The following is a 230,686-nucleotide window of genomic DNA, read 5'->3' as shown; positions in this document are numbered from 1 at the left end:
GTGAAGATGACCAGCTCGTTTCCCCGGGCTTCACTCTCCCTGGCGAGCAGGCGCAAGCGTTCATGTAGTTCGGCGGTGGAAGCGATATCGCCGCAATAAGCGCAGAGGCAATGAATGGCAGACTCATCGCCAACCAGCAAACTGAGGGCGGAAATAATACCTTCGGCATACCTGCCGTGGCTGGCGAGACAGATTTCACGCATAACACTTTCCTTGATTGATTACTCTCGTCAGGGAAAGTGCAGAATGCGTGCCAGGATTTTTTTTAATTTATAAATCAAGTGATTAAATTAATATTTAAACACTTTTCGATGGGTTAGACACTTTTTCAGCTCAGTGTTGAAGCCGCTTCACCAGCAATCCATGGCTCCATGATTTCATAGATCATCAGCACTTCGGTCAGCGGCAAAGCGAGGCGATATTTACGATTCAGTGCCTGAAAAAAGGTTTCATGCAGGGTGACAAAAGCCTGCTGAGCGGCGCTGAGTGGCGCATCATCGCGATGATTCATCCCGCTGTTCAGCATAACGCGCTCAATCATCAGCGCGATATGCATAAACAGATTAACGCGCAGGTAGCTGGCAAAGCGCAGCTGGTAGAAGGCTTCATACTGCTGGATAACCGCTGCGATCTCCTCGATCACCACGGCGGGATTGAGAAAATTCAACCGCTCGGCGACGCCGTCCACCGTGAACATTTTAACGATTTCTTCCAGCACTGGCTGCAGACTGTCGGCAGCGAGCAAATTGGCAAAATAGTCGCGCTCCAGCACTTCGGCTTTTTCTTTGATCAGTTTTTCGACGCCGAGCAGCGGGATAAAACCGGCCTCAAGCGGCGTGGTAGTAATGATCAAGCGCGTGCCGTGCAGCGCCGGATCCTGCTGTTGGATCTTGTGCTTAAGGTCATCGTAATCAAGCGTAAGAAGAGCGATGCCGTCAGCCAGATAGCGGCGCAGGATATCGCTCAGCTTGCCTGAAATACCTTCGCCAGAGATACAGGAAATAATAATCTTGTTGCCTGGCATAACGCCCGCATAATAGCGAGCCTCCGCTTCATAGGCGCCTTTAACGCCTGCGATAAGATCCGCCATCGACAGCCGGTTCTGAATGCCGGAAGCGATATCCAAAGCCATCGCTGTACTGACGTTATTGATCACCAGCAGCTCGCCGTGCAGATGCCGCTTAATCTGCTGGTAGATCTCTTTCAGCGATCCCATATCCACCAGAATAATCAGCCCGGCGCTCTGCTTTACAATAGTCAGATGAGCGATAAGCATCTCAATGATGTCGCCTGTCGAGGTTGACCACGGCATATCAAAAGCGGTGAGGTAGTAGCCTCCGCACAGCTGGTTGGCGATGCCCGCCAGGCTGGAAGCCGTTGCGCGGCCGTGGGCGACGATAATCCCATGAATAAGATCGTCCTCGCCAGCCAGCTTATGCAGAATACAGCCGAGCAGGGGCAGCAGCAGAGGATAACGCTCTTCAACGCCCTCTGCTTTCAGCCGCGCCGCGCACTCCAGCGCCAGCAGTTTGGCTTTTACGGAAAGCCAGTCCGTAGAGGCCGTCAGCTCCTCGATCCGCTGTTCCGGCCAGGCATGATGCATGGCGTAGCAGAGGCAAAGCCAGATGGCTTTCCGTTGGGACGGCGAACAGCAAACGCCGGTATTATTTTCCAGCTCGTCAACGGCGCGCCGCACGGCCTGCCAAAGATAACCGCAATAAAGCGCTTCGGGGCGGATATCGCCGTAAAGCCTGGTCAGCAGCTGTTCAACTTTGCGGATAAGCAGCAGAATATTGCCGCTGTGGCAAAACTCTCTGAAAATGATCTCGTCCCACAGCGCTTTGGGCAGTAAAGCCGCGGCCGCAAAGCCGGTTGCCGCCGTCCGTGCAGGAATAACAATTTTTTCGCTGTCGCCCCGAGCGCGCCGTGAAGCGCGAAGCTCAAGGCGATCTGTCCGGCTCTGGTTCCAGGCGCTGGCGCAGATCACTTTTAACTGATTTTTAAGTTCGCCGACGTTTCCTTTTATCGGCGACATGACCAGCTGGCGCATCAGCTGGCTGTCCAGATAAATATCCCGCTCAAGCCTGCACGCTTCGCAATGCAAAAAATACTCAACCTGAGCGACGCGTTCCGCCAATGGCCGGGAGATAAAGTTCGGCAGAACCACGCGCATCGGTATGCGGCGACGGAAAGTATTGAGGAGTGCCGTGTCGATATTTTCCGTAGTGGCAAAAATAAAGCGTATCGTAGCGGGACGGCGCGTTTTGCTGTCGCCCAGACGATAGAAATAACCCTTATCCAGAAACAAAAAAAGCTTTTCCTGGCCGGAAGCCGGCAGGCGGTGCACTTCATCCAGAAAAAGATAGCTGCCGTCCGCTTCATCCAGCAGGCCGGGCTTTTCGCGGTCCGCGCCGGTAAACGCGCCTTTGCTGTAGCCAAACAGTGTGGCCGAGAGCAGTTCGGGGTTATTGGCGTAATCGGCACAGTTTAATTCGAACAAAGGTTTTTCCGGGGCAACGAGCCCCTGTTGTACGGCATAGCGATGGATCAGGGATGCCAGGTGGCTTTTGCCGACGCCGCTTTCTCCTGTTAGCAGGATCGGCAAACCCTGCCCTGGATAGTTCACCGCAGAGCGGCACAGCTCGACGGCTTCGGCCAGGCTGCCTTTAACGCCGATCAACTGGCTGAAAGCGTCATCATCCTTACTGGCTTCAGGCATGGCCTGACCGACGGTGATAAAAAAGCGTACCGGCCTGCCGGGTTCTTTGCGCAGCCTGCCTTCTTCGCACAGGCGATTAAGATAATGGCTGATCACGCTACGGCTCAGGGGAAGCAGCTTGCTACACTCCAGCGCAGTAAACCCTTTGGCAAAAGAGTGACGCGCTATTGTTTGATAGAGTTTTTCCTTGGCAGATAGCGTCATAAATCCTTCTCTTCCGTCGAGTTGCCACGGTCTGCTTCTGCAAACCCGCGCTTACTATCCGTCAGAGAAAGAAGAAAATGAAACGCTGTTTTTATTTTTGTGAAGATTCTCGCGTTATGGGCCCGACAAAAAAAAGCCCGGACGCATGCCGGGCTTGACAGCCGCGCCGCTCAGGCGGCGCAGAAAGAGGGTTAGCTGTAAATAGCGGTAAGCGAAGCGCTTGCCAGCTGATGGAAATGCACGTTAAAGCCCAGCATCGCGCCGCTCGCCTGCTCGTCCACCTCCAGCTTTTCCACGTCCAGCGCATAGACGGTGAAAATGTAGCGATGGCTTTCGCCTTTTGGCGGCGCCGCGCCGCCATAACCCGCTTTGCCGAAATCAGTGCGGGTCTGCACCGCGCCGGAAGGCAGTTCGGCCACGCCGGAGCCTGCGCCCTGCGGCAGCACGCGCGTATCGGCGGGCAGGTTGGCTACGCCCCAGTGCCACCAGCCGGAGCCGGTTGGCGCATCGGGATCAAAACAGGTGACGACAAAACTTTTGGTGCCGGCGGGCACATCATCCCAGGTCAGATGCGGCGACAGGTTATCGCCTTCGTAGCCCATCCCGTTAAAAACCTGGCGCGCCGGTAGCTTGTCGCCGTCGTTAAAATCCTGACTAAAGAGTTTCATTTCCCCTCCTGGCATTATTGATGAAGCAGTTTCAGCAGCTCCTCGGCTGCTGCGACGGAGGATGCGGGATTCTGGCCGGTCACCAGGTGACCGTCCGTGATAGCGAAACTGCCCCAGTCATGGGTTTTCTCATAGTTACCGCCCAGCCCTCTCAGCGCATCCTCGACCAGGAAAGGTACCACATTCGTCAGTCCGACGGCGCTTTCTTCACTGTTGCTGAAGCCCGTCACGCGTTTCCCGGCCACCAGCGGCGAACCGTCCGGCTTTTTCGCCCGCTTCAGCACGCCCGGCGCGTGGCAGACCGCGCCGACCGGTTTGCCGTTAGCGTAAAAACTCTCAATCAGCTCAATGCTCTGCCGATCCTCCGCCAGGTCCCAGAGCGGGCCGTGACCGCCGGCGTAAAACACCGCGTCGAATTTGCTGCTGTCTATAGTGCCCAGCTGCTGGGTATTGGCCAGCGCCTGCTGAGCGGCGATATCTTTACGGAAGCGTTCGGTATCGGCGCTTTGCGCATCCGGCTCGTCGCTTTTGGGATCGAGCGGCGGGTGTCCGCCAGCGGGCGATGCCAGAACCACGTTGATGCCCGCATCGCGGAAAATGTAATAAGGCGCTGCGAACTCCTCCAGCCAGAAACCGGTTTTTTTGCCGGTTTCGCCAAGCCGGTCATGCGAAGTCAGCACCATTAAAATTTTCATTTCAGGCTCCTGTTGGCGTGTCGCCAGCTACTTTAATCAGCACTTTACCGAAGTTTTTGCCTTCGAGCATGCCGATAAAGGTTTCCGGCGCGTTGTCCAGCCCCTCTACTATATCTTCGCGGAAAACAAAACGATCCTCCGCGACCCACTGGCTCATCTGCTGGAAAAATTCGCTAAAGCGATGGCCGTAATCCTGATTAATGATAAAGCCCTGAACGTGCAGGCGCTTACGCAGGATGGCGCTCTGGAAAAGCGGAAGGCGGTTTGGCCCTTCCGGCGCATCCTTGCTGTTATAGTCGGCGATCAGGCCGCAGACCGGGATACGGCCTTTGGTGTTCATCAACGGCAGGACGGCGTCAAATACCGGGCCGCCGACGCTTTCAAAATAGACGTCGATACCGTCGCGGCAGTAGCGCTTAAGCGATTCTGATAAATCGCCTGACCGGTGGTTGAGGCAGCGGTCAAAGCCCAGCACGTCTTCGGCATAGCGGCATTTTTCTTCGCCTCCGGCGATACCCACCACGTAGCAGCCTTTCAGTTTCGCTATCTGGCCTACCATGGAGCCGACCGCGCCGGTTGCCGCCGCCACGACCACGGTTTCGCCCGGCTGCGGATTACCGATATCCAACAGTCCCATATAGGCGGTAAAACCGGTCATCCCCAGCATTCCGAGCGCCCACGAAGGGTGTTTCAGCACGGGGCCGCTGAGCTTAAACAGATCTTTGCCGTCCGACAGGGCAAAATCCTGCCAGCCGCTCTGGCTGACCACCCAATCGCCAGGCTGGTAATCTTCATGATTTGATTGTTCGACGATGGCGACGGTGCCCGCGCCCATAACGTCGTTAACGGCGATCGGTGGCACATAGGAAGGCGCGTCGCTCATCCGTCCACGCATATAAGGATCCAGCGAGAGCCAGATGGTACGAAGTAAAATCTGGCCTTTCCCTGGCGTTGGCACGTGCTGTGACTCCAGACGAAAGTTAGCTTCAGTCGGTGCGCCATGCGGGCGCGAGGCGAGCACGATACGGCGATTTGTCTGTTTGTCTTGCGGCATGGTTTTTCTCCTTTACAAAATACAACCCGTAAAAAGCGTAGTGCATATGTCTCGTGCTCGCTTTGCTCTGGGCCGTAAAACAGGCAAAACAGCGCCGCTGAAATTTAATGAGGCATTTTAATCTTTTTCTGCTTGCCTGCGGGTTAAACGCGGGGCGGCGAACCAATCATTATTAACTATTTTCTAAATGGTTTATCGCGCAAGCTATGAAAAGTGTTTAAATAAATAATGAAAAAAATACAGCTTAAATCAGGATGTAAGTGGGTCAGCTATGGTGTATTTGTTGATGGCGATACGCGTTTTATTAACCATGTTTGATTATTTCTCTGGCGAGAAACTGAGTGTTTTAAGTATATATTATGAACCTTTTGACAAGGTGTGGTTTAAGTCATGATCGCTTTCATTTAATCAATGAATTTATGTTTATTGTTACTCTTAACATAAACCGCTATTTATTTAAACAATTGCTAAAATATTTGATGAGGCTATTTAATTGGATTTATCCTAAAAACTATTTACAGAGAAATACAAATAGAGTCATAATAAGTCTCGGGGCATTCTTATGGGCCGTTATATTCCTCGTTCGACGTGCTCCTGATGAATTTATATCGAAAAAGTCAGCCACATCAACATGTGAAGCAGAGGGGATTTATGGAAGAATTTAAAAAGTTATTATTAGCTACAGCTATGGCGGGTACCCTTTTTACTGGTAGCGTATATGCACAAACCGGTGCCTCTGTCGCCGGGGGCACTATTACCTTTAACGGCGCGGTCAGTGATACAACCTGTAATGTCACCACGAACAGTGGGTCGGACTTTACCGTTAACGTCTCGCCTGTTACTAAACAAGACATGGGCACTACGCCAGGCGTGATCGGCAGCAGCGCAACGCCTTTTACCATTACCGTTTCGGGCTGTAGCGGCTTTGATGACGCCAGCACCGCTGCACAGTCGTTGAATATCATTTTCACCGGCGCCAATGTTTCGGATGATATGAATTACCTGAAAAACGAATCGGGTTCAGCCGAAGGTGTCGGCATCGCCATTACTAAAAACGGTAGCGATCTGGTAAAAATGAACGAGGCTCTGGCGACAGGACTGGCTACAAGCCAATCCGCTACCAATGGGAATTACGATACCGCTGCGGCGGGGGACATTAATCTTTACGCACATTATTACAACTACGGCGGCAGCAACGTTTCTACTGGTTCAGTAGTGACTACCGCAACTTATACATTTAGCTACGAATAATCTACTTTGTGCCAGGACAGGAGAGCGTCAGCTTTCCTGTCTCCTTCGGACGGCATTTCAGGAGTGTTTGTGAAAAAACTTTTGCTTATTATCGTCTGTTATGTCTTCAGCTGCGCTGCCAGTGCCAATGTTATTATTAATTCAACCCGCGTAATATTCCCTGCCGACGCTAAAAGTGTTTCAGTGCAGCTAATCAATAAAAGTAAAGAACAGCATCTTGTGCAGTCATGGATAGATGACGGCAGACAAAACGAAAAGCCTGAGAATATTTCAACACCCTTTATGGTTGTTCCCCCGGTGGTAAAAATCCAGGGTAACGATGGCCAGGTTTTAAGAATTAATTATAACGACCAGGCCAGATCCCTGGCCAAAGATCGCGAGTCGCTGTACTGGCTGAACGTGCTGGATATTCCTCCCGTACCGAAAAATCTGGATGCGGCGGCTAACTATATGCAGGTCGCTATACGCAGCCGTATAAAAATTTTTTGGCGTCCGGCAGGACTAAAAGTATCGCCTGAAAATATTGGTCGCCACCTGAGCCTGAAAAGGCAAAACCAGTATGTCTGCATCAATAATACATCACCTTTTTATCTGGCTGCCGTACAGCTGGTGAGATGGGACGGAAAAAGCACCCGCGTTCAGCAAGTAAAAAAACAGGATAATCTGATTAGCAAAGCCGTTTCGGTACCGCCTTTTACCTGTCAGCGGCTTGATGCCGGAAAAATATCCGCTTCAGGCGGCAGCTATCAGCTGACTTATATTGACGACTATGGCAGCAGAGTCCCGGTTACGATTGATTTAGTAAATTAAAGGGAATTATTCAGGAGAAAACAATGAAGGCAACGGTAACTCTGCTTGCCCCAACAGGCTATGGAAAGCTATTTTATCTCACCTGTATTATTCTGAACTGTTCTGCAGTCAGCGCGGCTGAAACATTCAATACCAGCTTGATGGTAGGGTATTCGTCTCAGGCTGACTGGAATAATCACGGGCAGACCATCTTATCCGGAGTCTATGATCTGGATATTTATATTAACGGCAGCTGGAGCGGTAATTTCCCGGTGAAAGTGGATTCAGGAGAAGCTTTCTGGCTGGCAGGAGCAACGCTTAAAGCGTTGCCAATTAAATATATTGATAAAAAAGCGATAACTAAAAAAGAGTGGGTGCCGGTAGCCGAAATAGTTTACGGCGGGCAGGCCAGGCTTAACAGAGGAATGCTGCGCCTGGATCTGACTATTCCTCAGGCCAGAACAGATAAAAAAGATCGCCGCTGGATCGCACCGGAACTGTGGGATGCCGGGATTAATGGTGCTTTTACCAATTACAGCCTCAGCTATAATAACCTTCAGCGGCACAATAATGATGGCGATGCGGATAACGTTTTCCTTTCGCTCAGCAGCGGCATTAATTTAGCCCACTGGCAGCTGGTCGATAACAGCCAGTTTCAACGCACGCCTCGTCGCCAGGGAGAATGGAATACGCAATCCCGCTATGTCGAACGCGCGCTGCCAGCTATTCATTCTTTATTCAGGGTAGGTGACAGCTATACCAGTTCGCCCTGGTTCGATAACATACGTTTTCGCGGCATCACGTTAAAACAAGACCAGCGCATGTATCCCGATTCTTATCGTACCTATATGCCGGTTATTCGCGGTAACGCCACGGCGAATGCCGTAGTCAGTGTTTATCAGAATGGCAGCGCTGTTTATCAGACAAACGTGCCGCCGGGTCCTTTTGTGATTGACGATCTTATGCCTGGCGGATCGCGCAGCGATCTCACGGTAGAAGTTGCCAACGCTGGCGGCCTCACCGAGCGTTTTACCGTCCCTTATTCTACCATTTCCGATATGTTGAGAAGCGGCTCGTCAGAGTGGCTGTTAACGGCGGGTAACGTCCAGCTGCGTAACGTTGATTTACACCCGGCCTTTATTCAGGGCAATGGCTCACATGGCGTTAATAACTATCTGACGGTCTATAGCGGCGCAACGCTAAGCCACGATTATGCTTCTTTTCTGCTGGGCGGCGCGTTCAGTTTGCCGCGGATCGGATCGTTTTCAACCAATGTGGACATGGCCCGCGCGCGGCTGAACAGTGGGGAATCAATGCAGGGAGAGCGCTGGAAATTAGCTTACAGCCGCTTTTTTATGACCAAAACCAACCTGACGCTGGCGACTTACTATTACAACACGGCACGCTATCTTTCCCTTTATGACGCGGTACAGACCAATGCGTTAGCGCGTGAGGAGAACGGCAGGCAATATCTGAGAAGCAAGCAGAGCTTCAGCATTATCCTCGATCAGACCCTGCCGCCGGGCTGGGGACGGATAGCGATTGACGGCTTGTGGCGTCAGTACTGGAACAGCGATCGCATGCTAAAGCAATACAGCCTGACCTACAGCAACCTGTACAAAAAAGCGACGTGGAGTTTGGCCTTTCGCCGCAATCACTATGAATATGACGGCAGCGAAGAAGAGCGGCGTTACAGCAGCAAAAGCTACGATGAGCAGCGAATCGACCTGGCTGTTACTGTTCCGCTCTCTCTGTCCGGCAACCGCCACAGCGTCACGCTGCGTACCTCGTCGCAGGACGGTAAATATAGCGGTATGGAAGCCGGGGTCAACAGCTCGCTGGAAAGCCTGGACTACAGCCTTAACTTCAGCCATGACCGTACCGGACACAGCGCAAAGTTTGGTGCCTACAGCGCCTGGCGCACGCCTTATGCAAAGTTAACGGGTCAGTACAGCGAGGCGAGCGATTTCTGCCAGCTTGGCATAGGCGCCAGCGGCAGCGCCGTACTCTGGCGCAATGGCGTGCTGGCTTCGGGCAACACGGGCAATACTTTTGTGATCCTGGACGCGCCGGGTATTGCTCAGGCCACGGTCAACGGCAATCCCAATATGAGAACCAACCGCGCAGGTCGGGTACTGGTTCCTTCCGTCACGCCTTACCGTATGAACACTTATCTGTTAGATAACCCTCGCGGCGAAAGCGAAGGCGAACTGCTGGGAAATATCGGACGCGTGACGCCCTGGGCAGGCAGCATTAACTATGTGCAATATAAAACCGACACGCGTGCCGTGTTTACCGTCAAAGCGCTGTTTGATAACGGGCAGCCTTTGCCTTTTGGGGCCGGCGTCACCGATGCAGAAGGCGACTCGCTGGGCTACGTAGCGCAGGGCAGCCTGATTTATCTCAAAGCGAAGCAGCTTCCAGAATGGCTGAACGTGCAGCTGGCGGAAGGGCAGGAGGGTAAAGCGTGCCGGATCCATGTAGCCAACGCGGCGCAGACCTATTTTTGCGTGCGCTGAGCCGAAAAGGCGACCGCATGCGTTTCAGGGAGTCATCATGAAAAAATACTGGATAACCTTACTGCTCGCGTTGCTGACCGTTTCTACTGGTGTGCGGGCCGGCTGTAGCCTTAAAAGCGGTTCAACGGTAAAGGCCAACGACAGCCTGAACCTTTCGGCTCTGCTGACCATGCAGGACAGCCATAGCGAAACGCGAACGGCAACCTGGTCAGTGCCGGTCGGCTGCTTTGCTGTTACCAATTCCAATGCGGTGCATTATGTCAGCCCGGTACAAAATGGCTTTTGGGTGAAGTTTGTTAACGCAGCAGGCGCGGCCCGCTGGATAAAAATTCAGGCCAGCGGTTTTACCGACCTGATAAATTATGAAAACGGCGACAGAACGCTGGAGGGATCGGCCTTTAGCTATCAGCTTACCGCGACTTTGCTGGACAGCGATCCGGGCGTAACCGACAGCAAATATTATAAGGTGGTCGAGAATGGCAGTGTGGATATCGTCACCATGGTGATGCACAACGCCAATATTTTTGGCTCGACGCCGACGGTAGATCAGGCTGCTGAAGTAGCCGCTTCGGGCAACTGGAATAATGACTACCTGGGCTATCAGTCTCTGACAGTGACCTTCAGCCCGGCGGAAACCACCTGTGAAATGCCCGATCAGCAGGTGGTTCTACCCAGAGTATCGCTAAATCTGCTGCGTAGCGGCATCGCCACCGACAGGACGTCTTTTACGCTGCCGGTCAACTGCTCTGCAACCCTGGCGGGTGGCGCTACGCGTTCGGTTAATGCCTGGCTCTATAGCGCCGACCTGTTGGAAAACAGCCAGCGGATCATGCGTAACGGTAGCTCCAGCTCGCAGGGAGTAGGCATCGTCTTGAGCGACAGCGCCGGTAAGGCCGTTTCTCTGTCGGGCGGGACGGCGGCAGGGGAAGCCACTTCGCTGCTGTCTATCGCCAAAGGCGCCGACATTCATGCCAGCGCCATTAACCTGAACGCTGCCTATAAGGTGTTCGATCCGGCTAACCTCAGTCCAGGGTCGGTCGTTGCCACCGCGACTATTTATTTTGACTATGACTGATCGCCGTCGTCAGGATAAAAACAGCGTGGGGCAGGCAACGGCCGCCGCTATCGCCGTCGTCAGCTTTTGCAGTGCATCCGGCTCGATAACGTAAGGCGGCATCAAATAGATAAGCTTGCCGAAAGGACGGATCCAGACGCCGCGCTCAACAAAAAAGCGCTGCAGCGCCGCCATATTCACCGGTCGACGAGTTTCGATAACGCCAATTGCGCCCAGCACCCTGGCGTCCGCCACTTCCGGCTGCGCTTTTAGCGGCAGCAGCGCGGCTTTCAGCTGCGCTTCGATCGCGCTTACCTGCTGCTGCCAGCGATTTTCCTGCAGCATCGCCAGGCTTTCGCTGGCCACCGCGCAGGCCAGCGGGTTGCCCATAAACGTCGGGCCGTGCATAAAACAGCCCGCCTCGCCGTTACTGATGGTATTGGCAACCTCGCGCGTGGTCAGCGTGGCGGAAAGCGTCATGGTGCCCCCGGTCAGCGCTTTGCCAACGCACAGAATATCAGGCGAGATGCCGGCGTGATCGCAGGCGAAAAGCCTGCCGGTGCGGCCAAAGCCGGTCGCGATTTCATCGGCTATCAGCAGCACGTTGTGGCGATCGCACAGCTCGCGCACGCCCTGCAGATAGCGCGGATGATAGAAGCGCATTCCGCCCGCGCCCTGCACGATCGGTTCCAGGATCACCGCGGCCAGCTCATGCGCATGTTCGCCAATCAGACGGGAAAAATCGGCGACATCGCTTTCCTGCCACTCATCGTCGAACCCGCAGCCCGGCGCGGCGGCGAACAGGTGGTTCGGCAGATAGCCCTGATAGAGCGAATGCATGGAGTTCTGCGGATCGCATACCGACATCGCGGCAAAGGTATCGCCGTGATAGCCGTGGCGCAGCGTCAGAAAGCGCTGACGCCTTTCGCCGCGCGCCTGACAATATTGCAGCGCCATTTTCATCGCGACCTCAACGGCTACCGAGCCCGAATCCGCCAGAAAAACGCACTCCAGCCCCTGCGGCGTCATCTCTACCAGACGACGACAGAGCGCTACGGCCGCAGGATGGGTGATCCCGCCAAACATCACGTGCGACATCTGCTCGATCTGCGCGTGCATCGCCTGGTTCAGGCGCGGATGGTTGTAGCCATGGATCGCCGCCCACCAGGAAGACATGCCGTCCACCAGCTCGCGGCCGTCAGCCAGCTGCAGCAAGGTGCCAGAGGCCGCGACCACCGGATACACCGGCAGCGGTTTGCTCATTGAGGTGTAGGGATGCCAGATATGGTCGCGGTCAAAAGCGAGATCGAGAGGGGTCATAAAATACTTGTAAACCAAAATTAAAAAATTTAGTTTACAAGTATAACCGTAAAATGAACATGAGATCTTTTCTTTTGGAGCAAGCAATGGCAAATCGCTGGACAGTCGCCCAGGCCCAGGCCCTTTTCGACAAGCCTTTTCTGGAGCTGATGTTTGAAGCGCAGCAGGTGCATCGTCAACATTTCGATCCGCGTCAGGTGCAGGTCAGCACGCTGCTGTCGATCAAAACCGGCGCCTGTCCGGAAGACTGTAAATATTGTCCGCAGAGCGCCCGCTACAAAACCGGCCTGGAAGCGGAGCGCCTGATGGAAGTGGAAGAGGTGCTGACCTCTGCCCGCAAAGCCAAAGCCGCAGGATCCGACCGCTTCTGCATGGGCGCGGCGTGGAAAAACCCGCACGAGCGCGATATGCCTTACCTGGAGCAGATGGTTAAAGGCGTTAAGGCGATGGGGCTGGAAACCTGTATGACGCTGGGCACGCTGAGCGATGAGCAGGCGCAGCGGCTGGCGCACGCCGGGCTGGATTTCTACAACCATAACCTGGATACCTCGCCGGAATTCTACGGCAGCATTATCACCACCCGCAGCTATCAGGAGCGCCTGGACACGCTGGGCAAGGTACGCGACGCGGGCATTAAAGTCTGCTCCGGCGGCATCGTCGGCCTGGGCGAAACCGTTAACGATCGGGCCGGTCTGCTGGTGCAGCTGGCTAACCTGCCGGTGCCGCCGGAAAGCGTGCCGATCAACATGCTGGTCAAGGTCAAAGGCACGCCGCTGGCCGACAACGACGATGTCGATCCTTTCGATTTTATCCGCACCATCGCCGTGGCGCGCATTATGATGCCGACCTCCCACGTGCGTCTTTCCGCCGGCCGCGAGCAGATGAGCGAGCAGACGCAGGCGATGTGCTTTATGGCTGGCGCCAACTCGATTTTCTACGGCTGCAAGCTGCTGACCACGCCGAACCCTGAAGAGGATAAAGACCTGATCCTGTTCCGCAAGCTGGGCCTGAATCCGGCGCACACCACCACGGAAGCGGGCGACAACGAGCAGCAGCAGGCGCTGGCGGGCCAGCTGCTGAAGGCCGATACCGACCAGTTCTATAACGCGGCCGTGTAAATGGGCTGGCAACAACGCATCAGCCTGGCGCTTGCGGAGCGCCGGGAGAAGCAGCAGTTTCGCCAGCGCCGCGTCAGCCAGCACGACGACGTGCGCACCCTGTGCGTGAACGACCGTCGCTACCTGAACTTTTCCGCTAATGACTATCTGGGGCTGAGCCGGGATCGGAACGTTATCGCCGCCTGGCAGCAGGGGGCCGAACGCTACGGCGTCGGCGCAGGCGGATCGGGTCACGTTACCGGCTATGGTGCGCCTCATCAGGCGTTTGAGCAGCAGCTGGCCGACTGGCTGGGCTATCCGCGCGCGCTGCTGTTTATTTCAGGCTTTGCGGCGAATCAGGCAATCATTGCCGCAATGTTGCAGAAAAACGATCGCATCTTCGCCGATCGCCTGGCGCACGCTTCGCTGCTGGAAGCGGCCTCGCTCAGTCCGGCTACGCTGCGCCGCTTTGCGCACAATCAGCCGGAAGCGCTGGCGAAACTCTTCAGCCCTGCCGACGGCGGCGAAACGCTGGTGGTGACGGAAGGCGTTTTCAGCATGGACGGCGACAGCGCGCCGCTGCAAGAGCTGCATCAGCTTACCGCTCTACACAACGGCTGGCTGCTGGTGGACGATGCGCACGGCATCGGCGTAACGGGCGAGCAGGGGCGCGGCAGCTGCTGGCAGCAGAACGTGCGTCCGGAGCTGCTGATCGTGACTTTCGGCAAGGCATTTGGGCTGAGCGGCGCGGCAGTGCTCTGTAGCGAAGAGACGGCGGACTACCTGTTGCAGTTCGCGCGTCATCTGATTTACAGCACGGCGATGCCGCCCGCGCAGGCTTTCGCGCTCCAGACGGCTTTACGCGCCGTACAGCAGGGCGACGACCTGCGCGCGCGGCTGCAAAAAAATATCCGCCTGTTTCGCGAAGGCGCGGCGGCTGGCGGGCTGGCGATCCTGCCTTCTTCAACAGCCATTCAGCCGTTGCTGGCAGGTGAAGAGCAGACGGCGCTGCGGCTGGCGGAACGGCTGCGGGAAAAGGGATGCTGGGTAACGGCTATCCGCCCGCCCACCGTGCCGCCGGGAACGGCGAGGCTGCGCATCACGCTGAGCGCGGCGCATCAGGAAGAAGATATTCAACGACTGCTGGAGGCGCTGCATGACGCAAACGGTCAATAAAGCGGCGATTGCCAGAGCCTTCGGCCGGGCGGCGCAGAGCTACAATCGGCACGCGGAGCTGCAGCGTCTGAGCGGCGAAGCACTCTTTTCGCTGGCGCGTGGCCGTGAGCAAAAGCAGGTGCTGGATGCCGGCTGCGGGCCGGGCTGGTTCAGCAAGCGCTGGCGCAATGCGGGCAGCAAGGTCACCGCGCTGGATCTTTCTCCGGCCATGCTGAACGAGGCGCGGCTTGGCGACACGGCCGATGCCTATCAGTTAGGCGATATCGAAGCGTTGCCTTTTACCGATGCCGCCTTTGACGTGTGCTGGAGTAACCTTGCCGTGCAGTGGTGCAGCGACTTACGGCTGGCGCTGGCCGAAATGCGCCGCGTGACCCGGCCTGGCGGCCAGGTGCTGTTTTCAACGCTGGCCGCCGGCTCGCTGAACGAGCTTAACCAGGCCTGGCAGGCGCTGGATCTGCCCGCGCCCGTTAACCGTTTTCTGAGCGAGGCGCAAATAGCGGACGCGGGAAGCTCGCTCGGGCTTCGGCTGGAGGCGCAGACGCAGACGCTGGCTTTCCCGGACGTGCTCGGCGCGCTGCGTTCGCTGAAGGGCATCGGCGCCACGCATCTGCATCGGGGCCGCCATGACGGCCTGCTGAGCCGTCATCATCTGAGTCAGCTGGCGCAGCGCTGGCCGCGCGACCAGCGCGGTTTCCTGCTCAGCTATCACCTGCTGTATGGAGTAATTGATTGTGAGTAGCTGGTTTATTACCGGAACGGATACGGAAGTAGGGAAAACGGTCGCCAGTACCGCGCTGCTGCAGGCTGCCCGCGCCGCCGGATTGCGCTGCGTAGGCTATAAGCCCGTTGCTTCCGGCTGTGAAATAACGGCGGAAGGTATCCGCAACAGCGACGCGCTGGCTTTACAGCGCAACAGCGCACTGACGCTGCCTTATGAGCAGATCAATCCGCTGGCCTTTCTGGAGCCGACGTCTCCGCATATCGTCAGCGCGGAAGAGGGCAGGCCCATTGAGTTTACTCAGCTTTCGGCTGGCCTGGCGGCGTTGCGCGAGCAGGCGGAGTGGGTGCTGACCGAAGGCGCGGGCGGTTGGTTTACGCCGCTTTCAGCCACGACGACCTTCGCGGAGTGGGTGACGCTGGAACAGCTGCCTGTGGTGCTGGTGGTCGGCGTCAGGCTGGGCTGCATCAATCACGCCATGCTGACGGCGCACGCCGTCACGGCCAGCGGTCTGCGTCTGGCTGGCTGGATAGCCAATACGGTGCAGCCGCCGGGCAGGCGTCATGCGGAATACATGGCGACGCTGCAACAGCGGCTGCCCGCGCCGCTGCTGGGTGAAATCCCTTATCTCACCGACAGCGCCGATTTTGACCGGCTTGGTCACTACGTGCGCCTGCCGGAATAAGGCGATGCCCTCTGGCAGCGCGCCGGAGGGCATGACTAAACGGTCAGCCAGGTGTTGACTATTCTCTCATCCAGCTGCGCTACGCTGCCGTGGGCCACGTTGCGCCCCCGGTGCAGCAGCAGGAAATAGTCCGCCACCTTACGGATAAAAGAGATCCGCTGCTCCAGCAGCAGAATGGTCAAACCGAAATCGTGATTCAACCGATGGATCAAATTCCCCATCTCCTCTTCCAGCCACGGCGACATGCCCTCCGTGGGCTCGTCCAGGATCAGCAGCTTCGGCTGGAGCACCAGCGCTCTGGCCAGCGCCAGCTGCTGCTGCTGATCGAGCGGCAGTTCGCCGCTGCGCCGGTGACGAAGCGAATAAAGCGCGGGAAAAAGATCGAAAACCATCGGCGGAATGGCCGGATGGCGCTGTTGTCCTGCGCCCGCCAGCAACGCTATCTGCAAGTTCTCCTCGACGCTGAGCTGTGAGAAAATATGCCGCCCCTGAGGCACATAGCCGATGCCGAGCGCCACGCGTTTTTCTACCGGCTGCTGCAGCAGATTTTGCGGCGGCAGATTGCCTTCCTGCCACATAATGGTGCCGCTGTTAATCGGCAGGTGGCCCATAATGCAGTTGACCAGCGTGGTTTTCCCCATTCCCGGCCTTCCCAGCACGCCCGTACAGGTGCCCGGCGGCAGTTCCAGATCCACATCCCATAAAATATGATCCTGCCCGTAAAACTGATTTATCGCATGTAAGCTCAGCATCTGACACTCTCCTCCAGACAGTTTTCGAGCGCGCCTTCGTAGCGTGACGAAGGATTGACCATGGACGCAACGTCCATGGCTTGGGCTTCTCGCTCTGGTATGTCGAAAGCGTGAGGCGGTCAACAGGAACTGCAATTCGCAGGCCAGGTTTTAAAATGCAGAAAAAAACGACCGGCAACTCAGGAAAGCAGGGCGGGTAATTGGTCAGAAAAGGTTAACAATTGCCGACGGAAATTTCCGACTGCACTTTGATGGTGCCGTAAACCTAACATTTATGGTGCAGACGCCTGCCTGTAAGGCAGATCGGCCGCCCGACCCGCTGAAAAAAAAGCCTTAACGGGGATAGCCCTGAGGGCAGAAGTATGCTTCAGGTTGGACAAGACCGAGCAGAACAGGTGAAAAATTTAAGGAAAAAATTTTTTTTGCGTACGCGCTCACAGGACGCTGCGTTTTATACACAGCAGACGGGTTGGGCGTTGAAATCAGTTATCCACCATTCCTGTGGATAACCATGTGTATGAATGACTGAAAACCTGTAAAAGGCGAGAGCCGGCGCGGCTTAAGCTTGAGTTGGTGCTAAACTCGGCTGAAATAACATTGCATTAAATTTCAAAGCGTTAGTGAAAATCAAGCGGGGAAGGATCGCAGCATATTTTGCCCGCGCCATTTTGTCAGGATGTCTTGACAAATGTTAAAGTTTCAGTCCGGCTGGGGATAACCCCTTCACTTTCTTGCCGCTTAAGCATCCGTTCAACGCTGTTGGCCCACACGCGCGCTGCCTTCCCTTTGTTCTAATCGATAACTGGAGATATATCCAGTATTTTTTGCTGGCAAAATCGTCATAGCAGAGTAAAATTACCACCCTGTCCGCGCTTTTCATCATCAGGTAGCCATGCAATGAGCAAAGTCTTTAAACTTAATTCCGCCTTTCAACCTTCCGGCGATCAGCCTGAAGCCATTCGCCGCCTTGAAGAAGGGCTGCAGGATGGACTGGCGCATCAGACGCTGCTCGGCGTAACGGGGTCGGGCAAAACGTTTACCGTTGCCAACGTCATCGCCGATCTCAATCGGCCTACGATGGTGCTGGCGCCGAATAAAACCTTAGCGGCGCAACTTTACGGGGAGATGAAGGAATTCTTTCCGGAAAATGCCGTGGAGTATTTCGTCTCCTACTACGACTACTATCAGCCGGAAGCCTACGTGCCCAGTTCGGATACCTTTATCGAAAAGGACGCCTCCGTTAACGAGCATATTGAACAGATGCGTCTGTCGGCGACCAAAGCGCTGCTGGAGCGTCGCGATGTCATCGTGGTGGCGTCGGTGTCGGCGATTTACGGCCTGGGCGATCCGGATTCCTATCTGAAAATGATGCTGCATTTGACGCGCGGCATGGTGATCGATCAGCGCGCCATTCTGCGGCGTCTGGCGGAGCTGCAATACAGCCGCAACGACCAGGCTTTTCAGCGCGGGACTTTCCGCGTACGCGGCGAAGTGATCGATATCTTCCCGGCCGAATCGGACGACTATGCGCTGCGCGTCGAGCTGTTTGACGAAGAGGTCGAACGGCTGTCGATTTTCGACCCGCTGACGGGCCAGATCACCTCGGTGATCCCGCGCTATACCATCTATCCAAAGACGCACTACGTGACGCCGCGCGAGCGCATCATACAGGCGATGGAAGACATTAAAGTCGAGCTGGCCGATCGCCGCAAAACGCTGCTGGCGAACAATAAGCTGCTGGAAGAACAGCGTATTTCCCAGCGCACGCAGTTCGATTTAGAAATGATGAACGAGCTGGGCTACTGCTCGGGCATTGAGAACTACTCGCGCTACCTTTCCGGCCGTGGCCCTGGCGAGGCGCCGCCGACGCTGTTTGACTATCTGCCGGCGGATGGCCTGTTGGTGATTGATGAATCGCACGTCACCATTCCGCAGATCGGCGGCATGTATCGCGGCGACCGGGCGCGTAAAGAAACGCTGGTGGAGTACGGCTTCCGCCTGCCGTCGGCGCTGGATAACCGTCCGATGAAGTTTGAAGAGTTCGAGGCGCTGGCGCCGCAGACCATCTATGTTTCCGCCACGCCAGGCAAGTACGAGCTGGAAAAATCGGGCGGCGAAGTGGTGGATCAGGTGGTGCGTCCGACCGGCCTGTTGGATCCGCTGATTGAAGTGCGGCCGGTTGCTACCCAGGTTGACGATCTGCTGTCGGAAATCCGCAAGCGCGTGGCGATTGACGAGCGCGTGCTGGTGACGGTGCTGACCAAGCGTATGGCGGAAGATTTAACGGAATACCTCACCGAGCACGGCGAGCGGGTGCGCTATCTACACTCGGATATCGACACCGTAGAGCGTGTGGAGATCATCCGCGACCTTCGCCTCGGCAAGTTTGACGTGCTGGTCGGCATCAACCTGCTGCGTGAGGGTCTGGATATGCCGGAAGTCTCGCTGGTGGCGATTTTGGATGCCGACAAAGAGGGCTTCCTGCGTTCTGAACGCTCGCTGATCCAGACTATCGGACGCGCCGCGCGTAACGTTAACGGCAAGGCCATTCTCTACGGCGATAAAATTACGCCGTCGATGGAAAGGGCGATTGGCGAAACCGAACGCCGCCGCGAGAAGCAGGAGATCTACAACCAGGAAAAAGGCATCGTACCGCAGGCGCTCAACAAGAAGATCGCCGATATTCTGGAGCTGGGCCAGGGCATCAACAAAAACAAAACCAAAGGGCGCAGCAAGTCGCCTCGCGCGATTGTGGAAGACGATGCGGTGGTGGTCGATCTGTCGCCAAAAGGGCTGCAGAAGCGCATTCGCGAGCTGGAAGCGCAGATGCAGGAGCACGCCAAAAACCTGGAGTTCGAAGAGGCCGCCAACGTACGCGATCAGCTGCATCAGGTACGCGAGCTGTTTATTGCGGCTTCCTGATACGCGGCATCCGCCCGTCGCCGTCCCGCTCAGGGAGCACGCGTTTCGGCGCTAGCCCAGTCGCTGGATCGCATGCTCCAGCGCGCTGTGTAGCAGCTGGCGGTCGTGGCGGTATTTGATATCCGCCGCCTCCAGCGGCTCCTGCACAATCAGGCGTTCGCCGACGCCCGTAGTATCCACATGCGGGCCGACCACGACGGCATCAATCACCTTCCTGCCGATATATTTTTCCATGACGGTCAGCTTATCCGCCAGCGTCAGCTGTGCCGCCGCCGGGCTAAGCTCTTTGCCCAGATTACCGATAAACACCATCGGCGCGGGCGTGCGTCTGAGCGCCTGCGCCATATCCGGCAGCAGCAGCACCGGCATCAGGCTGGTATAGAAACTGCCAGGCCCGATCAGGATCAGGTCGGCCTCGTGGATTGCCTCAACCGCTTCTTTGGTCGCGTTGGCTCTGGCCGAAAGCAGCAGCTCGCGCGGCGGCATGGCAAGCTTATCGATCGCCGTTTCGCCGTAAACCTGCTGACCCCGATCGTCGAGGGCTATCAGATCGACCGGCTGTTCGGACATGGGGATCAGAAAGGCATCCACCTTCAGCAAACTGCGGATCAGATTGATCGCTTCGATCGGCCGCACGCTCAGGTGATCCAGCGCTTTCAGCATCAGATTACCCAGGTTATGTCCGGCCAGCTCGCCCTGGCCACCGAAGCGATACTCGAACATGGCGGAGGCCACGCTGGGCTCGGTAATCAGCTGGTTCAGGCAGTTGCGCATATCACCCCAGGCGATGCCGCCTTCCGCATGACGAATACGTCCCGTGGAGCCGCCGTTATCGGTGGTCGTGACAATGCCGGTCAGGCGTGAGCCAAGCGACGACAGCGCGGATAAAACACGGCCCAGGCCATGCCCGCCGCCAAGCGCCACGACGCGATCGAGATCGGCCAGAGTACGGTTACGCATAAAATTCCTTCAATATGTTAACAGTGCAGCCAGCCTGTCAGTGGTTTTTGCCTTATTTTACGCTAAGGTGCCGTAAAACGGCGGTAAAAAAACGTTGTATATCAAAATAGATAGCGAAATTCCTTACTGGCAACCGCGCTTCGTTAGCAGTAGACTTTTACTACCATGGCTTACCATACCGGTAAGTCACACTTAGCCCTGGTGCCTAAGTCTTCGGATAGGGTGCTTTGGCCGCAACTTTACGTTGCCAGGGTGCAGAAAGAAATGCCTGCATCTCCCGATATTTGGAAAGGTGTTCTGGTGTCACAATTTACTGATAATTTCGACCGCAGCTTTTACTATCTGCGCCTGTCGATCACGGACGTGTGTAATTTCCGCTGTACCTATTGCCTGCCGGATGGCTACAAGCCGCAGGGCGCAACCAACAAAAGCTTCCTCTCGCTGGATGAAATCCGGCGCGTCACCCGTGCCTTTGCGGCGGCGGGCACGGAAAAGGTGCGCCTGACGGGCGGTGAGCCTTCGCTGCGTCGCGATTTTACCGACATTATCGCTGCGGTGCGCGAAAACAGCGCTATTCGCCAGCTGGCGGTAACCACTAACGGCTACCGGCTGGCGCGTGACGTGGCATCCTGGCGCGAAGCGGGGCTGACGGCGCTGAACGTCAGCATCGACAGCCTCGATGCCCGCCAGTTTCACGCTATCACCGGCCAGGACAAATTCCATCAGGTGATGGCTGGAATTGACGCGGCCTTTGACGCGGGCTTCAGCAAGGTCAAAGTCAACACCGTGCTGATGCGCGACGTTAACCATCACAGCCTGCAGACCTTCCTTGACTGGATCCGCGACCGGCCAATCCAGCTACGCTTTATTGAGCTGATGGAAACCGGCGAAGGTGGCGATCTGTTTCGCAACCACCACGTGTCAGGCGAGGTGATCCGCGACCAGCTGCTGCAGCAGGGCTGGGTTCGCCAGCTACGCGGGCGCAGCGACGGCCCGGCGCAGGTTTTTTGCCATCCGGACTATGCCGGTGAAATTGGCCTGATCATGCCCTACGAGAAAAATTTCTGCGCCAGCTGTAACCGCCTGCGCGTGTCGGCCGTCGGCAAGCTACACCTCTGCCTGTTTGGCGACGGCGGCGTGTCGCTGCGCGATCTGCTGCAAAGCGACGATCAGCAGGAGGCGCTGCAGACGCGCATTGCCGCCAGCCTGAAAACCAAAAAGCAGACGCATTTTCTGCATCAGGGCAACACCGGCATCACGCAGAATCTCTCTTTTATCGGCGGCTAACGCATGGAGTCTACAATGGCAAAATCGACGGCGGAATTTATCCCGCTCAACGTGGCGGTGATGACCGTCTCCGACAGCCGCGACGCGGCGGAAGATACCTCGGGCGACTATCTGCGTGAAGCGCTGGCGGAAGCCGGGCATCAGGTGCTGGATCACGCGCTGGTGAAAGATAACCGCTACCGCATTCGCGCCGTGGTCTCCAGCTGGATCGCCAGCGCGGATGTTCAGGTGGTGATCGTGAACGGCGGGACGGGCTTTAACAGCAAAAACAGCACGCCGGAAGCGCTGCTGCCGCTGTTCGATCGTGAAATCGACGGCTTTGGCGAGCTGTTCCGCATGGTTTCCTGGGAAGACGTCGGCAGCGCGACCATTCAGTCGCGCGCCGTGGCGGGTATGGCCAACCAGACGGTGATTTTTGCCGTTCCCGGCTCCACCCGCGCCTGTCAAAGCGCCTGGGAAAGCATCATCCGCGATCAGCTCGACGCCCGCACTCGTCCCTGTAATTTTGTCTCGCACCTGAAGAAGCCCTGAACTATGTCCCAACTGACCCATATTAACGCCTCCGGCGAGGCGCACATGGTGGATGTCTCCACCAAAAACGACACCGTACGTGAAGCGCGTGCGGAAGCCTTTGTGGTGATGCATCCCGATACGCTCCGGATGATCCTGGACGGTAGCCATCACAAGGGCGATGTTTTCGCCACGGCGCGCATTGCGGGCATTCAGGCCGCCAAGCGTACCTGGGAGCTGATCCCGCTGTGCCATCCGCTGCTGCTAAGCAAGGTTGAAGTGACGCTGAGCGCCGATACCGCCAACAGCCGCGTGCGTATCGAATCGCTGTGTCGTCTGACCGGTAAAACCGGCGTAGAGATGGAGGCGCTAACGGCGGCCTCGGTGGCCGCGCTGACCATTTACGACATGTGCAAGGCGGTACAGAAAGATATCAGCATTGAACAGTGCCGATTGCTGAGCAAAAGCGGCGGCAAATCCGGCGATTTTAAGGCGGATAAGCATGATTAACGTTCTTTTTTTTGCGCAGGTACGCGAGCTGGTCGGCACCGACAGCATCAGCGTTACCGAAGACTACGCCAATGTAGAAGCACTGCGTACGGCGCTGGCGCAGCGAGACGATCGCTGGTCGCTGGCGCTCTCGTCAGACAAGCTGCTGGCGGCGGTCAATCAGACTTTGGTTTCCGCGCAGCATCCGCTAAAAGCGGGCGACGAGGTCGCGTTTTTCCCACCGGTAACCGGAGGCTAAAATGGAAACCCGGATCAGAGTAGGGCAGGCGCCGTTTGAGATGGCGGAAGAGTACCGCTGGCTGGCCGCCTGTGATGAAGATGGCGCGGTGGTGACTTTTACCGGCAAAGTGCGCAATCACAACCTGGGCGATAACGTTTCTGCGCTGACGCTGGAGCATTATCCGGGAATGACCGAAAAGGCGCTGGCGGAGATTGTGGCCGAAGCGCGCGAACGCTGGCCAATGCAGCGCGTGACGGTGATCCATCGTATCGGCGAGCTGTTTCCCGGCGATGAAATCGTGCTGGTTGGCGTCAGCGGCGCGCATCGAGGCGCGGCTTTTGCGGCGGCGGAATTTATTATGGATTATCTGAAAACCCGCGCGCCGTTCTGGAAAAGAGAAGCCACGCCGGAAGGCGAGCGCTGGGTTGATGCCCGCGACAGCGATAAAGAAGCCGCCTCGCGCTGGGCATAGCGGTTCTTTGCCGCCGGTCGGCAAGGGCGGGCCGTTCCGGGGCTGTTTTAGCCCGCTCTGATGGATTAATCATGTTTCGCTGTGTAACCTTGAGGTAAATTTTTTTTACACAGGGAAAGTCATGGTTTACTCCGCCGTTAAACGTCTGTCGCTGCTGGCCTTGCTGGTGCTGGCAGGCTGTAGCACTCAGCCTGAAAAGAAGCTGCCCGAGCGGCGCCCGGCCGATGTAAAAGCACAGATCGCCCGGCTGCTGCCGTCCAAAGTCAGCGATCGTCAGGGCTGGACCGACGACATCTTTGCCGCGTTCACCAGCCAGAAGCTCGATCCTTCCGTCAGCAACGTCTGCGCCGTTATTGCCGTCGCCGATCAGGAAACCACCTTTAATGCTAACGCCAGCGTGCCGGGCCTGCCGAAAATCGCCTGGGGCGAAATCGACCGCCGCGCGGGCAAGCTGCATATTCCCTCCTTCGTGGTGCGTACCGCGCTGCGGATCAAATCGCCGAACGGCGAGAGCTATACCGACAGGCTGGACAAGGTGCGCAGCGAAAAAGAGCTGAGCGCCATTTTTGATGATTTTATCAATATGGTGCCGATGGGGCAGACGCTGTTTGGCAACCTCAACCCTATCCACACCGGCGGCCCGATGCAGGTCAGCATTGCCTTTGCTGAGGCCCATGCCGATGGCTACCCTTACCCAATCGACGGCACTATTCGTCGGGAAGTGTTCAGCCGTCGCGGCGGCGTCTGGTTCGGCACCCGCCATCTGCTTGGCTATCCGGCTAACTACAGCAAAACGCTTTACCGCTTCGCGGATTTCAACGCGGGCTGGTATGCCAGCCGCAACGCGGCGTTTCAGGCTGCCGTCGCGCGGCTTAGCGGCATTAAGCTGGCGCTGGACGGCGATTTGATCCAGTACGGTTCGGAGGCGGCCGGCTCCACCGAGCTGGCGGTACGGGCGTTGCACTTAGGGTTAAGCGACGGCGCCATCCGCAGCGCGCTGGAGAAAGGCGAAACGCTGGCTTTTGAAAAAACCGACTTATGGCAGCAGGTTTTTGCCCGGGCGGATAAAAATGCCGGCCGACGCCAGCCGCGCGAGATGCTGCCCGGTATTAAACTGGAAAGCCCAAAAATCACCCGCAGTCTGACGACCGCCTGGTTCGCCCAGCGGGTGGACGGACGTTATCAAAGCTGTCTGGGACGGGCAAACTAAGCCGATCTGGTGAAATATTGCACTTTGCTACTCTTCGGATGCGAGAGCATAAGCGCTGTCAGAGGGCAGGAAGCGCTGGCCGCAGGAAAAACGAGGGGCTAAATTTGCTGGTTAACCCTTTAAAGGATTTACAGGAAATGGCCCACGACTTTCATGAAGTCGGCGGCGCCAGGAGTCCGCAATACGCAGGCGGGCAAAGACCCGGACGCCTTTGCCTGACGCGGCCGTAAGAGAGTAAGGCAGCCTCAGTGCGAGGCTGCCATCTTCCGTTATGCCGATTCCAGCCTGAAAATTTGTACCGTTTGCGCCAGCTGTTTCGCCTGATCTTCCAGCGAAGCGGCGGCGGCGGACATCTGCTGAACTAAAGCGGAGTTCTGCTGGGTCGCGCCGTCCATCTGGTTGACGGCCACCGTTACCTGGCCAATGCCCTGTGACTGTTCGTCGGAAGCGTGCACGATCTCGCCGATAATCGTCTTCACGGAATTCACGGCGGTATTCATCTCCTGCATGGTTCTGCCCGCGTCCTGCACCAGCGAAACCCCGGTATTTACGCGCTGCGTCGATTCGCCAATCAGCGCCGAGATATCTTTTACCGCGTTGGCGCTGCGCTGCGCCAGGCTGCGCACTTCCGAGGCCACCACGGCGAAACCACGGCCCTGTTCCCCAGCCCGAGCGGCTTCCACCGCGGCGTTAAGCGCCAGAATATTGGTCTGGAAAGCAATGCCGTTAATGATGCTGGTGATCGCGCCAATTTTCTGCGAGCTTTCGTCGATCTGCTGCATGATTTCCACCACCTGCTGCACCAGATGCTCGCCTCGCTGAGCGATAGCGGTGGCGTTATCGGTCAGCTCGGTGGCGCTGTGCGCATTATCGGCATTGTGTTTCACCGTGGCGGTAAGCTGTTCCATGCTGGCGGCGGTCTCTTCCAGCGCGGCGGCCTGCTGTTCGGTACGCGATGCCAGGTCAAGGTTACCGGAAGCGATCTCTTCTGCGCCCTGGCGGACGGAATCGCTGGCGGAAATAATCTCGCCAACCATTGTACGCAGCTGCTGCTGCATGGTCTGCATGGCGAAGAAAATGCTTTGCCTGTCCTGCGCCCCAACCGGAATGTCGGCGCTGAGGTTGCCTTCCGCCACGCCAAGCGCGATTTCTGCGGCCTGAGACGGCTCACCGCCCACCGGTCGGGAAATTTTCCGGCTGAACAGTATACCCAGCACGGCACAAACAATCACAATGCTCAGCACCATCATAATCAGCGCATGGATCAGCTGACGGTTGGCCTCAGCCATCACCGCGCTGACCGGCGCCACCACGCCCAGATACCAGGGCTGCTGGCTGTTGCCGATGGTCACAGGACGCCAGGTTTCCAGCACATCCTCGCCCAGCACGCGGTCAAAATGCTGCACCACATCCTGGGTAAAGCCGTTGGTTTCGCCTTTATAGGCCTTGCCCGCCTCCGCTTTGTCAGGGCTGGAGACCACCAGGCCCTTGTTGGAAAGCAGCAGCGCATAGCCGGTGCCGCTCCAGGGTTTAACCGCGCCTACGCTTTTTTGCAGCGAGGCGAGCGAGATATCGGACGTGGCAACCGCTTTCAGCTGGCCGTTATCCATAATCACCGCCGCCACCGAGGTCAGCAGCGTCGGCACACCGTTATAGGGGTAGCTGTAAGGTTCAATCAACACATCCTTTTGCAGTCTTTGCGGGATCAGATAGTAGTCGCCCTGGCCGGGCGTAAAGATGGATTCCAGATTATGCATGGCGAGGTTGCCCGTGCTGTCGCGATCGACAAAGCGCGCGAAACGTCCCTGCGGCGGCGTGCCGGGCTGGGCGGCGAATTCCGCATCTTTGCCGTCAAAGGCATTGGCTTCAAAGGTGAGCGACAGCGACAAATAGTCCGGATTCTGCTTCATGGCTGCCTTCATCAGCTCTTCCGCGACTTTGCGGTCGGGTACGCCAGCAGCGGGCAGGGCGAGAATGCTCTGACCCATATCTCTGGCTACCGTGCGGGCATAATCGAGACTTTGCTGCACGCTGAGCGCATTGCTTTGGGCAATTTGTCCCAGATACTGCTCGGCGATTTTGCGCTGCTGCTGGCTGGACTGCCAGCTGAGCAGACCAATAGTGATGGTAAAACCGAGCGTGATAGTTAATGCGCCGGTCAGGAGCATCATGGTGCGCGTGCTCATTTTTCGCTTCTGGTGTGGCTTGTTCATCAGGAACCCCTGGAGTGAATTAGATTGTTCTCAGACTTCCCGGTAAGCGTTCTCCCTGTGTTCACTCTATCGGCAAAAAATGGTTGACCTTTATACAGCAGCGGAGCGTCAGGCGAGGTTTGTAGCGCAATGGGAATATTTGTCACGAAAAAGCTACAGGCGCTGCTGGCCCAACCCGGCCGGACTGTGCCAGACTTAGCAGTAAATTCACCTTAAAGGAGAGCATCATGGAGAGATATCCTCGTTCCAACGGTTCTATTGTTTCCGGCGCCACCACGGGCCTGCAAACCTACATGGCGCAGGTCTACGGCTGGATGACCTGCGGTCTGCTGCTGACCGCTTTCGTGTCCTGGTTTGCCGCCAACACCCCTGCGGTCATGCAGCTGGTTTTTGCCAATAAAATTACCTTTTACGGGCTGATTATCGCCCAGCTGGCCGTGGTCTTTGTGCTGTCCGGCATGGTGCACAAGCTGAGCGGCGCGGTCGCGACCGGTCTGTTTATGCTCTATTCGGCGCTGACCGGCCTGACGCTGGCCAGCATCTTTTTGCTATACACCTATTCGTCTATCGCCAGCACTTTTGTGGTCACGGGCGGAATGTTTGGCGTGATGAGCTTCTGGGGCTATACCACTAAGCGCGACCTGAGCCGAATGGGCAGCATCCTGTTTATGGCACTGATCGGTATTCTGCTGGCGTCGCTGGTTAACTTCTGGCTGAAAAGCACCGCGCTGATGTGGGCCGTTACCTATATCGGCGTGCTGGTATTCGTCGGGCTGACCGCGTATGACACGCAGAAGCTGAAAAATATTGGTGAGAATATTGATGTGCGGGATAAAGAGAATCTGCGCCGCCACTCAATTATGGGCGCGCTGACGCTGTATCTGGACTTTATTAACCTGTTCCTGATGCTGCTGCGGATTTTCGGCAACCGCCGATAATGAAAAAGGGGCGTTTACCGCCCCTTTTTTACGCCTGTTTTTGCATATCCTGCTGGTTTTTATGCCGCAGGCTTTTCGCCCGGCTCTCCAGCCACAGATAAAGCACCAGCGCCAGCAGCAGCGGCGCGATAAAGTAGATGACGCGATAGGCCAATAGCCCGGCGATAATCGCGCCGTGCGACAGATGCTCGCCGCTCAACAGCGCCAGAAATACCGCTTCCAGCACGCCAATCCCGGCGGGAATATGAATAATCACGCCCGCAATACTGCTGATCAGCAGCACGCCCAGCACCTGCGGATAATCGACCTGCTGCGCAAACAGCAGCCAGATAATCATCCCCATCACCAGCCAGTTAGCGCTGGACACCGCAAACTGCAGTATTGCCATGCGGAAAGAGGGCAGAGCCAGCTTGTGGCCTTTTACCGTCCAGCGGCGACGTTTGGAGAAGGCGCAGAGCGCAAGATAAAACACCACAAAGGCCAGCAGCCCCATGCCGATCGCCCGCAGCGTGCCTTCACCGATAAACCAGCCTTTGGGGATCGGCACCGCGCCGCTGCTGAAGACGATACCGGCCACCAGCACATAGCCCAGCCAGTTGGTGGCGATGCTGAGCGAAAAAATACGCGTAATGGTGCTGCCGCTCAGGCCAAGCCGCGAATAGAGCCGGTAGCGCATCGCCACGCCGCCTACCCAGGTACTGAGCGTCAGGTTAAAGGCATAGCAGATAAACGATACCAGCATTACCTGCCGCTTTTGCAGCTTATGGCCGCAGTAGGCCTGGCCGATTAAATCGTAGAGGCCATAGGTCAAATAGCTGACCACCACCAGACCTACGGAGGCGAGAATAGCCGTGCGGTTATAGCTGGTAATAACGTTAAGCACGTCATGCCAGTTGACCTTCCGGGCGTAGATCACCAGCAGCACGATTACCGCAATAAAAAACAGGCCGGTCAGTGCTTTTTTTACCCATTTCCAGCGAGTATGTGACTGAGACATCAGGATTTAGCCCTCTCTTTTTCACTGTCAGATTCGACGCGGTCCTGGGTTTCCATTTCAGGCTGCACCGGCGGCGCGATCTGCGCCAGCTTCGGCGTATGGGCGGGCAGCCAGCCGGCAATCGCCGGAAAATGCCGCAGGAAGTGGAAGACCACAATGCTTTTCCCCAGCTGCCACCAGTTTTGAGGAGGGAGCTTATCTTCATCCACCCGTACGCAATCTTCGGCCAGCAAACGCGTCAGCTCGGTGCGCAGGGTCTGGTTGAATGCGCGATCGTGAACGATCAGATTCGCCTCCAGGTTCAGCGACAGGCTAAGCGGATCGAGATTACTGGAGCCAACCGTTGACCAGAAGTTATCCTGAATGGCAATTTTGGCATGGAGCGGACGCCGGATATATTCGTACACCTCCACGCCGCCGCCGACCAGATAGTTATACAGCAGCTCCGCACCGACCTTAACGATCGGCATATCGGGCTTGCCCTGCACGATCAGTTTTACCGATACGCCACGCTGGGCCGCCGAGCGCATTTCGCGCAGCAGACGATAGCCGGGGAAGAAATAGGCGTTGGCAATAATCACCTCTTCTTTGGCCTCGCGCAGCATATCGATATAGTGTTGCTCAATATCGTCGCGGTGTTCATCGTTATCGCGCCAGACAAACAGCACCTGCGCATCGCCCGGCGCGCGGTTGCGCACGGCGCGGTGCGACCGCCCGTTCCACCAGCGCCTGACCGGCTGTTCGCTGTTGATCGCCTCCTTGACGTAGCGGGCAATATCTTCCACCACCGGGCCTTTGACTTCGACGGTGTAGTCCTGCTTCGCTTCCTCGCCGTAGCTGGAATTATGCTCGGCGGAATAGTTGATGCCGCCGACAAAAGCGATTGCACCATCGCAAACCACGGTTTTACGGTGCATACGACGAAAAACGTTGGTTCTCATGCCAAACACCAGCGGGCGCGGATCGTAAAAGATAAAGCGCACGCCAGCGGCGGTGAGGCTGCGGATAAATTCCGGCGAAAGGTCGTTAGAGCCATAGCCGTCCAGCAGCATTTCAACCTTCACGCCGCGCGTGGCGGCATCCAGAATAACTTCCTGCAGGGCTTTCCCGACTTCATCCTCGAAAAGAATAAACGTTTCCAGCAGCACGCTCTCTTTTGCGCGGCGGATCGCCTCGAAGACGCGGGGGAAATATTGTTCGCCATTGGCCAACAGGCGCAGGCGATTACCGTCACGCCATTCCGTTTTCATAAGTGTATCTCCACAGCCAGAGGCGCGTGATCGGACAGGTGCGACCAGGGTCGCAGCGGTATTTTGTGCGGATGACTGACGGCGGCATTACGGACGTAAATTCGATCCAGTCGCAACAGAGGAAAGCGGGCAGGGAAGGTTCGTGCCGGGCGGCCGTTTTTCTGACTGAATACCTCTTCCATCCCCGCACCTCGCTGTAATATTTTATTGGCTTTTTGCTGCCAGTCGTTGAAGTCGCCTGCGACCACTACGGGTTCATCCGGCGGCAGACTGTTAAGCAGCTCGCAGAGCATGGCCAGCTGAGCGGCGCGATGCGCATCCCGCAGGCCCAGATGCACACAGACGGTATGCAAAATCTTGTCGCTGTCGGGGAGCGTTATTTTACAGTACAGGAGGCCCCGCTTTTCCGTACCCTCAACGGAAATATCCCGGTTTTCATAGGATAAAATGGGAAAACGGGAAAGCAACGCGTTGCCATGATGTCCTTCCGGATAGACGGCATTGCGCCCATAGGCGAAATCTTGCCACATCATCTCGGCAAGAAATTCGTAATGGGGCGTGTCGGGCCAGTTCTGCACCTTAATAGAGTGCAGATCGTGGGAGCCCATGACCTCCTGCAAAAAGACAATATCGGCCGAGGTAGCTCTGACCGCATCCCTTAATTCCGGCAAAATAAAACGCTTATTGGTCGCGCTGAAACCCATGTGCGTATTGATCGTCAGGACTTTTAATGAAAATCCTTGCGGTTTTTGTGACATACTGTGCGCGCTCTCCTCTTCGGATCAGGAAGAGTAAAGTGTAGTCCTTGTCACAAAAATGTGCCGCTAAGTGCAGAAATTTACGGCATTAATTAAGAACTACGGTAGTCTGATGAAATGCGTTGTCACTTACTGTGGCAGCCAGGCTTGGGCAGACCTCAGTCAGGTCTGTCGGGAGATAAAAAAATGAAATGGTCCAATCGTGTTCAGATTGTTACCGGACAAACCTGTGTCCATATCACGCTGCACCTGCTGCTGATTGCCGCCCTTGTCTGGGGCTGGCAGCATCATGCGCTGTTCCAGGTCAGCTCGGTGTTACTGGCGATGTACGCCAGCGTCTTTATCGTCATGCTGCCGGCCCAGCGCCTGCCGCGTTTACGTCGCCTGGGCGACTTTCTGGAAGACGTCACCACCACTTACTATTTTGGTGCCGCGATGCTGGTGCTGTATCTGCTGTCCCGCGTAGTGCATAACAACCTGCTGCTGGGCTGCGTTGGCGTGGTGATGCTGACCGGGCCCGCCGTGGTTTCGCTGCTGGCTAAAGAGTCGGTGCGCGTTCGCCGTTAAAGCCGGGCGGGCCGCGACGGCCCGCCATCTTACCGCTACCCGTTCCCGTGATAAACCCGCCGCTTTTTTGACCGTGAAAGAATATTTCGCGCCGGGCGCGGAACATCTGTTATAATCCGGCCCTTACGCACCGTGGTTTGTGCCCCCTTTCAAGCGTCAGGCTGAGCCTGGCGTCATATTCTCCCCCTGGAAACTACACCGCTTGTCGCGGTCAGGGCGGAACCGGAGTCAGTCAACTTTATGTCATTTGATTCTCTCGGCCTTAATGCCGATATTTTGCGTGCAGTGAACGAACAGGGCTATAACGAGCCAACCCCTATTCAGCGTCAGGCGATCCCTGTGGTTCTGGGCGGGCGCGACCTGATGGCCAGTGCCCAGACCGGTACCGGTAAAACCGCTGGTTTTACGCTGCCGCTGCTACAGCTGCTGAGCAGCTCAAGCCCGCATCCAAAAGGTCGCCGCCCCGTTCGCGCGCTGATCTTAACCCCAACCCGCGAGCTGGCCGCGCAGGTTGGCGAAAACGTGCGCGATTACAGTAAATATCTGGATCTGCGCTCGCTGGTCGTCTTCGGCGGCGTCAGCATCAACCCACAGATGATGAAGCTGCGCGGCGGCGTTGACGTGCTGGTGGCAACCCCGGGCCGTCTGCTGGATCTGGAGCATCAGAACGCGCTGGATCTGTCGCAGGTTGAAATCCTGGTGCTGGACGAAGCGGACCGTATGCTGGATATGGGCTTTATCCACGATATTCGTCGCGTGCTGTCCAAGCTGCCGGCGAAGCGTCAGAACCTGCTATTTTCCGCTACCTTCTCCGACGAAATCAAAACCCTGGCGGAAAAACTGCTGCACAACCCGGAGCAGGTGGAAGTGGCTCGCCGCAACACCGCTTCCGAGCAGATTACCCAGCACGTGCACTTTGTAGACAAAAAGCGCAAGCGGGAACTGCTTTCTTTCCTGATCGGTCGCGACAACTGGCAGCAGGTGCTGGTGTTTACGCGCACCAAGCACGGCGCTAACCATCTGGCTGAGCAGCTGAATAAAGATGGCATCACCGCTGCCGCTATCCACGGCAACAAGAGCCAGGGCGCGCGTACCCGTGCGCTGAGCGACTTTAAAGACGGCAACATTCGCGTACTGGTGGCGACCGATATCGCCGCGCGCGGTATCGATATTTCCGAACTGCCGCACGTCGTTAACTACGAGCTGCCGAACGTGCCGGAAGATTATGTGCACCGTATCGGCCGTACCGGCCGTGCTGCCGCCACCGGCGAAGCGCTGTCGCTGGTCTGCGTGGACGAGCACAAGCTGCTGCGCGATATCGAGCGCGTGCTGAAGCGTGAGATCCCGCGTATCGCTATTGAAGGCTACGAGCCGGATCCGAGCATCAAAGCGGAGCCGATCCAGAATGGTCGTCAGCAGCGTGGCGGTGGTGCAGGTCGCGGTCGCGGCGCGCCACAGGGCAATCGCGGCGGCGAACGCGGTCGTAGCGGTAACGGCCGTGGCCAGGCAGCCAGCGGCGAGCGTAGCCAGTCGGAGCGTCAGGGCAGCGGCCCACGTCGTCAGGGCGAAAGCGCTGGCGCACCGCGCACCAACAAAACCCGTCAGCGTCGCTCTAACCCGGCGTAACGATAAATAAAGGGGATCGCCCGATCCCCTTGTTTTCGCTGGCGGTTAAGCCAGCCTCCTCTTTCCTTTATCAGCAACGGTTTGTGACATGCGCGTTTTACTTGCCCCGATGGAGGGCGTGCTTGATTCACTGGTGCGCGAACTGCTCACCGACGTCAACGATTACGATCTCTGTATCACCGAGTTTCTGCGGGTGGTCGATCAGCTTTTGCCTGCCAAATCCTTTTACCGGCTCTGTCCGGAGCTGCATCACGCCAGCCGTACGCCTTCCGGCACGCTGGTGCGTATTCAGCTGCTGGGTCAGTATCCGGAATGGCTGGCGGAAAACGCGGCGCGCGCGGTGGAGCTTGGCTCCTGGGGCGTCGATCTGAACTGCGGCTGTCCTTCCAAAACCGTTAACGGCAGCGGCGGCGGCGCCACCTTGCTGAAAGATCCCGAGCTGATTTATCGCGGCGCGAAAGCGATGCGCGCAGCCGTTCCTGCGCATTTGCCGGTGACGGTGAAGGTGCGGCTGGGATGGGAGTCAGGCGCGCGCCAGTTTGAAATCGCGGATGCGGTAGAGCAGGCCGGCGCCAGCGAACTGGTGGTGCACGGACGAACCAAAGAAGATGGTTACAAGCCGGAGCGGATTAACTGGCAGGCGATTGGCGAGATCCGCCAGCGCCTGACTATCCCGGTTATCGCCAACGGTGAAATCTGGGACTGGCAAAGCGCGCAGGAATGTCTGCGGGTAACGGGCTGCGACGCCGTGATGATCGGGCGCGGCGCGCTTAACGTACCCAATCTGAGCCGGGTGATTAAGTACAACGAACCGCCTTTGCCCTGGCCGCAGGTGGTGGCGCTGCTACAGCGCTACGTGCAGCTGGAAAAACAGGGCGATACCGGGCTTTATCATGTTGCCAGGATCAAACAGTGGCTGGGCTATCTGCGCAAAGCCTATCAGGAAGCCGGCGATCTGTTTAGCCAGGTGCGCGCGCTGAAAACCTCGGGCGAAATCGCGCTGGCGGTGGATCGCTATGCGCTAACGGTGCGATAACTCGCCTTTCCTATTACAAATTTGTAACATTTGGCCGCAGGATCTCGCCTTGTGCTAAGGGTATGATGTGAGGCTTATCACACTTATTTTCCGGCTCTGACATGTCTGCGATCCCTGCCTTATCCAGCGCTCAGCTCAACAAGCGCATTATTTCCGTGGTGATTTTCACCTTCTTTTGCTACCTCTCGATCGGCCTGCCGCTGGCGGTACTGCCGGGCTTCGTGCATAACCAGCTGGGCTACAGCACCTTTATCGCCGGGTTGATTATCAGCCTGCAATACTTCGCTACCCTGATCAGCCGCCCGCAGGCCGGGCGCTATGCCGATCTGCTTGGCCCGAAAAAAGTGGTGCTGATGGGCCTGGTGCTGTGCGGCGCCAGCGGTTTGTTCAGCATCCTGGCGGTGATGTTTAACACGCCGCTAACCAGCCTGATTTTATTGGCTATCGGGCGCGTTATGCTAGGGCTGGGCGAAAGCCTGACCGCTACCGGCTCCATTCTCTGGGGCATTAATATTGTCGGCACCACGCAAAGCGCGCGGGTGATCTCGTGGAACGGCGTAGCGACCTATCTGGCGATGGCGATGGGCGCGCCGCTGGGCGTAATGCTTAACGCCGCCTTCGGCATCCCTGGTTTTGCGGGGTTAATTGTGCTGATGGCGGTTTTTGGTTTGTGGCTGGCGTCCCGCCGTCCGGCGGTGGTGGTCACGACAGGCCAGCGCATTCCGTTTAACCAGGTGTTTTCCCGTATCTGGCCGTACGGACTGTGCCTGGGATTGGGCACCATCGGCTTCGGCGCTATTGCCACCTTTATCACGCTCTATTTTGCCAGCCACGGCTGGCACGGCGCGGCCTTTTCGCTGACGCTGTTCAGCATGGGGTTTATAACGATGCGGCTGGTGTTCAGCAGCTTTATCAGCCGGTTTGGCGGCCTGCGCGTGTCCGCCTGCTCTTTGGCTATTGAATGCGTTGGCCTGTTGATTATCTGGCAGGCGCACTCGTCGCTGGTGGTGGATATCGGCGCGTTTCTGACCGGCTCCGGCTTTTCGCTGATCTTTCCGGCGCTGGGCGTGGAGGCTATCAGGCAGGTGGCGCCGCAAAACCAGGGATCGGCGCTCGGCCTCTATTCTGCCTTTCTGGATTTTGGCCTGGGCATCACCGGGCCGGTGGCGGGACTGCTGATAGGGCGCTGGGGCATTGATAGCGTTTATCTGGCGGCATCCGTGGTGGTAGCGTTTGCGCTGGTGGTGATTATGCGGCTACGCCTGCGGGCGGGCGCAGCGGTAGAAAATTAAGGCTGCATCACGGTGATGTAGCCTTAAGCGGCGGTTAAAAGCGGGTAAAAAGCCAGTAAAGCGAGGCGGAAAGCAGGATCGACACCGGCAGCGTTAATATCCAGGCCATGGCCAGGTTGCGCAACGTGGCAAGCTGCAGCCCGGAACGGTTAGCGGCCATGGTGCCCGCCACGCCGGAAGAGAGCACGTGCGTGGTGGAAACCGGCAGGCCAAAACCGTCTGCGGCGCCGATGGTCGCCATTGCCACCAGTTCGGCGCTGGCGCCCTGGGCATAACTCAGATGCGTTTTGCCGATTTTTTCACCCACCGTCACCACGATCCTGCGCCATCCGACCATCGTCCCCAGACCCAGCGCGATAGCGACCACCACCTTCACCCACCAGGGAATAAAGCGCGTGGCGTTGTCCAGCTCCGCCTTCAGCGCATCCAGATCCCGCTGCGTCTGCGCGGGCAGCCTGAACTGCGGTTCGCTCTTCAGATGCTTGATGGTTTCCGAAGCCAGATACATAGTGTTGCGGGTGTTAGAAACGGCCTGTGCCGGGATCTTATCCACGGTGCCGTATTGACGGATCTGATCGCCGATAGCGCCGGTTAGCTGCGCCAGCGCGGGAAGAACCTGCGGCGTCAGCGTAGTGGTGCGTACGTAGGCCGTCAGCACGTCGTAGGGCGAAGCGGGCATCGGCACGCCGGACGACTGGCGCAGCAGCTCCTGTTGCGTCACGGTAGCCAGCGCCGCCACGCGCGGGCTTTGTTCAGCAGGAATAGAACGGTTCAGCGCGTAGGCCATCGGCATGGTGCCGACCAGGATCAGCATAATCAGCCCCATGCCTTTCTGACCGTCGTTGGAGCCGTGCGCGAAAGAGACGCCGGTACAGGTTAAAATCAGCAGCCCGCGTATCCATACCGGCGGCTTGCGATTGCCCTGGGGGGCGCTATACAGGCGGCGATTTTTCACCACACGCTTCATCACCAGCAGCAGCAGACCCGCGCAGACAAAGCCCACTATCGGTGACAGCAGCAGCGCATAGCCCACTTTCAGCGCCTGATCCCAGTCGACGCCGCTGGTGCCGGTACGGCCATGGATCAGCGCGTTCGCCACGCCGACGCCGATAATAGAGCCGATAAGCGTATGGGAAGAGGAGGCGGGCAGGCCAAACCACCAGGTGCCCAGGTTCCAGAGAATAGCGGAAAACAGCAGCGCGTAAACCATCGCGAAGCCGCCGCCGCTGCTCGCCTGTAAAATCAGCTCCACGGGCAGCAGCGAAATGATGCCGAAGGCGACCACGCCGCTGGAAAGCAGCACGCCCAGGAAGTTAAAAAATCCCGACCAGATCACCGCCACGGTTGGCGTCAGCGAGTGGGTATAGATCACCGTCGCCACGGCGTTGGCCGTATCGTGAAAGCCGTTGACGAACTCAAAGCCCAGTGCAATCAGCAGCGCCATGCCGAGCAGCAGATAGGGAACGTAGCTGGTGCTGGCGCCGCCCGCGTCGCTGACGTCATGAAAGAGATTCACACCGGCGAAGGCGATGCCCAGCACCAGCAGCAGAATAAACAGCAGCACGGAGAGCCGACTGTTCTTTTGGAAAACGGGGCGACTGCTGGCCGCCGGATAGTGCGGTACTGCGCTATTGTCGCTCATAAATCCTCTTAGCCGTCAGCATAAAAGAGACACCTGTCTGAAGATGTACGCAGGCTTGATGACAGTAAGATGACCGAAATAGCCTCTGATAATGCTTACTAACGCAGCATATAATGTTAATCGACTTATTTATCAGACATATTCCCGTGCTTAGCGCCAGCGTCATCAACCAGGATATAAAGACACTCGTCCACCGTTTCAGAGGATTCTGTTCACCCCTATGTCTTTTTCTTTATTTCGCATGAGGCTTACCGGCCTGCTATTACTGCCCGTGCTGGCGACGGGGGCTGCCCGCGCCGATACGGTCTGGATGAAAAATGGCGATCGCCTCAGCGGTACCATCCGCTCGTTAAGCGACGGCAAACTGGTGATGGACAGCAGCTACGGCGGTACGCTGTCGCTGGACTGGGGGGCGGTCAGCACGCTTTCCAGTGAAAAGGCGATAGATCTGCGCAGCGGCGATACGGTATTTAAAGCGCAGCTGGAAGCCGCCGATCGGGGCTATATTATGGTGCGGCGCGGCGATGACGAGCAGCGCGTACAGGTCGCGAAGTTCGACGAATTTATGAAGCCTAAACCCAAAACCGACGCGCTGACCTGGACCGGCAATATCGATGTGGGCGTCAGCCTGAAAAAAGCCTCTACCCATACTCAGGACTCGCATTTTGCTTACAACAACAAGATCAACGTGGGCAAATGGCGTAACGATTTCGGCGGCACCTATACGCGCGAAAAAGAAGACGACAGCATGAACACCGAAAACTACAGCCTGCGCTACGCGCTGGACTATAAGTTTCAGGATCGGCTGTTCTGGCAGGGCAGGGCCAGCTACAAGCGCGACTGGGTGGAGGATCTTTCTGAACAGGCGCTGTTGGGCACCGGCCCCGGCTATCAGTTCTGGGACGACGAGCTGGGTTCTTTCTCGCTGGCTCTGCTGGGCGGGGCGTTTACCTATGGCTATAGCGACGGCAGTTATGACAGCCATTTGGGCGCGTCGCTGCGCTGGAACTACCAGCGCTTTCTTGAGGGCAGAAAGATTGCGCTTTTCAGCCACGGCGACGCGGGACATTCGCTGGATGGCAACATTTTTACGCTGGATGCGGAAGTCGGCCTGCGTTACCAGCTGACCAGCTGGTCTTCGCTGAACGTTAGCTACGGCCATAACCTGGTCAGCGGCACGCGCGATACGCTCAACGAGCGTAACTTTACCACCGGCCTGGGTCTGAAATGGTAGCCCCCGGGCCGCAGGCGCAAGGACGCCGTTCCGCCATTTTTACCGGCGCCCTTACTCAGACCACCAGCAGCTTGCCGGCGGCCTGTTTACGTTTGTAAATCGCCATAGTAAGCAGCAGCGGAATAACAATAGCGACGACCATCGCCATACCAAACACGGCCCAATATTGCGTTTTGACCGACAAAATAGCCGGCAGCCCGCCAACGCCAATGCCGTTCGCCATCACGCCGGAAAGCCCGCAGATAAGCCCGGCGCAGGCCGATCCCACCATGCCGCACAGCATCGGGAAACGGTATTTCATGTTGATCCCGTACATGGCCGGTTCGGTTACGCCCAGATAAGCGGAAATAGCCGCGGGTACGGAGATTTCGCGCTCGTTCACTTTTTTGCTCATAAAGATGATGCCGAGCACCGCCGATCCCTGCGCCATGTTCGAGAGGGCAATAATGGGCCAGACCGGCGTGCCGCCAAGATTCTGGATCAGCTGCAAATCTACCGCCAGCGTGGTCTGATGAACGCCGGTGATAACCAGCGGGGCATACAAAAAGCCAAACAGCGCGGAGCCGATGGGGGCAAAAGGCCCGGTCATCAGGTGGCTTACGCCCCAGGCGATGCCGTTACCGACAATACGGCCAAAAGGCCCAATAAGGGTATGCGCCAGAAACACCGCGACCAGCAGCGATACCACCGGCACCACCACCAGCGTTAAATAATCCGGCACGATACGCTTCAGCTTAAGCTCAATCCATGCCAGCGTCAGGCCAGCCAGAATTGAAGGAATAACCTGAGACTGATAGCCGACCTTATCGATAGTAAACCAGCCAAAATTCCAGGACTCAGGTACCTGCTGACCTAACAGGTAAGCATTCATCAGCTGCGGCGAAACCAGGGTAATACCCAGCACGATCCCTAAAATCGGGGTGCCGCCCATTTTTTTAACCACAGACCAGCACAGGCCTACCGGAATATAAAAGAAAATCGCCTCGCCGATTAACCACAGGAAATCGTAAACGCTTTTCCATACTACCGACGCGGCGGTAAGCGGAGCATCGTTATAAAGCGGTAAATCCCCAATCAGATTACGGAAGCCTAATATTAACCCTCCGCTGATAAGCGCCGGCAGCAGCGGGAAAAAGATTTCGGCAAAATGCGATATCAGGCTTTCGTGCCATTTCATATTCTGCCTGGCAACCCGCTTGGCGCTTTCTTTATCGGTACCGGTAAGCTGTGTTTGTTTGAGCAGCACCTGATACCAGTCATCGACATCCGTGCCGATAACTACCTGAAACTGACCGGCATTGGTAAAACAGCCTTTTACCATCGGCAGCGTTTCAATCTCTTTGGGTCTGGCTTTCGCCGGATCGTTTAGCACAAATCTGAGCCTTGTAATACAATGGCTCACCGTTGCTATATTTTCTTTTCCGCCCACCAGTTCGATCAGTTTATCAATATCCTGAGCATTACTTTTTTTCGCCATTTTTGCCTTCCAGAGGTGAAAGATAAGTTTTGCTGGCCATTATTGTTTTAATGGGATGAGATTGCGTTTTTAAAACGTAGCCGTTTAAAAAATAATCTCTGGCAGGAATGTATTAATTATTGAAAACGATCACAGAACGGGTTCAGAAAAAATTGAAAGTTGCGGGAGAGGAACGGTCAGAAAGCCCACGGCGTTCAATAAAAAACGGGCCGTCAGGCCCGTTTTGCTGATCAGTAAAGACTGGCGTTCGCTTACAACGATGCTGGTGCAGCGGCTTTCGCTGCCGGTTTGGTGGTCTTATCGTAAACCGGGCCAGGCTGCGCCGGCACGACGAAGCCGTTGTCGCCTGCCGCCGGCGCCTGCGGCGCGTCGGTTGCGCCTTCGCCGGTGGCCTGACCGTCTACGGTCGCAGGCGTGGGCTGGCCGTCTACCGTAGCCGCCGGGGCCGCCTCGGCGCCCACGTTAGCGCCCTGCGGCGTAACTGGCGTGGTTGGCTGCTCTGTTGGCTGCGCGCTGTTGTTTTCCTGAACAGGGATCGGGGCCGCATAGCCGTTGCCGGACGCGCCGTTGATCTTGGTCGGCATACCGGTACGGGCTTTCAGCGCGGCTTCGAGGCTCGCGCTGTCCACGCTGGCGTCGCCAACCACTTTATTCACGGCGGCGGTCAGCGTCAGCGGTACCGGCTCGCGGGAGTTGAACTGCTCTTCGGTCTGCGACAGCGGGTTGTGCACCTCGATATAGCGGGTGCCGTCCGGCTCCACGCTCGCCTTCACCGGCTGGTCGATAAACTGTACGCGCGTACCGACAGGCACGTTGTCGAACAGCCACTTGATATCGTCGGCGCGCAGACGCACGCAGCCGTGGCTGACGCGCAGGCCGATGCCAAAGTTAGCGTTAGTGCCGTGGATAGCGTACAGGCGGCCGATATAGAGCGCGTAAAGACCCATCGGGTTGTCCGGGCCGGCCGGGAAGATCGGCGGCAGCGGCGAACCGGCTGCCGCGGCATCTTCATGCATCTTCTTCGTCGGCGTCCAGGTTGGGCCGTCTTTCTTGCTTTGTACCGTTGTCGTCCAGTTTACCGGCGTATCTTTACCCAGTTCGCCCACGCCGATCGGCAGCACGACCACGGTCTTACCGCCTTTCGGATAGTAATAAAGACGCATTTCAGCGCTGTTGATCACCACCCCTTCGCGCGGCGCGTCGGGCAGGATCAGCTGCTGAGGCACGATCAGTTTTGAGCCTGCTTTCGGCAGATAGACATCCACGCCGGGATTGGCTTCGAGCATGTTGCTCAGGCCCATCTGATACTGTGCGGCAAACGCCTCCAGCGGCAGTTTGCTGTCCTGAGGCACGGTAATTTCAATGTTTTCGCCAATAAGACGGCTGTTGGCGGCGGGCAGATTATAAACCACGGCAAAAGCAGACTGGCTGTAAGCGGTGGCGGCCAGCAGTAAAGTGGCTAATGCGCGGATGCTTTTTTTCATATTCTTCAAGGTATTGCGCCATGTAAACTGTGGATAAAGGAGCCTGTGCAGGTCGGCTGTGACCGGCTGCACATTATATGGTCATAACTCAGCAGGAATAAACCTGCATTTGCGGCCAAAGGCCAGCTTTACATAAATTTAGCCGCAGAGCGTTCCGGGCGGCAGGCCGCGTCAGGGCTGCCATAGCGGATCGTCGCCGTTCAGCTTGCGGTTCAGGAAAAAGGCCGCGCTGATCAGCGCCAGATGGCTGAGCGCCTGCGGCGTATTGCCCAATGCATAGCCCTGATGATCGAACTCCTCGGCATAAAGCCCGAGCGGATTGGCATAGCTTAGCAGTTTTTCAAATTCAAAATGGGCTTCGTAAACCCGTCCGGCGCGCGCAAGGCACTCTACGTACCAGAACGAACAGGCGGTAAAGGAGCCTTCCGTGCCTTCCAGCCCGTCAGCCGGCGTTTCGGTTCGGTTATAGCGTTTAACCAGGCCGTCACTGACCAGCTTATCTTTAATGACGTCGAGCGTCGCCAGCCAGTCGGGATCGGTCGCGCCAACGAACCTGACCAGCGGCATCAGCAGCATTGAGGCGTCAACAAAGTCGCCGTGGCGCGTGGCGACGAAATGGCCCTGTTCTTCATTCCAGAAGTTTGTCCAGATATCCTCGCGGATCTCGTCGCGGATGCGTAGCCAGCGCTCGTAGGGAAACGACAGCGAACGCTTCTGGCCCAGCCGTATCGCCCGATCCAGCGCGACCCAGCACATCAGGCGCGAATGCAGAAAATGCTCCGGTTCACCGCGCATTTCCCAAATCCCCGCATCGGGCTTGTTCCAGTTTTCACCGACGTGATCGATCATTTTACTGACGTGCAGCCAGCCGCGATGGGAGATCGCCTCGCCATATTTATTAGCCAGGTAAACGGCGTCCATCAGCTCGCCATAGATATCCAGCTGCGTCTGATTCCAGGCGTCATTGCCGATGCGTACCGGCGTGGAGTTGGCGTAGCCGGAAAGATTAAGCAGCTCGCTTTCGTGCAGCTCGGTACCGCTGTCAATGCGATACATTACCTGGAGTTTTTCTACGTCGTGATGGCTGTTTTCGACGCAGCGCCCCACCCACTGCGTAAAGTGGCGGGCTTCATCGACGTAGCCCAGCCGCATCAGCGCGTACATGCTGAAAGAGGCGTCGCGCAGCCACGAGGCGCGATAATCCCAGTTGCGTTCACCGCCCAGCTCCTCCGGCAGGCCGAAGGTGGCGGCGGCGGCGATCGAGCCGTGCTTCCACGAGGTCAGCAGCTTCAGGGTCAGCGCCGAACGGGTCACCATTTCCTGCCATCGGCCGCGATAGGTGCTTTTCGCGCTCCAGTCGCGCCAGAAGCGCAGCGTATCCTGGAAACACAGCGCGGTCTTTTCCTCATCCACCTTCTCGTCGTCCGCGCAGCCCAGCACGAACTCGCGGTGTTCGCCAGCCCGTAAGGTAAAAGTAGAAGTTGCCGCATTGCGCGCCAGCTGGAAGTCAGCTTTACCGCTCAGCCGCAGCGTGGGCTGGTTCTCCGCGCTGAACAGTACATCGCCCTCGCTCAGGCTGGCCGTAGTCTCCGCGCGGGCATAGTCATGAACCGGCGCACAGCGCAGCGTAAACGTTGCTTCGCCATGAATGACCTTAACCCGTCGGATCAGACGCGGCTGCCGGTCTTCTGGCTGGCAAAGCGGCATATAGTCGGTAATCTCCGCCACGCCTTTGCGATCCAGCCAGCGGGTTTGCAGAATATTGGTATCAGGCAGATAAAGCTGCTGGCGGCGCGCCTCCGGCCAGTCAGGCTCAATGCTGAACAGGCCCGCTTCGTCGCCGTCCAGCAGCGCGGTAAACACGGACGGGCTGTCCAGATCCGGCCAGCAAAAGTAGTCGATTGCGCCATCGTTGGCGACTAAAGCACAGGTGCGTAAATCCCCGATAACGCCATGATCCTCGATCTTTCTTTTTATCTTGCTCATGCCCCTTCCTCGGGTAGCCGATTGTTTTTTAACTATAGCCAGCGTGCGGCGGGACGGGCGTCAGGAAGCGCAAGCAAGTGTAAATGCCGCTGAATCTGCCTCATCTATACTTAGCTTTTTTACAGTGACCGAGGAGAAACCCATGAGTAAAGCAGAGCAGAAAGTTGCCGTTGTTACCGCTTCCGATTCCGGGATAGGCAAGGCCAGCGCGATTATGTTAGCGGAGCAGGGGTACGATATCGGCATTACCTGGCGCTCGGATGAAAAGGGCGCGCAGGATACGGCGGAGCGGGTGCGTGCACTGGGCAGGAGAGCGGAAATTCAGCACCTTGACCTGGCCGATCCGCAGGAGGGCGGCAAGGCGCTGGAGGCGCTAATCAGCAAATTCGGCCGCATTGACGCCCTGGTCAATAACGCCGGTACCAACGATAAATCTCCCTTTCTGGAAACCTCATTCGAATCCTGGCGGAAAGTCTTTACCGTGGACGTGGACGGCGCGTTTATCTGTGGACAGATTGCCGCGCGCCATATGGTCGAGCAGGGAGATGGCGGCAGGATTGTCAATATCACCTCGGTGCACGAGCACACGCCGCTGCCGGATTCAACGGCCTATACCGCCGCCAAACATGCGCTGGGCGGCCTGACCAAATCAATGGCGCTGAGCCTGATGCCGCACCAGATCCTGGTAAACTCGGTGGCGCCCGGCGCGATCGCCACGCCGATGAACGACATGAGCGACGATGACGCCCACAATGTTTCTGTTCCGGAGATCCCGGCAGGTCGGCCGGGCGATCCGCGTGAAATAGCCAGCATGGTCGCCTGGCTCTGCTCCGAATGGGCAAGCTACACCACCGGCCAGTCTTTGGTGATAGACGGCGGCTTTACGCTGGCGAACCCGCAGTTCTATATCCAGAAGTAGCCGACGGCAAAGGGCGACCTCGCCCTTTTTCCGCCAGCGTTACTCCTCATCCGGCTGACGCGCCGCGCGGCGCTTAAACCAAATCCTTACTCCCCAGACCAGCGCCACAATCAGTACCACCCAGAAAATCTGCTTGAGGTGGCGATCCAGTGTGTGCAGCCACGGCGCGATAACCTGGCCGCCGATATAGCCCAGAGACACGAAAATCAGCGCCCACAGCACCGCGCCAATCACGTTCAGCAGCATAAATTTTTGCGGTTTCAGGCGGCTGGAACCGATGATAATCGGACCGACAATCCTCAGGCCGTACATAAAGCGTACGCCGATCACAAACAGCACCGGCCGCTTACGGATCAACGAGTTGGCTTTTTTGATCTGCTTCTGGTGCTTTGTAAATTTTTTAAGGATATTTGCGCCGTAATAACGGCCAAGGAAAAAGAGCGCGGTATCGCCCAGGATACCGCCCGCCATCGCCACCAGCACCACCAGACCGTAGTGCAGCAGGCCTTCATGCGCCGCCACGCCGCCCAGCAGCGTGAAGGTTTCCCCTTCGGCAATACAGCCTAAAAACAGCGCCACGTAACCGTACTGCGTGATCAGTTGATTGATATCCATTTGCCCTTGCTCCTGCGGTTAATGCGCTAAAAGCTCTTAGTCTAAACGTTGATGGCCAAAGCGGGACAAAAGTTGCCGGAAAGCGCACTTTTTTTCGTAATAAACAGAACTGCTTAGCCTGAGGATGCGGCGTTTAAAAAATAAACAGTTTACGATCGTTTATACTTTATTCTGACCCGCCAGCCCGCTGCGGCCTCTCAAAGCTAAAGGAGTGAAGATATGAACCATGTCTGGGGACTTCTTGCGCATCCTGACCGTGAAATGCGCGATATCCGGCAAGAAAACGAAACCGTTTCGCATCACTATACCCATCACGTTTTATTGATGGCGCTGATCCCGGTGATTTGTGCGTTTATCGGCACCACCCGACTGGGTTGGGACTTTGGCGCACAGCGTACCGTTCAGCTGTCACTGATGACGGCTTTTGCCCTCGCCATTCTGTTTTACGGCCTGATTTTAGGCGGCGTTGCGGTGATGGGCAGGGTAATCCACTGGATGGCGCGGAACTATCCGCAACGTCCCAGCCTGCAACGCTGTACCGTTTTTGCAGGCTATGTCGCCACGCCGCTGTTTATCAGCGGGCTGGTCGCGCTTTATCCGCTGGTCTGGCTTTGCGTTTTTGTCGGCGCGCTGGCGCTGGCCTATACCGGCTATCTGCTGTATCTCGGCATCCCTATGTTTCTGAATATCGACCGGGAAGAAAGCCTGCGCTTTTCCGGCTCGACGCTGGCGATTGGCGTGCTGGTCTTTGAAGTGCTGCTGGCAATGACCGTGGTTCTTTGGGGCTACGGTTATCGTCTGTTCTGACGGTCACCGCCGTCGGGTCGTCGACGGCGGCTTCGTTACGCCCGGATACGAATATCCTTTAGGAAAAAGATGAGTCGCCATCGTATGATGATGCCGCCAGCCCCCGTGTGGCGTGCATTGTGCGGCGGCGGCGTATGGCCTGGCCATACCTGAATCACTACCCGATTAAGTTTTCAATAATGCCTGCAAAAATTCGCTTGTCTCTTTTAAGTTTGGCCCTGCTTTTTTCCGGACAGGTTGCTGTGCATCAGGCCGCTGCCAGCCCACACGAGGTCTCGCTTGCGCAACCGCAGATTGCCTCCGGCAGCGCGATGATTGTCGATCTCAACACGAATAAAGTGATTTACGAAAGCCATCCCGATCTGGTGCGGCCGATGGCCTCTATCACCAAGCTGATGACGGTGATGGTGGCGCTCGATGCGCATCTGCCGATGAACGAGATGTTGAAAGTGGATATCAGCCACACGCCGGAAATGCGCGGCGTCTTTTCCCGCGTGCGTTTAAACAGCGAAATCAGCCGCAAAGATATGATGCTGCTGGCGCTGATGTCCTCGGAAAACCGGGCGGCCGCCAGCCTGGCGCATCACTATCCCGGCGGCTACGACGCCTTTATCCGGGCGATGAACGCGAAAGCGCGCGAGCTGGGCATGACCCATACCCGTTACGTAGAGCCTACCGGGCTGTCGATTCAGAACGTGTCGACCGCGCGCGATCTCACTAAGCTGCTGATCGCCAGCAGGCGCTATCCGCTGCTTGGGCAGCTGAGCACCACCCATGAAGAGATGGCGACCTTCGCCAATCCACCCTATACGCTGCCGTTCCGCAACACTAACCATCTGGTTTACCGGCCGGACTGGAATATCCAGCTGACCAAAACCGGCTTCACCAATCAGGCGGGCCACTGCCTGGTGATGCGCACCGTCATCAAACAGCGTCCGGTGGCGCTGGTGGTGCTGGACGCTTTTGGAAAATATACCCACTTTGCCGACGCTAATCGTCTGCGCAGCTGGCTGGAAACGGGGAAAGTTTCTCCGGTTCCCGCCGCCGCCCTGAGCTATAAAAAACAGCGCGCGGCGGAAATGGTCAGTAATGGCGGTAACGGCGACGTTACTGAATAGTTAAGCATCTGCTGGTTTTCAGGCGGGCAAACCCCTAAAATAGCGCGAGTTTGCCTGCCCGATTGTCTGATATCTGGAACTTTTCATGTCTACCATTGTGACTTTTTTACGCGCCTGCCTGTTTGCGCTAATCGCGTTTTCACCCGCGCTAAGCTGGGCCGCTGACGATGACGCCAGCCAGCAAACCGCCGAGGCGCCCGCCAAACTCAACGCCGCCGTTGAGCTGCCTAAAATGCAGAAGGTGCTGGATAAAATTAAACAGCAGGTTTCCGGCGAAACCAACGACAGCAAGCTTAGCGCGCTGAACGAGATGGCGCAGGAGCTGTCCGGCGATGCCGACACGCTGGTGCAGGCTATTACGCCGCAGCGCACTCAGCTTCAGGCCCAGCTTGACGTGCTCGGCCCGCCGCCGAAGCCGGAAAGCGGCGTAAAAGAGACCTCGGAAGTCACCAGCAAGCGTAAAAATCTGCAAAACCAGAAGGCAAAAATCGACGATCAGATTAGCCAGGCGGACGCGATTAAAAGCGGCGCAACCAACCTGTCTACGCAGATCGTCAGCCTGCGCCGCGATGCGCTAAAGACCCAGCTGGCCCTGAACGCGGGCAGTATTTTCGGGCCGCGCTTCTGGTCGCCGCTGTACAACAGTCAGAGCAATGACAATGAGAAAGTGAAGGGCTTTCTCGACGAGCTGGCCGATACAGCGGTGCTGGCCTGGCAGCCGGGCTGGCGCATGGGCACGGTGGTATGGATAGTGTTAGCCGGCCTGGTGGCAACGTTCGGACGCCGCTATATGGAAGAGTTTCTGGCGTGGGTAGGTATTCATCGTCTGCCGGAAGGGCGTTTGCGCCGCAGCTTTCTTGCCGCCGCGATTGCGCTAACCACGCTGGCCGCCGTGGTGCTGGCCTTTAACTTCCTGAATTTGGCCTTTACCCGTCATCCTGACGTAACGGACGACGTACGCGCCTTTGCCGATAAGCTGGTCGGCCTGAGCATCTTCTGCGGTCTGATTGCGGGCCTGGGCCGGGCATTTCTCTCCACGCGTCGGCCTTCCTGGCGTCTGCCGACTATTTCCAACGAAGTAGCGCTGGCGTTAAAACCCTTCCCGCCGCTGATGGCGGGACTGGTATTTGTGTTTCAGGCGCTGGAAAACCTTAACAGCAGCGCCAACACCAGCGTCGCCACCACGGTGATGGCAAACGGCATCACCGCGCTGCTGATCGGCGCGGCGGCGCTCTCTATCAGTTTCCGCACCAATCGTGTGCGCCGCAAACTGGTGCTGGAAGGCGCGCAGCCTGAAGCCAAATCGACGCTGGTCGGCCTGATCCAGATGGCGATCACGCTAACCGGCGTGGCGATTATGGCGGCGCTGGTGATCGGCTACGTCACGCTGGCGCGCTTTCTGAGCTACGAGCTGATTTGGGCGGGGATCGTCTGCGGCTCGTTTTATATTCTCAGCCACCTGGTGGCCGACGCCTGCGAATCGCTGTTTTCTACCAGCAACGCCACCGGTAAAGGCATTCAGCGCTCGCTGAATATCGACGAGCGCCACCTTTCTCAGGTCGCCGCGCTGCTGGGCGCGCTGGGTAAAACCGTGCTGGTGCTGATCGCCGCGATAGCCTTGCTGAACGGCACCTTCAGCAGCGCCACGCCGATTGAGCTGGTGCAAAAAGCCATTGAGTTCTGGGGCGGCAAAGGGCTGGAATCGCTGAACATCGTGCCGGCGCACGTGCTGAACGCGCTGCTGTGTCTGATTGTCGGCATCTACGTGCTGCGTTCGGCTCGCCGCTGGCTCGATCAGGATTTCCTGCCGAAAACCACTATGGACACCGGGATGCGGGTGTCGCTGATTACGCTGTTCAGTAACCTGGGCTATGTATTAGTAATACTGCTGGCGCTGTCGGTGATGGGGCTGCAGTGGAACAAGCTGGCCTGGATCGTCAGCGCCTTATCGGTGGGTATCGGTTTTGGCCTGCAGGAAATTGTTAAAAACTTTATCTCTGGTCTGATCCTGCTGACCGAACGGCCGGTAAAAGTGGGCGATCTGGTCAGTATCAGCGGCATTGAAGGGGATATCCGTCGTATTAACGTGCGCGCCACGGAAATTCAGCTGGGCGATAAATCCACGGTGATCGTGCCGAACTCGCAGTTTATCTCGCAGAACGTGCGCAACGCGACGATGGGTAACGCGCAGGGCGTGGCGACCATTACGCTGACCTTCCCGCTGGATATCGATCCGGTCAGGGTGCGTCAGCTACTGCTGGATGTTTATGTCGATAACGAGCGCATTCTGGAAACGCCGGAGCCTTCCGTCACCTTTAAAGATCTTACCCCGGCCGGCATTGTGCTGTCGGTGACCGGCAACGTCACCAGTCCGCGCCAGGTTTCCGGCGCGAAGAGCGATCTGCTGTTTGATATTCTGACGCGGCTGCGCAAAGAAGGCATCGTGCTGTCCACGCCGCAGACGATGATTGTCGAGCAGCGTAACGGTCAGAAAGTGGTGGTGCAGGACGGCGAGGCGTAAACGTCAGGCGGCATATGCCGCCGGCTGACAAACTCATATGCTGTCACCAGGTCGCGTTCGGGCCGGTGAAAAGCAGCAGAGGCAGATTGGAACACGGACGCGCACGTCCCTGTAGGCTCGTTTGGCGCGTCCATGCGCCAAAACGGTCCGCTTGTCCGCTCAGCCTCTGCTGCTGCGGGGCTGCGGTTTCGCTGCAAAAAGTCTGGTTCGCATGTATTCTTTATCTTTGTCAGCAGTCTGAGGCGGCATGACTATCGGTCATGCCGTTATCTGGCTCAGCGCTCCGCTTTCCCTGTACAGCCGCACTCCGCCCAGTTTTTTGCCCTGGTGGTTTTGCCGATGCCGGGGTTAAAACTGTTGGTGGGATCGAGCTGCTGATAAAAAGCTTTCAGCTGCGGTTTGGCCTGATAAAGATGGCCTACATTATGTTCCGCAGGATATTCCGCGCCGCGCTCGCGGAGGATCTGCAGCATTTTCTCCTTCAGGGCATGCGCGTCAACCCCCTTTTTCACAATGTAATCCTGATGGAAGACGTGGCAGAAAAAGTGGCCGTAATAAAGACGATGCACCAGCGCGTCGTCAAAGTCCGGCGGCAGCTTTTCAAACCAGTCGCGATCGTTACGGCGCAGAGCGATATCCAGCGCCAGAATATCCTCCACTTCCTGCTGATGCACCGCATGATAGCGAACGGCCGCGCCCGCTGCGGCAAAGCGATGAAGAAAGGCTTTGCCGCCTTCTTCCGGCGTGCACTCAAAATAGTCGCCGTCCGCCTGCTGAAAGTAATCTTTCAGGTACCGGCGCGCTTCCTCCACGCCCGGCCCGGCCATTTTCAACATCAGATGATGCTCGAAACGATCGCGGTAAGCTTTCAGCCTGGCGGGAAGGTGTGAAGGCAGCAGGCCGCTGATTTTTTGCATTACGCGGTCGGTAAGGTTGGGCCTGATAAACGAGAAGCGCTTCAGCAGCGCGTCAGCATGGCCTTTCAGCGCGAAAAACAGCGGCATTTTGTCGGTGCCGAGTTTATCGATCATCACAAAGGTGTCTTTACCGTAAGTTTCGGCAATATCAAACGTATCGCGGTGCAAATATTCGCCAGCCACCGGCAGTTCGTTAAAGCGTTGCAGGATATGGCGGCGCAGCTCGTCCAGCACGGCAGGCTGATTGGTGCCGATATAAAAAACCTGCTGGGCTTTTTCGCTGGTGAAGGTATCCAGCCGCACGGCGAACACGGCCAGCTTGCCCGCACAGCCGGAAGCCTCAAACAGCCGCCGCGCATCGGCGTTAAAGCGCGACGGCGTATCCGCCTCGACTTCGCGCACGCGTTCGGCGTAGTCGTGATCCGACGCGTGTCGTCTGTCGTGGCGCACATCTTCAGGCCGCCAGGTTTCATCATCAAGCCGGCTGAGAATTTGCTCCGGTGTATTGCCCAACTCAATGCCAAGGTGGTTTACCAGCACCAGCCTGCCGCTGGCATCTTTTTGCGCATAGAGCGCCATTTCGCTGTAGGCCGGGCCACGCTTAATCAGAGAGCCGCCGGAGTTGTTGCAGATGCCGCCCAGCACCGATGCGCCAATGCAGGAGGAACCAATTACCGAATGCGGCTCGCGCCCCAGCGGCTTAAGGATTTTTTCCAGCTGATAAAGCGTACTGCCGGGAAACGCCAGCACCTGTTTGCCGTCATCCAACAGCTGAATTTTATCCATCCGGCGGGTGCTGACGATCACGATATCGCGATCGTAATCGTTGCCGTTTGGCGTCGAGCCTTCGGTAAGGCCGGTATTGGCCGCCTGCATCAGCACGATGACGTCTGCCGCCACGCAGGCCTGTAAAATGCGCCACTGTTCCAGCAGCGTGCCGGGAAACACCACGGCCAGCGCTTCGCCTTCGCCAGAGCGGAAGCCTTTGCGGTAGCGTTCGGTTTTTTGCGGATCGGTCAGCAAGTGGGCGCGGCCGACGATGCGGCCCAGTTCCGAAACCAGCCTGCTGCCGGTTGATGAGGGTCTGTTCATATCCTTGTGTCCTTTTTTATCGCACGCCCTAACTTTAGCACCGCTGAACTAAAGCAGGCTTAACCGGCTTGAAAACTACCTGCTATCCTCAACTTATGGCACACTCGCCGCACGATTTTCTGTCGTTTACCTGAGAGAAACTACCCTGATGAAATGGATTTGTTCTGTTAGCTTCGCCGTTGCGCTGGCGCTACAGCCTGCCTTTGCCGACGATAACCACGGGCAGCACCCGCTGACGCCCGCAGCTCGCGACACCTTTGTGAGCAACCTCCTGCAGAAAATGACGCTGGATGAAAAAATCGGCCAGCTCCGGTTAATTAGCGTCGGCCCGGATAACCCGAAAGAGGCTATCCGGGAAATGATCAAGCAAGAGCAGGTCGGCGCTATCTTTAATACCGTCACGCGCCACGATATCCGCGCGATGCAGGATCAGGCGATGCAGCTCAGCCGCCTGAAAATTCCGCTGTTCTTTGCCTATGATGTGGTGCACGGTCAGCGTACCGTTTTCCCTATTCCGCTGGCGCTGGCGGCAAGCTGGGATCTGGATGCTATCGCAACCGTGGGGCGCGTGTCGGCTTATGAAGCGGCGGACGACGGCCTGAACATGACCTGGGCGCCGATGGTGGACGTCACGCGCGAACCGCGCTGGGGCAGGGTATCGGAAGGGTTCGGCGAGGATACCTGGCTGACGTCGGAGATGGGCCGCATGCTGGTGGAATCCATGCAGGGTAAAAGCCCGGCGGATCGCTATTCGGTGATGACCAGCGTGAAGCACTTCGCCGCCTATGGTGCGGTAGAGGGCGGTCGCGATTACAACACGGTGGATATGAGTCCGCAGCGGCTGGCGCAGGACTATCTGCCGCCTTACAAAGCGGCGCTGGACGCGGGCAGCGGCGGCGTGATGGTCTCACTGAATTCAATCAACGGCGTGCCTGCCACTTCCAATAGCTGGCTGCTGAAAGATTTGCTGCGGGATGACTGGAAGTTCAAAGGTATCACCATCAGCGATCACGGCGCGATCAAAGAGCTGATGAAGCACGGTGTGGCCAGCGATCCGCAGGATGCCGTACGTGTCGCCATCCAGTCCGGCGTGAATATGAGCATGAGCGACGAATACTACAGCAAGTATCTGCCGAACCTGGTAAAAAGCGGCGCGGTCAGTATGGCGGATATCGACGATGCCACGCGCCACGTGCTTAACGTTAAATATGATATGGGGTTGTTTAACGATCCCTACAGCCATCTTGGCCCGGCGGAGAGCGATCCCAAAGACACCAATGCCGAAAGCCGCTTACACCGGCCGGAAGCGCGTGATGTCGCTCGCAAAAGCATCGTGCTGCTGAAAAACCGCAATGACACGCTGCCGCTGAAAAAAGCGGGCACCATTGCGCTGATCGGCCCGCTGGCCGACAGCCAGCGCGATATTATGGGCAGCTGGTCGGCGGCAGGCGTCGCCTCGCAGTCCGTTACCGTTATGCAAGGCATTAAAAACGCTACCGCAGGCAAAGCCACGCTGCTTTACGCCAAAGGCGCTAACGTCAGCGACAATAAGGGCATCCAGGACTTTCTGAACCTTTATGAAAAAGCGGTCACGGTGGATGCGCGCACCCCGCAGCAGCTGTTGGACGAAGCGGTAGAAACGGCGAAAAAAGCGGATGTTGTGGTGGCCGTAGTGGGCGAAGCGCAGGGCATGGCGCACGAAGCGTCCAGCCGCAGCGATATCACCATTCCGCCTTCGCAGCAGGTGCTGATTAGCGCGCTGAAGGCGACCGGCAAGCCGCTGGTGCTGGTGCTGATGAACGGCCGCCCGCTGGCTATCGTTAAAGAGAGCCGCGAAGCGGATGCGCTGCTGGAAACCTGGTTCAGCGGCACCGAAGGCGGCAACGCTATCGCGGACGTGCTGTTCGGCGATTACAATCCTTCCGGCAAGCTGCCGATGTCTTTCCCTCGTTCGGTAGGGCAGATCCCAATCTACTACAACCACCTGAACACGGGACGGCCTTACGATCCGGCAAGGCCGAACAAATATACCTCGCACTATTACGATGCGGAGAACGGCCCGCTTTATCCGTTTGGCTTTGGTCTGAGCTACACCAGCTTTACGGTATCGCCGGTCACGCTTTCGGCTAAAACCATGCCGCGTAACGGTCAGGTTTCGGCTTCGGTCACGGTGACCAACACCGGCAAGCTTGACGGCGCGACCCTGGTGCAGCTTTACCTGCGTGACCAGGTCGCCAGCGTTAGCCGCCCGGTGAAGGAGCTGAAGGGCTTTAAGCGCATTATGCTGAAAGCGGGCGAGTCGCAGACCGTGACCTTCCCTGTTGACGTGAAGGCGCTTAAATTCTGGAACGCCAAAATGCAGCAGGTGGCGGAGCCGGGTAAATTCAGCGTGATGATCGGGCTGGATTCTGTTCACACCAGCGATGCGGAATTTGATTACCTGTAAATATCACCTTTAATTAAACCGGCAGCCTGAGGAGGGCGGCCGGTTAATTATTGATAGCTATGATTTTAATCGCGAATTTTTGACAGTCGCTGGTTATGCAAATGCCGCTAAACCAAATTTCTCCATGACTACCGACCATGATCCCGCTATCTTTCGCGAACAAGTTTTCATATTTTTGTTCTGCCACTGTTTTTTTTAATTTTTCATTAAATATAAAATCAAAATTAGTAATAAAATCCTGTTTGTTTGCCAGGTAAACCGGCCGTCCGTTAACAGAAACAGTAACAGGATAATCTATCATAGCAGCAACGGATCTTTTATCCGCAATAGCTACCGCATGTTGTAAATTTTCCAGAAACTGATGATATTGCTGATGCGTTGCTGGCCCCATCAGTTTATCAAGCCTTGCATCTGTCTCTTTATCCGCTATAGCGCTACTCATCAAAAAAAGCATTGCAGCGGCTATAATTTTTTTCATGACGGACTCTTTATTGAAAGGGGGAAGATTCTTCAAGCCTTCGTTGATAAAGTGGGGCTAAAATTTGTGGCTTTCCGATCTTACGGCCCTGAGCATCACGTTTATAGACATAGATATAATTTGGCATTTTATCATGTACCGCTTTCGTGTCCCCGCGATCGGCTGCGGCCATCACGGCAGAAGGACTCCCCACGTTATAAGAAAAGGAAACCAGAGCATCGAACTACGCCTGCGTCAGCCGATAATGCTTGACTTTGCGGCGTATATAGCGTTCAACCTGATGAACATGCTTCGCCAGCGCTGCGTTAATATCGTTTGTTGTTACTTCTCTTTGTAATTCCTCTTCGGTACAAAGACCATAGTGAGCAAGCGTTCCAACTCCCCATGTACAATTCTCTGCATTAAATCCTGAGTCATTGTAATAATGATAAACAACAACTTCACGGGTGCGTAAATTTTTATAGCCTGTAGCGCTAAGAGAAAAATCGTTATTAAGGCCGTCCATAATCGCTCCTTGCTGGACTATATTAGGGATTATGCGCGCTAACGTATAAAAACAACAGGCCGATAACACGGTCTGTTGTCTGAATTATATTTCCCGGCCTTATTCAAATCTGTTGAAACATTTTATGGCTTCTACTTTCCTGCTTCGGCAAATTTCAGCAGCGCGTCGCCGTCCAGGCGATAACGCACCCATTCGCTTTGCGCCACGGCGCCAATGCTTAAATAGAAGTCGATAGCGGGCTGATTCCAGTCCAGCACGCTCCACTCCAGACGACCGCAGCGGCGCTGCACGGCCAGCTGCGCAATATGCTTAATCAGCGCTTTGCCCGCGCCGTTGCCGCGCGCATCAGGCGAAATATAGAGATCTTCCAGATAAATGCCGTTGCGGCCAAGCCAGGTTGAGTAGCTGGTAAAAAACACCGCATAGCCGACGGCGGTGCCGTCCACTTCGCAAATCAGCGCTTCGGTTTTGCTCTCTGCGCCAAACAGCGTCTCGCGAATTTCCTCCGGCGTGGTCACCACTTCTTGCGGCGCTTTTTCATAAACGGCCAGCTCATAAATCATCGCGTAAATGGTTTGCGCGTCTGTCGGACGGGCCTGGCGGATAGTGATACTCATGGCTTTTCCTTTTCCCTGCGGGTTAAAGCGGATAAGCATAAAGGTTATTGCGTGCGGAATTAAGCGCAATCAAACTTTTTACCTGCGCCCGACTCTCCCTGTGATGCGAAGTTTCCGCACCGATACGGTGGATTTTTCAGTCAGGAACCACGCGTGACCTTTTTACATAATCCGGATAGCAACTGGAAAGCTTTCGCCGCCGTTACCATCGCCAGCCTGCCGCTGCAGAAGGCATTTGTGCATTTCGTCGTGGTATGGCCGCCGATTTGCTACCGTAGACGGCGTTTGTACATTCCTGCCCCCTGGCGGCAAGAAAATCCGCGCAACTAACGGTGAGCATACCGGCTGGCGTGGCTTGTACTGGTTAAATATTGGCTATCATTTCTGCCAGCTCCGTGACTCTTTTTTCCGACATATCAGTAACACATTGATTAATTGCCGCGGTATGACGCTGGTTATTTTCGTCGATCTGAAAGGCATAAATATCACAAGTAGCGTGCATATAATTAAGCCATGCTACCTGAGATTTTTTAATTTTAGCCAGAAGATCCTCACCAATATTTTTATGCGCAGTGTAGCTATGAGTAACTTCAGTTAAATACTTACTGTAAACAGCATCCAGCCTTTTGGTAGCGGCCTCCTTTTTGATATATGAGCAGTTATAGTACTGCTCGCTATTGGTGATCGTCGCGCAATTCTCCTGAGCAAAGCTCGCCTGGCAGATAAGTAATACGAACGCGAGAGATTTTTTCATCGCGACTCCAGTAAATAGTTTACTCTTTGTCTGTCAGGCTCATCATCACGAAGGGTCGGCGTATTTCTTATATAATTAATAAGTTCCTGTGGATTATTATGTGCACCAGCCAGCATAGGGCGCGCGCTTTTGGTATAACCTTGATAAACGAAATCAATTAAAACATTTTTGATGGCCAAACTTAGGGATCCCCAGGGAACGATATCCGATCTGTTTTTTAGCCAGGAGTTATAGTTGTTTTTCGCCCTTACTTCATAATCAGGATATATTTTTTCAAACAATTTTACCTGTTGAATTTCAGTAATAATGCCAATTTCATGATGATGCTTTTTTACAAAATTTCGTGCTTCACACCCTGTCAGGCGTGATGCTTCAGCAAGCTTTTTCGCTTTACTGACCGGCAAGCCCGCATAAGTAAGGTCACTGATGATTTCTGACCGGCTACGGTGACCCAGGTCGTAGCCTCTGCCGAGCGTGACGCCTGACAAAACGCCATCACATCTTTCTGCATCCTGCGGGAAATGAATTTTTCTGGAAAAATAAAGGCTACTTTTACTATTGCTGCCTTCAGCTCTGAAGGTTAATAATCCTTTTTCTGGTTCAAGCATATTCCCTTATCCTTTTGATATCTGATTTAAAGGCTGAGTAAGCTACTCGAGAAATATAACGAAGTATCATCTTGCTTGTAAAGTCTAAAAAAGAACAAAGGAATATTATATAATTTATTACATCGGCAAGGCCGGATGTCGCGTTGGCACGAAGATGAACTACCCGAAAACGCAGCCTGGGCTGTTTCAAACGTCATTAACGCCTCAAAATCAGGAAAATAATGCTTTCACTCAGAGACAGGATCCAGCAGCAGGTCTTTCGCCTGAACGGGCTGGCGATGAACGACTTCGACCTCAGCCAGCCGCCTGGCGATCCCGGTCTTTACGGTCCGGACAGCGTTATCTGGCAGGTGCACGGCGATTTCTCATCAATGTTGTGCGGCGGCATCTCCGCGCTGCTGATGCAGATGCTGCATCCACAGGCGCTGGCAGGCGTCTGGGATCACTCAACCTTTCGCGAGGATATGTCAGGCAGGCTGCGGCGCACCAGCCAGTTTATCGCCGTGACCACCTTTGGCAACACGGCGGACGCCCATACGTTAATTGAGCGCGTAAAACGGATCCATCTGCGGGTAACGGGCGTTGATGGCCAGGGCAACCCCTATGCCGCCAGCGATCCGGCGCTGCTGACCTGGGTACACGTGGCGGAAACCAGCCGCTTTCTGGCCGCCCATCTGCGCTATAAAAATCCGCTGCTCAGCCGTGAGGATCAGGATCGCTATTATGCGGAGGCCGCCGTGGTGGCCGAAGCGCTGGGCGCGGAGCAGGTGCCGAAAACGGTACAGGAAGTCGAGGCTTACCTGACGGCGATGCGGCCGCAGCTGCGCTGTGACGAGCGCACCAGAGCGGTGCTCGCCGTGCTGCTGACCATGCCCGCGCCGAGCTGGCAGGCGCGTCCGGCCATGCGCACTATGATGATGGCGGGCATTGAGCTTTTGCCCGAATGGACGCAGCAGCAGTTTGGCTTTCGCTTTTCCGGCTGGCGGCGGGCGCTAATCCGCCAGCGGATGAAATGGCTGGCGTCCGGGCTGCGCTGGTGCGTGCGTCGCGGCGGCTATTATCGTGCCATGCAGCGCATGGGGCGCGAAATTTGAGATTATTACCCTTGTTGTGACATGGCGCGCACGGGCATCCTGCTCTATTCTCCGGGAAATTCCGGGAAAAGGGATGACCCTGAACCCTTGTCGAGGCGCTATGACACAGACGTACCGGCTGGCTGAAGTCTTTAATCAGCAACAAACCCTTATTGCCACGGTTGAGCAGGATGAGCGCACCGCCTATTTTTACATTCGTCCGGCCGAGCCGTTTCGCGGCCAGTTTGCCGTGCGCGGCTGTTGGCTGAGAAACCTGCTGCCTGCGCCCGCGCAGGAAGACAGCGAGGCGATGGCGCAGGGCATTCCGCCGCTGCTCAGCGCCGAATACTGCCGCACGCTGGAAGCGGAGCCGATATTGCATCCGGCAGGCCTGCAGGTTATCTGGACGCCCGGCGATGACGGTGCGGCGCTCTGGTATCAGGGGCAGCTGCTGGCGGTTATTCCCGGCTGGAGCCTGTATCAGGATAAACAGGTCAGCTTTTCCGCTGGCTGCATCAAAGAGAACCGGCTGACCGCGCCGCTGGGTTCCGCCTCTACCAACAGCTGGTACGCGCGGGCGGAGAAAGATCGTCTTTTCTGGCGCGACTGGCAGGATGCCCAACCGTGGGAAGGCATTCAGCGAGAAATGCTGCGCTGCTACGAGGCGCAATATGGCGAGTCGCTAAAGTACTACGCTATCGACCAGGGCAGCTGGCCGCCAATGGCTATCTCGCAGCACTATCATCAGGGCAACTGGTATTTTCTGACGTTGGGCATGAGCATCCGGCCCATGCCGTGGATCGATTTCCTCTATAAGGATAAAGACGCTGCCGATCGTCGCCGTATCGAGCTGGCGATGGCGATCGACGGCGAGGTGATGAGCGAAGAGAACGCGGTGCAGATGGCCAGCGCGCTGGCAAGCTTTGCGCATTTTCCCTGGGCGCGCCTCAGCTGGCTGGGCGAAGGGCATACGCTCTCTTCCGCCGTCGCGCCGATAGGTTTTGAAGGCTTTTTGCTTTCGGCCACGCTGGGCGATAGTTTTACACTGCCGCCGCGTCAAGGAGAAAAAGTGACGCTGTTATGGGCCACGCCGGTGACGGCCGCCGAGCAGGAATTCGTCGAACAGGAACCACAAGGCGGCCTGCAATTAGTGGAACGCTTAACCGAGGCGGGGTGTAATCCTGTCTTCCGGGCGCGGCCCGAGCTGGTGGATCCGCCGGCTGGCTAAGCCGTGGTACTTTCGCACGATTTTACCCAGCCACGGCCGCTAAAGATATGCCACAATTATCTGAGATAATTCTTAAGAGGTGTGCATGTCTGCAATCGAAGTTATCCTGGTCGACGATCGGGATCGCGCCATCGGTCGAATGGAAAAGCTTGAGGTTCATCAGAAAGGATTGCTGCATCGCGCGGTCACCGTTTACGTGTTTAACTCCCGCCATCAGCTGCTGCTGCAACGGCGCGCCAGCGGTAAATACCACTGCGGCGGGCTGTGGAGCAACACCACCTGCGGCCATCCTTACCCGGAAGAGTCGACGCGCCACGCGGCCGAGCGACGCCTCAATGAAGAAATGGGGCTATCGCTGAAGCTACAGCCCATGTTTGAGCTGAGCTATTACCTGCCGCTGGCAAATGGCCTGATCGAACATGAATATGGTCACGTCCTGTTTACCCTGAGCGATAAGCTACCGCAGCCTAATCCGGAAGAAGCGGACGACTGGCGCTACGCTTCGCTGCCGGAAATTCAGCAGGAAATGGCGGCGCACCCCGAGCGTTTTACGCCGTGGTTTCTGCATACCTTCGCCCGCATCCCCGCCGAATTTGCCCGCTTTACGGCGTGCCGTCATCCGGCCTGCACGCCAGCGCCATAAACTGGCAGCCGTAGCCGGCTACTGTCATCCGCAAGGCGCCCAGGCGCGGCATCAGACGTACCGCCAGCAGCGCGCCGACGATAGCGCCAAAGGCGGCAGCGGAAGCTACCATGCCTGCGCCCGCAGGCGTTAAGCCAAACTCTTTGGTTACGTCCTTCATGCCAAACGCCAGCGCGCCCAGATCGCAGGCGTCCGGAAACATGTCGCCCAGCGCAATCGCGATCGCGATATGCGCATTGCTACGTGCCCGGGTACGGCTGTTTACCAGCGCTGCAACATCCGTTGCCTGACGGATAAACAACGTTTCACCTCTTGGCTTGCTCCCTGCCGTGGCGACATGCGATTCCGCCGTTAGGTCAGTCATGAGGTTATATTCAGTTCTAGTGGTGTGGTTTGTGGGCATACTCCCGGCGGCGGCAGAGTTAAATTCCCGTTAGTTATAAGTTACAACCAAAGGGCGCAATGTAATTTAGTTGTAAGGCGGCGGTTTTAAGTGGTTAATTCTTCAGCTACTCTTGAAGCTGAGTCGATAACAGGGAAACGCGAAATGGCTAAAAGCATAAGGTTGGGCGGCGCGCTGGCGCTGGCGGTTTGGCTGGCGATGGCGGGCGGCGCTCAGGCGGCGGAGGCGGTCAAGGTTGGGTCGAAAATCGATACGGAAGGTTCGCTGCTGGGCAACCTGATTTTACAGGTGCTGGATAAACACGGCGTAAAAACCGTGAACAAAATTCAGCTGGGAAATACGCAGGTCGTCAGGGGCGCCATCACGGCGGGCGAGCTGGATATTTATCCGGAATATACCGGCAATGGCGCTTTCTTCTTTCACGACGAGAAAAACCCGGCCTGGAAAAATGCACAGGCAGGCTATCAGCTGGTTAAAAAGCTCGACGGTGAGAAAAATCATCTGATCTGGCTGACGCCGTCGCCCGCTAACAATACCTGGACCATCGCGGTACGCGGCGATGTGGCGCAGAAAAACAAGCTCGCCACGCTGGCCGATCTCAGTGCCTGGCTGAAAAGCGGCGGCGAATTTAAGCTGGCGGCCTCGGCGGAGTTTATCGAAAGGCCCGACGCGCTGCCCGCTTTCGAGCGTGCCTACCAGTTTAAGCTGGATCAGGATCAGCTGCTGTCGCTGGCGGGCGGCGATACGGCCGTTACGCTGAAAGCGGCAGCGCAGCAAACTTCCGGCGTGAACGCGGCGATGGCTTACGGCACCGACGGCCCGGTAGCGGCGCTTGGCCTGCAAACGCTAAGCGATCCCAGGGGCGTGCAGCCCGTATACGCGCCGACGCCGGTCATCCGTGAAGCGGTGCTGAAAGCCTGGCCGCAAATCGGCGACTGGCTGGAGCCAGTCTTCGCCTCGCTGGATGAAAAAACGTTGCAGCAGCTTAATGCCAAGATTGCGGTAGAAGGGATGGACGCGAAAAAAGTGGCCGCCGACTACCTGCAGCAGAAAAATCTGTAGCCACGCGCGGCAAAATGACTATTCGGGTACATAACCGCGTCACGTTGACGCTGGCGCTGCTGCTGGCGGCAGCGCTGACGGCGCTGCCGTTTCTCAACTGGGCGCCAAACCGGCTCGTTTCCGGTCAGCCGCTTGGGCTGCAGCAGGTAGCCAACGGCCTGGGCTGGTGGCTGTTGCTGCCCGCATTTTTGCTGATGCTGCTCGCTTTTTTGCCGCAGAAGCGCACCAGCCTGGCCTTGACGCTTCTCTGTAGCGAAACGCTGTTTATCGCGCTGATCGCCGCTGGCGGTTATGCGGCCGCCTCGCTGGCGCAGCAGGGCCATCCGCTGGCAAGAGCCTCTCTGGGCAGCGGCTTCTGGCTGGCCGCCGCGCTGGCGCTGCTGATGGCGACTGATACCATCAGCCGTTTGACCCGACAGGGGTTATGGCGTTTGCTGCTGAACGCGCCGATCTGGCTGCCGGCGGTCTTTCTATTGCTGAGCGGCCAGCTCGACGCGCTTTCCCTGCTGAAAGAGTATGCCAACCGGCGCGATGTCTTCGACCAGGCGCTGTCACGACACCTGCTGATTTTGGGCGGCACGCTTTTTCCGGCGCTGCTGATCGGCGTGCCGCTGGGCTGGTACTGCTGTCGTCGTCCGGCCATACAGTCAACGGTTTTCGCCACGCTGAATATCATTCAGACCGTGCCTTCCGTCGCGCTGTTTGGCCTGCTTATCGCCCCGCTCAGCGGGCTGGCGCGCGAGTTTCCGGCCCTGACCACGTTCGGCATCAGCGGCATCGGTATGGCACCCGCGCTAATCGCGCTGGTGCTCTATGCGCTGCTGCCGCTGGTGCGTAGCGTCGTGAGCGGGTTGCAGAACGTGCCGGAAGCAGTGATTGAAACCGCGCGGGGCATGGGCATGAGCAGCGGCCAGATATTCCGCCAGGTCGAGGTGCCGCTGGCGCTGCCGGTACTGCTTGCCGGTCTGCGCGTGACGGCGGTGCAAACCATCGGCATGGCGGTTATCGCCGCGCTGATCGGGGCGGGCGGCTTCGGCGCCGTCATTTTTCAGGGGTTGCTCAGCAGCGCGCTGGATCTGGTCATGTTGGGGGTGATCCCTGTTATCGCCCTGGCGGTGGCGGTGGATACGTTATTTAAGCTGTTGCTTTCCGGGATACAACGCCAGTGATTGAATTTAAAGAGGTGAGTAAATACTTTGCGGGCAAGGCGGCGGTCAGCGATTTGACGCTGCATATCGGCAAAGGCGAATTTACCGTGCTTATCGGCACGTCCGGCTGTGGTAAATCAACCACGCTAAAGATGATTAATCGTTTAATCGAACACGATAAGGGCGCGATACGTTTTGGCGGCGAAGAGATCCGTCGCTTCGACCCGCAGGCGCTGCGGCGGCGGATGGGCTACGTTATCCAGTCTACCGGGCTTTTCCCGCACTGGACGGTGGAAAAAAATATCGCCACCGTGCCGACACTGCTGGGCTGGAGTAAGCCGCAAATCCACGCGCGCGTCAGTGAACTGCTGGCCTTGCTGAATATGGAAGAGGCGTTTCGCCATCGCTATCCGCATCAGCTTTCCGGCGGGCAGCAGCAGCGTATTGGCGTGGCGAGAGCGCTGGCGGCCGATCCGGAAGTGCTGCTGATGGATGAGCCTTTCGGCGCGCTCGATCCGGTGACTCGCGCCACGCTTCAGCAAGAAATTGCCCGTATTCATCGCCTTTCCGGCAAGACAATAGTGCTGGTAACGCACGATATCGACGAGGCGCTGGCGCTGGCTGACCGGCTGGTTTTAATGGACGGCGGCAAAGTGGTGCAGCAGGGCACGCCGACGGCGCTGCTGACAACACCCGTTAACGACTTCGTGCGTCGCTTTTTTGGCCAGAGCGAGTGGGGCATTCGCCTGCTTTCGCTGGGGCTGGCTGGCGAGGCGGCGCGGCGCGGCGAGTGGCTGGAGGAAGAAAGTATTGCGGAAACGCTGACGCTGCGCGAAGCCCTGTCGCTGTTTATCGCGCGTGGAACCGACCGACTGGCGGTACGGGACAGCAAAATGCAGCCGCTCGGCGTGCTGCATTTTGCCGATTTACTGCGGCAGAAGAAGCAATAATATGCGCCTGCTTCGCGATCCGCTCCTCTGGCTGATTTTGCTGTTTGTGACGCTGCTGCTGCTGCTGCCCTATAGCGGCCCGCTGTTCGCGCGCGCTTTTCCCCAGCTCGACAGGCCGCTTTACCAGCAGGAAAGCTTTATCCGGCTGGCGCTGGCGCATATCCGGCTGGTGGCGTTATCCAGCTTCGCTGCGGTGATAGTGGGTCTGGGCGCCGGTATTGCGGTAACGCGCCGGGCGGGAAAGGAGTTTCGCTCGGTAGTAGAAACGCTGGTGGCCGCAGGCCAGACCTTCCCGCCGGTGGCCGTGCTGGCGTTGGCGGTGCCGGTTATCGGCTTTGGCGAACAGCCGGCGATGGTCGCGCTGCTGCTGTATGGGCTGCTGCCAATCTTACAGGGCACGCTGGCCGGTATTGACGCGGTGCCGCCGACTTTGCGCGAGGTGGCGGCGGGCGTGGGCATGGGGCCGCGTCAAATTCTGTTTAAGGTAGAGTTGCCGCTGGCCGCGCCGGTAATCCTGGCGGGGATCCGCACTTCGGTGATTATTAATATCGGCACGGCCACCATCGCTTCAACGGTGGGCGCTAACACGTTGGGATCGCCGGTGATTATCGGTCTGAGCGGCTTTAATACCGCCTATATTCTACAGGGAGCCAGCCTGGTTGCGCTGCTGGCGATCGTAACGGATCGCCTTTTCGAGCGCCTGCTACGACGGTTTAGGCGCGAATAAGGATGGTGTAGCCGGTCAGCATGACGCCGCCGATACCGCCCAGCGCCATCATTAAGAAGATAAAAATTACGCCGATTTTCTGCCAGTTCATACCGTTATCCGCCTGCCGTAAAAAGAGAGCAAAGTATATCGCTTTTATCAGGCGGACGTTAAGTCTTTGCTGGTTTTTAGCAGGAGAAAACAGGCAGGGCCAGCAGGGCGCTGGCGACAATGACCATAAAGCTAAACGGCCTGATGGGCCACGGCATAGCCCTGTTCCTGCCAATGAGCGATTTGCTCATGCTGGCGGCGCGTCAGAGGTTTGCCGGTGAAAATAAACAGCTGCTGGCCGGGAAAGAGCTCGGGGCGCGGCATTTCCAGCGGTTCGGCCAGCACTTCCATACGCCAGCCCTGCTGCGACAGACGCCAGGCCTCCAGCCAGATACGCGTACGATCTTCCGTGCCCCAGCCGATAATCAGCGCATCCTTGCCCGGCTTCTTGCGGCTGCCAGCAAGGCAGAAAGTCGCGTAATCGATCAGGATGCCGTCAAGCAGGCTGCACATCGTTCTGGCTGTATTTTGATCCAGGTTCAGTCGCTGACGGATAGGAATAAAAACGTGGTCAATCAGCGCCGCTGCCGGATGTTCCCGACCGGCCGTTGCCACTTTTGCTCTGAGCTTGGCGGGCCTGACATGACGCAATACCGTCATCATCTCTTCCTGTAGCGCCATCCAGCCGTCGTGCGCGTTAACGCTTTCGCCTTCCAGCAGCGCTTTAACTTTGCCTACCGGTACGCCGCTCTCTATCCAGCGTTTAATCTCTTCAATACGCTGTATATCTTCATCATCAAACTGACGATGGCCGCCTTCGGTACGCTGCGGTTTCAGCAAACCGTAGCGGCGCTGCCACGCGCGAAGCGTAACAGGATTTATCCGACAGCGTTCGGCGACGTCACCAATACTGTATAAAGCCATGCCTTTCCTTAAACCTGTTTAACTCCCCTGAGCCTAACCAACTCTCTATTGTTGTACAACTATTATTTAATTGTACAACTTGCCGGACAAGGCGTCACGTCGTATATCTTGTTGAAACGTGACGGGAAACCCTCAGGCCCCCTCACGTACGCTAACTGTAGTCTACCCGTTAACCCCCGTGTCGCCAAAGCACGATTTACAGGACGATCCGCTACTTATGACCACTATTACCTATTCACTTCTTACCGCAGAAGAGGCCGATAAAGGCCGGGATGAATTATACAATGTATTGAGCGCTTGTGTTGCGCTGGGCGCCAGTATCGGCTTTGTCAGTAATGAACCTGCACCTATGAGACAGTTCTGGACAGGGGTAATCGCCAGCCTCGCCAGCGGCGAAAAGCGGCTGCTGGTTGCTCGCCGGCAGCAGGAGATTGTCGGCACGGTCATCGTAGAATTTTGCGGCAAGCCAAACGGCGCTCATCGCGCAGAAATCGCCAAATTGCTGGTGCATCCTGATGCCAGACGGCAGGGCATCGCTCGCGAACTGTTATGCCGCGCCGAACGGCTGGCGGTACAACAGGGGAAAACGCTGCTGGTGCTGGATACCCGAGCCGGCGACGCGGCCGAGCAGCTTTACCTGGCGCAGGACTGGCAGGTTTGCGGACAGATCCCGCAGTTCGCTACCTCAACCCGTGGCGAGCCGGAAGCCACTACCGTTATGTACAAGCTGGTCACGGCAGGCGTATAGCTACCGTCCTCGCAGTCCTGAAGACAATAGCCGCGGCCAGTTTGTAGAGATAAATATACGAGAAAGCAGGTCGCTGAGACGCTGAATATTACTCAGGCCTCTGTATCGGCCATGGAAAAAAGCGAGAGACCACGCAATCCTGATTTGCAAAAGCTGGCGGAGCTGTACGGTTGTCAGACAGAGCAATCAATTGATGAATAACTAAAAGGCCGGGAAGCCGGCCGGTTTTTGTGAATTTTACTCACGACGGTATGCGGTGGACAAAGATTGAATGCCACGCCAGTTTTCAGTAATGTGATTCTGCTCACACCTTAAGCGACAGCACGCGCTGCTCGCTGATGTTATCCCACTCTCCGATCCGACCCGCAGCTGCGGGCAGCCAAAGGTATTATGTTCCTTGTAAAAGTGATAGGTATCAGTTTTATCTGTATGCTGCTGCTCTCTTTCGCGCAGAGCTACGTTAAGGCGACCCACAGCGGCGTCGCCATCAATGGCCAACACTGGTCGACAGCCAGACGTGATTCGGCAGAGATGGCGCCCGATCCGCAGAAGTTTATCGATACGGCCATCGTACAGGTGTATACCGCGCCGACCTTCGGCTGGCGCGGGCTGTTCGCTGTCCATCCGTGGATCATTTTCAAAAAGGCCGGCGAGAGCCAGTATCATCGCTATGAGGTGGTCAGCTGGGGCAGCAGCAACGTTATTCGTCATAACTACGCCTTGCCCGACGGCTACTGGTTTGGCGCTAAGCCCAGACTGCTGGTCGATCATCGCGGCGAACGCGCGGCGGCAATGATCCCGGCGATCGAAGCCGCTATCGGCAGCTATCCCTGGCCGCGCAGCTATCGCGTCTGGCCCGGCCCCAACAGCAATACTTTTCTGGCGCATATCGGCAGAGAAGTGCCGGAGCTGAAGCTCGATCTGCCTGCCAACGCCATCGGTAAAGACTTCCGGCCGCTGAGCCGTCCGGTGGGGCTTCCCGCCTCAGGCAAAGGCGTGCAGATTTCGCTGCTGGGCGTACTTGGGCTGACGCTGGGTGCGGAGGAAGGCGTGGAGTTTAACGTGCTGGCCTTTAATTTCGGCATCGATTTTAAGCATCCGGCGCTGCGGCTGCCTTTTACCGGCAGGCTGGGCACCAATAAAATCGAAACGGACAGCGGCGGGTAAATTGGGCCCGTCAGCAGGCGCGGACAGCACCAGGTTGCGAGCCGCGCCGCAGGATTAACCTTCAGGGACTATTGCTGAACGAAATACTGTGTAAAAATACAGGCCGTTTCAATAAAAAGTGGTTGATATGGCGCTAACTGCCGCGTTAAAAGCGCAAATTGCCGGCTGGTATAAGGCTCTCCAGCAGCAAATTCCCGATTTTATTTCCCGAGCGCCGCAGCGGCAGATGATTGCCGAAGTGGCGAAAACGCTGGCGGGCGACGAAGGGCGCCATCTGGCGATTGAAGCCCCGACCGGCGTCGGCAAAACGCTCTCCTATCTGATCCCCGGCATCGCCGTCAGCCGTGCGGAAGATAAGCCGCTGGTGGTCAGCACCGCCAACGTGGCGCTGCAGGATCAGATCTTCACGAAAGATCTGCCGCTGTTGCAGAAAATCATTCCCGATCTGCGTTTTACCGCCGCTTTTGGTCGGGGCCGCTACGTCTGCCCGCGCAACCTCTCCGCGCTGGGCGGCGATGAAGAAAAGCAGGGTGATTTGCTGCTGTTTCTTGATGATGAAATGACCGCCAGCAAGGATGAGCGGGCGCTCTGCACCACGCTGGCGAAAAATCTCGATCGCCATCAGTGGGACGGCCTGCGTGACCACTGCGAAGAGACGATTGAAGATTCGCTCTGGCAACGCATCAGTACCGATAAAGCCAACTGTCTGGGCAGCAACTGCCATTGGTTCCGGGAATGCCCGTTCTACCTGGCCCGGCGGGAAATCGAAAACGCCGATGTGGTGGTGGCTAATCATGCGCTGGTCATGGCGGCGCTGGAAACGGAATCGGTGCTGCCGCCGGCGAAAAATCTGCTGCTGGTACTTGATGAAGGACACCACCTGCCGGACGTGGCGCGCGACGCGCTGGAAATGAGCGGGGACATCACTCCCGCCTGGAGCACGTTACAGCTCGACCTTTTCTGTCGTCTGGTTGAACAGTGTATGGCGCAGTTCCGGCCGAAAAAGCCGCCGCATCTTGGCAATCCGGAGCGGCTTAAAGCCCACTGCGAAGAGGTGCGCGAGCAGCTGCAACAGCTGTCGCAAATCCTGGTGCAGCTGTTGCCGCCCGGCAATCAGGAAAGCGAATACCGGTTCGAGATGGGCCTGCTGCCGGAAGAGGTAATGACGCTGTGCGCGCGCCTGTTCAAACTCAGCGACGGGCTGCGCGGGCTGGCAGAGGCGCTGCTGAACGATCTCAGTGAAAAAACAGGTCAGTTCGACGTAGTGCGCCTGCACCGTACGCTGATCCAGATGAACCGCGCGCTGGGCTGGTTCGAGGCCAGCAGCAAGCTGTGGCGGCTCGCCTCAATGGCGCAGGCCTCCGGCGCGCCGGTGTCCAAATGGGTGACGCGCGAGCTGCGTGAAGGTAACCCGCACTTACTGTTTCACTGCGCTGGTATCCGCGTCAGCGAGCAGCTGGAAAAACTGCTGTGGCGTAAAATCCCGCACGTGGTGCTGACCTCCGCCACGCTACGCTCGCTGAACAGCTTTCAGCGCCTGCAGGAGATGGCGGGCCTGAGCGAAAAGCCGGGCGATCGCTTTGTCGCGCTGGATTCGCCTTTTAACCACGTTGAGCAGGGCAAGCTGATTATCCCGCAGATGCGCTACGAGCCGATGCTGGCTAACGAAGTGGAACACCTGGCGGAAATGGCGCACTTTTTCCGCCAGCAGATTAAAGAAGGCAAACACAAAGGGCTGCTGGTGCTGTTTGCCAGCGGGCGGGCGATGCAGCAGTTTATCTCTTACCTGCCGGAGCTGCGGCTGATGCTGCTGGTGCAGGGCGACAGGCCGCGTCCGGCGCTGGTGGCGCTGCATCGTAAAAAGGTGGAGCAGGGCGAAACCAGCGTGCTGGTGGGCCTGCAATCCTTTGCCGAAGGGCTGGATCTGAAGGGTGACCTGCTGTCGCAGGTGCATATCCATAAAATTGCCTTTCCGCCGGTGGACAGTCCGGTTATTTTGACGGAGGGCGAATGGCTGAAAAGCCTCAAGCGCTATCCTTTTGAAGTACAAAGCCTGCCGAGCGCCTCTTTTAACCTGATCCAGCAGGTGGGCAGGCTGATCCGCAGCCACGACTGTTTCGGCGAGATAGTGATTTACGATCGTCGTTTGCTGACCAAAAGCTATGGCGCACGCCTGCTGGGCGCGCTACCGGTTTTCCCCATTGAGCAGCCGCCTATGCCGCCGGGGGAGCCGCCAAAAGCCGTTGCGGCCGTACCGGGTAAGAAAACCGTACGTCGTCGCCGTCGCTAACAACCCAACAGAGCAGAAGCATGGACTATACAAAAATTATTAAAGAAATCGGCCGCGGGAAAAATCATGCCCGCGACCTCGATTTTGCTACCGCCAGCGAGCTTTACAGTCGGATGCTGGCGGATGAGGTGTCGCCGCTTGAGATGGGCGCGATCCTGATTGCGCTGCGAATCAAAGGCGAGGGCGAGCAGGAGATGCTCGGCTTTTATCAGGCAGTACAGGCACGCGTGCTGAAACTACAACCGCCTGCCAGCCTGCCTGTGCCGATGGTGATCCCAAGCTATAACGGCGCGCGTAAACAGGCGAACCTGACGCCGCTGCTGGCGCTATTGCTCTCCCTGCTCGGTTTTCCTGTGGTGGTGCACGGCGTCAGCGATGACCCGACTCGCGTTACCAGTGAGGCGGTGTTTGCCGCGCTGGGCGTTAAGGCGGTATCGGACATGCAGGAAGCGCAGCAGCGGCTGGAAGAGGGCAAACTGGTCTTCGTGTCGGTTGAAACGCTTTGCGCGCCGCTGGCGCGACAGCTCTCGCTGCGCTGGCAGCTGGGCGTACGCAACAGCGCGCATACGCTGGCGAAGCTGCTGACGCCGTTTGGCGAAGATGCGGCGCTGCGGCTTTCCAGCGTATCGCACCCGGAATATATCCCGCGCGTGGGTAAATTCTTCCAGGCCATCGGCGGCCGCGCGCTGCTGCTTAACGGTACGGAAGGCGAGGTATATGCCAATCCGCAGCGCTGCCCGGCGCTGAATCTGATTGCCGGCGAGGAGCCGGAGGTGCTGTTACCAAGGCAGCCGGAAAGCCATATCGCCCGTGACGCGCTGCCTGCAGGTAAAGAGGCTGAAACAACGGCTGAGTGGATCAGGCGTTGCCTCAACCGCGAAGTAGCGGTGCCGCAGTCGCTGCGTCAGCAGATCGCCTGCTGTTACGTCGCCACGGGCCGAGCGATGGACGTGGACAGCGCCCTGGAGCAAATAGCGAAGGCCGGATACTGAGGCTGGCCGGGTGTTTTAGCCAGGGCGGCGATAAGCTGTTTTACCCGCTGAACGGTTCCGCCGGACTGAACATGAACGTTTGCCGTGCTGAGCGGCAAAGCATTAAACCGGTAAGGCGTTCTGTGCATAAATACCGTCTTCCCTGAAAAATCTGCCGTCAGGATAAAGCGGTTTGGTAGTGAAGCCAGCGACGTTTCCATGAAGCGGAACAGGGCGCGCAAAGTTTTTACGCGCCTGCCAGCTTCCTGCATTTTTTTTAAAGTGGATCTAAAAAGCGGGGTGGCCTTTTGGCCAGGCCGGAAAGCGCATGGCGCTTATCCGAGCGGCAGAAGCTTTTCCGCCAGCGCTGTCCAGAAGGTAACGCCTTCCGGGATAACATCATCGTTAAAATCGTAGCGGGCGTTATGCAGCGGAGCAGAGGGCACCTCGCCGTCCGCCCCCATCCAGAAATAGGCGCCGGGGCAGGCTTCCAGCATGCAGGCGAAATCTTCCGACGCCATTGATGGACTGGTTTCCCAGTGAACCTGTTCTGTCGGCAGTAATGCCAGCGCGCAGTCGCGAACCTGCTGTGCGGCGGCGGCGTGATTGCAGGTCACCGGATAATCGGTCAGATAGTCAATGCTGCCGTCAATGCCCAGCGGCGCGGTAAAGGTGGTAACAAAGTCGTCAATCATGCCGCGCACCCGGCTGCGCACATCGGCCTGCAGGCATCTTAGCGTGCCGCGAAGCACCACGCTTTCCGGGATAACGTTAATGGCTTCGCCACCATTAATTTGCGTGATGCTGACTACCGCAGAGGAGAGCGGCGACAGGCGTCGGGCCGGGATAGTTTGCAGCGCGAGAATGAGCTGCGCGGCGGCTACGATCGGATCGGCACCGTTTTCCGGCATCGCCGCGTGGCAGCTTTTCCCACGCAGCGTAATTTCAAAAGCGTCCAGCGAGGCCATCATGGGGCCGCTGTTTACCGCCACATGGCCGACCGGCAGGCCTGGCCAGTTGTGCAGGCCGTAGATAGCGTCCATGGGAAACAGCGTAAACAGGCCGTCGGCAACCATTTTTCTGGCACCGCCCAGGTTTTCTTCCGCAGGCTGAAAAACAAAATGCAGCGTGCCGCTGAAACGCCGCGTGACGCTGAGATGTTTTGCCGCAGCCAGCAGCATGGCCGTGTGGCCATCATGTCCGCAGGCGTGCATGACGCCCGGCCGTGCAGAGCGCCACGGCGCATCGCCCAGCTCGGTGATGGGCAGGGCGTCCATATCCGCGCGAAAACCGATAGTGGGGCCGGGGCCGTTTTCCAGCGTGCCTACCACGCCGGTACCTGCAAGGCCCGTGTGCACTTGTAAACCAAACTCGCGCAGCAGCACCGCTACGCGCTGTGAAGTTTCATCTTCGTGATAGCCCAGCTCCGGCCTTGAGTGAAACTGTCTGCGCCATTCAATGGCTTCCTGAATCAGCGAAACGGGGATCATATCTTCTCCTTTGCGGACGATAAGCCGGAAGGCGAGCGCGGCACTGCTGCCTGACAATTATTTTTCAACAGCGAGGGAGCTCAGAGCAACAGGTTCTCTATTTCCTGCCAGTTTTTCACCCGCCTGTAGCCGGTTACCTGCAAGTTGTGCGGGGCGCTATAAAGGATGCCTTCTCCGCAAAACCCTGCGAAATTATGGGCGTTATCATCAATCATATAATCCGCATTGATGATGCTTTTGTTGCCGCAGAACACAATATTACTGGGTTGGATGGCCGGAAAATGGGCATTTAACCAGCGGAATTTCGCATTAAACGAAGAGGGCATCTGCATGGCGGCCGTGGTGATAAAGATCTCGTAACGATGGCTTAGCGCCTCAATCACGCGCTGGCTGTCGGCAATTACGTCCAGATCGCCAAAAAATTCCGCGTCTTCGCTGACCCGGCTAAAGATCTCCTGCAGCATCTCGGGCTTTTCCTCTGCCAGGCTGAACAGATTGAGTTCGCTGTGCGCCAGTTCCAGAGAGAAATGGCGGTTAAACGTGGCAACCATTTTAGGATGGAAATCAGCAATGACCTCATCCATATCAATAGCAATTCTCTTCATTATCACTCCATGATGGCTTTCGGGATGCGTAACATCATACCAAAAAAAGGGATGCAGCAGGGGTTGCCGTTCGCGTTGAAAAGCAGAGCTGCGCGTCTGAAACAGCGCGGGGCATTGTCGTCCGCTCCGGCTTTTCTTCGCTGCGGCCGTTTACGGCGCGGCCATCGGCATGTCGGCGCCGGGTTGCCCGGCGCTCTTGCCTGATAGCAATGGTGTATAAGCTAAAAGAAAGCGATCTAAGCCGCCCTGAACAAGGCGGCGCAAAATGGCTCAGGACTGGCGTGCGTCCGGCCGCACTAAATCAAAACGTAAATCGTCGCTAATGGCGTAATAGGCGCTGGGGCCGCCCGCACGCAATATAGGATTGGCTTTAGCCGTCTGATAGATGCCGTTTTCCAGCAGCTTGTGATCGATATGGATCGCCACCGCCTCGCCCAGCACCAGCCACTGCTCCAGCTTGCCGCCGTCGGCGTCTTGCAGCTGGATAACCTGCGTCAGCTTGCATTCAAAATTTACCGGGCTTTCGGCTACCATGCTGACCGCTACCTGCGTGCCGGGCATGGGCGTAACGCCGGAAAAAGCGAATTCATCCTCGCCGCGCGGCAGCGAAGCCGAACTTTCATTCATCGCCACGGCCAGCTCGCGGGTAGCCAGGTTCCAGACAAACTCGCCGGTTTCCACGATGTTCGCCACGCTGTCTTTCCAGCCCTGGCTGGAGAAACCAATAACAGGCGGCTTATAGTTAAAGCAGTTAAAAAAGCTGTAGGGTGCCAGATTGCGCTCGCCACTGGCGCTTTGTGAACTGATCCAGCCGATGGGACGCGGGCCGATAATAGCGTTCAAAGGATCATGGGGCAGACCGTGGCCAAGACGCGGCTGATAAGTATGGCGGGAAGAGGACATCTGAACTCCTGACAAAGGGATAGTTATTACATAGTAGCCGCTTCGTCGTGGGAAAAAAGGCGGGAATTGTTTACGATTTTTACCGCAGCAGGTATCTTACGCGCCTGCAGATAAGAGAGCCGTTCATGAAAAAGATTGTCGAAAAAACCCAGCTTCATCCCCGTAACCGCCATCGTGGCCGCTATGATTTTCCTGCCCTGATTGCCAGCCATCCGCCGCTGGCGGAGTTTGTGGCGGTTAATCAGTACGGTGATGAATCGGTGAATTTCGCCGATCCGGCCGCGGTAAAAATGTTAAATCAGGCGTTGCTGAAGCATTTCTATCAGGTGGAGCAGTGGACAATCCCCGAGGGTTTTCTTTGTCCGCCGGTGCCGGGCCGCGCTGACTATGTTCATCATCTGGCCGACCTGCTGGCAGAAGATAACCGCGCCGTCGCGCCGCGCAACATTAACGTGCTGGATATCGGCTGCGGCGCCAACTGCATTTACCCGCTGATTGGCTATCGGGAATATGAGTGGCGCTTTACCGGCAGCGAAATCAACGAAGAGGCGATGCGCGCCGCGAACGCCATTATCGCCGCCAACCCGGGCCTGAATCGCGGTATTCGCCTGCGTCGTCAGAAAAATACGCAGGCAATTTTTCACGGCGTTATTCATAAAAACGAGCAGTATCATGCCGTGTTGTGCAACCCGCCGTTTCACGCATCCGCCAACGAAGCGCAGCAGGGTACGCAACGCAAGGTGCGTAATCTCGGACTGGATAAAAACGCGCCGTTAAACTTTGGCGGCCAGCAGGAGGAGCTGTGGTGTGAAGGCGGCGAAAAAGCCTTTATCAGCCGCATGATTAACGAAAGCGTGGATTTTGCGAAACAGTGCGTCTGGTTCACTTCACTGGTGTCGCGCCGCGAAAACCTGCCCGAGCTGTGGCGTGCGTTGGAGCAGGTCGGTGCCGTGACCGTACGCACCGTAGAAATGGCTCAGGGTCAGAAGCAGAGCCGTTTTATCGCCTGGACCTTTATGGAAAAGGCGGCTCGCGAACGCCAGATGAGCCGTCTTTAATATCCACGGTCATTACTCCGGCGCAGGCAACGCAGGTATAGTGGCGGCGGCATCCAGCCCGCTGCCGTTTTGCATGACCTGCATCGTTGGATGCGGCGCTGTGATCCCCGCCGCATCAAAATGCTTCTTCACCATATTGTCGAGCGCGAAACGCCCCGACCACTGCTTCAGCGGTTGGGTAGTAAAGGAGACGCGCACGGTAAAAGCCTGATTGGTCAACCCGACCAGTCCCGGCGAAATTCGGCTCGCCAATGACACCATGCCGCGGATGGTTTCGTCCTGCACCAGCCCGCCCACCGCTTCGCGCAGCGTGGGATTAACTTTATCGCTATCCTCACTGCGATCCACATCGTAATTCGCCACGAAAGAGCCAATGCCGCGCACGAAATTGGCTAACGAGGCGATCGCAGGCCAGGGGATAATATGGCAAGCGCCGGTATGCTGGCGAAGGCCCACCGAGCGGATTGACATGTACTCCACCGCGTCGGTAATGGCGCCAATAGTGACCAAATCGCCCGTGTACATTCCGTTCTCAAACAGAATAAAAATACCAATAATATCTTTAACCAGAGTTTGTGAACCGAAGGATACTGCCAGGCCCTGCTGGCGGGCAATCTTGCTGCTACCGACATTGAGCGCCTCGCTGAGCATCTGACCGACAAACAGCGCCACGCCCGGTAGCAGCAAATCAATGATAAACGTGCCCGGGATGATTGCCGGAAGGAGCAGCCAGCTGGTGCGCTCGCTGTTTTTACGGCGGCTGGTTAAACAAATAATGATTGCATCAGCTGTCCCTTTCCCGACGTAACCGTTTTAAATTAAAAATTTCCACGTCGTATTCACCTAAGCAGACGGTAAAAATTTAAAACTCTGGAAAGGTCCCTCTCGTCTGCTCTGCAGGTTCAATTTTGGAAAACCTCCGTTTAAAGAATCGGACACCGTCAATACCAGATCGGGAAATTTATAGCTCACAAGCTTCATTTCCCCGGGGAATAACGCAAATTTATCGTCCTCAATGCACCAAAAGCTGCCTGCCTGCCTGCTATTTTTCTCCATAATGACCCAACCAGAAGCATGCTCGCAGCACATTGCCATATTCAGACTGGTATCCAGCAGCTGAACCACGTTATTGCCCTTATGCGGCGCGGGAAGAACAATAAATATCATTTCTTCAGCGTTTTTCAACCAGTCCAGGGTCAAATAAGCAACATCGCTTCTTCTGGTTATGCCCTGGATAACGGTTCGGTCCACCACGCCTATCCTTACCCGCGAAGCGATCGCCGTTTCCTCTACATTAAAACGCTGGCCTGCCGTATTATGCCTGTCATTAAGCGTAATATAAGTACCAAGATTACCGTTGCCGATAGTCGCCTGCATAACCAGGTTTCTGTTTTTAAAGTTTGCTATCTCATAAGTACCATCTGGCTGATAATTAAAGCACCAGTAATGCTCTTCCTTAAATTCATTGGGGTGAGAGATAATATACCCGCCACCATTGTCATGCCAGGCGATAATATTATTGCTATGTAGTTCCTTAATTTGAAAAACATTAAAGCCTTTTTCTGGGGATTTCAGAAGAGTAAATTTCTGCTTATTATCCTGGATGTCAAGAGGTTTAACAATAAGTCTGGGGTTAAACTCGCTGGGCGCAATGGTTTGTGCATGACTACCGGAAAGAAGAATGTTAACAGTGGATCTGTCTGCTGGTGCCTTTCTTTCCTTTAATGGGATGGTATATATTCTCTCTTTATTTCGCCAGTTATTTTCTTTTACCAGAAATATAGTCATCTCTTTTTCAGAGCATTCGGTAATCAGGTAGGTCTGCTGAGAAGCCGACCCCGAAAGAAATACAGGAACAGCGCCGCCAAGATAGTTAGTAAAAGACCGGTTAAAACCATGAGTTTTATGATAGTGGCCCGCAAAAACAGCCTTAACCTCATATTCTTTTATCAGTCTTTCTATCTGTATTTTGAAAGCATCTGGCCAGGAATTGGGTTTATGTACATTGATAAAAATATTACGTCCCTGGGAGGACGCCATTCTCAGGTCATTTTCCAACCAATTTATCTGATTGTCCGCCCGTAAATACATACTCAGTTTCATCCAGTCATTGACACCACTTTCTGAAGGTGCTCTGGGAAAGTCATAATTTGTCATTCCTGGAAAATTATTCAGCTGAATAAAGTGTAAATGCTCGCCTTCATCCCAGGAGTAGCTAAAACTTCCCGTAAAGGTCTGCTCAAAAAGATGTCTTGCTGCATCCCATCTCTTATTAGGCAAGCTTCTGGTCATATAATGCGTATAAAATTCATGCATAGCCCCAATCGCTGCCTGATTCTGCCAGGTATCATTATAATTATTTTCTATATCATGATTACCCAGCCCATAGCAGTAAGGTGCCTGAAGGGTTCCCATTAATAAATTCATTACGTCTCGTTGCCACTTATGACCATAAGCAGTAATATCGCCATTAATAATAATCCGGGTATCTATCCCCTCATATTGGTGATACTCATTTATACTGTTATATTGTCGGCTTATCAGATCATATGAGCGCTGTCGTTGAGTTGAGCTATCTTCATACCCCCCGTCATCGGTAACATCGGTCCAGGGATATTGAGGATCAGAGGTGATAACAATACTTTTTATATTCATAACATTTCCATTAATTAAATTACTACCTGGTTAAATTTTTTATCATTTACGAACAACCTTATTCATAAAAAACCTGAAAATGTATATCAAGTTAATTACTGTTAAGTAAATGAAAAGCTCATAACATCATTTTCAATTAGTTATTGTAATTGCCAAAATAAACGACGGCAATTTCAATAATTACCGATGCTCTCTTAAAACCTGACGAGGAAGATAATACTTTCTTTAAAGGGAAATAAATTGCATTCATTGTATAATGATACATTTAGAATATAAATATGCCTATAGCCTGTGTGACGGATGAGACTGGCCGAAGCAACAGATGCACGAAAGACATTGATCGGACGTTGATTTTAAATGGTCCGCGCGTTATAAAAAGCGTTCGGGTTAAAGGTGCTATGAGGAGCGTTGACCCTGTTGCGGTAGGTTTTTTCTATTTACCCAGCATCTCGCTGCTAAACCGACTGCTGACGTCGGTGACGCTTTCCAACGCCGTTTTATCCTCTTCTTCCGGCTGCATCAGCACGGGAACTTTTGTTTTAGCAATGCTTTCGGAGGCGCCTGCAGCTGGTTAATCAGCTCGGCTCGCGATTGATCGTTTTGTAGAATGTTGGCCAGCGCGGCACAGGCGGCTTTTTTCTCTTCCGGAACCGGTTCGCCGGAAGCGCCGTCGTTGCGACCGGGAAGCCGCAACGACGGCGACAGGCAGGCTGACGGCCTGAGCCTGACAGCAAAAAAACAGCGGCGACTAACGGTAGCCATCTGAACATACAGCGCCAGGAGGGCAGGGTTCCCGACATCATATGCTTCTTTAACGGCGCAAGAACAACAGCCAATAAATATAGCCAGTCAGAAAGCACAGAAAAAAATATAATTAACCGGGTAATAATGAATAATGAAGTAAGCGTGGCCGCACGGCTAAAATAGCTACTGGTCTGTTTCCTATTTGCATGAGAATTATTTTTACTAAAAATTACGAGCAATCACTCAATTATTGACATTGATTATGGTATTAATTCGAATCAGTGTGAACTTTCGATCGGTCATATTTATAATGACGTGGGTTTTTAATGAACGAGAAAAGCTTGATTTTCATATCGGATCCACGGTATCCATGGACAAACTTGACGGATGATGGAGGGTATGAAAGTGACGCTGAAAGAAAAGGACAATCTCAAAATTTGATTGCATCTCAATATAACAGCATTAATGAGTATAATAACCAACAAAGAGTTTTTACTCGGATAATAATTAATGGAGATAGTACGTTCTTCGGTCACGAATGAAAAAAGGAGAGTCATAAATTCTTTAATGAGACTGCTCGACTATCCCCTTCGTTATGATTCAGGCAATCATGATATAGAAAATAATTGTTGAGATTTATTAGCTAATACAGCGGGTTTCGGCACTATGAACGATTATGCTAATCATTGCTGAAGTCTTAATTTACCAGAAAAACGTGGGGCGTTGCGCAGGATCGCCATCGCTATACAGTAAGTTTTAATTACTCATGCGATTAAGGCCCAAATCTGCCTGTTATTCAGCTGAATAAATTTCCAGGAATGACGGGATACGCCTATTCTGTCCCGTAAATTTGTAATTGCCTGGAACAGAGCAGCCGGTAACTGCATTTTTATGCACAGTAACGAAGATAAGGATGAATATTATTGACGTCTTTTACCGCAGGATAATGGAGGCTATATTTTTGCTAACCTGGTCCGGGACGCGAATAGCGCCTTAATATTTTCAGACGTAACGCGTTCCTTAACAGGAAATGGAAACTTGCTTTGTGTATTTAACAGAACCAATACGCCAGATCGGATATTTGAATCAGATATACGTCGTTTGGGGAATACCGATAACAGCCAGAGAGGAAAGTGGTAATGATAATGAAATTGAATAGCCGGGTAATTTATTTTGACATCTAAAGTTCAGGCCGATAAAAATTCGTCCCACAATAATTAGTGGGACGACCATATCATTTTATGAAACGTGCTGTAAGAACTCCTGCAGGCGAGCGCCCGGTGGGTTGTCAATCAGCTCTGCCGGATCGCCGTCTTCCGCAATGCGGCCTTTGTCGATAAAAATCAGGCGTGAAGCCACTTTTTTCGCAAAGCCCACTTCGTGCGTCACGATAACCATGGTCATGCCTTCTTCCGCCAGGTCCTGCATCACCTTCAGCACTTCATGACGCAGCTCCGGATCCAGCGCGGAGGTTGGCTCATCGAACAGCATCATCTTAGGCTTGACCGCCAGCGCGCGGGCAATGGCCACACGCTGCTGCTGGCCGCCGGAAAGCTCCGATGGGAAATGGTGCGCGCGTTCGGCCAGGCCGACCTTGCCCAGCAGCTCTTTTGCCAGACGCTGCGCATCGGCTTTGCTGGCGCCGCGCACGCGGATTGGGCCAAAGGCGACGTTATCCAGCGCGCTCATCTGCGGGAACAGATGAAACTGCTGAAATACCATGCCCGCTTCCTGGCGGATCAGACGATCGTCTACTTTGGGATCGTTGACCTTCAGCCCGTCCACAATCAGCTCGCCGGTGGTGATCTCTTCCAGCTTGTTAATGCAGCGCAGCAGCGTGGATTTGCCGGAGCCGGAAGGCCCGATAATCACCACGACTTCGCCCTGTTTAATAGTCAGATCGATATTATGCAGAACCTGCGTTTCGCCAAAATGTTTGGAGACGTTTTTAAATTCAATCACAGGATTTTCATCCTTTTTTCAATGCGACGCAGAACAAAGCTCAGCACCAGCGTAATAAACAGATAGATAACGGCTACGGCACTCCAGATTTCAAGCGCGCGGAAGTTACCGGCAATGATTTCCTGGCCCTGGCGAGTCAGCTCCGCCACGCCGATAACGATAAACAGTGAGGTATCCTTGATGCTGACGATCCACTGATTGCCCAGCGGCGGCAGCATGCGGCGCAGCGCCAGCGGCATAATAACGTAGCGCAGCGTTTCGCGGCTGGAAAGACCCAGCGCCAGACCGGCTTCACGAAAGCCCTTATTGATTGACAGCACGGCGCCGCGGGTAATTTCAGCGATGTAGGCGCCGGAGTTAATCATGATGGTAACCACTGCTGCGCTGAAAGGATCGATGCGCAAATCGTTAAAGGCCATCGGCAGCGCAAAATAGATAAACATTACCTGCACGACAATCGGCGTGCCGCGGATAAGTTCAATAAAGACCAGGGCGATATTACGTGACAGCCAGCCGCCGTAAGCGCGGGCAAAACCCGCTATAAGGCCGATGATCAGGCCGCCGATAAGGCCGAGGACGGATATCCACAGCGTCAGGCGGGCGCCCTCAAGCAGGGCCGGAATAGATGGCCAGATGGCGCTCCAGTCAAACTGCATTCTTATTTCTCCGGATCAAAACCATATTTCGTTGGTGTGGAAAACGCAGGCGCACTGCGCGCCTGCGAAAAGTAAAAACCGTTATTTAGGCTCGGAACCGAACCATTTTTTATAAATCGTGTTGTAGGTACCGTTTGCACGCAGCGTTTTCAGCGCGCCGTTTACTTTTTCACGCAGCTCGTCGCTGCCTTTGGGGAAGGCGATACCGTAATCCTGCGCTTCAATCGAGTTGCCTACGGCTTTGAACTGGCCTTTACCTGCGGTGTTAATGAAGTAAAGGATGTTTGGCGTATCGTGCAGCACGGCGTCCGCACGGCCCGTACCCAGCTCCATATAGGCATTATCGATATTAGGGAACTGGCGCAGATCTTTGGTTTTAATATGCTGTTTAGCATAATCCACAGAGCCGGTTCCGCTTTTTACCGCTACGACTTTGCCATCAAGATCTTTCAGACTTTGAATTTTGTCGTTATTGGCTTTGACCATCACCAGCAGACCGCTTTTGTAGTAGCTGTCGGAGAAATCAATCGCCTGCTTGCGGGCGTCAGTGATAGTGATACCTGCCAGCGCCAGATCGACGTTACGCGTCTGCAGGCCCGGGATGATACCGCTAAAATCCATTGGTTTAAGGGTATAATCCAGCTTCAGTTCCTTCGCGATAGCTGCCCACAGCTCCACGTCGAAGCCCACATATTGGTTACCCTGTTTGAACTCAAAAGGAACAAAGGCGGTATCGGTGGCGACAACCAGCTTTTTTTCTGCGGCGGTAGAAGAGACGGCAAACGCCAGCGTCAGCGCAGCCAGGGAAAACTTAACAAGTGACTTCATCTTTTTATCCTTATTGCAGTCGGACAAGCGCCTTGTCCGATTGAATGCCAGCAGCCATATGAAAAAACTATGCCAGGTTTTCAAAATATATTGAAAACAGCACGTTGAGTCAATTTAACAGGGATAATGACGCCTTAAGCAGCGCGATGCACCACAGTGAGGCACCAAAGTGGTGCGCTGGTTTCATTATGGTGCAATCCAGTTTTAACCTGGCTGAGGAGAAAAGACAAAGTAAAAAAGGAAAGGGTGCGAGAGCGCTCGCGTGATTAGCGCAGCTGACTGTCTTTGCTGCCACGACGATTAAAAAGCGTCGACTGCTGCTGTTTGTCTCGCTGTGCCTGGCATTGAATACAATATTGTACGCCGGGCAGGGCCAGACGGCGAGCTTCGGGAATCGCATCCCCGCACTCTTCACAATATTTTGCGCTGACGCCATGATGAATGGCGCGCCGGGCGCGATCTACGGCATCTTCTACCGTTGAGTCGATCTGTTCCTGTACGGCATCATCACGTGCCCAACCACTGGCCATCGCTTTCCTCCATATAAGAAGAGCAGATGAAAGGCCTCATCTGCTCGCAAAAACTACTCTATAAAAAGTGGGGCTGCTGGCGCAGCCCGCATCGGCTTACTCGATATTAGATTCAATGAACCACAGGAATTTATCCAGGTCGCGTGAAGCGGCAGTAAAGATATCTGCAGTGTCTTCATCTTCGACTTCACTAATCGCTTTACGCGTATCGTTAGCAACAACGGCATAGCGTTCTGCCAGCGCTTTAAGGTGATCCTGAACGGTATGAATATTCAGCGGATAGCTTTTCAGCGGAGTGCGATCGTTCACTACCTGAGTCGTGCCCAGCGCCACGCCGCCCAGCTGTACTACGCGCTCTGCAATGGTATCCTGATGATCGGTAATCGTAGTGCGGAAACCGTCCAGCATCTCGTGCACGCCAATAAAGTTAGCGCCGCGCATATTCCAGTGCGCCTGTTTGGTAATCAGGGACAAATCAATGAATTCCGTTACCAGACGATTCAACACCTCAATGGTGGCTTTCTTTTCCTCATCGGCCACGTTGTTGCGGGTGTAATGCAGATCGGTCGCAGTCGTTTTTACCAGTTTAGCGGTACTCATCATTAATATCCTCTTAATGGTCAGTTGTCCTGAATGTACCGAATAAGTATAGCAGCGCTTTTCAACATTGCCATGACGATACTGCCTATTGCACAAATAGTAGCGGCCTTAGGGTTTAACTTACTGGTATTACAGAGAAATAATTCGTTAGCCGTAACTAATAAGTATTCTCATTTAGAGGATTTTTGATAACTCTCTGATATATAGATTTTTTTTAATTTATTATTTCGTTACAAATTACGAGAGTAAAGCATTTTAAAAATCCAGTCATTATTAATCAGGCCCAGAATTATCTGAGCCTGATTTGAATCGAACGTTTTTTAACACTGGATTAATTAAATTTACCGTCAGGTTAATATTTTTGAATATAGCTATTCACGCAGCTCGCTAATCGGAACGATTTTTTGCTTAGCGGGACGCAGGCTTAGCGTAGCGCCAGCGGAGGCGATAATAATGGACAGCAGGCCCAACCATTGCGGCAGGGTCAGCAGCTCGCCCAAGAAAATCATGCCGGAAAGCGCGCCCATAGCCGGCTCCAGGCTCATCAGCGTGCCAAACGTTTTGGCCGGCAGCCGGGTCAGCGCGACCATCTCCAGCGTATAGGGAAACGCGCTGGAAAGAATGGCAACAATAAGAGCAACCGGTAAAACTGCCAGGCTCCAGACGCCGCTGTCGGCAAAAGTAAAGCCGACAGGGACAAAAACCAGCGAAGCGATCAGCGATCCCATCGCGACGGTGGCCGGGCCGTGTTCCGCCCCAGCGCGTTGACCGCTCAGAATATAAATGGCCCAGCAGGCGCCAGCCAGCAGCGCAAAAAATGCGCCTGTGGGATCGACGCCGGACATGCTCTTGCCAAGAGGTAGCAAAAGCCAAAGCCCAAGTAGCGCCAGCGCTACCCAGAGAAAATCGCGAGGCTTTCTCGACCCCACCAGCGCCAGCGTCAGCGGACCGACGAATTCCAGCGCAACGGCAATGCCCAGCGGGACGGTACGCAGCGCCAGATAAAACGTATAGTTCATGCCGCCCAGCGCCAGGCCATACAAAACCAGAGGCACGACGCGATCGCGGCTGAACCGCAGCCGCCAGGGTTTGAAGATGAGGCAAAGAATAAGCGTGCCCAGCCCAAGACGCAGGGCGGTGATCCCCGGCGCGCCGACCACCGGAAACAGGGTTTTCGCCAGCGCGGCCCCGCCCTGAATAGAGGTCATGGCGAGCAAGAGCAGTAAGACAGGAAACCAGATTGAAGAACCGCGTGAAGAAAGAGACATCCTTTTGACCAACCTTATTTGTCCATCGAACGGGAGAAAAGTTCCCCGAAGTGTACCAACAGATTGCGCAAGCCTGGCCATAATGGCCCTGAAAAAGGGCAAAGAAATTCGGAAAAATCGTCGTGAAGCACGCGCAAACAGGTAAAGAAGTGTCAGTTTAATTAAGATTTATCTCAATGAACAAATTTTTACATTGCGGGTCAGGCGAAGCGGTAAAGAGAGAAATATAAGTAAAAAGAATGAGATAGAAAGAATCATTAACGTCCTGTTACACCAAACACTGTCTTGGACAACAAAAACGGGGCAGAGTTTCTGGCTGAGGTTTGTTATATTTTCAGCGTTGTCAGGAGATAAGTACTTTCACATTTGAGGTGGTTATGAAAAAAATTGCATGTCTTTCAGCACTGGCTTGTGTACTGGCAGTTTCTGCTGGTTCAGCGATGGCACAGAGCACAGTTTCCGGTGGTTACGCACAAAGCGATATGCAGGGCGTGGCTAACAAAGCTAACGGTTTCAACCTGAAATACCGCTACGAAAACGGCAGCGATCCACTGGGCTGGATCGGTTCTTTCACCTACACCGAGAAAGATCGTACCGACGCTGGCGTCTATAACAAAGGCCAGTACTATGGCATCACCGGTGGCCCTGCCTACCGTCTGAACGACTGGGCCAGCATCTATGGCGTGGTGGGTATCGGTTACGGTAAATTCCAGCAGAACGCACCAGCGCGTGACAAGTCTGACTCAAGCGACGTAGGCGTGTCCTACGGTGCGGGCTTCCAGTTCAACCCAGGCATCGAAAACGTTGCTCTGGACGTTGGCTACGAGCAGAGCCGCATCCGCAGCGTAGACGTTGGCACCTGGATTGCTGGCGTTGGCTACAGCTTCTAAGCTTGCCTGAAACCAGCTTCGGTTGGTTGATAAAAAATCCGCCCCCGTGGCGGATTTTTTTATGGCTGAATCAGCCGGCGGACTTTTTTTCTGCGGTGAGCATTTCCAGCAGCATCAACCGCAGCGTAAAAGGCGAACGGCACAGCAGCTGTATCAGAAGTGGTTTTTTCATGGTTTCCTCCGTTCGCTTTATGTACAGATATAGCACGGGCTATAATTTGTAGCCAGCGCTATTGCTCACGATTTTGTGCTTCCGTGCGCTTCGTTTACAATGTGGCACCATCAGGCTGATGCGAGCGCCTGCACGCGCCAGAAATAATAATGAGGAAGCTGAATGAGTCGTCGCGCCAGAACCGCAGTGCCTGCGCCACTGAAAGAGATAGAAGAGCATGTCGAAGGCTTCCGTCAGGTCCGGGAAGCCCACCGGCGTGAATTGATTGATGACTATGTTGAGCTGATTTCCGATCTGATCCGTGAATTTGGCGAAGCCCGCCAGGTTGATATGGCGGCGCGGCTCGGCGTTTCCCAGCCTACCGTTGCCAAGATGTTGAAACGCCTGGCTACGGTCGGACTGGTCGAGCAGGTTCCCTATCGCGGCGTGTTCCTGACTGCCGAAGGAGAGGCGCTGGCGGAAGAAAGCCGCAAACGCCATCATATTGTGGAAACGTTTTTGCTGGCGCTGGGCATTAGTCCTGATACCGCCCGCCGCGATGCGGAAGGGCTGGAACATCACGTCAGTGACGAAACCCTGGCTATTTTTCAGCAATTCTACGAAAGCCGTCAGTAATTTCCTTTCAGGTGAGTCCGTATGGCAACGCTGCTCAGGCCTTTTTTGCACGATCGCTTTCTGCATCTGTTAATTTTATTGGGCCTGCTGCTGGCCTGCTTTGCACCTTTCTCGCTGCGGCAGCTGCCTGCTGCGGTGGACTGGTCGACCATACTGACGCTGGGCGGGCTGTTGATGCTGACCAAAGGCATCGAATCCAGCGGTTATTTCGACGTGTTGGGTCGTCGCCTGGTGCAGCGTTTTCAGACAGAGCGTTCGCTGGCGCTGTTTCTGACCGCTGCCGCCGCGCTGCTGTCGACTTTTCTGACCAACGATGTCGCACTCTTTATCCTGGTACCGCTGACGCTGACGCTGCGTCGCTACTCTTCGCTGCCGATCGCCCGGCTAATCATTTTTGAGGCGCTGGCGGTTAACGCCGGATCGCTGCTCACGCCTATAGGCAATCCGCAAAATATCCTGCTTTGGCAACATGGCCACGTCGGCTTTACCGGTTTTATCGGCCAAATGCTGCCGCTGGGCGGGGCGCTATTGGCCAGCCTGCTGCTGCTTACCGCGGTCAGTTTTACCTCTAAACGGATTGAGCGCTCGCCACAGTCGCCGGAAACGCAATGGCAGCGCTCGTTGCTGATTGCCAGCGTGGTGCTCTATTTGCTGTTTATTATCGCGCTGGAGATGGGCTATGCGGGCTGGGGCGTTTTGCTGGTATTTGGCGTTTTTCTGCTGATGGCACGTCGCACGCTGCTGGCGATCGACTGGAGCCTGCTCGCGGTATTTATCGCCATGTTCGTGGATGTTTTTCTGTTAACCCGGCTTCCCGCTTTACAGCATTTGCTTCAGCAAATTCCGCAGCTGCCGGAGGGCGGGAAATATCTGCTGGCGATTGGTCTGTCGCAGATTATCAGCAACGTGCCGGCTACCATTTTACTGCTGGCGAAGTTGCCAGCCAGCACGCTGCTGGCCTGGGCGGTGAATATTGGCGGTTTCGGGCTGCTGCCCGGCTCGCTGGCGAACCTTATCGCGCTGCGGATGGCGAAAGATCGCTCTATCTGGCTGCGTTTTCACTTTTACTCGCTGCCCATGCTGCTGTGGGCAATAGCGCTGGGCTGGGTGCTGCTTTTAGGCATTGATGCGCTGTAACCTGAATCTTTTCTGACTTTGTAAAGAAACACTGGCATTTGTCAATTTAGGCCCTATGTTTATAACAGCGTGAATCTTGCGGGCTCGGCTTGAGCCCGCCGTAACCTGATGAGAACTATGGCTAATCAATCAAATTCTTCCTCAGATGATGACCAGCGTCATCCGCAGAACAATTCGCAGTCTGACGACCAAAACGGCAAACCACAGCAGGACGACCAGCAGCAGGACGACGGCGAGGCAGAACGTAAACGCCCCGGCAAAAAGCCGCTGATTATTCTGGCTATTGTGGTGATCGTCATGATCATCGTCGGCTTTTACTTCTGGTTTACCGGCCGCAATATAGAAACGACGGACGATGCCTTTACGGAATCGGACGCCGTGACTATTGCACCTAAAGCCTCCGGCTACGTCACTAAGCTGCTGGTTACCGATAACCAGCGGGTGAAAAAGGGCGATCTGCTGGTGGTTATCGATCCGCAGGATACCCAGGCGCAGCGCGATCAGGCCCAGGCCCAGCTTGGCCTGGCCGTGGCCCAGCTGCATCAGGCGCAGGCTTCCCTGGCGCTGTCTAAAGTGCAGTATCCGGCGCAGAAAGATCAGGCGCTGGCGCAGCAGGCCAAGGCGGAAGCTAACCTCCTTAACGCTCAGGAAGATTACAAACGCCAGCGCGGCGTCGATCCGCGTGCGACCTCGCAGCGTAATATCGATGCGGCCAGCGCGCAGTTAAGAAGCGCGAAGGCCGAGCTGGAAAGCGCAAAAGCGCAGGTAGAAGTCGCCTCGCAAATCCAGCTGCAAATTCGCCAGCAGGAAACCAACGTGGAAGCTCGTCAGCAGCAGGTCGAGCAGGCCAAAGCGCAGCTGAACACGGCTAACCTCAACCTTTCCTATACCGAAGTGCGCGCGCCTTATGATGGCTTCGTCACTAAACGTAACGTGCAGGTCGGCACGCTGGTTCAGGCTGGCACCTCGCTGTTTTCGCTGGTTTCGCCAGATGTCTGGATCACCGCCAACTTTAAAGAGTCACAGCTGGAAAGAATGAACCCTGGCGATAAAGTGCATATTTCCGTGGATGCCTGGCCGGATATGAAACTGGAAGGGCACGTGGAAAGCATCCAGATGGGTTCAGGCTCCCGTTTCTCGACCTTCCCGTCGGAAAACGCGACCGGCAACTATGTGAAAATTGTCCAGCGCGTGCCGGTCAAAATCGTTATCGATAAGGGGCTGGATCCGAACAAGCCGCTGCCGCTGGGGCTGTCGGTGGAGCCTGAGGTAACAGTGGAATGAGTCAAAGCCAGAGCTGGCAGCCGGCCAGTAACCCCTGGCTGGTCGCGATGACGGTGACGCTGGCGGTGTTTATGGAGATCCTGGACACCACCATTGTCAACGTGGCGCTGCCGCACGTCGCTGGTTCGCTCTCATCCAGCTATGATGAGTCAACCTGGGTGCTGACCTCCTATCTGGTGGCGAACGGCATCGTGCTGCCGATCTCCGCCTTCCTCAGCCGCGTATTTGGTCGTAAGCAGTTCTTCCTGATCTGTATTGTGATGTTTACCGTCTGCTCTTTTCTGTGCGGCATCGCTACCGAGCTGTGGCAGATCATTCTGTTCAGGATCCTGCAGGGCTTTTTCGGCGGTGGCCTGCAGCCGGTACAGCAATCGGTACTGTTGGACTACTTTAAGCCGGAAGATCGCGGCAAAGCGTTTGGTCTTTCTTCTATCGCCATTATTGTCGCGCCGGTGCTTGGCCCGACGCTGGGCGGCTGGATCACCGATAACTACAGCTGGCGCTGGGTATTCTTTATTAATATCCCGGTCGGCATCCTGAGCGTGCTGGCTATCTATCAGCTGCTGGAAGATCCGCCCTGGGAGCGTAAATGGGCCAAAGGGAAACTGAATATCGACTATATCGGTATCGGTTTAATTACCCTGGGGCTGGGATGTTTACAGGTCTTTCTCGACCGCGGCGAAGATGACGACTGGTTCAGCTCTAATTTCATTATGACTTTCGCCATACTGAGCGCTATCGGGCTGGTCGGCGCGGTTTACTGGCTGCTCTATGCCAAAAAGCCGGTGGTGGATCTGCACGTGCTGAAAGATCGCAACTTTGCTGTCGCCAGCATTCTGATGTCCGGCATGGCGGCTATTCTCTACGGCAGCTCGGTGGTGATCCCTCAGCTGGCGCAGCAGGATCTGGGCTATACCGCCACCTGGTCAGGGCTGGTGCTTTCGCCCGGCGCGGTGCTGATCGTGCTGACCATTCCGCTGGTGCTTAAGCTGATGCCGATCGTCCAGACGCGCTGGATTATCGCCTTCGGTTTTACCTGCCTGTTTGTCTCTTTTATCTATTCCGCGAAGCTGACGCCCAATATCGATTTCACCACGCTGGTGATGATGCGCAGCGCGCAGACTATCGGGCTGGGTTTCCTGTTTGTGCCGTTAACGACCATTGCGTTTGTGACTATTCCACAAAAGCTAAATGCGGATGCGTCAGCGCTGTTCACCATGTGTCGTAACGTGGCGGGTTCGATAGGCATTTCGCTTTCTACGGCGATGATTACCGAGCGGGAGCAGGCGCGTAGCGCGCATATGGTGCATAACATGACGCCGCTTAACGAGCCGTTTAATCTGACGGTAGAACGCTGGGCGCAGGGGGTCAGAGACTTTACCTCAGCGGTGGGCGATCCGATTACGATAGCGACAGGGCAGGTCTATAAAGAGATGATCGTCCAGGCGCGTATTCTGGCCTATATCGACGTTTTTATGGGCTTAAGCATTGTCGCCCTGGTTCTTATTCCATTTTGTTTACTGCTGGCGCCGATTAAGAGCGAGGGCAGTGCAGGAGCACACTGACATGAACGTTTTTCCTTTATTTACGCGTTCGCGGCTCGGCGTGCTGCTGGTTGCGGCTATTACGCTGTCGGCCTGTAGCGTCGGGCCGGACTACCGGGCGCCGAAACCGTCCACGCCCGCAGCTTTCAACTCGCTGGCGTCGGATCGCGCGTCTCGTCCCCAGGCCACGGTCACTAATCCGGGCTGGTGGAAATCGTTTAACGATCCGCAGCTAAACAGCCTGATCGATCGCGCCATTGTCGGCAACCTGAGCCTGCAGCAGGCGGTTTTGCGCATCGCCGGTTCTCGTCAGCAGCTTAATCAGGCTCGCGGCGCATGGTTCCCCTCGATCAACGGCGCCGCCTCGGCACAGCGCCAGCAGCTGGGCCTGAAAGGCGAGCTGGAATCGAAAGGCGTCTACAGCCAGCTGGATGAGGTCAGCGGCGATACCGACGTCCGCTCGGCGCTGAACGGGCTGACCAAACCGGTCGGGCTTTACCAGGGCAGCTTCGACGCCTCCTGGGAGCTGGATCTGTGGGGCAAAGTCCGTCGGCAGGTCGAGGCGGCAGGCGCGCAGCAGCAGGAGTCGCTGGAAAGCCGTAACGACGCGCTGGTTTCGCTTGAGGCGGAGGTGGCCCGCACCTACTTACAGCTGCGCGGCGCGCAGCTGATTAGCCAGACGCTGCAAACGCAGATTGAAGTGGCGCAGCAAACGCTGGAGCTGACCCAAAGCCAGCAGCGCAACGGCCTCGCTCCTCAGATGGACGTGGAAAACGCTCGCGCCCAGCTGCATTCTCTGCGCGCGCAGCTGCCGCAGTATGAATCGCAAATGCATCAGGCGATGAACGGGCTGGCGGTGCTGATCGGCAAGCCGCCGGGGGCGCTGGATGCCGAGCTGGCCGCGCCTAAAGCGATGCCAGGCTTGCCAAAAGCGGTATCGGTCGGTCTGCCGTCCACGCTGGCGCGGCGGCGTCCGGACGTGCGCCAGGCGGAAGCGAGACTGCATGAGGCAACAGCCAGTATCGGCGTTTCCGTCGCGCAGCTGTTCCCGGATTTCTCGTTGACCGGACAGTTCGGGATGCGTAATACCGACGCCAGCTATCTGGATAACTGGAGCAGCCATTTCTACAGCTACGGTGCCTCGGTCTCGCTGCCCATTTTCCAGGGCGGCAGGTTGGTTTCTGGCGTAAAACTCGCCAGAGCGGAGCAGGCCAGCGCTGCGCTTGGCTATCGGCAGACGGTTCTGACCGCCTTGCAGGATGTGGAAAACGCGTTAGTCAGCTATCGCACCGATCAGCAGCAGGTGGAAGGGCTGGATCAAACGGTCGACGCGCTGCAAAACGCCTTCGATTTAGCTAACGACAGCTATGGCAAGGGACTTTCTTCATTTATCGACGCGCTAACCGCGCAGCGTCAGCTTGCGCAGGCGAAGCAGCAGGCCGCGTCCGCCAGAGTGCAGAGCAGCCTGGATTTGGTCGCGCTCTACAAAGCGCTGGGCGGCGGCTGGGAGCTGTACCAGAACGTGCAGCTGCCGGACTACTCCGTTTTCGGCCCTGCGGAAAGCGGCGATACGCCTGCAGGCTGAGGCTCTTACCCGACCGGCGGTAACGCGATGTCGCCGCCGGTCGCCTTACCTGATGTTGCCCGTTCCCGCCTTTGCCGCCTTTTATGAAAACATCTGTCCCACCTGTTACAGACTTGTTTCTCTCTACTATCGCAATGCTTAACGGCTATAAACCGCTTATGGTAAAAACCTCTGCTGCTTTTTCATTAAAATGAAATAAAGATTTTATTAGCATACGGGTGTGATTTTAGCTTTAACCCTTGCGGAGAAGGGTGAGGCACAGTATTGCGCTCCGCTTATGATACTTGCGTCACAAAAGCAGCGATGCGGTGAGAGCTGTGCCGCAAAATTTAATTTTCATTGTTATTTTAAATGAAAGGAATGCACTAAGTTAAGAGCCTGGAGAATATACCAGGCGCCACTTTATTTCTGGCGGCCTGACCTGCAAATAACGAAGAGGTCAACACAATGCCTAAAGAACAATATCTCACGCCTAATCGGGCCTCAGGGCCTAACAGCACGTCGCGAACGGAACCCTTCGTCAAAGTGATCGCCGTTATCGCCACGCTGGGCGGTCTGCTGTTTGGTTACGACACCGGGGTTATTTCCGGTGCGCTGCTGTTTATGGGCACGGAGCTGCATCTTACGCCATTCACTACCGGCCTGGTGACCAGTTCGCTGCTGTTCGGTGCCGCCTTCGGCGCGCTGATTTCTGGTCATTTCGCTGCGGCAGCCGGGCGGAAGAAAATCATTATCGTTCTCGCCGTCATTTTCGCCATTGGCGCACTGGGAACCTCACTGGCACCTGATGTGCACTGGATGATTTTCTTCCGCCTGGTATTAGGCGTGGCAGTCGGTGGCGCGGCGGCAACCGTGCCGGTCTACATTGCCGAAATCGCACCTGCCAATAAGCGCGGACAGCTGGTTACGCTCCAGGAGCTGATGATCGTTTCTGGCCAAATGCTGGCCTATATCTCCAACGCCGGTTTTAACGCGGCCTGGGGCGGCGAGCAGACCTGGCGCTGGATGCTGGCGATCGCTACCGTGCCCGCCGTGGCGCTCTGGTTTGGCATGATGTTTATGCCCGATACGCCGCGCTGGTACGCGATGAAAGGTCGTCTGGCGGAGGCGCGCAAGGTGCTGGAGCGAACCCGCGCCAAAAGTGACGTAGAGTGGGAAATGACGGAAATTGAGGAAACGCTCAGCGAAGAGGAAAACAAAAACAAACCCAGCCTGAAAGAGCTGCGCAAGCCCTGGCTGTTCAAACTGTTTCTTATCGGGATCGGCGTAGCGGTGATCCAACAGCTTTCCGGCGTAAACACCATTATGTATTACGCGCCCACCATGCTGAAGGCGGTGGGTATGAGCACCGACGCTGCGCTGTTTGCCACTATCGCCAACGGCGTGATTTCAGTACTGATGACTTTTGTGGGGATCTGGCTGCTGGGCCGTTTGGGACGCCGCACTATGACCATGATCGGTCAGTTCGGCTGCACCGCCTGCCTGCTGTTTATTTGCTGCATCAGCTATTTTATGCCGGAAACGGTCAATGGCCAGCCGGACATGATGCGTAGCTATCTGGTATTGCTGGGCATGTTGATGTTCCTCAGCTTCCAGCAGGGCGCGCTGTCGCCGGTCACCTGGCTGCTGCTTTCGGAAATTTTCCCAACTCGTCTGCGCGGGATTTTTATGGGCGGCGCGGTATTTGCGATGTGGATTGCCAACTTTATTATCTCGCTGGTTTTCCCGATGCTGCTGGCCACGGTAGGGCTTTCCGGCGCGTTTTTTGTCTTTGCCTTTATTGGTCTGTTCGGTGCGGTATTTGTTATCAAATGCGTGCCGGAAACACGCAACCGCAGCCTGGAGCAGATCGAACATTATTTACATGACTGGCTGAGTAATGACGTCGAGACGCAAGCCGTACGAGTGCCGGAACATAAAGCTGAAAGCCATTAGCGAAATCGGGAAGCTTCAGCGGGCGGCGGTGTATTCGTCGCCCCTTTTTTTTGGCATACTATGCGCTGATTTATTCTCCCATCGTAAATGAAAGGCAATCCTGTGCTAGTTTCCAGCAACGTCACCATGCAGTTTGGCAGTAAGCCGCTGTTCGAAAACATCTCTGTCAAATTTGGCGGCGGCAACCGCTATGGCCTGATCGGTGCCAACGGTAGCGGCAAGTCCACCTTTATGAAAATTCTCGGCGGCGACCTGGTGCCGTCTGCGGGCAACGTGTCGCTCGATCCTAACGAGCGCATCGGTAAACTCCGTCAGGATCAGTTCGCCTTTGAGCAGTACTCGGTGCTGGATACGGTCATCATGGGCCACGGCGAGCTGTGGGAAGTGAAAGAAGAGCGTGATCGGATTTACGCGCTGCCGGAAATGAGCGAAGAAGACGGCTATAAAGTGGCCGATCTGGAAGAAAAATACGGCGAAATGGACGGTTATACCGCAGAATCGCGCGCTGGCGAACTGCTGCTGGGCGTGGGTATTCCGCTGGAGCAGCATTACGGCCCAATGAGCGAAGTTGCGCCGGGCTGGAAGCTGCGCGTGCTGCTGGCGCAGGCCCTGTTCTCCAATCCAGAGATCCTGCTGCTTGACGAACCAACCAACAACCTGGACATCGATACCATTCGCTGGCTGGAGCAGGTGCTGAACGAACGCAACAGCACCATGATTATTATTTCGCACGACCGTCACTTCCTGAACATGGTCTGCACCCATATGGCCGATCTGGATTACGGCGAGCTGCGCGTTTATCCGGGCAACTATGACGAATACATGACGGCGGCAACCCAGGCGCGCGAGCGTCTGCTTGCCGACAACGCCAAGAAGAAAGCGCAGATTAACGAGCTGCAATCTTTCGTCAGCCGCTTTAGCGCCAACGCCTCTAAATCGCGTCAGGCAACTTCCCGCGCCAAGCAGATTGATAAAATCAAGCTGGATGAGGTGAAGGCTTCCAGCCGTCAGAACCCGTTTATTCGCTTCGAGCAGGATAAAAAGCTGTTCCGTAACGCGCTGGAGCTGGCAGAGCTGACCAAAGGTTTCGATCAGGGCCCGCTGTTTAAAAACGTTAACCTGCTGCTGGAAGTGGGCGAAAAGCTGGCGATTATCGGGCCAAACGGTATCGGTAAATCCACGCTGCTGAAAACGCTGGTGGGTGAACAGCAGCCGGATAACGGCACGGTTAAATGGTCGGAAAACGCCCGCATCGGCTATTATGCGCAGGATCACGCGCATGATTTTGCCAACGACCTGACGGTGTTTGACTGGATGAGCCAGTGGATGCAGGAAGGGGACGACGAGCAGGCGGTACGCAGCATTCTGGGCCGCCTGCTGTTCAGCCAGGACGATATCAAAAAGCCAGCGAAAGTCCTCTCCGGTGGCGAAAAGGGCCGTATGCTGTTCGGCAAGCTGATGATGGAAAAGCCGAACGTGCTGATTATGGATGAGCCGACCAACCACCTGGATATGGAATCTATCGAAGCGCTGAACATGGCGCTGGAGATGTACGAAGGCACGCTGATTTTCGTTTCACACGACCGTGAGTTCGTCAGTTCGCTGGCAACCCGCGTCATTGAAATGACGCCGGGCAAAATCCACGACTTTACCGGTAATTACGAAGATTACCTGCGCAGCAAAGGTATCGCCTGAATTAAATAAAAAGGCGGGGCATCTGCTCCGCCTTATTGGCCCGGTAAGCTATCGGGTCAGATTTTCAGGATCGCGGTTTTAACAAACCACAGAAGAACGGCCACCAGCGCCGGTATCATCAGCGTCCAGGTGATCCTGCTGTTGATATCGTTAAACTTCTCAAACATTCTCTCGAATTTTTCATCTATTCGTTCGAATTTTTCATCTATTCGTTCGAATTTTTCATCTATTCGCTCGAATTTTTCATCAAGCTTTTCAAATCTGATATTAGCGCGCGCCTCGCTGGCGGCTATCTCTTTTATCAACTCGGCTCTGAGTTCCGCCACGTCCGTTTTGGTGGCAAAATTTTCTGAACGAGCCGTAAGCACGGCAAGATCAATTTTTATCTGTCTCGTATCTTCTTCAAGTCGCTCAACGCGCTGTTCCAGAATATCCATATTCTCTCCGTTTCCTTCATCCTTATGCCAGACATCACTCATGTCAGACGGGCACAGATAGCTATCCATATCCCTGTTCCTTGTGTCCTGTAAGCTACGCCAGCCGGGCGATATAAGCAAAGGGCTGGCGGGTATTGGCGGGTAAAGAATAAAGGATAACGGCGTCGAAAAAGGTGAAGGTGCGCAACTATTTGATGTTTTTTGGTAATTACTGGAAGATTTCCACTCTATTCCTTCCGGCTACTTTTGCCTGATAAAGCGCTTTATCCGCCTGGCCGATCAGCGTCTGGCGATCTTCCGGCTGGTTGCTCTGCATCACATGGAGGCCTATGCTTATAGTCACTACTTTAGCCGCGCTTTCGCTGTTACGATGAGGGATCTCCAGCGCGGCAACGGCTTCTCTTATCCTTTCTGCCACTCTCATCGCCGCCTCGTGGCTGCAGTCGGTAAGGATCACCGCAAACTCCTCGCCGCCGTAACGTGCGATCAGGTCATCGGAGCGAAGCCCAATGTTTAACAAGGCGTTGCCGACGTATTTCAAACACTCGTCGCCGGCCAGATGGCCGTAGGTGTCGTTGAACCGCTTAAACGAATCCACATCTATCATCAGCAGCGCCATTGGCGAACGCAGCTTATTGGCGCGCTCCAGGCTACGATCCAGATAGAGGTCGAACTGGCGACGGTTCGCCAGACCGGTAAGGCTGTCCACCAGCGCCAGCGTTTGCAGCGTACGGTTTATCGCCGTCAGCCGATCGCGCGCCGTGGCCAGCTCCTCCTGATCGCGGATAGTATGGCCAATATTACGCAGTAGCAGCCAACCCAGCGCGGCAATCACCAGCAGCAACAGCGCGCACAGCGACAAATATACCACCAGCTCGGCCAGCCAGGCCTGCACCAGCTGCTTTTTGTCATAGCCGACGGTAATCACCAGCGGATAGCGTTTCAGGCTTGCATAGCCAAAAATACGTTCGACGCCGTCAAGCGCGGCTTTATAATTTGCCGTTCCGCTGGGGGAGGACTTTAGTAAATGCGTAAATAATGGACTGTTGGCTATGTTGCGGTTAAGAAGGTTATCAACGAAAGGACGAACGTAAAGAATATTGCCCGTATGGGTCATCAGTGCCAGCAGACCTTTGTCACCCAGGCTGTAATAGCCAAAAATCTGCCGAAAATAGTCGATGCGCAGCGTAGCCAGCAGCACGCCGCGAAAAGTGCCGTCGCGGTTGTTCAGCCTCATTGAAACGGGGACAACCAGCTCGCCGGTGGTACGGCTGCGAATGACCTCAGCAATATGCAGATCCAAATCGCTGTGCTGCTGATGATATTTAAAGTAGTCGCGATCGGCATTGTTACTGTGCTGGTTAAGCATTCCCTGAGAAGTCAGCACCCAGTTGCCTGCGCGGTCGTAGACAAACAGGCCGTGCAGCTGCGGCAGCGACGCTTTTCGCTCCATTAACAGCGTGCGCAGGTAATTCTGCCGCTCGGCGTCCAGACCGACCAGCGTAATACGATCGCGTAGATCCTGCAGCGTCAGTTCAACCGGCAGCAGCGTATCTTCGGCTTGTCGTGACAGTGATTGTGATAAATTCCGGGCATTATTCTGAGTTTCATTCACAACGCGCTGCCAGATACTGTAAACCACCCATCCGTTCACCAGCACGACGGCACAGCCTATCACCAGCAAAAATACAACCAGCAGGCGACGCAGACTCTGCATGCTGACATCCGGTTGCGGGTGATGCTCCTCACTCATGCAATTCTCCCTGGTGCGACGTTCGCAGTGATCTAACTATAGCGGCAGCCGGGAGAATGGGTTGTTTTTACAGACTAAACGGACAAGGAATGAGCGCGCCGTTGCAAAAACAGGCGCGCTAAAAAGGTCAGCCGCCGCAAACCTCGCAGCAGGGATCTTTGGCAAGCTTAAGCGTGCGGAACTGCAACGTCATCGCATCATACATCAGCAGTTTTCCCGCCACGCTATCGCCATATTTGCTAAGCAGGCGGATGGTCTCCATCGCCTGGAGCGATCCGATGACGCCGACCAGCGGCGCCATCACGCCCGCTTCCACACAACTGAGCGCGGCATCGCCAAAGAGGCGGCTCAGGCAGCGATAGCAAGGCTCCGCTTTCTGCCAGGTAAACACGCTAATCTGGCCTTCCATGCGGATAGCCGCGCCGGAAACCAGCGGCGTTCTACTGGCGAAGCAGAGCCGGTTTAGCTGCTCCCGAGTCGCCACGTTATCCGTACAGTCCAGCACCACATCATGCCGGGCGATTAGATCGGCCAGTTCTGCCTCTTCAGGCTGGCGATCGATGCTCTCCAGCACGATATGCGGATTGATTTCACCTAGCTGGCGGCGCGCAGACTCAACCTTCGGCAGGCCAACCTGCGCATCGCGATGCAGGATCTGCCGCTGTAAATTAGAAACGGACACGTGGTCAAAATCAAGCAGCGTCAAATGGCCTACGCCCGCGGAAGCCAGGTAAGGGCTGGCGGCGCAGCCTAAACCGCCCAGCCCGACGATTAATGCTTTTGCCGCCTTCAGCGCTTCCTGACCGTCGAAATCGAAGCCGCGCAGCACAATCTGCCGGTTGTAGCGCAGCATCTCATCGTCACTCAGTTCCGGTTTCATTACCCCTCCAGCAGGCTGTTGAACGGCTCGACTTCCACCCATTCCCCAACCTGTACGTTGCCGCGATCGCGCTCCAGCACGATAAAGCAGTTCGCCTGGCTGAAAGAGCTGAAGATGTGCGAGCCCTGCGCGCCGGTACTGCTGACTTCCAGCTCGCCCAGCGCGTTGCGCGACAGTTTGCCACGCTGAAAATCAAGCCTGCCCGGCGTTTTTTTCAGGCTGCTGGCGCTTTTCACCCGCTGGCGCGGCGGCAGCGCGGAAGTGGTCAGGCCGCTAAGCTTTGCCAGCAGCGGCTGCACCAGCTGATAAAAGGTCAGCACGGCGGAAACGGGATTGCCCGGCAGGCCGCAGAACCAGCTATTTTGCAGCCGGCCGAAAGCAAAGGGTTTGCCCGGCTTGATCGCCAGCTTCCAGAAGCCGATTTTGCCCAGCTCTTCCAGCATCGCTTTGGTGTAGTCTGCTTCGCCCACCGAAACGCCGCCGCTGCTGATCACCACGTCGGCCCGGCTGTCCGCCTCAATAAAGGCGGCGCGCAGCGCGGCCTGATTATCGCGAATAATGCCAAGGTCAATCACCTCGCAGCCCAGCTTCTCCAGCATCAGGCGCACGGCAAAACGGTTAGTGTCGTAGATCTGACCGGCGGCCAGCGTTTCGCCGACCGGCTGAAGCTCATCACCGGTAGAGAATACCGCCACGCACAGCCGACGTTTGACGGCCACTTCCGGCACGCCCAGCGAGGCCAGCAGCGGCAGCTCCGCCGCGCCCAGGCGAATACCGGCACCCAGCACGCTGGCGCCCTGAGCGATATCCTCACCGGCCAGGCGAATATTCTGCCCGGCTTTGACCACGGTCAGGAACTGCACTGCTTCGCCAGCCTGTTCGGTTTCTTCCTGCATCACCACGGCCTCGGCGCCTGTCGGAACAGGCGCGCCGGTCATAATGCGAATGCAGCTACCGATCGGCCACTCGCCGCTAAAGGGCGTTCCGGCAAAGGCTTTCCCGGCGACGGGTAACGGGGTACCCGTTGCCAGGTCGGCCAGGCGCACGGCGTAGCCATCCATAGCGGAGTTGGCAAAGGGGGGAACATCAACAGGAGAGATAACGGCGGCGGCGGTAATTCTGCCCGTGGCCGCGGTCAGCGGCACCGTTTCGGTTTCTGCAACCGGCGTGACGCGATCCAACATAGTAGACAGCGCGTCGTCAAGGGAGATAAGTCCCGCAGTAAAAGCTTCCATAGCGTCCTCGGCATGCCCGACAGCCGGGCAGGCGTATACAGTCAGATGGCAAATAGTATGGCGTGAATTATTGGCGCGGTCACGTAAAGCCAACAACAGGTTATAAACCATAAGCTTTCGTTATTACTTTCTTGCCTATATTCCGCTTTACATCACTTTACAGGCTGCCTATAGTCAAAAACGGTCACAATTTGACAAAACCACTCTAACACAGTGTTTTTCTTGCCGATTTGGCACGCAGGGTAAAAGGATTATGAGCAGAGCAGCAATCGTCATCCATGGCGGCGCTGGCGCTATTGCCCGCGCCAGCCTGAGCGCAGAAAAAGAACGGCTGTATATCGAGGCGCTTTCCGACATCGTCGCCAGCGGGCAGGCTATGCTGGCGCAGGACGGCAGCGCGCTGGATGCGGTAACGGAAGCCGTGCGTCTGCTGGAGGAGTGTCCGCTGTTTAATGCGGGAAAGGGCGCGGTCTTTACCCATCAGAGCACCCATGAACTCGACGCCTGCGTAATGGACGGCAGATCGCTGCAAGCGGGCGCGGTCGCGGGTGTAAAGCAGGTACGCAATCCGGTGCTGGTCGCGCGTGCCGTGCTGGAAAAAAGCCCGCACGTGCTGTTTATTAGCGAGGGCGCGGAGCGGTTTGCCGTTGAGCAAGGCTTCGCGCCGGTGCCGCCCGACTTCTTTTCTACGCCGGAACGCTACGAGCAGTTACAGCGGGCCTTAAAGATGCAGCAAACCATGCTGGATCATGACGGCGCGGCGCAGTCGTCCGGCGATCCGCTTGATCCCGATCGTAAGTTCGGCACCGTAGGCGCGGTGGCGCTGGATCGGTACGGAAATCTGGCGGCAGCCACCTCAACCGGCGGCATGACCAACAAACAGGCCGGACGTGTCGGCGACTCGCCAATTGTCGGCGCGGGCTGCTACGCCAATAACGCTAACGTGGCGGTTTCCTGCACCGGCAGCGGTGAAGTGTTTATGCGTACGCTGGCGGCCTACGATATCGCCGCCCTGATGGAGTACGGCGGCCTGTCGCTTAAGCAGGCCAGCGAGCGCGTGGTGATGGAAAAAATCAGCGTGTTGGGCGGCAGCGGCGGCGTGATAGCAGTAGATCGCGAAGGCAATATTGCGCTGCCGTTTAACAGCGAGGGCATGTATCGGGGTTTTGGCTACGTGGGCGACGCGCCAAACGTGGGAATCTATCGCGAAGAATAGGGAGTCAGGATGGCCAGTGGATCCGATCTGTCCGCCGAACAGGTTTTGTCGGTCAAAAACTTAAGCGTCAGCTTTGCACAGGAAGGCGATACCGTGCAGGCGGTGAAAAATCTTTCGCTTGAGGTGCGGCGTGGCGAAACGCTGGCGATAGTAGGCGAATCCGGGTCGGGGAAATCCGTGACCTCGCTGGCGCTGATGCGGCTGGTGGAGCAGGGCGGGGGACGCATCGACAGCGGCGAAATCTGGCTCCGGCGTCGCAATGGCGAAGCGATCGATCTGTTGCACACGCCGCAATCGGGATTGCGCAGAGTACGCGGCGCGGATATGGCGATGATTTTTCAGGAACCGATGACCTCGCTCAATCCGGTCTTTCCCGTCGGCGATCAGATTGCGGAATCGATTGTTCTGCATCAGGGTAAAAGCCACCGCGAGGCGCTGAAGGAAGCCGAACGGATGCTGGATCTGGTGCGCATCCCCGAGGCCAAAAACGTGCTGGGACGTTTTCCGCATCAGCTTTCTGGCGGTATGCGTCAGCGGGTTATGATTGCGATGGCGCTTTCCTGCCGTCCGGCGCTGCTGATTGCCGACGAACCTACCACGGCGCTGGATGTCACCATTCAGGCGCAAATCTTACAGCTGATCCGCGTACTGCAAAAAGAGATGCAGATGGGCGTTATTTTCATCACCCATGATATGGGCGTGGTGGCGGAAATGGCCGATCGCGTGCAGGTGATGTATCGCGGCGACGTGGTAGAAACCGGGCCGGTTGAGGCTCTTTTTCAGCATCCGCAGCAGGATTATACCAAAGCGTTACTGGCCGCGGTGCCTAAGCTGGGCGCGATGCGGGGCAGGCCTTTCCCGGCTCGTTTTCCATTGTTAACGGCCGACAGCGAAACGGCGCAGGAAAAACAGGATACCGTGGTGAACGACGCGCCTCCGGTGCTTCAGGTGCGGGATTTGGTGACGCGGTTCGATATACGCAGCGGCATTCTGAACCGCGTCACGCGGCGCGTTCATGCCGTGGAAAAGGTCAGTTTCGATCTGCGCGCAGGTGAAACGCTGGCGCTGGTTGGCGAGTCGGGCTGTGGGAAATCCACCACCGGTCGTTCGCTGCTGCGGCTGGTCGCCAGCCAGGGCGGCACCATCACCTTTAACGGCCTGCGCATCGACAACCTTAGCGGCGCGGCGCTTTCTCACCTGCGGCGCGACATTCAGTTTATCTTTCAGGATCCCTACGCTTCGCTCGATCCACGTCTCACGGTTGGTTTTTCTATTATGGAACCGCTGCTGGTGCACGGCGTGGCGAAAGGCAAAGAGGCCGAGGCGCGCGTGGCCTGGCTGCTGGAGCGTGTCGGTCTGCTGCCGGAACATGCCCGGCGCTATCCGCACGAGTTCTCCGGCGGTCAGCGCCAGCGTATTTGCATTGCGCGAGCGCTGGCGCTCAATCCTAAAGTGGTGATCGCTGATGAGTCCGTCTCGGCGCTGGATGTGTCGGTACAGGCGCAAATCGTCAATCTGATGATGGATCTGCAACGGGAGTTCGGCATCGCCTTTCTGTTTATCTCTCACGATATGGCGGTGGTGGAACGGATCAGCCACCGCGTGGCAGTGATGTACCTTGGTCAGATCGTTGAGATAGGCTCGCGCCAGGCGGTATTCGAAAATCCTCAACATCCCTATACGCGTAAATTAATGTCTGCCGTGCCGGTAGCCGATCCGCAGCATCGCCGTCGCGAACGGGCGCTGCTGGCGGATGAGATACCCAGCCCGATTCGGGCTGTTGGCGAAGAGCCTGAAGTCGCGCCGCTGGTAGAAGTCGGCGCGGGACACTATGTCGCCCGTCATGCCGTCGGCGGCGTCTGAATATGCTGCATAACAAAATCACTGGAGAAAAAGCATGATTATTGAACGCAAGCTGCTGTTGGCTGCCGGGATCCTGAGCGGCCTGGCGGCGATCCCGGCCTGGGCGGCTAAAGATGCGGTGATCGCCGTTGGCTCTAATTTCACCACGCTCGATCCTTATGATGCCAACGACACGCTGTCGCAGGCGGTCGCCAAATCTTTCTATCAGGGCCTGTTCGGTTTTGATAAAGAGATGAAGCGGATTAACGTGCTGGCTGAGAGTTTTGACGCCAGCAAGGACGGCCTGACCTACACTATTAAACTGCGCAGCGGCATCAGGTTCCAGGACGGCACCGATTTCAACGCTGAAGCGGTGAAGGTGAATCTGGATCGCGCCAGCAACCCTGATAATCACCTCAAGCGCTATAACCTGTTTAAGTCGGTGGCGACGACGGAAGTGATCGATCCCACTACCGTGAAAATTACCCTGAAACAGCCGTTCTCCGCTTTTATCAACACGCTTGCCAGCCCGGCAGCGGCGATGATTTCACCGACCGCGCTGAAAAAATATGGCAAAGAGATCGGCTTCCATCCGGTGGGCACCGGCCCGTACGAGCTGGAAACCTGGAATCAGACCGATTTTGTAAAGGTGAAAAAATTTGCGGGCTACTGGCAGGCCGGCTATCCGAAGCTGGACAGCATTACCTGGCGGCCGGTAGTGGATAACAATACCCGTGCGGCAATGCTGCAAACCGGCGAGGCGAACCTGGCTTTCCCTGTTCCTTACGAGCAGGCCAGGCTGCTGGAAAAAAACAGCAAATTAGATTTGGTGGCCACGCCTTCCATCATGCAGCGCTATATCAGTTTTAACGTCACGCAGAAGCCGTTTGATAATCCAAAAGTGCGCGAGGCCATCAACTATGCCATCAATCGCCAGGCGTTGGTGAAGGTCGCCTTTGCCGGTTACGCCACGCCGGCTACCGGTATCGTGCCGCCATCAATTCAGTATGCGCAAAGCTATCCGCCGCTGGAGTACAACCCGGCGAAAGCGCGCGAGCTGCTGAAAGAAGCGGGCTACCCGAACGGCTTCAGCACCACGCTGTGGTCTTCCCATAACCACAGCACGGCGCAGAAAGTGCTGCAGTTTACCCAGCAGCAGCTGGCGCAGGTAGGCATTAAAGTCACGGTCACCGCGATGGACGCCGGCCAGCGCGCGGCGCAGGTTGAGGATAAAGGGCAGAAAGAGAGCGGCGTGAAAATGTTCTATACCGGCTGGAGCGCCTCAACGGGCGAAGCTAACTGGGCGCTGACGCCGCTGTTCGCTACGCAGTCCTGGCCGCCGACGATTTTCAATACCGCTTTCTACAGCAATCCGCAGGTGGATAAGGATTTAGCCGATGCGCTAAACACCACCGACGCTCAGAAGAAAGCCTCGCTCTATAAAGACGCGCAGGATCGCATCTGGAACGATCGTCCGTGGGCGCCGTTGGTGGTGGAAAAGCTGGTTTCAGCCAATACCAAAAACCTGAAGGGCTTTTATGTCATGCCGGATACTTCGTTCAGTTTTGACGAGGCCGATCTGAAGTAACCGCTCCGGCGGCGCCTGGTGTGGCGGGCGCCGTCGTGAACGTGTCAGGAAACCTATGCTTAACTATTTTATTAAACGACTGCTGGGCCTGATCCCCACTTTGCTTATCGTGGCGGTGCTGGTCTTTCTGTTTGTGCATATGCTGCCGGGCGATCCGGCCAGGCTGGTGGCCGGGCCGGAAGCAGACGCCACCGTGGTGGCGCTGGTGCGTCAGCAGCTGGGCCTGGATCAGCCGCTGATCCAGCAGTTCTGGCATTTTATCAGCCAGGCGATACGGGGCGATTTTGGTCAGTCGATGGTTTCCCGCCGGCCTGTTTCGGCGGAAATCGCCCAGCGTTTTCTGCCCACGCTGTGGCTGACGCTGAGCAGCATGGTCTGGTCAGTGATTTTCGGCATGACTGTCGGCATCGTCTCGGCCGTCTGGCGCAATCGCTGGCCGGACCGTATCGGCATGACGCTGGCCGTTTCCGGCATCTCTTTTCCCGCCTTCGCGCTGGGCATGCTGCTGATGCAAATCTTCTCCGTGGAGCTGGGCTGGCTGCCTACCGTTGGCGCGGACGGCTGGCGCAACTATATTCTGCCTTCCATCACGCTGGGCGCGGCCGTTGCTGCGGTGATGGCCCGTTTTACCCGCGCCTCTTTTGTGGAGGTGATGCAGGAAGATTACATGCGCACCGCGCGGGCGAAAGGCGTGCGCGAAACATGGGTGGTGATCAAGCATGGCCTGCGCAACGCGATGATCCCGGTCGTCACCATGATGGGCTTACAGTTCGGCTTTCTGCTGGGCGGCTCGATTGTGGTGGAAGTGGTCTTCAACTGGCCGGGGCTGGGCCGCCTGCTGGTGGATTCGGTTGAAATGCGCGACTACCCGGTAGTACAGGCCGAAGTATTGCTGTTTTCACTGGAATTTATTCTTATCAACCTGGTTGTCGATATGCTGTACGCGGCGATTAACCCGACTATTCGCTACAAATAAGGACGGGCGATGAAAAACTGGCGACGTAGCGCGGCCCTGGCCGCGATGCCAACAATAAAGCAGCATCGCGTCCGCACGCCGTGGCGGGAATTTTGGCGGCGCTTTCGTCGCCAGCCGGTGGCGATGACGGCCGGCCTCTTCATTATCCTGCTGATTGCGGTTGCCTTTGTGGCGCCGTGGCTGGCGCCCTTCGACGCGGAAAACTACTTTGATTACGATCGCCTGACGGAAGGGCCATCGGCGATGCACTGGTTCGGCGTCGATTCGCTGGGCCGCGATATTTTTAGCCGCGTGCTGCTGGGAACACGTTTATCGCTGATTTCCGGCTTTTTTTCGGTAGCGATCGGCGCGGCCATCGGTACGCTGCTGGGGTTGCTGGCGGGCTATTATGAAGGCTGGTGGGATCGCATTATTATGCGCATCAGCGACGTGCTTTTCGCTTTCCCCGGCATTTTATTGGCGATTGCCGTGGTCGCTATTATGGGCAGCGGTATGGCGAACGTGGTTATCGCCGTGGCTATTTTTAGTATCCCCGCCTTTGCGCGTCTGGTGCGTGGTAACACGCTGGTGCTGAAACAGATGACATACATTGAATCCGCCAGAAGCATTGGCGCTTCCGATGTCACTGTTATCCTGCGTCATATTTTGCCGGGCACGCTCTCCTCTGTAGTGGTTTATTTCACCATGCGTATCGGCACCTCGATTATCACCGCCGCCAGCCTCTCTTTTTTGGGGCTGGGCGCGCAGCCGCCGACGCCAGAATGGGGCGCGATGCTGAACGAGGCGCGCGCGGATATGGTGATGGCGCCGCACGTGGCGATTTTCCCCAGCCTCGCCATCTTTTTGACCGTGCTGGCATTTAATCTGCTGGGCGACGGGCTGCGTGACGCGCTGGATCCTAAACTGAAAAACTGAGCCATGCTGGCGCCTTTTTCTTTTCCTGTGCCAGGCTTACCTTTTTACCCAGAGGTGGGCCGTGAAGGAATTTGATTACGAGCAGGATTTTAAAACCATCGATTTTCGCCAGCATCCTGAGCTGTATCAGGTTGGGCGCGGTGAACAGGGCGTCCTGATGGTCGAGCCTTATAAAGGCGAAATATTACCGCACTGGCGTTTCAAAACGCCCGCCATTGCGGAAGCCTCGGCTAAAAAAATTATGGAGCTGTTTGAAGAGTACCGTGCAAAAGATGATTTTGTCGGTATGGACATGGCGCGAAAATTTATTCAGATGGGCTATACGCGAGCCAGGCGCTACGCCAATCATAAAGGCGGCCGTAAATATGACGAAGATCGGCAGGTGCTGCCTTATCACGTTAATGAAGAGAAAGCGGAAGCGGCGGCTATTTTTAAAGCCCGATGGGATAAGCTTCGTGAGGACGAAGATTACCTGAAACGTAAAAAAGCCCATCAGGCGAAATATGGCTAACGCTGTTAAACGTTAAAAAGGCCGCAATTAAGCGGCCTGCATACAGCATTATTTTTCCAGCGGAGCGCCCGGCTGGATCTGCTCTTTCTGCGCGCCGGATCCCGGTCTGGCCGGGCCGAGGACAGGTTCCTGTCCCAGGATGTCCGGTTTCTCTTTCGCGGTAAACTGCCCCACGCCGTCGTAGGCCGGGCCTTCACTCCAGCGGCCTTTTGGCAGCGGTTTATCCAGTGAAGTGTTCAGACAGTAATAAGAGTGCTCCTGCGCCTCCTCAGACTGCGGGAAGCTGTTCGGAACAGGCATAGACGCACCGATGCCGCCCATATCCTCAATTACCGCCAGCCACTGCTGTTGGTGCATGGTATCGCGGGCAATCAGGAAAGAAAGGAAATCCTTCATACCTTTGTCTTCCGTCAGGTTATACAAACGGGTTGCCAGCACGCGGCCGGTAGCCTCTGCGGTAACGTTAGCCAGCATATCCGCAGCAACGTTACCGGAAGCGTAAATGTGACTCATATCAAAAGACATCCCGTTAGCGTTGACGGGCATGGCCGCCAGGCCTGACGACAGAATATGACGCGGATTCATGCCGCCCAGGATAGCGTTAACTACCGGATCCTTCGCCGATTCTTCCTGATAGGAAAGCGGTGCCCCTTCAAGATTAAGCGCGACGGCATGACCAAGCATTTCGATATGAGCCAGCTCTTCGGTAGCGGTGGAGATCAGCAAATCTTTAATGCGTGGATCGCCGCGAGTCCCCATCGCCTGGAAAAAATATTGCATAGCAACGCGTATTTCCCCTTCGACACCGCCGATGGCCTGCTGCAACAGCATGGCAAATTCTGGATCGGGCTTGTCGACTTTTACCGGATATTGCAGTTTCGATGAATGATGAAACATGTTTACCTCCTGGTAGATTACGTTAGTTAAGCAACGCAATAAGCCTGGTAGAAATTGGTAAAAATGGGAAGGTAAACACGATAAGTTCTCGTTTAGCCGGGCCGGAGGCCAGAAAAACAAGCAGATACAGCGCGCGTCAAAACGCGTGCGGAAGCAGGCATGGCGCTGAAAAGCGCTTAAAACTGGACAAAATAGCCTCAATAAATATGCCTGTAAAAACAGACTTTTCTGAACCCTGAGGTGCATTACAAATCTTCAGGCGGGATGATTCACAGCGCCCGGCTACAACAGGCAACGAGCTTTTCCTGTAATTAACTGCACCCTGGTTTCAGGCAGGGAATTATCAAACGAAAGATAACGTCAGCACAAAACGCCCCCTGAAGCCTGACAAACTGCAAACAGTTTCAGACAGGATAACCGGCAAGCGGAAGGGACAGGCTCAGCATAAAAGACGGTTCTGAAAACGGGCGTGCTGCGGATTATTTTTGGCCGGAGTAGCAGTCATTCGATCATAGTTACAACATGCTATAACCCGGCCAGTCCATGGCCGATTGCTGCGGTTACGCCGCTGCGCCTTTTGGCTGTGCAGCAAGATGCGCTGCCCACAGGTTAGTCACCCATTTCACGCCTTTAGCGGTAAAGCGCGCCTGCGAGAAGGCGTGCAGGTTTTCACCCACGCTGGTGCGCACCGTGAAGTAGCCCGCCTGCACATGATGCTGCTGCGGCATCAGCGTGCCGTTGGCGCGGTACATAATATTGCGTTCAAACAGGAACTGACGAAATTCAGGCTCTTTCACCTTCAGCATTTTGCAGAGCTGGCGAAAACCCAGAGAATCTTCCACCTGCACAAACCGGTCAAAAAATTCTGCCTTTGGGGCGAAAAGGGCAAGCTGCTGCTCGGCTGCCTGACGCTGTTCAAACTGTTCGGCCCAGGCACGCGCCGCCGCCGCGGGATTGGTGAAATCCGGCAGGCGAGTACTTCTCTCGCGCTCCTGCCAGCTGTCCAGCGCCTGGGTAATAAACGCGGGCGCAAGACGTGCCACGGCCAGTAACGAATCGCGCTTGTTCAGGCAATATTCCTGACGCGTTTCGCCGTCACGCTCGTAAACACCAATCGTCAGCGGTTGAGAAAGACGCTGGGTGGTTTCCAGCGTTTTGATCAGCCGTTTTACTTCGCCGTGCGGAATACCAGTTAACTGAGCGATTTCCCGGCTGCTCATCGTGACCGATTGATTCAGCGAGCTGAGGTTTTCTGTCGAAATCATCATAGGTTTTACCCCCAAGCTTTTCAAAAGACACCCGAGCGGGCAGTAGAAATATTATACAGTTGACTGTTTAAATATCCAGTACTTTTTTTAGGCGATCGAGTTAATTGAATCTGCTATCAATTTTGAATTTTTGTAAAGGTAGCCCGCCTGAAAAGCATCTGTGCCAGAGTTATTTCAGCCCCTCTTATCTGGAGAAAAAGTATGTCCCGACTGTTGCAAACGTGCCTGCTGAGCGTCTCGCTTTTGACCACGGGAATGGCTGTGGGCGAAGAAGTTACCGTGACCGAACTCCAAAAAGGATTGCATCATCCCTGGGGCATCGCCTTTCTGCCGGAAGAGCAGGGACTGCTGATCACCGAACGTGACGGGCAGCTTCGCCTGTGGCAGCAGGGAAAAGGGCTGTCGGCGCCGCTGACGGGCGTACCCCAGGTCTGGGCCAAACGACAGGGCGGCCTGCTGGATATCGCGCTGGCGCCTGATTTTGCGCAAAGCCGTCGGGTCTGGCTCAGCTATACGGAGGCAGATAAAGAGGGGCGTGCCGGCGCGGTTGTAGGTTACGGCAGGCTTAATAAAGCCCGTTCCGGGCTTGAGAGCTTTCGCGTTGTGCTGCGGCAGGCACCGAAACTTTCAGGCGGCGCCAACTTAGGTTCACGGCTGCTTTTTGATGACAAAGGCTATCTCTACATCAGCTTTGGCGATAATTTTCAGGCCGCCACGGCGCAGGATCTTAAAACGCTCACCGGCAAAATTGTGCGGCTGAAAGCGGATGGCAGCGTGCCTGAAGATAATCCATTTGTGCAGCAAAAGGACGCAAGGCCTGAAATCTGGACATACGGCATGCGCAATCCGCAGGGGCTGGCGCTGAATCCAACGACGCGGGAAGTGTGGGAAAATGAGCACGGCCCGCGCGGCGGCGATGAGATTAATCTTCTGCGTAAGGGAGAAAACTACGGCTGGCCGCTGGCGACCTGGGGCATAGATTATGGCGGCGACAAAGTGCCCGGTTCTCAGGGCGGCGAAGCACCGAATACGGTTCAGCCGCAGCTTTACTGGAAGGTTTCGCCTGCGCTCAGCGGAATGGCGTTTTATCAGGGCGATCGCTTTCCGGCATGGAAAAACTCGCTCTTTATCGGCGCGCTGAAAGACAAAAGTCTTATCCATCTGACCGTGGACGGCGAAAAGGTGACGGAGCAAGCCCGCCTGCTTAAGGATCGCGGCGAGCGCATTCGTGACGTGCGCACCGGCCCTGACGGCTATCTGTACGTCTTAACGGATGAAACAGATGGCAAACTGCTGCGAATTGCGCCGAAGTAAAACCGGCCAGGAGGCCGGTTTACCAGGGAAAGCGAGGCCGGCACGCTATTTTATCCAGCGGCACACTTCCCAGCCGCGCTGTAGCGCCAGCTGATAAAGCGGTTCCGCTGGATTAATAACGTGGGCGCGATCGGCACGTTCCAGCAGCGGCAGATCGTTAATGGAATCGCCATAGGCCCAGATTTGCGTAAACCGCGCGTCATCCTGTAGCGCCAGCCAGTCCGTCAGTCTCGCCGTCGCATCCCTGCCGTGATTGCTTACGCCGCAGGGGCGGCCGCTGTAGCGATCGTTGACGATCTCCACGCCAACAGCCAGCGCGCCATCTGCGCCAAGCTGCTGCGCGATAGGCATCGCCAGATGATCGCCGCCTGGCGACATCACCATCACTTTATCGCCACGCTGCTGGTGCCACGCCAGCTTTTCGCGCGCGGCAGGGTAGAGGCGAGGCAGGATATCGCGCTGAATAAAACGCCTGACCCAGCCGGCAACGGTAAGTGTCCCCATTCCTGCCAGCGGCGTTAGCGTCGCCTGCATATACTCCTCTGCCGACAGCAGACCCTCGCGGTAACGAACCATCAACGCTCTTTCCTGCTCTACCAGCGCGGCCGGCGCATACCCTTGCGAAACCAGCCAGCGGCACCACAGGCTGGCGCTGTCTTCGCAAATAAGCGTTTCATCAAGATCGAACAGGGCTAAATCCATCATGTTGACTCCATCAAGAGACTGAATTCAGATTAGCTAAGTTTTGTGACGGACTTAACAGCCTGCTGCAAAATCAGACTAACGCCCTGTGGTGGGGTGAGTTTCTCTAATAAATTTTAAAAAACTTTACTGAATCAAGGTTCTTTTTAGCGACCATAAACGCTAGCGTAAAAGACTCTTCGCCCGTAAATGCGACAAGCTTTTATTTTTCATAAGGATAGCCAGAAACCGCCATGACCATGATGCGCCTCTCCGCCGGAATTCACGCTGCCACGCTCTCTGTGTTGTTGCTCGCCGCCTCTTTCACCAGCCGCGCAGCGGATGCTCCTGTGCCGCCACAGGTTGAGGCCAAAGCCTGGATCCTGATGGACTATCACAGCGGTAAGGTACTAACCGCATCCAATGCGGACGAGCGTCACGATCCGGCCAGCCTGACCAAAATCATGGCCAGCTATGTTATCGGACAGGCAATGAAAGCAGGGAAAATTCACGATGACGATCTGGTCACCATCGGCAAGGATGCCTGGGCTACCGGTAACCCTATACTGAAAGGCTCTTCGCTGATGTTTTTAAAACCGGGCGATCGCATTCCCGTCGCCGAACTGAATAAAGGCGTGGTGATCCAGTCCGGCAACGATGCCAGCATTGCGCTGGCGGATTACGTGGCGGGAAGCCAGGATGCCTTTGTGGGGCTGATGAACAATTACGTTCAGGCGCTGGGGCTAAAAAACACGCATTTTAAAACCGTACACGGGCTGGATGCAGACGGCCAGTACAGCACCGCCCGTGATATGGCGCTGCTTGGTCAGGCTTTGATCCGCGACGTGCCGGCAGAATACGCGCTGCATAAAGAGAAAGAATTTACGTTCAATAATATTAAACAGCACAATCGTAACCGTCTGCTGTGGAGCACAAATCTGCAGGTAGACGGCATCAAAACCGGCCATACCGCCGGAGCGGGAAACAACCTGGTCGCTTCAGCGACGCAAGGAGAACAGCGGCTGATCTCCGTGGTGCTAGGCGCAGCAACCGACGCCATACGCTTTCGCGAAAGCGAAAAACTGCTGACGTGGGGTTTCCGTTTTTACGAAACTATCACGCCGATAAAAGCCGACAAACCCTTTGCTTCGCAGCGGGTCTGGTTCGGAGATCGGAAAGAGGTGCGCCTGGGCGTGGCGGAAGATGCAGCGATAACCTTGCCAAAAGATCGGACAAAGGAGCTGAAAGCGAGCTTTACGCTCAACGAGCCGCAGCTGACGGCGCCGCTAAAGAAAAATCAGATTGTCGGCACCATTGACTTTCAGCTGAACGGTAAAACTATTGAGCAACGTCCGCTGGTGGCGATGGATGAGGTAAAAGAGGGAAGCGTCTTTAGCCGGATGTGGGATTTTGTGCTGATGAAGCTGCACGGCTGGTTCGGCAAATGGTTAGGCTAAGCGCTTAATATCGGTATGCTGCGGCGCCATCCGTGGCGCATCCCTGGTCAGAACAGGTCGTAAGCGATAGCCGAAATGGCAATCAGGCCCGTCAGCACCACAAATACGTTGCTGATTTTCCCGCTGTACTGGCGCATCGACGGCACCTTGTTAATCGCGTACATCGGCATCAGGAAAAGCAGCACGGCAATTACAGGCCCGCCCAGCGTTTCAATCATCCCCAGAATGCTGGGGTTTTTGGTTGCTACCAGCCAGGTGGTCAGAAACATAAAGACTGCCGTTATCCGGTTCAGTTTGTTTTCCGCCGGCGGCTGGCGGAAAGTCCTGGCGATCAGGCCGTTAAAGCCTTCTCGCGCGCCCAGATAGTGGCCCAGAAACGATTTGGTAATAGCGACCATCGCGATCAGCGGCGCAAGCCAGCCCATCAGCGGGGTATTAAAATGGTTAGCCAGATAAGAAAGAATAGAGATGTTCTGCTCTTTCGCTTCCGCCAGGTTTTCCGGCGACAGGCTAAGCACACAGCTGAAGACGAAAAACATCACCGTCACTACCATCATCAGATGACTGCGGGCCAGAATGCGCGCGCACTTTTTTGCCGCGTTATCGCCATATTCCTGACGCTTTGCTACCGCAAAAGCCGAAATAATCGGTGAATGATTAAAAGAAAACACCATGACCGGGATAGCCAGCCAAAGCGTCATCCACAGGCCCTTGCTGCTGCCTTCCGCATGATGAAAAATCGTGCTGTTCCAGTGTGGGATCAAAAAGAGCGCCAGCGCCATCAGCACCAGGACAAAAGGATAAACCAGCACGCTCATGGTTTTAACGATGGTCTCTTTGCCGAAGCGCACGATAGCCATCAAACCCGCAATCAAAATCAGCGACAGCAGCGCTCTGGGCGGCGGCGATAAATGGAGCTGATGGCTGATAAAGCTCTCTACGGTGTTGGTGATAGCCACGCTATAAACCAGCAGGATAGGATAGATAGCAAAGAAATAGAGCAGGGTGAGCAGCGTGCCCGCGCCCGCACCGAAATGTTCTTCCACCACGCCGGTAATATCCCGATCGCCGCGTCCGGAAAGCACAAAGCGACAGAGACCACGATGGGCGAAGAAAGTCATAGGAAAAGCCAGGGCCGCCATAATAAGCAGGGGGATCAGCCCGCCGATACCGGCATTGATCGGTAAAAACAGCACGCCAGCACCGATAGCCGTGCCGTAAAGGCCGAGCATCCACGTGGTGTCGCTTTTGCGCCACTCTGTCGATGCGTCCGTTGACGGCAGCGTAGCCGTTTTAGTGGATTCCATTGACAATCTCCCGGTTGAAAATAGTGAGCTAAATAACCTGAACGTAAAACAGGAAAACGGCTCTCATCAGGCGTAATTAACTATTCTGACTGAGGCGAGCAACACTCTACCACCAGAAAAAGAAGAAGAAAGGGAAAATTAGAAAGCAGAGATCTCAGATAAGGGGATTACCTGGCGTCTTTACAGCGCGATCGTCTGAATGGGAAGGTTAGCGCCATAAGAAGTGCTGAATGGAAGCGGTTACTATAGTCATTAAAACCAAATCTGGCAGATGCGCGATTGGTTAAATAACAGGCTTTCATGGGTGCTTACAGTCTTAATGGTTTTTATATTTATAAATCAATAACTTAAAAATTAAGCTTCAATGCGTATGGTTAACTCTATTCATTTGCGCAACGGACGAATAAAAGGCGTTTAATATTTCGGCCTGTTGCGCAATATTATGTCGATAATGTGAGCCGTTGCTTCGGCCTGATTATTATAATTAATCTGGCAAAGTATTATTCACGCACCCAGCCTTTGCGAATTGGGAAAGCAAACAAGAGGCGGTAAAGCGAAGAAATATTATGCAATAAGCGCTGGCCGCAAAAATGCCACGTAACCTGCGCCACCAGGCAGGAGAGCATCCCCAGCAGCAGGCCGCCCAGCATATCCATTGGCCAGTGAACGCCCAGGAAAATGCGTGACCAGGCAATTGCCAGACCGGCCGCCAGCAGCACTACGCCAGACCAGGCGCGATGCCAGCAGAAAAAGGCGATGGCAAAAGTGAAAATAATAGTGCCATGATTGCTGGGATAGGATTCCGTCGCCTCGTGCGCAAGAAACTGATAGCCCAGCCCGATAACAAAGGGGCGTGGATGAGGATACAGGCTGCCGATTAGCCAGGATATGGTTAAGGCGCAGGCCAGGGCGAGAGCGGTTTTCAGGACCAGCCGGCGCTGTGAGCCAACCTGACTTCTCGGCCCCCACAGCCACAGCGCGACAATGAGTACGGGCACAATGGTGATCAGATCGCGAGCCACCAGGGTAGCCAGCGATATCAACCAGGCGGGCGTGTCGGGCGTGGCGTTAATCCAGAGAAACAGCGACCGGTTTAGCGCTTCCAGCATGGTTATTTCCTTATCTCGTTCAGCGGCACCTGACGTGCCTGAAAGTAAAAACGGGCCGGTGGCGGCCATAAAGTGTCTCAATCCGGTCAGAGGTTCGCGCGCTGGCTATGCTGCCAGCTTGTCACGGCATCCCTGAAGGCAGCCACATAAAGTAGAAGCGGCCCAATAAAAGTGAAATAGGCTCGCTCTTAATTCCGTTAGCGGTTGTGGTTTCGTTAAGGATCGAGGACAGAAAAAAGGGAGCGGGCAGGGAAGAGCGGAAAACAAAAAGAAAAAAACCCGTCAATCATAAGATTAACGGGCTCCACAATCCGGGGGATTTCAAAGAAAAGCAGTGGCATTAATTATGACTGCGGGCAACAGCAAAAGTTCGCAAACAATCGGAAATTATTTTAGCCGCCAATCATTGGCCAGATCAGCACGATTAACGTTCCGGCCAGCGTGAGCAGGACGTTAGCGATAGCGTAAGTGCCCGCATAGCCGAGGGCCGGAATATTGCTGCGGGCCGTATCGCTGATAATTTCCATGGCTGGTGCACAGGTGCGAGCGCCCATAATGGCGCCAAACAGCAAGGCGCGGTTCATTTTCAGTACCCAGGCGCCAAAAACAAAGCTGATCACCACTGGCAGCAGGCTGACCATCAGGCCGGCCGCCAGCATCAGCAGACCGGTATCGCCCATGCCGTGCGAAAGACCGCTGCCCGCGCTTAATCCAACGCCGGCCATAAATACCATCAGGCCAAACTCTTTCACCATCGTTAAGGCACCCTGCGGGATATAGCCAAAGGTCGGATGGTTCGCCCGCAGAAAGCCCAGCATGATCCCGGCGAACAGCAGGCCAGCCGCGTTGCCCACGCTAAAGCTAAAGCGGCTGAACTGAAAGGTGACCATGCCCACCATCAGTCCGATAATAAAGAAGGCGCAAAAGGCCAGAAGATCGGTAACCTGGCTGTGGATAGAGATAAAGCCGATTTTGTCAGCCACCGACTTCACCCGCCGCGCTTCGCCGCTGATTTGCAGCACGTCGCCTTTGTTTAAAATAATGCTGTCATCAATAGGCATTTCAATCTGGCTACGGATCACGCGGTTCAGAAAGCAGCCGTGATCCGTCAACTTGAGCTGGCTGAGCCTTCTGTTCACGGCGTTATTGTTTTTGACCACAATCTCTTCGGTGATGATGCGCATATCCAAAAGATCGCGATCGAAAACCTCTTTGCCGTTGCGGAAGCTGGGATCGAGACGGGAATGCGCATCCGGGTAGCCCACTAATGAAATCTCGTCTCCCTGCTGCAGGACGGCATCGCCGTCAGGGTTGGCAAGAATGCCGTTGCGGCGGATACGCTCTATATAGCAGCCGGTTTGCCGATAGATGCCCAGCTCGCGCAGGTTCTTACCGTCAATCCAGGCGACCAGCTCTGGCCCTACGCGATAGGCGCGGATCACCGGCAGGTAAACCTTGCGCTGTTCGGCATCCAGGCCACGCTCGCGGGCAATCTGCTGCGCGCTGGTCGGCAAATCCTGGTGCTGAAGGCGGGGAAGATAGCGTGCGCCGAAAATCAGGCTGACCAGCCCGACCAGGTAAGTCAGCGCGTAGCCCAGGCTGAGGTTATTCTGCGCCTGGCTCAGCATCGCACCGCTGGGATAGGTATGACGCAGCGTGTCGCCAGCCCCCACCAGTACCGGCGTGGACGTCATTGAGCCTGCCAGCATACCGGCCGTCAGACCGATATCCCAGCCAAAGAGTTTGCCCAGCCCCAGCGCAATCAGCACCGCGCTGGAAACCATGACCAGCGCCAGCATCAGATAATTTTTGCCGTCGCGAAAGAAAATAGAGAAAAAATTCGGCCCGGCTTCCACACCCACACAAAAAATAAATAACATAAAACCGAGATTAAGCGCGTTGGGGTTCATCGTAAAATGCTGCTGGCCAAGCAGAAGAGAAACAACTAAAACGCCAATAGAATTACCCAGTTGGACTGAACCCAGGCGCAATTTACCCAGACAGAGACCGAGCGCCAGTACGACGAATAATAACAGAATGTCATTTCCACTTAACAAATCTGCGACGTTTATATTCACGGTTTAACTTCTTGTTTACTAGTAAGGTGTTGAATTAAAGGGTGTTTTACGCTAAATTTATTGCACTGCCATCAGAGCAGTGGCAACATTCAGGAATTTCCGCGAATTACAGCCCAGAGCCAAATAAAACGGTCGTCATTTTAATCGCTTCACGCTTTTTCAGCCAGTAAAAGCCATGGCTTTTGTTTGTTTAGAACAGGGAAAATCAGTCCGGCGTCATTCCGGCCAGGTGATAACATTAATTACCGAGAGAAGATCCTATTATGTTTAAGGGTATGTCCTGGACAAGCGTAGCGTTTAGTTTTGTTCTCTACAGCATCGTTTTTCTGGCGGTACGTTACGGTATGGTCATAGAGGGAACGGCCTGGGCACAGGCGAGGCCGGGCCTGTTGATGTTTACGCTGCCGGGCGCTATCGCGGCGTTAACATCAAAAGAGCACCCGCTGACGATAGCGTTATTGGGCGCTTTATTGGCTACGCCGCTTTGCCTGATTTTTCTGCACTACTATTCGCTGCACTATCACGCACCGTTGCAGGAGCTGGCGTTTGATACCAGCGCAATATTCTGGTGCGGTTCCGGCGCGCTGGTCGTTATGCTCTGCCGCACGCTGTTCTGGCATTCGCACGGCTAAGCACCGCTGGCAAAAAAAAGAGGGCCGCATAGCGGCCCTCTTTTTTATCATCCCAACAGAAGTCAGGAGCAGGAAGTCTTACTGGAACAGGCCCAGGTTTTCTTTAGCGTAGGCTTCAAAATCGGTGCAGCCGCCAATGTGGGTCTGGTCGAGGAAAATCTGCGGTACGGTTTCCACCGGTTTGCCCACGGTTTTTTCCAGATCGGCTTTGGTGATGCCTTCAGCGTGGATATCCACGTAGCGGAAGTTGAAATCTTCACGCTCTTCGGTCAGTTTTTCAGCCAGTTCTTTAGCGCGGACACAATAAGGACAGCCAGGACGTCCAAAAATTACGGCAAACATAGGGTTCTCCTCAAAGGTCAGATTTAGTGTGATGTACATCACAACTTATCATGTAATGGCGCTTATCATGCCCACTTCCGCAGGTGAAAGAAAGAAGGAATTACCTGTCGTTTCGATTCGTTTCATCTATATAGAGATAAACCGGTTACGCTATATGAACGCTTAACCCCCGGAGACGGAGGCAATATGGGCGGTTTAACCTTTAGTAACATGCCTGAACCAGTGTTGATTGCGGAGGCGCTGGGCGGAATTATCCTGCTGCTCTCTTACTTAGCGCTGCATCAAGTGCTACCCTTGCCTGCATCCTTTTCCGGGGCCTTTGCTGCCACGATCCTGCTTATCGTTGGCCTTATAATAATGCTGCCCGCCGCCATAGTGATGATGTGGCGTACGGCGAAAGCGATGGCGCCGGAGCTGTTTAACTTGTCTGAAAAATCCTCACCAGGAGAGAAGCATGACGCCGACCATTGAGCTACTTTGCTCCCACCGTTCTATCCGATCTTTTACCGACCAGCCCATCGGCGAGGCTGAACGAGAGGCGATTATCGCGGCCGCACAGGCGGCTTCCAGCTCCAGCTTTTTGCAGTGTTCTTCCATTATCCGCATCACCGACAAAGCGGCGCGTGAGAAGCTGGTCGAGCTGACTGGCGGACAAAAATATGTTGGTCAGGCCGCCGAGTTTTGGGTTTTTTGCGCCGATTTTAACCGTCATCAGCAGATCTGTCCGGAAGCGCAGCTGGGCCTGGCGGAGCAGCTGCTGCTGGGCTGCGTGGATACCGCGCTGATGGGGCAAAACGCGCTGGTGGCCGCAGAATCGCTGGGGCTGGGCGGCGTTTATATCGGCGGCATCCGTAACAGCATCGCCGAAGTCACCGAGCTGTTGGGCCTGCCGAAGTTCGTGCTGCCGCTGTTTGGGCTGTGCCTGGGCTGGCCTGAACAGATCCCGCAGTTAAAACCCCGTATGCCGGCGGCTATGCTGGTTCACGAGAATCGCTATCAGCCGATCGACCCGGACACGCTGGCCGCTTATGACGTCCAGCACGAGGCGTATTATCTGACGCGTGAAAGCAACGCGCGGCGTGAAAGCTGGAGCGAACATATCCAGAAAACCATTATTAAAGAAAGTCGTCCGTTTATGCTGGATTACCTGCATAAGCAAGGATGGGCAACCCGTTAAAACCCTTTCGGAGAAATCGGGTGAAAATAGCGATTCTTTCCCGGGACGGCTCGCTCTATTCCTGCAAGCGGCTGCTGGCAGCCGCTCAGCTACGCGGTCACAGCGTTGAAGTTATCGATCCGCTGTCCTGCTATATGAATATCAATCCCGGATCCTCGGCCATTCACTACCAGGGCCGACAGCTGAGCCATTATGATGCGGTTATCCCACGCATTGGACCGGCTATTACCTTTTACGGCACGGCAGTTTTGCGGCAGTTTGAGGTTTGTGGCAGCTATCCGCTTAACGAATCGGTCGCTATCACCCGCGCGCGCGACAAGCTGCGTTCTTTGCAGCTGCTTGCCAGGGAAGGTATTCCCATGCCGATTACGGGCTTTGCGCATTCGCCAGACGATACCAGCGATCTGATTAAGATGGTGGGCGGCGCGCCGCTGGTCGTCAAGCTGGTAGAGGGCACGCAGGGCATCGGCGTGGTGCTGGCGGAGACGCGTCAGGCGGCCGAAAGCGTGATTGACGCCTTCCGCGGCCTTAACGCGCATATTCTGGTGCAGGAATTTATCAAGGAAGCCAGGGGCAGTGATATCCGCTGCCTGGTGATCGGCGGCAGGGTAGTGGCGGCTATTGAACGGCAGGCCAGGGAAGGCGAGTTTCGCTCGAACCTGCATCGTGGCGGCAAAGCGCGTAGGGTGGAGATTACCGACAGCGAGCGGGAAATTGCCGTACACGCGGCGGCGACGCTGGGTCTGGACGTGGCGGGCGTGGATATTTTACGCGCCGGGCGCGGGCCACTGGTAATGGAAGTTAATGCTTCACCGGGCCTGGAAGGCATCGAAAAGACCACGGGTAGGGATATTGCCACGCAGATGATCGCCTGGATTGAGCAGCAGGCGAAGCCTGGCTTCTGTCTGAAAACCGGCGGTTGACCTGATATTTACTACACAGTCGTGGTGTTCAGGGGCTTTTTTCCGTAAGCTAGGGCGCAATTTTAAGGCAGTAAGAGACCAATTACATGGATTCACTCGTCGTTCCCGATATCGAGCTTTTACGACGTTGGCTGGATCAGCAGAGCATCACCTGGTTTGAGTGCGATTCCTGTCAGGCGCTTCACCTGCCGCATATGCAGAATTTCGACGGGGTGTTTGATGCCAAGCTGGATCTGGTGGACAACGTTATTCTGTTTTCCGCGCTGGCGGAGGTCAAACCAACTGCACTGATCCCGCTGGTGGGCGATCTGTCGCAGATCAACGCCAGTTCGCTGACGGTGAAAGCTTTCGTTGATATCCAGGATGATAATCTGCCCAAGCTGATTGTCTGTCAGTCGCTTACCATCACGGCTGGCCTGACCTACGGGCAGTTCGTGCATTTTATGAAGCAGAGTGAAGAGCAGATTTCAATGGTAGTGATGGAGGCCTTTGCCAATCATCTGCTGATGATGAGCGAAGAGGAAGATCGCGGCGAAATCATCACTACTCACTCCATGCTGCACTGATTTACAGCCATTATTTCAGGGCCTGGTGGCCCTGACTGACGCATATTTCCCCGTTTAATGCCGCATCCGGCGATTTCCTTCAGTTTTCCCCCGTGCTTTTCCCGCTTTTATGCTGGCTCAGGGCCGCTTTTCCCCTATTTTCTGCGCCGTTTTACCGCTCCCGGCTCGCTTGCATAGAGTAAAACCAGGCGAATCTCGATAAAAGGCGTTTTTTGCGCCCGGCTCTGGTCTGGCCTGCATTGTGGGACTATCCTTGCGAAACTGCATTTTGTATGCAAACTCGCAGCAGGTATAGGTTTTTTCTATTTAACAGCGCGGCGGCTATTCCTTACAGTGAGCGAAACGCCGTTGGCCCGCTTTTAGCCGTAATTATCTCTGTTCAGGAGGATGGAAAACATGTTCAACCAGCGTAAAAAATGGTTGTCAGGCTTGGTTGCTGGCATGGTGATGGCGGTATCAGCTGGCGCCACGGCGGCGGATAAGACGCTACATGTCTATAACTGGTCCGACTATATTGCGCCCAATACCGTGCCTGATTTTGAGAAGCAGAGCGGCATTAAAGTTGTCTATGACGTGTTCGACTCCAACGAGGTGCTGGAAGGCAAGCTGATGGCCGGCAGCACCGGCTACGATATCGTGGTGCCATCCTCCAGTTTTCTGGCGCGCCAGCTACAGTCCGGCGTCTTTCAGCCGCTGGATAAGAGCAAGCTGCCAAATTATAAAAACCTCGATCCTGATTTGCTGAAAAAGGTTGAGCAGCACGATCCGGGCAACAAATACGCCATTCCTTATCTTTGGGCCACCACCGGCATTGGTTATAACGTCGATAAGGTGAAAGCCGCACTGGGCAAAGATGCGCCGGTTAACAGCTGGGATCTGGTGCTGAAGCCGGAGAATCTGGAAAAACTTAAAAGCTGCGGCGTCTCTTTCCTGGATGCACCGGAAGAGATTTTTGCTACCGTTCTGAACTACCTGGGCAAAGATCCTAACAGCAGCGATGCAAAAGATTATTCCGGCGCGGCGACCGATCTGCTGCTGAAGCTGCGTCCGAGCATCCGTTATTTTCACTCTTCGCAGTACATTAACGATCTGGCGAACGGCAATACCTGCGTGGCTATCGGCTGGGCGGGCGACGTGCTGCAGGCGAAGCATCGCGCTGACGCCGCGAAAAACGGCGTGAACATCGCCTACAGCATTCCAAAAGAGGGCGCGCTGGCGTTCTTCGATATGCTGGCCATTCCTAAAGATGCAAAGAACATGGATGAAGCTTATCAGTTTCTGAACTATCTGATGGAGCCAGCCGTGATGGCGAATATTTCCAACAAGATTTTTTACGCCAGCGGCAATAAAGCGTCGGTGCCGTTAGTGGAAGCGAGCGTACGCGACAATCCGGGCATCTATCCCAACCCCGAGACGATGGCTAAATTGTTTGTGCTGAAAGTCCAGGATCCGAAACTCGATCGTGTGCGCACGCGGGCATGGACTAAAGTTAAAAGTGGCAAGTAGCTGAAGCCTCACTGAGTTATCACAGAGGCGACCCCGCCTCTGTTTTCTTTTTATACGGCATGACCGTTTAAAAGCGCCGGAGTGTAATGGAAGTGAACGACGCGATCCCTCGTCCGCAAAAAAAAGTCAGCAGGGCGGTGACGCCGCTGCTGGAAATTCGCAATCTGACCAAGTCCTTTGATGGACAGCACGCGGTTGACGACGTCAATCTGACAATTTACAAAGGTGAGATCTTTGCGCTGCTGGGCGCTTCCGGCTGCGGCAAATCCACGCTGCTGCGGATGCTCGCCGGGTTTGAAGCGCCGACCTCCGGGCAGATTATGCTGGATGGTCAGGATCTTTCCCACGTGCCGCCCTATCAGCGCCCGGTCAATATGATGTTTCAGTCCTATGCGCTTTTTCCGCATATGACGGTGGAGCAAAATATCGCCTTTGGCCTGAAACAGGATCGGCTGCCCAAGGCCGAGATCGCCGAGCGTGTAAGCGAGATGCTGGCGCTGGTGCATATGCAGGAGTATGCAAAGCGCAAGCCGCACCAGCTTTCCGGCGGACAGCGGCAGCGAGTGGCGCTGGCCCGCAGCCTGGCTAAACGCCCTAAACTGCTGCTGCTGGACGAGCCGATGGGCGCGCTGGATAAAAAACTGCGTGACCGTATGCAGCTCGAGGTGGTGGATATTCTGGAACGCGTTGGCGCGACTTGCGTGATGGTTACTCACGATCAGGAAGAAGCGATGACGATGGCCGGACGCATCGCCATCATGAATCGCGGCAAGTTTGTGCAGATCGGCGAGCCGGAAGAGATCTATGAGCATCCCACTACGCGCTACAGCGCCGAGTTTATCGGTTCAGCAAATATTTTTCAGGGAATGCTGCGCGAGCGTCAGCCAGACGGCCTGATTATCGACAGCCCTGGCCTGATCCATCCGCTGAAGGTTGATTCCGACGCATCCATTGTGGACGGCGTGCCTGTACACGTGGCGCTGCGCCCGGAAAAAGTCATGCTGAGCGATGAAGTGCCCGCCGATGGCTGTAACTTTGCCGTGGGCGAAGTGGTGTATATTGCCTATCTGGGCGATCTCTCCATCTACCACGTGCGCCTGCACAGCGGCCAGATGATCAGCGCGCAGTTGCAGAATGGCTATCGCTTCCGTAAAGGGGCACCCACCTGGGGAGACGAAGTCCGCCTCTGCTGGGACACGGATAGCTGCGTCGTGCTGACGCAATAAGGGGAGGCGTTTATGACTCAAGTTACTGCGTCCGGACGTCCGGCATTGCTGAACAGGCTGCGCTCAAGCCGCAAACTGGCGATCGCGCTGCCTTATCTCTGGCTGGTACTGCTGTTCCTGCTGCCGTTTCTGATCGTGCTGAAGATAAGCTTTGCCGATATTGCGCGGGCAATTCCACCCTATACGGACCTGTTCAGCTGGGCGGATGGTCAGCTGACCGCAGTGATCAATTTTGGCAACTATCTGACGCTGACGGACGATCCGCTCTATATCGATGCCTATTTGCACTCGCTCCAGGTGGCGGCAATTTCTACCGTAGCCTGCCTGATTATCGGCTATCCGCTGGCGTGGGCCGTGGCGTACAGTTCGCCTTCTACCCGCAATATCCTGCTGCTGCTGGTGATCCTGCCTTCCTGGACTTCCTTTTTGGTGCGCGTTTATGCCTGGATGGGCATTCTGAACGATAACGGCGTGCTGAACCGTTTTCTGATGTGGAGCGGCATTACCGATCATCCGGTGGCAATCCTTTATACCAATCTCGCGGTCTACATCGGCATCGTCTACTGCTATCTGCCTTTTATGGTGCTGCCTATTTACACCGCACTTACCCGTATCGACTATTCGCTGGTGGAAGCCTCGCTGGATTTAGGGGCCCGTCCGCTGAAAACGTTCTTTAGCGTAATAGTGCCGCTGACCAAAGGCGGCATTATCGCCGGCTCCATGCTGGTGTTTATTCCGGCAGTTGGCGAATACGTTATTCCGGAACTGCTCGGCGGCCCGGACAGCATCATGATTGGCCGCGTGCTGTGGCAGGAGTTCTTTAACAACCGCGACTGGCCGGTCGCCTCGTCGCTGGCGGTAATTATCCTGCTGATCCTGATCCTGCCTATCATTTGGTTTCATAAGCATCAGAACAAAGAGCTGGGAGAAAAAGCATGAGTGCTTTGCCGACCGTGCGCTCTCCGTGGCGTATTGCAATCCTGATAGTCTGCTTTTTCTTCCTGTACGCGCCGATGGTGCTGCTGGTGATCTATTCCTTTAACTCATCGCAGCTGGCCGCATGGGAAAGCTTCTCGCTGCACTGGTACAACGTGCTGTTTCATGACGATGCGATGATAAGCGCGGTCACGCTGAGTCTGACCATCGCCGCGCTGTCGGCAACGGCCGCGGTGATTTTGGGCACGATGGCGGCGGTTGCCATCGTCCGCTTCGGCCGCTTTAAGGGATCCACTGGTTTCGCCTTTATGCTTACCGCGCCGCTGGTGATGCCGGACGTGATCACCGGGCTGTCGCTGCTGTTGCTGTTTGTGGCGATGGGCAATACCTTTGGCTGGCCTGGCGATCGCGGCATGCTTACTATCTGGCTGGCGCACGTCACTTTCTGCACGGCCTATGTAGCGGTAGTGATCAACGCCCGTCTGCGCGAGCTGGATCGCTCTATTGAGGAAGCGGCAATGGATTTAGGTGCCACGCCGCTGAAGGTCTTCTTTGTGATCACCGTACCGATGATCGCGCCTGCCATCGTTACCGGCTGGCTGCTGGCCTTTACGCTGTCGCTGGACGATCTGGTGATTGCCAGCTTCGTTACCGGGCCAGGCGCGACCACACTGCCCATGCAAATTTTCGCCACCGTGCGGCGCGGCGTTAATCCGGAAATTAACGCGCTGGCGTCGCTGATCCTGTTTGTGGTGGGCATTGTCGGCTTTATTGCCTGGCGGTTTATGGCGCACGAAGAGAAACAGCGCATTCGGGATGCGCAGCGCGCGCAAAAAGGTCATTAAACGGCAGGCCGGTCAGAGACGATCGGCCTGGCGGCGCCGCTAGCCTAAAATCTTTATCACGCAGGCCTTAAAGATTTTCACCCCAACCGGCAGCGCATCGAGGTCAAAACGCATATCCGGATGGTGCAAACCCGGCGTCAGGCCGGTGCCCAGCCCCCAGAAACCCGCTTTGATAGCCGGACGCTGCACGGGATAGTGGAAGAAATCCTCACTGCCCGGCGTTGAGCGTGCCGGCATCAGCGCCGTTTCACCCAGCACCTCTTTGATCGCTTCCGCCACCAGCGCCGTCATTTCCGCATCGATCTCGGCCGCAGGCATCGCTTTCAGGATTTCAATTTTCGCGCTGGCGCCGTAGGCCGCCGCGCTTTGCGTAATCGCTCGCTCCACCCGAACTTGCAGCTGCGTCATATCCTCGTTTTCCGCTGCGCGCAGGTCAAACACTACGCGCGCCGTGTCCGGCACGGAGTTAGTGACGCCTGCATCGCATAAAAATCGGGTGGCCTTGGCGCTCCAGCTTTTACCCGGCGCCATATGCACGGCGTTGACAGCCTGTACAGCGCTGACTGCGGCATCCAGCGCGTTAATGCCTAAATGCGGCCTTGCGGCGTGAGCGGTTTGTCCGCCGATGGTGGCTTCAAGAGTAACGCAGGCGGAATAGTACATGGCGGGGATTGCGGTGCCGACGGCGCACTCCTCCGCCGGACGCAGATGAAAGCCCAGCAGCATATCCACATCCTCGACCGCGCCGCCAGCTACCATTGCCAGCGCGCCGGTGCCCAACTCTTCCGCTGGCTGGAAAATGAGCTTCAGGCGGCCTCGTTTAACCGCGTTTTCCGCTTTCAGCTCCTGCGCGGCGGTCAGCACCACGGAGGAGTGCGCGTCGTGCCCGCAGGTATGGCGCGCACAGGCCTCGCCGTCGATGATATGCCCCAGCGCATCCATATCGGCGCGCAGCGCCAGCGTCGGGCCGGGTACGCCGCTGTCGAGCAGAGCAACAATGCCGGTTGTACCGTTGACGTTTTCCGTCACCTGAAAACCGGCGGCTTTCAGCTGCTGCCCCAGATAAGCGGAGGTCTTAAACTCTTCAAATCCCAGCTCCGGGATTTCATGCAGCAAGGCGTAATGTTCTAAAACTTTTAACACGATAAAGCCTCCATTAAGCGATAAAACGCATCACCAGCATGGCGATAACGGCATTCAGAACGCTGGTCAGCATCAGTAGCGGCCAGTGCTTTTTCGGCACGTCGGCCACGCCCAGCAGGCGACCCATATATTGCAGCTGCGATCCCATCAGAAAGATGGCCGGCGCCAGGATGGTGATATCGCCGCCGGTCAGCACGCCTTTCGCCAGCAGGCTTACCGCCACGCCGGTTCCGGCCGACGACGAAAGCCAGGCGGTAAGCAGCACCGTCACGGCTTCGCCCGGGAGCCCAAACAGGCCCATCACGGGGGCAAAGATCTTGCCAATAAAGGCCATCACGCCCAGCAGGTTAAGCATCTCGGCAATCACGTACGCCATAATGACGTTAGGCATTAAATTATGAATCGCGATATGAAACCCTTTTCGCGCACCGACGACGAACACATCAAAAGGGTTATGGGAAACGGCAACGGGCGGATTATTTTTCATGCTGGAAATCCTGTTTATAAACAGTAGCTAACACCAGACGCACTACGGCAGCGCCAACAAACTTCAATACAAACATCAGCACCAGCGGCACCAGCACCGGGACGGAAAGCGAGACGAACAGCGCTGAACCAATGGCAAAATAGTTGTTAATCAGCCCCGCGCCGGAGTATTGCCAGGCGGCCATAATCACCACGTCCTTTTTTCCTATCTGTTTCTCGTCGTGCAGCTCTTTGGTCAGCGCCGCGCCCGCGTCTGTGCTTTGCAAATCGGTGATCAATGCCAGCCCGCAGCGTCCCGGAATACCGAGCAGGGGTTTTAACAGCGGCGTCAGCAGCTTATGAGCGGCGCGGATGGCACCATAATGGGTAAAGATTTCCAGCAGGCCCAGCGCCAGCATTACCGTCGGCACCAGCGAAAGGGCAAACAGGAAACCAGCTTTAGCCCCCGTACCGCCTTCCCCGAGAAAGGTGGCGCGCGCGGCATCCTTAATGGTGCCGAACTTGCCGCCGAGGGTAGTGAAGTCAAAAGCGCCCAGCCATTTTGCCCCCTCCACGTTTAAAAACAGGCCGGAAAAAAAGAGAATAGCCACGATCAGGGCCAGGTAAGCGCCAATGCCTGGCGTCCAGTGTTCACGAGCTTTTGCCGATCCAGTCTCCATTTCTGTCTCCCGAGTAGCGATCCGAAAAATCTTATCCAGTGGCAATTGTTGGCAAACTGGACTAAACATAAATTGCTGCTAATTCAACAGGTGAGAAGCAGTTATCGTGCCAGGAAAGAGGATTGAGCGAAGAAAGCCTCGCGCTTTGTTTTTCTCTGGCGCTAACCTGGCGACAGCCTTTGCCGAAAGCACAGCAAACGGGGGCAGGGGAACGTTGCACGGGCACACCTGCACTAAAACGGAGCATGGACGGGAGAAAATGGTGTCAGAGGTGCTGAAACAGGAGCCAGCCTGCGAGATCCCCGTCCCGGTAGTGGTGGCGGCAATCGCTATCATTATGACACGCTGCCTGAGCGTCGCGCTGGAAGTGCATGAAATGGGGCTGGATACGCTGTTGAATGTTATCCATCTTGCCGCACAAAGCTGGAGCGCCACCCTCATATTTATTGCCAGCCAGCTGCTCTTTTTTATTGAGCTGCGCTGTGCGCTTGCGCTACTGCATGGCCGCCGCTGGGGACGCCTGGGCTACGGCTGCTCGCAGCTGATCGCGATCGGTTATATGCTGATGGCCTCGGCGGGCTGGATCGGCCCGGAAATATTTTCACTGCGCGGCGAGGAGGGGCATCTGCTGCTCTCGCAAAAACTACCTGACCTGCTGGTGCTGGGGCTGCTCTTTTTCCCTGCCAGCAGCCGGGATTTTTTTCAGCAGCGCTGATCCCACAGTGGTACAATCCCCGCCCGCTTTTGTTTGACGAGATTTTACATGCACTGCGCCCTTTATGATGCCGATCGCTGCCGCTCCTGCCAGTGGCTGGATCGCCCCTATTCGCAACAGCTGGCTCAAAAGCAGTCTGAGCTGCAACGGCTTCTGTCCGCGCAGGCGGTCAGCGAATGGCTGCCGCCGGTCACTTCGGCGCAGCAGGGCTTTCGCAACAAGGCGAAAATGGTGGTCAGCGGCAGCGTGGAGCGCCCGCTGCTCGGCATTGTGCATCGCGACGGTACGCCGGTCGATCTTTGTGGCTGTCCGCTTTATCCCGACAGCTTCGCTGCGGTATTTGCGCAGCTGAAACCCTTTATCGCCCGCGCGGGTCTGACGCCGTATAACGTGGCGCGCAAGCGCGGCGAGTTGAAGTTTATCCTGCTGACGGAAAGCAGCCGCAGCGGCGAGCTGATGCTGCGCTTTGTGTTGCGATCCAAAGAGAAGCTGGTCCAGCTGACTAACGCGCTGCCCGTCCTGCAGGCGCAGCTGCCGCAGCTGAGCGTGATTTCAGCCAATATCCAGCCGGTGCATATGGCAATTCTGGAGGGCGAAGAAGAGATCCCGCTAACGGAAAATCAGGCGCTGGCCGACCAGCTTAACGACGTGCCGCTGTGGATCCGGCCGCAGAGTTTTTTCCAGACCAACCCGGCGGTAGCCGCCTCGCTGTACGCTACGGCAAGAGCATGGGTAAGCGAGCTGGACGTCAAAAGCATGTGGGATCTGTTCTGCGGCGTAGGCGGCTTTGGCCTGCATTGCGCCACGCCAGAGATGTCGCTGACCGGCATTGAAATCAGCGCGGAGGCCATCGCCTGCGCTAAACGTTCAGCGGAAAAAATGGGGCTGGAGAAAGTCAGCTTCGCCGCGCTGGACTCTACGGCGTTTGCTACCGGCGAAGTCAGCACGCCCGATCTGGTGCTGGTCAATCCGCCGCGTCGCGGTATTGGCGCCGCGCTCTGCGATTATTTGAGCCGTATGGCGCCGCCGTTCATTCTTTATTCCAGCTGTAACGCGCAGACCATGGCTGATGATATCGCCCGCCTGAGCGAATACACTCTTGTTAAAGTCCAGCTGTTCGATATGTTCCCGCACACCGCGCACGGCGAAGTCCTGACGCTGCTACGGCATCTCTGACTCGGCAGGCAGGTCGGCTGCCGGGCCAAGCCAGCGTTGCTTCAGCATATGCAGCGTACCCTCATCGCTCAGGCTTTGTAGCGCGCCATTCAGCTGCTCCAGCAGCGCCTTATCGCCTTTACGTACCGCGATACCCAGGCCTGCACTGAAATAGCGATTATCCTTAATCGGCTTGCCTATGGCGACCAGGCCGGGATTGCTTCTCAGGATGGCCTGCATGGAAGGCGTCTCGCCAAAAATGGCGTCGAGCCTGGCGCTGCGGATATCCAAAAGCGCATTCTGATAGTTGTCGTACGCGACGGGAATGATATCCGGCCAGGAACTTTGCAGCCAGGCCTGTAAGGTTGTGGCATCGGCGACGCCAACGCGCTTGCCGCGTAGCTGCGCTAAAGAGGCGTAGCGGCCTTTAACCGCAATCACCATGCCGGAACTTTCCAGATAGGGCTGGGTGAAATCCGCCTCTTCCCGGCGCTCTTCGGTAATATCCAGGCCGGAAATCACCGCGTCATAGCGGTTGAATTTTAGCGAAGGCAGCAGGCGGTCAAAATCATTATTGGTAAAGAGACACTGCCGCGCTATTTTTGCGCACAGGGCTTTTGCCAGCTCGATATCAAACCCCACCAGCTGTTGCCCGGCATTCAGGTAGACAAAAGGCGGATAGGTCGCCGAAGTGGCAAAGCGAAGCGGGCCGCTGGCCAGCGCGTTGGCAGCAAATCCGATAAGCAGAAAAACGCAAACCTTAAGCATGTCTCCGGCCCTTGCGTGAATATTATCGGGATAGTATGACGGTTGCCGCCGCGGCGTTATGCGCTGATTAACTGACGGTTAAGCGCTGTTATTTAGCGAATGCCGCCGCCGGCATGGAGGCTCAGCTACGACGCTCGAAAGCCAGCGCTCGTCGTTCTATCAGGCGCATCATCAGCGTCAGCAGCCCGTTAACGCACAGGTAAATGACGCCCGCTGCGGCAAAAACCGTTACGTCGTAGGTACGCCCGTAAAGCTGCTGTCCCTGGCCCATCACTTCCATTAGCGTAATGGTATAAGCCAGCGAGGTGCTCTTAAATACCAGCACCACCTCATTGGAATAAGAGGAAAGCGCGCGTTTAAACGCGTAGGGCAGCAGAATACGCAGCGTATCTTTACGGTTCATCCCCAGCGCGGCGCAGGACTGCCACTGACCGGCAGGAATAGCTCTGACCGCGCCATAAAACAGCTGGGTGGTATAGGCCGCGCTGTTAAGCGAAAGCGCAAGGAGGGCGCAAAGCCAGGGCTGCGAAAGCCCGTTCCATAGCCACGGGATCGCCTGAATAGAAGGAAACTGTCCCGGCCCGTAGTAAATCAAAAAGATTTGCACCAGCAGCGGCGTGCCGGTAAACAGCGTGATGTAGCCGCGCACGATAGCGTTCAGTACCGGGATCTTCAGCGACAGGATCACCGTAAACAGCAACGCCAGCAGCAGCGCCAGCAGCAGCGAGGCCACCGTTAGCGTCAGGCTGGTATGCAGCCCTTTCAGCAGCTCGGGTAAATAGCTCAGCATCCGTTATTCCCCTGCTCAAAACGGGTGGTACGCGCTTCGATACGCTTTAAAACCTGCTGGCTGAGCAGGGTGATAATTAAATAAATTGCCGCTGCCACCATGTACCAGGTAAAAGGCTCCTGCGTGCGCGAAGCGATGCTTTTGGTTTGCAGCATAATATCGTTAACGCTGATCAGCGATACCAGCGCCGTATCCTTCAGCAGCACCAGCCACTGGTTGCCCAGGCCCGGCAGCGCGTGACGCCACATTTGCGGCAGGATCAGACGGAAGAATATCGCCGGCGTTTTCATGCCGAGCGCCTGGCCCGACTCCCACTGTCCCTGAGGCACCGCCTTCAGCGCGCCACGCAGCGTCTGCGAAGCGTAAGAGGAATAAAGGATCGACAGCGCGATTACGCCGCAGAGAAACGGGCTGACGTCGAAATTTTCAATCGTCATCTGCACCGGCAGCGAAGCGAAGCCCAGATGTAGCGTAAAGCCGTCGGAAAGCGTCAGCAACAGCTGCGATGCGCCAAAATAGACGAACAGCACCACCAGGATTTCCGGCAGCCCGCGAAATAGCGTCACCAGCGCGGTGCCGAGCCAGGCCACCGGCCGCCAGCGGGCGGACTCCCAGACGGCGAATATCATCGCCAGAATCAGGCCTGCGGCCAGCGCAGAAACGGCAAGGCCGACGGTCATCCCGGCGGCGCTTGCAAGAGGGTAAAATTCGTTCATTCCGTTATTGCTGGAACCATTTGCTGTAGATGGTTTTATAGGTGCCGTCGGCTTTCACTTTATCCAGCGCGGCGTTGAATTTGCCCTGAAGCTGGGTGTTGCCCTGGCGCAGGGCGATACCCAGTCCGGTGCCGAAGTAGTCTTTATCGGTGACCTTCTCGCCAACCGCGGCCAGCGAGGCGTTTTGCTTCAGCCACTCGTTAACCACCGCCGTGTCGCCGAATACGGCATCAATACGGCCGTTTTTCAGATCCAGAATGGCATTCTGGTAGCTGTCGTAAGGCACGGTTTTCACTTCGGTCAGTTTTTCGGTCAGGTATTTCTGGTGCGTGGTGCCGTTCTGCACGCCGACGCGTTTGCCTTTCAGCGCCGCTACGTCAGCAACTTTGCCTTTCTGCGCGATAAACAAAGCGGAATTATCATAATAGGCTTTGGTAAACAGCACCTGCTTCTCACGCTCTGGCGTGATGTCCATTCCGGCCATGACCGCGTCAAAACGACGGAACTTCAGGCTTGGGATCAGGCTGTCGAAGGCCTGATTAGTAAAGGTGCAGGTCGCGTCCATCTCTTTACACAGCGCGTTCGCTAAATCGACGTCAAAACCCTGAATTTTGTTGTCGGAATCGACAAATTCAAAAGGAGGATAAGAGGCTTCGGTAGCAAAACGGATGGTCTGCGCGGCGCTGGCGCTCAGGCTTACACCGGCTAACAGCGCGGCAAGTACGATTTTTTTCATCATTATGTCCTGCATCAGTGCGAAAGATAATTGGCAAACGCTTCGGTTTGCGGCTGTGTAAAGTGGCTGGCGTCACCCTGTTCCACGATATAACCATTCTCCATATAGACGACGCGGCTGGCCGTTTTGCGCGCCACTTCGACCTCATGGGTAACGATCACCTGAGTGATATGGGTTTCAGAGAGTTCCTGAATAATCGCCACGATCTGCGCCGTGATTTCCGGATCCAGCGCCGCCGTCGGTTCATCAAACAGCAACACGGCCGGTTCCATCATTAATGCACGGGCGATAGCAACACGCTGCTGCTGTCCGCCGGACAGGTGCAGAGGAAAACGGTCGGCGAATTTGGTCAGGCGCAGGCGTTCCAGTAGTTTTTCGGCGCGAGCCAGCGCCCGATCTTTACTTAATCCCAGCACGCGGCAGGGCGCTTCGATCAGGTTCTGCATCACCGTCAGGTGCGGCCAGAGATTGTACTGTTGGAACACCATACCAACGTTTTGGCGCAGCTCGCGAATAGCCGCGTCGCCCGGTGCTTTGCTGAAGTCGAAATGATGACCGGCGATCCCCAGCGTGCCGGATCGCGGCATCTCCAGCAGGTTCAGCACGCGCAGCAGCGAGCTCTTGCCAGCGCCGCTTGGGCCGAGCAGCACCAGCGTCTCGCCTTCCGGGCAGGTCAGCTGAATATCAAAAAGCGCCTGATGGGCGCCATAAAAGCAGTTTACAGCGTTTAGTTGAATACTCATGCGCAAAAAGTGAATAGCGATTAGTTCTGCGAATCTTAACGTTGACGGCATAGTTATGCAATCAGCGCGGCGAAAAATTCGCTTATGCAGGTAAGTTAACTACAAGGCTAGCACAAAATGAGGGAGGCTGGATAAAAATGCAGCAGGGGGAAGAGGCGCACCGCTTGTCGGCGGTGCGCGGAAAACCCTATCGCAGCAGGCGCTGGCTGAGGGAGCCGCCTTCAATATGCGGTGCGGGGCCAAGATAGCGCACGTCGTCCACTGCCCAGCAGGTTCCTTCATGGATCATCAGCACTTCATCCTGCCAGCTTTGCGGCTTGTCGCCGTCGCGGCTGAGCTTAACCCGCAGCGGAATATTGCGCGCGTCGTGGTTAGGGATTGACGATGAATCCGCTACGCTCGCCGAGGTGGCGCCCGCCGCCTGGCTTGAGAAGATATCCCCGCGTAGGGTTGCTTCTTTTTGCGGATCGTTATCAGCCTTCAGCAGCGTCTGATAGAGCCTGTCGCTGAGGTAAGGACGATATTTAGCCAGCTGGGTGGCATTCGGCAAGCCCTGAGCAGGCTGCTCAAGGCGCAGATCGTAAAACGCCTGAGCAACAGAATCCGGGCCGCCTTCGGCGCAGGGAGAGGTGCGGCTGCCATTATCCTTAAAGACGGGTTGTACCGTGGTACAGGCGCTGAGCAGCAGCGCCAGCGGAGCCAGAGCGGCAAGCTGTAACTTCATCTTGATTTCCTTATGGTTTCTGGATGGCGTTTTTTAGCATAAAGTATAGCTGGTCTGCCTGGCCATAAGAGCTAAAACCCTGGATTGAAGTTAAGGAGAAAATCATGCAATTTTCCACCACCCCTACGCTGGAAGGCCAGCCCATAACGGAGTACTGCGGCGTTGTGACTGGCGAAGCGATTCTGGGCGCCAATATCTTCCGCGATTTCTTTGCCGGCATTCGCGATATCGTCGGCGGCCGTTCCGGCGCATATGAGAAAGAGTTGCGCAAGGCGCGCCAGATAGCCTTTGCCGAGCTGGAAGAGCAGGCCAAGGCAATGGGCGCGGACGCCGTGGTCGGGATTGATATCGATTACGAAACCGTTGGCAAAGACAGCAGTATGCTGATGGTCAGCGTCAGCGGCACCGCGGTTAAAACACGGCGTTGATGCGCCTGCTGACGGCGCTGGCGGCGGCCATCCTACTGAGCGCCTGTACATCCGGCCTGGAAAAACAGAATGGCTACGTAGTGGATACGCGCCACGCCGCTTACGGGGCTCGTCCACGTATTAAGGTATTGGTTATTCACTATACCGCTGAGGATTTTCCCCGCTCGCTGGCTACGCTGACCGATCGGGAAGTCAGTGCGCACTATCTTATTCCTGCCAGACCCTTTCAGCATGGGAAACAACCGGTAGTGCTGCGGCTTGTGCCGGAATCCGAGTTGGCGTGGCACGCGGGCATCAGTTTCTGGCGAGGCGCGACGCGGCTCAATGATACTTCGCTTGGTATCGAACTGGAAAATCCCGGCTATCGCCGCACGCCGCAAGGGCGAGCCTGGTATCCTTTTTCCCGCGATCAGATGGCCGCGCTGATGCCGCTGGCGCGGGATATCACCCGGCGCTACGGCATTTGCCCGCAGGATGTCGTCGGACACAGCGATATCGCCCCGCAGCGCAAACAGGATCCCGGCCCGCTGTTCCCGTGGCGCTGGCTTTATCAACAGGGCATTGGCGCGTGGCCGGACGAGGCTCGCGTAAGCTATTACCTGGCGGGAAGAGCGCCGGGCCAGCTAACGGACAGCAAGCATCTGCTGGCGCTGCTGGCGCGCTACGGCTACGAAGCGACGCCTGAGATGTCGCCAGGGCAGCAACAGCGGGTGATAGCCGCTTTTCAGATGCATTACCGGCCCGCTGACTATTCAGGCGTGGCGGACGCGGAAAGCGAGGCTATCGTCGAAGCGCTGTTGGAAAAGTATGGTGACTAGCCCGGCTGGCTGGCCAGAAACGCTTTCCATTCCGCGACCACTTTTTCCAGCGCCGGGCGATCGACATCCAGATGCGTGACTAAGCGCGTCACGGCGCCCGTGTGCAGAACGATGCCTTTCTCACGCATCCATGCCTTAAGCGGCGCGGCCTGCTGTTCCGGCAGACGCACAAAGACCATATTGGTGTTCTGGCTGGAAACCTGCACGCCAGCGGCCTTTAGCTGCGCGGCCAGCCAGGCGGCATTGTCGTGATCGTCCCGAAGCCGCGTAACGTTGTGCTCCAGGGCGTAAAGCCCGGCCGCAGCCAGAATGCCCGACTGCCGCATGGCGCCGCCGGTCATTTTACGCCAGCGCTTCGCGCGCTCAATATAGGCTTTGCTGCCGCACAGCAGCGAGCCGGCCGGCGTACCCAGACCTTTCGATAAACAGATAGTCAGCGTATCGCAATATTGCGTAAGATCGCCCAGCGTGACGCCCAGCGCCACGGCCGCATTGAAAATGCGCGCGCCGTCCACATGCAGCGCCAGCTTATGACCGCGCGTGAATGCCCAAGCTTCCTGCAAATAGGCCAGCGGCAGCACTTTACCGTTATGGGTGTTTTCAAGGCTCAGCAGCCGGGTCATCGCAAAATGAAAATCATCCGGCTTGATAAACTGTTCGACCAAGTCCAGCGGCAGCGTACCATCTTTTGCTGCAAGGATCGGCTGCGGCTGAATGCTGCCGAGCACCGCCGCGCCGCCAGCCTCATATTTGTAGTTATGCGCCAGCTGGCCGACGATATATTCTTCGCCGCGCTGGCAGTGGCAGAGCAGCGCCACCAGGTTAGCCTGGGTGCCCGTCGGCAGAAAAAGCGCGGCCTCTTTCCCGCTGAGTTCGGCCGCTTTGGCCTGCAGCGCGTTAACCGTAGGGTCGTCGCCATAAACATCGTCGCCGGTTTCCGCAGCCATCATCGCGGACAGCATCGCGGCGGAAGGGCGGGTTACCGTATCACTGCGTAAGTCGATCACCGTTGCGCTCCTTAAAGGGCAAAACGGACGCCGCAGCGTCCGTGAGACAGACCAATGTTTTACCGCAGCCAGTTGGTTTTAGCCAGCTCGACCACTTCGTCGCCGCGACCGTTAATCAACGCGCGCAGCATATAGAGACTAAAGCCTTTTGCCTGCTCCATCTTGATCTGCGGCGGCATAACCAGTTCTTCGCTGGCGGTGACCACATCCAGCAGTACCGGGCCGTCGTGCGCCAGCATCTCTTCGATAGCGCGAGGCAGCTCGGAAGCGCGCTCCACGCGAATGCCCTTCACGCCACAGGCGTTGGCGATATCGGCAAAAGCCGGGTTTTGCAGTTCGGTGCCGTCGGTCAGGTAGCCGCCGGACTGCATTTCCATCGCCACAAAGCCCAGCACGCTGTTATTAAACACCACCAGCTTCACCGGCAGCTTAAGCTGCGCTACCGACAGGAAATCGCCCATCAGCATAGAGAAGCCGCCGTCGCCGCACATCGCTATCACCTGGCGCTGTCTGTCAATTGCCTGCGCGCCCAGCGCCTGCGGCATGGCGTTGGCCATCGAACCGTGGTTGAACGATCCCAGCAGACGACGTTTGCCGTTCATTTTCAGATAGCGTGCGGCCCAGACGGTAGGCGTGCCGACGTCACAGGTAAAAATTGCGTCTTCGCTGGCCAGCTCGCTGAGCTGCTGCGCCAGGTACTGCGGGTGGATCGCCTGTTTGTCATTAGCGGTCGCCAGCTCGTCCAGACTCTTTCTGGCTTCCTGATAATGCTTCAGCGCCTTATCCAGAAACGCGCGATCCTCTTTTACTTCGAGACGCGGCAGCAGCGCGCAAAGGGCGGCGCGAACGTCGCCGACCAGCGCCATATCCACATGGCAATGCGACCCGATGCTGCCCGGATCGATATCAATCTGGATAATTTTCGCCTTTTCAGGATAAAAAGCGCGGTAAGGGAAACGCGTTCCCAACAGGATCACCGTATCGGCATTCATCATGGCGTGATAGCCGGACGAAAAGCCAATCAGGCCGGTCATACCAACATCGTAAGGGTTGTCGTACTCAATATGTTCTTTGCCGCGCAGCGCGTGGACAATAGGCGCTTTCAGCGTTTCCGCCAGCTGCACCACTTCCGTATGCGCGCCCGCACAGCCGTAGCCGCACATCAGCGTGATATTTTTTGCTTCATTAAGCAGCTGTGCCAGCTTATCCAGTTCGCTGGCGGGCGGCTGCACGATAGGGAACTGCGGCGGATACCATTCGGCGCGAGCGTTTTCCGGCGCGGGCTGTAGCGCTACGTCGCCAGGGATAACCACCACCGACACGCCCCGATTGATAATAGCTTTACGCATCGCGATGCCCAGCACCTGTTGCAGCTGCTCGGGATTGGAGACCAGCTCGCAGTAGTGGCTGCACTCTTTAAACAGCTCCTGCGGATGCGTTTCCTGGAAATAGCCGCTGCCGATCTCGCTGGAGGGAATATGGGCGGCGATCGCCAGCACCGGCACGTTGTTGCGGTGGCAGTCGTACAGGCCGTTGATCAGATGCAGGTTGCCCGGCCCGCACGAACCGGCGCAGACGGCAAGCTGGCCGCTGATTTGCGCTTCTGCCCCGGCGGCGAAAGCGGCGACTTCCTCATGACGAGTCGGCATCCATTCGATGGTGCCCATGCGGTTCAGGCTGTCGCTCAGCCCGTTAAGCGAGTCCCCGGTTACGCCCCAAATGCGTTTTACGCCGGCGTTTTCAAGTGTTTTCGCCACCAGTGCGGCTAGCGTTTGCTTCATCTCTGCTCCTTTAAAGCTTTAATCAGTGTCCCGAAGGGAGGGATCTTCAGCAAAAAGCATAGTCGAGGCTGAGCAAAGGGTAGGGCATTATGCGGCGCGCACCGCAGGCGAAAATAATGCGGCAAGGCATTAATGCAGCGCCGTTGCCAGATCTGCGGGTACGGAAGATGTCGGCCGCAGGCCAAACTCTTTTTTCAGCAGCGCCTGCAGATTATCCGTGAGAAAACCCGGCGCCGTCGGGCCGGTGTAAATGTTTTTTACCCCGAGGGACAAAAGCGTCAGCAGCACGACAATCGCTTTCTGCTCAAACCAGGAGAGCATCAGCGATAAAGGCAGTTCGTTAATGTCGCAGTTTAATTTTTCCGCCAGCCTGACCGCCAGCACGATAGCCGCATAGCTGTCGTTGCACTGGCCCACATCCAGCAGACGAGGCAGGCCGCCCAGCGTGCCGAAGGGCAGTTTGTTAAAGCGATATTTACCGCAGCCCAGGGTCAGGATCAGACAGTCATCGGGAATAGCGGTGGCCAGATCGGTAAAGTAGCTGCGCTGTACGCGATTGCCGTCGCAGCCGCCTACCAGAAAGATATGCCTCAGCTGATGCTGTTTCACCATCTCAATCACGCTGTCGGCGGCGTCAAGCAGCGTCTGGCGGCCAAAACCCGTGGTGACGGTGCGGGGGATCTCGCTGGTGGAGAAGCCCGGCATCTGCTGCGCCTGCGCGATAACGGCAGAAAAGTCGTCGTCGTGCAGATGATTCACGCCGGGCCAGCCGACAATGCTGCGGGTCCAGATACGCTGCTGATAATCGCCTCTGAAAGGATCGATAATGCAGTTGGAGGTCATAACGATCGGGCCGGGAAAGGCGGCGAACTCTTTTTGCTGATGCTGCCAGCCGCTGCCGTAATTGCCCACCAGATGCGCATGTTGTTTCAGCTGCGGATAGCCATGTGCCGGCAGCATTTCGCCATGGGTGTAAATATTGATACCGCTGCCTGCGGTTTGTTCCAGCAATAGCTGCAGATCCCGCAGATCGTGCCCGGAAATCAGGATTGCTTTTCCCGCCACCGGTCGGGTATTAACCGCAACGGGCTGCGGCGAACCGTAACTGGTGGTCTGCGCCTTATCCAGCATCGCCATGATGGCGAAATTCATTTTGCCGATATCCATCGCCGCCGCCAGCAGATCGCTGGCGCTGTCCGGCTGCGCACCCAGCCAGACCATGATCTGATGAAACTGTTGGTAAATGGTGTTATCGAAGTAGCCGTGAACATGGGCATGTTCCATATAGGCCGCCGCGCCTTTCAGGCCATACAGGCACAGCAGGCGCAGACCGATAATATCCTCATGCGCATGGCCGCGATTGGTGCGCCACGCCAGCGCCTGTTGCTGTAGCTGCCCAGGGTCATCGCTTTCCAGGACTATTGCCGCCGCAGGATAATTTTCTGCGCTGCAAGGAAGCTTGCAGCACGCTTTTAGCTGTTCCCGGTAGCTGGTGGCCTGACGGGCAAGCGCTACGATGCGTGAGGAATCAAAATTGACGTTAGTTAGCGTGGCAAACAGCGCCTTTGGTATGAAACTGTCGATATCATGCAGAATAATACCCTGCTGTCGCGCCACCAGCGCCCAGGCGGAAAGCCCCTGAAGCGTGGCAATCAGCAGATCCTGCAAATCTGACGTTTGTGCCAGTTTCCCACAGGCGCCGCGCACGCCGGTACAGCCGTTACCCGTAAGACGGCGTTGAGTTTGTTCACATTGCACGCAAAACATAGCCTTATCCTTTAAAGTTGCATTTAAAATGCAACATTAATCCTTCAGGACATAATCTGTCCTGAAAAAACGCAGCCAGGTTGATTTAACGCAAATTTACTGCGCTGAAACGCGGCGGAGGGCAAGAAGCGAGGATGAAAATTAATTTCGTGCAAAAAGGGGGCTTGAAAAATGACAGGACGGCGCCACTTTACTAAGGTTGGTAAAAGTTGCCCATAAAAATGCCAGCGACGCTGGCTGGCATTTTATTGCAAGGTTGGTCAGAATATCACTAAGCGGTCAGGCGCTGACAGCAACTGCCGCTTCGGCATTAACGGGGACAATCAGGCTGGCGTGATTGCCTTTTGGCCCCTGGTGCACATCAAACTGAACCTGCTGCCCGGCTTTCAGCGTTCGGTAGCCATCCATCTGGATAGTGGAATAATGAGCAAAGATATCTTCGCCGCCACCGACCGGACAGATAAAGCCGAAGCCTTTGGCATTGTTGAACCATTTAACAGTACCCGTCTCCATGCTTTTGGATCCCTCGCAAGACATTCAAATGGGTGAGGTAGTGAGGCATTGGCCTCCAGGCTGGTTAAAACGCATCCAGCATACGCCTGTACTGTAGAGAAATCGTACCAGGCGTCAAGCGAATGAAGAGGAGATGCCGGGATGAATTCATCAAAATTTGAAGCAGTTAACGCTATTGCTATTTTTGTGATGAAGGTCGCGTAGTTGCAGGTTGGTGCAAAAATTCACCGGCTTCGGACAGCATTTCGGGCGTGCTAAACTTACGCTTAAGGGTGTTAGTCTGATGCAGGCAGGCAACGTTTTCATATTGGGTACGTATGGGAAACACTAACGATTGGCTTAATTTTGAACATCTTGCAGAAGACAAACTTCGCGAAGGTCTCAAGCCGCCTTCGATGTATAAAGTTATTCTTAATAATGACGATTATACACCTATGGAATTTGTTATTGACGTACTGCAAAAGTTCTTTTCTTATGATGTTGAACGTGCAACGCAACTGATGCTAACGGTTCACTACCAGGGAAAGGCAATCTGCGGTGTCTTTACCGCCGAAGTGGCGGAGACCAAGGTCGCGCATATCAATAAATATGCGAGGGAGAACGGACATCCGTTGCTGTGTACGCTGGAAAAAGCCTGAATAAGGCGATCTAATGGGGGAGGTGCCTATGCTCAATCAAGAACTGGAACTCAGTTTAAATATGGCTTTCGCCAGAGCGCGCGAGCACCGACATGAGTTTATGACCGTCGAGCATCTGCTGTTGGCGTTGCTCAGTAACCCATCAGCAAGAGAGGCCCTTGAAGCCTGCACGGTGGATATTGTGGCTCTGCGGCAGGAGCTCGAAGCCTTCATTGAACAAACAACCCCGGTATTGCCGGTCAGCGAAGAAGAGCGCGACACACAGCCTACGCTCAGCTTTCAGCGCGTTTTACAGCGCGCCGTTTTCCATGTGCAGTCATCCGGCCGCAGTGAAGTAGCGGGCGCTAACGTGCTGGTCGCTATCTTCAGCGAACAGGAATCCCAGGCTGCCTATCTGCTGCGCAAGCATGAAGTCAGCCGCCTTGACGTGGTTAATTTTATTTCTCACGGCACGCGCAAAGATGAGCAGGGGCCCGCTTCGGGCGCAGAAAACCCTGTTAACGAAGAGCAAGCAGGCGGGGAGGAACGTATGGAAAACTTCACCACCAATCTTAATCAGCTTGCTCGCGTAGGCGGTATCGATCCGCTGATCGGGCGGGATAAAGAGCTGGAGCGTACCGTTCAGGTTCTCTGCCGCCGCCGGAAAAACAATCCGCTGCTGGTGGGTGAGTCGGGCGTGGGGAAAACCGCGATCGCCGAAGGGCTTGCGTGGCGTATCGTGCAGGGCGACGTGCCTGAAGTAATGAAAGACGCCACCATCTACTCGCTGGATATCGGGTCGCTGCTTGCCGGTACCAAATACCGCGGTGATTTCGAGAAGCGCTTTAAGGCGCTGCTGAAACAGCTTGAGCAGGATAACAGCAGCATTCTGTTTATCGATGAGATCCATACTATCATCGGCGCAGGAGCCGCTTCCGGTGGGCAGGTAGATGCCGCCAACCTGATTAAGCCACTGCTTTCCAGCGGGAAAATTCGCGTGATGGGCTCCACCACCTATCAGGAATTCAGCAATATCTTTGAGAAAGATCGCGCGCTGGCGCGTCGTTTCCAGAAAATCGATATTACCGAGCCTACGGTAGATGAAACGGTGCAGATCCTGAACGGCCTCAAGCCGAAGTATGAAGCGCACCATGATGTCCGCTATACCGCAAAAGCAGTACGTGCGGCGGTCGAGCTGGCGGTGAAATATATCAACGACCGCCATCTGCCGGATAAAGCGATCGACGTAATTGACGAAGCGGGCGCGCGTGCACGTTTGCTGCCGGTCAGCAAGCGTAAGAAAACGGTTAACGTGGCGGATATCGAATCCGTGGTTGCCCGTATCGCGCGTATACCTGAGAAGAGCGTTTCCGCCACGGATCGCGACACTTTGAAAACGCTCGGCGACCGTCTGAAAATGCTGGTGTTTGGTCAGGACAACGCTATCGAAGCCTTAACCGAAGCAATCAAGATGAGCCGCGCCGGTCTGGGACAGGATCGCAAGCCTGTCGGTTCCTTCCTGTTTGCCGGCCCTACGGGCGTGGGTAAAACAGAGGTTACCGTACAGCTGGCGAAAGCGCTGGGCATTGAGCTGCTGCGTTTCGATATGTCGGAATATATGGAACGCCATACCGTCAGCCGTCTGATCGGCGCGCCTCCGGGCTATGTCGGTTTCGATCAGGGCGGGCTGCTGACGGACGCGGTGATCAAGCATCCGCACGCCGTGGTACTGCTTGATGAGATCGAGAAAGCGCATCCGGACGTCTTCAACCTGCTGCTGCAGGTAATGGATAACGGGATGCTGACCGATAACAACGGACGTAAAGCCGATTTCCGCAACGTGGTGCTGGTGATGACCACGAACGCCGGCGTACGTGAAACCGAACGTAAATCCATTGGCCTGATCCATCAGGACAACAGCACCGACGCGATGGAAGAGATCAAAAAGATCTTTACGCCAGAGTTTCGTAACCGTCTGGACAACATTATCTGGTTCAAACACCTCGACAGCGAGGTTATCCATCAGGTAGTGGATAAGTTTATCGTTGAGCTGCAGGCGCAGCTGGATGCGAAAGGCGTCTCGCTGGAAGTCAGCGATGAAGCGCGCAACTGGCTGGCAGAAAAAGGCTACGATAAAGCGATGGGCGCGCGTCCAATGGCGCGCACGGTGCAGGAAAACCTGAAAAAACCGTTGGCAAACGAGCTGCTGTTCGGCTCCCTGGTGGACGGCGGGTCGGTTTCGGTGGCGCTCGACAAAGAGCAGAACCAGCTGACTTATCAGTTCGTGAGCGCCGAAAAGCGCAAAACGGAAGGCTCAGTACACTAGACGTAAAAAACTAAAGGCCGAAGATTCTTCGGCCTTTTTTTTACCCGTGCGGCGCATCAGGCGCCAGCATCTGCAGTAAAGTAGGTTAGCGGATACGGAAGGTGATACGACCTTTGTTCAGATCGTATGGGGTCAGTTCTACGGTAACCTGGTCGCCCGTTGAGATACGGATATAGTTTTTGCGTATCTTACCGGAGATATGCGCAGTAATGACGTGTCCATTTTCCAGTTCAACACGGTACATAGTGTTAGGTAATGAATCCACTATCTTACCCTGCATTTCAATATTATCTTCTTTGGCCATCAAATCCTCTGGGTGTTATAACCTTTGTCTCGAATCAGCAAATAATGCCGATTTAAGAACGTTATGTAAAGAATAGCTGATGATTCCACCAGCGTCGGCCTCCCTGCGGCATAAGCAGCGCACGGAAACGCGTAATCAAGAGTTGGTACAAAACCGGGGGGAAAGTGCGGTCTTCAAAAAGGCTTATACACGCATACCAAGCCCTCATATTATACCATTATTATCCTTGTCTGCGTGGAAAACATCACCGCACGGTCTTAAAAAAGGGTCTGCTGACGCCAGCATTCGGGCGGAAGCGGTTGTTTGGCCAGCAAATCAAGCTGTTTAAGGTAGTCAGCGCGGGACATCTCTTCGGCGCCAAGCGAAGCGGTATGGGGGTTCAGCACCTGACAATCGATTAGCCTGCCGCCCTGCTGTAGAAAATAGCGGCTGAAAACCAGCAGCGCGGTTTTTGAGGCATTTTCACAGCGGCTGAACATCGATTCGCCGCAAAAAATCTGTCCCAGCGCCAGTCCATACATGCCGCCGACCAGTTCTTTGTCGTGCCAGACCTCGATGGATTGCGCTTCGCCAGCATCAAACAGCTGCTGCCAGGCATGCTTCACGGCGGGCGTGATCCAGGTGCCTTCCTGACGATCGCTGGCGCAGCCTTCCACCACTTCGCTAAAGCTTTGATTCAGCGTTACGCGATAGGGCGATCGCTGATGAAAACGCTTCATGCTGCGGCTAAGGTGAAACTTTTGCGGCCATAGCACCGCGCGCGGATCCGGCGACCACCATAAAATAGGATCGCCTGGCGAAAACCAGGGAAAAATACCGCGCTGATAGGCGCTGAGCAGGCGGGGCAGACTTAAATCGCCGCCCATCGCCAGCAGGCCGTTCGGTTCGCGCAGCGCCATCTCCGGCGGTGGAAAATTAAGTGATTCTCTTGAGAGCTGCATCAGGCGCATAGTCACTGTCTCAGTAATGCGAGAAGGCTATGACTATAGCGTAATCCGCTGCAGGAAAGCGCTGTAACGGCTGCGTTTTGAGATTAATTCGACGTGGGTTCCCTGTTCGACCACGGTGCCGCTTTCCATAAGGCAAATTTTGTCGAAATAGCGTAGCCCCTGCGGACGATGCGTGACCACAATCATCGTTTTGCCGCGGGCGGCTTCCCGCAGCAGGGTAAGGATCTGCCGTTCGGTGTGGCTGTCCAGTCCTTCCGTCGGCTCGTCGAGCAGCAGTAAAGGGCCGTCATGCAACAGCGCCCGGGCCAGGCCCAGCCGACGCCGCTCACCGCCCGACAGCTGACGGCCGCCTTCGCCCAGCCAGGCATCAAGGCCCTCCGCGTTAATCAGCGTTGTCAGCCCGACTTTTCGCAGCATGGCGAGCAGCTCGTCGTCATGGCGATCCGGCGCGGCCAGCAATAAATTATCGCGTAACGTGGCGTTAAACAGATGCACGCGCTGTGTCACAACGCCGGTAGCTTCACGTAATGCGGTTTCGTCCCACGCTGCCAGCGGACGATCGTTTAACCGGATTTCGCCGTTTATCGGGTCCCGGGCGCGGGTGAGCAGCTGCAGCAACGTGGATTTACCGCAGCCGCTGCTGCCCAGCAGCGCAACGTGTTCACCTTGCGCAATGTCCAGGGAGATCGACCGCAGCACGGGAAAGCCCTCGTTATAGCTAAAGCTGACCTCACGCAGGTTCAGACTGATACCGGCAGGGCTTTTGCCCCGCTCAGCCGGAAAGTTCACGGCCGGATTTTGCAGAATAACTTCGTTAACGCGACGAGCAGAGGCGAAGACTTCACCCAGATGCAGAAAGGCGCCGCCAACCGGCGCCAGCGCTTCGAAGGCCGCCAGTGCGCAAAACAGGAACAGAGCGAGCGTAGCGTCATGAAACAGCGCTGAAGCTGACCAGAGCAGTAAAACGGCCGTCGCGCCGGTAATCATCGTCAGCAGTCCCTGCGATAAGCCGCTAAGACGGGCGCGGAAGCGCTGAGCGCCCAGCCACCGCTTTTCCGTATTATCAAGCCGGGCGCGAAAGCGCTGCGCGCCGCCATAGATTCGCATCTCCGCCTGGCTTTGCAGCCATCCCGTCAGCTGGCTACGATACAGGGCGCGCAGGTGCGCCAGCGCCTCGCCTTCTTTCCGTCCCAGCCGGTAAAAAATTGGCGGCAGCAGCAGCAGCGTCGCCAGCATGAGACCGCCCAGCATCAGCGCCAGCGGCCAGTTCAGCGAGCCGAGCAAAAGCGTTACCGTCACCATTGCGACAAGCGCGCCGAGTAGGGGAGAGAGCAGGCGTAGATAAAGGTGATCGAGCGTATCCACATCAGCTACCAGCCGATTCAGAAGGTCGCCCCGCTGGAAACGAGCCAGCGCGCCGGGCGAAAGCGGGATCAATTTATTAAAAGTGAACACGCGTAAATCTTCCAGAATACGAAAAGTACCGTCATGGCTGACCAGCCTTTCCGCATAGCGGGCGACGGTGCGTAAAATTGCGGCACCTCTTACGCCAGCCGCAGGAAGCATATAGTTAAAACTGTAAAGTCCGGCGGCGCCCGCCAGCGAGCAGGCCGCAAGAAACCAGCCGGAAAGCGTCAGCAAAGCGATGCTCGCCAGCAGCGTCACGACCGCCAGCAAAATGCCCAGCATCAGGCGCGGAGCGTGCGGGCGCAAAAGCGCAAGCCAGGGCCGGATTAGCTTCATGCCTGCGCCTCCTCAACCAGCGCTTTAAAGGGGCCGGGCCGTTGCAGCAGCTGCGCTTTGCTGCCCTGCTGGACGATTTCTCCCGCCTGGAGCAGCCAGACTTCATCCCACTGCGCTAAGCGATCGAGCCGGTGGGTAATAAACAATGTGGTTTGATTGAAAGAGGCGGCCAGCAGCGCCCGGTTTACGTGCTCGCCAACCGGGCCGTCAAGGCTGGCATCAGGCTCGTCCAGCAGCAGCAGTCGACAAGGCTTGTAAAGCGCTCTTGCCACGGCGATGCGCTGCGCCTGCCCTACGGAGAGGGCTGCCGCCTGCTCGCCGACCGCGCTTTCCAGTCCTGCAGGCAGGCGCGCCAGAAATTCGTCCACGCCAGCCAGCTCGCAAACCTGCTGTAACCTGAGCGGATCGCCCTCGCCGTGCGGAACAATATTTTCGCGCACGGTCTGCGCAGGTAAATGCGGGTTCTGTCCCACCCAGGCAAGCTGCTGTTGCCACCAGGACGGCAGGATATCACGCAGCTCCGTATCGTTTATTTTCAACGATCCCTGATAGGGCAAATACCCGGCCAGTACGTTCAGCAAAGAGGTTTTTCCCGCGCCGCTTCGCCCAATCAGCGCCACTCTTTTCCCTGCGCTAAGGGTAAAATTGAGCGGCCCGGCAAGCTCTATGCCCTCGTGCGTCATAATCCGCAAATCAGCGGCGGTAAGCGTTACACCTTGCTCAACGTTGGGCGTCAGCGTGCCGGATGATGCCTGAAGCAGTTCCGCTGTCAGGAATTTCTCCAGCGCGTCAGCGGCGCCTGTAGCCTGCGCTTTGGCATGATAAAACGTGCCCAGCTCTCTGAGCGGTTGAAAAAATTCCGGCGCAAGGATAAGCGACAGAAAGCCGGCAAAAAGCGTAATGCCGGTGCCGTAATGGCCGAAGTTCAGCTCGCCGAGGTAGGAAAAACCAAAATAGACCGCTACCACTGCTACAGAAACGGCAGCAAAAAACTCCAGTACGGCGGAGGAGAGAAAGGCCAGCCGCAGTACTTCCATGGTTCGTTGCCGAAAGCTGGCCGAAGCGGTGCGAATACGATCGGTTTCCGCACTGGCCTGATTAAACAGCCGCAGCGTTTCCATGCCCTGAAGGCGATCGAGAAAATAGCCGCCGAGCCGTGCAAGAGCCTGAAAATTACGCCGGTTAGCGTCGGCCGCGCCCATGCCGGCCAGCGCCATAAACAGCGGAATAAGCGGGGCCGTCAGCAGCAGGATCAGCGCCGCCACCCAGTTTACGGGAAACAGAACGGCAAGGATCAGGCAGGGGACGAGCGCGGCCAGCAGCGTTTGTGGCAAATAACGCGCGTAGTAATCCTGCAGGTTATCGACTTGCTCCAGCAAAAGCGTGGTCCAGCTTCCGACAGCCTGACCCTGGATAACGGCGGGGCCAGCCTTAGTCAGCTTGTCCAGAATATCGCGGCGCAGTTTCTCCCGGATGGCCCGGCCCGAAGCGAACCCGGCCAGCTCACGCAGCCACAGCAATAGGCCGCGCAGCATAAAACAGGAAAACAGCAGAATAAATTGCGAAAGAAGCGCATCGCGAGAAAGATGATCAACGATCAGCCCTTGCAGCAGCGTGGCTAATAGCCAGGCCTGGTAAAGAATAAGCAGCGCGGCGGCTACGCCGATTAGCAGCGATAGTCTGAACCAGAAATTGCCGTGGATACGCTGTTTTTTTAGCCAGGAAAGGAGCTGCTGCTGTCGGAGTTTGTCCATGCTGTACCAGTATGCCGCGCGTTCGGGCAGGCGAAACTGCAAGGCCATGCCCTTAGTAAGGGTAATCGCGAGCAATGGTACAGCGCAGAAAATAAAAAGGCGACCTTAACAGGTCGCCTTTAGCGAGATCGCATCAAAGCAGTAACGATTACTGAGATTCTTTAACTAAACCATCCAGATAGCGTTCCGCATCCAGCGCGGCCATACAGCCGGTGCCGGCTGAGGTAATCGCCTGACGATAGGTATGATCCATGACGTCGCCTGCGGCGAACACGCCCGGAATGCTGGTTTGCGTTGCATTGCCGTGCAGGCCTGACTGCACTTTGATGTAGCCGTTTTCCAGATCCAGCTGATCTTTAAAGATCGCCGTATTCGGGCTGTGGCCAATAGCGACAAACAGACCCGCAACGCTCAGTTCCTGCTGCGACTCGTCCAGCGTAGAGCGCAGGCGTAGCGAGCTGACGCCCATCTGATCGCCCATGACCTCGTCCAGCGTCTGGTTGGTATGCAGCACGATATTGCCGTTACGTACTTTTTCCATCAGGCGATCGATAAGGATTTTCTCCGCGCGGAAGCTGTCGCGACGGTGGATCAGATGCACTTCCGACGCAATATTCGCCAGATACAGCGCTTCTTCTACCGCCGTGTTGCCGCCGCCGATCACGGCTACCTTCTGATTACGGTAGAAGAAGCCGTCACAGGTTGCGCAGGCTGAAACACCGCGGCCTTTAAACGCTTCTTCAGAAGGCAGGCCGAGGTAGCGAGCGGAGGCGCCGGTAGCAATAATCAACGCATCTGCCGTGTATTCACCGCTGTCGCCGATCAAACGGAAAGGGCGATGCTGTAAATCAACGCTGTGAATATGATCGAAGATAATTTCGGTATTAAATTTTACCGCATGTTCATGCATACGTTCCATCAGGCCGGGACCGGTCAGATCGTGCGGGTCGCCGGGCCAGTTTTCCACATCCGTGGTGGTGGTCAGCTGGCCGCCTTTTTCAAGCCCGGTGATCAGCACGGGATTGAGATTAGCGCGCGCTGCGTAAACAGCCGCCGTATATCCAGCGGGGCCGGAACCTAAGATAAGTAATTTACTGTGTCTGGCCGTGCTCATGAGACCCTCATTATTTAGCTGCCAACTATGTTGCGATTGTAGGGAATTTAGGTCAGCAACAAAAGCGTTCTGCGATTTTGTTAGCGATGGTTGCAAAAGGTTTAACCGATTTCCCTTAGGGAGCAGCGGCATCGCTGCGCCAAAGCGGGGCGAAACGCGCTGTAAAATGGTGCAGTGAGGGGATTTTTTCATTATAAAACAGTCATGCAGCGCAACATCTGGCATGTTGTACTGATTTTGGTTGTTTTACTTTGACAATCGGCTGTGCTTTTGCGAAAACAGTGGGGGAAGCAGAGGACATTTGAGCTTACAAGACAGATTTTTCCTGTTTTGGGACATCCGGCTCAATAAACTCAGTCTGTCATTGGTCATTACGCATGGTGTGGACAGACAACATGCGTCATACGGATGGGCGTGATAACACCGCAACAGGCTCCAGACTTCACTTAGAACAACCCTGCGATAATGATTTCGTTCAGGGTGTGGCAGGCAAAGGGAAGGCATTAAGAGAGACAATAATAATGGTAGACAATAAAAAACGGCCTGGAAAAGATCTCGACAGAATCGATCGTAATATCCTTAACGAACTGCAAAAGGATGGACGTATCTCTAACGTCGAGCTTTCCAAACGCGTAGGTTTATCACCTACACCATGCCTTGAGCGCGTTCGTCGTCTTGAAAGACAGGGGTTTATCCTTGGCTATACCGCCCAGCTGAATCCGCACTATCTGGATGCCTCGCTGCTGGTATTTGTTGAGATTACTCTGAATCGTGGCGCGCCCGACGTGTTTGAACAATTTAACGCCGCAGTGCAAAAACTTGAGGAAACTCAAGAGTGTCACCTCGTTTCAGGCGATTTCGACTACCTGTTGAAAACGCGCGTGCCGGATATGTCCGCCTATCGTAAATTGCTGGGTGAAACCCTGCTGCGCCTGCCTGGCGTAAACGATACGCGGACCTATGTGGTCATGGAAGAAGTGAAACAAAGTAACCGCTTAGTCATTAAGACGCGGTAACACAGGGCAGGTGCAAAACCTGATAGGTTTCGGTACACTCCTGTGAATTCATACAGTTTCAGCGTCGGGCCTGCCCGACGCTGTTGCCTCCATTGTTTACAGGCACCTGGAGAGTACTCTTGAGCCAGGAATATACAGAAGATAAAGATGTTTCCCTACAGTCGCTGAGCAGCGGTCGTCGCCTGCTTGAAGCGTTACTGATTGTTGTGGCGCTTTTTGCCGTCTATCTGATGGTGGCGCTGTTGAGCTTTAACCCCTCCGATCCCAGCTGGTCGCAAACCGCCTGGCATGAACCCATCCATAATTTGGGCGGCGGCATTGGCGCATGGCTGGCAGATACGCTGTTTTTCATTTTTGGCGTGATGGCCTACGCCATTCCTCCTGTTATCCTGGGACTATGCTGGATCACTTTCCGCCAGCGGCATTCGCAGGACTACATTGACTACTTTGCGGTGGCGCTGCGCCTGATCGGCGTACTGGCGCTTGTGGTCACATCATGCGGCCTGGCGGCGTTAAACGCTGACGATATCTGGTATTTTGCTTCCGGCGGCGTAATTGGCAGCCTGCTCAGCAATGCGATGGCGCCATGGTTTAACGCCGCGGGCGGCACCTTGACGCTGCTATGCGTGTGGGCGGCCGGCTTGACGCTTTATACCGGCTGGTCCTGGCTGACCATCGCTGAAAAAATTGGCGCGGCTGTGATGGGCGTGCTGACTTTCGCCAGCGGGCGTTCGCGTAGTGACGAATACAGATATGACGATTATGACGATGAAGAAGAGCCGGATGAGAAATCGGTTGCGAAGCAGCGTGCCCGCTACGCTGATGAAGACGATATCCTGCTTGCAGTGCCGGCAACGGCCGAAGAGGACGACAACGATCCGCTGCTGAGCAAGCCTGCGGCAGCACCGATGGCGGCCGCTGCCGCTGCGCAGACGGTTCCTTCGCCAGCCCCTGTGGCGCCGGTAGCGTCTGCGGCTACCGCAACGCCGGTGGCTGCCGCCGTTACTGCAGCGCCTGAAATCGCTCAGCAACAGGCCGAGCCTGCCGCACAGGTTTCCACGCCGTCTGCCGCGCAAGAGCCCGAACTTTATCGCTTTGAGATGCCGGCGGAAACGCCCGCGCCATCCGTTCCTGTCGCTGATGAAGATGATGCTCCCCGCATGGGCAACTGGCGGGAAGCGGATGCCTCGCCTTTCGATTTCTCTACGACGCAGCCGGCTCAGCCGCAGCAGGTCGCTCAGGATCTGGCCAGCACGGCGCAGTCTGCCGCAGCCTCCGCGGCGTTTATGCCAGGTTTCAGCGCCACCAGCGAGGCGGCTCCGGCTAATCCGCAGGTCAAGCAGGGTATTGGCCCCGCTTTGCCGCGGCCGAATCCGGTTAAGCTGCCGACTCGTCGCGAGCTGGCTTCCTATGGTATTAAGCTGCCCTCGCAGCGTATAGCCGAAGAAAAAGCAAAAGAAGAGGAGCAGCGTCTTCAGGCCTCTGCGCCAACAGCAGCGGAAGAGCAGGGCGAGGATGAAAGCCATCTGCGCGACGCTTTTGCCGCTCAGCAGCAGGCGCGTTACGCTGAGTCTGATAGCGTAATGAGCAGCGCTCCTGCAGCAGAAAGCGCTGAGGAAGATGAAGAGGAAGCGCGTCATCAGGCCGAGCTTGCCCGTCAGTTTGCCGGACAGCAAAGCCAGCGTTATGGACAGCCGCAGCAAAGCGCACCTGCCTCCACGCTGGATACCGATGGCGCATTTGACTTCTCGCCTGTAGCACAGCTGGCTGATGAGGGCGCAGGCGACCCGCCGCTGTTTACGCTGCCGCCTGAAAATGAGCAGAGCAGCTCCGCTGCGCAATGGCAGCAGCACAGCCAGCCTCAGGAACCCGTAAAACAGGCCGCGCCAGCGTGGCAGCCAGCCGCTCAGGAGCCTGCACAACCGGCCGCGCCGACATGGCAGCCAGCCGCTCAGGAGCCTGCACAACCGGCCGCGCCGACATGGCAGCCAGCGGCTCAGGAGCCTGCACAACCGGCCGCGCCAGCGTGGCAGCCAGCGGCTCAGGAGCCTGCACAACCGGCCACGCCAGCGTGGCAGCCAGCCGCTCAGGAGCCTGCACAACCGGCCGCGCCGACATGGCAGCCAGCGGCGCAGGAGCCTGTGCGACCGGCCGCGCCAGCGTGGCAGCCAGCCGCTCAGGAGCCTGCACAACCGGCCGTGCCAGCATGGCAGCCAGCGGCGCAGGAGCCTGCACAACCGGCCGCGCCGACATGGCAGCCATCGGCTCAGGAGCCTGTGCGACCGGCCGCGCCAGGGTGGCAGCCAGCGGCTCAGGAGCCTGCGCAACCGGCTGCGCCGACATGGCAGCCATCGGCTCAGGAGCCTGTGCGACCGGCCGCGCCAGGGTGGCAGCCAGCCGCTCAGGAGCCGGTACGCCAGGTTGAACAAATCCAGCCGGAAACTAAACCACAGGATAGCCTTTTCCATCCATTCCTGGTGCGTCATGAGCAGCCGCTTGAGAAACCAACCACGCCGCTGCCTACCCTGGATCTGCTGACGGCACCGCCAGCGGAAGCCGAACCCGTTGATATGTTTGCTCTTGAGCAGACTGCCCGCCTGGTGGAAGCCCGCCTGGCTGACTATCGGGTTAAAGCAGAGGTGGTCGGTATCTCTCCGGGTCCGGTTATTACCCGCTTTGAACTGGATCTTGCGCCTGGCGTGAAGGCCGCGCGTATTTCCAATCTGTCGCGCGACCTGGCCCGCTCGCTTTCTGCTGTAGCAGTTCGCGTGGTCGAGGTGATCCCTGGCAAGCCTTACGTCGGACTGGAGCTGCCGAACAAGCATCGTCAGACCGTTTATATGCGTGAAGTGCTGGAGTGCGATAAATTCCGCGACAATCCGTCGCCGTTATCGGTGGTGTTAGGCAAAGATATCGCAGGCCAGCCGGTCGTGGCCGATCTGGCAAAAATGCCGCACCTGCTGGTCGCCGGTACAACCGGTTCCGGTAAGTCCGTTGGCGTTAACGCCATGATTATTAGTATGCTTTATAAAGCCACGCCGGAAGAAGTGCGCTTTATTATGATCGACCCGAAAATGCTTGAGCTGTCGGTCTATGAAGGCATCCCGCATCTGTTGACCGAAGTGGTCACGGATATGAAAGATGCCGCTAACGCGCTGCGCTGGAGCGTCGGCGAGATGGAGCGTCGCTATAAGCTGATGTCGGCGCTGGGCGTGCGTAACCTGGCGGGTTATAACGAAAAAGTTAAGCTGGCGGAAGAGATGGGGCGGCCTATTCCCGATCCGTTCTGGAAGCCGGGCGACAGTATGGAAACATCGCCGCCGATGCTCGAAAAACTGCCCTACATCGTAGTGCTGGTGGATGAGTTCGCCGATCTGATGATGGCAGTGGGTAAAAAGGTGGAGGAGCTGATTGCCCGTCTGGCGCAGAAAGCGCGTGCCGCGGGTATTCACCTGGTGCTGGCGACGCAGCGTCCGTCGGTGGATGTGATCACCGGCCTGATCAAGGCTAACATCCCAACCCGTATCGCATTTACGGTTTCCAGCAAAATCGACTCGCGCACCATTCTTGATCAGGGCGGCGCGGAATCGCTGTTGGGCATGGGTGATATGCTTTATATGCCGCCGAACTCTTCAATGCCGGTGCGCGTACATGGTGCCTTTGTGCGGGATGAAGAAGTCCACGCCGTGGTGCAGGACTGGAAGGCGCGTGGTCGTCCGCAATATATCGAAAGCATTACCGCTGGCGAAGAAAGCGAAAGCGCGTCGCTGGGGCTGGATGGCGATGAAGAGCTTGACCCGCTATTCGACCAGGCGGTCGCCTTCGTGGTCGAAAAGCGTCGTGCGTCTATTTCCGGCGTGCAGCGGCAGTTCCGTATCGGTTACAACCGGGCAGCCCGTATCATTGAGCAGATGGAGGCGCAAAGTATCGTGTCGCCGCCTGGCCATAACGGCAACCGCGAGGTGCTTTCGCCACCGCCACACGAGATGTAATATTTTGTCAAAAGCAACGGGTCGGTTATGCCGACCCGTTGAATTTCAGCGCTTTGTCCCCATCTCCGATCTATCGCAATCAGCTTATTCCCCTGTTGCTTTCGTTGCTGCCTGGCTACAGTTAAGGCTGCCCACTAATCGGGATACAAAAGTTTCAATAAGGATGTCGTAAATGAAAAAACTCACTATCACATGCTGTCTGCTTGCTACTTTTGCCTCTGCCAGCGCTATGGCGGACGCTTCTTCCGACCTGCAGCAGCGTCTGGATAAAGTCACCAGTTTTCACGCCAGCTTCCAGCAAAAAGTAACCGACGGCAGCGGCCAGTCCGTGCAGGATGGCGAAGGCGAGCTGTGGGTTAAACGTCCCGATCTTTTCAACTGGCATATGACCGCGCCGGACGAAAGCATCCTGATCTCGGACGGCAAAACGCTGTGGTTTTATAATCCCTTTGTCGAGCAGGTTAGCGCGACATGGCTGAAAGACGCCACCAGCAATACGCCGTTTATGCTGATTGCCCGCAACCAGCGCAGCGACTGGAAGCAATACAACATCAAACAGCTTGGCGATAACTTCGAGCTGACGCCAAAATCAGCTGATGGCAACCTGAAGCAGTTTACGATTAACGTATCCGCCAGCGGCACCATCAATCAGTTTAGCGCCGTTGAACAGGACGGGCAGCGCAGCAGCTATACGCTGAAAAGCCAGCAGAACACTGCGGTCAGCCCCGACAAATTCCGTTTTACGCCGCCCAAGGGCGTGACGGTGGACGATCAGCGTCAGTGAGGTCAGCGTGAGCACACTCTCTCTGGATTTCTCTCATAACGAGTTTCAGCCTTTGGCCGCGCGTATGCGGCCACGCACGCTGGCGGAATATATCGGTCAGCAACATCTGCTGGCGGCAGGGAAGCCGCTGCCCCGGGCCATTGAGGCAGGGCATCTGCACTCGATGATCCTTTGGGGGCCGCCGGGTACCGGCAAAACCACGCTGGCGGAAATTATTGGTCGCTACGGACAGGCGGATGTCGAACGCATTTCTGCCGTTACTTCAGGCGTGAAAGAGATCCGTGAGGCCATTGAGCGTGCGCGGCAGAACCGCAACGCCGGACGACGCACTATCCTGTTTGTCGATGAAGTACATCGCTTTAATAAAAGCCAGCAGGACGCCTTTCTCCCGCATATTGAGGACGGCACTATTACCTTTATTGGCGCTACGACGGAAAACCCTTCTTTCGAGCTCAATTCCGCTTTGCTTTCCCGGGCACGCGTTTATCTGCTGAAGTCTCTGACCGTTGAAGATATAGAAAGCGTGCTGGATCAGGCGATGCAAGACAGCGAGCGGGGCTACGGCAAGCAAAATATCGTGCTGCCTGATGCTACGCGCAGAATGATTGCGGAGCTGGTAAACGGCGACGCTCGCCGTTCGTTAAATACCCTGGAAATGATGGCCGATATGGCCGAGGTCAGCGACAAAGGCGAGCGTTTGCTAACGCCGCAGCTGCTTAACGAAGTTTCGGGTGAACGCAGCGCCAGGTTCGATAATAAAGGCGATCGCTTTTACGACCTGATCTCCGCCCTGCACAAATCGGTGCGCGGCTCTGCGCCTGATGCCGCACTTTACTGGTATGCCCGTATTATTACGGCAGGCGGCGATCCGCTTTACGTAGCCCGTCGCCTGCTGGCTATCGCTTCCGAAGACGTGGGCAACGCCGATCCGCGGGGAATGCAGGTGGCTATTTCCGCATGGGACTGCTTTACGCGTGTAGGGCCGGCCGAAGGCGAAAGGGCTATTGCTCAGGCGATTGTTTACCTTGCCTGCGCGCCGAAAAGCAATGCCGTCTATACCGCATTTAAGGCAGCGATGCGCGACGCGCGAGATCGGCCTGATTACGATGTGCCGGAACATCTGCGTAATGCGCCTACCAAGCTGATGAAAGAGATGGGGTTGGGCGCCGAATACCGTTATGCGCATGACGAACCCGGCGCCTACGCCGCGGGAGAGAACTATTTTCCGGGGGAAATGGCGCAAACGCGCTATTACCAGCCGACTTCGCGCGGGCTGGAAGGAAAGATTGGCGAAAAGCTGGCCTGGCTTGCCGAACAGGATCAAAATAGCCCGACAAAACGCTACCGTTGATCCGGGCGTTGCGGTAAGGTTAGCAAGGAATTCAATGCATTCGCCTCGCGAATGCGCCCACTTTTTTTACTGATCACAGGACAAGCATGCTCGATCCCAATCTGCTGCGTAATGAGCCAGACGCAGTCGCTGAAAAACTGGCACGCCGGGGCTATAAGCTGGACGTTGAAACGCTGCGCTCGCAGGAAGAGCGCCGCAAAGTTCTGCAGGTCGAAACCGAAACGCTGCAGGCTGAACGTAACTCCCGATCCAAATCTATCGGGCAGGCCAAAGCGCGTGGGGAAGATATCGAGCCGTTACGTCAGGAAGTGAACGCGCTGGGCGAACGCCTGGATGCGGCCAAAGCGGAACTGGATGCGTTACAGAACGAAATTCGTGACGTCGCTTTAGCGATCCCTAATATTCCTGTTGATGAAGTGCCGCTGGGCAAAGATGACAGCGAGAATCAGGAAGTCAGCCGCTGGGGCGAGCCGCGCAAGTATGATTTTGCCGTGCGTGACCACGTCGAGCTGGGCGAAATGGCTGCAGGCCTGGATTTTGCCGCCGCCGCTAAACTGACCGGTTCGCGCTTTGTAGTGATGAAAGGGCAAATTGCGCTGATGCATCGTGCGCTCAGCCAGTTCATGCTCGATCTGCATACCGAACAGCATGGCTATCTGGAAACTTACGTCCCTTATCTGGTTAACCACGCCACGCTTTACGGCACGGGCCAGCTGCCGAAATTTGGCGAAGATCTTTTCCATACTCGTCCGCTGGATGAGGAAGCCTCGGCCAGCGATTATGCGCTGATCCCTACCGCAGAAGTGCCGTTGACCAACCTGGTACGCGATGAAATTCTGGAAGAAGAGTCGCTGCCGTTGAAACTGACCGCGCATACGCCTTGCTTCCGCTCTGAAGCTGGCGCCTACGGTCGTGATACGCGCGGGCTGATCCGCATGCACCAGTTCGACAAGGTTGAAATGGTACAGATCACGCGTCCGGAAGACTCGATGCAGGCGCTTGAAGAGCTGGTAGGCCATGCGGAGAAGGTGCTGCAGCTGCTGGAGCTGCCTTACCGCAAGGTGCTGCTGTGCACCGGCGATATGGGCTTCGGCTCATGCAAAACTTACGATCTGGAAGTTTGGCTGCCCGCGCAGGATACCTACCGTGAAATCTCTTCCTGTTCCAATATGGGCGATTTCCAGGCGCGTCGTATGCAGGCGCGCTGCCGCAGCAAAACGGAGAAAAAACCGCGTCTGGTACACACGCTGAATGGCTCTGGCCTGGCGGTAGGCCGCACTCTGGTTGCGGTTCTGGAAAACTATCAGCAGGCAGACGGCCGCATTCAGGTGCCGGAAGCGCTGCGTCCTTATATGAAAGGCCTTGAGTTTATCGGCTAATCCTGGTGACGCTAAAAAACCTGTGGATCATACCCACAGGTTTTTTTTTGCCTGCGGTTTTAGCAGACCTTAGCCAGGCAGACTATCCAGCAATAAATATCATCGATAAAGAAATCCGTTTTCGTTATTAGTTGTCTGTTATCAACAGGTTGTGTCGGTATAGGTTGCCTTTTAATCAGTGCTTATATAGCTGCGGATAAAAAATTTAAATCACCGCGCGGCAAATTGTGCGGTGCCCTGAAATGCCCCGTTGACAATAATTCGGCCAGTGGCATTATGCGCGCAAAATCTTCCTTTATTTTGGTCATTTCTGACTATGTCTACCTGGTCCCGTCCCGTTATTGTGCTGCTTTGCGGCCTGCTGCTGCTGACTATCGCCATCGCCGTGCTCAATACGCTGGTGCCGCTCTGGCTTACTCATGAGGCTCTGCCTACGTGGCAGGTCGGCACGGTCAGCTCCGCTTATTTTACGGGAAACCTGATCGGCACCCTGATAGCTGGCTGGCTAATCAAGCGGCTGGGCTTTAATCGCGCTTACTACATTGCTACCGCACTGTTTGCCCTGGCTACGGCCGTGCTGGGTTTCGAACACGGTTTCTGGGCATGGTCCGTCTGGCGTTTCGTCGCGGGTATCGGCTGCGCTCTGATTTGGGTAGTGGTTGAAAGCGCCTTGTTGTGCAGCGGCACCTTGCGTAATCGCGGTCAGCTGCTGGCAGCCTATATGATTGTCTATTATGTGGCGACGGTGATTGGTCAACTGCTGGTCAGCAAGGTGTCAACGGAACTGCTGCATACTCTGCCCTGGGTAACCGGTTTTATCGTGGCGGCTATTCTGCCGCTGGTCTTTACCCGGATTACCGCCAGCGGCGAGGGTGAAGAAGCCCCAGCCGGGCGTATGTGGTCTATGCTGCGTCGACGCAGCGCACGCCTGGGCATCAACGGCTGTATTATTTCCGGGATCCTGCTGGGGTCGCTGTACGGGCTGATGCCGCTGTATCTCTCCCATCAGGGAATGAACGACTCCGCCGTCGGCTACTGGATGGCGCTGTTGGTCAGCGCCGGCATTATCGGACAGTGGCCGGTAGGGCGCCTGGCCGATCGCTATGGGCGGCTGCTGGTGCTGCGCGTGCTGGTGTTTGGCGTCATCCTGGGCGCGGTAGCGATGCTCAGCAATGCGGCTATGGCGCCCGCGCTCTTTGTGCTGGGTTGTTCAGGCTTCACGCTTTACCCTGTCGCTATGTCCTGGGCCTGCGAAAAAGTGGCGCATCATGAGCTGGTGGCGATGAATCAGGCGCTGCTGCTGAGCTATACCACCGGCAGCCTGGCTGGCCCGGCGCTGACTTCTGTACTGATGCAAAGCTATTCTGACCGTGTACTGTTTGTGATGATTGCGGGCGTGGCGTTGGTTTATCTGATGATGCTGTTACGCAAGGCCGATCGTCATGCCACGCCGATCGCGCATGCCTGATGGCTGAAAAGTGAAATAACGAGCGGGTCACTGCTCGTTAATACATCACTTTATGCCCGTATCCTTCCAGGATATGTTTGACCCGCTCCATCGTCTCTTTTCCGGGGGGATGGACGCCGTCCAGCTTATACTCCTCACCCATTGCCAGCCACTTGTGTTTCCCCAGCTCGTGATAGGGTAACAGCTCTATTTTCTCGACGTTGCCCATGTCGCGGGTAAATTCGCCCAGCCTGTGCGCGGAGTCGTCGTCATCGGAATAACCGGGGACGACCACATAGCGTATCCAGGTACGGATATTCTTTTTGGCCAGATAACGGGCAAAATCCAGCGTGCGATGGTTAGAGACGCCGACAAGGATTTGGTGAACATCATCATTGATTTGCTTGAGATCCAGCATCACCAGATCGGTTACTGCCAGCAGTTCATCAATAACCGGATCGTAGCGGCGAACAAAGCCGTTGGTATCCAGACAGGTATGAATGCCTTCTGCATGACAGGCACGAAACCAGTCGCGGACAAACTCAGCCTGTAGGATAGCTTCACCGCCTGAAGCGGTAACGCCGCCGCCTGATGCGTTCATAAAATGACGATAGGTGACAACTTCTTTCATCAGCTCTTCCACCGTAATCTCTTTACCGCCGTGCGTATCCCAGGTGTCCCGGTTATGGCAGTAAAGGCAGCGCATCAGGCAGCCCTGAAAAAAGGTGATAAAGCGGATGCCGGGGCCGTCAACGGTCCCGCAGGATTCGAACGAGTGAATACGACCTTTAACTGACATTGCGGTGAATTCTCCATAGTCACGCCGCTTTTAGCGGCTACGCAGTCTGAAGCTGCGTTAAGTCTGTTTTGCCAGCTACCTGCAAAGCAGAAGGCTGGCAAAGCAGGCTGGGCTCCGGCGAACCGGAGCCCTGTGGCTTACATTGTTTGAGTAAAGGTACGGGTAATCACATCCTGCTGCTGTTCTTTGGTCAGCGAGTTAAAACGCACCGCATAACCCGAAACGCGAATGGTCAGCTGAGGATATTTCTCAGGATTATCCATCGCTTCCAACAGCATTTCGCGATTCATTACGTTAACGTTCAGGTGCTGACCACCCTCAATGCTGGATTCATGATGGAAATAACCATCCATCAGGCCAGCAAGGTTGGCTTTACGTACGTCGTCATCTTTACCCAGCGCGTTAGGCACGATAGAGAAAGTGTAGGAGATACCATCTTTAGCGTAGGCAAATGGCAGCTTCGCAACGGAGGTAAGTGAAGCCACAGCGCCTTTCTGATCGCGGCCGTGCATTGGGTTAGCGCCTGGGCCAAAAGGTGCCCCGGCACGGCGGCCGTCTGGCGTGTTGCCGGTTTTCTTACCGTATACCACGTTAGAGGTGATAGTCAGTACCGACTGAGTGGGGACAGCATCGCGGTAAGTTTGCAGCTGCTGAATTTTCTTCATAAAGCGTTCAACAAGGTCACAGGCAATATCATCTACGCGTGAGTCATTGTTGCCGAACTGCGGATATTCACCTTCAATTTTGAAATCAACGGCCAGTCCGTCTTCGTCGCGGATAGGGGAGACTTTGGCATATTTGATCGCGGAAAGTGAATCGGCAGCGACGGACAGACCGGCAATGCCGCAGGCCATAGTGCGATAGACATCGCGATCGTGCAGCGCCATCAGCGAAGCTTCGTAGCTATATTTGTCATGCATATAGTGAATGATGTTCAGCGCGGTAACGTACTGTTTCGCCAGCCAGTCCATGAAGTGATCCATGCGATCCAGCACTTTTCCATATTCCAGCACGTCGTCCATCATCGGCGCATCTTTTGGGCCTACCTGCATTTTAAGTTTTTCATCCACGCCGCCGTTGATAGCGTAAAGCATGGTTTTAGCGAGGTTGGCGCGGGCACCGAAGAACTGCATCTGCTTGCCGACGATCATTGGGCTGACGCAACAGGCGATGGCATAATCGTCGTTGTTGAAGTCAGGACGCATCAGATCGTCATTTTCATACTGAACGGATGAAGTATCGATAGAAACCTTGGCCGCAAATTTTTTGAAGTTCAGCGGCAGTTTTTCAGACCACAGGATGGTCATGTTTGGCTCTGGCGAAGGCCCCATAGTGTAAAGGGTATTCAGGAAGCGGAAGCTGTTTTTGGTTACCAGCGTACGGCCGTCAACGCCCATACCGGCCAGCGATTCCGTTGCCCAGATGGGGTCGCCGGAAAACAGCTCATCGTATTCAGGCGTACGCAGGAAGCGCACCATACGCAGCTTCATCACCAGATGATCAATCAGTTCCTGTGCATCCTGCTCGGTGATTTTGCCCGCCTGCAGATCGCGTTCAATGTAGATATCCAGGAAGGTGGATACGCGGCCAAAAGACATTGCCGCGCCGTTTTGCGATTTAACGGCGGCCAGGTAGCCAAAGTAGGTCCACTGTACGGCTTCCTGTGCCGTGCTGGCTGGGCCGGAAATATCGCAGCCGTATTTGGCGGCCATTTCTTTAATCTGCTGCAGCGCGCGATGCTGGTCAGCGATCTCTTCACGCAGACGGATTGTCGCTTCAAGATTAACGCCATTTTCAAGATCGCTTTGCAGCGAGGCAAACTGGGCGAATTTATCTTTCATCAGCGCATCAATGCCGTAAAGCGCGACGCGACGATAGTCGCCAATGATGCGGCCGCGGCCGTAGGCATCTGGCAAACCGGTAAGCACGCCGGACTTACGGCAGCGCAGAATATCCGGCGTATAAACGTCAAATACGCCCTGGTTATGGGTTTTGCGGTACTCGGTAAAGACTTTTTTCAGGCCGGCATCCAGCTCGCGTCCGTAAACTTTACAGGAGCCTTCCACCATTTTAATGCCGCCAAAAGGGATCAGCGCGCGTTTTAGTGGCGCTTCAGTCTGTAAGCCGACGATGGTTTCCAGTTTGCGGTCGATATAGCCAGCGTCATGGGAGGTAATAGTAGAGGCTAAATCGGTATCAAAATCGACCGGCGCGTGAGTGCGGTTTTCGAGCTTGATGCCCTCCATTACCTTATCCCACAGCTTAGTGGTCGCTTCAGTTGCGCCGCTCAGGAAGGATTCGTCCCCTTCATAAGGCGTATAGTTTTTCTGAATGAAGTCACGGACGTTGATGCTGTTCTGCCATTCGCCCTCTGCAAAGCCTGCCCAGGCAGCAGCCTGGTTTACATTTTGCTCGCTCATGTGATCACCTTTTCAATAAAGTTCTTTTGTTCCTGCTGCAGCGCAGCAGGGCCTAATCCTGTTGTAGGCAATCAGTGATGATCGCCGTCCCGCAAATAGATAACCCAGTAGGTCAGGCCGACCAGCAATCCACCGCCGATAATGTTGCCAAGCGTCACGGGGATAAGATTGCCAACAATGAAGTTGCCTACTGTCAGACTGGAAAAGTGTGCTGCCGTCGTTCCCGTGACCTGCCAGAACTCCGGGGCGGCGAAATCTTTAATAACGATCGCCATGGGAATAAGGAACATATTGGCGATGCTGTGCTCAAATCCACTGGCGACAAACATCGCCACGGGCAGCACCATTGCCAGCATTTTGTCCGTCAGGCTGCGGCCGGAATAGCTCATCCAGACCGCCATGCAAACCATCAGGTTAGCGAGGGTGCCAAGGCAGACAGCTTCAATAAAAGTATGGTGCATCTTATGGTCAGCCGTTTGCAGAACATTTAACCCCCATGCACCATTAGCCACCATATACTGGCCGGCAAACCAGATCAGCCCGACAAAAAACATCGCGCCGAAGAAATTTCCTATATAGACATTGAGCCAGTTGCGCGCCAGCTGACTCCAGGTAATACGTCCGCTGGCTTTGGCAACCATGGTTAACACGGTCGAAGTGAAAAGATCGGCACCGCAGACCACTACCAGCATCAGCCCCAGCGAAAAGCAGATGCCGCCAATAAGCCTGGCTACGCCATAAGGGATAGTTTCAGTCCCTGTGGTGGCAGTGATATAAAAAACAAACGCGATGGAAATAAAAACGCCTGCGGTAATCGCCAGAAAAAACGTGGTGAAGGGGTGTTTTTGGGCTTTATAGACACCGGCTTCCTCAGCGACTTTAGCCATTTCAGACGGTAAAAGTAAATCGAACGGATTGCCAGCTTTCACACTAACGTCTCCTGAAGTTTATCAACAACGAAATACTAACAAAGCAGTATAGGTGAGAAATTGATGTGGATCATATGGACGCCGGACATTGTCGGAACGCGTTGAAAAACAGGCCTGTAAGGTAGGTTAATGTGTTGATTTTAATGATTAAAAATTATTTTAATTTATCTATTATTTTTTAAATGGCATCTGCTTTCTGTTTAACAACTGCAATAAAATAGATCCCGAATAAATAAATTTTTTAATCTCTGGAAATAAATAAACTACTTTTTATTAACCTTAAGGAAAATTAATGAATTAATCAGAGTTAAAAATGGTCCTGATAAAAGGCCCGCTTCTATCGAGCGGGCCAAAAATATTATTTCCAGTAACGGCGTTTCGCCTGCTGCAGCTTTTCGTAGGCAGCCAGCAGCGCCTGATGAGCCGGGAAGGCCTGCAGCTCTTCGTCCACGCTCTGCAACCCGTAGAAAGGCGCTTCACCGCTAATGGCGGCAGATGCCGCATCCACGGCTTCCTGTCCATACATACGTACGAAAGCAGTATGATACTGCACAGGATCGCGTTCATCCTCAAGGCTCAGCAGCAGCAGCGTTTGCAGACAGCGATAGTAGTTGGCGCGGGCGGGTGAAAACAGGGAGGCATTAAACTCCATAGTCCATTCCGTCCAGATCAGCGCCTGATCGATATCGCCGCCTGCCAGGGCCAGCATCGCTTTCAGCTCGCCGATACGCAGCGTGTACCAGCCATTGTCTTTGCCCGTTGCCAGGCCCAGCAGCTCGCGTACGCGGGTAAAGTCGTCATGGCCGTCTTCGTCCAGGCGTTCGATCAGCGCCAGGTAATCCTCTTTTTCCCACTGGCTGTCGGGTAATGATAACAGCGTATCGCGCAGGTAAGCGCCCATGCTGTTATTAGCCAGCAGCAAATCTTCTGCAGGATAGATATCTGACATGCCTGGCACGATGATACGACAGGCGTACACGTCCAGATGCTGATAGTCAGCAATATAGACTTCTTTATCTTCCGCTTTAAAGATGGCCATCAGCGTGGCGAATTCTTCCTGCGTGGTGCCTGAAAAGCTCCAGTCGACGAAAGGATAATCCGCCTCGTCCTTGAACATATCCCAGGAGATCAGACCGCTGGAATCGATAAAATGCGTTTCCAGATTAGCGTGCTCGGCGACTTCTTCATCGTCAAAGGTTGGCGGCGTAAAGACATCCAAATCTTTCAGCCCGCGTCCCTGCAGCAGTTCTGTAACGGTACGCTCCAGCGCCACGCCAAAATCAGGATGTGCGCCGAATGAAGCAAAGCAGGTACCGTTTTGCGGGTTAAAGAGCACCACGCAAATGACCGGATAATTGCCGCCCAGTGAAGCGTCGTAAGCGAAAATTGGGAAGCCTTCTGCTTCCAGTTTAGCAATCGACTCCACTACGCCCGGATAGCGGTTAAGCACCTCCTGCGGGATGGCCGGCAGGCTGATAGATTCGGCGATAATGCGGTTTTTGATATAGCGCTCGAATACTTCAGAAAGGCCCTGAACGCGCGCTTCGTTGGCCGTGTTGCCCGCCGACATGCCGTTAGAAACGTAGAGGTTACCGATGATATTCATCGGAATATAAACCGTTTGCCCATCGGACTGACGCGTGAACGGCAGGCCGCAGATGCCGCGCGCGGCATTGCCGGACTGCAGATCGATCAAATCGCTGGCGCTAAGGGCCTGCTCTGGATCGTAAAACGCCTTCAGTCGCGCATCAAGAATGCCTGCCGGCAGGCTGTCGTCATCCGGCAGCGGAAACCATTTTTCGTCAGGATAATGCACAAAATCGCCGTTGGCGATCGCCTTACCTAACCAAAAATCAGCAAAGAAATAGTTGGTCGACAGACGCTCAAAATATTCACCCAGTGCCGAAGCCAGCGCCGCTTTTTTGCTGGCGCCTTTTCCGTTGGTGAAGCAGAGCGGGCAGTCGCGGTCGCGAATATGGACCGACCAGACATGAGGAACCGGATTCAGCCAGGAGGCCTCTTCAATATGGAAGCCAAGATCCTGTAATTTTTGCTGAAAGCGTGCGATGGAATCTTCCAGTGCGGCGTCTTTGCCTGGAATATAAGTTTGCGTCATAGTGCCCACTCGTTTTTGGGTTGTGCCGAAAACGCGCCATGATACGGGGTTTCCCGGCCATTCGCTATCCGACGAACTGTTTTACCCGGCTATTGTGGCATTTTTGCCTGCGCAGATCGGCCATAAAAAAAGCTAACCGGAAGACGCCTCACAAAATATCGTGGTCACTATATTTCACGCTACAAGCTGTTGCGGCGCAGGCCGCATAACTGGTCGGCTGACCCGATTAAACATTGCAGCGCCAGGGTGGCAATGATAAAACCGGTAGCAGACTCGAAATCGATTGATCTGAAAGTGGTGAGGGGAAATGAGCCAGGTTTTCAATTTTAGCTCCGGTCCAGCAATGCTGCCGGTAGAAGTGCTACGTCGTGCCGAACAGGAACTCTGCAACTGGCAGGGTTCAGGAACTTCCGTGATGGAGATCAGCCACCGCAGCAAGGAGTTTACGCAGGTGGCCGTGGAAGCGGAAAAAGATTTTCGCGATCTGCTGAAAATCCCCTCAAATTACAAAGTATTATTCTGCCACGGCGGCGCGCGCGCGCAGTTTGCTGCCGTTCCGATGAACCTGTTGGGCAGCCAGAGTACGGCAGACTATGCCGACGGCGGCTACTGGGCGCACAGCGCGATTAAAGAGGCGGAAAAATACTGTACGCCTAACGTCATTGACGTGAAAACAACCGTTGACGGGCTGCGCGCTATTACGCCTATGAGCCAGTGGGCGCTTTCAGATAAAGCAGCCTATGTTCACTATTGTCCAAACGAAACCATTGACGGTGTTGCTATTAATGAAGAGCCGGACTTCGGCGATAAGATTGCCGTAGCCGATCTCTCTTCCACTATTCTTTCCCGTCCGTTGGATATCAACCGCTATGGCGTCCTTTATGCCGGTGCGCAGAAGAACATTGGGCCAGCTGGCCTGACGCTGGTGGTCGTACGTGAAGATCTGCTGGGCAAAGCCCAGAAAGCGCTGCCGTCAATCCTGGATTACACGGTATTAAACGAAAACGACTCCATGTTTAACACGCCGCCGACTTTTGCATGGTATCTTTCCGGCCTGGTCTTTAAATGGCTGAAAGAACAGGGCGGCGTAGCGGAAATGGACAAGCGGAATCAGGCTAAAGCCGATCTGCTTTACGGTATCATTGATAACAGTGATTTTTACCGTAACGATGTGGCTCACGCTAACCGCTCGCGCATGAATGTGCCTTTCCAGCTGGCTGATGCAGCGTTGGATAAGGTTTTCCTCGAAGAATCATTCGCGGCTGGCCTGCATGCGTTAAAAGGTCATCGTGCCGTAGGCGGAATGCGCGCTTCAATTTACAATGCTATGCCGCTGGCAGGCGTTAAAGCGCTAACCGAATTTATGACTGATTTTGAACGTCGTCACGGTTAATTAGCCGGTACGGTTTTGATAGTAAAACCTCGCCCGGTGCGGGGTTTTGTTGCATTTTATCTGGAGAAGAAGTCTCACATGCAGGAATCCCTGACTTTACAACCCATCGCGCGTGTAGAAGGTACCGTTAACCTACCTGGTTCCAAAAGCGTCTCAAATCGCGCTTTGCTGCTCGCTGCGCTGGCAAAAGGCACTACTCGTCTGACCAACCTTCTGGACAGTGATGACGTGCGTCATATGCTGAACGCGCTAAAAGCGCTGGGCGTAAGCTTTACGCTTTCTGAAGACCGCACAGAGTGTGAAGTGACTGGTCAGGGCGGCCCTCTGCGGTCGACGCAGCCGCTGGAGCTTTTTTTAGGCAATGCCGGGACGGCGATGCGCCCGCTGGCCGCCGCGCTTTGCCTGGGTGCTAACGATATTGTGCTGACCGGAGAGCCGCGGATGAAAGAACGTCCGATTGGTCATCTGGTCGATGCGTTGCGCCAGGGCGGCGCGCAGATCGACTATCTTGAACAGACGGATTATCCGCCGCTGCATATCAAAGGCGGCTTCAGCGGGGGCGAAGTGGCCGTCGACGGTAGCGTCTCCAGCCAGTTCCTGACCGCGCTGCTGATGACCGCGCCGCTGGCTCCACAAAACACGACCATTGCCATTAAGGGCGAACTGGTTTCAAAACCTTATATCGATATTACCCTGAACCTGATGCAGACCTTTGGCGTCACGGTAGAAAACGATAATTACGCTGTATTTCGTATCAGGGGCAATCAGAACTATACCTCGCCAGGCGATTATCTGGTGGAAGGCGATGCCTCTTCCGCCTCCTATTTCCTCGCAGCGGCCGCAGTCAAAGGCGGTACGGTTAAAGTCACCGGTATCGGTCGAAAAAGTATGCAGGGCGACATTCATTTTGCCGACGTGCTGGAAAAAATGGGCGCGGTTATTGAATGGGGCGACGACTATATCGCCTGCACGCGCGGCGAACTGAACGCTATCGATCTGGATATGAACCATATTCCGGACGCGGCGATGACTATCGCCACGGCGGCGCTGTTTGCCAAAGGCACTACGGTAATGCGTAATATCTACAACTGGCGCGTGAAAGAAACCGATCGTCTTGCGGCAATGGCGACCGAGCTGCGTAAAGTTGGTGCTGAAGTCGAAGAAGGGCATGACTATATTCGCATCACGCCGCCTGAAACTATTCAGTATGCTGAAATCGGCACTTACAACGATCACCGTATGGCGATGTGCTTCTCGCTGGTGGCCTTGTCTGCTACACCGGTGACCATTCTAGATCCGAAATGCACGGCCAAGACCTTCCCGGATTATTTCGAGCAGTTTGCACGTCTCAGCCAGCCGGCATAACGAACGCCCCCGCTGCATAGCTGTGCAGCGGGTTGCGATCTGCTTCACGCTCCTGGCATTGGTTTCCTGGGAAATCCTTTTGCGGCTCTCGATTAATTTCAGCCCGTCTACGCTTAAAGGGTAACGATCGTCAGTAGAGCAGCGTATAATATGCGGCGTTATTTGCCTGAGCAGGTTAAGCAGGCATTCCACCAACAGGAGAACGACATGACGCCTATAGCCCAGGTGATCACCATTGATGGTCCAGGCGGAGCCGGTAAAGGGACCTTGTGCAAGGCAATGGCTGAGGCATTAAACTGGCATCTGTTGGATTCAGGCGCTATTTATCGCGTGCTGGCGCTGGCCGCGTTACACCATCAGGTAGACATGACTTCTGAAGAGGCGCTGGTCCCTATCGCGGCGCATCTGGATGTTCGCTTTGTGCCCAGCGATGGCGAGATGGAAGTCATCCTTGAGGGCGAAAACGTCTCAAGCGAAATTCGCACTCAGGATGTCAGCAATACGGCCTCGAAAGTCGCCGCTTTCCCGCGCGTACGTGAAGCGCTGCTGCGCCGTCAGCGGGGATTCCGGGAAGCGCCAGGCCTTATTGCGGACGGAAGAGATATGGGTACGGTGGTTTTTCCGGACGCCCAGGTAAAGATTTTTCTGGATGCCAGCCCTGAAGAGCGTGCGCATCGCCGTATGCTACAGTTGCAGGAGAAGGGCTTTAGTGTTAACTTTGAACGCCTTTTATCTGAGATAAAAGAGCGTGACGATCGCGATCGCAACCGTGCTATCGCACCGTTAAGACCGGCAGAAGACGCGTTAGTGCTGGATTCAACCAGCATGTCAATCGAGCAGGTGATTGAAACTGCTCTGAATTATGCGCGCGAAAAACTTTCTCTGCCGCAGTAGCATCGCAGAACCGATTTTTTTAACCCTTTGATATGGATATCACAGGGCATGTGAAACAACCCCACCCGGCAGGATGTCAGGTGGACGTTAAATTGAAGAATCCTGAAGATTATCAATATGACTGAATCTTTTGCTCAACTATTTGAAGAATCCTTAAAAACAATCGAAACCCGCCCGGGTTCCATCGTTCGTGGCGTTGTTGTCTCTATCGACAAAGACGTAGTTCTGGTTGATGCGGGTCTGAAATCTGAATCTGCAATTCCTGCAGAGCAGTTCAAGAACGCAGCCGGCGAACTGGAAATCCAGGTAGGCGACGAAGTTGACGTTGCTCTGGACGCAGTGGAAGACGGCTTCGGTGAAACCCTGCTGTCCCGTGAGAAAGCTAAGCGTCATGAAGCCTGGATCACGCTGGAAAAAGCTTACGAAGATGCTGAAACTGTTACCGGTGTTATCAACGGCAAAGTGAAAGGTGGCTTCACAGTTGAGCTGAACGGTATTCGTGCGTTCCTGCCAGGTTCCCTGGTTGATGTTCGTCCAGTACGCGACACGCTGCACCTGGAAGGCAAAGAGCTTGAATTCAAAGTAATCAAGCTGGATCAGAAGCGTAACAACGTGGTGGTTTCACGTCGTGCGGTTATCGAGTCCGAAAACAGCGCAGAGCGCGATCAGCTGCTGGAAAACCTGCAGGAAGGCATGGAAGTTAAAGGTATCGTTAAGAACCTCACTGACTACGGTGCATTCGTTGATCTGGGCGGCGTTGACGGCCTGCTGCACATCACTGACATGGCCTGGAAACGCGTTAAGCACCCAAGCGAAATTGTCAACGTTGGCGACGAAATCACTGTTAAAGTGCTGAAGTTCGACCGCGAACGTACCCGTGTTTCTCTGGGTCTGAAACAGCTGGGCGAAGATCCATGGGTCGCAATCGCTAAGCGTTACCCGGAAGGCACCCGTCTGACTGGTCGTGTAACCAACCTGACCGACTACGGCTGCTTCGTTGAAATCGAAGAAGGCGTTGAAGGCCTGGTGCACGTTTCAGAAATGGACTGGACCAACAAAAACATTCATCCGTCTAAAGTTGTTAACGTAGGCGATGTTGTTGAAGTTATGGTTCTGGACATCGACGAAGAACGTCGTCGTATCTCCCTGGGTCTGAAGCAGTGCAAATCTAACCCATGGCAGCAGTTCGCAGAAACCCACAACAAGGGCGACCGCGTTGAAGGTAAAATCAAGTCAATCACTGACTTCGGTATCTTCATCGGCCTGGACGGCGGCATCGACGGCCTGGTTCACCTGTCTGACATCTCCTGGAACGCTACCGGAGAAGAAGCAGTTCGTGAATACAAGAAAGGCGACGAAATCGCTGCTGTGGTTCTGCAGGTTGACGCAGAGCGCGAGCGTATCTCCCTGGGCGTTAAGCAGCTGGCAGAAGATCCGTTCAACAACTACATCTCTCTGAACAAGAAAGGTGCTATTGTTAACGGTAAAGTAACCGCAGTTGACGCTAAAGGTGCTACAGTTGAACTGGCAGACGGCGTTGAGGGTTACCTGCGCGCTTCTGAAGCTTCAATCGACCGTGTAGAAGACGCTACGCTGGTTCTGAACGTGGGTGACGACGTTGAAGCTAAGTTCACTGGCGTGGATCGCAAAAACCGCGTAGTGAGCCTGTCTGTTCGTGCTAAAGACCAGGCTGACGAGAAAGAAGCTATCAACACTGTTAACACCAAACAGGAAGAAGGCAACTTCTCTAACGCTATGGCTGAAGCATTTAAAGCAGCTAAAGGCGAGTAATTGCGCTTGCATCAGGGCGGCTTAAGCTGCCCTGAACCTGCCGTAATTGCCAAAGCTTTTTCCAACAGGGATTAACCGGAGGATTTATGACCAAGTCAGAACTGATTGAAAGACTTGCTGGCCAGCACTCTCATATTCCGGCGAAAGTCGTTGAGGATGCGGTAAAAGAGATGCTTGAGCACATGGCCACTACGCTGGCCCAGGGCGAACGCATCGAAATCCGGGGCTTCGGCAGTTTTTCTTTGCATTATCGTGCACCGCGCACCGGTCGTAACCCGAAAACGGGCGACAAGGTTGAGCTGGAAGGTAAATACGTTCCGCACTTCAAACCGGGCAAAGAATTACGCGATCGCGCGAATATCTACGGCTAAGGCTTCGCATTACCATGCACTAAAACGACACTTCGGTGTCGTTTTTTTTTGCCTGCAGCACAGCTGAATCCGGACCCTTAGTGCAGTAAACAGAGGCTTCTCGCAAACCCAATATCGTTTTCTGCACCATGATAAAAATGTTGCGCTACGTTTCTGAAGACTGAGAAATGCTGGCTGCGCCCGTAATGGAACCCCGGCAGACTTCCGTCATGCGTAACGGAGGTAGCATTATGTCCTATAGCCTTAGCCGACTCTCGCTGTGGATGATTATCGCAGCGCTACCGCTTTGTTGGTTGCGGGCGCTACCTGATACAGCCGCCATCCAGCTTTTGCTGGGGCTGACTGCGCTCCTGTTGTTAACCCGACAGCGCTGGTTAAGAGAAGCTGCTTTGGTTCTGCTGCTTTTTATCTGGGCCGTTATACCGGCAAAAACGCTTCTACAACAAACCGCCTTTCTCTCAGGGACTCCTGTTGAAGCCGTAGTAGGCGTTGAACAGCTACAGCCGCAGTCGCAACGCGTCAAGATACGCATTGAAAGCGTGGCGGAGAAACGTCTTTTTCCACCTGTTTACGCCCTGATCGCTATACCGGGTACCCAAACGTTTTGTCCGGGCCAGCATTGGCGTATGAAGCTCAGGCTGCGGCCCGTGCATGCGCGCCTTAACGAGGGCGGCTTCGATGCGCAACGTTTCGCGCTGGCTGTCAGCACGCCGCTGACGGGCAGGGCGCTGACATGGCAGATTGTCGACAGCCGCTGTGGCTGGCGTGAAAAAGTCATGCAGAAAAGTCGTGACTATTTCGCCGCCTTGCCCTGGCATAGCGTTATCCTGGCGTTGACGTTTGGTGAACGTAGCGAACTAAGCAGCGAGACAAAAGCGTTGCTGAGGGAGACCGGGACGGCGCATTTGATGGCGATTTCAGGCATGCATATAGGCCTGGCTGCGAGCGTAGGCTGGCTGATAGCGCGAATTTTCCAGCCTTGCTTCCGCGCCAGCTGGATAGAGTATCGTTTTCCCCTGTTTAGCGGCATCGCGCTGGCGCTGATCTACTGCTGGCTTTCCGGCGGAAGCCCTCCGGCGCTGCGGGCGATAGTGGCGCTGCTTAGCTGGAGCCTGCTGCGCCTGAAGGGGCGTAACTGTAGCGGCTGGCAGGTTTGGCGGCTGTGTATCGGTGCTATTTTGTTTTTCGATCCCTTAAGCATTTTGTCGGACAGCTTATGGTTGTCAGCTGTTGCCGTCGCCGGGTTACTTCTCTGGTATCAATGGTTTCCGCTTTCCGGACGCTTTATCGGGAAAAAACGCTGGCTGCCGTTACAGCTGCTGCACTTACAGACCGGGCTGTTTTTATTATTGATGCCGCTACAGATCTTTATTTTTCACGGCGTGAGCGTCAGCGCGCTGCTGGCTAACCTGTGGGCAGTGCCGCTGGTCACGTTGCTTACGGTACCGCTGATCCTTGGCGCCGTTTTATCGCTGCCTGTCGCATCGCTAAGCCAGCTGCTCTGGTGGGCGGCGGATCGCTCATTGGCGCTGGTTTTTTATCCCTTACGGCAGCTGCCCGACGGCTGGCTTACCGTCAGCCAGCAGGCATTATGGCTCAGTCCCGTGTGCCTACTGCTGCTCTTTGCCTGGCGCTTTCACTGGTGGCGAAGTTCCCCTTTTACGCTGGCCAGCTTATGTCTGGCGCTGCTGTGCTGGCGGCTGCACGTCAGGCAGCCAGAGTGGCGTATGGATATGCTGGATATCGGACATGGGCTGGCCGTAGTAATTTCGCAGCGGGGAAATGCGGTTGTGTATGATACCGGCAACAGATGGGCAGGGGGCGACGCGGCCTCAAGCCAGATTATTCCCTGGCTTCGCTGGCAGGGCATAAGCGTACAGCACATTATTTTAAGCCATGGGCACCTCGACCACATCGGCGGCCTGGAGAGTCTCCAGCAGGCATTTCCCGCAGCGAAGATCCACAGCGATCTGGGCGTATCGGGACATTTACCCTGCTATCAGGGCCAAAACTGGCGCTGGCAGACGTTAAATTTTCAGGTCCTCTGGCCGGAGCGACCACAGAAAGAGCACGGTAATAATCAGTCCTGCGTCATAAGGGTGACGGATGGTAAATGGCGGGTTTTGCTGACCGGGGATATTGAAACCCCGGCAGAGCTACAGCTTGTCAGACGCTATGGCGAAGCGCTGCGGGCTGAAGTATTACAGGTGCCGCATCACGGTAGCGGAACGTCGTCCTCGCCGCCCTTGCTGCGAAGAGTGGCTGCCCGGGCCGCGCTGGCTTCCGCCGCCCGCTACAGCGCCTGGAAACTCCCGGCAGAGCGGATAATTACCCGCTACCTGAAAAATAATTACGCCTGGTATGACACGGCTGTGGAAGGGCAAATCAGCGTAGAATTTTCTAAGGATAACTGGCGTGTTTTAAGCTTAAGAGCGCAAATAATGCCCCGTTGGTACCATCAGTGGTTTGGCGTAACACGTTATTCCAGTTAGAATGAGCGGCTATTTCAATTGGAAGCTGGTTAACTCATGCATCAGGACAAAGATCTCTCCACCTGGCAGACCTTTCGACGCCTCTGGCCGATGATCAAACCCTTTAAACCGGGGCTGGCCGTCTCCTCCGTTGCGCTTATTATCAACGCAGCGGGCGATGTGCTGATGATGTCCTTACTTAAGCCACTGCTCGATGATGGTTTTGGTAAAGCGGACTCCTCCGTACTGGTCTGGATGCCCCTCGCCGTTATCGGCCTGATGCTGGTACGCGGCATATCAAGCTATATCTCAAGCTACTGCATCTCCTGGGTATCGGGCAACGTGGTGATGTCGATGCGTCGGCGTCTTTTCAGCCATATGATGGGGATGCCGGTTGCTTTCTTCGATCAGCAATCTACCGGCACGTTGCTGTCGCGCATTACTTATGATTCGGAACAGGTCGCCTCATCGTCTTCCAGCGCGCTGGTAACGGTAGTGCGCGAAGGCGCGTCAATCATCGGCCTGTTTATTATGATGTTTTATTACAGCTGGCAGCTGTCGCTAATCCTGATACTGCTGGCGCCGGTGGTCTCCTTTGCGATCCGGATGGTGTCAAAACGCTTTCGTAATATCAGTAAAAGCATGCAAAACACCATGGGCCAGGTGACCACCAGCGCAGAACAGATGCTGAAAGGGCATAAAGAAGTGCTGATTTTTGGCGGACAGAAAATCGAAACCCAGCGTTTTGACCGCGTCAGCAATCGGATGCGTCAGCAGGGGATGAAACTGGTTTCCGCTTCTTCAGTGTCCGATCCTATTATTCAGCTTATTGCTTCGCTGGCGCTGGCTTTTGTTCTGTATGCTGCCAGCTTCCCAAGCGTCATGGCAACCCTGACGCCGGGCACGATTACCGTCGTCTTTACCTCCATGTTTGGGTTGATGCGCCCGCTGAAATCGCTGACGAACGTTAACGCCCAGTTCCAGCGCGGCATGGCCGCCTGCCAGACGCTTTTCTCCATTCTCGACAGCGAGCAGGAAGTTGATACGGGTACGCGCGTGATTGAGCGTGCTCGCGGCGATGTGGAGTTCCGCAACGTGACCTTTACCTATCCGGGACGTGAAACGCCTGCGCTGCATAATATCAACCTGGCGATCCCGGAAGGCAAAACCGTCGCGCTGGTGGGACGGTCCGGATCGGGTAAATCCACCATCGCCAGCCTGATGACGCGTTTTTACGATATCCAACAGGGCGAAATTCTGATGGATGGACACGATCTGCGTGAATATACGCTCAGCTCGTTGCGAAATCAGGTCGCTTTAGTCTCGCAAAACGTGCATCTGTTTAACGACACGGTGGCTAATAATATCGCCTACGCTCGCAACGAGCAGTACAGCCGGGAAGATATCGAAAAAGCGGCAACGATGGCGCACGCTATGGACTTTATCAGTAAAATGGATAACGGGCTGGATACGGTCATTGGTGAAAACGGCGTGCTGCTTTCCGGCGGCCAGCGCCAGCGTATCGCTATTGCCCGCGCGCTGCTGCGTGACTGCCCGATCCTGATCCTGGATGAGGCTACTTCCGCGCTGGATACCGAGTCGGAGCGCGCTATTCAGTCGGCGCTGGATGAGCTACAAAAAAACCGTACCTCGCTGGTTATTGCCCATCGCCTTTCCACTATTGAAAAGGCAGATGAAATCGTTGTGGTTGAGGATGGGCATATTGTGGAGCGCGGCAGCCATACCGAGCTGTTAGCGCGCCAGGGCGCCTACGCTCAGCTTCATAAGATGCAGTTTGGTCAATGATTGAGCGCCTCTGGAGCGGTCGGTCCGGTCTCTGGCGGCTTCTGCTGCCGTTCAGCTGGCTGTATGGGCTGATCGCCAGCCTGATCCGCTTTAGCTATCGTCAGGGCTGGCGAAAGGCCTGGCGCGCGCCGGTACCCGTGGTCGTGGTCGGGAATCTGACGGCGGGCGGCAATGGCAAAACGCCGGTGGTGATTTGGCTGGTGCAGGCACTGCAGCAGCGCGGTCTGCGGCCAGGCGTGGTATCCAGAGGCTACGGCGGTAAAGCAGAAGCTTATCCGCTGGTGCTCAATGGCAATACGACCACTAACGAGGCGGGTGACGAACCGGTACTGATCTATCGCCGCACCGGCGCGGCGGTGGCCGTTTCTCCCCGCCGTAAAGACGCGGTGCAGGCGCTGCTGGCGCAGGGCGAGGTGGATATTATTGTCACCGATGACGGCCTGCAGCATTATGCGCTGGCAAGAGATTTTGAAATAGTTGTTATTGATGGCCAGCGTCGATTTGGCAACGGCTGGTGGCTGCCAGCCGGGCCAATGCGCGAGCGGGCATCACGCCTGCAGACGGTGGATGCGGTCATTACTAACGGCGGCGCCGCGCTGGCTGGTGAAATAGCAATGCGCCTGACGCCCGGCCTTGCGGTCAACCTGCAAACCGGCGAAACCCGCTCTGCGGCCTCGCTTGGTGACGTGGTCGCTATGGCGGGCATCGGTCATCCGCCGCGTTTTTTTGCCACGCTACGTCAGCTGGGCATTATCCCGATTAAGGAAGTCTCTTTCGCCGATCACCAGGCCTACAGCGAGGCGCAGCTGGCCCCGCTGGCGGCTGCAGGCCAGGCGCTGCTGATGACGGAGAAGGATGCGGTCAAAGCCAGCCGCTTTGCCGCGGCTAACTGGTGGTATCTGCCGGTGGATGCGGCGCTGCCGACGGATGGGGCCGACGCGCTGCTGAACCGCATTATTGCCCTTACGCAAAAATAACTCGCTAAACTGAATGCACTATGTGAATACAGGTGCATTATGTCGATTTCTCTCTCACTAACTCAGGCTCGCCATATTCATCTTGCCGCTCAGGAGCTGCTTCGTCCGCCGCGGCGAAAAGCGCGGTTTACCGATCTGCTTAATTGCGTGCGGCAAATGTCTCTGCTGCAAATTGACACCATCCATGTAGTCGCCCGCAGTCCGTATCTGGTGCTGTTCAGCCGTCTTGGCGACTATCCGGCCGGGTGGCTGGAAGAGGCTCTGGCTGGTGGCAGGCTGTTTGAATACTGGGCGCATGAGGCCTGTTTTATCCCTGCTGAGGATTATCCGCTGCTGCGACACCGTATGCTTTCGCCGCAGGCTATGGGCTGGAAATATAACGGCGAATGGGCAGAGGCGCGACGGCAGGAGGTCGCGCAGCTGCTGGCGCATATCAAAGCGCACGGGCCGGTAAGATCGGCCGACTTCACCGCGCCGCCGGGGCAGCAGTCCGGCTGGTGGTGCTGGAAACCGCACAAGCGCCATCTGGAAAACTTATTTACCGCCGGGGAATTGATGGTGGTCGAACGGCGTAATTTCCAGCGGGTTTACGACCTTCGTCAGCGGGTGCTGCCGGAATGGGATGATGCGCTGCACGCGCTGGAAGAGAAAGAGGCGGTCAGGCAAATGTTATGCAACAGTGCGCAAAGTCTGGGTCTTTTCCGGGCCGGGTGGCTGGCAGATTACTATCGCCTGAAGCGTGCGCCGGTAAAAGAGCAGCTGGCAGAGTGGATTGAGGCGGGCACGGTAGTGCCGGTGGAGGTCGAAACGTTAGGGCAGTGTTATCTCCATCACTCGCAGCTGCCGATGCTGGAGCAAAAAAGCCAGGCCACGCATACTGCGCTGCTGTCGCCTTTCGATCCGGTGGTGTGGGATCGCAAGCGGGCGCTGGAACTGTTTAACTTCTCCTATCGCCTTGAATGCTATACGCCGGAAGCGAAGCGCCAGTATGGCTACTTTGTTTTGCCGATACTGCATCGCGGGGCGCTAAAAGGGCGGCTGGATGCCAAAATGCAGCGCAAAGAAAAAGTTTTGCTGATCAGGCAGCTGTGGCTGGAGCCGGGCGTGAGGCTTACCACCGGGCTGCTGACCGATCTTCAGCAGGCCATCAGCCGTTTTGCCCGCTGGCAGGGTGCACAAAAAGTACATCTACTAAACCTGCCTGCGGAACTGGCCGCGACCTGGCCAAAAGAATGGGCGCTTTAAGCCAGCGGGGAGGTTAACCGCTCAACCGCGAGCTATGATATTCTAACGTTCTGTCTGATCGGATCCACCAGGGAGACACCATGGATCATCGTTTGCTTGAAATCGTTGCTTGCCCGGTTTGTCACGGTAAGCTGTATTACAATAAAGATCGTCAGGAACTTATCTGCAAGCCTGACGGGCTGGCTTATCCGGTGCGCGACGGCATTCCCGTTCTGCTTGAAACGGAAGCGCGCTCGCTGACGCTGGAAGAGACGCATCCATGAGCTTCGTCGCTATTATTCCGGCGCGCTACGCTTCCACCAGGCTGCCCGGAAAACCGCTGGTCGATATCCACGGCAAGCCGATGATCGTGCATGTAATGGAACGCGCGCGTGAATCAGGAGCCGAGCGCGTTATTGTCGCTACGGATAACAATGACGTCGCGCGCGCTGTAGAAGCGGCGGGCGGCGAAGTTTGCATGACGCGAGCCGATCATCAGTCCGGCACGGAACGGCTGGCCGAGGTGATTGAGAAATACCGTTTCCCTGACGAGACGGTGATCGTCAACGTGCAGGGCGATGAGCCGATGATCCCGCCGGTCATCATTCGGCAGGTGGCAGATAATCTGGCGAAAAGCAGCGTAGGCATGGCGACGCTGGCGGTGCCAGTCGAGTCAGCGGAAGAAGCGTTTAACCCTAATGCCGTGAAGGTGGTCAGGGATGCGCAGGGCAACGCGCTCTATTTTTCGCGCGCGACCATTCCGTGGGACCGCGAGCGTTTTGCCGTCTCACAGCAGGCGATTGGCGATCATTTTCTGCGCCATATCGGCATTTACGGCTATCGTGCCGGCTTTATCCGCCGCTATGTCAGCTGGCAGACCAGCCCGCTGGAGCAGATTGAGCTGCTAGAACAGCTGCGGGTGCTGTGGTACGGCGAAAAAATCCATGTTGACGTGGCGCAGGCCGTTCCGGGCGCGGGTGTTGATACGCCGGAAGATCTGGAACGCGTGCGGGCAGCCATGCAGTAAATATTTTCAGGGCCGGCAGCGGCCCTGGTTCTCTGCTTCTTGCTATTACCAGGAAAAAAACGGCAATCCGACTTCGCTTGCGATCAGGAGCAGCAGATGGAACATCTTCGTTCAGAACTTTCGATAGTGCTGGGTGAGACGCTAAGCCGTCTCGAATGCATCAGCGAACAGCCTTATGCCAGCCTCTACTCGCTTTACGACAGGAAAGGCCACTCTCTGCCGCTGATGGCAAAATACTTCAATACCAAAGGAATAGCCTCGCAGGAAGCCTATAAGCTGTCGATGCTGGCACGTGAAAGCACCGTGCGTATGCCGACGGTATACGGGCTGATCGTCAGCCAGCTGCCGCCGCAGCATGAGATCCTGCTGATTGAGCGCATGGGCGGCGTTTCGGTCGAAGCGCCAACCCGCACGCCGGCCCGCTGGCAGCAGCTGCAGGATCAGATCGTCGCCGCGCTGCTGGCCTGGCATCGCATCGACAGCCACGGCCTGGTCGGTACGGTAGACAGCACGCAGGAGAACAACTGGCCCGCCTGGTATAAACAGCGGGTTGAGGTGTGGTGGTCAACGCTGAGCTATATGCGCCCGGAGCGGCTGACGATGGAAGATCACCGGTTTCTCTTTCGCTGTCGGCAGAACCTCTGCGCGCTTTTTGATGACTTCGACGATCCCTGCGTGCTGGTGCACGGCAACCTGTCGCTCAGCAATATGCTGAAGGAGGCCTGGAGCGACCAGCTGCTGTCGATGATCAACCCCGGCAGAACGCTCTGGGCGCCGCGTGAGTACGAGCTGTTCCGCCTGAGTGAGGAAGGTCAGGCGGAAGCGCTGCTGTTCCGCTATCTGCAACAGGCGCCGGTCGCGGAAGGATTTATCGCCAGACGCTGGCTTTACATGCTGTGGGAAGAGGCGGATCGGCTGATCCATACCGGCCGTTTCAACCGCGACCGCTTCGATTTAGCCGCCCGCTCCCTGCTGCCCTGGCTTGAGTGAGGGCGAGGTTATCTTTTGCCAGAGCCGGCCCAGCGTCTCATAGATGGCGCGCTCGCTGTGACCAAGCCACTGCGAGGAGGGGATGGCTTTCTCCCACGCATTCAGCGGCGAGGCGATAGCCAGCTGATTAGCCGGCGCGGGCAGCGGATCCAGCCCCTGCTGTTGAAAAAACAGCATGGCGCGCGGCAGATGCGAGGCGGAGGTCACCAGCAGGAAAGGGCGGTGGCCAACCACTTTAGCCACCTCCCGCGCCTCCTGGCTGGTATCGCGTGGCTTATCCAGCGTAATAATGGCGCTGCGCGGTACGCCTAATGACTGCGCTACTCTGGCCGTAACTTCCGCCGAGCTGACGGGATTGTTCTGCGCGGCCGCGCCGGTAAAGATCAGCGTCGATCCGGGATTTTCACGCCACAAACGGATCCCTTCTACCAGCCTCGGCAAACTGTTGCCGATCATATTCGATCCCGGTGCCCACTGCGGATCCCACGTATAGCCGCCGCCCAGCACCACGACGTAGTCCACCTTCCGGTTCTCCTGCCACGTAGCGAAACGGTTCTCAATAGGTGCCAGCAGGCTATCAGCAACGGGCTGAAGGCTGATCAATAACAAGATTAGCCAGGCAGAAGAGAGTATAATTTTCCCGGTTTTTTGCCAGCGGCTGCGCCAGAGCAGAAAAAGCCCGACCGCCATCACTAACAGCAGCAGCGGCAAGGGCAGCAGCAGGCCGCCAATCGCTTTTTTAAGCGTAAAAAGCATAAAAACAGCTTCCTTTTGTCCGAAAAAACGCCACCCGAAAGCGAAGCAGTGACGGAAAGGTTCATTCTCCCTCAGTGTATGCCAAAATAGCCGCCGGATTCACCCTTTTGCCCAGCCCGGAGCCCGCTTATGCAGGATCGCAACTTTGATGATATCGCGGAAAAATTTTCGCAGAATATCTACGGCACTACCAAAGGCCGTATTCGCCAGGCCATTGTCTGGCAGGAGCTGGAGGCAATACTGACGACGCTGCCGCAAAGGCCGCTGAGCGTGTTGGATGCGGGCGGCGGCGAAGGCCAAATCAGCTGCGGGCTGGCCAGCCTTGGCCATCAGGTTCTGCTATGCGATTTATCCGAAGAAATGCTGCAGCGCGCGCGCCTTAACGCCAGCGAGCAAGGTGTGAGCGACCACATGGAATTCAGACAAATCAGCGCGCAGGAAGTCGGTCAGCATTTGGTTCAGCCTGTCGATCTGGTATTGTTTCACGCTGTGCTTGAATGGGTCGCCGAGCCGGAGGCGGTACTGGCCGCGCTTTACAATACGCTGGCGCCCGGCGGCGTGCTCTCGCTGATGTTTTACAACCTCAACGGGCTGATGATGCAGACGCTGGTGCTGGGCAACTTTGGCTATATGCAGGCCGATTTGCGCAAGCGCAAACGTAAAACCCTGTCGCCGGACTATCCGCGTGATCCGGAGCAGGTCTTTCGCTGGCTGGCGGAGATCGGCTTCACCGTCGAAAGCAAGGCCGGCGTGCGCGTTTTTCACGACTACATGCGCGATAAGCACAAACAAACAGAACGATTTGACGAGATCCTGGCGCTGGAAAAGCGCTTTTGTCGCCAGGAGCCATTTTTAAGTTTGGGTCGCTATATCCACGTAACAGCGCGGAAGCCCATAAAGGACGAAGCATGAGTGAATTTTCCCAGACAGTACCGGAGCTGGTTGCCTGGGCGCGAAAAAATGATTTTTCCGTCTCGTTGCCTACCGAACGTCTGGCTTTTTTGCTGGCGGTCGCCACGCTTAACGGCGAGCGCATGGATGGCGAGATGAGCGAAGGCGAACTTACGGACGCTTTCCGTCACGTCAGCGAAGGATTTGAACAGACCAGCGAAACCGTCAGCGTCCGCGCCAACAACGCTATCAACGATATGGTGCGGCAGCGTTTGCTTAATCGCTTTACCAGCGAACAGGCCGAAGGGCAGGCTATCTATCGCCTGACGCCGCTCGCGATCGGCATCACCGATTACTACATTCGCCAGCGTGAGTTCTCTACGCTGCGGCTCTCCATGCAGCTTTCTATTGTGGCAAGCGAGCTGAAGCGCGCAGCGGACGCGGCGGACGAAGACGGCGATGACTTTCACTGGCATCGCAACGTTTTCGCGCCGCTGAAATATTCCGTTGCTGAGATTTTTGACAGCATTGATATTACCCAGCGCATTATGGATGAGCAGCAGCAGGCGGTGAAAGACGATATCGCGCAGCTGCTCAACAAAGACTGGCGCGCGGCGATTGAAAGCTGCGAAATGCTGCTGAATGAAACCTCCGGCACGCTGCGCGAGCTGCAGGATACGCTGGAAGCCGCAGGCGACAAGCTGCAGGCCAACCTGCTGCGGATCCAGGACGCCACGCTGGGCAGTCCCGACCTCGGCTTTATCGACAAGCTGGTATTCGATCTGCAAAACAAACTTGACCGCATTATCAGCTGGGGCCAGCAGGCCATCGATCTCTGGATCGGCTATGACCGTCACGTGCATAAATTTATCCGTACCGCGATCGATATGGATAAAAATCGCGTCTTCGCTCAGCGCCTGCGTCAGTCGCTGCAAAACTATTTCGACGCGCCGTGGGCGCTGACCTACGCCAATGCCGAACGCCTGTTTGACGTGCGTGACGAAGAGCTGACGCTGCGTAACGAAGAGGTAATGGGCGAACTGCCCGCCGAACTGGAATACGAAGAGCTGAGCGAAATTCGCGAGCAGCTGGCCGCCATGATCGAAGAAGCATTGGCCATCTATAAAGCCCAGCAAAAACCGCTGAATCTGGGCGTGGTGATGCGCGACTATCTGGCGCAATATCCCCGCGCCCGCCATTTTGACGTGGCAAGGATCGTGGTCGACCAGGCCGTGCGTTTAGGCGTCGCCGAAGCTGATTTTTCCGGTCTGCCCGCCGAGTGGCAGGCCATTAATGATTACGGAGCCAAGGTACAGGCGCATGTCATCGATAAATATTGAACAAGTGATGCCGGTTAAGCTGGCGATGGCGCTGGCTAACCCGCTGTTTCCCGCGCTCGACAGTCAGCTACGCGCGGGCCGCCATATCGGTATTGAAGAGCTGGACAATCACGCTTTTCTGATGGATTACCAGGAATATCTGGAAGAGTTTTACCTGCGCTATAACGTGGAGCTTATCCGCGCGCCGGAAGGTTTTTTCTATCTGCGTCCGCGCTCTACCACGCTGATTGCGCGCTCGGTGCTTTCCGAACTGGATATGATGGTGGGCAAAGTCCTGTGCTGGCTTTACCTCAGCCCTGAGCGGCTGGCTAATGAAGGCATCTTCACCCAGCAGGAGCTGTACGACGAACTGCTGACGCTGGCGGATGAAAGCAAGCTGCTTAAGCTGGTAAACCAGCGCTCAACCGGTTCGGATCTGGATCGCCAGAAGCTGCATGAAAAAATGCGCGCCTCCTTAAGCCGCCTGCGTCGTCTGGGCATGGTGTGGTTTATGGGCCATGACAGCAGCAAGTTCCGCATCACCGAATCCGTGTTCCGCTTTGGCGCCGACGTGCGCAGCGGGGACGATCCTCGCGAAGCGCAGCTGAGAATGATCAGAGACGGCGAGGCAATGTTTACCGAAAGCGGCCAGGCCCGCCAGAACGAAGAAGAGCAGGGTAACGACGCCGGGCAGGCGGAGGAAGAAGAATGATTGAACGCGGAAAATTTCGCTCGCTAACGCTGGTTAACTGGAACGGTTTTTTTGCCCGAACCTTCGATCTTGACGAACTGGTTACCACGCTGTCCGGCGGTAACGGCGCGGGGAAATCGACCACGATGGCCGCTTTCGTTACCGCGCTGATCCCCGATCTGACGCTGCTGCACTTTCGTAACACTACGGAAGCGGGCGCTACTTCCGGCTCGCGCGACAAAGGCCTGCACGGCAAGCTCAAGCCGGGCGTCTGCTATGCGGCGCTGGACGTGGTTAACTCGGTGCACCAGCGCGTTATCGTCGGCGTGCGCCTGCAGCAAATCGCCGGCCGCGACCGCAAAGTCGATATCAGACCGTTCAGTATTCACGGCCTGCCAACGTCCATTAACCCGACGGAGATCCTGACGGAAACGGTTAACGCTCGTCAGGCTCGCGTGCTGCCGCTCAGCGAGCTGAAAGAGAAATTTGAAGCGATGGAGAGCGTGCAGTTTAAGCAGTACAACTCCATTACTGAATACCACTCGATGATGTTCGATCTGGGTATCGTGGCGCGTCGTCTGCGCTCTGCGGCGGATCGCAGCAAATACTACCGTCTGATCGAGGCATCCCTTTACGGCGGCATCTCCAGCGCCATTACGCGCTCGCTGCGTGACTACCTTCTGCCGGAAAACGGCGGCGTGCGTAAGGCTTTCCAGGATATGGAAGCGGCGCTGCGCGAAAACCGGATGACGCTGGAAGCGATCCGCGTAACGCAGTCCGATCGCGATCTCTTTAAGCATCTTATCTCAGAAGCGACCAGCTACGTGGCCGCCGACTATATGCGCCACGCTAACGAGCGCCGCGTTCATCTGGACGGCGCCATGCTGCAGCGCAGCGAGCTTTTCGGCAGCCGTAAACAGCTGGCCGCCGAGCAGTATCGCCATGTAGAAATGGCGCGCGAGCTGGCGGAGCATAGCGGGGCGGAAAGCGATCTGGAAACGGATTACCAGAGCGCCAGCGATCACCTTAACCTGGTGCAGACCGCCATGCGCCAGCAGGAAAAAATCGAGCGTTACGAAGGCGATATCGATGAGCTGACCTATCGTTTGGAAGAGCAGAACGAGGTCGTTGCCGAAGCGCGCGAAGTACATGAAGAAAACGAAGCGCGGGCGGAAGCCGCCGAGCTGGAAGTGGACGAGCTGAAAAGCCAGCTGGCCGACTATCAGCAGGCGCTGGACGTACAGCAAACGCGCGCCATTCAGTACCAGCAGGCGCTGACGGCCTTACAGCGCGCTCAGGAAATTTGCCGGATCCGCGAGCTGACTATTGAGAACGCTCAGGAATGGCAGGAAACCTTCCGCGCGAAAGAGCAGGAAGCCACGGACAGGCTGCTGATGCTGGAGCAGAAAATGAGCGTGGCGCAGGCCGCGCACAGCCAGTTCGAGCAGGCGTTTGAGCTGGTGACGCGCATTGCCGGGCCGGTGAGCCGTAGCGAAGCTTATCAGACCGGCCGCGAGCTGCTGCGCGACGCCGGCAATCAGCGCTATCACGCCGATCAGCTTCAGTCGCTGCGCTCGCGTCTTTCAGAGATGGAGCAGCGGCTACGCGAGCAGCAGGAAGCCGAACGGTTGCTGAACGAGTTCTGCAAAAAGCACGGTCAGCAGTATGCGCCAGAAGAGCTGGAAGCCTTGCAGTATGAGCTGGAAGCGCGCATTGAGCAGCTTGGCGAAAGCGTTGCAGACGCGGGTGAACGACGTCTGGCGATGCGCCAGGAGCTGGAACAGGTGCGTGAACGCATCGCTCGCCTGACGCGACAGGCGCCGCAGTGGCTAAACGCGCAGGAAATTCTGACGCAGCTGCGTGAGCAGACCGGCGAGGCGCTGGAAAACGGCCAGCAGGTAACCGAGCACATGCAGCGTCTGCTGGAGCGCGAGCGTGAAACCACCGTTGAGCGTGATGAGGTCGCCAGCCGCAAACGCGAGGTGGAAAGCCAGATCGATCGGCTGAGCCAGCCGGGCGGATCGGAAGATGCGCGACTGAACCAGCTGGCCGAGCGTTTTGGCGGCGTGCTGCTTTCTGAAATTTACGACGACGTCACCATTGAGGACGCGCCTTACTTCTCGGCGCTGTACGGCCCTGCGCGCCACGCTATCGTGGTGCCGGATCTGTCGCTGGTGCGTGAACAGCTGGACGGGCTGGAAGAGTGCCCGGAAGATCTCTATCTGATCGAAGGGGATCCGCAGTCTTTCGACGACAGCGTCTTCAATGTCGAAGAGCTACAAAAAGCGGTAGTGGTCAAAGCGGGCGATCGTCAATGGCGCTATTCCCGCTTTCCGAAAGTCCCGCTGTTTGGCCGTGCCGCTCGTGAAAACCAGCTGGAGCTGCTGCGTACCGAGCGCGAAACGCTGGCGGAACGCTACGCCACGCTCTCTTTCGACGTGCAGAAAACGCAGCGCCTGCATCAGGCGTTCAGCCGCTTTATCGGCGGGCATCTGGGCGTGGCCTTCGAGCCGGATCCGGAAGCGGAGATTCGTCAGCTAAACGGCCGCCGCGGCGAGCTTGAGCGCGCTATCAGCTCGCATGAAAGCGAAAACCAGCAGCAGCGCCAGCAGTTTGACCAGGCGAAAGAGGGTGTCGCTCAGCTTAACCGACTGATGCCGCGCGTTAGCCTGCTGCTGGACGAAACGCTCCAGGATCGTCATGAAGAGCTGCTGGAGCGGCTGGATGAAGCGCAGGAAGCCGCGCGTTTCCTGCAGCAGCACGGTGCCGCCCTCGCTAAGCTGGAGCCGCTGGTGGCGGTGCTGCAAAGCGACCCGGAACAGCATGAGCAGCTCAAGCTGGACTATCAGCAGGCGCAGCAGGCACAGCGCGATGCGCGTCAGCAGGCTTTCGCCATCACCGAAGTGGTGCAGCGACGCGCGCATTTCAACTATGCGGACTCGGCGGGAATGCTTGATGGCAACAGCGACCTGAACGAGAAGCTACGTCGCCGTCTTGAGCAGGCGGAGGCCGAACGCGCGCGCGCGCGCGAACAGCTGAGAAACCATCAGGCGCAGCTGACGCAATACAGCCAGCTGCTCGCCTCGCTTAAAAGCTCGTACGACGCCAAGCGGGATATGCTGAAAGAACTTCAGCAGGAAATGCAGGCTATCGGCGTGCAGGCGGATGCCAGCGCGGAAGAGCGCGCGCGGCTGCGTCGCGACGAGCTTTATACGGCGCTGAGCAATAACCGCAGCCGCCGCAACCAGCTGGAAAAACAGCTGACCTTCTGTGAAGCGGAAATGGACGCGCTGCAGAAAAAACTGAAGCGCGTCGAACGTGATTACCACCAGAGCCGCGAACAGGTGGTCAGCGCCAAAGCCGGTTGGGTCGCCGTTCTGCGCATGGTGAAAGACAACGGCGTCGAGCGTCGTCTGCATCGCCGCGAGCTGGCCTATCTGGGCGGCGACGAGCTGCGCTCCATGTCGGATAAGGCGCTGGGCGCGCTGCGTCTGGCGGTCGCCGATAACGAGCACCTGCGTGATATCCTGCGCCAGTCGGAAGATCCTAAACGGCCTGAGCGTAAGATTGAGTTCTTTATCGCCGTTTATCAGCATCTGCGTGAGCGTATTCGTCAGGATATTATCCGCACCGACGATCCGGTAGAAGCGATCGAGCAGATGGAAATTGAGCTGAGCCGCCTGAGCGAAGAGCTGACCGCTCGTGAGCAGATGCTGGCTATCAGCTCGCGCAGCGTGGCGAACATCATTCGCAAAACCATTCAGCGCGAGCAGAACCGTATCCGCCAGCTGAACCAGGGCCTGCAGAGCGTCAGCTTTGGCCAGGTACATAGCGTGCGGCTTAACGTCAACGTGCGGGAAACGCACGCCACGCTGCTGGACGTACTTTCAGAGCAGCACGAACAGCATCAGGATCTGTTCAAGAGCCAGCGCCTGACCTTCTCCGAAGCGCTGGCGAAGCTCTATCAGCGCCTCAATCCGCAGATCGATATGGGACAGCGCACGCCGCAAACTATCGGCGAAGAGCTGCTGGACTACCGCAACTACCTTTCTATGGAAGTGGAGGTCAACCGCGGCTCCGATGGCTGGCTGCGCGCGGAAAGCGGGGCGCTGTCGACGGGCGAAGCGATCGGCACCGGGATGTCGATTTTGGTGATGGTGGTGCAAAGCTGGGAAGAAGAGTCTCGCCGCCTGCGCGGTAAAGATATATCGCCTTGCCGCCTGCTGTTCCTGGATGAGGCAGCGCGTCTGGATGCCAAATCTATCGCCACGCTTTTTGAACTGTGCGATCGCCTTGAAATGCAGCTGATTATTGCTGCGCCGGAGAATATCAGCCCGGAGAAAGGCACGACCTATAAGCTGGTGCGTAAGGTTATCAACAACAGCGAGCACGTTCACGTGGTTGGCCTGCGCGGTTTCGCGGCCGAGCCTGCCAATATTTCGGCCGAGCCTGCTGAACTTTCTTCCTGAGTCAAACAGCACAAAATAATCGGCGGCACATATAGCAAAATTCGTGCCGCCGAATTACTCTCTCAGGCGCGCCGCTGCATACGCGCGCCGTTTTCTTTTCTATACTAATAACATTATTCAGGCGTCGATCGTTCAGACTCGCTACAGGAGGCAAGGGATGTTGCTGACAGGAACTCATTTTGCAAAGCTTAGCCTGGCCTGCTGCCTGGCGTTAGCGCTGGGGCAAGCCGTGCCCGCCACTGCGGCCATGCCGCATTCGGCCGCCGTTACCGCTTCGCAGGCGCAGGTAAAGCTACAGTCGCTGTTTACTAACGGCTACCGGCCTTTTTATCTTAAAACGCTGGCATCGCTATATGCTACGCAGCATATGCAGCCAATGTGGCAGGATCGCCAGGCCGTGCAGCAATTTCAACAGCAGCTGGCGGAAGTCGCTATTTCCGGCGTACAGCCGCAGTTCACGCAGTGGGTTAAATTATTAACCGATCCTGCGGTAACAGGCTTGGAACGGGACGTTGTGCTTTCCGACGCTATGCTTGGCTATCTGCAATTCGCTTCGACGGTGCCGGCTAAAGGCGAGACCTGGCTTTACAGCAACGTCCCTTACAAGCTGGAAGTTCCTGCCTTATCGGTGATTAACCAGTGGCAGCGGGCGGTTGAACATGGTGCCACGCACGCTTTTGTCGCCTCTCTGGCGCCGCAGCATCCACAGTATCCTTTGATGCACCAGGCGTTAAAAGATCTGCTGGCGGATAACCGCGCCTGGCCGCAGCTGACCGACAGACAAAGCCTGCGCCCCGGCCAGCTGAGCGGCGACGTGCCTGCGCTGCGAGAAATTTTGCAGCGCACCAATATGCTGACGCCCGGCAGCGATACGCCAAAGCCTGATGACGATGCGGTGCCGACCACGCCGGTTCCGGCTTCCTTCGTAGATGAAGAAGTCGCGGTCAGCCCTTCGGCCTCTCCCGCTGAGCAAGCTCCGCAGGCGAATACGCCGGAGCAGGCTGGTCATATAGAAAACGATACGCTCAGTAATCCTGCCCATATCTATTCTGAAGATTTGGTGGCGGGCGTGAAACGCTTTCAGCGCTGGCAGGGCCTGGAAGCCGATGGCGTTATCGGGCCAAGAACGCGCGAATGGCTGAACGTTTCTCCACAGCTGCGGGCCTCGCTGCTGGCGCTCAATATTCAGCGGCTAAGGCTGCTGCCGGACGATATGCACAACGGGATTATGGTTAATATTGCCAACTACTCGCTGAAATATTATCTGAACGGCAATCAAATTCTGGATTCCCGCGTTATCGTGGGCCGTCCGGATCGTAAAACGCCGCTCATGCGCAGTGCGTTAAACAACGTGGTGCTTAACCCGCCATGGAATGTACCCACCACGCTGGTGCGTAAAGATATTATCCCGAAGGTGAAACAGGATCCGGGCTACCTGTATAAGCACAACTACACGCTGCTTTCGGGCTGGAGCAGCGACGCTGAAGTGATCGATCCTGCCATGATCGACTGGCAAATGGTTTCGGCGGCCTCGTTCCCGTATCGTATCCGTCAGGCGCCCGGGGCAACGAACTCGCTGGGCCGTTATAAATTCAATATGCCAAGCTCTGATGCGATCTACCTGCACGATACGCCTAACCACAATCTTTTCCAGAAGGATATCAGGGCGCTGAGTTCCGGCTGCGTCAGGGTCAATAAGGCGTCTGATTTGGCTAATCTGCTGTTGCAGGACGCAGGCTGGAATGATTCGCGTATCTCCAGCACGCTGAAGCAGGGCGACACCCGTTACGTGCCGGTACGTCATCATATCCCGGTCAACCTGTACTACCTGACTGCCTGGGTCGCTGACGATGGACGTACGCAATATCGTACAGATATTTACAATTATGACCTGACGGCGCGCTCCGGGGCGCAGGTACTGGCGAAGGCTGGTCAATTATTACTCTAGTGGTTGATTCTTCAGGTATTCTGATACTGGTGTGCCGCCAGCCTGCTTAACGGGTACGGCAGCCTCTGTAGGAATTGCCGTATCCGTCACGTTTCGTCGGTTGACGCCACATTTCTACCCGGTTATGGTTCCGGGCGGTGAACGTTTCCACCGTTTCAGAACTTCTCTAGCCGGGTAACACAGATTAATGGATAAATTCGACTCTCATCGCCGTAAATTACTGGCCCTGGGCGGCGCGGCACTAGGCCTGTCGCTGCTTCCCGGACAGGCTTTCGCTTCGCTTTCCACCTCACGTCCCCGCATCCTGACGCTGAATAATTTACATACCGGAGAAAGCCTTAAGACCGAGTTTTTCAACGGGAAAAGCTATGATAAGGATGAGTTAACGCGCCTTAACCATTTTTTTCGTGATTATCGCGCCAACAGGATCAAAAGCATCGATCCACATCTTTTCGATCAGCTGTATCGGCTTCAGGCGCTGTTGGATACGCGCAAGCCTGTACAGCTGATTTCCGGTTACCGCACGCTGGCGACCAATAACTCGCTGCGCGAACGCGGCAGCAACACCGGCGTAGCCAGGCACAGCTATCATACGCTGGGCCAGGCAATGGATTTTCATATTGAGGGGGTTGCCCTCAGCAATATACGCAAAGCGGCTCTTTCCATGCGGGCCGGGGGTGTAGGATACTATCCCAAAAGCAACTTTGTGCATATTGATACCGGGCCGGCAAGGCACTGGTAAGAAAATCCGGGCTGACCGGAATTAATGGAGCCTTATGAATTATCAAACTATTCCGGTAACGGCCTTTTCGCAGAACTGTTCTCTGATCTGGTGCCCGGTCACGCTGCAGGCCGCTATTGTCGATCCTGGCGGCGATGCTGAAAAAATTAAAGCGCAGACGACAGCAAAGGGTGTCACGGTTACGCAAATTTTGCTGACGCATGGCCATCTGGACCATGTAGGCGCGGCGGCTGAACTGGCTGCTTTTTATGCCGTGCCGGTTGTTGGGCCGCATAAAGCAGATGCGTTCTGGCTGGAAGGACTGCCGATGCAGAGCCAGATGTTTGGTTTTCCTGAATGCGCACCGTTAACGCCCGATCGCTGGCTGGAAGAGGGTGAGGTGGTGCACGTGGGCGATATCTCGCTTGAGGTTCTGCTCTGTCCGGGCCATACGCCGGGCCATATCGTATTTTTTGATCGGGCCTCTCGCCTGCTGATCTCCGGCGATGTAATCTTCAGCGGCGGCGTGGGACGTACCGATTTCCCACAGGGCAGCCATAGCGACCTGATTGCCGCGATCAACAACAAGCTGCTGCCGCTTGGCGATGACGTTACCTTTTTACCCGGCCACGGCCCCAGCTCGACGCTGGGCAGAGAGCGGATTTCTAATCCTTTTCTGCAATAAAGCTGCCGTAGAAAAAAGCCTGCGTAATGCAGGCTTTTTTGTTGCGTGACGGAGAAACTATTTCGCATCCGCTTTATGCATTTACAGCACGGCGGCAATTGCTTCGCACAGCGGCGCCATATTGTCCGGCGTCATTCCCGCTACGTTAACCCGGCCTGAATTGACCGCATAAACACCAAACTCTTCCCGCAGCCTAATCACCTGATCTTTGGTCAGGCCGCTAAAAGAGAACATACCGTTCTGGTTGATAATAAAGCTGAAATCGCCTTTTGCCCCTTTTTCCTGCAGGGTATTGACGAACAGCTGACGCATACGGTGGATGCGCTGGCGCATATCAGTCAGCTCCTGTTCCCACAGGGTACGCAGCGCATCATTACCCAGGATAGTCGCGACGACTGCCGCCCCGTGCGCGGGCGGGTTAGAGTAGTTGGCGCGAATGGTGGCCTTAACCTGGCTAAAGGCCGTGTCAGCAATATCGTCCGCGCTGGCGACCAGCGTAAACGCGCCTACGCGCTCATTATAAAGCCCGAAGTTCTTTGAATAAGAACTGGCGACAATCAGCTCCTGGTGTCCGGCAGCGAAAATGCGCAGGCCCTCTGCATCTTCTTCCAGCCCACGAGCAAAGCCCTGATAGGCAAAGTCGAACAGCGGCAGCCAGCCTTTCGCCAGCGACATATCGGCCAGCTCCTGCCACTGTGCGGCCGTAGGATCGATGCCGGTAGGGTTGTGGCAGCAGCCGTGGAACAGTACAATGTCGCCCGCCTGCGCTTCGCGCAGCGCGTTCAGCATTCCGTCAAAATCCAGCGAATGGCCGACCGCATCGTAATACTGGTATTCACAGACTTCCAGCCCGGCGGACTGAAACACGTTTTTATGGTTAGGCCAGCTGGGATTACTGACCCAAACGCGCCTGGCGCCGGTTTGTGCGGCAATAAAATCCGCCGCTACGCGCAGCGCGCCCGTACCGCCAGGCGTTTGCGCCGTACGCGCGCGTTTGTCATGCAGAATGGCGTTATCCTTGCCAAACAGCAGCTCCTGCGTACATTTGCCAAAATCGGCCAGGCCATCAATGCTCAAATAATTTTTGGTCGTTTCATTTTCCAGCAGATACTGCTCGGCTTTTTTCACGCTGGTCAGCACCGGCGTTTTGCCGGTTTCGTCCTTATAAACGCCAATGCCAAGGTTGATTTTGTCAGGACGGTCGTCTGCACGATAAAGGTCGGCCAGACCAAGGATAGGATCTGCGGGTGCAGCTGCAATGCGTTCAAACATAATGAAAGTCCGTTATAACCTGAAACGAAATGAGAATTCAGGGTACCGCTACCAGGATAAAAATGCCAACCGTTTGCGCTAAAAACAGCGAAACAGTCATCGGAAAAAGGTGCAGGCTATGACTAACCTGAAATAGCTATAAGCCCCCCTGCAAAAACACTTCGGGCGGCCCGGCGGACGGTACCTACAGCCAGTGAAATCCTTTCGCCATAATGCAGGCGAGGCCCAGCGCTACGCCAATCAGGGCGCTAAACAGCAGGCGAAAATCAGTCTGCATATCTTTGCGGATATCTTTCATCTCGCCGCGTACGTCTTTTACTTCGCCACGTACGTCTTTTATTTCGCCCCGGATATCCCGTAGCTCGTTTCTTATATCGTTGACGTCGCGCCTGAGCCAGGCGATATGCATTTCGATGCGGGTAAAGCGTGCTTCCGTCTCGTTTTCTTTTTTTTCCTTCTGGCCGCTGTGGTGCGAAAGCGTCAACAGAAGAGGGCTATCCATATCCATATTGACTCTCCTGAAGCTAAATGCAGACTGATTTTTCCACGTTCGCGCGTGGCTAACAAATACTTTTGGTTATTTTTCAGCAATGCTGCGGCGCGGCTCGAACTTTTGTGAAGCGGGAACGGGGAGTGACATTGGGAAGCCGCTGACTTGGTTTTACAACGCGCGAAGTAGTAAGGGCAGAAAAAATATCAGGCAGGAAAAAGCGTACTGGGCAGGAAAAAGCGTACTGGGCAGGAAGAAGCGTACTGGGCAGGAAGAAGCGTACTGGGCAGGAAGAAGCGTATTGGGCAGAAAAAAAGCGGGGCCGAAGCCCCGCCAGAAGATTTGTCGCTTGATTAGAACTGGTAAACCAGACCTACAGCCACGGTGTCGTCGGTGTTCAGACGCAGAGCGTTGTTGTCATCCAGCAGGTTGATCTGATAGTCAACGTAAGTAGACATGTTTTTGTTGAAGTAGTAGGTTGCGCCCACATCAATATATTTGATCAGGTCAGCATCGCCAACGCCTTCGATATCCTTGCCTTTAGACTGCACGTAGGCCAGGGATGGACGCAGACCGAAGTCAAACTGGTACTGTGCAACCAGCTCGATGTTCTGAGCCTTGTTAGCAAACGAACTAATAGAAGCATCATCGCCGTTGGCATAAGTGCCGCTGTAAGACATTGGCGTAGCGTTACGGGTTTCACCGTACATCGCCGCCAGGTAAACGCTGTTAGCATCATATTTCAGCGCCGTAGCCCATGCTTCAGCACGTTTGCCCATGCCGCTGTTGTTGATAGTGATAGAGTCAGCGGAGTTCTTCGGATTGGTCGCGGTACGTACGCCAGCTGCCTGTGCGTTGGTACGGTCGTAAGAGCCGTAAGCGCCGGAAATGCCTACACCGATTGGTGAAGTATAGCTGGTTGAAACCGCGTAGCCGTCACCGTTAGAACGACGAACGTCGTCACGGTCGTTTTTGCCCTGATACTGGACGGCGAAGTTCCAGCCGTCAACCAGGCCAAAGAAGTTGGTGTTGCGGTAGGTCAGTACGCCGGTAGTACGGCCGCCCAGGATGCCCAGATCGCTGTAGGCGGAGTCGCCGCCGAATTCTGGCAGCATATCGGTCCAGCCCATTGGATCGTACAGCAGGCTGTAGTTACGACCGTAATCGATAGAGCCGTATTCAGCGAATTTCAGACCGGCGAAGCCCAGACGGGTCTTGTTGCCGTCCTGCGCGTCAGAGCCGCCTTCAGAGTTGTTTGCCTGGATGTTGTATTCCCACTGGCCGTAGCCGGTGAGCATATCGTTGATCTGGGTTTCACCTTTGAAACCAAAACGCACATAGCTCTGGTCGCCATCGTTGCCATCGTTATCAGAGAAATAGTGCAAACCAACTGCTTTCCCATAGAGGTCCAGCTTATTGCCGTCTTTGTTATAGATTTCTGCTGCATTGGCTGCACCAGCGGCTAACAGGGCTGGGATAACCAGTGCCAGAATATTGCGCTTCATCATTATTTATTACCCTCATTGGAGTTATCTGGACACCTGCCACTGCCGTCAATAATTCTTTACAGAACTACGATGAGAGTTTGGTGTCTTCCTGTATCTGCACGCATCTTTCCATTCGCGGTGCGGTTAATCTACCTCGAAAATGCTACTAATATCCTATTCTGGTTACAGGAAGAAAATTTGTGTTTCTATATGTAAATAAAACGGAACTTTGTGAACTATATCTAAATTTACAAAAATAAAAAAAGGCCAGCGAGGCTGGCCTTAGTTATATATATGAATTTCTTATATTTAATGCAAAATCAGAAGCTGGCGTTGCGCGGCGTCCTTGGGAAGGCGATGACGTCCCTGACATTTTGCACGCCGGTAACGTAGGCGATCAGGCGCTCAAAACCTAAGCCGAAGCCGGAATGAGGCACGGTGCCGTAGCGGCGCAGATCGCGGTACCACCAGTAATCTTCTTTGTCCAGCCCCATCTCCGCCAGGCGTGCGTCCAGCACGTCCAGACGCTCTTCACGCTGCGAACCGCCGATGATTTCCCCGATGCCCGGCGCCAGAACGTCCATCGCCGCCACGGTTTTGCCATCGTCGTTCAGGCGCATATAAAACGCCTTGATGTCTTTCGGGTAGTTTTTCACTACAACTGGCGCTTTAAAATGTTTCTCCGCCAGGTAGCGCTCGTGTTCGGACGAGAGATCGATACCCCAGGACACGGCGTTTTCAAACTTCTCGCCGCAGGCTTTCAGGATCTCGATAGCATCGGTGTAATCCACCTGCGCAAAATCGGTAGTAACAAATTGCTCCAGGCGAGTAATCGCTTCTTTGTCTACGCGTTCGGCAAAGAAAGCCATATCGTCGGCACGTTCGGCCAGTACGGCCTTAAAGACGTACTTCAGCATGGCTTCAGCCAGGGCGGCGTTATCTTCCAGATCGGCGAAGGCCACTTCCGGCTCAAGCATCCAGAATTCCGCCAGGTGACGGCTGGTATTGGAGTTTTCAGCGCGGAAAGTCGGGCCGAAGGTGTAGATTTTGGAAATCGCGCTGGCGTAGGTTTCACCGTTAAGCTGGCCGGAAACGGTCAGGAACGCCTCTTTACCGAAGAAATCTTCATCGTAATTGACCTTGCCTTCCGGCGTACGCGGCAGGTTTTCCATATCAAGCGTGGAGACGCGGAACATTTCACCGGCGCCTTCCGTATCGGAAGCCGTGATCAGCGGGGTGGAGACCCAGAAAAAACCCTGCTCGTCGAAGAAGCGATGCAGCGCCTGCGCCAGCGTATGGCGAACGCGCGCGACGGCACCGATCAGGTTAGTGCGCGGACGCAAATGCGCCACTTCACGCAGATACTCGATGCTGTGACGCTTGGCCGCCATCGGATAGGTGTCCGGATCGTCGACCCAGCCCACCACTTCCACCGCGCTGGCCTGGATCTCAAAGCTCTGGCCCTGGCCTGGCGAGGCCACCACTTTCCCGGTGATCGCTACGGAACAGCCGGTGGTCAGGCGCAGCACTTCTTCCTGGTAATTATTCAGAGAATTATTAACGACGGCCTGGACAGGATTAAAGCAGGAACCGTCGTAGACGGCGATAAAGGAAATACCGGCTTTTGAATCTCTTCGGGTACGCACCCAGCCGCGAACGGTGACTTCGCTGTCAACCGCGACCCGGCCTTGCAGTACATCCGCTACAGGCACAACGCTCATATAAGTCTCTCTTTTCATCAGAATTAAAATTACCCGAAACCGGGGCAATGCTATGTTACTTGCCAGAAGATGAGACACAAGAAGAATTCGTTGCGAGGCAGGAGATTTCTTAACGAAAGGCAATCAGAGAGAGAAAGGCAGGGCGCCTTTCTCTCTGTAGGCAGGCTAGCTGGCTTTTTTCACCAGCGGCAGATCGAATGCCTTGCGCAGCGCGCGAACAAAAGCTTTGTCATGGCAAATGGTTTTGCCGGGGCTGTCGGAGAGTTTGGCAACCGGTTTGCCGTTGCACTCCACCAGCTTGATGACGATATTCAGCGGTTTTACCTGAGGGATATCGCAGGTCAGCCGCGTGCCGATACCGAAAATGACCTCTATGCGCTGGCCAAAGTGGCGATAAAGCTCCACCGCTTTTGGCAAATCGAGGTTGTCTGAAAAGACCAGCGTTTTTTCCTGCGGATCGATGCCGAGCTTTTGGTAATGCGCGATGGCTTTTTCACCCCATTCCACGGGATCGCCGGAATCATGGCGCAGTCCCTGATAGCTGCTGGCGAAAGTAAGGCCGAAATCACGCAGGAAAGCATCCATGGTGATGCAGTCGGTCAGCGCGATACCCAGACGGTTCGGATACTCCTCCAGCCAGGCCTGCAGGGCGGCGCGCTGGCTGTTGGCCAGTACAGGGCTAATCTGTTGATGTGCCTGGAACCATTCATGGGCCTGCGTGCCCACCGGTGCGAGCTGTAGCTGCCGCGCAACGTCATAGTTGCTGGAGCCGACCAGCCAAGGGAAATCCGCTTTCAGCGTGCTGACAATCGCCAGCTGTACATCGCGGGAGAAACGGCGGCGCGTACCGAAGTCCATCAGCTTAAAGCGGGACATATCCAAATCCGCCGTCAGCTTGCCGAAGTCAAGCAGCTTGCTTTGCAGACGCTCAACGGCCATCGCGGGCACGACCTGCGGCGAGCGATGGCGATGCACCACTTCGCTGATCAGCGCCAGTAACGGCACCTCCCACATAATCACCTCCAGCCAGGGGCCAGCGATGCGGATATCCAGTTTGCCCTGATGATTGCGGATGCGCACCTGAGAAGGGTCATAGCGGAATTGTTTCAGCCACTGCAGGTAATCCGCGCTGAAAAACGGCAGCCCGGCAAGATAGCGGCTCTCTTCGTCGCTGAGCGCCAGCGACTGCATCAGGGTCACCTGTTGAGCGATTTCCTCGGCGTAGATGCCAAGCAGATCGTCGCCACGGCAGCGAAACTCAGCCACTACGGAAACGTTCTGATAGCGATGAAATACCGCCTGCTGCATATGCAGCTTATAGGCGTCCGTATCCAGCAGCGTGGTCAGTATCGGGGAAGCATGTCGTGTCATGGTGCGTTTCAGCATCCTCTGGCGAAGAGCGTTATCCCTGGTTTAAAAATAGTAATGACGCAGGAGTATAACTTGAATACTCATTTATTGAACCCGATCACAGCACAATTCGATCCGCCAGGTCGAGGGCAATCCGTGCGATTGTTAATAGAATGTAGCTTTTAACAGCAATTCCGACCGACCGACACGATTCTCCGTGGCAACATTGCGGGAAGCGGAATAGACTTGCAAAGTTAACTAATTATCGACATGAGAAGCACTTATGACGCAACTGCCACAAGCCAAAAATCGCCATGATTATCGTGCGCCGGATTACACCATTACCGACATCGATCTGACGTTTGAACTGGATGCCGCAACCACCCGTGTGACGGCCGTCAGCCGCGTAAAGCGTTTGGGCCAGGCTGATGCGTCGCTGCGTCTGGACGGGGAAGATCTGACGCTGATCTCGCTGGAGATCGACGGTCAGTCCTGGACGGATTACGCGCTGGAAGAGGGCGCGCTGATGGTTTCCGGCCTGCCGGAGTCCTTCACGATGAAAATCGTTAACGATATTCATCCGGATAAAAACAGCGCGCTGGAGGGCCTGTATAAATCGGGTGAGGCGCTTTGTACCCAGTGCGAGGCCGAAGGCTTCCGTCACATCACCTGGTATCTGGATCGGCCTGACGTGCTGGCTCGGTTCACCACGACCATCATCGCGGAACAACAGCTTTATCCATATCTGCTGTCAAACGGCAACCGGATAGACGGCGGCGAAGCGGAAAACGGACGTCACTGGGTAAAATGGGAAGATCCTTTTCCAAAGCCGTGCTACCTGTTTGCGCTGGTGGCGGGCGACTTTGACGTGCTGCGCGACAGCTTTAAAACGCGCTCCGGCCGGGATGTTGCGCTGGAGATCTTCGTCGATCGCGGCAACCTCGATCGCGCTGACTGGGCGATGACCTCGCTGAAAAACAGCATGAAGTGGGACGAGCAGCGTTTCGGCCTGGAATACGATCTGGATATCTTTATGATCGTCGCCGTCGACTTCTTTAATATGGGCGCGATGGAAAATAAAGGCCTGAACGTCTTTAACTCTAAGTACGTGCTGGCGAAAGCGGAAACGGCGACGGATAAAGACTATCTGGGCATTGAGGCCGTGATCGGCCATGAATATTTCCACAACTGGACGGGCAACCGCGTCACCTGCCGCGACTGGTTCCAGCTTAGCCTGAAAGAGGGGCTGACCGTATTCCGCGATCAGGAATTCAGTTCCGATCTCGGTTCTCGCGCGGTCAATCGTATCGATAACGTGCGCGTAATGCGCGGCGCGCAGTTTGCCGAAGACGCCAGCCCAATGGCGCATCCGATCCGCCCTGAACAGGTGATCGAGATGAACAACTTCTATACGCTGACCGTGTATGAAAAAGGGTCTGAAGTTATTCGTATGCTGCACACCCTGCTGGGCGAGGCGAATTTCCAGAAAGGCATGCAGCTTTACTTCGAGCGCCACGACGGCAGCGCAGCGACCTGCGACGATTTTGTGCAGGCGATGGAGGATGCTTCTAACGTCGACCTTTCCCAGTTCCGCCGCTGGTACAGCCAGTCCGGCACGCCGGTGCTTTCCGTTCGCGATGACTATAACGCCGAGCTGCAACAGTACACGCTGCACGTTACCCAAATGACGCCGCCGACGGCCGATCAGAAAAACAAGCTGCCGCTGCATATTCCGCTGGATATCGAGCTTTACGACAGTGAAGGCAACGTCATTCCTTTGCAGCACAATGGTCATCCGGTTCATCATGTGCTGAACGTGACGGAAGAGTTCCAGAGCTTTGTGTTCGACGAGGTTTATCAGCAGCCGATCCCATCGCTGCTGCGTGAATTCTCCGCGCCGGTGAAGCTGGACTATAACTGGAGCGATGCGCAGCTTACTTTCCTGATGCGCCATGCCCGTAACGATTTCTCACGTTGGGATGCAGCACAAAGCCTGCTGGCGACCCACATCAGGCTGAACGTCGCCCGTTTCCAGCAGGGCCAGCCGCTTTCGCTGCCGCTGCACGTTGCCGATGCTTTCCGCGCCGTGCTGCTGGAGGAAAACAGCGATCCGGCATTAATGGCGCTGATCCTGACGCTGCCTGGCGAAAACGAAATTGCCGAGCTGTTTGAGGTAATCGATCCGGTGGCCATCGCGGAAGTGCGCCGTGCGCTGCTGAGCACGCTGGCTACGGAGCTGGCGGATGAGTGGCTGGCGGTTTACAACGCGCATTGCGTGGATGAGTACCGTATCGATCATGCCGATATCGGCAAGCGCGCGCTGAAAAATACCTGTCTCAACTATCTGGCCTTTGGCGAAACAGGGCTGGCCGAGAGACTGGTTACTGCCCAGTTCCGTCAGGCGAACAATATGACCGACTCGCTGGCGGCGATGACGGCCTCGGTTGCCGCGCAGCTGCCGTGCCGGGAAACGCTGCTGGCCGAATTCGACGAGCGCTGGCATAAAGATGGCCTGGTGATGGATAAATGGTTTACTTTGCAGGCCACCAGCCCGGCTGCAGACGTACTTAGCCGCGTTCGCGCGCTGCTCAGCCATCGTTCCTTTACGCTGAGCAATCCAAACCGTATTCGTTCGTTAATCGGCGCGTTCGCCTCGGCCAATCCTTCCGCTTTCCACGCCGCTGACGGTAGCGGTTACCAGTTCCTGGTGGAAATCCTGACCGATCTGAATACGCGCAATCCTCAGGTTGCCTCGCGCATCATTGAGCCGCTGATCCGCTTTAAACGCTACGACGAAGCGCGTCAGGCGCTGATGCGCGGCGCGCTTGAGAAGTTAAAGACGCTGGATAACCTTTCCGGCGATCTTTACGAAAAAATCAGCAAGGCGCTTCAGGGCTAATCGTCCGGCATAAATGATAAAAAGCCCCGACCGTCGGGGCTTTTCTTTTAGCAACTGGCAACGGCGTGAATCAGCGCTGCGCGTAGCGTTTGTCTTCTTCCACCGGCGAGCGTTTCATAACGCGATCCAACACTTTCGCTTCCAGCTCTGCTAAGCGCACGGAGCCTTTACGGCGCGGTCGCGGCAGATCGATCACCAAATCCAGCCCGATATTGCCTTCTTCGATCAGCAGCACCCGATCGGCCATCGCCACGGCTTCGCTGACGTCATGGGTGACCAGCAGCACGGTGAAGTGATGCTGCTGCCACAGCGACTCGATCAGATCCTGCATTTCAATACGCGTCAGCGCATCCAGCGCGCCTAAAGGCTCGTCCAGCAGCAGCAAACCGGGCCGGTGGATCAGCGCGCGGGCCAGCGCCACACGCTGCTTTTGCCCGCCGGATAACGCCGCAGGCCATTCGTTGGCGCGTTCCGCCAGGCCAACGGCTGCCAGCGCCTCCAGCGCGTCGCTTTTCCAGGCACGGCCTTTTAACCCCAGGCCAACGTTATCGATAATGCTTTTCCACGGCAGCAGGCGCGCATCCTGAAACATCAGACGGGTATCGTCTCTGGCTTCGCTCAGCGGCGCGCTGCCGGCCAGCAGCTCGCCGGAGCTGCTTTTTTCCAGGCCGGCCAGCAGGCGAAGCAGGGTGCTTTTACCGCAGCCGCTGCGTCCGACCACCGCCACAAACTGGCCGGAAGGAATATGCAAATCGATGTTATTCAGCACGGTACGACCGTGATACTGCTTGCTGACGCGGTTAACGATCAGAGGCGTACCGGCGTTAAGACGCGCTGGAGAAGACGTTAACTCGCTCATGCGTTTTCCTCTTTAAGTTGATAAGCCGGATGCCAGCGCAGCCAGACGCGTTCCAGTAACAGCGCGCTGACATCAGCCAGTTTACCGAGCAGGGCATACAGGATAATGGCGACCACCACGATATCGGTCTGCAAAAATTCGCGCGCGTTCATTGCCAGATAGCCGATGCCGGAGTTGGCGGAAATGGTTTCCGCCACGATCAGCGTCAGCCACATCAGGCCCAGGGCAAAGCGCACCCCAACCATAATGGAGGGCAGCGCGCCCGGCAGCACCACCTGAATAAACAGGCTCCAGCCGGAGAGGCCATAGCTGCGGGCCATCTCTACCAGGCCGCGATCGATATTGCGGATGCCGTGATAGGTGTTGAGATAAATAGGGAACAGCGTACCCAGCGCCACCAGAAAAATCTTGGCGGATTCGTCAATGCCAAACCACAGGATCACCAGCGGGATCAGCGCCAGATGCGGCACGTTACGCAGCATTTGCACCGACGTGTCCAGCAGCCGTTCACCCAGGCGCGACATACCGGTAATCAGGCCGAGGATCAGGCCGACAGAACCGCCGATGCTGAAACCAACCGCCGCACGCCAGCTGCTGATAGCCAGGTGCTGCCACAACTCGCCGCTGGCCGACAGCTTCCAGAACGTAATCACTATGGCTTCTGGCGAAGGCAAAATACGGGTAGAAAGCCAGCCGGTCTGTGAGGCGATTTGCCAGACGATCACCAGCGCGATGGGCACCGCCCATGGGAGCAGCTGATTGCCGATACGATTAAGCGGTTTGCTCATAGTCACCTCAGCTCTGCGACACTTTTTGTGGGGCGAAATCATGCGCTACGGCTTCGCCGTGCGCGGTAATGTTGTTCGGCTGGGGCACTTCCGGCACGTTCAAATCGAGATGTGGGAACAGCAGTTCGCCAACGCGATACGCCTCTTCCAGATGCGGATAGCCGGACAAAATAAACGTTTCGATGCCCAGATCGGCATACTCCTGCATCCTGGCCGCTACGGTAGCGCCATCGCCGACCAGCGCGGTGCCCGCGCCGCCGCGCACCAGCCCAACACCCGCCCACAGGTTGGGTGAAATCTCCAGCTTATCGCGCCGTCCGCCATGCAGGGCGGCCATGCGGTGCTGACCAACCGAATCGGTTTTCGCCAGCGCGGCCTGCGCCCTGGCAATAGTGGCGTCGTCAAGATGCGAAATCAGACGATCTGCCGCTTTCCAGGCCTCTTGATTGGTTTCCCGCACGATAACGTGCAGGCGGATGCCGAACTTCACCGTTCTACCCTGAGCCGCCGCTTTCGCCCGCACCTGCTCAATCTTCTCTTTGACCTGCGCTGGCGGTTCGCCCCAGGTCAGGTAGACGTCGACCTGTTCCGCCGCCAGATCCTGAGCAGGTTCGGAAGAACCGCCAAACCATAACGGCGGACGCGGCTGCTGCACGGGACGAAACATCAGGCGAGCGCCGCGAACGTGCACGTGCTTGCCTTCGTAATCTACCGTTTCGCCTTCCAGCACGCGACGCCAGACGCGGGTAAATTCTGCCGACTCGACGTAGCGCTCACGATGATCCAGAAAGACGCCGTCGCCCGCCAGCTCTTCCGCGTCGCCGCCGGTCACCAGGTTAAACAGCGCACGGCCGTTTGACAGCCGATCCAACGTGGCGGCCTGACGCGCGGCCTGAGTAGGGGAGATCACACCGGGACGCAGCGCAACCAGAAAACGCAGGCGCTGCGTCACGGGGATCAGGGACGCAGCTACCAGCCAGGCATCCTCACAGGAACGACCTGTTGGGATCAGCACGCCGCCAAAACCCAGGCGATCGGCAGCCTGTGCAATTTGCTGCAGATAAGCGTGGTCGACAGGACGTGCGCCCTCCGTCGTGCCTAAATAGTGACCATCGCCATGCGTGGGCAGAAACCAGAAAACGGAAAGGCTCATTGTGGGACTCCTTGCGTAGCGGCGGTGACATGCCAGACACGGCTGGCGATATCAACTTTCACCGGCATTAAATGGTTAGCGTAAAAGAGATCGGCGGTATGTTGTTGGGCCTGCACGGTTTTCTCGCTGACCGGGCCGATAACGGTCGGCGGACGGTGATCGAGATAGCTGGCGATAACCGGTTTCGGCAGGCCGATAGTTTGCGAAAGCAGGGCAATGCTCTGTTCGCGATCGCTGCGGGTCAGCTCGTCGGCCTTGCTGAACGTCTCCAGCACCTGCTGCACGAAAGCACCGTTGGCTTCGGCAAAAGGGCGGGTTGCCAGATAAAACGAACCGGTCAGGTTGAGCCCGTCGCCATCGGCCAGCACGCGCACGCCGCCCTGCAGCAGCGCGGCGGAATAGTAGGGATCCCAGATAGCCCAGGCATCGACATCGCCCTGCTGGAAAGCCGCGCGAGCATCGGCAGGCGTCAGATAAACGGGTTTGATATCGCTGAATGACAGACCTGCCTTAGTCAACGCACGCAGCAGCAGATTGTGCGAACTGGAACCTTTCTGGAAGGCCACCTTATGCCCTTTTAGTTCGGCGACGCTTTTAATGGCGCTGTTTTTTGCCACCAGGATCACTTCGGACTGCGGCTTAGGCGGTTCCGAGCCGACGTAAAGCAGATCGGCGCCGGCTGCCTGAGCGAAGATCGGCGGAATGTCGCCCGTGCTGCCCAGATCGATGCTGTTAACATTCAGCGCTTCCAGCATTTGCGGCCCGGCCGGAAACTCAATCCACTTAATCTGCGTGTGGGGAAAGCGCTTTTCCAGCAGCCGATGCGAGCGAGCCAGCGCCATGCTCACCGACCCTTTTTGATAGCCGATACGGAAAGCGGCAGGTGCGGCCTGGTCCGCCAGCGCGCCGCCGGTAAGTAGCGCGCTAAAGGCCAGTGCCGAGACAAAACGTGTAAACAGGCTCATGGGCGCTTCCTTATACCGCTGCGGCCAGCCGCTGATGACGACGTGACAGCGCATACCAGAAGGTGTCGAGTGACTCCGCAATGCGTTCGGCAAGCAGTGGAGAGAGTTCGGGCTGGCGATCGTAATGGGTAATCTGGCTGTCGTCGGCAAACACGCCGTGCAGCACCTCCTGCGCCTTCAGCGCGTTAAGCACCGGTTTCAGCGCATAGTCTACGGCCAGCATATGCGCGATGGTGCCGCCGGTAGCCAGCGGCAGCACCACTTTATGCTCCAGCGCGCGTTCCGGCAGCAAATCGAGCAGGGTTTTCAACGCGCCGGAAAAAGAGGCTTTATAAACCGGCGTGGCGACGATCAGCCCATCGGCGTTAGCCAGATCCTCTTTTAAAGCCAGCAGCGCAGGCGAGTCGAAGCGGGCGTAAAGCAAATCCTCTGGAGGGAAGTTATGCAGGTTCCAGGGGATCACCTCGGCACCCCGCTTTTCCAGCGCCTGCTGGCACAGGGTCAGCAGCGCGGTTGACCGTGAAGGGTAGCGAGGACTGCCTGCCAGAGTAATAACGCGCATCTTCTCTCCTTATAACCAAAAGTTATTGATTAAAATAATTCCTGAACTTATGGAACTATCCTGGCAGAGTGTGACGAACGCCTTAAATGATTTATCCGGCATATTTAAGTTACTTTTTGACTAAGCGAAAAACTGATAACGGGAAAGCGCGGAAAAAGAGAGGAACAGGGACACGCAAACGTTTTACTTTCCTGGCAAAGGACTTTACCATTTTCCCCCGCGCCTGCAGCGTTGCTGCGCATGTCGAAGGCCGCTGTTCTTTGTATCTGATAACGTATAAAACCGAAGAAGGCGTGTCGACCGCACAGTTTTCAGGGTTGCTGAGGCAACCGTTAGTCCTTTTCCGGCCCGGCATTGTGGGCTATTCAGGAGCGATCATGTACAACCTGGTTCGTAACGCGCTTTTTCAGCTCGACGCCGAGCGTGCGCACGAATTGACCCTTCAGCAGCTGCACCGGATAACCGGAACGCCGCTTATTCATCTGGTTCGACAAACTCTTCCTTTTAAGCCCGTTAATTGTATGGGGCTGACGTTCAAAAACCCGCTGGGCCTGGCGGCGGGGCTGGATAAGAACGGTGAATGTATTGACGCCTTCGGCGCAATGGGCTTTGGCTTTATTGAGGTCGGCACCGTGACGCCACGACCGCAAGCGGGAAACGATAAGCCGCGTATGTTCCGCATCAGAGAGGCGGAAGGCATTATTAATCGTATGGGATTCAATAACCTGGGCGTGGATCGGCTGATCGATAATGTCAGGCAGGCTCGCTTCGACGGCATTCTGGGCATCAATATCGGCAAAAATAAAGATACGCCGGTCGAAATGGGTAAAGAAGATTATTTAATCTGTATGGAGAAAGTTTATCCTTATGCAGGTTATATTGCGATCAACATCTCATCTCCGAATACGCCAGGGTTACGCACGCTGCAATATGGTGAAGCGCTGGACGACCTTTTACAGGCGATTAAGCACAAACAGCAGGCGCTGGAAAATCAGCATCAAAAATATGTGCCGGTAGCGGTCAAAATTGCGCCGGATTTAGCCGAAGAAGAACTTATTCAAATTGCCGACAGCCTGGTGCGGCATAATATTGATGGCGCGATCGCTACCAATACCACGCTGGATCGTTCGCTGGTTAGCGGCCTGAAATACAGTGAAGAAACGGGCGGCCTGAGCGGGCGTCCGGTACAGCTGAAGAGTACGGAAATCATTCGCCGCCTCTCGCAGGAATTGCAGGGTCGGCTGCCGATTATCGGCGTAGGCGGCATAGATTCGCTGGTGGCGGCCAAAGAAAAAATGGCGGCGGGCGCCTCGCTGGTGCAGATATATTCCGGTTTTATTTACAAAGGGCCGCCGCTGATTAAAGAAATTGTCAGTCATATTTGATTAAATGCAGGCTTAACGGGGTCAGGGGGTTTATTTTCCCCTCTGGCTCGTTTATATTTTCTCCTGTTTATGCATTATTCAGACTATTTTGGCACGGGGCGGATCGCGTGTTCGCTGACCTCGCGATAAATAGCCGACCTGACGATCATTACGGGATACTTCATGAGGATTAAACCTGACGACAGCTGGCGCTGGTTCTTCGATGACGAACAGGAACGCATGATGTTGGCTATGGCGGAAGGCGCGCTGTTCCGCTCACGCTTCCCTCGTAAGATGCTGACGCCCGATGCCTTTAACGCCGCGCAATTCTCCGTCGACGACGCCGCCCTGTTTTCCACCTTCGCAGAAAAATGCCTGGAGTGTGACCTGACCGAATGGCAGCGTACCGAGCTGGTGCTGAACGCGCTGGTTGCCCTGCGTTTTCTGAAGCCGCAGATGCCTAAAAGCTGGCACTTTTCCGCGCATCCGCGTCACTGCACGCCGCAGGACGGCGAGCTGGTAGCGGTGCGCCTGTGCGAAACGGGCGAAGAAGCCACCCTGCTGGTGGTGGAGGCGGGCGAAAATGCTGCGCTCTGCCTGCTGGCGCAGCCGGAGCTTCAGCTGGGCGGCAAAACGATGGTGCTGGGTGATGCGATTAAAGTGATGCACGATCGCCTGCTGCCCGCCATCAGCCAGCATATTTTCACCTTCGCCCGCGCCGTTTAACGCGCCGCCAGCACCAGGTCGCCGTCCGGGACGCAGCTACAGCTTAACAGCGTGCCGTCCTCGCGCAGCGCGCCTTTCTTCAGCGCGCGAACCTGGCCGGACGCCAGCCTGACGCGGCAGCTGCCGCAAACGCCCGCGCGGCAGGAGTAGGGGATGCGATAACCCTGCATCTCCAGCTGCTCCAGTAAAACCTGCTGATTGTTGCCGCTGAAGCGCTCGCCTTCCCAGCTGATGGTGACGCTTTCCTGCGCTTCGGCAACCCCTTCCAGCGATTCCGCCACTTCACCCGCGCCATACAGGCGGGCCGGTTTATCGGCAATCACCTCCAGCTCGTCACCCACCCGGACGATGCCGCTGTTGCGTGCCACCAGGTTGATACCAAAATCGACATCGCCGCTGCCATCCATCGCGGTACGAAATTTTTGCAGGGTCGTTAGCGGCTCGCCGGTGGGATGCCTGCGCCCACGCTCCGTGCTGACAGTGGTAAAAATGCAGCGGCTGCAAGGTTTCGGCGCGTCAAAAAGGATGCCGCCGATGCGCACCGTGGCCCAGCGATCTTCCGCCCAAGCCGTCGTGCCCGTTACCACCAGGTTTGGCCGGAACTGCTCCAGCTTTACGCCAGCCGGGCAACGCTGGCGTAAATCGTGCAGCGAAGCCTCATTAATCAGCAGATAAGGATAGCCATCGGCAAAGCCCAGCGGCACTTCGCTAAATCGCTTCACGCGGCGGGTCATCTCCGCTCCCACCCAGCGAAGCTGCACGGGGCGCGGAAAAAAGCCGCTCAGCCAGCTGTTGACTGGCGCGGGCGCAATCAGCGCGGTGAAATGGTTGCCCCAGACTTCCACCGGCGACGGCTCGGCGGCAAAATCCGCAAAGCGAACGGTGGCGCTGCTGCCGTCCGGCGCGGCCAGCAGCAGACCATCCGGCAGCAGCGCGGGCGTAAAGAGCACCATTTCAGGATACTGACGCGCCGTAATAAAGGTGCCGTCCGCTTCGGTAAGCATAAAAATACGATCGAAGGCCAGGCCGCTGGTAAGCGCCTGAGCATGAGAAACCTGCGTGCCACGCATGGATTTTACGGGATGAATAAACAGACGGGACAGGCTAATCATGGTGCTCTCCAGCAGGAAAGAAAACGCCAGCGCGAAAAAAGAGCCGGAAGCAGCTGACGAAAAGAAGCTAACTTTATGACATGCGCCCCGGATTAGCTATAATGCGCAGCAATTTTCCAGATGATAAGTGATGTTATGAATTCTCTGTTTGCCAGTACGGCGCGTGGGCTCGAAGAGCTGTTAAAAAGTGAACTGGAAGCGCTGGGGGCCGAGGCCTGCCAGATTGTCCAGGGCGGCGTACATTTTCAGGGCGACGATCGTCTGATGTATCAGAGCCTGATGTGGAGCCGCCTGGCTTCCCGCATCCTGCTGCCGCTGACCGAATGCGGCGTATACAGCGACCTGGATCTCTATCTGGGCGTGCAGGCCATCGACTGGCCGGCGCTGTTCGGCAGCGATAAAACCTTTGCCGTGCATTTCAGCGGACTGAATGAAGTGATCCGCAACAGCCAGTACGGCGCGCTCAAGGTCAAAGACGCCATCGTGGACAGCTTTACCCGTAAAAACCTGGCGCGACCTGATGTGGATCGCGAACAGCCGGATATCCGCGTTAATGTCTGGCTGAACAAAGACAATGCCAGCATTGCGCTGGATCTGAGCGGCGAAGGCCTGCACCAGCGCGGCTATCGTCAGCAAACCGGCATGGCGCCGCTCAAGGAAAACCTGGCGGCGGCTATCGTGCAGCGCTCCGGCTGGCAGGCGGGTACGCCGATGGTCGATCCTATGTGCGGCTCGGGCACGCTGCTGATTGAAGCGGCGATGATCGCCAGCGATCGCGCGCCTGGCCTGCATCGCACCCACTGGGGCTTTACCGGCTGGAACAAATTCGACGAGGCGCTGTGGCGGGAAGTGACCAGCGAAGCGAAAGTGCGTGCTCGTCGTGGACTTCAGGAAACGACGTCCCGTTTTTATGGCTACGACAACGACTCCCGCGTCATTGAACGCGCGCGCGTTAACGCCCGTCGTGCAGGTCTGGCGGAGCTTATCAGCTTTACCACCCAGGACGTGCTGAAGCTGACCAATCCGCTGGCGGAAGGGCCGACCGGCACCGTGCTGAGCAACCCGCCTTACGGCGAACGTCTGGAAAGCGAACCGGCCCTGATTGCGCTGCACAGCCAGCTGGGACGCCTGATGAAGCAGCATTTCGGCGGCTGGAACCTGTCGCTGTTCAGCGCGTCGCCGGAGCTGCTGAGCTGCCTGCAGCTGCGTGCCGAACGCCAGTTTAAGGCGAAAAACGGCCCGCTGGACTGCGTACAGAAAAACTATCAGCTGGGGGTGAACACCTCCGGCGTGGCGCAGATTGCGGAAGACTACGCTAACCGCCTGCGTAAAAACCTTAAGAAGCTGGAAAAATGGGCGCGTCAGGAAGGCATTGAATGCTACCGCATTTACGATGCCGATCTGCCAGACTACAACGTCGCTGTCGATCGCTATGGCGAGTGGGTGGTGGTGCAGGAGTATGCGCCACCGAAAACCATTGAGCCGGCTAAAGCCCGCCAGCGCCTGTTTGACGTTATTGCCGCCACGCTCAGCGTGCTGGATCTGCCGGCAAACCGTCTGGTGCTGAAAACCCGCGAGCGGCAGAAAGGCAAAAGCCAGTATCAGAAGTTGGGCGAAAAAGGCGACTTCTTCGAGGTTTCCGAGTTTAACGCGAAGCTGTGGGTAAATCTCACCGACTATCTGGATACCGGCCTGTTCCTGGATCACCGCATCGCGCGTAAAATGCTGGGGCAGATGAGCAAGGGCAAAGACTTCCTGAACCTGTTTGCCTATACCGGCAGCGCCAGCGTGCATGCCGGACTGGGCGGTGCCAAAAGCACCACCACGGTGGATATGTCGCGCACCTATCTGGAATGGGCAGAACGCAACCTGCGTCTGAACGGCCTGACCGGCCGCCAGCACCGCCTGATGCAGGCAGATTGCCTGAGCTGGCTGCGCGAGTCCGACGAGCAGTTCGATCTGATCTTTATCGATCCGCCAACCTTCTCGAACTCGAAAAGAATGGAAGAGAGTTTTGACGTGCAGCGCGATCATCTGCTGTTGATGAAAGATCTGAAAAGGCTGCTACGTAAAAACGGCACCGTGATGTTTTCCAACAACAAGCGCGGCTTCAAAATGGATCTGGAAGGCCTGGCCGATCTTCAGCTGCACGCTGAAGAAATTACCGCGAAAACGCAGTCGCAGGACTTCGCCCGCAACCGTCAAATTCATAACTGCTGGCTGATTACTCACGCCGGTAAGGAATAAGTTTTATGTCACTGATCAGTATTCATGGCGCTTACCTCTCATTCAGCGACGCGCCGCTGTTGGATAACACCGAGCTGCATATTGAAGAGAACGAGCGCGTCTGTCTGGTAGGGCGCAACGGTGCGGGCAAATCAACGCTGATGAAAATCATCAACCGTGAGCAGCCGCTGGACGATGGCCGCATTATTTACGAACAGGACCTCGTTATCGCGCGTCTGCAACAGGATCCGCCGCGTAACGTAAAAGGCTCGGTGTATGACTTCGTCGCCGAAGGCGTGAATGAACAGGCCGAGTACCTGAAGGCCTATCATGCGATTTCGCATCTGGTGATGAGCGATCCCAGTGAGAAAAACCTGAACGAGATGGGCAGGCTGCAAAGCATTCTCGATCACCAGAACCTCTGGCAGCTGGAGACGCGTATTCAGGACGTGCTGAAGCAGATCGGCCTGGACGGCGACGCGCCGCTCTCCTCGCTGTCCGGCGGCTGGCTGCGTAAAGCGGCGCTGGGCCGCGCGCTGGTCAGCAATCCGCGCGTGCTGATGCTGGACGAGCCGACCAACCACCTGGATATCGAAACCATCGACTGGCTGGAAACCTTCCTGAAAACTTTCCAGGGCAGCATTATCTTTATCTCGCACGACCGTTCGTTTATCCGCAATATGGCGACGCGTATCGTTGACCTCGATCGCGGCAAGCTGGTTTCCTGGCCGGGCGACTACGATCAGTTCCTGCTGGGCAAAGAAGAAGCGCTGCGCGTGGAAGAGATGCAGAACGCCGAATTCGACCGCAAGCTGGCGCAGGAAGAAGTCTGGATCCGTCAGGGCATCAAAGCCCGTCGTACCCGTAACGAAGGACGCGTTCGCGCGCTGAAAGCATTGCGCAACGAGCGCGCCGAACGCCGCGAAGTGATGGGCAAAGCCAATATGCAGGTGGAAGAGGCGAGCCGCTCCGGCAAAATCGTCTTTGAACTGGAAAACGTCAGCTACGGCGTGGCGGGCAAACAGCTGGTGAAGGATTTCTCCCGCCAGGTGCAGCGCGGCGACAAAATTGCGCTGATCGGCCCGAACGGCTGCGGCAAGTCTACGCTGCTGAAGCTGATGCTCGATCAGCTGAAACCGGACAGCGGTCGCGTGCATATCGGCACCAAGCTTGAAGTGGCCTATTTCGATCAGCACCGGACGGAACTCGACCCCGATCGCACGGTGATGGATAACCTGGCGGAAGGCAAGCAGGAAGTGATGGTGAACGGCAAGCCGCGCCACGTGCTGGGCTATCTGCAGGACTTCCTGTTCCACCCTAAGCGTGCCATGACGCCAGTACGTGCGCTGTCGGGCGGAGAGCGTAACCGCCTGCTGCTGGCGCGCCTGTTCCTGAAGCCCAGCAACCTGCTGATCCTCGATGAACCGACCAACGATCTGGACGTGGAAACGCTGGAACTGCTGGAAGAGCTGATCGACGGCTATCAGGGCACGGTGCTGTTGGTCAGCCACGATCGTCAGTTTGTCGATAATACCGTTACCGAGTGCTGGATTTTTGAAGGCCAGGGCGAGATCGGCGCCTTTGTCGGCGGCTATCATGATGCTCAGCTGCAGCGCACCGCCTACAAGCAAACCCGTAGCGCGGCGCAAAGCGCGCCGGCCACGCGTCAGGAAACCGTAAAAAGCGATCCGGCAAAGCGTCCGGCGGCTAAGATGAGTTATAACCTGCAGCGCGAGCTGGAGCAGATGCCGCAGAAGATGGAGCAGCTGGAGAACGAGCTGGCCTCGCTGCAGGCAACGGTGGCCGACGCCAGCTTCTTTGGCCAGCCGCACGATGTGACCCAGCCGGTACTGGATGCGCTTGCCGATGCCGAACAGGCGCTGGAAAAGGCTTTCGAGCGCTGGGAATACCTGGAATCGCTGAAAAACCAATAACCCCGAGGTAATCTATGTGTTCATCGCACCAGGCCGACCAGTGGATGCTTTGCCCGCAGTGCGACCTGATGACACAGTTGCCGCCTCTCACGCCGGGCAGCAAAGCCAGCTGCCCGCGCTGTGATACCACGCTGGTCATGAAATGGGATGAGCCGCGCAAGCGGCCAACCGGCTATGCGCTGGCGGCGCTGTTTATGCTGCTTCTGGCCAACCTGTTTCCTTTCGTCAATATGCACGTGGCGGGGATGGGCAGCGAAATTACGCTGATGCGTATCCCGCAGGTCATGGTTTCGGTGGATTACAGCAGCCTGGCGACGCTGTTTCTGCTGTTCGTGCAGGCCGTGCCCGCGCTTTGTATGCTTATTATCCTGCTGCTGGTGAACCCGGTTAATCTGCCCACGCCGTTAAAAAAAGCGATGGCGCGCGCGCTGTTTCAGATCAAAACCTGGGGCATGGCGGAAATTTTCCTGGCCGGCGTGCTGGTCAGCTTTGTCAAACTGATGGCCTACGGCGATATCGGCATCGGCACCAGTTTTATTCCCTGGTGTTTGTTCTGCGTGCTGCAGCTGCGCGCTTTTCAGTGCGTCGATCGCCGCTGGATGTGGCAGCGCATTGCGCCTCTGCCTGCGTTGCCGGCGAAACCGGTGCCTGCCATCAGCGGCCTGGCGCAGGATCTGCGTTCCTGCAGCTGCTGTACAGCCATACTGCCGGTCGGGCAACTCTCCTGCTCACGCTGCGGCACGCGCGGTCACGCCCGGCGCAGGCACAGCCTGCAATGGACAATGGCGCTGCTGCTGACCTCACTGCTTTTATATATTCCCGCTAACCTGCTGCCAATTATGATCACGGAATCCCTTGGCAGCAAAACGACGTCTACCATTATGGCGGGCGTGGTATTGCTGTGGGGAGAAGGATCCTATCCGGTTGCGCTGGTGATTTTTATCGCCAGTATCATGGTGCCTTCGCTAAAAATGCTGGCTATCGGCTGGCTTTGCTGGGATGCCAACGGCAGAAGCAAGCCGCATCAGGACAGCGAAAGGATGCATAAAATCTACGAGGTGGTGGAGTTTGTCGGCCGCTGGTCAATGATTGATGTCTTTGTGATAGCTGTGCTCTCCGCGCTGGTGCGCATGGGCCAGCTAATGAATATTTATCCCGCGACGGGGGCGTTGCTGTTTGCGCTGGTGGTGATCCTGACGATGTTAGCCGCCATGACGTTTGACCCCCGTCTGACCTGGGATCGTGTCAGTACCCAAACTAAAGAGGAGCCAGGCATTGCAGGAAAATAATCATGGCGTGGCGACGGTTGATCGAATCAAACGTTGGTCACCAGTCTGGATCATCCCCATTGTCACCGTATTAATCGGTGCGTGGATCCTTGTTTATCATTTCACCCATCAGGGGCCGCTGGTCACGCTGATCACCACCAACGCGGAAGGCATCGAAGGCGGTAAAACGGCGATTAAAAGCCGCAGCGTTGATGTCGGCACGGTAGAAAGCGCCGTACTGACTGACGATCTGCTGCACGTGAAAATTACCGCGCGCCTTAACGCCGGCATGGAAAAACTGCTGAAAGGCGACAGCGCGTTCTGGGTGGTTAAACCGACCATCGGCCGCGAAGGCGTTACCGGTCTGGGGACGCTGCTTTCCGGCTCCTATATTGAGCTGCAGCCGGGCAGCAAAGGCGAACAGTCCGAACAGTATAAGCTGCTGGATGCGCCGCCGCTGGCGCCGCCGGATGCCAAAGGGGTACGCATTACGCTGGACAGCGCGAAAGCGGGTCAGCTGAATGCTGGCGATCCGGTGCTGTTCCGTGGCTATCGCGTAGGCTCGGTGGAAACCAGCCAGTTCGACGCCGACAAACGTATGATGACCTATCAGCTGTTTATCGCCGCCCCTTATGACCGGCTGGTCACAACAAACGTGCGCTTCTGGAAGGACAGCGGCATCGCGGTAGATATGTCCGCTTCAGGTATGCGGGTTGAAATGGGCTCGCTGACCACGCTGTTCAGCGGCGGCGTCAGCTTTGACGTGCCGGACGGCTGGGATCTGGGACAGGCGGCGGCGAATAAAGCGGAATATAAGCTGTTTGACGATCAGCGCAGCATTCAGGATTCGCTCTACACCGTGCATAAAGACTTCCTGATGTTCTTCAGCGATTCTATTCGCGGCCTGCAGCCGGGCGCGCCTGTAGAGTTCCGGGGCATAAGACTGGGGACGGTCGCGGAAGTGCCGTTTAAATCCACTAAAGTCGCGCAGCAGCTGGGCAACGACTATCGCATCCCGGTACTGATCCGCATCGAGCCGGACCGCTTCCAGAGTATGCTGGGCAAGGACTTTGATATTGAGCAGCACCTGAAGGATGGTATCAAGGCGGGTCTTCGCGCCTCGCTGAAGTCGGCCAACCTGCTAACCGGCTCGCTCTATATCGATCTGGATTTTGACAGCAATGCTAAACCGTTCAAAGGACCGGCCTCTTTTGCGGGCTATAAGCTGATCCCAACGACCAGCGGCGGACTGGCGCAGATCCAACAGAAACTGATGGATACGCTGGATAAAATCAATTCGCTACCGCTGAACCCGATGATTAATCAGGCCACGGGCACGCTGAAAGAGAGCCAGCGCACTATTCGCGAGCTGCAGAAAACGCTGGATAACATCAACCAGATCACCGGCAGCCAGTCGATGAAAGAGCTACCGGCCGATATGCAGAAAACGCTGCGCGAGCTGAACGCCAGCATGAAAGGCTTCCAGCCTGGCGCACCGGCCTACAGCAAACTGGTTGGCGATATGCAGCAGCTCAATCAGGTGCTGCGTGAACTGCAGCCGGTGCTGAAAACGTTGAACAGCAAGAGCAATGCGCTGGTGTTTGAAGCAAAACCCGGCCAGGATCCCCAGCCGAAGAGGGCGAAATAATGAAAAAATGGCTACCTGTGGCTTTGGCCCTGGCGCTGAGCGCCTGCAGCAGCATCTCCGATACCACCTATTACCAGCTGCCCGTGGCGGCGAAGGGCGCGGCCGTCAGCAGCGTTGACGCCGCGCGGCCCGCGGTTTTTGTTCAGCATGTTTCCGTCCCGGACTATTTGTCCGGCAACGGGCTGGTTTACCAAACCAGCGACGTGAAATATACGATTGCCGCCAATAACCTCTGGGCCAGCCCGCTCGACCAGCAGCTGCAGCAAACGCTGGTGGCAAACCTGAGTCAGGCGCTGCCTGGCTGGCTGGTCTCGGCTTCACCACTGGGCCAGCAGCAGGATACGCTCAACGTAACGGTGACCGGCTTCCACGGTCGTTACGACGGCCATGCGGTGATCAGCGGCGACTGGGTGCTGGAGCATCAGGGGCAAATTGTGAAGCGCTCGTTTATGCTGGCCCTGCCGCAGAAAGAGGATGGCTACGACGCGCTGGTCAGAACGCTGGCAGAAGGCTGGCAGCAGGAGGCACAGGATATAGCCAACGGTATCCACAGCCTTAATTAGAAAAATTAATCACTGGCACTAAGCCCCGGTTTGTCAGCAATCAGATGATTGCACAATCGGGGCTTTTTTTATTGTCATACAGATGGTTATCTGGTTTTCGGGAGAGATTTCAGGCGATAAGTTTCCTCTATCCTCGCACAGGTTTATGACATTGGCGTGAAATTTGCGCGTTGATCTTAAGCGAAAATGGCGTTAGAACTAAATTGTGACTGCGTATGCACTCACTGATTTCTTTCCACCAGATTCCACCTGACCTGAAGAGGGGATTACAGGCATGATGAAGAGACAGAAACGAGATCGGCTCGAACGGGCACATTCCAGAGGTTATCAGGCCGGCATTACCGGACGCCCCAAAGAGATGTGTCCCTATCAAATGATAGATGCAAGATCTCACTGGTTGGGAGGTTGGCGACAGGCCATGGAGGACAGGACGGTTACCGCGTAATCCGCTCTGTTTACTGAAAAGGAAAACCTCCGCCCGGGCGGAGGTTTCGTCTTTTAAACGCGCTTAAAAAGCGGTGGTGTCCTTGAACAGGCCCACTTTCAGATCGGTAGCGGTATAGATAACGTTGCCATCCACCAGCACTTCGCCATCGGCTACGCCCATCACCAGCTTGCGGTTAATAACACGCTTAAAGTGAATACGGTAAGAGACTTTTTTTGCTGTTGGCAGAACCTGGCCGGTAAATTTAACCTCGCCTACGCCCAGCGCGCGGCCTTTGCCTTCCGCGCCCAGCCAGCCCAGATAGAAACCTACCAGCTGCCACATCGCGTCAAGACCCAGGCAGCCTGGCATCACCGGGTCGCCGATAAAGTGGCAGCCGAAGAACCACAGATCGGGATTGATATCCAGCTCCGCTTCCACAAAGCCTTTACCATAGTTGCCGCCATCTTCATTCATCTCGATGACGCGATCCATCATCAGCATGTTGCCAGACGGTAACGGCGGGCCTTCGGCACCGAAAAGTTCACCACGACCAGAGGCAATCAGGTCTTCTTTTGAGTAGGATTTGCGTTTATCTACCATGTTCTTAATAAGCCTTATTTTATTGAAGCACGAAGGTTAGCTTACAGCTGTAAGCTGAGCAAGCCCGATTAGCTCTGGTTAAACCAGTTCAGCCAGCGCAGCGGCCACGGACGTTGCCGACCTTCCTGTTGGTTTATTTGCGCAATGCGCTCCTGTATCGATCTTAGCAGACAAGGCGCATCTTCTTTGTCCCATTCGGTTTTGGTCAGGACAGGAAGCGCTTCCTCCACGCTATCCACCGCCCAGACGTGAAATTTACCTTCCCGCACGGCATCCACTACTTCCTGCTGCAGGCAAAGGTGACGCACGTTCGCCGCAGGAATAATAACGCCCTGGCTGCCGTTCAGCGTGCGCTGCTGGCAGATATGGAAAAATCCTTCGATCTTTTCGTTCAGGCCGCCGACCGGCTGCACGCGACCGAACTGATCCACCGAGCCGGTCACGGCAATCTGTTGCGTAATCGGCTGGCTGGACAGCGCGCTGATCAGGGCGCAAAGTTCTGCCAGCGACGCGCTGTCGCCATCCACTTCCGAATAGGACTGTTCAAATACGACCGAGGCGGAGAAGGGCAGCTGCTGATCAAGCTCCAGCTCCGCAATCAGCCATGCCTGCATAATCATCATGCCTTTGGCATGGATGTTGCCGCCCAGCTCTGCTTTACGCTCCACGTCATGGAACTCGCCGTCGCCCACATGCACGACACAGCTAATGCGGGAAGGTTCGCCGAAGGCGCGGGGATGGCCGGGAAATTCGATAACGGAAAGGGCGTTGATTTGACCAATCGCCTCGCCTTCGGTTTCGATCAGGATCTGATCCAGCAGGATCTCGTCACGAATTCGCTCGGCAAGGAAGCCTTCGCGCCACTCGCGATTATCCAGCGCCGCCTGAAGGTGTTCGCCGTTGAGCGGGTTTTCATCGCTGTTGGCCGCCGCCTCCTGAAACTGACGCGCCAGCCAGACGGGACACAGCGGCAGCGTTTCCTGATCGCCGGTATAGCGTACCGCTTCGCGTATCAGCACCGGCCAAAGATCGTCCGCAATCAGCAGATCTTCATCAGCAGCGACCGATCGCGCCCACTTGATCCACAAAGCGAACGACTGCTCGTCGACGATCTGAATGTTATCCTCAAATTCTGAATAGAACGCCAGCGCCGCCAGCTCAGGCTCCATCTCCTGGAAGTCAGCCAGCGCGTCGCGTTCACCGGTCAGGATAAGCCGAAAATGCAGCGGCATTGACGGCACGGCAACCGGCAGCGGCCGGGATTCGTCGGGCGAATGCCAGCTAAACTGGCGGGTGCTGAGGATCTGCTTCAGGCGTAGCCAGAGCAGCGGCTGGGCCAGCAGGGTGCGTAAAGAAAGCAGTAGCGTCCCGCCGTTAGCCTTGTGCACCAGCCCAGGTTCAAGGGTTAGCGTATTATTGTACTGACGGAAACAGCCGAACAGCTGTTCGGCCTCAATCCAGTCTGCGCTGTGCACGCCGCCCGTCGAGGCAAAATTATCCAGCTCCGACTCGGCCGGACGCCAGCTGACCGCCGCGCCGTCAATATGATAATGACCGCCGTACAGCGTCACGCTTTCATCATCAAAACCTGAAATCACGGCCTGCAGCAGAGCCTGATACTCCGGATGCTCCGGCGTTTTGACCAGCATCAGCGGCAGTTTTGCCTGGCTGTCCAGCAGCAGGCTCAGCGTATTGAACAGGCGTGACTGTACTTCGGAAAAGTAACAGGAATTATCAGGAAGCTCGGAGAAAAGCGACTGAACGCTGTCGGTATCGGGCTGCAGGGCGCGCCATTCAAGTTGGTTGTTGATCAAAGTTATCGTTTTTTTCTTAAAATGAGTAATACGTCATTATACAAGATTTCAGCCTGTTAAGCATCGCTGAGTTCTTCTTTGCACCCTTAGGGGGCGCAATTGCGAGTTCGCTCTGGTTTTCCGTGCGGCTATGTTAAAAAAGCTGTTATTCTAAATAGGTTACAGGTTTAGCATGAGATCCCGATGAAATACCAGCAACTGGAAAACCTTGAAAGCGGATGGAAGTGGACATACCTGGTGAAAAAACACCGGGAAGGTGAAGCGATCACGCGTTATCTGGAGCGAAGCGCGGCCCAGGCTGCCGTCGGTGAGCTGCTGGCGATAGAACACAGCCCTGGCGAGGTAACGACATGGATTGCCCGTCATATCAATCCGGCGCTGGAAAACCGCATGAAGCAAAGTATACGCGCGCGCCGCAAGCGTCACTTTAATGCCGAACATCAGCATACGCGTAAGAAATCTATCGATCTGGAGTATCTGGTCTGGCAGCGGCTGGCCGCGCTGGCGCAGCGGCGAAACGTCACGCTTTCGGACACCATTGTGCAGCTGATAGAAGATGCAGAGCATAAAGAAAAATATGCCAGCCAGATGTCTTCGCTCAGGCAGGATTTACAGGCGATTCTGGGCAAGCCGGATTAGGCCTGTCTGCAATGACGGCCGACGGGGTAATAAGCAGCAGCGCGAAACAGCGCCCACAAAAAACCCCGCCGAAGCGGGGTTTTTATCAAAGCGTAAACTTAACCCTGAGGCTGAGTTACCACGTCTTTGATGCCTTTAACCTGGATTTCTACGCGACGGTCTGGACCCAGACATTCGATCAGGGCGTTACGGCCTTTCACGCTGTCACAGGTGTTGCCGGTAACTGGGTTAGATTCACCCATGCCACGTGCAGAGATCTTGTTAGAAGGGATGCCTTTAGACACGAGGTAGTCAACAACGGACTGTGCACGTTTCTCAGACAGTTTCTGGTTGTACTGGTCAGAACCGATACGGTCGGTGAAGCCCAGAACCACGACGTTGCCGTCTTTAGGATCCAGAGAGCTCAGCTGGGTGTACAGCTGATCCAGAGCCTGCTGACCTTCTGGCTTCAGAGTCGCCTTGTTGAAGGTGAACAGCACGTCTGATTTCAGGGTGAAACGCTTGGTTTCAACAACTGGCGCTGGCGCTGGAGCCGGGGCCGGTGCTGGCGCTGCTTCATCCTGGCCGAAACGATAGGAAACACCTACGCTCAGCATGGCGTTATCTGGACGGGTGCCAACGGTGTTTGCGTCACCGATGTTGTTAACCCACTGGTAGTCCAGACGGGTAGCCCAGTTTTTGTTTACAGCATATTCAACACCTACAGCTGCCAGCGGAGAAACACCGGTATCGTGATCGCTGATGCGAGTACCGTTGTTGTTCTGCGTGGAGTCAGCGCGCCATACCATGCCGCCCAGACGGGTGTACACGTCCAGATCGTCATAGATTGGGTAGCTCAGTTTCGCAGCCAGCTGAATACCCTGTGCTTTAAATGCGCCGTTTACGACATTGCCTTTGTTAGGCATACGACCCAGCCAGTCATAACCCAGTTCGAAGCCCAGGTATTGATTAGCCTGGTAACCACCGAAGGCACCTGCGCCCAGCTGGCTTTCGTGAGTTGGGCCGTCGTTGTTTGCATAACCGTTACCGTAGTAACCAGTGTCGTGGTACTGAGACCAGCCCAGTTTCGCACCGGTATACCAGGTGTCATCTTTAGGAGCGGCCTGCGCTACGGTAGCGAAGCCAGCCAGTGCCACTGCAATTGCGATAGCTGTCTTTTTCATTTTTGCGCCTCGTTATCATCCAAATAGGCAATGAGCTTTCATTAGCTCTTTGATTTAATCCTTCGCCGGGTTATGACGCTCGATTATGACTCATCCAAAAAAGGGAGATTATTGAGCACCCTGGCGACGTAAAGTCTACAACGTACCAGCAAACTTACAAGTAAGATGTGCAGGCGCTCTGAAAAAAAACGGCGTTTTGTACACATTTTTACACATTTGCGTACAGGATAGCGGGAGATAATTTCCGGGAAAAACGAGGCTAAGCCATTGTCACGCCGGGTCATAGCATAATCAGACGCTTATCACGCCCGGCGAAGAAGTTTATGATGAGAAAACTCTTATTTTTACTTAATGATACAAACTTGACTGAATTTTTAACCCATTAAAGGGTCTGTGCGCGACAATTTCGACCGGATCCGGTCGCATAATCAGGCCTAAAGCCTGGCCGCTTAATGCTGCGTCATGCAGTCGACGACGATCTTCCTCGGTCAGTTCCTCGGGCAGCCAACCCAACACCACGCTGTAGTTCCCCGTTTGCAGCGCTTTAATCATGGCTTCCAGCGTATTAATGGCTTGTCCCTGCACCTGCATCACTTTATTAAGCGGCAGCCCGGAACGCGCAAGCCAGCTGCGGCTCAGCTTTTGCTGCGGCGTCAGCCATAGCTGCCAGCGGGACTGGGTACCCAGCTGCTGAAGCAGGGGTAGCAGCAGCATTTGCGTCATGCCCGGCTGATTCTCGCTGTAGATCAGTTCGCTGATCAGGCCAGTCGCTTCGCTGTGGGATGAAGAAGAGCGGGGCTGAGGAAAACGGCTGTTAACAGAATGAGATTTCATGGAATGAGTACGCATATCGGCTTTGCTCGCAGGTCACTGTATGGATATACAGTATAAGGGCGGTGAACAAAGATCAACCCTAAATTTTGATAACGTCTCGCAAAATCACAATGAAACCGGCTGTAACGGCAATTAGTAATTGAACCTGTTACCACGATTGCATACTTTTCATTTCACACAGGGACGAGGGTATTCTGTATACAGGGAGAAAAGGATGAGTCAGTCAAAAAAACAGATTGAAAAAGCCAGACGTCAGCTCGCCGAACTGGGCGAAATCGAATGCCGCAGCCAGTTTGGCGGCTATAGCCTGTCGATAGAGAACGTGGTGTTCGCGCTGGTAGCGGAAGGGGAGCTTTATCTGCGGGCCTGCGAGCAGGTGAAGCCCTATATCGTGGAGCGGAAGATGCAGCCTCTGCATTTTACTAAAAGAGGGATGCCGGTCGCGCTGGATTATTATCGGGTGGACGATCCGCTGTGGAAAGAGCACGGGCAGCTGGTGGCGCTCTCGCGGCTTTGCCTGCAGGGCGCACGCCAGCAGCGAACGCGGAAGCAGCAAAACCAGCGCCTGAAAGATTTGCCTAATTTGACTATCCGCATCGAGACGCTGCTACGTCAGGCCGGGATCAGCACTATCGCCATGCTCAAAGAGCAGGGTGCCAGACGCTGTTGGCTCAAGCTGTACGCCAGCAACAATAACCTGGGCATCAACGTACTTTTCGCGCTGGAAGGCGCGATTACGGGCCGCCATCACGAGGCGCTGCCCGAAAGCGTAAAAACCGAGCTTCGTCAGTGGCATAAGGAAACGTTGCGGCGCTGGGCCAGGCAGCAAAAGTCTTAGGCCAGCCTCTTTTTTTTCAGCCGGACAATTTCCGGCAGCAGCGCGACCAGCAGGCCAACCTGCTGTAAAACCAGCGGCTCCTTTGTGTCCGGCGCCGCTTCCGCTGCTGCCAGGCGGGCAGAAAGATTGCCCAGCAGCCTGGCCGCTTTGTCTTCATCAACAATATCAATATGCAGCACATCGTCGACGTAGCAGACCGCATCATCCATCAGTTGCAGCATCGCCGGATTGGTTATCTTCTCGCGATGGGCGCCCAGCGCGGAAATATAGCTGAGGAAAGAGTGGTTCAGGCACAGCAGTCGGAAAGCGTCTTCACGCAGGCCCGCGCTGGCGTTTTTTTCGGCCGAAATATTAGACACCACAGAGGCCAGCTCGGCGTCGCAGTTGTGCGCATCGCGCCGGGCAATGCGGTAATCCAGGCGATTATCTTTGCCCTGGTGATATTGCACCAGAATGGCGTCCAGATAGCGGCAGTTGGCGTTAAGCGTGCGATCCGCGACGGCGGAAAGCTGGCGGAAACGCCAGTCGGGCCAGATAAAGGCCACGGCGATCCAGGCTATGCCGCAGCCCAGCAGCGTATCAATAATACGCGGCAGCGCGATCTCGAACCCCTCACCAAGCAGATTAAAGCAGCAAAGTACCAGCAGGGTGATAAAAAGCGTAGCGTAGGCATATTGCGACTGTCGGAAGGCGAAAAACAGCACGCCGGTAAGCACAATGAGTAGCAGCTGTCCCTCAATGGAGGGGATCAGCCAGAGTAGCGGCAGACCGATCGCTATACCGGCCAGCGTGCCGATAATGCGCAGCGCCAGTCGCCTTTTCGTCGCGTTGTAGTTGGGCTGGCAGACAAACAGGCTGGTCAGCAGGATCCAGTAGCCGTGTTCCAGCCCGGTGATCTGGATAAAAGCGTAGCCTGTACAGAGCAGCAGCGACATACGCACGGCGTGACGGAAAAGCGGCGACTGCGGCGAAAGATGGCGACTCAGGCGCAGGCGGATATCTGGCCAGCCGGTCAGGCCTTCACTGGAAAGACGTCCGTCGCTGTTGTCCTGCAAAACCTGCTCAGACTCGATGGTCGCCAGCTGGGCGTCGATAGCCTTAAGGTTATGCAGCAGATAATGCATAGCTTTCAGTTCGTTGCTGGCGGGTTGAGTCGCGCTCAGACGCTCCAGCGCGGCCTGAAGATGCACAAAAGCGCGCTCAAAACGCGGATCGTGCTGCCAGGGCTCGCGCAGCAAGATAGCGTTGGAGAGCTGCTGGCAGGCGCGAGCCTGCATGGTTAACAGCCGCTGAAAGCGGAACAAAATATCGCTGTAGCGATATTCTTTGCGTAAGGCGTGATATTGCGCGTGGGAAGAGCTGGCGCGCTCGTGAATATCCTGCGCCACGAAATAATAGTGCAGCGTACGGCGGGTGCTACGCTGCCCGCGATCGCCGCGCAGCCGGGACTGGATGGAAATCTTGGTTTGATTCAGGGTGGCGACCAGCTGGCTATTGGCCATTGCCGCTTCAATCAGCGAAGCGTCGTCATTTTCTTCGATGTCTGGATCGAAGAGACCTGCTTTTGCTTCCAGGTAACGCGCCAGGCCTTCAAAGCAGCGCGCAATGTTCTCCTGTAACGGACGCACGGGAAAAATCAGGTGACCGATCAGCGTCAGCAGGTTGTACCAGATAGCTCCCGTCAGCAGCAGCGAGGGCTGCAAATACCACTGTGGAAACAGACCAAGTCCCAGCAGCGTATAGACAGCGATCAGCAGTGCGCCGAAAGCAATAGTCGCGTAACGCTGACCCAGCGCGCCGAGCAGGATAAACCCCCAGGTAGACAGCGCCAGCCCAAGGGTAAACAGCCAGGGAAAAGGAGAAAGCAGCTCCACCGAGACGGAGGCCACGCAAAAGCAAACCAGGGTGATCAATAAATTGCGCAGCCTGCCGCTGAGGCGATCGTCAAGATCGGCCAGCGCTGCCGCCACTACGCCCAGCGTTAGCGGGATAGTCCAGGTTATCTGGCCCAGCCATAAAGGCACGCCCGCCGTGCCGGCCAGCGCAAAAAAGATGCGCAGGTTGTAGAGCAGGGCACTGTTATAGGCATAGCGACGCAGGCGTGGCGACAGCGACAGGCGCATAGTTAGTTATACCGGCTGCGGGCGTTGGCTTCACGGGCGGCTTTGGCGACTTCAACGCTGACTACGCGGCGTCCGACCGGCCAGAGTGCGATAGCGGCGATCTTAAAGTGTGCGATGCCCGTAGGGATACCGATAATTGTAATACACTGCGCGATACCTACCAGGATATGGGTGACGCAAAGCCACCAGCCGCAGAAAATAAACCAGATGATATTTAACACGGTGCCGCCGGAGTTCAACAAAACATTCTTTTTGGCGGGGTTAAGCTCATCCACATGCACCGCTTCATTGCCGAAAGGCAGCAGCGAAAGCCTGGTGATTTCCCAGCAGGAACGGGTCAACGGCAGCGTAATAATGAAAACGATGCTGAGCAGCGTGGCAACAAGCCAGCCAAGAGTCGTGACAAAACCGCCCAGAAAGAAATTTAAAATATTTAAAACGGTACGCATCAGATAGGGTCCTCGCGCTGCGCGAAAAAAGAAAATTCAATACGTTGATTATACCGCGTTTTAACGCTGGAGCGGTACATCCTTGCCGGGTAAACTGTCCGACAGATTAACCGCAGCCCGAGAGCCTCTATGGAACTGAAAGCAACCTCGCTGGGTAAGCATCTGGCGCAGCATCCCTATAATCGGGTGCGTCTGCTCTCTGCCGGCGTCGAAGTCAGTGGTCAGAAGCATGAATACCTGATCCCTTTTAACCAGCTGTTGGCGATCCGCTGCAAACGCGGACTGGTCTGGGGAGAGCTGGAATTTTCGCTGCCCGATAATAAAGTGGTGCGTTTGCACGGCACGGAGTGGCAGGAAACGCAGCGTTTTTATCACTATCTTAACCAGGCATGGCAGGCATGGAGCCAGCAGATGAGCCCGATCGCCGCCGAAGTTTTACAGCAGCAGGTCGTAAGACTAAGCGAGTTTGAGCAGCAGGATCGCTGGCTGAAACGCCAGGAGGTGGCGAACTGGGGCGAAAAAATTCGGGATGCTTTCTCCTCGCAGCCTTTACCCGTCGCCCGTCTTGAAGAGTTTGAATCCTGTCGCGAAGCATACCTTTTCTGTCGGCGCTGGCTGGAAAACAGCGAGGCGCAGCGTCAGCAGCGTAACAGGCGCTGGACGGAAAAAATGCTGGTGCAGTATGCCGATTTTTTTGCCGGGATCGAAAGTTCACCGCTTAACGCCTCCCAGGCCGGCGCGGTAGTCAACGGCGAGGAGGCGGTGCTGGTGCTGGCCGGGGCGGGCAGCGGGAAAACCTCGGTGCTGGTGGCGCGTGCAGGCTGGCTGCTGATGCGTAAAGCGGCTGCCGCAGAGCAAATTCTGCTGTTGTCATTTGGCCGTCGGGCAGCGGAAGAAATGAACCACCGGCTTAAAACGCGGCTCGGTAGCCATGACCTTGAAGCGCGCACTTTTCATTCCCTGGCGCTGCACATTATTCAGCAGGGCAGCAACAGGTCGCCAGTGATTAGCAAGCTGGAAACTGACGGCGCGCTGAGGCGCAGGCTGCTGACAGAAACCTGGCAGCAACAGTGCAGCGAGAAAAAAGCGCAGGCCAGCGGCTGGCGGCAGTGGCTTCATGAGGATTTAGGCTGGGAGCTGGACGAAGGTGCTTACTGGCAGGATGAGAAGTTGGCCAACAGAGTCGGCGCGCGTCTGGAGCGCTGGCTGGAGCTTATGCGAATGCACGGCGGCGCGCAGGCCGCGATGATCGACTCCGCGCCGGAAGCGGTTCGCGATCTGTTCAGCAAACGAGTCAAACTGATGGCGCCGCTGTTAAAAGCCTGGAAAGGCGCTGTGAAAGAAGAAGGCGCGGTAGATTTTGCCGGGCTGATCCATCAGGCGATCGCCGTGTTGGAAAAAGGACGCTTTATCAGTCCGTGGAAGCACATCCTGGTCGATGAATTTCAGGATATGTCGCCGCAGCGAGCGGCTCTGCTGGCGGCGCTACGCAGACAAAACAGTCAGTCTTCGCTGTTCGCCGTGGGCGATGACTGGCAGGCGATTTATCGCTTTAGCGGCGCGGAAATGGCCCTCACTACCGCCTTTCATCATTATTTTGGTGCAGGCGAACGCTGCGTGCTGGACACGACCTGGCGATTCAACGAGCGTATTGGCGAAATAGCCAATGACTTTATCCAACGCAATCCGTCCCAGCTGAAAAAAACGCTGAACAGCCTGAGCAAAGGCACTAAAAAAGCCCTCTCGTTGCTGCCTGATTCACAGCTGGAACCGCTGCTGAATAAGCTCAGCGGCTACGTCACGCAGGAAGAAAAAATCCTGATCCTTGCGCGCTATCACTACCAGCAACCGCCGCTGCTGGCTAAAGCGAAAACTCGCTGGCCAGGCCTGAATATTTCTTTTGCAACGATACACGCCAGCAAGGGGCAGGAAGCAGATTACGTCCTGTTGCTGGGGCTAAAAAGCGGCGAGGATGGGTTTCCGGCCGCTGCCAGAGAGTCGGTTATCGAGCAGGCGCTGCTGCCGCAGCCGGAAGATTTTCCCGACGCCGAAGAGCGGCGTTTGGCCTATGTCGCCATTACGCGGGCGAAAAAACAGGTTTGGCTGCTGTTTGACAGCGATGCGCCGTCAGGCTTTGTAGCAGAATTTAAACGCATGGGCGTACCGCTGTTACGCAAGCCGTAATCCGGCACGCCCGTGGCGTCTACTGCAGGCGCGCCTGCAAATAACGTTGATAGTCAGGAATAGAAATATCAAGCGGCTGTGCGAACAGCGGGGAATGAATAATAAAGTCGGCGGTGGCGCGATTGGTCGCAACAGGAATATTCCAGACCGTTGCCAGGCGCAGCAGCGCTTTGACGTCAGGATCGTGCGGCACCGCGTTCAGCGGATCCCAGAAGAAAATCAGCACGTCGATTTTGCCTTCCGAAATCAGCGCGCCTACCTGCTGGTCGCCGCCCATTGGGCCGCTTAGCATAGCGGTCACCGGCAGGCCGGTGGCGCGCTGGATCAGATTGCCGGTGGTGCCGGTTGCGTACAGCGTATGGTGCTGCAACAGCGCTTTGTGGCTGTCGACCCACGCCATCATTGAGGCTTTACAGTGATCGTGCGCGACCAGCGCAATATGTTTTTTTTCCCCTAGGGTGCGGGTAGTCTGCTCCATGGCGATATCCTGTTGCGTTGAAAAGCAAACTATACGGCTTCCGATCCCGGGATGCCAGCAAGGCAGGCTTAACCTGTGCGTAGGGCTTTCATTAGCAGAACAAAACGTTGGCGGGTAGCGGCGTCAACCTGTTGATACCATAGCTGCAGTACGCGGCCAGCCGGATAGTGGCTGCTGGCGAAAGTCAGCGTATCGTCTGTCGGGCTGCCGGTAGTATGCGGCTGCGCAAAACGAGGTACCGAAGCCGAATGGCCCTGCATATTATAAACCGCCATTTCCCGTTCATAATTTTCGCCGGCGGTGCCGGTCAGCCTGTCCTGCTGACTCTGCACGATCTTGCCGTGCTCGTCATGCAGCTGAAAATCGGGGCGATGAGCAAACGCACGTGCCTGGGCAGACGTGTGGATAGCAGGCAACGCGATAGCAATTGATTTAACGTTGGTAGTAAAAGTCACGATCAGCGGCGGCGAACGCCAGGATGAGGTATGGCTGTTTTCCAGCCTTTTTTCTATGCGGAACAGCAGCTGGTGCTGCCCTTGCTCCAGTTCCAGCCCATCGGCGCCTTTCAGCAGCGAACCGGAAATTTTATGACCGTCGAGCACCAGCAGATCGATCTCAGGCGCGAGTTTTAAGGTGGTCGCCTGGGCCGCAGCCGCAACCCACATTGCCATCAACCCTGTCAGGAGCAGACCCAGCTTCATTATTTCTCCAGATGCCCAAAATGTAAAAAAAGAGCGAATGTATCAAAGTCTTTCAGTATGACAGCATATTAACATTTTTACATATCTATTCATGCTAAATCTTTTGCGGCTATGATTATAAGCGCAAAATACGATCGTCTTGCAAAACAGAAATAGTTAACGGAGCCGCTATGGACGACAACATGATTACTGAAGTTTTGACAACGACTCGCCATATCGCGCTGGTGGGCGCCAGCGAGAAACCCACCAGGGCCAGCCATTACGTGATGGCGTATCTGCTTGGGCAGGGCTACAAGGTGACGCCGGTCAGCCCTAAACTGGCCGGGCAAACGCTGCTGGGACAGCGGGTTTATGCAAAGCTGGAAGAGATCCCCGAGCCGGTGGATATGGTTGACGTGTTCCGTAATTCGGAGGCGGCCTGGGGCGTGGCGCAGGAGGCAATAGCTATAGGCGCCAAATCGCTGTGGCTACAGCAGGGCGTTATTAATGAGCAGGCTGCGGTGCTGGCTGCCGATGCGGGTCTGAAAGTGGTGATGGATCGTTGCCCAATGATAGAAATTCCTCGTCTGGGATTGGGCAGATAATAAAAAACCCCGCAAGCGGGGTCTTTGTCAGTTTCTGAGGCGTGGCGCCTGCAGCTGTTTGCGAATGGAGGCGGCGAGTTCATCCATTGAAGGATGCTCGGGGTGCTCGCCCGGTATCTCCCAGCCCAGCTGCGCTTCCGCCAGATAGGTGTGCACCGTTTCGCCGTTATCGTCTTCCATTACAACGTGATACCACGGGGCATTGCGTAACGCGCCGTCGGCGATATCATCAATTTCAGGATCCTCTAACGAGTATTCCGGATCCACATCAACCACCACCCCTAAAAAACCCAGCAGCTTGTGTCGTACCTGCTGGCCAAGTCCAAATTTGCTGGCAATCATCGTGACCTCCCGAGAAACATAACCCTGCTATCCTTTATGGGGGCAGCGTTAGCGTTTTCAAGTCACAGCACGCGACAGGCAAATCCTTTCAGATAGAGACCTTCCGGATAGCTGGCGATCACCGGGTGATCGGCTGCCTGCCTGAACTGTTCTATAAATTGTACATCACGCTGTGCATCGAGCGCAGCATCAGCAATAATTTTCTGGAACAGCTCGGTAGGCATCAGGCCAGAGCAGGAGAACGTCATCAGCATACCGCCGGGATTAAGCAGCTGCATTGCCAGCATGTTGATATCTTTATAGCCACGGCAGGCGCCGGCCAGCTGGTTTTTGTTCTCAACGAACTTTGGCGGATCCATCACGATCAGATCGAATTTTTCTCCGCTTTCGCGATAGCGACGCAGCAATTTAAATACGTCATCGCGCAGAAACTCTGCTTTGCTGAGATCCAGACCGTTCAGCTCTACGTTCTGGCGAGCCACATCCAGCGCCGCCTGTGAGGTATCCACGCTGATCACCTGCTGGCAGCCGCCCATCAGTGCCGAAACGGCAAAGCCGCCGGTATAGGAGAAGCAGTTCAGCACGCGGCGATCTTTTGCATAGCGGCGCGTAGCCAGCCGGCTGTCGCGCTGGTCAAGGTAGTAGCCGGTTTTATGGCCGGTCTGAATATCGACCAGCAGTTTCATACCGTGTTCGGTAATCGGCAGCAGTTCAGGCGGCGTTTCGCCCATCACCACGCCCTGCGTCAGCTCAAGACCCTCTTTTTTACGTACCGATACGTCAGAGCGATCGTAGATGGCGCATTGCGGATAGCAGTGCTGTAGTGCGGTAATCAGGGCGGCGCGCTGGTATTCGGCACCGGCGGAAAGCAGCTGCAGCACCAGGAAATGGCCAAAGCGATCGATGGTAATGCCCGGCAGGCCGTCCGACTCGCCGGCGATCAGGCGATAGCTGTCGAGATCGTCACGCTCCGCCAGCCAGTCGCGCAGCTGCTGAGCTGCCTGCAAACGTCGGGTAAAGAAAGCGATATCGATCGCTTCATCCTGTTCCCAGCTCCAGACGCGGGCGCGGATTTGCGAAGCGGGCGACCAGGCGGCGCGGGCCAGCCATTTACCCTGGCTGTCGCAAACGTCAATGGTTTCGCCCGACTGGGCTTTGCCTTCCATACGGGCTACGGCACCGGAGAAAACCCAGGGATGGCGGCGGAGTAAGGACTTTTCACGTCCTTTAGCGAGAATCAAACGAACGGTCATATTTGCTATGCTTACAGTCAGAAAAACAGGCGTCATTGTCCGGTGCCTGGCTACAAAAAGCAAACTGTCTCTTCAGGAGGAAATATGACGGCAATCTGTAAACGAGCGTGGGTCCACGGCAGCGTGCAGGGCGTGGGATTTCGCTATACAACCCAGCACGAAGCGCGCGCGCGCGGGCTTAATGGCTATGCCCGCAATCTTGACGATGGCAGCGTAGAGGTATTGGCCTGTGGGGAGGAAAAAGAAGTCGAGGCGCTGATTGCCTGGCTGAAGGCGGGCGGGCCGCGTTCGGCCAGGGTCGATAAAGTGCTGACGGAACCCTGTGCGCTTCAGGAGCAGCCTGCGGGTTTCACCACCGGATAAAGATCTTCACTACAGGCATTTAGCCGGTTTAGGCAGGCCGGCAATTTTAGTGGCCTGTTTTGCCGGGCCCTTAGGGAAAAGGCGGAACAGGTAGCGGCTGTTGCCTTTCTCTTCGCCATATTTTTTCGCCATGGCTTTAACCAGCATGCGCACGGCTGGAGAAGTATTAAATTCCAGATAGAACCCCCGTACAAAGCGCACGACTTCCCAGTGGGCTTCGCTCAGCTCGATGCCTTCTTCCTCCGCCAACAGCAGAGCCAGCGCCTCGCTCCAGTCCGAAGTGTTAGTCAGATACCCCTGTGCGTCACGCGAAATTTCTTTACCGTCAAAAAACACCGTTTTGCCTCTGTATTGATAACCGGGATGCAGTTTACCAAAATTTTCCCGCGCGGATGCGCAAAAAAAAAGCCCCGCGCTGCGGGGCTTTTTGTTTTCGTTCAACGCATCAGTTGCTGCGGGACATGCCAAGGATACTCAGCAGGCTGACAAAAATGTTGTAGATGGAAACATAAAGGCTGACGGTAGCGCGGATATAGTTGGTTTCGCCGCCGTGGATGATATTGCTGGTTTCCCACAGGATAGCGCCTGAAGAAAACAGGACGAACATTACGCTAATCGCCAGATGCAGGGCAGGGATCTGCAAAAACAGATTAGCCACAACGGCCACCAGCAGTACCACAAAACCTGCCATCATCATGCCGCCCAGGAACGACATATCCTTGCGTGTGGTCAGCACGTAGGCTGAACAGCAGAAGAACACCAGCGCGGTGCCGCCGAGCGCCAGGCCGATAACATCGCCCATGCCCGCCGACAGCAGGGTATTCAACATTGGCCCCAGGCAATAGCCGAGAAAGCCGGTAAAGGCAAAGGCAGCCAGGATGCCGGTTGGGCTGTCCGCCAGGCGGTAAGTCAGAAACATCAGGCCATAAAAGCCAGCCAGCATGATGATTAAGCCCGGCGCGGGCAGGGCGAAAACGGTGCTGAGCGTGGCGGTGACCGCCGAAAAAGCCAGCGTCAGCCCCAGCAGAAAATAGGTGTTACGCAAAACTTTATGCGTGGCAAGCAGCGAGCTTTGCCTGGTATGAGTAACGATGCGATCCATAGAAATGCCTCTTAAGGTCATTAGATTGCAGTGAGAATAAGGACCGCGCCTGAAGGGGGGAAGACGTTTTACCCTTCTTTACTCGTTAAGGCGGCGTTTCTGTGAGCAGGCTGGCGCTAATAACAACAAAAAAACCAAAACTGGCTGTTTTTGCGGCAGTTGAATCAGGCCCTGCTTTACATCGGCGCGGAGGATGTTTATAGTTCGGGTCATTGCGGAGGGGTGGCCGAGTGGCTGAAGGCACCGGTCTTGAAAACCGGCGACGGGAAACCGTTCGAGAGTTCGAATCTCTCCTCCTCCGCCATCAAATTTAACGGGTCAGCGAAAGCTGGCCCGTTTTGCTTTGCGCATGATATGGCATAGCCGCCTGATTTAGGATCCTTGCTTCCCCAACTACCCAACTACCCAACTACCCAACTACCCAACTACCCAACTACCCAACTACCCAACTACCCAACTACCCAACTACCTAGCTACTCAGCTACCTTATCTTATTACGGCATCGCTGTTAGCTATTCCAGGCCCATTGTTGGCGGCTTTTTGAACCACTGCGGCGCATTTCCTGAGCAGCCGAAAAAAAGATGTATAAAAGCGCATAAATTCAACAAAATAGCTAAAAAAATGCTTGGCAGCCTTTGGGCTTTCCCCTATACTTCGCGCCATCAGATGCACTTCAGGTGCAGATGGTAAAAGTGCGGAGGGGTGGCCGAGTGGCTGAAGGCACCGGTCTTGAAAACCGGCGACGGGAAACCGTTCGAGAGTTCGAATCTCTCCTCCTCCGCCATCAAATTTAACGGGTC

The 230,686-nt window shown here is 55.9% G+C and carries 204 protein-coding genes, 2 tRNA genes, 1 pseudogene and 1 riboswitch (1 of these 208 only partly in view); of the genes and pseudogenes, 113 read left to right on the top strand and 94 right to left on the bottom strand.

Translation table 11 applies throughout. From position 1 onward, the window contains the following. The 5 genes from EGK14_RS09595 to EGK14_RS09575 all read right to left on the bottom strand — a co-directional run. A protein-coding gene (locus EGK14_RS09595; protein ID WP_125288859.1) for a PTS sugar transporter subunit IIA crosses the window boundary here: on the bottom strand, window positions 1-203 show its start. It extends 244 nt beyond the left edge of the window; the window shows 203 of its 447 coding nt (coding positions 1-203); the start codon lies at window positions 201-203; its stop codon lies off the left edge, out of view. Between the two features lie 125 nt (window positions 204-328). Then, the gene (locus EGK14_RS09590) at window positions 329-2,923 is read right to left on the bottom strand and encodes a sigma 54-interacting transcriptional regulator (protein ID WP_125288858.1); all 2,595 of its coding nucleotides are present in this window, start codon (window positions 2,921-2,923) and stop codon (window positions 329-331) included. Between the two features lie 191 nt (window positions 2,924-3,114). Then, window positions 3,115-3,591 carry a kinase inhibitor gene (locus EGK14_RS09585; RefSeq protein WP_125288857.1) on the bottom strand — a complete coding sequence of 159 codons (477 nt, stop codon included), beginning with the start codon at window positions 3,589-3,591 and terminating at the stop codon, window positions 3,115-3,117. A 14-nt stretch (window positions 3,592-3,605) separates the two neighbouring features. Further along, a complete protein-coding gene (locus EGK14_RS09580; protein WP_125288856.1) occupies window positions 3,606-4,286 on the bottom strand; it encodes a type 1 glutamine amidotransferase domain-containing protein in 681 nt (226 codons plus the stop codon). A gap of 1 nt (window position 4,287) precedes the next feature. Beyond that, the gene (locus EGK14_RS09575) at window positions 4,288-5,340 is read right to left on the bottom strand and encodes an NADP-dependent oxidoreductase (protein WP_125288855.1); all 1,053 of its coding nucleotides are present in this window, start codon (window positions 5,338-5,340) and stop codon (window positions 4,288-4,290) included. 651 nt (window positions 5,341-5,991) lie between these two features. Between EGK14_RS09575 and EGK14_RS09570 the strand changes: the two genes are divergently transcribed. From EGK14_RS09570 to EGK14_RS09555, 4 genes are all read left to right on the top strand, one after another. Next, window positions 5,992-6,591, top strand: a complete 600-nt coding sequence (locus tag EGK14_RS09570; protein WP_125288854.1) for a fimbrial protein — start codon at window positions 5,992-5,994, stop codon at window positions 6,589-6,591. A gap of 69 nt (window positions 6,592-6,660) precedes the next feature. Continuing rightward, window positions 6,661-7,401 carry a molecular chaperone gene (locus EGK14_RS09565; RefSeq protein WP_158616039.1) on the top strand — a complete coding sequence of 247 codons (741 nt, stop codon included), beginning with the start codon at window positions 6,661-6,663 and terminating at the stop codon, window positions 7,399-7,401. Window positions 7,402-7,424: 23 nt separating this feature from the next. Beyond that, complete coding sequence (locus tag EGK14_RS09560; protein WP_125288852.1) at window positions 7,425-9,899, top strand: fimbria/pilus outer membrane usher protein; 2,475 nt, start codon at window positions 7,425-7,427, stop codon at window positions 9,897-9,899. Window positions 9,900-9,936: 37 nt separating this feature from the next. After that, on the top strand, window positions 9,937-10,974 hold the full coding sequence (locus EGK14_RS09555) for a fimbrial protein (RefSeq protein ID WP_125288851.1): 1,038 nt from the start codon (window positions 9,937-9,939) through the stop codon (window positions 10,972-10,974). A gap of 9 nt (window positions 10,975-10,983) precedes the next feature. On the opposite strand, the gene bioA is transcribed toward EGK14_RS09555, so the two are convergent. Then, window positions 10,984-12,273 (bottom strand): adenosylmethionine--8-amino-7-oxononanoate transaminase, encoded by a 1,290-nt coding sequence (gene bioA / locus EGK14_RS09550; protein WP_125288850.1) that lies wholly within the window; start codon window positions 12,271-12,273, stop codon window positions 10,984-10,986. An 86-nt stretch (window positions 12,274-12,359) separates the two neighbouring features. On the opposite strand from bioA, the gene bioB reads away from it, so the two are divergent. The 4 genes from bioB to bioD are packed head-to-tail and all read left to right on the top strand — an operon-like array spanning window position 12,360 to window position 15,949. Next, window positions 12,360-13,391, top strand: a complete 1,032-nt coding sequence (gene bioB, locus EGK14_RS09545; protein ID WP_125288849.1) for a biotin synthase BioB — start codon at window positions 12,360-12,362, stop codon at window positions 13,389-13,391. Next, window positions 13,392-14,546: an 8-amino-7-oxononanoate synthase gene (gene bioF, locus EGK14_RS09540; RefSeq protein WP_125288848.1), complete on the top strand. Its 1,155-nt coding sequence runs from the start codon at window positions 13,392-13,394 to the stop codon at window positions 14,544-14,546. Next, on the top strand, window positions 14,527-15,285 hold the full coding sequence (bioC, locus tag EGK14_RS09535; RefSeq protein ID WP_125288847.1) for a malonyl-ACP O-methyltransferase BioC: 759 nt from the start codon (window positions 14,527-14,529) through the stop codon (window positions 15,283-15,285). Before bioF ends, bioC begins: the two co-directional genes overlap by 20 nt. Then, a complete protein-coding gene (bioD, locus tag EGK14_RS09530; protein ID WP_125288846.1) occupies window positions 15,278-15,949 on the top strand; it encodes a dethiobiotin synthase in 672 nt (223 codons plus the stop codon). The genes bioC and bioD overlap by 8 nt, the downstream gene beginning before the upstream one ends. 35 nt (window positions 15,950-15,984) lie before the next feature. Here bioD and EGK14_RS09525 read toward each other — a convergent pair whose 3' ends face one another. Further along, entirely contained in the window at window positions 15,985-16,701 is a 717-nt protein-coding gene (locus EGK14_RS09525; RefSeq protein WP_125288845.1) for an ABC transporter ATP-binding protein, read from the bottom strand. Between the two features lie 897 nt (window positions 16,702-17,598). On the opposite strand from EGK14_RS09525, the gene uvrB reads away from it, so the two are divergent. Then, window positions 17,599-19,623 (top strand): excinuclease ABC subunit UvrB, encoded by a 2,025-nt coding sequence (uvrB, locus tag EGK14_RS09520; protein ID WP_125288844.1) that lies wholly within the window; start codon window positions 17,599-17,601, stop codon window positions 19,621-19,623. 51 nt (window positions 19,624-19,674) lie between these two features. On the opposite strand, the gene yvcK is transcribed toward uvrB, so the two are convergent. Further along, complete coding sequence (gene yvcK / locus EGK14_RS09515) at window positions 19,675-20,583, bottom strand: uridine diphosphate-N-acetylglucosamine-binding protein YvcK (RefSeq protein ID WP_125288843.1); 909 nt, start codon at window positions 20,581-20,583, stop codon at window positions 19,675-19,677. A gap of 177 nt (window positions 20,584-20,760) precedes the next feature. Beyond that, window positions 20,761-20,894: riboswitch (molybdenum cofactor riboswitch) on the top strand. On the opposite strand from yvcK, the gene moaA reads away from it, so the two are divergent. The 6 genes from moaA (at window position 20,881) to EGK14_RS09485 (ending at window position 24,792) form a co-directional block, all read left to right on the top strand. Beyond that, window positions 20,881-21,870, top strand: coding sequence for a GTP 3',8-cyclase MoaA (gene moaA, locus EGK14_RS09510; protein WP_125288901.1), 990 nt, complete (start codon window positions 20,881-20,883; stop codon window positions 21,868-21,870). (Overlaps the previous riboswitch by 14 nt.) A 15-nt stretch (window positions 21,871-21,885) precedes the next feature. Then, complete coding sequence (gene moaB, locus EGK14_RS09505; protein ID WP_125288842.1) at window positions 21,886-22,401, top strand: molybdenum cofactor biosynthesis protein B; 516 nt, start codon at window positions 21,886-21,888, stop codon at window positions 22,399-22,401. Between the two features lie 3 nt (window positions 22,402-22,404). Further along, window positions 22,405-22,890, top strand: a complete 486-nt coding sequence (gene moaC, locus EGK14_RS09500) for a cyclic pyranopterin monophosphate synthase MoaC (protein WP_125288841.1) — start codon at window positions 22,405-22,407, stop codon at window positions 22,888-22,890. Next, window positions 22,883-23,128, top strand: coding sequence for a molybdopterin synthase sulfur carrier subunit (gene moaD, locus EGK14_RS09495; RefSeq protein ID WP_125288840.1), 246 nt, complete (start codon window positions 22,883-22,885; stop codon window positions 23,126-23,128). Before moaC ends, moaD begins: the two co-directional genes overlap by 8 nt. Window position 23,129: 1 nt before the next feature. Beyond that, a complete protein-coding gene (gene moaE / locus EGK14_RS09490; protein ID WP_125288839.1) occupies window positions 23,130-23,582 on the top strand; it encodes a molybdopterin synthase catalytic subunit MoaE in 453 nt (150 codons plus the stop codon). 121 nt (window positions 23,583-23,703) lie between these two features. After that, on the top strand, window positions 23,704-24,792 hold the full coding sequence (locus EGK14_RS09485; protein WP_125288838.1) for a DUF1615 domain-containing protein: 1,089 nt from the start codon (window positions 23,704-23,706) through the stop codon (window positions 24,790-24,792). Window positions 24,793-25,061: 269 nt separating this feature from the next. On the opposite strand, the gene EGK14_RS09480 is transcribed toward EGK14_RS09485, so the two are convergent. Beyond that, window positions 25,062-27,005 (bottom strand): methyl-accepting chemotaxis protein, encoded by a 1,944-nt coding sequence (locus EGK14_RS09480; RefSeq protein ID WP_125288837.1) that lies wholly within the window; start codon window positions 27,003-27,005, stop codon window positions 25,062-25,064. 227 nt (window positions 27,006-27,232) lie between these two features. On the opposite strand from EGK14_RS09480, the gene EGK14_RS09475 reads away from it, so the two are divergent. After that, window positions 27,233-27,943, top strand: coding sequence for a Bax inhibitor-1/YccA family protein (locus EGK14_RS09475; protein ID WP_125288836.1), 711 nt, complete (start codon window positions 27,233-27,235; stop codon window positions 27,941-27,943). Between the two features lie 28 nt (window positions 27,944-27,971). On the opposite strand, the gene EGK14_RS09470 is transcribed toward EGK14_RS09475, so the two are convergent. Genes EGK14_RS09470 through EGK14_RS09460 form a run of 3 tightly spaced genes read right to left on the bottom strand, consistent with a single transcriptional unit; the run spans window position 27,972 to window position 30,948 of the window. Continuing rightward, window positions 27,972-28,940 (bottom strand): lysylphosphatidylglycerol synthase domain-containing protein, encoded by a 969-nt coding sequence (locus tag EGK14_RS09470; protein WP_125288835.1) that lies wholly within the window; start codon window positions 28,938-28,940, stop codon window positions 27,972-27,974. After that, entirely contained in the window at window positions 28,940-30,190 is a 1,251-nt protein-coding gene (gene clsB / locus EGK14_RS09465) for a cardiolipin synthase ClsB (protein WP_125288834.1), read from the bottom strand. The genes EGK14_RS09470 and clsB overlap by 1 nt, the downstream gene beginning before the upstream one ends. Further along, window positions 30,187-30,948, bottom strand: coding sequence for an endonuclease/exonuclease/phosphatase family protein (locus EGK14_RS09460; RefSeq protein ID WP_125288833.1), 762 nt, complete (start codon window positions 30,946-30,948; stop codon window positions 30,187-30,189). The genes clsB and EGK14_RS09460 overlap by 4 nt, the downstream gene beginning before the upstream one ends. Window positions 30,949-31,134: 186 nt before the next feature. Between EGK14_RS09460 and EGK14_RS09455 the strand changes: the two genes are divergently transcribed. From EGK14_RS09455 to EGK14_RS09440, 4 genes are all read left to right on the top strand, one after another. Beyond that, entirely contained in the window at window positions 31,135-31,515 is a 381-nt protein-coding gene (locus EGK14_RS09455; protein WP_125288832.1) for a YbhQ family protein, read from the top strand. A gap of 240 nt (window positions 31,516-31,755) precedes the next feature. Continuing rightward, entirely contained in the window at window positions 31,756-33,141 is a 1,386-nt protein-coding gene (rhlE, locus tag EGK14_RS09450; RefSeq protein WP_125288831.1) for an ATP-dependent RNA helicase RhlE, read from the top strand. An 88-nt stretch (window positions 33,142-33,229) separates the two neighbouring features. Beyond that, entirely contained in the window at window positions 33,230-34,177 is a 948-nt protein-coding gene (gene dusC / locus EGK14_RS09445) for a tRNA dihydrouridine(16) synthase DusC (protein WP_125288830.1), read from the top strand. A 101-nt stretch (window positions 34,178-34,278) separates the two neighbouring features. Beyond that, window positions 34,279-35,469 carry an MFS transporter gene (locus EGK14_RS09440; RefSeq protein WP_125288829.1) on the top strand — a complete coding sequence of 397 codons (1,191 nt, stop codon included), beginning with the start codon at window positions 34,279-34,281 and terminating at the stop codon, window positions 35,467-35,469. A 34-nt stretch (window positions 35,470-35,503) separates the two neighbouring features. Here EGK14_RS09440 and EGK14_RS09435 read toward each other — a convergent pair whose 3' ends face one another. Next, complete coding sequence (locus tag EGK14_RS09435) at window positions 35,504-37,111, bottom strand: inorganic phosphate transporter (RefSeq protein ID WP_125288828.1); 1,608 nt, start codon at window positions 37,109-37,111, stop codon at window positions 35,504-35,506. A gap of 220 nt (window positions 37,112-37,331) precedes the next feature. Between EGK14_RS09435 and EGK14_RS09430 the strand changes: the two genes are divergently transcribed. Then, entirely contained in the window at window positions 37,332-38,345 is a 1,014-nt protein-coding gene (locus tag EGK14_RS09430) for a DUF481 domain-containing protein (RefSeq protein WP_233598467.1), read from the top strand. A 55-nt stretch (window positions 38,346-38,400) separates the two neighbouring features. Here EGK14_RS09430 and treB read toward each other — a convergent pair whose 3' ends face one another. From treB to EGK14_RS09415, 3 genes are all read right to left on the bottom strand, one after another. Beyond that, window positions 38,401-39,822 carry a PTS trehalose transporter subunit IIBC gene (treB, locus tag EGK14_RS09425; RefSeq protein WP_125288827.1) on the bottom strand — a complete coding sequence of 474 codons (1,422 nt, stop codon included), beginning with the start codon at window positions 39,820-39,822 and terminating at the stop codon, window positions 38,401-38,403. Window positions 39,823-40,073: 251 nt separating this feature from the next. Beyond that, entirely contained in the window at window positions 40,074-41,306 is a 1,233-nt protein-coding gene (locus tag EGK14_RS09420; RefSeq protein WP_125288826.1) for a L,D-transpeptidase family protein, read from the bottom strand. Between the two features lie 171 nt (window positions 41,307-41,477). Further along, window positions 41,478-43,292 (bottom strand): glycoside hydrolase family 15 protein, encoded by a 1,815-nt coding sequence (locus EGK14_RS09415; protein WP_125288825.1) that lies wholly within the window; start codon window positions 43,290-43,292, stop codon window positions 41,478-41,480. A gap of 142 nt (window positions 43,293-43,434) precedes the next feature. On the opposite strand from EGK14_RS09415, the gene EGK14_RS09410 reads away from it, so the two are divergent. Then, on the top strand, window positions 43,435-44,211 hold the full coding sequence (locus EGK14_RS09410) for an SDR family oxidoreductase (RefSeq protein WP_125288824.1): 777 nt from the start codon (window positions 43,435-43,437) through the stop codon (window positions 44,209-44,211). 39 nt (window positions 44,212-44,250) lie between these two features. Here the strand turns inward: EGK14_RS09410 and EGK14_RS09405 are convergent, their stop codons facing one another. After that, complete coding sequence (locus EGK14_RS09405; RefSeq protein ID WP_125288823.1) at window positions 44,251-44,826, bottom strand: DedA family protein; 576 nt, start codon at window positions 44,824-44,826, stop codon at window positions 44,251-44,253. Window positions 44,827-45,045: 219 nt separating this feature from the next. Here EGK14_RS09405 and EGK14_RS09400 point away from each other — a divergent pair, with 219 nt between their 5' ends. The 3 genes from EGK14_RS09400 to EGK14_RS09390 all read left to right on the top strand — a co-directional run bounded on the left by EGK14_RS09400 (window position 45,046) and on the right by EGK14_RS09390 (window position 49,272). Continuing rightward, entirely contained in the window at window positions 45,046-45,633 is a 588-nt protein-coding gene (locus EGK14_RS09400) for a Yip1 family protein (RefSeq protein ID WP_125288822.1), read from the top strand. Between the two features lie 179 nt (window positions 45,634-45,812). Beyond that, window positions 45,813-46,751 carry a D-alanyl-D-alanine endopeptidase gene (gene pbpG / locus EGK14_RS09395; RefSeq protein ID WP_125288821.1) on the top strand — a complete coding sequence of 313 codons (939 nt, stop codon included), beginning with the start codon at window positions 45,813-45,815 and terminating at the stop codon, window positions 46,749-46,751. An 85-nt stretch (window positions 46,752-46,836) separates the two neighbouring features. Continuing rightward, the gene (locus EGK14_RS09390) at window positions 46,837-49,272 is read left to right on the top strand and encodes a DUF3772 domain-containing protein (protein WP_125288820.1); all 2,436 of its coding nucleotides are present in this window, start codon (window positions 46,837-46,839) and stop codon (window positions 49,270-49,272) included. A gap of 275 nt (window positions 49,273-49,547) precedes the next feature. Here EGK14_RS09390 and dld read toward each other — a convergent pair whose 3' ends face one another. Continuing rightward, window positions 49,548-51,281 (bottom strand): D-lactate dehydrogenase, encoded by a 1,734-nt coding sequence (dld, locus tag EGK14_RS09385; protein WP_125288819.1) that lies wholly within the window; start codon window positions 51,279-51,281, stop codon window positions 49,548-49,550. Window positions 51,282-51,429: 148 nt separating this feature from the next. Here dld and bglX point away from each other — a divergent pair, with 148 nt between their 5' ends. Further along, the gene (gene bglX, locus EGK14_RS09380) at window positions 51,430-53,727 is read left to right on the top strand and encodes a beta-glucosidase BglX (protein ID WP_125288818.1); all 2,298 of its coding nucleotides are present in this window, start codon (window positions 51,430-51,432) and stop codon (window positions 53,725-53,727) included. A 43-nt stretch (window positions 53,728-53,770) separates the two neighbouring features. On the opposite strand, the gene EGK14_RS09375 is transcribed toward bglX, so the two are convergent. The 3 genes from EGK14_RS09375 to EGK14_RS09365 all read right to left on the bottom strand — a co-directional run bounded on the left by EGK14_RS09375 (window position 53,771) and on the right by EGK14_RS09365 (window position 55,327). Then, window positions 53,771-54,205, bottom strand: a complete 435-nt coding sequence (locus EGK14_RS09375) for a hypothetical protein (protein WP_125288817.1) — start codon at window positions 54,203-54,205, stop codon at window positions 53,771-53,773. Between the two features lie 223 nt (window positions 54,206-54,428). Next, a complete protein-coding gene (locus EGK14_RS09370) occupies window positions 54,429-54,710 on the bottom strand; it encodes a hypothetical protein (protein ID WP_125288816.1) in 282 nt (93 codons plus the stop codon). 131 nt (window positions 54,711-54,841) lie between these two features. Beyond that, window positions 54,842-55,327 (bottom strand): GNAT family N-acetyltransferase, encoded by a 486-nt coding sequence (locus EGK14_RS09365; RefSeq protein ID WP_125288815.1) that lies wholly within the window; start codon window positions 55,325-55,327, stop codon window positions 54,842-54,844. A 153-nt stretch (window positions 55,328-55,480) separates the two neighbouring features. Between EGK14_RS09365 and EGK14_RS21285 the strand changes: the two genes are divergently transcribed. Then, window positions 55,481-55,657 carry a hypothetical protein gene (locus EGK14_RS21285; RefSeq protein ID WP_158616038.1) on the top strand — a complete coding sequence of 59 codons (177 nt, stop codon included), beginning with the start codon at window positions 55,481-55,483 and terminating at the stop codon, window positions 55,655-55,657. 34 nt (window positions 55,658-55,691) lie between these two features. Here EGK14_RS21285 and EGK14_RS09360 read toward each other — a convergent pair whose 3' ends face one another. Next, on the bottom strand, window positions 55,692-56,081 hold the full coding sequence (locus tag EGK14_RS09360; RefSeq protein WP_125288814.1) for a lysozyme inhibitor LprI family protein: 390 nt from the start codon (window positions 56,079-56,081) through the stop codon (window positions 55,692-55,694). Next, on the bottom strand, window positions 56,078-56,689 hold the full coding sequence (locus EGK14_RS09355; protein WP_125288813.1) for a pesticin C-terminus-like muramidase: 612 nt from the start codon (window positions 56,687-56,689) through the stop codon (window positions 56,078-56,080). Before EGK14_RS09355 ends, EGK14_RS09360 begins: the two co-directional genes overlap by 4 nt. A 221-nt stretch (window positions 56,690-56,910) precedes the next feature. Between EGK14_RS09355 and EGK14_RS09350 the strand changes: the two genes are divergently transcribed. The 3 genes from EGK14_RS09350 (at window position 56,911) to idi (ending at window position 59,633) form a co-directional block, all read left to right on the top strand. Beyond that, window positions 56,911-57,783, top strand: a complete 873-nt coding sequence (locus EGK14_RS09350) for an oxygenase MpaB family protein (protein WP_125288812.1) — start codon at window positions 56,911-56,913, stop codon at window positions 57,781-57,783. 100 nt (window positions 57,784-57,883) lie between these two features. Next, window positions 57,884-58,990, top strand: coding sequence for a suppressor of fused domain protein (locus tag EGK14_RS09345; RefSeq protein ID WP_125288811.1), 1,107 nt, complete (start codon window positions 57,884-57,886; stop codon window positions 58,988-58,990). 85 nt (window positions 58,991-59,075) lie between these two features. Beyond that, window positions 59,076-59,633 carry an isopentenyl-diphosphate Delta-isomerase gene (gene idi, locus EGK14_RS09340; RefSeq protein WP_125288810.1) on the top strand — a complete coding sequence of 186 codons (558 nt, stop codon included), beginning with the start codon at window positions 59,076-59,078 and terminating at the stop codon, window positions 59,631-59,633. On the opposite strand, the gene EGK14_RS09335 is transcribed toward idi, so the two are convergent. After that, the gene (locus EGK14_RS09335; RefSeq protein ID WP_125288809.1) at window positions 59,593-59,997 is read right to left on the bottom strand and encodes a hypothetical protein; all 405 of its coding nucleotides are present in this window, start codon (window positions 59,995-59,997) and stop codon (window positions 59,593-59,595) included. The two genes, idi and EGK14_RS09335, sit on opposite strands and share 41 nt — an antisense overlap. A 183-nt stretch (window positions 59,998-60,180) precedes the next feature. On the opposite strand from EGK14_RS09335, the gene EGK14_RS09330 reads away from it, so the two are divergent. Genes EGK14_RS09330 through EGK14_RS09315 form a run of 4 tightly spaced genes read left to right on the top strand, consistent with a single transcriptional unit; the run spans window position 60,181 to window position 63,923 of the window. Next, window positions 60,181-61,098 carry an ABC transporter substrate-binding protein gene (locus tag EGK14_RS09330; protein WP_125288808.1) on the top strand — a complete coding sequence of 306 codons (918 nt, stop codon included), beginning with the start codon at window positions 60,181-60,183 and terminating at the stop codon, window positions 61,096-61,098. A 14-nt stretch (window positions 61,099-61,112) separates the two neighbouring features. Next, entirely contained in the window at window positions 61,113-62,267 is a 1,155-nt protein-coding gene (locus EGK14_RS09325) for an ABC transporter permease (RefSeq protein WP_125288807.1), read from the top strand. Then, a complete protein-coding gene (locus EGK14_RS09320; protein WP_125288806.1) occupies window positions 62,264-63,196 on the top strand; it encodes an ABC transporter ATP-binding protein in 933 nt (310 codons plus the stop codon). Before EGK14_RS09325 ends, EGK14_RS09320 begins: the two co-directional genes overlap by 4 nt. A 1-nt stretch (window position 63,197) precedes the next feature. Beyond that, on the top strand, window positions 63,198-63,923 hold the full coding sequence (locus EGK14_RS09315; protein ID WP_125288805.1) for an ABC transporter permease: 726 nt from the start codon (window positions 63,198-63,200) through the stop codon (window positions 63,921-63,923). Here EGK14_RS09315 and EGK14_RS09310 read toward each other — a convergent pair. Continuing rightward, the gene (locus tag EGK14_RS09310) at window positions 63,910-64,014 is read right to left on the bottom strand and encodes a protein YohO (RefSeq protein ID WP_125288804.1); all 105 of its coding nucleotides are present in this window, start codon (window positions 64,012-64,014) and stop codon (window positions 63,910-63,912) included. The genes EGK14_RS09315 and EGK14_RS09310 overlap by 14 nt on opposite strands. 131 nt (window positions 64,015-64,145) lie before the next feature. Then, window positions 64,146-64,877: a MerR family transcriptional regulator gene (locus tag EGK14_RS09305; protein WP_125288803.1), complete on the bottom strand. Its 732-nt coding sequence runs from the start codon at window positions 64,875-64,877 to the stop codon at window positions 64,146-64,148. A gap of 217 nt (window positions 64,878-65,094) precedes the next feature. On the opposite strand from EGK14_RS09305, the gene EGK14_RS09300 reads away from it, so the two are divergent. The 5 genes and pseudogenes from EGK14_RS09300 (at window position 65,095) to ybiB (ending at window position 70,074) form a co-directional block, all read left to right on the top strand. Further along, entirely contained in the window at window positions 65,095-65,625 is a 531-nt protein-coding gene (locus EGK14_RS09300; protein WP_125288802.1) for a GNAT family N-acetyltransferase, read from the top strand. A 63-nt stretch (window positions 65,626-65,688) separates the two neighbouring features. Then, window positions 65,689-65,826 (top strand): annotated as a pseudogene (locus tag EGK14_RS09295) (helix-turn-helix domain-containing protein); the annotation flags it as partial. Between the two features lie 189 nt (window positions 65,827-66,015). Further along, window positions 66,016-66,792, top strand: a complete 777-nt coding sequence (locus EGK14_RS09290) for a DUF3750 domain-containing protein (protein WP_125288801.1) — start codon at window positions 66,016-66,018, stop codon at window positions 66,790-66,792. Between the two features lie 127 nt (window positions 66,793-66,919). Further along, on the top strand, window positions 66,920-69,082 hold the full coding sequence (gene dinG / locus EGK14_RS09285) for an ATP-dependent DNA helicase DinG (RefSeq protein ID WP_125288800.1): 2,163 nt from the start codon (window positions 66,920-66,922) through the stop codon (window positions 69,080-69,082). A gap of 20 nt (window positions 69,083-69,102) precedes the next feature. Further along, entirely contained in the window at window positions 69,103-70,074 is a 972-nt protein-coding gene (gene ybiB, locus EGK14_RS09280; protein WP_125288799.1) for a DNA-binding protein YbiB, read from the top strand. Between the two features lie 314 nt (window positions 70,075-70,388). On the opposite strand, the gene EGK14_RS09275 is transcribed toward ybiB, so the two are convergent. The 3 genes from EGK14_RS09275 to EGK14_RS09265 form a co-directional block, all read right to left on the bottom strand. After that, window positions 70,389-71,543 (bottom strand): M20 aminoacylase family protein, encoded by a 1,155-nt coding sequence (locus EGK14_RS09275; protein ID WP_125288798.1) that lies wholly within the window; start codon window positions 71,541-71,543, stop codon window positions 70,389-70,391. A gap of 80 nt (window positions 71,544-71,623) precedes the next feature. Next, the gene (locus EGK14_RS09270; RefSeq protein ID WP_125288797.1) at window positions 71,624-72,148 is read right to left on the bottom strand and encodes a 5'-3'-deoxyribonucleotidase; all 525 of its coding nucleotides are present in this window, start codon (window positions 72,146-72,148) and stop codon (window positions 71,624-71,626) included. A gap of 270 nt (window positions 72,149-72,418) precedes the next feature. Beyond that, a complete protein-coding gene (locus EGK14_RS09265; RefSeq protein WP_125288796.1) occupies window positions 72,419-73,051 on the bottom strand; it encodes a flavin reductase family protein in 633 nt (210 codons plus the stop codon). A 125-nt stretch (window positions 73,052-73,176) separates the two neighbouring features. Here EGK14_RS09265 and rlmF point away from each other — a divergent pair, with 125 nt between their 5' ends. Continuing rightward, on the top strand, window positions 73,177-74,109 hold the full coding sequence (gene rlmF, locus EGK14_RS09260; RefSeq protein ID WP_125288795.1) for a 23S rRNA (adenine(1618)-N(6))-methyltransferase RlmF: 933 nt from the start codon (window positions 73,177-73,179) through the stop codon (window positions 74,107-74,109). Window positions 74,110-74,121: 12 nt separating this feature from the next. Here rlmF and EGK14_RS09255 read toward each other — a convergent pair whose 3' ends face one another. Together EGK14_RS09255 and EGK14_RS09250 are read right to left on the bottom strand one after the other, a co-directional pair. Further along, window positions 74,122-74,796: a mechanosensitive ion channel domain-containing protein gene (locus EGK14_RS09255; RefSeq protein ID WP_370256203.1), complete on the bottom strand. Its 675-nt coding sequence runs from the start codon at window positions 74,794-74,796 to the stop codon at window positions 74,122-74,124. A 156-nt stretch (window positions 74,797-74,952) separates the two neighbouring features. Then, window positions 74,953-76,764: a metallophosphoesterase gene (locus EGK14_RS09250; RefSeq protein ID WP_125288794.1), complete on the bottom strand. Its 1,812-nt coding sequence runs from the start codon at window positions 76,762-76,764 to the stop codon at window positions 74,953-74,955. Window positions 76,765-77,371: 607 nt separating this feature from the next. Here EGK14_RS09250 and EGK14_RS21280 point away from each other — a divergent pair. After that, the gene (locus EGK14_RS21280) at window positions 77,372-77,530 is read left to right on the top strand and encodes a hypothetical protein (protein ID WP_158616037.1); all 159 of its coding nucleotides are present in this window, start codon (window positions 77,372-77,374) and stop codon (window positions 77,528-77,530) included. 1,217 nt (window positions 77,531-78,747) lie between these two features. Here the strand turns inward: EGK14_RS21280 and glnQ are convergent. From glnQ to rhtA, 6 genes are all read right to left on the bottom strand, one after another. Next, complete coding sequence (gene glnQ, locus EGK14_RS09245; protein ID WP_125288793.1) at window positions 78,748-79,470, bottom strand: glutamine ABC transporter ATP-binding protein GlnQ; 723 nt, start codon at window positions 79,468-79,470, stop codon at window positions 78,748-78,750. After that, window positions 79,467-80,126, bottom strand: coding sequence for a glutamine ABC transporter permease GlnP (gene glnP, locus EGK14_RS09240; RefSeq protein WP_125288792.1), 660 nt, complete (start codon window positions 80,124-80,126; stop codon window positions 79,467-79,469). The genes glnQ and glnP overlap by 4 nt, the downstream gene beginning before the upstream one ends. 81 nt (window positions 80,127-80,207) lie before the next feature. Continuing rightward, window positions 80,208-80,954, bottom strand: coding sequence for a glutamine ABC transporter substrate-binding protein GlnH (gene glnH / locus EGK14_RS09235; RefSeq protein ID WP_125288791.1), 747 nt, complete (start codon window positions 80,952-80,954; stop codon window positions 80,208-80,210). 266 nt (window positions 80,955-81,220) lie between these two features. Continuing rightward, window positions 81,221-81,484, bottom strand: coding sequence for a DksA/TraR family C4-type zinc finger protein (locus EGK14_RS09230; protein WP_125288790.1), 264 nt, complete (start codon window positions 81,482-81,484; stop codon window positions 81,221-81,223). Between the two features lie 96 nt (window positions 81,485-81,580). Next, entirely contained in the window at window positions 81,581-82,084 is a 504-nt protein-coding gene (gene dps, locus EGK14_RS09225; protein WP_125288897.1) for a DNA starvation/stationary phase protection protein Dps, read from the bottom strand. A gap of 371 nt (window positions 82,085-82,455) precedes the next feature. Then, window positions 82,456-83,352 (bottom strand): threonine/homoserine exporter RhtA, encoded by an 897-nt coding sequence (gene rhtA, locus EGK14_RS09220; RefSeq protein WP_125288789.1) that lies wholly within the window; start codon window positions 83,350-83,352, stop codon window positions 82,456-82,458. 377 nt (window positions 83,353-83,729) lie between these two features. On the opposite strand from rhtA, the gene ompX reads away from it, so the two are divergent. The 8 genes from ompX to EGK14_RS09180 all read left to right on the top strand — a co-directional run bounded on the left by ompX (window position 83,730) and on the right by EGK14_RS09180 (window position 94,209). Beyond that, on the top strand, window positions 83,730-84,242 hold the full coding sequence (gene ompX / locus EGK14_RS09215) for an outer membrane protein OmpX (protein WP_125288788.1): 513 nt from the start codon (window positions 83,730-83,732) through the stop codon (window positions 84,240-84,242). A gap of 334 nt (window positions 84,243-84,576) precedes the next feature. Then, complete coding sequence (mntR, locus tag EGK14_RS09210) at window positions 84,577-85,029, top strand: manganese-binding transcriptional regulator MntR (protein ID WP_125288787.1); 453 nt, start codon at window positions 84,577-84,579, stop codon at window positions 85,027-85,029. 21 nt (window positions 85,030-85,050) lie between these two features. After that, the gene (locus tag EGK14_RS09205; protein ID WP_125288786.1) at window positions 85,051-86,166 is read left to right on the top strand and encodes an SLC13 family permease; all 1,116 of its coding nucleotides are present in this window, start codon (window positions 85,051-85,053) and stop codon (window positions 86,164-86,166) included. A gap of 108 nt (window positions 86,167-86,274) precedes the next feature. Continuing rightward, window positions 86,275-87,450, top strand: a complete 1,176-nt coding sequence (locus EGK14_RS09200) for an HlyD family secretion protein (RefSeq protein WP_125288785.1) — start codon at window positions 86,275-86,277, stop codon at window positions 87,448-87,450. After that, complete coding sequence (locus EGK14_RS09195) at window positions 87,447-89,015, top strand: DHA2 family efflux MFS transporter permease subunit (RefSeq protein WP_125288784.1); 1,569 nt, start codon at window positions 87,447-87,449, stop codon at window positions 89,013-89,015. The genes EGK14_RS09200 and EGK14_RS09195 overlap by 4 nt, the downstream gene beginning before the upstream one ends. Window position 89,016: 1 nt before the next feature. Beyond that, entirely contained in the window at window positions 89,017-90,579 is a 1,563-nt protein-coding gene (locus EGK14_RS09190) for an efflux transporter outer membrane subunit (protein WP_125288783.1), read from the top strand. Window positions 90,580-91,026: 447 nt separating this feature from the next. After that, entirely contained in the window at window positions 91,027-92,514 is a 1,488-nt protein-coding gene (locus EGK14_RS09185; RefSeq protein ID WP_125288782.1) for a sugar porter family MFS transporter, read from the top strand. Between the two features lie 102 nt (window positions 92,515-92,616). Beyond that, window positions 92,617-94,209, top strand: a complete 1,593-nt coding sequence (locus EGK14_RS09180; protein ID WP_125288781.1) for an ABC-F family ATPase — start codon at window positions 92,617-92,619, stop codon at window positions 94,207-94,209. A 56-nt stretch (window positions 94,210-94,265) separates the two neighbouring features. Here EGK14_RS09180 and EGK14_RS09175 read toward each other — a convergent pair whose 3' ends face one another. The 4 genes from EGK14_RS09175 to moeA form a co-directional block, all read right to left on the bottom strand. Continuing rightward, window positions 94,266-94,715 carry an emp24/gp25L/p24 family protein gene (locus EGK14_RS09175; protein ID WP_233598465.1) on the bottom strand — a complete coding sequence of 150 codons (450 nt, stop codon included), beginning with the start codon at window positions 94,713-94,715 and terminating at the stop codon, window positions 94,266-94,268. Between the two features lie 139 nt (window positions 94,716-94,854). Then, window positions 94,855-96,399, bottom strand: a complete 1,545-nt coding sequence (locus tag EGK14_RS09170; RefSeq protein WP_125288780.1) for a sensor domain-containing diguanylate cyclase — start codon at window positions 96,397-96,399, stop codon at window positions 94,855-94,857. A 127-nt stretch (window positions 96,400-96,526) separates the two neighbouring features. After that, window positions 96,527-97,279 carry a molybdopterin-synthase adenylyltransferase MoeB gene (gene moeB / locus EGK14_RS09165; protein WP_125288779.1) on the bottom strand — a complete coding sequence of 251 codons (753 nt, stop codon included), beginning with the start codon at window positions 97,277-97,279 and terminating at the stop codon, window positions 96,527-96,529. Next, window positions 97,279-98,514, bottom strand: a complete 1,236-nt coding sequence (moeA, locus tag EGK14_RS09160) for a molybdopterin molybdotransferase MoeA (RefSeq protein ID WP_125288778.1) — start codon at window positions 98,512-98,514, stop codon at window positions 97,279-97,281. The genes moeB and moeA overlap by 1 nt, the downstream gene beginning before the upstream one ends. Before the next feature lie 253 nt (window positions 98,515-98,767). Between moeA and EGK14_RS09155 the strand changes: the two genes are divergently transcribed. The 6 genes from EGK14_RS09155 (at window position 98,768) to EGK14_RS09130 (ending at window position 105,562) form a co-directional block, all read left to right on the top strand. Beyond that, on the top strand, window positions 98,768-99,730 hold the full coding sequence (locus EGK14_RS09155; protein ID WP_125288777.1) for an isoaspartyl peptidase/L-asparaginase: 963 nt from the start codon (window positions 98,768-98,770) through the stop codon (window positions 99,728-99,730). Between the two features lie 9 nt (window positions 99,731-99,739). Further along, a complete protein-coding gene (gene gsiA, locus EGK14_RS09150) occupies window positions 99,740-101,593 on the top strand; it encodes a glutathione ABC transporter ATP-binding protein GsiA (RefSeq protein WP_125288776.1) in 1,854 nt (617 codons plus the stop codon). A 34-nt stretch (window positions 101,594-101,627) separates the two neighbouring features. Further along, on the top strand, window positions 101,628-103,160 hold the full coding sequence (gene gsiB / locus EGK14_RS09145; protein WP_125288775.1) for a glutathione ABC transporter substrate-binding protein GsiB: 1,533 nt from the start codon (window positions 101,628-101,630) through the stop codon (window positions 103,158-103,160). Between the two features lie 55 nt (window positions 103,161-103,215). Next, on the top strand, window positions 103,216-104,136 hold the full coding sequence (gsiC, locus tag EGK14_RS09140) for a glutathione ABC transporter permease GsiC (RefSeq protein WP_125288774.1): 921 nt from the start codon (window positions 103,216-103,218) through the stop codon (window positions 104,134-104,136). A gap of 9 nt (window positions 104,137-104,145) precedes the next feature. Continuing rightward, entirely contained in the window at window positions 104,146-105,051 is a 906-nt protein-coding gene (gene gsiD, locus EGK14_RS09135; protein ID WP_125288773.1) for a glutathione ABC transporter permease GsiD, read from the top strand. 61 nt (window positions 105,052-105,112) lie between these two features. Then, on the top strand, window positions 105,113-105,562 hold the full coding sequence (locus EGK14_RS09130; RefSeq protein WP_125288772.1) for a DUF4385 domain-containing protein: 450 nt from the start codon (window positions 105,113-105,115) through the stop codon (window positions 105,560-105,562). Between the two features lie 48 nt (window positions 105,563-105,610). Here the strand turns inward: EGK14_RS09130 and EGK14_RS09125 are convergent, their stop codons facing one another. Both EGK14_RS09125 and EGK14_RS09120 read right to left on the bottom strand, forming a co-directional pair. Continuing rightward, window positions 105,611-106,459, bottom strand: a complete 849-nt coding sequence (locus tag EGK14_RS09125; RefSeq protein ID WP_125288771.1) for a manganese catalase family protein — start codon at window positions 106,457-106,459, stop codon at window positions 105,611-105,613. Window positions 106,460-107,019: 560 nt separating this feature from the next. Next, a complete protein-coding gene (locus EGK14_RS09120; RefSeq protein WP_125288770.1) occupies window positions 107,020-107,727 on the bottom strand; it encodes a phage antirepressor KilAC domain-containing protein in 708 nt (235 codons plus the stop codon). 201 nt (window positions 107,728-107,928) lie between these two features. On the opposite strand from EGK14_RS09120, the gene EGK14_RS09115 reads away from it, so the two are divergent. Continuing rightward, window positions 107,929-109,041, top strand: a complete 1,113-nt coding sequence (locus tag EGK14_RS09115) for a PQQ-dependent sugar dehydrogenase (protein ID WP_125288769.1) — start codon at window positions 107,929-107,931, stop codon at window positions 109,039-109,041. Between the two features lie 45 nt (window positions 109,042-109,086). Here EGK14_RS09115 and EGK14_RS09110 read toward each other — a convergent pair whose 3' ends face one another. After that, window positions 109,087-109,743 (bottom strand): HAD family phosphatase, encoded by a 657-nt coding sequence (locus EGK14_RS09110; protein ID WP_125288895.1) that lies wholly within the window; start codon window positions 109,741-109,743, stop codon window positions 109,087-109,089. Window positions 109,744-109,976: 233 nt separating this feature from the next. Between EGK14_RS09110 and EGK14_RS09105 the strand changes: the two genes are divergently transcribed. After that, the gene (locus EGK14_RS09105) at window positions 109,977-111,179 is read left to right on the top strand and encodes a serine hydrolase (RefSeq protein ID WP_125288768.1); all 1,203 of its coding nucleotides are present in this window, start codon (window positions 109,977-109,979) and stop codon (window positions 111,177-111,179) included. Window positions 111,180-111,226: 47 nt separating this feature from the next. On the opposite strand, the gene EGK14_RS09100 is transcribed toward EGK14_RS09105, so the two are convergent. The 3 genes from EGK14_RS09100 to EGK14_RS09090 all read right to left on the bottom strand — a co-directional run bounded on the left by EGK14_RS09100 (window position 111,227) and on the right by EGK14_RS09090 (window position 115,673). Then, complete coding sequence (locus EGK14_RS09100) at window positions 111,227-112,486, bottom strand: HAAAP family serine/threonine permease (protein WP_125288767.1); 1,260 nt, start codon at window positions 112,484-112,486, stop codon at window positions 111,227-111,229. Between the two features lie 500 nt (window positions 112,487-112,986). Further along, the gene (gene ybjG / locus EGK14_RS09095) at window positions 112,987-113,592 is read right to left on the bottom strand and encodes an undecaprenyl-diphosphate phosphatase (protein WP_125288894.1); all 606 of its coding nucleotides are present in this window, start codon (window positions 113,590-113,592) and stop codon (window positions 112,987-112,989) included. A gap of 395 nt (window positions 113,593-113,987) precedes the next feature. Continuing rightward, entirely contained in the window at window positions 113,988-115,673 is a 1,686-nt protein-coding gene (locus EGK14_RS09090) for an aspartate:alanine antiporter (RefSeq protein ID WP_125288766.1), read from the bottom strand. A gap of 263 nt (window positions 115,674-115,936) precedes the next feature. Here EGK14_RS09090 and ybjM point away from each other — a divergent pair, with 263 nt between their 5' ends. Further along, complete coding sequence (ybjM, locus tag EGK14_RS09085; protein WP_233598464.1) at window positions 115,937-116,305, top strand: inner membrane protein YbjM; 369 nt, start codon at window positions 115,937-115,939, stop codon at window positions 116,303-116,305. A 78-nt stretch (window positions 116,306-116,383) separates the two neighbouring features. On the opposite strand, the gene EGK14_RS09080 is transcribed toward ybjM, so the two are convergent. Beyond that, window positions 116,384-116,647 carry a GrxA family glutaredoxin gene (locus EGK14_RS09080; protein WP_125288765.1) on the bottom strand — a complete coding sequence of 88 codons (264 nt, stop codon included), beginning with the start codon at window positions 116,645-116,647 and terminating at the stop codon, window positions 116,384-116,386. Window positions 116,648-116,833: 186 nt separating this feature from the next. Between EGK14_RS09080 and EGK14_RS09075 the strand changes: the two genes are divergently transcribed. The 8 genes from EGK14_RS09075 (at window position 116,834) to potI (ending at window position 123,826) form a co-directional block, all read left to right on the top strand. After that, window positions 116,834-117,118: a DUF1418 family protein gene (locus tag EGK14_RS09075; RefSeq protein WP_125288764.1), complete on the top strand. Its 285-nt coding sequence runs from the start codon at window positions 116,834-116,836 to the stop codon at window positions 117,116-117,118. Continuing rightward, entirely contained in the window at window positions 117,102-117,824 is a 723-nt protein-coding gene (nfsA, locus tag EGK14_RS09070; protein WP_125288763.1) for an oxygen-insensitive NADPH nitroreductase, read from the top strand. The genes EGK14_RS09075 and nfsA overlap by 17 nt, the downstream gene beginning before the upstream one ends. A gap of 20 nt (window positions 117,825-117,844) precedes the next feature. Further along, window positions 117,845-118,747 carry a 30S ribosomal protein S6--L-glutamate ligase gene (rimK, locus tag EGK14_RS09065; RefSeq protein ID WP_125288762.1) on the top strand — a complete coding sequence of 301 codons (903 nt, stop codon included), beginning with the start codon at window positions 117,845-117,847 and terminating at the stop codon, window positions 118,745-118,747. A gap of 86 nt (window positions 118,748-118,833) precedes the next feature. After that, on the top strand, window positions 118,834-119,313 hold the full coding sequence (locus EGK14_RS09060) for a YbjN domain-containing protein (protein ID WP_125288761.1): 480 nt from the start codon (window positions 118,834-118,836) through the stop codon (window positions 119,311-119,313). 396 nt (window positions 119,314-119,709) lie between these two features. Next, a complete protein-coding gene (potF, locus tag EGK14_RS09055) occupies window positions 119,710-120,819 on the top strand; it encodes a spermidine/putrescine ABC transporter substrate-binding protein PotF (protein ID WP_125288892.1) in 1,110 nt (369 codons plus the stop codon). 92 nt (window positions 120,820-120,911) lie between these two features. Then, window positions 120,912-122,045, top strand: a complete 1,134-nt coding sequence (gene potG / locus EGK14_RS09050; protein ID WP_125288891.1) for a putrescine ABC transporter ATP-binding subunit PotG — start codon at window positions 120,912-120,914, stop codon at window positions 122,043-122,045. 12 nt (window positions 122,046-122,057) lie between these two features. Then, window positions 122,058-122,984 (top strand): putrescine ABC transporter permease PotH, encoded by a 927-nt coding sequence (potH, locus tag EGK14_RS09045; RefSeq protein WP_125288760.1) that lies wholly within the window; start codon window positions 122,058-122,060, stop codon window positions 122,982-122,984. Next, window positions 122,981-123,826: a putrescine ABC transporter permease PotI gene (gene potI / locus EGK14_RS09040; protein WP_125288759.1), complete on the top strand. Its 846-nt coding sequence runs from the start codon at window positions 122,981-122,983 to the stop codon at window positions 123,824-123,826. The genes potH and potI overlap by 4 nt, the downstream gene beginning before the upstream one ends. 39 nt (window positions 123,827-123,865) lie before the next feature. Here potI and EGK14_RS09035 read toward each other — a convergent pair whose 3' ends face one another. The 3 genes from EGK14_RS09035 to EGK14_RS09025 are packed head-to-tail and all read right to left on the bottom strand — an operon-like array spanning window position 123,866 to window position 126,114. Next, on the bottom strand, window positions 123,866-124,969 hold the full coding sequence (locus EGK14_RS09035; protein ID WP_125288758.1) for a M20 peptidase aminoacylase family protein: 1,104 nt from the start codon (window positions 124,967-124,969) through the stop codon (window positions 123,866-123,868). Window positions 124,970-124,982: 13 nt separating this feature from the next. Further along, window positions 124,983-125,456, bottom strand: a complete 474-nt coding sequence (locus EGK14_RS09030; RefSeq protein WP_125288757.1) for a YjiG family protein — start codon at window positions 125,454-125,456, stop codon at window positions 124,983-124,985. Beyond that, window positions 125,446-126,114: a nucleoside recognition domain-containing protein gene (locus EGK14_RS09025; protein ID WP_125288756.1), complete on the bottom strand. Its 669-nt coding sequence runs from the start codon at window positions 126,112-126,114 to the stop codon at window positions 125,446-125,448. Before EGK14_RS09025 ends, EGK14_RS09030 begins: the two co-directional genes overlap by 11 nt. Before the next feature lie 262 nt (window positions 126,115-126,376). On the opposite strand from EGK14_RS09025, the gene EGK14_RS09020 reads away from it, so the two are divergent. Further along, the gene (locus EGK14_RS09020; protein ID WP_370256232.1) at window positions 126,377-126,829 is read left to right on the top strand and encodes a YbjO family protein; all 453 of its coding nucleotides are present in this window, start codon (window positions 126,377-126,379) and stop codon (window positions 126,827-126,829) included. Between the two features lie 48 nt (window positions 126,830-126,877). After that, window positions 126,878-128,005 carry a 23S rRNA (uracil(747)-C(5))-methyltransferase RlmC gene (rlmC, locus tag EGK14_RS09015; protein WP_125288754.1) on the top strand — a complete coding sequence of 376 codons (1,128 nt, stop codon included), beginning with the start codon at window positions 126,878-126,880 and terminating at the stop codon, window positions 128,003-128,005. Here the strand turns inward: rlmC and EGK14_RS09010 are convergent. The 6 genes from EGK14_RS09010 to EGK14_RS08985 form a co-directional block, all read right to left on the bottom strand. Continuing rightward, complete coding sequence (locus EGK14_RS09010; protein WP_125288753.1) at window positions 127,991-128,752, bottom strand: transporter substrate-binding domain-containing protein; 762 nt, start codon at window positions 128,750-128,752, stop codon at window positions 127,991-127,993. The two genes, rlmC and EGK14_RS09010, sit on opposite strands and share 15 nt — an antisense overlap. 121 nt (window positions 128,753-128,873) lie before the next feature. Beyond that, window positions 128,874-129,542 carry an arginine ABC transporter permease ArtM gene (artM, locus tag EGK14_RS09005; RefSeq protein ID WP_125288752.1) on the bottom strand — a complete coding sequence of 223 codons (669 nt, stop codon included), beginning with the start codon at window positions 129,540-129,542 and terminating at the stop codon, window positions 128,874-128,876. Beyond that, window positions 129,536-130,258, bottom strand: a complete 723-nt coding sequence (gene artQ, locus EGK14_RS09000) for an arginine ABC transporter permease ArtQ (RefSeq protein ID WP_125288751.1) — start codon at window positions 130,256-130,258, stop codon at window positions 129,536-129,538. Before artQ ends, artM begins: the two co-directional genes overlap by 7 nt. Before the next feature lie 4 nt (window positions 130,259-130,262). Further along, window positions 130,263-130,994 (bottom strand): arginine ABC transporter substrate-binding protein, encoded by a 732-nt coding sequence (gene artJ / locus EGK14_RS08995; protein ID WP_125288750.1) that lies wholly within the window; start codon window positions 130,992-130,994, stop codon window positions 130,263-130,265. Between the two features lie 14 nt (window positions 130,995-131,008). Next, window positions 131,009-131,737 carry an arginine ABC transporter ATP-binding protein ArtP gene (gene artP / locus EGK14_RS08990; protein WP_125288749.1) on the bottom strand — a complete coding sequence of 243 codons (729 nt, stop codon included), beginning with the start codon at window positions 131,735-131,737 and terminating at the stop codon, window positions 131,009-131,011. A gap of 187 nt (window positions 131,738-131,924) precedes the next feature. Further along, window positions 131,925-132,461 carry a lipoprotein gene (locus EGK14_RS08985; protein ID WP_125288748.1) on the bottom strand — a complete coding sequence of 179 codons (537 nt, stop codon included), beginning with the start codon at window positions 132,459-132,461 and terminating at the stop codon, window positions 131,925-131,927. Window positions 132,462-132,565: 104 nt separating this feature from the next. Here EGK14_RS08985 and EGK14_RS08980 point away from each other — a divergent pair, with 104 nt between their 5' ends. Both EGK14_RS08980 and EGK14_RS08975 read left to right on the top strand, forming a co-directional pair. Beyond that, window positions 132,566-132,889 (top strand): heavy metal-binding domain-containing protein, encoded by a 324-nt coding sequence (locus tag EGK14_RS08980; RefSeq protein ID WP_125288747.1) that lies wholly within the window; start codon window positions 132,566-132,568, stop codon window positions 132,887-132,889. Further along, the gene (locus EGK14_RS08975) at window positions 132,889-133,707 is read left to right on the top strand and encodes an N-acetylmuramoyl-L-alanine amidase (protein WP_125288746.1); all 819 of its coding nucleotides are present in this window, start codon (window positions 132,889-132,891) and stop codon (window positions 133,705-133,707) included. Before EGK14_RS08980 ends, EGK14_RS08975 begins: the two co-directional genes overlap by 1 nt. Here EGK14_RS08975 and ltaE read toward each other — a convergent pair. From ltaE to cspD, 4 genes are all read right to left on the bottom strand, one after another. Then, complete coding sequence (ltaE, locus tag EGK14_RS08970) at window positions 133,704-134,714, bottom strand: low-specificity L-threonine aldolase (protein ID WP_125288745.1); 1,011 nt, start codon at window positions 134,712-134,714, stop codon at window positions 133,704-133,706. The two genes, EGK14_RS08975 and ltaE, sit on opposite strands and share 4 nt — an antisense overlap. A gap of 59 nt (window positions 134,715-134,773) precedes the next feature. Next, entirely contained in the window at window positions 134,774-136,495 is a 1,722-nt protein-coding gene (gene poxB, locus EGK14_RS08965) for a ubiquinone-dependent pyruvate dehydrogenase (RefSeq protein ID WP_125288744.1), read from the bottom strand. A 129-nt stretch (window positions 136,496-136,624) separates the two neighbouring features. Continuing rightward, complete coding sequence (gene hcp / locus EGK14_RS08960; protein ID WP_125288743.1) at window positions 136,625-138,262, bottom strand: hydroxylamine reductase; 1,638 nt, start codon at window positions 138,260-138,262, stop codon at window positions 136,625-136,627. Window positions 138,263-138,541: 279 nt separating this feature from the next. After that, window positions 138,542-138,775: a cold shock-like protein CspD gene (gene cspD, locus EGK14_RS08955; RefSeq protein WP_125288742.1), complete on the bottom strand. Its 234-nt coding sequence runs from the start codon at window positions 138,773-138,775 to the stop codon at window positions 138,542-138,544. A gap of 317 nt (window positions 138,776-139,092) precedes the next feature. On the opposite strand from cspD, the gene clpS reads away from it, so the two are divergent. Both clpS and clpA read left to right on the top strand, forming a co-directional pair. Then, window positions 139,093-139,413 (top strand): ATP-dependent Clp protease adapter ClpS, encoded by a 321-nt coding sequence (gene clpS / locus EGK14_RS08950; protein ID WP_125288741.1) that lies wholly within the window; start codon window positions 139,093-139,095, stop codon window positions 139,411-139,413. A 28-nt stretch (window positions 139,414-139,441) separates the two neighbouring features. Next, entirely contained in the window at window positions 139,442-141,718 is a 2,277-nt protein-coding gene (gene clpA / locus EGK14_RS08945; RefSeq protein ID WP_125288740.1) for an ATP-dependent Clp protease ATP-binding subunit ClpA, read from the top strand. An 85-nt stretch (window positions 141,719-141,803) separates the two neighbouring features. Here the strand turns inward: clpA and infA are convergent, their stop codons facing one another. The 5 genes from infA to trxB form a co-directional block, all read right to left on the bottom strand. Continuing rightward, window positions 141,804-142,022 (bottom strand): translation initiation factor IF-1, encoded by a 219-nt coding sequence (infA, locus tag EGK14_RS08940; protein ID WP_125288739.1) that lies wholly within the window; start codon window positions 142,020-142,022, stop codon window positions 141,804-141,806. A gap of 257 nt (window positions 142,023-142,279) precedes the next feature. Beyond that, window positions 142,280-142,972 carry a leucyl/phenylalanyl-tRNA--protein transferase gene (gene aat, locus EGK14_RS08935; protein WP_125288738.1) on the bottom strand — a complete coding sequence of 231 codons (693 nt, stop codon included), beginning with the start codon at window positions 142,970-142,972 and terminating at the stop codon, window positions 142,280-142,282. Between the two features lie 33 nt (window positions 142,973-143,005). Continuing rightward, window positions 143,006-144,715 carry a cysteine/glutathione ABC transporter ATP-binding protein/permease CydC gene (gene cydC, locus EGK14_RS08930; protein ID WP_125288737.1) on the bottom strand — a complete coding sequence of 570 codons (1,710 nt, stop codon included), beginning with the start codon at window positions 144,713-144,715 and terminating at the stop codon, window positions 143,006-143,008. Next, on the bottom strand, window positions 144,712-146,469 hold the full coding sequence (gene cydD, locus EGK14_RS08925; protein WP_125288890.1) for a cysteine/glutathione ABC transporter permease/ATP-binding protein CydD: 1,758 nt from the start codon (window positions 146,467-146,469) through the stop codon (window positions 144,712-144,714). Before cydD ends, cydC begins: the two co-directional genes overlap by 4 nt. Before the next feature lie 148 nt (window positions 146,470-146,617). Beyond that, on the bottom strand, window positions 146,618-147,583 hold the full coding sequence (gene trxB, locus EGK14_RS08920) for a thioredoxin-disulfide reductase (RefSeq protein WP_125288736.1): 966 nt from the start codon (window positions 147,581-147,583) through the stop codon (window positions 146,618-146,620). Window positions 147,584-148,104: 521 nt separating this feature from the next. Here trxB and lrp point away from each other — a divergent pair. From lrp to EGK14_RS08890, 6 genes are all read left to right on the top strand, one after another. After that, window positions 148,105-148,599 (top strand): leucine-responsive transcriptional regulator Lrp, encoded by a 495-nt coding sequence (gene lrp / locus EGK14_RS08915; protein ID WP_006118610.1) that lies wholly within the window; start codon window positions 148,105-148,107, stop codon window positions 148,597-148,599. 119 nt (window positions 148,600-148,718) lie between these two features. Next, window positions 148,719-152,591, top strand: coding sequence for a DNA translocase FtsK 4TM domain-containing protein (locus EGK14_RS08910; RefSeq protein ID WP_125288735.1), 3,873 nt, complete (start codon window positions 148,719-148,721; stop codon window positions 152,589-152,591). 172 nt (window positions 152,592-152,763) lie between these two features. Beyond that, window positions 152,764-153,375, top strand: a complete 612-nt coding sequence (gene lolA, locus EGK14_RS08905; RefSeq protein ID WP_125288734.1) for an outer membrane lipoprotein chaperone LolA — start codon at window positions 152,764-152,766, stop codon at window positions 153,373-153,375. 7 nt (window positions 153,376-153,382) lie between these two features. Further along, window positions 153,383-154,726: a replication-associated recombination protein A gene (locus EGK14_RS08900; RefSeq protein WP_125288733.1), complete on the top strand. Its 1,344-nt coding sequence runs from the start codon at window positions 153,383-153,385 to the stop codon at window positions 154,724-154,726. Window positions 154,727-154,812: 86 nt separating this feature from the next. Further along, window positions 154,813-156,105, top strand: coding sequence for a serine--tRNA ligase (gene serS / locus EGK14_RS08895; RefSeq protein ID WP_125288732.1), 1,293 nt, complete (start codon window positions 154,813-154,815; stop codon window positions 156,103-156,105). A 316-nt stretch (window positions 156,106-156,421) separates the two neighbouring features. Further along, entirely contained in the window at window positions 156,422-157,573 is a 1,152-nt protein-coding gene (locus EGK14_RS08890; protein ID WP_125288731.1) for an MFS transporter, read from the top strand. 37 nt (window positions 157,574-157,610) lie between these two features. Here the strand turns inward: EGK14_RS08890 and pflA are convergent, their stop codons facing one another. The 4 genes from pflA to ycaO form a co-directional block, all read right to left on the bottom strand. Further along, complete coding sequence (gene pflA, locus EGK14_RS08885; protein ID WP_125288730.1) at window positions 157,611-158,351, bottom strand: pyruvate formate lyase 1-activating protein; 741 nt, start codon at window positions 158,349-158,351, stop codon at window positions 157,611-157,613. Window positions 158,352-158,488: 137 nt separating this feature from the next. Beyond that, window positions 158,489-160,771, bottom strand: coding sequence for a formate C-acetyltransferase (gene pflB / locus EGK14_RS08880; RefSeq protein ID WP_125288729.1), 2,283 nt, complete (start codon window positions 160,769-160,771; stop codon window positions 158,489-158,491). Between the two features lie 71 nt (window positions 160,772-160,842). Further along, complete coding sequence (focA, locus tag EGK14_RS08875) at window positions 160,843-161,700, bottom strand: formate transporter FocA (RefSeq protein WP_125288728.1); 858 nt, start codon at window positions 161,698-161,700, stop codon at window positions 160,843-160,845. A gap of 358 nt (window positions 161,701-162,058) precedes the next feature. Beyond that, a complete protein-coding gene (gene ycaO / locus EGK14_RS08870) occupies window positions 162,059-163,816 on the bottom strand; it encodes a 30S ribosomal protein S12 methylthiotransferase accessory factor YcaO (protein WP_125288727.1) in 1,758 nt (585 codons plus the stop codon). A 307-nt stretch (window positions 163,817-164,123) separates the two neighbouring features. Here ycaO and serC point away from each other — a divergent pair, with 307 nt between their 5' ends. The 12 genes from serC (at window position 164,124) to EGK14_RS08810 (ending at window position 178,125) form a co-directional block, all read left to right on the top strand. Next, a complete protein-coding gene (gene serC / locus EGK14_RS08865; protein WP_125288726.1) occupies window positions 164,124-165,209 on the top strand; it encodes a 3-phosphoserine/phosphohydroxythreonine transaminase in 1,086 nt (361 codons plus the stop codon). A 78-nt stretch (window positions 165,210-165,287) separates the two neighbouring features. Beyond that, window positions 165,288-166,574 carry a 3-phosphoshikimate 1-carboxyvinyltransferase gene (gene aroA, locus EGK14_RS08860; RefSeq protein ID WP_125288725.1) on the top strand — a complete coding sequence of 429 codons (1,287 nt, stop codon included), beginning with the start codon at window positions 165,288-165,290 and terminating at the stop codon, window positions 166,572-166,574. A 207-nt stretch (window positions 166,575-166,781) separates the two neighbouring features. Further along, window positions 166,782-167,468 carry a (d)CMP kinase gene (cmk, locus tag EGK14_RS08855; protein ID WP_125288724.1) on the top strand — a complete coding sequence of 229 codons (687 nt, stop codon included), beginning with the start codon at window positions 166,782-166,784 and terminating at the stop codon, window positions 167,466-167,468. A gap of 117 nt (window positions 167,469-167,585) precedes the next feature. After that, window positions 167,586-169,259, top strand: coding sequence for a 30S ribosomal protein S1 (gene rpsA / locus EGK14_RS08850; protein WP_125288723.1), 1,674 nt, complete (start codon window positions 167,586-167,588; stop codon window positions 169,257-169,259). Window positions 169,260-169,345: 86 nt separating this feature from the next. Further along, window positions 169,346-169,630: an integration host factor subunit beta gene (gene ihfB / locus EGK14_RS08845; RefSeq protein ID WP_013201528.1), complete on the top strand. Its 285-nt coding sequence runs from the start codon at window positions 169,346-169,348 to the stop codon at window positions 169,628-169,630. Window positions 169,631-169,860: 230 nt separating this feature from the next. Continuing rightward, window positions 169,861-172,122 carry a ComEC family protein gene (locus EGK14_RS08840; RefSeq protein WP_125288722.1) on the top strand — a complete coding sequence of 754 codons (2,262 nt, stop codon included), beginning with the start codon at window positions 169,861-169,863 and terminating at the stop codon, window positions 172,120-172,122. A gap of 36 nt (window positions 172,123-172,158) precedes the next feature. Then, window positions 172,159-173,907 carry a lipid A ABC transporter ATP-binding protein/permease MsbA gene (gene msbA / locus EGK14_RS08835; protein WP_125288721.1) on the top strand — a complete coding sequence of 583 codons (1,749 nt, stop codon included), beginning with the start codon at window positions 172,159-172,161 and terminating at the stop codon, window positions 173,905-173,907. Continuing rightward, window positions 173,904-174,884, top strand: coding sequence for a tetraacyldisaccharide 4'-kinase (lpxK, locus tag EGK14_RS08830; protein WP_125288720.1), 981 nt, complete (start codon window positions 173,904-173,906; stop codon window positions 174,882-174,884). The genes msbA and lpxK overlap by 4 nt, the downstream gene beginning before the upstream one ends. Before the next feature lie 39 nt (window positions 174,885-174,923). Next, window positions 174,924-176,129, top strand: a complete 1,206-nt coding sequence (locus EGK14_RS08825) for a winged helix-turn-helix domain-containing protein (protein ID WP_125288719.1) — start codon at window positions 174,924-174,926, stop codon at window positions 176,127-176,129. 80 nt (window positions 176,130-176,209) lie between these two features. Next, the gene (locus EGK14_RS08820; protein ID WP_125288718.1) at window positions 176,210-176,392 is read left to right on the top strand and encodes a Trm112 family protein; all 183 of its coding nucleotides are present in this window, start codon (window positions 176,210-176,212) and stop codon (window positions 176,390-176,392) included. Next, window positions 176,389-177,135: a 3-deoxy-manno-octulosonate cytidylyltransferase gene (kdsB, locus tag EGK14_RS08815; protein WP_125288717.1), complete on the top strand. Its 747-nt coding sequence runs from the start codon at window positions 176,389-176,391 to the stop codon at window positions 177,133-177,135. Before EGK14_RS08820 ends, kdsB begins: the two co-directional genes overlap by 4 nt. 96 nt (window positions 177,136-177,231) lie before the next feature. Then, a complete protein-coding gene (locus tag EGK14_RS08810) occupies window positions 177,232-178,125 on the top strand; it encodes a YcbJ family phosphotransferase (protein ID WP_125288716.1) in 894 nt (297 codons plus the stop codon). On the opposite strand, the gene elyC is transcribed toward EGK14_RS08810, so the two are convergent. Then, window positions 178,090-178,881, bottom strand: coding sequence for an envelope biogenesis factor ElyC (gene elyC / locus EGK14_RS08805; RefSeq protein ID WP_125288715.1), 792 nt, complete (start codon window positions 178,879-178,881; stop codon window positions 178,090-178,092). The genes EGK14_RS08810 and elyC overlap by 36 nt on opposite strands. A 129-nt stretch (window positions 178,882-179,010) precedes the next feature. Here elyC and cmoM point away from each other — a divergent pair, with 129 nt between their 5' ends. The 7 genes from cmoM (at window position 179,011) to EGK14_RS08770 (ending at window position 189,605) form a co-directional block, all read left to right on the top strand. Continuing rightward, the gene (gene cmoM, locus EGK14_RS08800; RefSeq protein ID WP_125288714.1) at window positions 179,011-179,793 is read left to right on the top strand and encodes a tRNA uridine 5-oxyacetic acid(34) methyltransferase CmoM; all 783 of its coding nucleotides are present in this window, start codon (window positions 179,011-179,013) and stop codon (window positions 179,791-179,793) included. Then, window positions 179,790-181,112, top strand: a complete 1,323-nt coding sequence (gene mukF, locus EGK14_RS08795) for a chromosome partition protein MukF (RefSeq protein WP_125288713.1) — start codon at window positions 179,790-179,792, stop codon at window positions 181,110-181,112. Before cmoM ends, mukF begins: the two co-directional genes overlap by 4 nt. Then, window positions 181,093-181,803 carry a chromosome partition protein MukE gene (gene mukE / locus EGK14_RS08790; protein WP_125288712.1) on the top strand — a complete coding sequence of 237 codons (711 nt, stop codon included), beginning with the start codon at window positions 181,093-181,095 and terminating at the stop codon, window positions 181,801-181,803. The genes mukF and mukE overlap by 20 nt, the downstream gene beginning before the upstream one ends. Next, the gene (mukB, locus tag EGK14_RS08785; RefSeq protein ID WP_125288711.1) at window positions 181,800-186,251 is read left to right on the top strand and encodes a chromosome partition protein MukB; all 4,452 of its coding nucleotides are present in this window, start codon (window positions 181,800-181,802) and stop codon (window positions 186,249-186,251) included. The genes mukE and mukB overlap by 4 nt, the downstream gene beginning before the upstream one ends. 157 nt (window positions 186,252-186,408) lie before the next feature. Beyond that, window positions 186,409-188,199, top strand: a complete 1,791-nt coding sequence (gene ldtD / locus EGK14_RS08780) for a L,D-transpeptidase (RefSeq protein ID WP_125288710.1) — start codon at window positions 186,409-186,411, stop codon at window positions 188,197-188,199. A 187-nt stretch (window positions 188,200-188,386) separates the two neighbouring features. Next, the gene (locus EGK14_RS08775; protein WP_125288709.1) at window positions 188,387-188,941 is read left to right on the top strand and encodes a YcbK family protein; all 555 of its coding nucleotides are present in this window, start codon (window positions 188,387-188,389) and stop codon (window positions 188,939-188,941) included. Between the two features lie 34 nt (window positions 188,942-188,975). Then, window positions 188,976-189,605: an MBL fold metallo-hydrolase gene (locus tag EGK14_RS08770; RefSeq protein ID WP_125288708.1), complete on the top strand. Its 630-nt coding sequence runs from the start codon at window positions 188,976-188,978 to the stop codon at window positions 189,603-189,605. An 81-nt stretch (window positions 189,606-189,686) separates the two neighbouring features. Here the strand turns inward: EGK14_RS08770 and EGK14_RS08765 are convergent, their stop codons facing one another. The 5 genes from EGK14_RS08765 to pncB all read right to left on the bottom strand — a co-directional run bounded on the left by EGK14_RS08765 (window position 189,687) and on the right by pncB (window position 195,946). Then, the gene (locus EGK14_RS08765; RefSeq protein ID WP_125288707.1) at window positions 189,687-190,877 is read right to left on the bottom strand and encodes an amino acid aminotransferase; all 1,191 of its coding nucleotides are present in this window, start codon (window positions 190,875-190,877) and stop codon (window positions 189,687-189,689) included. Window positions 190,878-191,061: 184 nt separating this feature from the next. Next, complete coding sequence (locus tag EGK14_RS08760) at window positions 191,062-191,385, bottom strand: hypothetical protein (RefSeq protein ID WP_125288706.1); 324 nt, start codon at window positions 191,383-191,385, stop codon at window positions 191,062-191,064. 335 nt (window positions 191,386-191,720) lie between these two features. Continuing rightward, window positions 191,721-192,875, bottom strand: a complete 1,155-nt coding sequence (ompF, locus tag EGK14_RS08755) for a porin OmpF (protein WP_304984966.1) — start codon at window positions 192,873-192,875, stop codon at window positions 191,721-191,723. Window positions 192,876-193,174: 299 nt separating this feature from the next. Then, on the bottom strand, window positions 193,175-194,575 hold the full coding sequence (gene asnS, locus EGK14_RS08750) for an asparagine--tRNA ligase (protein ID WP_125288705.1): 1,401 nt from the start codon (window positions 194,573-194,575) through the stop codon (window positions 193,175-193,177). 165 nt (window positions 194,576-194,740) lie between these two features. Further along, window positions 194,741-195,946 carry a nicotinate phosphoribosyltransferase gene (gene pncB / locus EGK14_RS08745; RefSeq protein WP_125288704.1) on the bottom strand — a complete coding sequence of 402 codons (1,206 nt, stop codon included), beginning with the start codon at window positions 195,944-195,946 and terminating at the stop codon, window positions 194,741-194,743. Between the two features lie 262 nt (window positions 195,947-196,208). On the opposite strand from pncB, the gene pepN reads away from it, so the two are divergent. Continuing rightward, entirely contained in the window at window positions 196,209-198,824 is a 2,616-nt protein-coding gene (gene pepN, locus EGK14_RS08740; protein ID WP_125288703.1) for an aminopeptidase N, read from the top strand. Window positions 198,825-198,894: 70 nt separating this feature from the next. On the opposite strand, the gene ssuB is transcribed toward pepN, so the two are convergent. The 5 genes from ssuB to ssuE are packed head-to-tail and all read right to left on the bottom strand — an operon-like array spanning window position 198,895 to window position 203,151. Further along, window positions 198,895-199,683, bottom strand: coding sequence for an aliphatic sulfonates ABC transporter ATP-binding protein (gene ssuB, locus EGK14_RS08735; RefSeq protein ID WP_125288702.1), 789 nt, complete (start codon window positions 199,681-199,683; stop codon window positions 198,895-198,897). Continuing rightward, window positions 199,680-200,471 carry an aliphatic sulfonate ABC transporter permease SsuC gene (gene ssuC / locus EGK14_RS08730; RefSeq protein WP_125288701.1) on the bottom strand — a complete coding sequence of 264 codons (792 nt, stop codon included), beginning with the start codon at window positions 200,469-200,471 and terminating at the stop codon, window positions 199,680-199,682. The genes ssuB and ssuC overlap by 4 nt, the downstream gene beginning before the upstream one ends. Window positions 200,472-200,478: 7 nt before the next feature. Continuing rightward, the gene (ssuD, locus tag EGK14_RS08725; RefSeq protein ID WP_125288700.1) at window positions 200,479-201,624 is read right to left on the bottom strand and encodes an FMNH2-dependent alkanesulfonate monooxygenase; all 1,146 of its coding nucleotides are present in this window, start codon (window positions 201,622-201,624) and stop codon (window positions 200,479-200,481) included. Beyond that, the gene (locus EGK14_RS08720) at window positions 201,621-202,589 is read right to left on the bottom strand and encodes a sulfonate ABC transporter substrate-binding protein (RefSeq protein WP_125288699.1); all 969 of its coding nucleotides are present in this window, start codon (window positions 202,587-202,589) and stop codon (window positions 201,621-201,623) included. Before EGK14_RS08720 ends, ssuD begins: the two co-directional genes overlap by 4 nt. Window positions 202,590-202,599: 10 nt before the next feature. Then, a complete protein-coding gene (ssuE, locus tag EGK14_RS08715; RefSeq protein WP_125288698.1) occupies window positions 202,600-203,151 on the bottom strand; it encodes an NADPH-dependent FMN reductase in 552 nt (183 codons plus the stop codon). Window positions 203,152-203,525: 374 nt separating this feature from the next. On the opposite strand from ssuE, the gene pyrD reads away from it, so the two are divergent. Together pyrD and EGK14_RS08705 are read left to right on the top strand one after the other, a co-directional pair. Further along, entirely contained in the window at window positions 203,526-204,536 is a 1,011-nt protein-coding gene (gene pyrD / locus EGK14_RS08710; RefSeq protein ID WP_125288888.1) for a quinone-dependent dihydroorotate dehydrogenase, read from the top strand. Window positions 204,537-204,698: 162 nt separating this feature from the next. Beyond that, on the top strand, window positions 204,699-205,241 hold the full coding sequence (locus tag EGK14_RS08705) for a cell division protein ZapC (RefSeq protein ID WP_125288697.1): 543 nt from the start codon (window positions 204,699-204,701) through the stop codon (window positions 205,239-205,241). On the opposite strand, the gene EGK14_RS08700 is transcribed toward EGK14_RS08705, so the two are convergent. Beyond that, window positions 205,238-206,353, bottom strand: a complete 1,116-nt coding sequence (locus EGK14_RS08700; RefSeq protein WP_125288696.1) for a YcbX family protein — start codon at window positions 206,351-206,353, stop codon at window positions 205,238-205,240. The genes EGK14_RS08705 and EGK14_RS08700 overlap by 4 nt on opposite strands. 135 nt (window positions 206,354-206,488) lie before the next feature. On the opposite strand from EGK14_RS08700, the gene rlmKL reads away from it, so the two are divergent. The 6 genes from rlmKL (at window position 206,489) to rmf (ending at window position 214,437) form a co-directional block, all read left to right on the top strand. After that, window positions 206,489-208,600, top strand: coding sequence for a bifunctional 23S rRNA (guanine(2069)-N(7))-methyltransferase RlmK/23S rRNA (guanine(2445)-N(2))-methyltransferase RlmL (gene rlmKL, locus EGK14_RS08695; protein WP_125288887.1), 2,112 nt, complete (start codon window positions 206,489-206,491; stop codon window positions 208,598-208,600). Window positions 208,601-208,605: 5 nt separating this feature from the next. Beyond that, on the top strand, window positions 208,606-210,513 hold the full coding sequence (locus tag EGK14_RS08690) for an ABC transporter ATP-binding protein (RefSeq protein WP_125288695.1): 1,908 nt from the start codon (window positions 208,606-208,608) through the stop codon (window positions 210,511-210,513). A gap of 14 nt (window positions 210,514-210,527) precedes the next feature. Beyond that, the gene (pqiA, locus tag EGK14_RS08685) at window positions 210,528-211,802 is read left to right on the top strand and encodes a membrane integrity-associated transporter subunit PqiA (protein WP_125288694.1); all 1,275 of its coding nucleotides are present in this window, start codon (window positions 210,528-210,530) and stop codon (window positions 211,800-211,802) included. Next, window positions 211,789-213,429, top strand: a complete 1,641-nt coding sequence (gene pqiB / locus EGK14_RS08680; protein WP_125288693.1) for an intermembrane transport protein PqiB — start codon at window positions 211,789-211,791, stop codon at window positions 213,427-213,429. The genes pqiA and pqiB overlap by 14 nt, the downstream gene beginning before the upstream one ends. Further along, window positions 213,429-213,992 carry a membrane integrity-associated transporter subunit PqiC gene (pqiC, locus tag EGK14_RS08675; protein ID WP_125288692.1) on the top strand — a complete coding sequence of 188 codons (564 nt, stop codon included), beginning with the start codon at window positions 213,429-213,431 and terminating at the stop codon, window positions 213,990-213,992. The genes pqiB and pqiC overlap by 1 nt, the downstream gene beginning before the upstream one ends. A 277-nt stretch (window positions 213,993-214,269) precedes the next feature. Beyond that, a complete protein-coding gene (rmf, locus tag EGK14_RS08670) occupies window positions 214,270-214,437 on the top strand; it encodes a ribosome modulation factor (RefSeq protein ID WP_125288886.1) in 168 nt (55 codons plus the stop codon). 63 nt (window positions 214,438-214,500) lie between these two features. Here the strand turns inward: rmf and fabA are convergent, their stop codons facing one another. Together fabA and EGK14_RS08660 are read right to left on the bottom strand one after the other, a co-directional pair. Further along, complete coding sequence (fabA, locus tag EGK14_RS08665) at window positions 214,501-215,019, bottom strand: bifunctional 3-hydroxydecanoyl-ACP dehydratase/trans-2-decenoyl-ACP isomerase (RefSeq protein WP_125288691.1); 519 nt, start codon at window positions 215,017-215,019, stop codon at window positions 214,501-214,503. Between the two features lie 68 nt (window positions 215,020-215,087). Then, a complete protein-coding gene (locus tag EGK14_RS08660; RefSeq protein WP_125288690.1) occupies window positions 215,088-216,833 on the bottom strand; it encodes a Lon protease family protein in 1,746 nt (581 codons plus the stop codon). A 183-nt stretch (window positions 216,834-217,016) separates the two neighbouring features. Between EGK14_RS08660 and matP the strand changes: the two genes are divergently transcribed. Continuing rightward, window positions 217,017-217,472, top strand: coding sequence for a macrodomain Ter protein MatP (gene matP, locus EGK14_RS08655; RefSeq protein WP_125288689.1), 456 nt, complete (start codon window positions 217,017-217,019; stop codon window positions 217,470-217,472). Window positions 217,473-217,570: 98 nt separating this feature from the next. Here matP and ompA read toward each other — a convergent pair whose 3' ends face one another. After that, the gene (gene ompA, locus EGK14_RS08650) at window positions 217,571-218,635 is read right to left on the bottom strand and encodes a porin OmpA (protein ID WP_125288688.1); all 1,065 of its coding nucleotides are present in this window, start codon (window positions 218,633-218,635) and stop codon (window positions 217,571-217,573) included. 348 nt (window positions 218,636-218,983) lie between these two features. After that, complete coding sequence (sulA, locus tag EGK14_RS08645; RefSeq protein ID WP_125288687.1) at window positions 218,984-219,484, bottom strand: SOS-induced cell division inhibitor SulA; 501 nt, start codon at window positions 219,482-219,484, stop codon at window positions 218,984-218,986. A gap of 199 nt (window positions 219,485-219,683) precedes the next feature. Here sulA and EGK14_RS08640 point away from each other — a divergent pair, with 199 nt between their 5' ends. After that, entirely contained in the window at window positions 219,684-220,307 is a 624-nt protein-coding gene (locus EGK14_RS08640; RefSeq protein WP_125288686.1) for a TfoX/Sxy family DNA transformation protein, read from the top strand. Here the strand turns inward: EGK14_RS08640 and yccS are convergent. Together yccS and EGK14_RS08630 are read right to left on the bottom strand one after the other, a co-directional pair. Then, complete coding sequence (gene yccS / locus EGK14_RS08635) at window positions 220,304-222,430, bottom strand: YccS family putative transporter (RefSeq protein WP_125288685.1); 2,127 nt, start codon at window positions 222,428-222,430, stop codon at window positions 220,304-220,306. The two genes, EGK14_RS08640 and yccS, sit on opposite strands and share 4 nt — an antisense overlap. Before the next feature lie 2 nt (window positions 222,431-222,432). Further along, window positions 222,433-222,879, bottom strand: coding sequence for a YccF domain-containing protein (locus EGK14_RS08630; RefSeq protein WP_125288684.1), 447 nt, complete (start codon window positions 222,877-222,879; stop codon window positions 222,433-222,435). Between the two features lie 129 nt (window positions 222,880-223,008). On the opposite strand from EGK14_RS08630, the gene helD reads away from it, so the two are divergent. Beyond that, entirely contained in the window at window positions 223,009-225,063 is a 2,055-nt protein-coding gene (gene helD / locus EGK14_RS08625) for a DNA helicase IV (RefSeq protein WP_125288683.1), read from the top strand. A gap of 19 nt (window positions 225,064-225,082) precedes the next feature. Here the strand turns inward: helD and EGK14_RS08620 are convergent, their stop codons facing one another. Continuing rightward, the gene (locus EGK14_RS08620) at window positions 225,083-225,541 is read right to left on the bottom strand and encodes a methylglyoxal synthase (RefSeq protein ID WP_125288682.1); all 459 of its coding nucleotides are present in this window, start codon (window positions 225,539-225,541) and stop codon (window positions 225,083-225,085) included. Between the two features lie 68 nt (window positions 225,542-225,609). Further along, window positions 225,610-226,242 (bottom strand): DUF2057 family protein, encoded by a 633-nt coding sequence (locus EGK14_RS08615; protein WP_125288681.1) that lies wholly within the window; start codon window positions 226,240-226,242, stop codon window positions 225,610-225,612. Between the two features lie 170 nt (window positions 226,243-226,412). On the opposite strand from EGK14_RS08615, the gene EGK14_RS08610 reads away from it, so the two are divergent. Then, window positions 226,413-226,826 (top strand): CoA-binding protein, encoded by a 414-nt coding sequence (locus EGK14_RS08610; protein WP_125288680.1) that lies wholly within the window; start codon window positions 226,413-226,415, stop codon window positions 226,824-226,826. A gap of 27 nt (window positions 226,827-226,853) precedes the next feature. Here EGK14_RS08610 and hspQ read toward each other — a convergent pair whose 3' ends face one another. Together hspQ and rlmI are read right to left on the bottom strand one after the other, a co-directional pair. Next, on the bottom strand, window positions 226,854-227,168 hold the full coding sequence (gene hspQ / locus EGK14_RS08605) for a heat shock protein HspQ (protein WP_125288679.1): 315 nt from the start codon (window positions 227,166-227,168) through the stop codon (window positions 226,854-226,856). 62 nt (window positions 227,169-227,230) lie between these two features. Continuing rightward, the gene (gene rlmI, locus EGK14_RS08600; RefSeq protein WP_125288678.1) at window positions 227,231-228,421 is read right to left on the bottom strand and encodes a 23S rRNA (cytosine(1962)-C(5))-methyltransferase RlmI; all 1,191 of its coding nucleotides are present in this window, start codon (window positions 228,419-228,421) and stop codon (window positions 227,231-227,233) included. Between the two features lie 84 nt (window positions 228,422-228,505). Here rlmI and yccX point away from each other — a divergent pair, with 84 nt between their 5' ends. Further along, window positions 228,506-228,784 carry an acylphosphatase gene (gene yccX, locus EGK14_RS08595; RefSeq protein WP_125288677.1) on the top strand — a complete coding sequence of 93 codons (279 nt, stop codon included), beginning with the start codon at window positions 228,506-228,508 and terminating at the stop codon, window positions 228,782-228,784. A gap of 9 nt (window positions 228,785-228,793) precedes the next feature. On the opposite strand, the gene tusE is transcribed toward yccX, so the two are convergent. Together tusE and yccA are read right to left on the bottom strand one after the other, a co-directional pair. Beyond that, the gene (gene tusE, locus EGK14_RS08590; protein WP_125288676.1) at window positions 228,794-229,120 is read right to left on the bottom strand and encodes a sulfurtransferase TusE; all 327 of its coding nucleotides are present in this window, start codon (window positions 229,118-229,120) and stop codon (window positions 228,794-228,796) included. Window positions 229,121-229,229: 109 nt separating this feature from the next. Beyond that, window positions 229,230-229,886 carry an FtsH protease modulator YccA gene (yccA, locus tag EGK14_RS08585; RefSeq protein ID WP_125288675.1) on the bottom strand — a complete coding sequence of 219 codons (657 nt, stop codon included), beginning with the start codon at window positions 229,884-229,886 and terminating at the stop codon, window positions 229,230-229,232. A gap of 216 nt (window positions 229,887-230,102) precedes the next feature. On the opposite strand from yccA, the gene EGK14_RS08580 reads away from it, so the two are divergent. Next, window positions 230,103-230,190, top strand: a tRNA-Ser gene (locus EGK14_RS08580). A gap of 392 nt (window positions 230,191-230,582) precedes the next feature. Next, window positions 230,583-230,670: transfer RNA gene (locus EGK14_RS08575), tRNA-Ser, on the top strand. Window positions 230,671-230,686: the final 16 nt, after the last annotated feature.

The sequence above is a fragment of the Erwinia sp. 198 genome (assembly GCF_003937915.1).
GTDB classification, from domain to species: domain Bacteria; phylum Pseudomonadota; class Gammaproteobacteria; order Enterobacterales; family Enterobacteriaceae; genus Erwinia; species Erwinia aeris.
Note: the sequence above shows the minus strand (reverse complement) of the source record. Positions and strands in the feature narration are given on the sequence as shown.

Bases quoted from the DNA above. Each gene is read 5' to 3' on its own strand.
- EGK14_RS09590 (WP_125288858.1), bottom strand. From the start codon at position 2,923: ATGACGCTATCTGCCAAGGAAAAACTCTATCAAACAATAGCGCGTCAC.
- EGK14_RS09585 (WP_125288857.1), bottom strand. From the start codon at position 3,591: ATGAAACTCTTTAGTCAGGATTTTAACGACGGCGACAAGCTACCGGCG.
- EGK14_RS09580 (WP_125288856.1), bottom strand. From the start codon at position 4,286: ATGAAAATTTTAATGGTGCTGACTTCGCATGACCGGCTTGGCGAAACC.
- EGK14_RS09575 (WP_125288855.1), bottom strand. From the start codon at position 5,340: ATGCCGCAAGACAAACAGACAAATCGCCGTATCGTGCTCGCCTCGCGC.
- EGK14_RS09570 (WP_125288854.1), top strand. From the start codon at position 5,992: ATGGAAGAATTTAAAAAGTTATTATTAGCTACAGCTATGGCGGGTACC.
- EGK14_RS09560 (WP_125288852.1), top strand. From the start codon at position 7,425: ATGAAGGCAACGGTAACTCTGCTTGCCCCAACAGGCTATGGAAAGCTA.
- EGK14_RS09555 (WP_125288851.1), top strand. From the start codon at position 9,937: ATGAAAAAATACTGGATAACCTTACTGCTCGCGTTGCTGACCGTTTCT.
- bioA (WP_125288850.1), bottom strand. From the start codon at position 12,273: ATGACCCCTCTCGATCTCGCTTTTGACCGCGACCATATCTGGCATCCC.
- bioB (WP_125288849.1), top strand. From the start codon at position 12,360: ATGGCAAATCGCTGGACAGTCGCCCAGGCCCAGGCCCTTTTCGACAAG.
- bioF (WP_125288848.1), top strand. From the start codon at position 13,392: ATGGGCTGGCAACAACGCATCAGCCTGGCGCTTGCGGAGCGCCGGGAG.
- bioC (WP_125288847.1), top strand. From the start codon at position 14,527: ATGACGCAAACGGTCAATAAAGCGGCGATTGCCAGAGCCTTCGGCCGG.
- EGK14_RS09525 (WP_125288845.1), bottom strand. From the start codon at position 16,701: ATGCTGAGCTTACATGCGATAAATCAGTTTTACGGGCAGGATCATATT.
- uvrB (WP_125288844.1), top strand. From the start codon at position 17,599: ATGAGCAAAGTCTTTAAACTTAATTCCGCCTTTCAACCTTCCGGCGAT.
- yvcK (WP_125288843.1), bottom strand. From the start codon at position 20,583: ATGCGTAACCGTACTCTGGCCGATCTCGATCGCGTCGTGGCGCTTGGC.
- moaB (WP_125288842.1), top strand. From the start codon at position 21,886: ATGGCAAAATCGACGGCGGAATTTATCCCGCTCAACGTGGCGGTGATG.
- moaC (WP_125288841.1), top strand. From the start codon at position 22,405: ATGTCCCAACTGACCCATATTAACGCCTCCGGCGAGGCGCACATGGTG.
- moaD (WP_125288840.1), top strand. From the start codon at position 22,883: ATGATTAACGTTCTTTTTTTTGCGCAGGTACGCGAGCTGGTCGGCACC.
- moaE (WP_125288839.1), top strand. From the start codon at position 23,130: ATGGAAACCCGGATCAGAGTAGGGCAGGCGCCGTTTGAGATGGCGGAA.
- EGK14_RS09485 (WP_125288838.1), top strand. From the start codon at position 23,704: ATGGTTTACTCCGCCGTTAAACGTCTGTCGCTGCTGGCCTTGCTGGTG.
- EGK14_RS09480 (WP_125288837.1), bottom strand. From the start codon at position 27,005: ATGAACAAGCCACACCAGAAGCGAAAAATGAGCACGCGCACCATGATG.
- EGK14_RS09475 (WP_125288836.1), top strand. From the start codon at position 27,233: ATGGAGAGATATCCTCGTTCCAACGGTTCTATTGTTTCCGGCGCCACC.
- EGK14_RS09470 (WP_125288835.1), bottom strand. From the start codon at position 28,940: ATGTCTCAGTCACATACTCGCTGGAAATGGGTAAAAAAAGCACTGACC.
- clsB (WP_125288834.1), bottom strand. From the start codon at position 30,190: ATGAAAACGGAATGGCGTGACGGTAATCGCCTGCGCCTGTTGGCCAAT.
- EGK14_RS09460 (WP_125288833.1), bottom strand. From the start codon at position 30,948: ATGTCACAAAAACCGCAAGGATTTTCATTAAAAGTCCTGACGATCAAT.
- EGK14_RS09455 (WP_125288832.1), top strand. From the start codon at position 31,135: ATGAAATGGTCCAATCGTGTTCAGATTGTTACCGGACAAACCTGTGTC.
- rhlE (WP_125288831.1), top strand. From the start codon at position 31,756: ATGTCATTTGATTCTCTCGGCCTTAATGCCGATATTTTGCGTGCAGTG.
- dusC (WP_125288830.1), top strand. From the start codon at position 33,230: ATGCGCGTTTTACTTGCCCCGATGGAGGGCGTGCTTGATTCACTGGTG.
- EGK14_RS09440 (WP_125288829.1), top strand. From the start codon at position 34,279: ATGTCTGCGATCCCTGCCTTATCCAGCGCTCAGCTCAACAAGCGCATT.
- EGK14_RS09435 (WP_125288828.1), bottom strand. From the start codon at position 37,111: ATGAGCGACAATAGCGCAGTACCGCACTATCCGGCGGCCAGCAGTCGC.
- EGK14_RS09430 (WP_233598467.1), top strand. From the start codon at position 37,332: ATGTCTTTTTCTTTATTTCGCATGAGGCTTACCGGCCTGCTATTACTG.
- treB (WP_125288827.1), bottom strand. From the start codon at position 39,822: ATGGCGAAAAAAAGTAATGCTCAGGATATTGATAAACTGATCGAACTG.
- EGK14_RS09420 (WP_125288826.1), bottom strand. From the start codon at position 41,306: ATGAAAAAAAGCATCCGCGCATTAGCCACTTTACTGCTGGCCGCCACC.
- EGK14_RS09415 (WP_125288825.1), bottom strand. From the start codon at position 43,292: ATGAGCAAGATAAAAAGAAAGATCGAGGATCATGGCGTTATCGGGGAT.
- EGK14_RS09410 (WP_125288824.1), top strand. From the start codon at position 43,435: ATGAGTAAAGCAGAGCAGAAAGTTGCCGTTGTTACCGCTTCCGATTCC.
- EGK14_RS09405 (WP_125288823.1), bottom strand. From the start codon at position 44,826: ATGGATATCAATCAACTGATCACGCAGTACGGTTACGTGGCGCTGTTT.
- EGK14_RS09400 (WP_125288822.1), top strand. From the start codon at position 45,046: ATGAACCATGTCTGGGGACTTCTTGCGCATCCTGACCGTGAAATGCGC.
- pbpG (WP_125288821.1), top strand. From the start codon at position 45,813: ATGCCTGCAAAAATTCGCTTGTCTCTTTTAAGTTTGGCCCTGCTTTTT.
- EGK14_RS09390 (WP_125288820.1), top strand. From the start codon at position 46,837: ATGTCTACCATTGTGACTTTTTTACGCGCCTGCCTGTTTGCGCTAATC.
- dld (WP_125288819.1), bottom strand. From the start codon at position 51,281: ATGAACAGACCCTCATCAACCGGCAGCAGGCTGGTTTCGGAACTGGGC.
- bglX (WP_125288818.1), top strand. From the start codon at position 51,430: ATGAAATGGATTTGTTCTGTTAGCTTCGCCGTTGCGCTGGCGCTACAG.
- EGK14_RS09375 (WP_125288817.1), bottom strand. From the start codon at position 54,205: ATGAAAAAAATTATAGCCGCTGCAATGCTTTTTTTGATGAGTAGCGCT.
- EGK14_RS09370 (WP_125288816.1), bottom strand. From the start codon at position 54,710: ATGGACGGCCTTAATAACGATTTTTCTCTTAGCGCTACAGGCTATAAA.
- EGK14_RS09365 (WP_125288815.1), bottom strand. From the start codon at position 55,327: ATGAGTATCACTATCCGCCAGGCCCGTCCGACAGACGCGCAAACCATT.
- EGK14_RS09360 (WP_125288814.1), bottom strand. From the start codon at position 56,081: ATGAAAAAATCTCTCGCGTTCGTATTACTTATCTGCCAGGCGAGCTTT.
- EGK14_RS09355 (WP_125288813.1), bottom strand. From the start codon at position 56,689: ATGCTTGAACCAGAAAAAGGATTATTAACCTTCAGAGCTGAAGGCAGC.
- EGK14_RS09350 (WP_125288812.1), top strand. From the start codon at position 56,911: ATGCTTTCACTCAGAGACAGGATCCAGCAGCAGGTCTTTCGCCTGAAC.
- EGK14_RS09345 (WP_125288811.1), top strand. From the start codon at position 57,884: ATGACACAGACGTACCGGCTGGCTGAAGTCTTTAATCAGCAACAAACC.
- idi (WP_125288810.1), top strand. From the start codon at position 59,076: ATGTCTGCAATCGAAGTTATCCTGGTCGACGATCGGGATCGCGCCATC.
- EGK14_RS09335 (WP_125288809.1), bottom strand. From the start codon at position 59,997: ATGACTGACCTAACGGCGGAATCGCATGTCGCCACGGCAGGGAGCAAG.
- EGK14_RS09330 (WP_125288808.1), top strand. From the start codon at position 60,181: ATGGCTAAAAGCATAAGGTTGGGCGGCGCGCTGGCGCTGGCGGTTTGG.
- EGK14_RS09325 (WP_125288807.1), top strand. From the start codon at position 61,113: ATGACTATTCGGGTACATAACCGCGTCACGTTGACGCTGGCGCTGCTG.
- EGK14_RS09315 (WP_125288805.1), top strand. From the start codon at position 63,198: ATGCGCCTGCTTCGCGATCCGCTCCTCTGGCTGATTTTGCTGTTTGTG.
- EGK14_RS09310 (WP_125288804.1), bottom strand. From the start codon at position 64,014: ATGAACTGGCAGAAAATCGGCGTAATTTTTATCTTCTTAATGATGGCG.
- EGK14_RS09305 (WP_125288803.1), bottom strand. From the start codon at position 64,877: ATGGCTTTATACAGTATTGGTGACGTCGCCGAACGCTGTCGGATAAAT.
- EGK14_RS09300 (WP_125288802.1), top strand. From the start codon at position 65,095: ATGACCACTATTACCTATTCACTTCTTACCGCAGAAGAGGCCGATAAA.
- EGK14_RS09290 (WP_125288801.1), top strand. From the start codon at position 66,016: ATGTTCCTTGTAAAAGTGATAGGTATCAGTTTTATCTGTATGCTGCTG.
- dinG (WP_125288800.1), top strand. From the start codon at position 66,920: ATGGCGCTAACTGCCGCGTTAAAAGCGCAAATTGCCGGCTGGTATAAG.
- ybiB (WP_125288799.1), top strand. From the start codon at position 69,103: ATGGACTATACAAAAATTATTAAAGAAATCGGCCGCGGGAAAAATCAT.
- EGK14_RS09275 (WP_125288798.1), bottom strand. From the start codon at position 71,543: ATGATCCCCGTTTCGCTGATTCAGGAAGCCATTGAATGGCGCAGACAG.
- EGK14_RS09270 (WP_125288797.1), bottom strand. From the start codon at position 72,148: ATGAAGAGAATTGCTATTGATATGGATGAGGTCATTGCTGATTTCCAT.
- EGK14_RS09265 (WP_125288796.1), bottom strand. From the start codon at position 73,051: ATGTCCTCTTCCCGCCATACTTATCAGCCGCGTCTTGGCCACGGTCTG.
- rlmF (WP_125288795.1), top strand. From the start codon at position 73,177: ATGAAAAAGATTGTCGAAAAAACCCAGCTTCATCCCCGTAACCGCCAT.
- EGK14_RS09250 (WP_125288794.1), bottom strand. From the start codon at position 76,764: ATGAATATAAAAAGTATTGTTATCACCTCTGATCCTCAATATCCCTGG.
- EGK14_RS21280 (WP_158616037.1), top strand. From the start codon at position 77,372: ATGTTGGCCAGCGCGGCACAGGCGGCTTTTTTCTCTTCCGGAACCGGT.
- glnP (WP_125288792.1), bottom strand. From the start codon at position 80,126: ATGCAGTTTGACTGGAGCGCCATCTGGCCATCTATTCCGGCCCTGCTT.
- glnH (WP_125288791.1), bottom strand. From the start codon at position 80,954: ATGAAGTCACTTGTTAAGTTTTCCCTGGCTGCGCTGACGCTGGCGTTT.
- EGK14_RS09230 (WP_125288790.1), bottom strand. From the start codon at position 81,484: ATGGCCAGTGGTTGGGCACGTGATGATGCCGTACAGGAACAGATCGAC.
- dps (WP_125288897.1), bottom strand. From the start codon at position 82,084: ATGAGTACCGCTAAACTGGTAAAAACGACTGCGACCGATCTGCATTAC.
- rhtA (WP_125288789.1), bottom strand. From the start codon at position 83,352: ATGTCTCTTTCTTCACGCGGTTCTTCAATCTGGTTTCCTGTCTTACTG.
- ompX (WP_125288788.1), top strand. From the start codon at position 83,730: ATGAAAAAAATTGCATGTCTTTCAGCACTGGCTTGTGTACTGGCAGTT.
- mntR (WP_125288787.1), top strand. From the start codon at position 84,577: ATGAGTCGTCGCGCCAGAACCGCAGTGCCTGCGCCACTGAAAGAGATA.
- EGK14_RS09205 (WP_125288786.1), top strand. From the start codon at position 85,051: ATGGCAACGCTGCTCAGGCCTTTTTTGCACGATCGCTTTCTGCATCTG.
- EGK14_RS09200 (WP_125288785.1), top strand. From the start codon at position 86,275: ATGAGAACTATGGCTAATCAATCAAATTCTTCCTCAGATGATGACCAG.
- EGK14_RS09195 (WP_125288784.1), top strand. From the start codon at position 87,447: ATGAGTCAAAGCCAGAGCTGGCAGCCGGCCAGTAACCCCTGGCTGGTC.
- EGK14_RS09190 (WP_125288783.1), top strand. From the start codon at position 89,017: ATGAACGTTTTTCCTTTATTTACGCGTTCGCGGCTCGGCGTGCTGCTG.
- EGK14_RS09185 (WP_125288782.1), top strand. From the start codon at position 91,027: ATGCCTAAAGAACAATATCTCACGCCTAATCGGGCCTCAGGGCCTAAC.
- EGK14_RS09175 (WP_233598465.1), bottom strand. From the start codon at position 94,715: ATGGATAGCTATCTGTGCCCGTCTGACATGAGTGATGTCTGGCATAAG.
- EGK14_RS09170 (WP_125288780.1), bottom strand. From the start codon at position 96,399: ATGAGTGAGGAGCATCACCCGCAACCGGATGTCAGCATGCAGAGTCTG.
- moeB (WP_125288779.1), bottom strand. From the start codon at position 97,279: ATGAAACCGGAACTGAGTGACGATGAGATGCTGCGCTACAACCGGCAG.
- moeA (WP_125288778.1), bottom strand. From the start codon at position 98,514: ATGGAAGCTTTTACTGCGGGACTTATCTCCCTTGACGACGCGCTGTCT.
- EGK14_RS09155 (WP_125288777.1), top strand. From the start codon at position 98,768: ATGAGCAGAGCAGCAATCGTCATCCATGGCGGCGCTGGCGCTATTGCC.
- gsiA (WP_125288776.1), top strand. From the start codon at position 99,740: ATGGCCAGTGGATCCGATCTGTCCGCCGAACAGGTTTTGTCGGTCAAA.
- gsiB (WP_125288775.1), top strand. From the start codon at position 101,628: ATGATTATTGAACGCAAGCTGCTGTTGGCTGCCGGGATCCTGAGCGGC.
- gsiC (WP_125288774.1), top strand. From the start codon at position 103,216: ATGCTTAACTATTTTATTAAACGACTGCTGGGCCTGATCCCCACTTTG.
- gsiD (WP_125288773.1), top strand. From the start codon at position 104,146: ATGAAAAACTGGCGACGTAGCGCGGCCCTGGCCGCGATGCCAACAATA.
- EGK14_RS09125 (WP_125288771.1), bottom strand. From the start codon at position 106,459: ATGTTTCATCATTCATCGAAACTGCAATATCCGGTAAAAGTCGACAAG.
- EGK14_RS09120 (WP_125288770.1), bottom strand. From the start codon at position 107,727: ATGATGATTTCGACAGAAAACCTCAGCTCGCTGAATCAATCGGTCACG.
- EGK14_RS09115 (WP_125288769.1), top strand. From the start codon at position 107,929: ATGTCCCGACTGTTGCAAACGTGCCTGCTGAGCGTCTCGCTTTTGACC.
- EGK14_RS09110 (WP_125288895.1), bottom strand. From the start codon at position 109,743: ATGGATTTAGCCCTGTTCGATCTTGATGAAACGCTTATTTGCGAAGAC.
- EGK14_RS09105 (WP_125288768.1), top strand. From the start codon at position 109,977: ATGACCATGATGCGCCTCTCCGCCGGAATTCACGCTGCCACGCTCTCT.
- EGK14_RS09100 (WP_125288767.1), bottom strand. From the start codon at position 112,486: ATGGAATCCACTAAAACGGCTACGCTGCCGTCAACGGACGCATCGACA.
- ybjM (WP_233598464.1), top strand. From the start codon at position 115,937: ATGTTTAAGGGTATGTCCTGGACAAGCGTAGCGTTTAGTTTTGTTCTC.
- EGK14_RS09080 (WP_125288765.1), bottom strand. From the start codon at position 116,647: ATGTTTGCCGTAATTTTTGGACGTCCTGGCTGTCCTTATTGTGTCCGC.
- EGK14_RS09075 (WP_125288764.1), top strand. From the start codon at position 116,834: ATGGGCGGTTTAACCTTTAGTAACATGCCTGAACCAGTGTTGATTGCG.
- nfsA (WP_125288763.1), top strand. From the start codon at position 117,102: ATGACGCCGACCATTGAGCTACTTTGCTCCCACCGTTCTATCCGATCT.
- EGK14_RS09060 (WP_125288761.1), top strand. From the start codon at position 118,834: ATGGATTCACTCGTCGTTCCCGATATCGAGCTTTTACGACGTTGGCTG.
- potF (WP_125288892.1), top strand. From the start codon at position 119,710: ATGTTCAACCAGCGTAAAAAATGGTTGTCAGGCTTGGTTGCTGGCATG.
- potH (WP_125288760.1), top strand. From the start codon at position 122,058: ATGACTCAAGTTACTGCGTCCGGACGTCCGGCATTGCTGAACAGGCTG.
- potI (WP_125288759.1), top strand. From the start codon at position 122,981: ATGAGTGCTTTGCCGACCGTGCGCTCTCCGTGGCGTATTGCAATCCTG.
- EGK14_RS09030 (WP_125288757.1), bottom strand. From the start codon at position 125,456: ATGAAAAATAATCCGCCCGTTGCCGTTTCCCATAACCCTTTTGATGTG.
- EGK14_RS09025 (WP_125288756.1), bottom strand. From the start codon at position 126,114: ATGGAGACTGGATCGGCAAAAGCTCGTGAACACTGGACGCCAGGCATT.
- rlmC (WP_125288754.1), top strand. From the start codon at position 126,878: ATGCACTGCGCCCTTTATGATGCCGATCGCTGCCGCTCCTGCCAGTGG.
- EGK14_RS09010 (WP_125288753.1), bottom strand. From the start codon at position 128,752: ATGCTTAAGGTTTGCGTTTTTCTGCTTATCGGATTTGCTGCCAACGCG.
- artM (WP_125288752.1), bottom strand. From the start codon at position 129,542: ATGCTGAGCTATTTACCCGAGCTGCTGAAAGGGCTGCATACCAGCCTG.
- artQ (WP_125288751.1), bottom strand. From the start codon at position 130,258: ATGAACGAATTTTACCCTCTTGCAAGCGCCGCCGGGATGACCGTCGGC.
- artJ (WP_125288750.1), bottom strand. From the start codon at position 130,994: ATGAAAAAAATCGTACTTGCCGCGCTGTTAGCCGGTGTAAGCCTGAGC.
- artP (WP_125288749.1), bottom strand. From the start codon at position 131,737: ATGAGTATTCAACTAAACGCTGTAAACTGCTTTTATGGCGCCCATCAG.
- EGK14_RS08985 (WP_125288748.1), bottom strand. From the start codon at position 132,461: ATGAAGTTACAGCTTGCCGCTCTGGCTCCGCTGGCGCTGCTGCTCAGC.
- EGK14_RS08980 (WP_125288747.1), top strand. From the start codon at position 132,566: ATGCAATTTTCCACCACCCCTACGCTGGAAGGCCAGCCCATAACGGAG.
- EGK14_RS08975 (WP_125288746.1), top strand. From the start codon at position 132,889: ATGCGCCTGCTGACGGCGCTGGCGGCGGCCATCCTACTGAGCGCCTGT.
- poxB (WP_125288744.1), bottom strand. From the start codon at position 136,495: ATGAAGCAAACGCTAGCCGCACTGGTGGCGAAAACACTTGAAAACGCC.
- hcp (WP_125288743.1), bottom strand. From the start codon at position 138,262: ATGTTTTGCGTGCAATGTGAACAAACTCAACGCCGTCTTACGGGTAAC.
- cspD (WP_125288742.1), bottom strand. From the start codon at position 138,775: ATGGAGACGGGTACTGTTAAATGGTTCAACAATGCCAAAGGCTTCGGC.
- clpS (WP_125288741.1), top strand. From the start codon at position 139,093: ATGGGAAACACTAACGATTGGCTTAATTTTGAACATCTTGCAGAAGAC.
- clpA (WP_125288740.1), top strand. From the start codon at position 139,442: ATGCTCAATCAAGAACTGGAACTCAGTTTAAATATGGCTTTCGCCAGA.
- infA (WP_125288739.1), bottom strand. From the start codon at position 142,022: ATGGCCAAAGAAGATAATATTGAAATGCAGGGTAAGATAGTGGATTCA.
- aat (WP_125288738.1), bottom strand. From the start codon at position 142,972: ATGCGCCTGATGCAGCTCTCAAGAGAATCACTTAATTTTCCACCGCCG.
- cydC (WP_125288737.1), bottom strand. From the start codon at position 144,715: ATGAAGCTAATCCGGCCCTGGCTTGCGCTTTTGCGCCCGCACGCTCCG.
- cydD (WP_125288890.1), bottom strand. From the start codon at position 146,469: ATGGACAAACTCCGACAGCAGCAGCTCCTTTCCTGGCTAAAAAAACAG.
- trxB (WP_125288736.1), bottom strand. From the start codon at position 147,583: ATGAGCACGGCCAGACACAGTAAATTACTTATCTTAGGTTCCGGCCCC.
- lrp (WP_006118610.1), top strand. From the start codon at position 148,105: ATGGTAGACAATAAAAAACGGCCTGGAAAAGATCTCGACAGAATCGAT.
- lolA (WP_125288734.1), top strand. From the start codon at position 152,764: ATGAAAAAACTCACTATCACATGCTGTCTGCTTGCTACTTTTGCCTCT.
- serS (WP_125288732.1), top strand. From the start codon at position 154,813: ATGCTCGATCCCAATCTGCTGCGTAATGAGCCAGACGCAGTCGCTGAA.
- EGK14_RS08890 (WP_125288731.1), top strand. From the start codon at position 156,422: ATGTCTACCTGGTCCCGTCCCGTTATTGTGCTGCTTTGCGGCCTGCTG.
- pflA (WP_125288730.1), bottom strand. From the start codon at position 158,351: ATGTCAGTTAAAGGTCGTATTCACTCGTTCGAATCCTGCGGGACCGTT.
- pflB (WP_125288729.1), bottom strand. From the start codon at position 160,771: ATGAGCGAGCAAAATGTAAACCAGGCTGCTGCCTGGGCAGGCTTTGCA.
- ycaO (WP_125288727.1), bottom strand. From the start codon at position 163,816: ATGACGCAAACTTATATTCCAGGCAAAGACGCCGCACTGGAAGATTCC.
- serC (WP_125288726.1), top strand. From the start codon at position 164,124: ATGAGCCAGGTTTTCAATTTTAGCTCCGGTCCAGCAATGCTGCCGGTA.
- aroA (WP_125288725.1), top strand. From the start codon at position 165,288: ATGCAGGAATCCCTGACTTTACAACCCATCGCGCGTGTAGAAGGTACC.
- cmk (WP_125288724.1), top strand. From the start codon at position 166,782: ATGACGCCTATAGCCCAGGTGATCACCATTGATGGTCCAGGCGGAGCC.
- rpsA (WP_125288723.1), top strand. From the start codon at position 167,586: ATGACTGAATCTTTTGCTCAACTATTTGAAGAATCCTTAAAAACAATC.
- ihfB (WP_013201528.1), top strand. From the start codon at position 169,346: ATGACCAAGTCAGAACTGATTGAAAGACTTGCTGGCCAGCACTCTCAT.
- EGK14_RS08840 (WP_125288722.1), top strand. From the start codon at position 169,861: ATGTCCTATAGCCTTAGCCGACTCTCGCTGTGGATGATTATCGCAGCG.
- msbA (WP_125288721.1), top strand. From the start codon at position 172,159: ATGCATCAGGACAAAGATCTCTCCACCTGGCAGACCTTTCGACGCCTC.
- lpxK (WP_125288720.1), top strand. From the start codon at position 173,904: ATGATTGAGCGCCTCTGGAGCGGTCGGTCCGGTCTCTGGCGGCTTCTG.
- EGK14_RS08825 (WP_125288719.1), top strand. From the start codon at position 174,924: ATGTCGATTTCTCTCTCACTAACTCAGGCTCGCCATATTCATCTTGCC.
- EGK14_RS08820 (WP_125288718.1), top strand. From the start codon at position 176,210: ATGGATCATCGTTTGCTTGAAATCGTTGCTTGCCCGGTTTGTCACGGT.
- kdsB (WP_125288717.1), top strand. From the start codon at position 176,389: ATGAGCTTCGTCGCTATTATTCCGGCGCGCTACGCTTCCACCAGGCTG.
- EGK14_RS08810 (WP_125288716.1), top strand. From the start codon at position 177,232: ATGGAACATCTTCGTTCAGAACTTTCGATAGTGCTGGGTGAGACGCTA.
- elyC (WP_125288715.1), bottom strand. From the start codon at position 178,881: ATGCTTTTTACGCTTAAAAAAGCGATTGGCGGCCTGCTGCTGCCCTTG.
- cmoM (WP_125288714.1), top strand. From the start codon at position 179,011: ATGCAGGATCGCAACTTTGATGATATCGCGGAAAAATTTTCGCAGAAT.
- mukF (WP_125288713.1), top strand. From the start codon at position 179,790: ATGAGTGAATTTTCCCAGACAGTACCGGAGCTGGTTGCCTGGGCGCGA.
- mukE (WP_125288712.1), top strand. From the start codon at position 181,093: ATGTCATCGATAAATATTGAACAAGTGATGCCGGTTAAGCTGGCGATG.
- mukB (WP_125288711.1), top strand. From the start codon at position 181,800: ATGATTGAACGCGGAAAATTTCGCTCGCTAACGCTGGTTAACTGGAAC.
- ldtD (WP_125288710.1), top strand. From the start codon at position 186,409: ATGTTGCTGACAGGAACTCATTTTGCAAAGCTTAGCCTGGCCTGCTGC.
- EGK14_RS08775 (WP_125288709.1), top strand. From the start codon at position 188,387: ATGGATAAATTCGACTCTCATCGCCGTAAATTACTGGCCCTGGGCGGC.
- EGK14_RS08770 (WP_125288708.1), top strand. From the start codon at position 188,976: ATGAATTATCAAACTATTCCGGTAACGGCCTTTTCGCAGAACTGTTCT.
- EGK14_RS08765 (WP_125288707.1), bottom strand. From the start codon at position 190,877: ATGTTTGAACGCATTGCAGCTGCACCCGCAGATCCTATCCTTGGTCTG.
- EGK14_RS08760 (WP_125288706.1), bottom strand. From the start codon at position 191,385: ATGGATATGGATAGCCCTCTTCTGTTGACGCTTTCGCACCACAGCGGC.
- ompF (WP_304984966.1), bottom strand. From the start codon at position 192,875: ATGATGAAGCGCAATATTCTGGCACTGGTTATCCCAGCCCTGTTAGCC.
- asnS (WP_125288705.1), bottom strand. From the start codon at position 194,575: ATGAGCGTTGTGCCTGTAGCGGATGTACTGCAAGGCCGGGTCGCGGTT.
- pncB (WP_125288704.1), bottom strand. From the start codon at position 195,946: ATGACACGACATGCTTCCCCGATACTGACCACGCTGCTGGATACGGAC.
- pepN (WP_125288703.1), top strand. From the start codon at position 196,209: ATGACGCAACTGCCACAAGCCAAAAATCGCCATGATTATCGTGCGCCG.
- ssuB (WP_125288702.1), bottom strand. From the start codon at position 199,683: ATGAGCGAGTTAACGTCTTCTCCAGCGCGTCTTAACGCCGGTACGCCT.
- ssuC (WP_125288701.1), bottom strand. From the start codon at position 200,471: ATGAGCAAACCGCTTAATCGTATCGGCAATCAGCTGCTCCCATGGGCG.
- ssuD (WP_125288700.1), bottom strand. From the start codon at position 201,624: ATGAGCCTTTCCGTTTTCTGGTTTCTGCCCACGCATGGCGATGGTCAC.
- EGK14_RS08720 (WP_125288699.1), bottom strand. From the start codon at position 202,589: ATGAGCCTGTTTACACGTTTTGTCTCGGCACTGGCCTTTAGCGCGCTA.
- ssuE (WP_125288698.1), bottom strand. From the start codon at position 203,151: ATGCGCGTTATTACTCTGGCAGGCAGTCCTCGCTACCCTTCACGGTCA.
- EGK14_RS08705 (WP_125288697.1), top strand. From the start codon at position 204,699: ATGAGGATTAAACCTGACGACAGCTGGCGCTGGTTCTTCGATGACGAA.
- EGK14_RS08700 (WP_125288696.1), bottom strand. From the start codon at position 206,353: ATGATTAGCCTGTCCCGTCTGTTTATTCATCCCGTAAAATCCATGCGT.
- rlmKL (WP_125288887.1), top strand. From the start codon at position 206,489: ATGAATTCTCTGTTTGCCAGTACGGCGCGTGGGCTCGAAGAGCTGTTA.
- EGK14_RS08690 (WP_125288695.1), top strand. From the start codon at position 208,606: ATGTCACTGATCAGTATTCATGGCGCTTACCTCTCATTCAGCGACGCG.
- pqiA (WP_125288694.1), top strand. From the start codon at position 210,528: ATGTGTTCATCGCACCAGGCCGACCAGTGGATGCTTTGCCCGCAGTGC.
- pqiC (WP_125288692.1), top strand. From the start codon at position 213,429: ATGAAAAAATGGCTACCTGTGGCTTTGGCCCTGGCGCTGAGCGCCTGC.
- rmf (WP_125288886.1), top strand. From the start codon at position 214,270: ATGAAGAGACAGAAACGAGATCGGCTCGAACGGGCACATTCCAGAGGT.
- fabA (WP_125288691.1), bottom strand. From the start codon at position 215,019: ATGGTAGATAAACGCAAATCCTACTCAAAAGAAGACCTGATTGCCTCT.
- matP (WP_125288689.1), top strand. From the start codon at position 217,017: ATGAAATACCAGCAACTGGAAAACCTTGAAAGCGGATGGAAGTGGACA.
- ompA (WP_125288688.1), bottom strand. From the start codon at position 218,635: ATGAAAAAGACAGCTATCGCAATTGCAGTGGCACTGGCTGGCTTCGCT.
- sulA (WP_125288687.1), bottom strand. From the start codon at position 219,484: ATGCGTACTCATTCCATGAAATCTCATTCTGTTAACAGCCGTTTTCCT.
- EGK14_RS08640 (WP_125288686.1), top strand. From the start codon at position 219,684: ATGAGTCAGTCAAAAAAACAGATTGAAAAAGCCAGACGTCAGCTCGCC.
- yccS (WP_125288685.1), bottom strand. From the start codon at position 222,430: ATGCGCCTGTCGCTGTCGCCACGCCTGCGTCGCTATGCCTATAACAGT.
- EGK14_RS08630 (WP_125288684.1), bottom strand. From the start codon at position 222,879: ATGCGTACCGTTTTAAATATTTTAAATTTCTTTCTGGGCGGTTTTGTC.
- helD (WP_125288683.1), top strand. From the start codon at position 223,009: ATGGAACTGAAAGCAACCTCGCTGGGTAAGCATCTGGCGCAGCATCCC.
- EGK14_RS08620 (WP_125288682.1), bottom strand. From the start codon at position 225,541: ATGGAGCAGACTACCCGCACCCTAGGGGAAAAAAAACATATTGCGCTG.
- EGK14_RS08615 (WP_125288681.1), bottom strand. From the start codon at position 226,242: ATGAAGCTGGGTCTGCTCCTGACAGGGTTGATGGCAATGTGGGTTGCG.
- EGK14_RS08610 (WP_125288680.1), top strand. From the start codon at position 226,413: ATGGACGACAACATGATTACTGAAGTTTTGACAACGACTCGCCATATC.
- hspQ (WP_125288679.1), bottom strand. From the start codon at position 227,168: ATGATTGCCAGCAAATTTGGACTTGGCCAGCAGGTACGACACAAGCTG.
- rlmI (WP_125288678.1), bottom strand. From the start codon at position 228,421: ATGACCGTTCGTTTGATTCTCGCTAAAGGACGTGAAAAGTCCTTACTC.
- yccX (WP_125288677.1), top strand. From the start codon at position 228,506: ATGACGGCAATCTGTAAACGAGCGTGGGTCCACGGCAGCGTGCAGGGC.
- yccA (WP_125288675.1), bottom strand. From the start codon at position 229,886: ATGGATCGCATCGTTACTCATACCAGGCAAAGCTCGCTGCTTGCCACG.